Here is a 226,421-nt window from a genome sequence, read left to right on the forward strand (position 1 = left end):
GTGCAGGAGGAAGAGCCCGGCGGCGGAGAGTTCGTCGAAGTCGACGCGCTGGGTGGCCGCGAAGGGGCCGAAGGCGGTGAGTTCGAGGCGGTGCAGTCGCATCAGGCGCGTTCCGTCCGTACGGTGTCCGCCCGTACCGCGTCGAAGGCCGCGCTCAGCGTGGCGCTCTCGTGCGCGGCGGGCGCGGAGCCGCGGACGTGGGCGACGAAGTCCTCGGCGATCTGCTGGTCGCTGCGCCCGCGCAGCCGCCTGGCGTACGAGGCGAGCGGGTCGTCGTCACCGGTCTCGGGCTCGAAGGCGAGGCTGAGGACGTGCGGGAAGCGTTTCGCGAGCGCGGCCATCGGCTCGTGCGGGCGGAAGGGGTCGGTGAGGGTGGCCTCCACCCAGGCGTCCTCGTGCCGGTCGAGCGCCGGGTCGGCGATCAGGTCGTCGAGACGTCCGCGGATCCGGGCGAGCGCGCGCGGCACGGGCGTGTCGACCCGTTCGGCGTCGATGGCGCCTTCGGGGCCGAGGCCGACCAGCCACATGCTCTTGCGGTGGTGCTCCTCGGAGAAGGAGTACGCGAGCGGCGAGCCGGAGTAGCGGATCCTCCCCTGGCCTTCGGCCAGGGGCTCGCCCGTCGCGTCGCGCTCGGTGAGGGTCTGGCAGCCGTGCAGGTGGCCGAGTGCCACGTAGTCGACGCCGTCGAAGACCTCGGCGGGTACGGCCTCGACGCCGCCCGCGGTGATGTCGCGCTCGCTGGCGCAGGGCGCGGCGCCGGTGACGAAGGCGTGCGCGAGCACGACGCTGCGCGTGCCCGCGGGGCGCTCGGCGAGGTCGGCGCGGATCCGGTCCATCGCGGCGCCGAGCACCGCCGTGTGGTCGGCCCGGTCGGCGGCGAACTCCTCGCGGGCCAGGGCCGGTTCGAGGTACGGCAGCCCGTAGACGGCGACGTCGCCGTGTTCGTCGGTGAGCACGACGGGCCGGTGGCAGCTCGCCGGGTCGGTGCGCAGGTGGATGCCGGAGCGGCCCATGACGCGGGCGCCGACGCCGAGCCGCCGGGCCGAGTCGTGGTTGCCGGAGATCATGACGGTGGGCACGTCCAGGTCGGCGAGCCGGTGCAGTACGTCGTCGAAGAGTTCGACGGCGGACAGCGGCGGGACCGCGCGGTCGTAGACGTCCCCGGCGACGAGGACGGCGTCCACGCGTTCGGCGCGGACGGTGTCCACGAGGTGGTCGAGGAAGGCGCGCTGGGCGTCGAGCAGGCTGACGCGGTGGAAGGAGCGTCCCAGGTGCCAGTCCGAGGTGTGCAGAAATCTCACGCGACCGCTCCGACCCGCACGCTCACCCTCGCCGTTCCTCGACTCCCGCGGGCGTCAGACGACTTCGACTGGCTTCCGCGGGCACCTGTGCCGCGCCGCTTCCGGCGCCCGATCCGTACCGCTGCGATCTTCTCATCCGGGCTCGCGGCCCGTGCGCCGTGGCTCACCGGCGGTGGTCATGGAGTGAGAAGGTCGCCGCCCGGCAGGCGGTGGAGATCGCTGATCAGGTCACCGGAAAGCCAGGAAACTGGCGTAAGACCCTGTAATTCGCCAGTAACTTCCCTAAAAGGGCACACCGCTTGACCCTGACGCGCGGGTCAGGGATTAGCGTCACCGCGCCCCGGCCGACGGCACCGCACCACGCCGCCGCACCGAATCCGCGCGTCCTCAGGAGACCCGTCCATGTCCGCAACGCCACCGGTAACCCCTCAGGCAAGCCCCTCTGTCCTGCCCCGCACCAGCCGCGAAGTGCGGATCGTCGCCGTCCCCCGAGGACTGCCCTCGCCCGGGGATTTCGCCGTCGTGCAGACGCCGCTCCCGGAGCCGGGGCCCGGCCAAGTCCTCGTCCGCAACCGGCACTTCCTCGTCTTCCCCGGCCTGCGCACCCTGCTCGGCGGTGAGAGCGACGGCGTCCCGCTGCCGCCGCTGCGCCACGGCGACACGCTCTTCGGGCCCGCCGTCGGCGAGGTGGTCGCCGCGCCCGACGGCGACGGGCCGCGTCCCGGTGACACGGTGCTGCACCTGCTCGGCTGGCGCGAGTACGCGCTGGTGCCCGCCGCCCAGTGCGCCGTGCTGGACGACACGCTGCCCGACCCGGTGGCGTATCTCGCCCAGGGTTCCTCCGCGTACGGCGCGCTCACCCGGCTGGCCCAGGTGCGGGCGGGCGACACCGTCTTCGTCACGGGCGCGGCGGGGGCGGTCGGCACACTGGCCGGGCAGGTCGCCAGGCTGCTGGGCGCGGCCCGGGTGATCGGCAGTACGGGCTCGCCGTGGAAGGCCGACCGGCTGCGCTCCGAACTCGGCTACGACGCGGTCGTGTTGCGCGGCTCCGGGCCGTTCGCGCGTCAGCTCGCCGAGGCTGCGCCCGGCGGTGTGGACGTGGTGCTGGACACCGTCGGCGGCGAGCAGTTGGCCGCGGCTCTCGGCGCGGCCAACCAGGGCGCGCGCTTCGCGCTGATCGGCGCGCTGTCCGGGCAGCTCTCCGCGGACCGGGCGGGCGGCAGCGCTCCCGTCGAGATCGACTCGTACCGGCTCGTCGTCAAGGGCCTGTCCCTGCGCGGCTACAGCGGTACCGACCACCCGGAGGTCGAGGCGGAGTGGACCGCGCGCTTCGGCGGCTGGCTGCGCTCGAACGAGATCCGCTTCCCTTACACGACGGTCACCGGCATCGAGCGCGCGCCCGAGGCGCTGCCGGATCTGATCGGCGGGCGGCACTTCGGGGCTGCGATAGTGGAGCTGGAGTAGGGATGGGCTAGCGGTACGAGGACCGCCAGGGGGACGGATGCGGATCGGCGAAGCGGCGGCAGCCGCCGGAACCACCCCGCGCGCACTGCGCTTCTACGAGCAGCGCGGCCTGCTGCCGCCACCGGCCCGCACCGGCTCCGGCCAGCGCGACTACGGTCCCGCCGAGGTCGCCCGGCTGCGCGTGATCCGTGAGCTGCTCGCCCTCGGCCTGACCGTCGAGGATCTGCGCAGCCGCGCCCACCGCCTCCACCTCCTGGCGGCCGACCCGCCCGCCCCCTGCGACGGTTCCGCCGACCGGCCCGGCTCCTTCGCCGACGTCGTCGACCGCCGGCTCGCCCTCCTGGACGCCGAGATCGACCGCCTCACCCGCCTGCGCACCGACCTCGCGGAGCGCGCCCGAGGACGCTAGGGCGTGTCCGTAAAGTCGGATATGCCCTAGGGCGTCACGGTCACATACGCGCTTCCGCCCACCGTCACCTCGGCGGCGCCCGATGTGGCGTCCGCCAGCCAGGAACGGAAGCCGGGGAGATCCGCCTGCGGTACGCCCAGGTCGATGGTCACGGCGGCGGCGTACGCGACACCGCGGATGGCGTGTCCGGCGGCGCGCAGCTCGTTCTCCAGCCGCCCGGCCCGCTGGTGGTCCACGGTGACCGTGACCAGGACGAGCCGCCGCCGCTCGACCGTGCCGATCTCGTCCAGCGCGGCGGTGACGGCGCCCCCGTACGCGCGGGCCAGTCCGCCCGCCCCGAGCTGGACACCGCCGTAGTACCGCGTCACGACGGCCGCCGTGTCCCGGACCTCGCGGCCCAGCAGCGCCTGGAGCATCGGTGTGCCCGCCGTCCCGCCCGGCTCCCCGTCGTCACTGGCCCGGTGCAGCCGCCCCTCGGGGCCGATGACGTACGCGAAGCAGTTGTGGCTGGCCCCGGCGTGCTCCTTGCGGACGCGGCCGATGAAGTCCTGCGCCGCCTCCTCGCTCGCCACGGGCGCGAGCGCGCACAGGAACCGCGAGCGCTTGATCTCGCTCTCGCAGACCCCCGCCCGCGCCACCGTCAGATACCGGTCCACCATCCGGTCAGCCTACGGGCCGCGACCGGGAATGGCGGGCGCGGGAGGCGTGTTTGACCAGGCACGACGGCAGTACGTGGACGATGTGACGGCGAGCGGCTGGAGGACGGCGTGTACGGCGACGCGGAGACGGTGCGGAAGATCCTGACCGGTACCGGGGACACCTGGGCGGTGGTGGGGCTGTCGAACAACACCTCACGGGCCGCCTACGGAGTCGCGGGCGTGCTCCAGCGGTTCGGCAAGCGGGTCGTGCCGGTGCACCCAAAGGCCGAGACCGTGCACGGCGAGCAGGGGTACGCCTCGCTGGCCGACATCCCGTTCCCGGTCGACGTGGTCGACGTGTTCGTGAACTCCTCGCTCGCGGGTGGGGTCGCGGACGACGCGGTGGCCGTGGGCGCGAAGGCGGTGTGGTTCCAGCTCGACGTGATCGACGAGGCGGCGTACGAGCGCACCCGGGCGGCCGGCCTGGAGATGGTGATGGACCGCTGCCCGGCGATCGAGATCCCGCGCCTCCCCTGACCTGTGAGTTTACGGTGGGGGTATGGGACGCAAAGCTCCGCCGCCGCCGTTCGGACTCGACGAGCGGACGTATGCGCAGCTCTGGTACTACGCGCTGCCGGTGCTGGCTTTCGTCCTCGGTCTGGTCGTGCTCGTGGCGCTGATGGGTGTGCTGTCCGGGGCGTGGAAGATCTTCGCCGTGCTGGCCGGTGTGGCGGTCGGTACGGCCGTGGTGACGGGCGGCAGGGCCCTGCACCGCAGGCTGGAGGACCGCTCGTGACCTGCGGCTCCGCAGCCCGGTAGCCGCGCGTCGTCAGATGCCGAGTCCTTCGAGGACGACCGCTCCGGGCAGCGCGGCCAGCGCCTTGCCCGACACGATGAGCTTGCCGCGGCGCGCGCCGCTGCCGATGACCAGGTGCGGCGCCTCCACGACGGCCGCGTCGACGAGCAGCGGCCAGTCGGCGGGCAGACCGACGGGGGTGATGCCGCCGTACTCCATGCCCGTCTCGCCCACGGCGGTGTCCATCGGCGCGAACGACGCCTTGCGCGAGCCCAGGTGGCGGCGGACCGCGCCGTTGACGTCGACGCGGGTGGTGGAGAGCACCAGGCACGCGGCGAGCGTGACGTCCTGGCCGCGCTTGCCCGCGACGACCACGCAGTTCGCCGAGGCGGTCAGCAGGTCGTCGCCGTAGGTCTCGACGAAGACGGCGGTGTCGGCCTTCTCCGGGTCCGTGTCGACGTAGAGCATGTCGGGTGTCACGGCGGCGGCGACCGGCGGCGGGAGCAGGTCGCGGCGCTCGGTGGCGGGGTGGGCTTCGTCGAAGTTGCCGATCGGTGCGCGCATACGGGCAACGTAACAAACGCCCGCACGGCGGCGGAGATTCAGGGCGAGCGCCGGGGCCGGGCGCTCACGGCCGGTCCTCCAGATCGGCCAGCGCCAGCAGTTGCTCGGGGGTGACGCCCTCGGGGACCGGCAGCGGCGGCGGGGTGCGCAGGGGCGGCTGCCAGCCGGTGTCCGGGTCCCAGCGCCGTACGATCCGGGCCGGCGCTCCGGCGACCACCGCGAAGTCGGGCACCTCGCCGCGGACCACGGCGCCCGCCGCCACGACCACATTGCGGCCGAGCCGCGCGCCGGGCAGGATCACGCACCCCGAGCCGAGCCAGCTCCCGCTGCCGATCTCGACCGGCGCGGTGCGCGGCCACTGCTTGCCGACGGGCTGGGTCGTGTCGTCGTACGAGTGGTTGTCGCTGGTGACGTAGACGTACGGGCCGCAGTAGACGTCGTTGCCGAAAACCACCGGTACGGACGCGACGACGTGGCTGCCGCGGCCGAGGACGACGCCGTTGCCGAGGCGCAGGACGGGGTCGGGCCCGAGGTCGAGGCCCGGCATCATCCCGGCGGTGAGGGTGACCTGCTCGCCGATGACGCAGTGGTCGCCGAGGTGGATCCACGGTTCACCGAAGACGGTGCCCTGCGGGAAGGCGAGCCGGGTGCCCTCGCCGATCCGGCCGAAGCGCAGCGGTCCCGGGCGCGCGGCGGTGACCGCGCCCGCGTTCTGCACCCAGCGCCAGCCGCGGTGCACCATCCGCGATCCGACGCGGCGACGCCAGGCCGTGGCGGCGGCGGTCGCGGAGGAGAACACGTTCTCGTTCTTCGGCACGGGCCCACCGTATACGGTGCCGGGTGGAGACCACAGGACGGACGACGAGGGCGGTGGGCATGACGGACCCGGCGGTTACGCGGAGCGCGGGCGCGGCAGGCGCGGAGGGCGGGAGCACGGCGGGCGGCGGCGTCCCCGTACCGCTGATCGCGGACATTCTGGGCCGCGCACCGGAGATCGACCCGACCGCGTTCACCGCTCCCGGCTCGGTGGTCCTCGGGGATGTCACGCTGGGCGCGGGCGCGAGCGTCTGGTACCACGCGGTGCTGCGCGGCGACTGCGAGTCGATCACGGTCGGCGCGGGCTCCAACATCCAGGACAACTGCACGGTGCACGCCGACCCCGGCTTCCCCGCCGTCATCGGCGAGGGCGTCACGGTCGGGCACAACGCCGTCCTGCACGGCTGTGTGATCGAGGACGACGTCCTGGTCGGGATGGGCGCCACGGTGCTCAACGGCGCGCACATCGGCACCGGTTCGCTGATCGCGGCGGCGGCGCTGGTCCCGCAGGGGATGCGGGTGCCGCCGGGATCACTGGTGGCGGGCGTGCCCGCGAAGGTGCGCAGGGAGCTGACCGAGGAGGAGAAGGCGACGGTACGGCTGAACGCCGAGCATTACGTGGCGCTGGCGGACGCGCACCGGGAGTCGCTGGGCTGACGGCGGACGCGCACTGCGAGTGGCGGGGCTGACGGCCGATGCGCGCACCGCGAGTCCCTGACCGACGGCCGACACGCGGACGGCGGGCCCGGAGATCCGGGGCCCGCCGTCCGCGCAGTGTCGTATGGCCTACTCGCCCTGCGCCACCGCGACACCGGGCGCCGCCGGTGCCTCCTGCTGCTCGAACTCCGCCTGCGCCTTGGCGGCGCGCCGCCTCACGAAGAGGAACGAGGCGATGCCGAAGAGCACGGCCGCGGCGAGTCCGAAGTAGCCGAACCTCTTCAGCCAGGGTTCGGCGACCACACCCACGTAATAGATGACCGCGGTGGTGCCGCCCGCCCAGACGATGCCGCCGAGCAGGTTCGCGATCAGGAACTTCCAGTACGGCATCTTGAGCACACCGGCCAGCGGCCCGGCGAAGATCCGCAGCAGGGCCACGAAGCGGCCGAAGAAGACCGCCCACATGCCCCAGCGCTGGAACGAGCGCTCCGCGGTGGCCACATGGCCGGGTGAGAAGTGTTTGGGGAATCTGCGGCCGAGCCGGTCGAGCAGCGGTTGGCCGCCGCGGTGCCCGATCGAGTAGCCGATGGAGTCGCCGCCGACCGCGCCGATGATGGCGGCGGTGCCGACCAGCCAGGGGTTGACGTGCCCTTGCGAGGACAGCAGCGCGGCACTCATCAGGACGATCTCGCCGGGCAGCGGAATGCCCAGGCTCTCGACGCCGACGACCAGACCGACCATCAGATAGACGAGGATCGGCGGGATGCCGTCGAGCCACTCCTGGACGTGCACAGCGGGGTTCCTCCCCTGGACAACGGTGGGTTGCGCGCACGCGGCGCACACCGCCGAAGCCTAACGGACCGATCGCCGCGAAAGTCCGGTCAAGAGCGAGTCAAACAAGCCGATCGGCGGGCCGTCCGGGGCGGCGCTCCGCGACCGGCGTGAAGTGCCCGGTTCACCGGTTCGGCCGGAGCGTCCACACCACCGTCATGTGCGCGGTCTCGGCGCCGTCCTCCCTGCTGATGGAGATCTCGACGGGGAACTCGGGGCGCTCCCCCGCGTCCAGTTCGGCGACCACGTCGGCGGCGGGCCGCCCCAGTTCGGCGGTGGCCGTCACCGGGCCCATCGCCAGCTTGCTGTAGGCGATCTCGGCGCGGACGGCGAGCGGCACGGCCCGGCCGAGCTGGTCGCCGAAGGCGGCGAGCACGATCGCGCCGCTCGCGGACTCGGCGAGGGTGAACATCGCGCCCGCGTGCGGACCGCCGACGTGGTTGTGGAAGTCGGGCTGGTCGGGCAGCAGCACGACGGCGCGCTCCGCCGTGGTCTCGATGTACTCGAGGTTGAGGGTGCGGGCCATCGGCACAGTGGCCGCCATCATGTCGCCAATGGAAGGCAAGGTCTCGGACATGGCGCGATGTTACCAGTCAGTAGCGGTATCCGGCGTGGAACCGTCGGGCCCACTCCCCTAGTGTTTCCAGCCATGTGGCCAGGAGAACAGCACAACGGGGGAGAGCAGAACCCGCAGGGCGCCCCCCCGCCGAATCCGCCGGGGCCGTACGGCCGGCCGACGCCTTACGACACGCCCTCGCCGTACGCTCAGCCGGGCTACCAGCAGCAACCGAACCAGCCCGCCCAGTCCGGTCCGCCGAACTTCCAGAAGCCGCCGGAGCATCCGTCGGCCCCGCCCTACGGCCAGCCGCCCTCGGGACCTGGCCAGGCCGCGCCGCCGAACCAGTCCGCGGCGCCCACCCAGCCGTACGGGCAGCCCGGTTACGGCACCCCGTCCCCGTACAGCCAGCCCGGCTACGGACAGCAGCCGCCCGGCGGCTACCCGACTCCGCAGAACTGGGGGCCGCCCGTGCCCGGCGGTCCCGGCGGTCCCGGCGGCCCTGGTGGCCAGCCGCCGCAGCGCGACCGCAAGGGGCTGACGGTCGGCATCGCGATCACCGCCGCTGTCGCGGTGATCGCCGCGGTCGTCGTCGGCGCGGTCTACCTCACCGGTGACGACAAGAAGAAGACGGACGCGAAGGACGGGAGTCCGACCGCGTCGGCGCCGCAGTCGCCCACGGGCACGCCGTCCACCACCGCGCCCACCTCCACCGCCACGGGCGGCAACGCCGACACGGGCGACTCGCCGCGCGGCGACCCGGCGGCGCTCGACGTCAAGCCGGTCATTCCGGGCTGGAAGGTCGTCATCCGCAGCGAGCGCAATGTCGCCTTCGACGTACCGCCGGACTGGTCGGTCGACAGCGAGGGCATGACGATCGGCTTCGAGGACAAGAACGGCGACCCGGCCGTCGCGATGAGCGCGCCCGCGTACTACAAGAAGGACTGGTGCAAGAACGGCAACAGCAGCGCCGACCGCGCCGCCGTGGGCACCAAGGGCGCCAACGGGGCGAAGAGCGTGCGCAACGCCGCCGAGGTGCAGGCCGTGTCGTGGGCGTACTGGGCCTACCAGGACAACGGCAAGGGCACCTTCTCCAAGGTGCAGAACAGCAAGGCGTTCCACAACGCGCACGGCATCTCGGGCTGGCAGGCGTCGGCCACCGCCGCCAACATCCCGAAGAGCAGCAAGTGCTCGGCGGACGGCGCCGCGTACACCGTCGCTTGGAGCGACCCGACGCAGACGGACGCCGCCAAGAAGCTCGTGGTGTGGGTGCTCTACGCCGACCGCGGGGTGCCCGACCAGCTCTCGGATTCGGTGATCGACAAGATCAAGAGCACGATCCGGCCGCTGAAGAAGTAGCAAGGAGCGGCGGGGAGCGAGCGAGCGGGGAGCGGCGGGTGGCCGCCGCTCCCGGACCGGCCGGAATCCGTTTGCGAGAGGAAACGGACTGCGGGCATAGTCCCCCGGGTGACCTCGAACGACACGGCCCGCAGCGGCGGCCCCTCCGACGCCCGCCCGCCCGGTCCGCGTTCTCGGGATCCCAGGAGCCGCCTCCCGTCCTGGGCCGGGCGCAATTTCCAACTGCTGGTCACCGCCTCGTTCATCACCAACCTCGGCAACTCCGGCGCGCTCATCGCCGCCGCCTACGCCGTCATCGAGTCCGGCGGCAGCGCCACCGGCGTCGGTCTGGTGGCCGCCGCCAGGACCCTGGCCATGGTGGTCTTCCTGCTGATCGGCGGCGCGGTCGCGGACCGTATCCCGCGTCAGCGGGTGATGGTGACGGCCAACCTCGTCAACGCGCTCTCGCAGGCCGCCTTCGCGGTGCTCGTCCTGGCCGGGCACGCCGCGCTGTGGCAGATGGCGCTGCTGACCGCGGTCGGCGGCGGCGCGCACGCCTTCTTCTCCCCCGCCTCCGAGGGCATGGTGCTCTCCACGGTCGAGTCCGCGCACGCGGGCAAGGCCTTCGCCGTCTTCCGGATGTCGATGAACGGCGCGACCATCGGCGGCGCGGCCGTCGGCGGCGCGCTCGTCGCCGCGTTCGGGCCCGGCTGGGTGCTGGCGATCGACGCGCTGGGCTTCGCCACCGCTGCCGCCATGCGCTCCCGGCTGCACGTCGCCGCGGGCGACCGCCCGGCGCGGGCGTCCGGCATCGTCAGCGATCTGCGCGAGGGCTGGCGGGAGTTCGTCTCCCGCTCCTGGCTGTGGGGCATCGTCGTGCAGTTCGCCGTGGTCAACGCGGTGGTGGGCGCGGCCGAGGCGGTGTACGGGCCGCTGGTCGCCCGCGACCATCTCGGCGGCGCGGGACCGTGGGGCCTGGCCATGGCCGCCTTCGGTGTCGGCACGGTCGGCGGCGGCCTGCTGATGATGCGCTGGAAACCGCGCCGCATGCTGCTCGCGGGCACCCTCGGCGTCTTCCCCCTGGCCCTGCCGAGCGCCACGCTCGCCCTCGCCTCCCCGCTGTGGATCCTGGCGCTCGCCATGTTCATCACGGGCGTGGCCATCGAGGTCTTCGCGGTCGGCTGGATGCTCGCGCTGCACCAGGAGATCGCCGAGGACAAGATGTCACGCGTGTCGGCGTACGACTGGTTCGGCTCCGTGGCCGTGACACCGATCGCCCTGGCCCTCGCCGGCCCCGCCGCCAGCCTCTTCGGCCGTACGCAGGCGCTGTGGGGCTGCTCCGCGGTGGTCGTGCTGCTGACGGGCGCCGTGCTGACGCTGCCGGACGTACGACGGCTGGAACGGCGTACGGGCGGCGGGCACGGGGTGGTGGCGGGCAGCACCGTGGCGCACGCGGACGCCGCTCCCGCTCAGCCGACGGTGAAGGCGCCGTCCGGCGGGGTCGGCGAGGGCGCGGCCGACGTGTCGTAGACCGGGCGGGCGCGGCCGATGAAACGGTCGAGCGCGGCGCCGTGCACCACGCGGGCGGGGAAGGCGTCGGCGGCGCACAGCCGGGCGAGCGCGTCCACCGGGAGCGGCGCGGCGCTGGCCACGAGCACCGCGTTGCCGAAGCGACGGCCGCGCAGCACGCCCGGCTCGGCGAGCAGGCAGATCTCGGCAGGGGCGGGGAACACGGCGCGGACCGTGGCCAGTTGGGACCGCAGGAAGGCGAAGGGGGCCGCGTCGGCGACGTTCGCGACGTAGACGCCGCCGGGGCGCAGGACGCGGCGCGCGGCGCGTACGAACTCCACTGACGTCAGGTGCGCGGGCACGCGCGCGCCGCCGAAGACGTCCGCCACGACCGCGTCCGCGCTCGCCTCGGCCGCCGTGGCCAGCCACGCGCGCGCGTCCGCCGTGTGCACCGTCACCGACGCGGGGTCGGCCAGCGGCAGATGCTCGGCGACCAGCGCGGCCAGCCGCCGGTCGGCCTCGACGACGTCCTGCCGCGACCCCGGCCGCGCCCACGCCAGCCACCGCGGCACCGTCATCCCGCCGCCCCCGAGATGCACGGCCGCCACCGGCTCCCCCGGCGCGCTCCCGGCCTCCAGCGCGTACGCGATCCGCCGCACGTACTCGAACTCCAGGCACTCCGGATCGTCCAGGTCCACATACGACTGCGGTGCCCCGTCCACCGTCAACAGCCAGCCCCGTGGCCGGTCCACGTCCGGCATCAGCCGGGCTTCCCCGAAGTCCACGGGGCGGATCACGGGGACCGCTTCGGGGGCGGGGGCCTCGTCCGGGGCGGGGGCCTCGTCGGGGGCGGGGGCCTCGTCTGGGGCGGGGGCCTCGTCTGGGGCGGTTGGCGGGTCCTCCGGGGTGTGGCTCACGGGGTCATTGTCCCAGGCGGGCGGTTTCCGTATGGGGGGTGCGGGTGTCCGTGCGGGCCGATGGCCGCCGTCGTGGGATCGGGGCTGAGCGGGCGGGGGGCGGGCGTGATCCGTACCGGCGCGGGGGGGGGGGCCCCCCCCCCCCCCCCCCCCCCCCCCCCCCCCGGGGGGGGGGGGGGGCGGGGGCGGGGGGGGGGGGGGGCGGGGCGCGCTGGGGCGCGCCCCCCTGCGGCGGGCGGCCGGGGGGGGGCGGGGGCCCGCGCGGCCCGCGCCCCCCCGCCCGGCGCCCGGGGCGCCGCGGCCGGGGGGCGGGCGCCCCCCGCCCCGGCGCGGGCGCGCCCCCCCCCCCACGGCCCGGCCCCGCCGTCCCCCGGTTGTTCGGGGGTCGACGGGGCCGGGTTCTGTCGCGGCCGGGCCGCGATGGGCCGAGCCCTCTTGTGGCCGGGCCCTGTTGGGCGGGGTCGCCGGGTGGGCGGCTCAGCCCACGGCGGTGACCGTGCCCGCGCCGACCGTGCGCCCGCCCTCGCGGATCGCGAAGCCGAGACCCGGCTCCAGCGGGAGCGGACGGCCCAGCTCGACGCTGATGTCGGCGGTGTCGCCGGGCAGCGCCATGCCGCCCGGCCCGCCGAAGTCGACGTCGCCGACCACGTCCGCGGTGCGGATGTAGAACTGCGGCCGGTAGCCGGTGGAGACCGGCGTGTGCCGGCCGCCCTCGGCCGCGGGCACCATGAAGACCGTCGCCGTGAACCGCGTGTGGGTGGCCACGCTGTCCGGCGCCGCGACGATGTCGCCGCGCCGCACCTGGGCGCGCTGCACACCGCGCAGCAGCAGCGCCACGTTGTCACCCGCCTGCGCGGACTCCATCGGCTTGCCGAAGGTCTCCAGACCGGTCACCACACTCACCAGCGGCCCGTCGCCGTGCCCCTCGCCGTACACCTCGACGCGGTCGCCCGGCCGTACGGTCCCTCGCTCGACCGCGCCCGTCACGACGGTGCCGCGCCCGGTGATGGTGAGCACGTTCTCCACCGACAGCAGGAACGGCGCCTCGGTGTAGCGCACCGGGACCGGCACGTGCGTGTCGACCGCGTCGAGCAGCGCCTCGATCGCGGCGGTCCACCGCGGGTCGCCGTCGAGCGCGCGCAGCCCGGAGACGCGCACGACGGGCAGCGTGTCGCCCGGGTACCCGTGGGCGGTGAGCAGTTCGCGCACCTCCAGTTCGACCAGGTCGGCCAGCTCCGGGTCCCCCGCGTCCGCCTTGTTCAGCGCGACGACGATGTGCCGGACACCGACCTGCTTGGCGAGCAGGACGTGTTCCGCGGTCTGCGGCATCACGCCGTCGAGCGCGGAGACGACCAGGATCGCGCCGTCGAGCTGCGCGGCGCCGGTGATCATGTTCTTCACGTAGTCGGCGTGCCCCGGCATGTCCACGTGCGCGTAGTGCCGGGTGTCGGTCTCGTACTCGACGTGCGCGATGGTGATGGTGATCCCGCGGGCCGCCTCCTCCGGGGCCCGGTCGATCCGGTCGAACGGCACGAAGGTGCCGGTCCCGCGGTCGGCCAGGACCTTGGTGATGGCGGCGGTGAGGGTGGTCTTGCCGTGGTCGACGTGACCCATGGTGCCGATGTTGAGGTGGGGCTTGGTGCGCACGTAGTTCTGCTTGGACATGACGGACGTCGTCTCTTCTCTTCCTCTGACGGAGTTGTCTGACGCGGCCGGACCCCATGAGCCGGACCGACCCTCCCCCTGCGGGGTCCGCCGGATGACTGTCCGGGGAGGGTCAGCGTCGTGCGCCGTCGAAGAAGGTGTCCCGTGCGCTCCGGGCAGCCTTCGTCGGCGCGACCGCTGCTGCGGTGGCGTCTGCGAGGAAGGTGAGCCGGAACATGCGGTGATCATCCCTGCCGGGTCGGTGGTACGTCCAAAGGTTTTCCGTCGCCTTCCGGGGAGGCGTGGCGTGCTGGTCGACACGACTTCACCCGGTGGTGACGTATGCGAAGCAACCGCGTGCGAGAATTTGTTCCGCGAAGGAACTTAGAAGGTGCCGGGCACCGCCGCGAGCCCGAGCGCGGCACTCATGATGTCCGCCCGCACGAACCCGGCGTGCACGAACCCGGCTTGCACGAACCCTCCCCGTACGAACCCGGCGCCCACGGGCCCCGAACCCCGAACCCCGACCACTTCAGAAGGATGCTGCTCCATGCCCCTGGCCATACTCGCTCTGGCGGTGAGCGCCTTCGGCATCGGCACGACCGAATTCGTGATGATGGGCCTGCTGCCCAACGTCGCTGACGACCTGGGCACATCGGTGCCCACCGCGGGCTATCTCGTCTCCGCCTACGCCCTCGGCGTCGTGCTCGGCGCGCCCCTGCTCACCGCGCTCGGCTCCCGCGTCCCGCGCAAGCGGATGCTCCTGCTGCTGATGGCGCTCTTCACGCTCGGCAACGCGGCCTCCGCCGTGGCCCCCGGCTACAGCACCCTGCTCGTGGGCCGCTTCCTGGCGGGCCTGCCGCACGGTGCCTTCTTCGGTGTCGGCGCCGTCGTCGCGGCCCGGATGGTGAGCGAGGACCGCAGGGCGCGGGCGGTGGCCGCGATGTTCCTCGGCCTGACGATCGCCAACATCGTCGGCGTGCCGGCCGCGACCGCGCTCGGCCAGAGTCTCGGCTGGCGCGCGACCTTCCTCGTGGTGTCCGTGATCGGCCTGATCGCGCTGGGCTCGCTCGCGCTGCTGATCCCGCGTCTGCCCACCGACGAACACGTGGGAGTGGCCCAGGAGTTCCGCGCCCTGCGCGAGCCGCAGGTGCTGCTCGGCCTGCTCACCGCCGTGTTCGGCTTCGCCGGGATCTTCGCCGTCTACAGCTATCTCGCGTCGATGATGACCGAGGTCACCGGCTACGCCGACTCCTCCGTCACGTGGCTGCTCGCCCTCTTCGGCGTCGGCATGACGCTGGGCACGCTCGCCGCGGGCCCCCTCACCGACCGGGCCCTGCGGCCGACGCTGTACTTCTCGCTCGGCGCCCTGGCCGTCGTCCTCTTCGGCTTCCACTACGCGGCCGAGTCCAAGGTCGCCGCCCCGATCGGGGTGGTCGTGCTCGGCGCCGTCGGCTTCCTCACCACCACGCCGATCCAGATGCTGGTCATGAACAAGGCCCGCCAGGCCCCGACCCTGGCCTCCGCCTCCAACCACTCCGCGTTCAACCTCGCCAACGCCGGCGGCGCCTGGCTCGGCGGCGTCGCCATCTCGGTCGGCTGGGGCTGGACCTCCCCCGCCCTGGTCGGCGCGGTCCTCGCCGCCGCCGGACTCGGCATCGCCGTGACCGCCGGCGTCCTCGACCGCCGCACGCCCCACGCCGTCTCCCCTGTCGTCACCGGCAGCGGCCCGCAGCTCCAGAAGGCGGAGGGCGACGGGGAGTTGACGGTGGCGGACACGGTGTGACGCGGGGGCCGCGCGGAGTTCGACGGTCTTCCGCCGGACTCCGCCCTCGGCCCGTACGGCGTGCGCCACGCACCCGTCCCCGGCCGTAGACGTGTCGCGGCGCCCCGCCCCCGCCGTGGGGCACATCGACAGGCGCCATCTGCCGCCCGTCTCGATTACGCTGCCTGAATGCTCGACCGCTTCCCGCGAGTCCCGGTCTCCGCTCCGTACGGGGCGGCCGTCCGTCTTTCGCGCGTGCTGCTCTCCCCGTGGGCGCGGTTCGCGCTGCTGATCCTGCTGTTGGCGGGCGCGGGCGCCGCCGTACTGGCGTGGCAGCCGCAGCATCTGCTGACGCACGGCCTGCCGCGTACGTCGGGCACGATGGCGGTCGTCCTCTTCGCGCTCGCGTACGGCGTGTGCACCGTCGCGTTCGTCCCGCGACCGCTGCTCAACGCCGCCGCCGGGGCCCTGTACGGCATCCACGCCGGGCTGCCCGCCGCCATAGCAGGGACCGTGCTGGGCGCGGGTCTCGCGTTTCTGCTCGGGCGGCTGCTCGGCCGTGACGCCGTACGGCCCTTCCTGCGCGGGCGGATCGCGCTCTCGCTCGACCGGCAGCTCAGCAGGCACGGCTTCCGCAGCACACTCGCGCTGCGGCTCTTCCCCGGTGTGCCCTTCGCCGCCGCCAACTACGCGGCGGCCGTCTCCCGTATCCGGCTGCTGCCCTTCCTCACCGCCACGGCGGCGGGCAGCGCGGCGAACACCGCCGCCTACGTGGTCGCGGGCAGCCGCGCCGCCTCACCGACCTCGCCGGTCTTCCTGCTGGCCCTCGGTTTCCTGGGCGTCACGGGTGTGGCGGCGGCCATGGTGGCCCGCCGCACCCGCTCGGCGCGCGCGGCCGACCCGGATTCCGCCGAGCCCTCGGGCTCCTCCGAGACGGTCGCCGGAGCGGTCACATCCCCGGACCGGACCAGTCCGCCAGCGGAATCCGCTTGATCTCCAGGATCTCGCCGAGCGTCCCCCACTCGTCCTTGCCCAGCCGTGACAGCGGGCGCAGTTTCCGTACGTCCGGGTGCCCGTCGTCCATCACCGCCTCCGAGACGGCCGCGTGCACGACGCGCCCGAACACCACCGTCGAGTCCCCCAACCGGACCGTGCTGTGCAGCTCGCACTCCAGCGCCACCGGCGAGGCCGCCACCCGCGGCGGCTTCACCCTCAGGCTCGGCTCCCGCGCGATCCCCACCGCGTCGAACTCACTCGTCCCGCGCGGGAAGTCCGTCGCCGTCGCGTTGATCTGCTCGAACAGATGCTCCGGCGCCAGGCTCACCACGAACTGCCCGGTCTCCTCGATGTTCCGCACCGAGTCCTTCCGCCCCACCGACGTGAACTGCACCACCGGCGGACTCACACACGCCACCGTGAAGAAGCTGTGCGGGGCCAGATTGTCCGTGCCCGCCGCCGACGTCGTCGACACCCAGGCGATCGGCCGGGGTACAACGACCGAGGTCAGAAGCTTGTAGAAGACGTTCCGTTCAACCTGGCCGGGATCAATGTCGATGCGCATGGTCCTCAGTATCCATGCGCCCCCCACCGATCCCCACGCCGGATCGCGGCTTCTTCTCAGATGGGAGATGCAAGCCAGCATTCCAGTAGCCCGGCCCTGAGCGTCAAGGCCCGGCCTGATGGTGCCCTCTACCGAACAGATCGCCGACCCCGATCACCCGAATCTGCGACCGGTCTCCGACCGCAACGGTTTTCGCGCCGTTGCGCGCGACCTCGGCCAGGGGCTCACCATCGCGACCTGTCCACGACGAAGAGGGCCAACACCGGCCAGAATTGCGCCGGGTGCCTGCAACGCCTTGCCGACGTTGCAGACTTCCCGGCCGGGAGGCGAGCAGTCGCTCAACTGTCTCCCATCGCCGGAATCGAGTGACGTCCCCGTTGCACTCCTGCGCGAACCCTGTTGTTCCAGCCAGCCCGGGGAAGGGTCCCGACGTCAGAATGTTCATAATAAAATAGGTTCACTGAGGTGCGCTCGGTATCGATCCCAGACGGTGCCGAGGAAAATCGTGGCGATGACACTGGTCGATCATCTGGGAGGCGGGTTGACCTTTACTGGTTGCTTTCGCCGCCGCCTAAGCGGCTTTCAACACGCGACCAACTTTCAACAGGCGGGTCACAAAAAAAGCTGGTCGATTTCCTCGGTCCAGTGCCACCATCATCGTGTAAGGCTTCCCGGTGGACCGGCCGCCACTACTGAGAACAGAGCAGGCCGCAGGCTCGTGGCCGTGGGGTACCGGACGATTGCGAAAGGTCGTCTGTCGGCGTTCTCGGTTGCGCTGATCCGGGATTACCTCGCTGCCCGACAGCACGTCCGGTACTGCCACCCCGAGGGAGACACAGCATGTCCCGCTCCGCCGTGACTTCTCAATGTTCTCGTATCGAGCCTGCCGTCCTGTTCCGCTACCGTCAGGTCTGCGTCGCGCACCTGCAAACGTGGCGGCTCTACACCATCTGGTATCCCGGACTGGTCGGGCTGTCCGGAGCCTGGTTAACCGGAGATGCCGCTCCTGCCCGCCTGGTGTGTGCCTGGCTGGGACCGACCGCCGCCTGGATCGCCGCTCACTACCTAGGCGATTTCCTCGACCGTGAACTGGACGCCCACGCCAAGCCAGGCCGCCCCATCCCATCCGGGCGCATCGCTGAGCAGGCCGCGCTCGCCAGCGCAGGACTGGGGCTATTGGCCTTCAGCGGCACCGCTGTGGTGCTGGGCGCGCGCGAACTCCTGCCCGCTGGTGCGATCGGTGCGGGGATTTTTCTGTACAGCGGCGCGTTGAAAGCGCGAGGGCTGGCCGGAAACCTGGTCCGCGGCTGCCTGACTGCGGCGGCATTCGTCTTTGGAGCGCTCGCCCCGCCAGGCCACCCGGACTGGCGGCTCGTCATCCCACTCGCCCTCGCATTCCTGTCTCATGACACCGCCTCGAACCTGGTTGGCACTCTGCGCGACATTGACGGCGATCGGTCCGGCGGCTATCGCACCTTTCCCGTGCGCTATGGCGCTGGGCCCGCTCTCACTGTGGCCGCAGCCAGCTACTCGGTGGCGCTCTCCATCGGGTGGGCAGTGGAACTTCTTGCCAGACCCAGGCACCACCTGCTGTTCGGCAGTCTCGTAGCTGCCGCGACCGTCATGGGCGCGGTCGGATTTTGGCGCTTGTACCGCCGCCGCGGAGCTCTGGACCAGGCGACTGCTCTGCGTGGCCATGAGGTGCTGGTACTGGAACGCCTGGTGCTCACTAGCGCCGTACTCGCCATCGGCATCGGCTGGTGGTGCCTGCCAGCGCTCGCGCTGCTGCTGACTCTGAGCGGGCTCACCCAGCAACGCATGCGCGCGGCCTACGAACAAACCCGGTCGGCTCGTCCGACGCAGGGACAGCACACCAGCCCGTAGGAGTGAACCGTGTTCGCAATCCTGGTCGTCGCCGCCGGAATCGGCTGGACCGCGACCTACGTCCAGATCATCCAGCACGGCGTCCGCGACCGCGTCTACGGCATGCCACTGGCAGCGCTGTGCGCGAACATCTCCTGGGAGTTCATCTTCGCGTTCGTCCACCCCTACCCGCACCTACTGCGCCCCGTCACCGTCGTCTGGTTCTGCGTCGACCTGATTCTGGTGTACCAGGCCCTCAAGTTCGGGCCTGCGCAGTTCCCCTCCCTGAAACGCGGAATCTTCTACGCGATGTTCGCCCTGACCATGGCGTCCACCTATCTGAGTGTTCTGCTGCTGAGCAGCGAACTCGGCGACCGTTGGGGGGCCTACGCCGCCTTCGGTCAGAACCTGGCCATGTCCGTACTGTTCCTGACCATGCTCCACCACCGCGGCACCCTGGCCGGCCAGTCCCTGGGAATCGCGGTCACCAAACTGCTCGGTACGGTCCCCGCCTCGCTGGCGTTCTCCCTCTACCGGCGCCCCTACAGCGACTCCTCGCTGATCCACTTCCTGTGTGCCGCGATCTTCGTGTTCGACCTGCTCTACGTTCTCGCCGTGCGCGATGCCGTCCACTCCCGCAGGGCAGCGGGCGCCGGCGTACCAACGGCCCGTGCCGGTGCCGAGGCGCTGCCCGGTCAGGAGGCCACCAGGTGGCTGTGATCCGCGACATCGTCCACCACATGCTCAGGGAATGGGGGATGACGACCATCTTCGGCAACCCCGGCTCCACCGAACTCGGATTCCTGCAGGACTTCCCCAGCGACCTCAACTACGTCCTGACCCTGCACGAAGCCGTCGCCGTCCATGCCGCCCACGGCCATGCCCTGGCCACAGGTCGGCCGGCACTGGTGAATCTCCACAGCGGCCCTGGCCTCGGCAACGCGATGGGTGCCATCCTCGCAGCCAAGGCTGGCCGAGCGCCCCTGGTCATCACCGCCGGCCAGCAGAGCCGACGCCTCGTCACCATGGAAGCGCTGCTCACCAACGCCGATGCCACCACGCTGCCCCGGCCGGCGGTCAAGTGGGCCTTCGAACCGCCTCGCCCGCAGGACGTCCCGGCCGCCCTGGCCCGCGCCCGGCACCTGGCGATGCAGCCTCCCCAAGGGCCGGTGTTCTTGTCCCTGCCCGCGGACGACTGGGATGTCGAGGGCGAAGACCCGGCCCCGCTCACCGGCCGCCGTATCAGTGCCCGGTCCGTTCCCGCCCCTGGCACCCTTGCCGCCCTGGCCGACCGCCTCGACCGGGCCAGACGACCCGTGCTCGTTCTGGGCTCCGGCCTGGACTCCGAGGCGGGGCGCGCCAGCGCCGTCCATCTTGCCGAACGCACCCGAACACCGGTGTGGACTGCGCCTTCCCAAGGGCGCAGTCCGTTCCCCGAAGACCACCCCCACTATCAGGGCGTCCTCCGCCCCGCCGCGCCGCTCCTGTGCCAGGCACTCGCCGAACACGACCTGATCCTGGTCGTCGGAGCCCCGGTTTTCCGCCATTACTTGGACCTGCCCGGCCCCCTCATCCCCCCGGGCAGTGAACTGGTCCTGCTCACCGACGATCCAGACGAGGCCGCCCGCGCCCCGGTAGGTGACGCCGTACTGGCCGATCCGGCCCTCGCCCTCGCCGCCCTGGCCGATCTGGCCGCCCCGGGCGGCCACCGGCCCCTGGTCCCGAGACGCCCCGCCGCAGCTCCACCCACCGACCGGGCCGACCAGATCCTTGACTGCCTGGCCCACCTGTCCCCCGACACCGTCATCGTCAACGAGTCCCCCTCCACCCTGGACACCTTCTGGAACCGTGTCACCATCCGCCGCGCTGGCGGCTACTACACCAGCCCCGACGGCGGCCTCGGCTTCGGCCTCGCCGCAGCTGTCGGCATCCAACTCGCCGACCCCACCCGCCCGGTGGTCGCCGTGATCGGCGACGGATCGGCCCAGTACTCCATCACCGCCCTATGGACCGCCGCCGCTCTTCGGCTCCCGCTGACCGTCCTTGTCCTGCGCAACGATCGCTACGCCGTCCTGGACTGGTACGCCCAGCTCACCGGCCGAAAAATGGTCCCTGGGCTGACCATCCCGGGCCTGGACCACCTGTCCTTGGCCCGTGGCTACGGAGCCACCGCGCATCAGGTCGTCGACCTCGCGGCCCTGCCCGCCCTACTGCACCATCCAGTGTCCGAAAAGCGTCCGAAGGTTCTCGTCGCCGATCTGTGACGACCCGGTCCTCCTCCAGCCGAGCGACCCCACCCCGCTAACGGCGGTGGGGAGGAGAGCCGTGGACGTTCAACGCCGCGGAACATTCAACGCCTCCGGTTCGGGCGACGCATGGCGCTCCCGTCCGAGGCTGTGCATTGATGGTCTTGTGAATCCTGGCTCCGGACACCGCCGCGGCAGAAATAGAGCGCCGGGAGGGAGCTTCACGCGATACGACCGGCATCCCGAACTCCTTGGAGAGAGGATGGTTGAGCTGTGTTGTCGGACTCACCAGGGACAACGTCAGCAGAAGGCAGCACGACCGACAGCCCGGACGGACGTACCTACACGGAGGCCGGGCCTCTCGAACGCATCTCCTGGGATTCTCGGCTGACCTGCAATGTCGTCGATCCCTCCGTGCCGCTGCGGATGCACGGCTACGGCGTCTTCGGCGACCTCGCGCGGCACTATCGCTTCTCCGAACTGGCATTCCTCGCCTGGCGCGGAGAACTGCCTGCCGAGTCGGAGGCCGTCGCGATGGAGACCGCGTGGACGTTGCTGATGCCCGTCCCGCTGACCGACGCGGGCGCGCATGCGGCACTGCTGGCGCGCATTACGACGTGCCCACCGGCTCAGGTGCTGTCGGTCGCGGCGATCACGCTAGCCGAATCGGCCCAAGGGGTGCTCGACGAGCACACGGCGTGGCTGGAGTGGCTGAGGGGTCCCGAGGACACGCCGCCCGCGGCCTACGCCGCCAGCACACCGGACGACCAAGCCGCTTGGGAGGCCGTGCCCGCCGACGCGAAGACCCTCCTTCCCGGCCCGAGATCCTTCGTTCCGACCGTCACGGCGGGCGCGCTGGCCCTGCTGTTCTGCTGCGGACTGCGGGATCCGCAGGAATTGATCACCTCGATCGTCATGGCTCAACTGCCCGCGGTCACCGCTGAGGTACTACGCCACTCGGCGACCGAAATGCTGCGCTACCCCATCAACCTGCCACCCTTCCGCTATGTCCCGGAGTCCAAAGGCAATGGCTGAGACCTTTGATGAAGCCAGGAACGTTGATGAGATCAGAACAGCGATCGGGAGGTTCGGCTGGGGTGACAACCACTTGGCCGGTTACGCGGTCGCCGGTGACCTCGCCGGTTCCACGTCCGTCTGGAGTCTGATGTCGCTGGTGTTCGGGCACCGCAAGCTGACGGACGCGGAGAGCTCGATGCTCGACGACCTCGCCGCGTCGTCCGCTCTCGCGGATCCGCGGATCTGGCCGCTCAAGGCGGGCCGCATCGCGGCGTCCTGGGGCAATCCGACGGCAGGGTTCGCCGCGTCCGTCCTTGCCGCCACAGGTGTGGCCGGCCCGGGCACCTCCCGGCTCTGCGCACAGATGCTGCTCGATCTGCGCAGCCGGCTGAGTGGCGCGGAGGGAGTGAGCCTGCCCACCGCAGTGGGTGAACTGCTGGAGCGCAACCCCCGGCTGCCGGGTTTCGGAGTGCCGCTGCGACCCGCGGACGAACGTGTGCTGGCATTCCAGCAGTGCGTCCGAGTCCGCCAATGGCCGGTCGGCACCTACCAGTTGCTGGTCTACGACGTCGAGGCCGAGCTGTCCCGGAGGAGGAAGACGGCAGTGAACATCGGCGGCCTCGGCATCGCTGTCCTGCTCGACCTCGGCTTCGCGGCCGACACCGCTGCCGTGATGATGATGCTGATCATTCAGCCGTCCTTCATCGGCAACGCCGTCGAGGGCGCCGCACAGCAGGCCCCTGTCCTGCGTTCTCTGCCGCACTCCGCCCTGCGCTACCGGGGAGTCGCCCCCCGGACGAGTCCACGCCACCGCGACGCCGAACGCGACGATAGGACCTTCCGTGGCTGACGTGTCCGACCAGGCAGAAGCCTCCGCCCCCGCACGGCCGGCCGACCTTCGCCCAGCCTCCCCGGACGGCACCGCCTCCACACTCGCGCAGGGCGTGGTGATGATGCTCCGGGCACTGGGTGTCAAAGAGACGTTCGGTGTCTCCGGAGGAGGCATCGTCTACATGTGGGATGCCCTCTCCGCCTCCGGCGTCCCCACCTATCACTGCCGACACGAGACAGGCGCCCTCTTCGCGGCATGTGAGGCGAGCATCGCCGCCGACCGTCCGGTCGCTGTGTTCGTCACCACGGGACCAGGTCTGACCAACAGTCTCACCGGCTTGATGGCGGCGCGTTACGAGGGCGCGAAGGTGCTGCTGATCAGCGGCTACACCGATCCTGCCTATGTCGGCCGATTCCCCATCCAGGAAACGAGCCCTCTGTCCCTGCCACCGCAGACGCTGCACACGCCCAACCAGACGGTCCAGGGAGTCACCATCCTCGACAGCCCGCAATCTCTGGCCGGCGTATGGGAGGCGTGCGCGGCAGGCTTCGCCCGGTCCACCGGCTATGTGCACCATCTCGCCCTGACCGTTCCGGCCCAGCGCGGTCACCTTCCCGTGCCGCTGTCCGCTCCTCCGCGTGCCACCGCGGCGGACACACCGGCTCTTGACCAGGCGCTCCTCTCCCGGCTGGCCGCCGGTCGGTGCGCGCTGTGGGTCGGCTGGGGCGCGCGCCGGGCAGCAGCGGCCGTCGCCGAACTCTCCGAACGTCTCGACGCGCCGGTGATGTCCACTCCCCGCGGCAAGGGCATCTTCCCCGAGGCAGGTCCCCGATACCTGGGCGTGACCGGACTGGGGGGCGATCCCGAGGTCGCCGACGCACTGCGGCGCCACGACCCGGATTTCGTGATCGCGCTGGGCAGCAGGCTTGGTGACGGGGCCTCCTGCTACGACGAGGCGTATCTCGCCCGAGCCCAGCTCATCCAGGTCGACCTCGCTCCCGACGACCTGCCTCACGTCTACCCTGCCGACCGGCTCATCCGTGTAGAGGCTGACGTCGCCGCCTTCGCGTACGCGCTCGTGGAAGCGGCGCCCGCCATGTGCGCGCCGCCCACCAATACGCATCACACCGGCGGCCCCGCACCGGGGCACACTCCCTCAGCCCCACCGCCGCGAACAGAGCGCCTCGTGCACCCACGCCGGCTCCTGCACGAGATCCAGAGCCGGTTCGTCGACCGGGGCGACCTCGTGATGGGGGACAACGGCAACGCGTTCGCCTGGGGGAACCGCTACCTGCGCTTCTCCCGCCCGGGGCAGTGGCGTGTGAGCAACCTCTACCTGGGCTCCATGGGGCACTTCGCCTGCGGAGCGGTCGGCGCGGCCCTTGCCACCGGCAGACGCGCCGTCGCCCTGGTGGGAGACGGGGCCATGCTGATGCAGAACGAGGTCAGCACCGCGGTCCAGTACAACGCGTCCGTCGTGTGGATCGTCCTCAACGACGCGAGTTACGGTATGTGCAGACAGGGAACGAGAGCTCTCGGCCTGCCTTACGCCGACTCCTCGCTCCCCATGACCGACTTCGCCCAGTACGCCGAAGCCCTCGGCGCCCGCGGCCTCCGCGTCACCGCCCCGGAGGCTCTGCACGACGCCCTGCGGGAAGCCGCAACGGTCCAGGGCCCGTGTGTTGTCGACGTATTGATCGACCCCGAAGCACTCGCTCCCACTCAGCGACGCTTCGCCGGGCTCAAACACGTCCCCTCCGCCAGCGTTCGTCACTGACTCTAGCGGCGCGCCCTCCGGGGCCCCTGGATCCGTTCGCCCGCCCCTTCCTGCCCTGCCGGCGTTCTCGGCCGGTGGGTCGGCGAGAACGGCCCGCCCGTATCGGCCGCACTGCCGGTGTGCGGATCCGACCCGCGTTTCCGGGAACCGGGCAGTGGCCGCAGGGCCGTTCCGGCGAGCCGCCGACCGCGAAGTAGACCTGGGAGCGCCAGCTCCACATCGGACCCGTCCTCGCCGGATCCGACGACGATCTCCTCGCCGCCCTCAGCGCATTCGCGCTCCCGCTGGACGTGGCCTTCCCGTTCCGGACGACCTGCTCGGCATTACGGTGAATCGGCCGGCGGGGCGCCGCTGGCGAACGCCTATGAGTGGCTCCGGTTGAGGACTTCTCGCGCTACTGGTTGCTGCCTGAAGGGCCGCAGTCGTGACCGCATCTCAGCCAGCGCGGAGGCGATCCGACCTGACCGCAAGTGGGCCTGGTCATCAAGGAAGAGGTGCCAGGCCGCGCATGCCTGTTCGAGGTGCCCTTGGTCGAGTTGCAGCCCGCCGAGCCGCGCATTGATCAGGGCACGTGCTCGGCGTTCGTCCGCAGGCCGTTGCCTCAGCGAGGAGGTAAGTTCCCGGATGGCCCGGGCGGGCTCGCCCGCGTAGGCGAATGTCTCCGCGCTCTGGTGTGCGAAGGCGGCGGCGTGGAAGTCATCGATCGTTCCCGTGCTCAATGGGCCTCGGGCAAAGGTCTGTTCAGCCCGGCGCAGTTCCGCGAAGGCCTTGCGGCGCTGACCGTTCGCCGCCAGGGTGAGTGCCCACTGGGAAGTAAGCAGTACGGCTTGCCCCGGCGGGAGGTCTGTGTTGTGCCGAGCTGCGGCCTCAGCGATGTCCAGGGCCAGAGACCGATGGCCCAAATGCAGAGCCTGGATGCTCATCGCCCGCAGGACGGTCGTATAAGTGCGCAGGTCCGCTGACGCGGCCGCCATGCGAACGGCAGTCTGGTAATACGACTGCCCTATTCCGTTCATGTTGTCGTCGAAGTGCATGTACCCGGCGAGATAGGTGAGTCGCGAGGCAGTGCGCAGAAAACGGTCGCGGCGTCCCGGAGGCATCCTCAGGACTAACCGCGGCGTGATGTCGACGGCCAAGTAGGAGGATAGGGCTTGGCGGGCCGCTCCACCGCCGAAAGCCATGTCGATCCGGGCGAAGACGGGAAGCATCAACTCCGTGGCTGGCACCGAGGTGGGCTCGGCCTCCCGGGCGTGCGGTACCGATGGCGCCAGTGGTACAGCGAAGTTTCCCTCGGCCGCGTCCAGTTCAAGGAGGGTCGTGTAGACGCTGGAATCCGCGAGTTCTTTCGTGGGCGGGCGAGCCAGCCGCACCAAGGACAGGCCGAGGTCGTCCGACTGGCGGGTGGCGACCGGAGCGTTGCCGTTCAGAAGGCCGGTGTCCGCAGCAGTGACCTGCCGTCCCAGCGCGCGAGAGAGGACCTCGGCCACCAGGGAAGGCACCGGTTCCGGAGGACGAGTTCCGGAAAGCCAGTGCGAGACGGACGTACGGTCGTAATGCAGGGCCAAGTCGACTTCACCGCCTGCCTGGTTGACGGCCCTGGACAAATGTCCGGCTGTCATGTTCGCCTCGCGTAAGAGAGCTCGCAGCCGCATGTTGGGCAATCGACCCACAGAGATGCATCCCCTCTCTTTTCCGACTTTAGGGGGAACAGAACACATACCCGCCAGAACCTCCGTCAGCACCTCGGGATGTCCCGGTCCGCCCCGGCTACACCACGTGATGAACACATTGCGCGGGCAGCCGCACGCCCCACCCATGCGGTACACACCGGCACGCCGGGGCCCAGAGGGCCAGCTGACGGTCAGCCGCTCTCCGTGTCGCCCCGGTCCACGAGGGTGGTCGTAACCTGTCGGGTCACGGCCGACGGCCCCAGACCCGTCAATGCCCGCAACGTGTCGGCCATGAGAGCGGGGCTGGCTCCAGGGGCCGCGACGATGCCGACCGCGGCGGCTCCCGCCAGCCACGCGGGCCTCACCTCTGCACTGCGAGCTGCCCCGTACGCCCGCACACCGGAATTCCTCAGGCTGGCCAGAGTGGGGGAGTTTTGGCGTCCCAGGACCAGGACGGCATCGCTGGATGCGGCCAGTCTGAGCAGGGCGTGCTCCCGATCGCTGGCGGCGTGGCAGTACGTGGTCGGGTCCTGGGGCAGCACATGACCCAGTGCGCCCCGCACCGCCTCGGCGACCATCCGGTTCCGCTCGCCTGGGGTCCCCGGCGCGGTCACCACCGCCACACGGCCGGGGGCCTCCACCCGGATGTCTCCTGCTTCGGCGACATCGTGCACCGTCCGGACCGCGTCGGGAGCCTGCCCGACCATGCCGGGCAGCACGGCACTGTCCCGAGGTCCGATGAGAAGGACGCTTTCGCCGTGCGCGGCGAATCTGCGGACCTCGGCCTGGGCGGCCGTCACCAGCGGACAGGTCGCATCAATAACACGCAGCCCCTGGCGGACCAGGGAGGCTCGCACAGTTGGGGCCACGCCAGCCGGCCCGATCACTACACGGGTGCCCGCCGCCACTCGGTCGAGTTCGTCCGTCGACAACGCGGAGTGGCCTTCATCACCGGCACCGGCTGAATAGTGCGGCATCGTGCCGGCCAGAATTCGCACCTGGCCGCCACCGGCCGACAAGGCCCCGTCCAGCAGAGCCTGGGCGCGCACGGCACCCCAGCACAAAGGATCACCTTCCGCGACCACGAACTGGCGAGTCCGCATCACAGCCCGCCAGGAAGCCAGCGCCCTCTGCAACGCGATCGAGGCCCCACCAGAAGGAGCCGCCCCTGCCAACCCTGCCGCCTGCCGGTCACGTTGCAAGTAGGACAGCACCTGGACTCCTGCCGCAGCATGGCCGGCCCCGTCCGGGAAGCTCGACAGAAGCGGAGGGGATTCGTCCTCATAACGCACAGACCAGCCTTCCCGCTGGAGAGCCCCTCCCAGGAACTCCGCCGCCCGGCAATGGACGAGCCCCCGGACGGGGTGACGGACCGTCGCGAAGACGGTGATCTCCTCCCGGCTTTCCAGGCCAGCCGCTACCTGCCAGTGCTCCGTCCTGCACGACCTCTGCATGTCTCGGCAGCCCTTTCCATCGGCACACTCCCGTCGCACCGGACCACGCCTCCGCCGAACCACACAACGGCGACAAACATAACGAACGGCGCGTTTCCTACTGCGTACTCGTGCCCTGCCCAAGGCACAAATATTGCCCGCCTCCGCATATGCCAATTGGATTCACCCATTCGTGTCACGCCCGACCCGCCGCCTCCGCAGCTGCGATCTCTGAGCCCGCCCCGGACAGCAGCGACGCCCAGCCGGGGAACGGCTCCAGCGGCTCCAACGCTACGAAGAAGGTCACCGCCGCAAGCGGCACTTCATGGTGGACACGCTCAGGGTGCTGTTGAACGTGATGGTCACGGCAGCAACGGTCACCGACCGCGAGGCCGGGCGCGCAGGCTGCTGGAGCGGACGTTCGCGGGCCTGATGCGCTCGCGCTGCCTGGCCCGAGACTACGAACGGCGCACCGACAGCGCCCAGGCGATGACCACGGTCATGCCGCCGCCTCGGGCTGGCAGGGACGCTGAACGTCTCCGGCCTGTCCTCGGCCAGCCAACCAAATGCGGCCAGACGCACGGCGTTCGAACGCAAGCCCTCGACCTTCACCGGAACCGGTTCAAGCCTGCGGCGGGACTGCGCCCCAACCTACGACCACGACATCTACAGCGACCAGGTCAGCGCACGTGGCATCGTGCCCGCGATCGCCCGCCACGGCACCCTGCACGGCACCGGACTGGGCACCTACCGCTGGGTGGGCGAGCGGCGTTTTGCGTGGCTGCACGGCTTCCGACGTCTGCGCATCCGAGGGGAGCGGCGAGCCGACATCCACGAAGCGTTCCTCAAACTCGCCTGCTGCCTCATCACCCACCGCCAACTCGGCTCGTTGTGTCAGCCGTTGTTAGCCGATGTAAGTGACGCCCCATACAGGACGTCGCCCGTCTCGCCGATAGATGTGCGCCATACTCGACCTGCAGAGCCGCGAAGAGGTCATCACGCAAGTGCATTCCGGATGCATCTTGATCCATTGGTGCAGCCAGCCCGACAACCTATGATCATTGAGTTCCGTTCACATGCAGCACACCCAGAGGAGGGACGTCCGAAACCGAACCACAGGTCGGAAACGTTGAATCACCCACACCGTTAATGAATTGACTCGACCTCGACTGCCTTCATAGATTTCTCACAACAATGACAAAGAGAAATCACGGAGGCCCCATGAAGCCGACCATGCGCACAACGACAAAAATCGCCGCCGCATTGGGCGCACTTATCATTTCCGGAGGTGTATCCACCGCCGCGCAAGCGGCGCCGGTCCAGCCAGCAGCGCTCAGCCCGACCGCGTGCAACGGCCAGACAGCGGGGCACATTGTTAAGTGGTACGCGCCTCACGTGCCGTACGCACTTGTACCGCTTCGGTGTGGAAGTAGCACCTGGGGTTTCAACCACATTCATTCCAAGCACTGGTCCGCCCACGTCGACGAAGATATTGCCAACACGTTGGCATACTTCACCTCTACTGTCCCGCAAGGGGGAAATTCCATAGCGTTCATCCTCCGTGACCTGGCCCCCTGCGAAGGTCAGTTCCGGGTTGTGGTCCAGTTCAACAGCTACGGGTCCACCGGCATCAAGGGGATCATCACCGCCTACCACGAGAACTCGATAACGCTCCATCGCGGTGAAGTCCAGCCGGCGTGCTGACAACTCGGCATCTGCGGAAAACTGCCGGACCGCAGTTCGAAGAAGGTACAGTGGCGGCATGGTAGGCGAAGAATTCCCACCCGCCGAGACAACGCGGCTCGTCGCGGAGAAGATGAAAGGTCTAACCGGCCATTCCCCACAGGCAGGCGCCCTTCGCATCGTCGACGCGCAGGGCACGGGCACGGGGACGGGGTGGCCGATCCGCGTCCGGGGGACGGTGGAATCAGATCAATGGCAGTCAGCCCGGACCTGGGAGACGGAGTTCGTCCCGGAGGACACGCTCGCCGGGGAGTCCGCGGAGGGGAACGCCTCCGCCCTCGCGGACTGTTTCCTCATCCTCGTCATCGAAGACCTGGCAGTGGGACCTGTTCCCGGCATCCAGGAGATCCTTCAGCCCTGATCCGCAACCCTCCGCCACAGGCGCGTGGAGGGGACGGCCCACGCGCCAAGTCCGCGGCTGCGAGTTCCTGCTCCCCCGATTCGTTCGGTGTGGACGACCTGGGTGACCGCCTGCACCGTGCATGGCCCGATTTCAGGCAGTGATGTTGCGGTCGGAGACGATGCCTGCGATGGCTCGGTAGGTGTCGGGGAGGCGGTCACGACGATGGGTCCAGCGCTGGAGCTGCTTCCAGCGTTTGTGATCGGCGAGGGCGCGTCCGACGGTGATTCGGTCGGACGAGTGGCCGTGGCGGTCTCGTTCCCGCTGTTCCGCTCTGCCGGGTAGTGCCCACGGGCAGGGTTTTCTCGGAGGGGTGATCGCTTGCCCACGGTGGTCGCGGCTCAGGCCCAGGCAAACTGCTTCTTCTTTCCCGAGACGAACGCGCGCCGTCCGCCGCGGCCGACCGGTGGCCGGCGGACCTGAACCTCGGTGGCGTCCAAACGCAACTCGACGCCCTCGGCCCGGGCGTAGGCAAACACATCCGTCAGCGTCCGAAGCCGCAGGCCGGGGCGGTCGGGAACTGCGCACCCCCGCTCCGCCAGGAGCGTGCGCATCTCTCCGATCGCCCGGGTAACGGTGGACCGGTCGACGCCGAACAGCAGCCCCAGCGCCGAGTGCGGCAGGTCGTGCCGCGGATGGATCAGCGTCGCCACCAGCCGGCCGTGTTCATGTCCGAGGAATCCCCGTACGAGTAATCACGTTCGGAGCGTCGTCCGGCGTCGGTAAGAGGAGTGACCACCCGGCCGGTCAGGAGAAGGAAGGCCAACGGATGTCAGGCGGCGCCGTTCCAAAGCCTGCCGCTCAGCCGAGCTGGTAGTCGAACCAGATACGGTGCGTGCCGTCAGCCTCCACAGCCATCCCGCCAGCGCCAACGATCCCCGCCAACTCGCCGGTGCCGCTTGAGGGCACGATGGTGAAGAACTCCGCAGTGCGGTCGTTGCCAGACGTTGTCGCCGAGTGCGCGAAGTTGAAGGAACCCTGCCGACCGTGCAGCGATCCGTCGAACGACTCCATGGCAATGTATGTGCCCACGCCGGTCGTCTGGTCGAACGCGGAAGTGAACAAGGTCGCCGAGCGGCCGGTTGCCTCCCCCTCGTAGTGCTTCTCCATGGTCGCGACACCGACCGGCAGCGCCGTGGATACGGCTGGCCCGGGCTTCAGCTCGGTAGGGACGAACGCTTTGACGGTGAAGGTTGCCGTTGCCGTAGCTCTCATGCGTCGACCGTACCGAGGGGGTCTGACAATCAAGCAGCACCTGAGGCAACCCCAGCCCCCAAGGAGACTTTAAGAACAAGCTAAATGCCTGTTTCGGAACCTCAATCATCAAGGGGAGGCCATGGCAGTTCATCGGCTACCGATACTCGAAGGTGGCTTGACCCTGTCGGTTACTGGCCCGGGTGGCTGTCGCATGCCTGCCTGTCCCTTTACTGTGTCCGTGCCGTAAGTCCCCGTGACAAGGAGACAACCCCATGGTCGCGTCAGCGTTACGTCAGCAGTTCGAACCGACCCTGCGCACGGACCGTCGTCCCCGGCGGTTGGCGCGGCGTGCCATCCTCGGAAGCTCTCTCACCGCCATATTCACGGCGGTAATGCTCACCGTCACCCAGTCCGCTGCCTATGCCGGCGGCCCCTACCTCTGGGCGAACGACGGCAACATAGGTCAGCGCATGACCGTGTGCGCTCAGACCCTCGATGTCCGTAGCTCCTACGGTGGCACGCCGTTCAACCATCTCACTTACGGACAAACGTTCACCGTGCACCAGAACTATGCGGAGTTCGGCAGCGAGTACGTGCGGGGCTTCGCCTGGGGCAACGTGAACGCGGAGGGTTTCGTGCAGAACGGCTGGTTCTGCTTTTAGACGTGAGCCCTCGGTTCCTCCGAATCAGGCAAGACCCTGGGCCAAGGTGCCCCTGGAGAACATGAGGACGATCAAGGTCCCGAGCGTTTTCGGCGGGTCCGGGGCGGAGACGCTGATCAGCGTCGCGGCTCCGCTCCCTCCCATCACACCAGCCTCAGAGGTTCCGTTCGGGGAACGGCCGCCGTGACCGTTCCCCGCGGGGGCCCGCACCCAGGTGGCATGTCGACCAACCTGTGGGTGCGGGCCCGTATCAGTTCAAGACGTTGGCGGCCATCGGGCGTGTCCGTCAGTGCCAGGCTGAGCATTTCTGACCGGATGCGGGACCATTCTCCGTGCATGCCCTGATCCACACGGGATGGCTGTAGTGGAATTCGCCGGTGACGAAGTGCACCGATGTCCCCGCACCCTTGCGAGCACAGTAGTTGTAGGCCGAGTTGGAGGCCTTGATGATCTCTCCGCAGCCGCTGTGCCTGTCGGCCTTGGTGTCGTAGACCTGGCCAGCCACCTTGGCCGTACTCCCGCTCCAGCAGATGGATGCAGCGATCTTCGCCCCGGTGGTCGAGGCGGTGGCGTCACGACACTTCCAGGACTGCGGGGCCGACTGCGCTGGCGCCGCCAGACCTAAGCCGACCAACCCCGCAAGCGCGACGGTGGCCGTGATCGTGGTGATGTGCCTGCGTACCTTCACGTAACCCGTTCCTCTCAAAACGTGGGGCTCAACGTCCGCCCGTAGCCCCTTCAAACACCGTTGCCCAATCCGAAGAGGAGGAGCGAGAAGAATCCCGGCCAACCTGGGTGCAATGGGATGTGGGATGTTCACGGCGCGAGGGAGGGGCGGTCATGCAGTAACGCAGTTGGCCTGAGACATAGCACTGTCAAGATCACATCGGCGGTGTGGCTGGCCCACGCCTGCCATGCCCATGGGCTCGGTGTCTGCCTCGCCGATGTCCGCCCGGGCGGCGCGGTTCCCCGCTCTGGCTTGGTCATCGTGAAAGGGATGAGACCACAGCCCCCATGTGGTCATGTGCGTTGTCGAGACGCTGTTGATCATGCAAGGCCGCGGGGGTGAGTCTGCTGAACGGTGCTGTCCGCGTCGAGTCCCTGACCGTGTTGTCGCGGTTCCGGACCGACTTCTACGATCGCCTGACCGCCCGTGCGGACGCGCTGTTCGAGCTGGCCGACGCCGTGCTCTGCACGGACGGACCGGTGTGATCGCTGGTCGACCTGGCGCTGGCGCCCGAGCATCGCCGTGGGCACGGTTCCCTGTACGCCGGCCTGAACCGCAGCGGGGTGAACAAGCCGGTCTGGCTGTGGTGGTCACGCACCGGCGCCACCGACGCCGACGTCGCACGCCCGCCCGGGTCCCGCGCGGGTTCCGGCACCTCCGCACGACGACTGGTCCTCCAGCCGGTGTACCGAAACCCACCACACCCGGCCCCGGCCGCCCACCCGGCTCAAAGAACCGCCTCGGCGTTCTCGTCCGGGCCACCGCTGCCGCCCGCGCATGGTCGGTCTGTTGTTGACAGCGCCGACTTTTTAACAGTCCCGATCTGGCAGACCCCGTATTCGGCAAGGTCGCCGCACCAAGCTGGGAGGAGTCCGCAGCACGTACCGGCCCGGACGCGCCGGTACGGTCCGAGCCGGCATCGTCACTTTCCTTGACGGGCCCGCGGAGCTGCCGAGCCTGCGGATTCCGTCCCTGGCAGCCGTCATCGGATCAGAACGGATCCCAGCCAGGAGACCGCAGCCATCTGTCAGGACACAACGCCAAGGACGTGAGTGTGACGAGTGCGCAGATACCGGCCGATGCCACCATGGCAGCTGAACCGGCCCTCACCGTACCGACGGCTTTCGAGCGGCAGGCGCGGGTGGCGCCGGACGCTGTCGCGGTGGCCGGGGACGACGGCGAGCTAACCTACGCACAACTGGACGCGCGCGCCGACCGCCTCGCCGCGCACGGCGTCCGGGCCGGCGACATCGTCGCCTTCGCCCTCCCACGCTCGGCCGACTACGCCGTCACAGTGCTGGCGATCCTCAAGGCCGGAGCGGCGTACCTCCCGCTCGACGCAGCCTATCCGGAGGACCGGATCGCCCTGATGCTCAACGACGCGAAACCCGCCGCGCTGGTCACCCGACGGGGGATCGCCGCTCGCCTCGGTACCGACACGACGGCCGGCCGGGCCGCATGGATCGTCCTGGACGACCCGGCGTTCCTGTGCTCCCTCACCGGGACGCGCCGGGGCCGTACGGAGGATGGGCGCGGGCCTATGAGCGGCAGCGGTGACGACTCGGCATATGTGATGTACACCTCCGGCTCCACCGGGCGCCCCAAGGGGGTGATCACCACACACGCCAACATCCTCGCGCTCGCCTCCGACCGCCTTTTCAGCACTCCCGCGCACCGCGCGGTGCTCGTGCACTCCCCGCAAACCTTCGACGCCGCGACTTACGAACTGTGGGTGCCGCTGCTGAACGGCGGCCGGGCCATAATGATGGCGGACGCCCTCGACTCCGACCGGCTGGGCGCCGTCGTCACCGCGAGCGGCGCTTCGGCCGTCTTCCTCACCACGGCGCTGTTCAACGTCATCACCGGCTTCGCCCCGGCGGCCCTCGCAGGTCTGGACGAGGTACTGACGGGCGGCGAGACCTGTTCACCGCAGGCCATGCGGGCTTTCCTTCGCGCCGCTCCGCACACCGTGCTGCGTCATGTGTACGGCCCGACCGAGACCACCACCTTCGCCACCCAGCAGCGAGTTACCACAGCGGACGCGGCCGGTCCGTCCATCCCGATCGGCGGCCCGCTCGACACGGAGCGGCTCTTCGTGCTTGACACCCGGTTACGGCCGGTGGCGGCCGGAGAGGTCGGCGAGCTCTTCATCGCCGGGGCGGGAGTCGCCCGCGGGTACCTGCGCCGACCGGAGACCACGGCCGAGCGCTTCGTGGCCTGTCCCTTCGGCGCGCCGGGCGAGCGGATGTACCGCACCGGCGACCTCGTACGCTCGCTGCCGGAGAGCGTCGTGGACTTCATAGGCCGCGCCGACGCCCAAGTCAAAGTGCGCGGGCACCGCATCGAGCCCGGCGAGGTCGAGGCCGCCCTGCTGGGCAGGCCGGAGGTGGCGCAGGCGGCCGTGGTCGTCCATCAGACAGGCCCCGACGACAAACGGCTGGTGGCGTACGTACGTCCGCGCGGCGCCCTGGAGAGCGCCGGGATCCGGGCCTCCCTGCGCCGTACGCTGCCGCCCCACCTGGTGCCGGACGCCGTCATCCCGTTGGACGCGCTGCCCCCTCAACGCCCATGGCAAGGTGGACCGCGCCCTCCTCGCGGACCGCCCGCTGCCGGACGGGCCGACGAACGCCGCAGCCGGGGACGACGAGCCACGGAACCGGGTCGCCGCGTTGTGGAGCGCGCTGGGGCTGCCCCCGGTGGAGCAGGGCGCCGCCTTCCTCGACGCGGGCGCCAACTCTCTCCAGATCACCCGGTTCACCTACTTGCTGCGCCGCGAGTTCGGCGTCGGCCTCCCGATCCGCACCGTCTTTGATGCCGGCTCGCTCGGCGCGGTCGCCGACCTGGTCAGCGCGGCCCGCCGCGGGGATCCCGGAAGCGGACCGAGGCCGCCGGAAGCGGGCCCGCGCCGCACGGAGCGGCGCCCTGACCCGCTTCCGCTGTCCCCCGGCCAGGCCCGGCTCTGGCACCTCAACCAGCTCGACCCCGGCCCCGCCTACCACGTGCCGCTGCTCATTCCGGTGGACGGCCCGGTGGACCCGGACGGCCTGCGGGCGGCGCTGAGCGCCTTGGTCGAGCGACATGAGAGCCTGCGCACTATCTTCCCGGTGCTGAACGGGGAGCCCGTCCAGCACGTCCTGGCGCCCGGCGACTGCCCGTTGGCGCTACGGACGCAGCGCGTCGAGCCGGACGGGATCGACGTCGCGGTGCGGGAGGCAGTGGCCGAGCCGTTCGACCTCACCCGTCAAGCGCCTCTACGGGCATGGCTGTTGCGCGGCCGGTCCGACCTCGCCGGGTCGGTCCTGGTGCTGGTCGTGCATCACATCGCGTGCGACGGCTGGTCCGTGGGGCCGCTGGCCAGGGATCTGGCGGCCGCCTACCGGGCCGTTCTTGCCGGGCGGGCCGAGGCACCGCGCGAAGCACCCGCGCAGTACGCCGACTTCACCGTCTGGCAGGATCGGGCCTTCGGGGCCGGCGCCGACTCCGCCGGGCCCGCCGCCGACCAGCTCGCCTTCTGGGAGAAGACGCTGGCGGATCTGCCCGCCGAACTCCCGGGGCTGTACGACCGCCCCAGGACGCCGGGCGCGCGAATGGGCGGCGGCAGCGGCTCAGTAGGCGCCTTCTGGCCCGCCGCCCTGCACCGAGAGCTGGTCGCGCTGGCACGCGGCAACGGGGCGACGCTGTTCATGGTGCTCCAGGCCGGGGTGGCCGCAGTGCTGGCCGAGTCGGCCGCAGCCACAGACCTCCCGCTGGGCACGGTGACGGCCGGCCGGAGCGACCCTCGGTGGGAGGAGGCGATCGGCTTCTTCGTCAACTCCCTCACATTACGCACCGACACATCAGGCGACCCCTCCTTCGCCGGACTCCTGGACCGCGTCCGGAGCACGGTGCTGGCTGCGTTCGAGCACCAGGACGTCCCCTTTGAACGGGTCGTGGAACGGCTCAACCCGCCGCGGAGTCTCGGCCGCAACCCGTTGTTCCAGACAGTCGTCGTGCTCCAGAACATCCCCTGGCCGACCGTCGATCTGGGCGTCCGTCCGGCCCACGTCATTGTGCCCCACAACGGCGCCGTGAAGTTCGACCTGCTGCTGGAGTTCTGGGAGCGGCGCGACCCCGCCGGCGAACTGTTCGGCCTCACCTGCGACGCCGAGTACGACCCGAGGCTGTACGACAGGGGCACGGTCGTCGGGGTCCTCGGCCGGCTCAGGCGCTTCCTCACCGCCGCCGCGGGTGACCCGGGACTATCGCTCAGCCGGCTCCTGGCCGCGTCCTTCGCGACGCCCACCGCCCACCCGGCCCGAACGGAAAGGAACCCCGCTCCATGACCACCACCCCGCCGTTGTCACACCTCTTCGAACGCCAGGCCGCCGCGCACAACATTGAGGCCGCGATCGGCGGCGCCCACGGCGCGCTGACGTACGGGCAGTTGAACGCCCGCGCAAACCGACTGGCCCGCCTTCTGGTGGACCGGCACGTCCGCCCCGGTACGACCGCCGCCCTGCTGCTGCCGCGCTCGACGGACCAGATCGTCGCCGTCCTGGCAGTGGTGAAGGCCGGCGGGGCCTATCTGCCGCTCGATCCGGGCCATCCGCCAGCGCGACTGGCGCAGATGGCGGCGGACACGGCCCCGGCACTCACCCTCACCGAGAGCCGCCTGCTCGACCGGCTGCCTGACGGCCTCGCCGCAAACGTGCTGCTCTTGGACGCCCCGCAGACGGCGAGGGAACTGGCTGTGGCCGCCCCCGACGACCTGGGCGACGCCGAGCGCACCCGCCCGCCGGCCGCGAGTGACCTGGCATATGTGATGTTCACCTCGGGTTCCAGCGGCGCCCCCAAGGGCGTGATGGTCACCCAGGCCAACGTCGCTGCGCTGGTCCTGGACCCCCGCTTGCGCAGTGCCGCGCACAGCCGGGTGCTGGTCCACTCATCGTACGGGTTCGACGCCTCGACGTACGAGCTGTGGGCGCCGCTGCTCAGCGGCCACCAGGCGGTGCTGGCACCGGACGGACCACTCGACATCGCCGGGCTGGCCCACTGCATCGCGAAGTACCGCATCACCTCGCTGCTGCTCACCGCAAGCCTGCTGCAACTGGTTGCCCAAGAGGATCCGGGCTGCCTGGCAGGCGTCCGGGAGCTGTGGACCGGCGGGGAGGCGGTACCGGCCGCCGCGGTGCGCGAGGTGCTGGCGCACTGCCCCGATCTCACCGTCGTGGACGCCTATGGCCCCACCGAGACCACCGTAGCGGCCACCAGCCACCGGCTCCGGCTCCAGGGCGATGTGCGGGACCCGGTGCCGATCGGCCGCCCGCTCGGAGGCAGCCGGGTGTCCGTGCTCGACGCGCGTCTGCGCGAAGTGCCGGACGAAACCGTCGGCGAGCTGTACATCTCAGGGGAGGGCGTCGGGGACGGATACGTCGCCAGGCCGGTGCTGACGGCCGCCCGCTTCGTCGCCTGCCCATTCGGGCTCCCCGGCGAGCGGATGTACCGCACCGGCGACCTCGGCTTCCGGTCGGCGAACGGCAACCTGGTCTTCGCCGGGCGCAACGACGATCAGGTGAAAGTTCGCGGGCGCCGCATCGAACCGGGCGAGGTGGAGGCCGCGCTGACCCGCCATCCCCAGGTGGGCCGGACCGCCGTCGTCGTCCACGGGGACTCACCCGCCGACAAGCGCCTCGTCGGCTACTTCACCGTCGACGGCACTGGCCCCTCCGCCGAGTCTGTCCGCGGATACCTGGCCGCCGAGCTGCCCCCGCACCTCGTGCCCGACGTACTGGTCCGGCTGGACCGGCTCCCGCTCACCACCAGCGGGAAGACCGACCGGGCCGCTCTCGCCGCCAGGCCCCTCACTCCTGCCGCGGCCTCGCCCGCTGCGGCGCCGCAGGACGACACCGGCGAACAGGTGCTCGCTCTGTGGGCGCGATCCTTGGGCGGCCGCCGAGCCGGACCGCGTGACGACTTCTTCGCGCACGGCGGCACTTCGCTCCAGGCCACCCGGCTGGTCGCCCGCACGGTCAAGGCGTTCGGACTGCGCCCCGAGGACAGCCGCGCCGTACTCCAGGCGCTGCTGGCCAACCCGACCCCTGACGCACTGACCGCGGCCGTGCGCACCGCCCGCGCCGCGCCCTCCGTACCGGCCCGGCGGCGCATCCTCCCCGACTTCGCCGCCGAGTCGGACCCGGGCACCGCTCTCGACTTCGCCGCGACGCTGGCGTCCCGCGCGAGCGGCCCCCGCCAGGCACTGCTGACCGGGGCGACCGGCTTCCTCGGCGCCCACCTGATCGCCGCCCTCCTGGCGGACACGGATCTGACGGTGCACTGCCTGGTGCGGGCCGCGGACGACGCACAGGCACTGCTGCGGGTCAGGTCGGCCCTGCGGGGCAACGGCCTGGAAGTCGCGGACCGGGACGCCTCGCGGATCGTCGCCGTCGCCGGGGATCTGGCCGCCGACCGCCTGGGTCTCACCCCGGAGCGCTACCGGTGGCTCGCCGAGGAGACGGACCTCGTCTACCACAACGGCGCACAAGTGAACTTCCTCTACCCTTACTCCGCCCTCTCCCCGGTGAACGTCGGCGGCACGAGGGAGGTCGTCCGGTTCGCCGCCGTCGGCCGGACGAAGTCCGTCCACTACGTCTCCACCCAGGCGGTCTTCTCGGCCGCCGGCCTGTCCGGTGTCCGGGGCGTCCACGAGGGCAGCATCCCTGTCCACCCCGAGCACCTCTTCATGGGGTACCCCGAGACCAAGTGGGTGGCCGAGGAGCTGATCCGAAAGGCCGGAGCCCTCGGGTTGCCCTTCGCCATCTACCGGCCGCACGACGTCACCGGCCACTCCCGAACGGGGGCGTGGAAGACCGACGGCTTCCTGTGCAGCCTCATTAAGTCTTTCACCGATGTCGGAGCCGCCCCCGACATCCGGCTGCCGATGGACTTCACCCCGGTGGACACTGTTGCCCGCGCCATCGTCCGGCTCTCGCTGGACCGTCCGGCCAACGGCTCTGCGTACCACCTCAACAGCCCGCGCTACGCCCTGCTGGAAGACCTCGTCGAGCACCTCAACCAAGCCGGCCACACCGTCGACACCGTCCCGTGGAAGATATGGGTGGACCGTCTGGCCGCGCACGCCGCGCGGGACGCCGAGTCCCAGATAGCGCCGTTCCTGCCGCTGTTCACCGAACGCCTGGAGCAGTCCGGCACCAGCGTCCTCGAACTCTACCTTGAGGACCGGATGCCAGCGCTGTCCTGCACGCGGACCTGGGACACCGTCAGGGCGCTGACCGGCCAGGCGTGCCCCACCACCGACCAACTGCTCCCGAAATACGTCCGGGAGCTCACCCGCAGCGGATTCCTCGCCCCCGTCGCACCTAAGGACGACTGATCAGGAGACAGTGATGACCGACAGCCCCTTTGACGACCAGGACGGCACATTCCACGTGCTGCTCAACGAACAGGGCCGGTACTCCCTGTGGCCGGCCTTCGCCGAGATCCCGGACGGCTGGTCCGCGGTGGTCCGCTCCGCGCGCCGCCAGGAGTGCACGGCCTACATTGCCGCGCACTGGACCGACATGGGCCACCTCCCGGCCGGCTGACCCCGGCGCGCAGGGCCGGGTCAGCCGCGGGCCGCCCTCCCCGGTGGCTCCGCGCTGCGGCACGGAACCCCGGCCACCTCCTCCGTCCTCCAGCAAGGAAAAGACGTGACGACATGATGTCAAGTCAGTTCGATGCCCTGGCCCAGCTCTACGAGGACTTCTCGGCCCTACCCTTCCGCCAGCACCTGGAGTTCCCCACAGTCCTGGGGGCAGTCGGCACGGTGAACGCCGAGCGGAAGGTCCTGGACCTCGGCTGCGGCAGCGGGGTGTACAGCCGCATGCTGGCCGGACGCGGCGCGTTCGCGGTGACCGGGCTGGACGAGTCGGCAGGGATGATCGGCTACGCCCGGCGCCGCGAGGAGGCCGAGCGGCTCGGTATCCGCTACGTCGCCGGTCCGCTGCCCGCCGAACTGCACGGCACGTTCGACCTGGTGCTGGCCGTCTACGTGCTGCCGTACGCGAGCAGTTATCCGGAACTGGTGGACCTGTTCCGGACCGCGGCCGGAGCGCTGCGCACGGGAGGGGAGTTAGTGACGCTCCCGATCCATCCAGACCTTCCCGCCGACCCCGACTACTACTCCCGCTACGGCTTCCGGCTGAACCCCCTCCACGGGCGCGAGGACGGCGGCGAGGTCGACCTGCACATCCTCTTCGGCTCCTACGACACCCATGTCACCGCGCACTACTGGAGCGCACCAACCCTGGAAAAGGCTCTCGCCGAGACCGGATTCGGTCCCTCCCAGTGGCACAGGCACCGGCTGTCGGACGCGGCCGCGGCTGGCCCCGACACGTTCTGGCGCCCCTATCTGGACGCCCCGCACGCGGGGCTGCTCACCGCCAAGCAGCTGACGGGGAGGAGTTGACGACCGGCGAGGCCAGCCGGGAACGCTGCTGATCTCCTCGGCCGACAACGACGCCAGGAGTTTGACAGCCTGCTTCGGGCGAGAGCACGCTCCCAGAGCGAGCGCCATAGCGACGGGTTCCCTCCACCCGCGGTCGCAGGGCGTTCCCGCCGTTCGCCGAGGAGCCGTCATGGCAAAACTGAACGTGCCGAATTCGCAGTTACGGGCGCTGCTGGCCGAGGCCGGGTGGACGGGTGAGCAACTCGCCCAAGCCGTCAACCGGGCCGGCCGATCATCCGGGCTGGCGCTGTCTTACCAGCGGGCGTCGGTATCCCAGTGGTTGGCGGGCACCACGCCCCGTCCGCCCGTCTCCGACCTGGTCGCGGAGGTTCTGACGCTCCGCCTGGGCCGCAGGGTTACGCCGCTCGACGCAGGATTTGCGAAGAAACAGGCCCCGGCGTCGACCGCTGAGCAGGAGAACAGCGTCCACTGGAGGAGTGTCCTGCTGACGAGTCTCGACAAGCCGTCCACCGCGGCCGGGGCCACGCGCATTTATCGGGCAGCGAGCCTGCCCGGCACCGAGGAGATCCCGATGGCCTGGCCGGACGGTGCGGCTGTTGAGGGTTTGGCCCCGTCCGCCGCCGAGCTGCGCTGGGCCGGCTCGATGGTCACTTTGTTCTCTGTTGCGGACCGCACCTTCGGGGGCGGACACGCCAGGCCCGCGCTCCAGGGGTTCCTGGCCCACACCGTCGCGCCCTGGCTGTCGGCCCCGGCCTCGCCCGGTGTCCGCCGTGAACTGCTCACGACCGCTGCCCGGTTGACCTACCTGTGCGGTTTCATGAACTTCGACGACGAGCGCCAGGGCACCGCTCAGTCCCTCTACCGGCTGAGCCTCAGCCTGTGCGAGGGCGCCGACGACCAAACAGGCGCAGCGCTGGCCCTGCGTGCGCTGAGCGTCCAGTCCCGCGCCCTCGGATACTTCGCCAACGCTCGCGTCTTGGCCGAGGCGGCAGTAGCGCGAGGCGCCCGGCAGGCCCCGCGCCACGTCCGGGCCAGCCTCATCGGACAGCTGGGCGTGGCCGAGGCGGCGTCCGGCAACAAGAAGGAGGCATTGCGCCTGCTGGGCCGGGCCGAAAGCAACCTCGGCCGGACATCGGACGCGCCCCACGACGTCGGAGCGTTCGACACCGCCGCCTTCGCCCATCAGGAAGCTGTGGTGATGCATTACCTGGGGCAGAAGAAGGACGCGCTCCTCGCGCTGGAACGGTCCGTACGCCTACGCCGACCTGGCGAGGCCCGCTCGCAGGCCATCCTGCTCGCGCGCCTGGCCGAGCGCCAACTCGCCCAGGGCCACGTGGAAGCGGCATGCCAGACCTGGCACGGCTTCCTGGATATCATCCCCGGCCTCACCTCCCGGCGCATAGACCGGGCCCGCAACGAGTTGGCCGCACGCTTGCGCCCCTACCGTACGCTTCCGGCAGTCGCGGCCCTACTGCGCCGGAACAGCGCGCTGATCCCGGACCGGGACGGCGCGACGTCCGGCATGCGCTGAGGAAGGCACCGGTCGAGAACGGCTCGACAAGGGTCGGGTCGGTGAACTATCAGTGCGGCACTGGGCTGCGCCGGCTCTCAAGCCGCGCATGCCGGGCCCGCCGCCCGGCCAGCCCTCTGCCGACCCGGCCGCAGGACAGCGCCGGAGGCAGAAATCGGTCGAATTGCCCGCGTCAGCGCCCGCGCCGCCGGGCTACGCGGGCGCCCGGCGTCCACCACGGCCGTTCTGACCGCCGCCCGCGCAAGCCAGGGCAAACGTCCCCCTCCGAACCAGCCCAGGTCACGGCGGAGTACGGCCCCGTGCGCTGCTGACCGCAGCCCGTCAAAGGTGGCTGGGAATCTCCGGAAAGATATTCGAAAGCGGGCCTTTTCCTTTATGCGCAGACCTGTCTGTGCTCTGCTGATTTGAGCCAGTCCTATGACTCGGACATAGGACAGATCGTGTAAGGCAGGGCTGGGCATGAACAGGACACGTAAGACCGAGCGCTTCAATGTCACAGCAGACCGCTCCACTGCGGACTTCCGTATCGCCACGACTTTCCTCCATCCCACCAGGGGCGAGGTGCGGTGTCCGGCGTCCGGCGTGGTGACGGAGTGGCTTGGACGCGCGGGAGCCGAGGTGCGGGAAGAGCCGTTCGGAGCCCTCGACGCTCACGGTCCGACGCGGCGGAACACGGAAGCCGTCTTCGGGACTACGTACCTCGAACCCGACGGTACGGCAGTGGGCATCGCCGTCGCGTCTGCCGGGCACTGGCAGGAGGCCGAGGACGCGGTGCACCAGTGGACGCAGGCGATGAGGACCCGGCGCGTGCTTCTGGTTTCCGCCGACGAGCGGTGCGCCGGGCTGTTCCGCGGGCCGGCCGCTTCTGCCGGATCCGCTCAGGACGCCCGCCCGCTCCGCAGCCTGCCGAGCGGGCGGGCGTCCCGGCAATGCCCGCACCGCCTCGCAAGCCAGATGCTGACGGCCGACTTCCTCGCCCGGGGCGAGACGGTGGTGGTGCTCGGGCGGTCCGGAGTGCCCCAGGTGCCCGGTGCCGCAGGGGAAAGTGGGACCGCCGTCACCGTCATCGCCACCGTGGAGCACGCCCGTCACTTCCAGCCGGCGGACCCCGACCGGCTGTCGTTCGTCCTCTCTCCGTGCACCCCGGTCGAGCCGGCCGCAGAGATCCTCGGCGTCTTGCGGACCCGCTTCCCCAGGCTGCGCGGGCAGCATCCCGACCAGTGGTGCTACGCGGAATCGGACTTCCGTGCCGCGTCCGCCTCGGTCACGGACGCGAGCGACCTGCTCATCACCGTCGGGCACGGCCCCTTCCCCGCTGCCGGGGCCATCGTGCCTCCCAAGCGGTACCGGCACATCGACGGACTCGGCGACCTGCACCCCGACGATCTGGCGCGGGCACCGACCCTGGGGCTCGTCGAACGTGGCCCCGACTCCGCCCACCTCACCCGGCAGATCCTCACCGCCCTTTCCGGGCTGGGTCCGCTCAGCGTCGTCCAACGGCAGTACCGGACACAGAAGTACGACATCCAGCACGTCCTCCGGTCGGCCAGGACCTCCCCGACTGAAACTACCGGCCTCCGGCCGGCAGACGGACGCATGGACGAGATCGCAGCGCACCTGTAGTACCGCGCCGTATGCGGAAACTGAGCACCTGGACGGGAGGGGCCTTGCGGAAGTTGACATATAGGCAAATCGCCCGTGACTGGCCACGGCATATGCTGGAGGCACAGAAGGCGGAGCCCCTCCATCCAGACCTCCCCCGGCCTTCGCAGTGGGCGCGCCGGCCCAGGCCCGGCGTCGTTCCGCGGAGGGATTGGACAGGCCGCCCCTCCCGACGGGGGCGCTACCGGCAGATACCGACGCCCGATGCCAGGGCGGCGCGGTGGTACCGAGCCGAGAGACGGGCCGACCGAATGGATACCGCCTCGCGGTGTGCCCCCCTGGGGGTACAGGTGGGCATCGTCCTTACCCGCCGGGTTCAGGCGCGGATTTCGTAGACGGCACTGCGCGGTGTTTCGGCGGCACGGCGCCAGTGGGCGAAGCCGGCTTCTCGGGCCAGCGAACGCAGCGCGTGTTCGCCCGCGTGGTTGCCCAGGGCCTGGGGTCCGTGCTGGGCGACCGCTGCGGGCAAGCACAACCCTACGGACAGCGCCATGAAGAGTTTGCTGACGGGGTGCGTGTTCATCGTCGGATCCGCCTCTCCGTTGGGCTCGACGAGCATGACCGTGCCTGCCGGCTTGAGGATGCGGCGTGCACCTTTCAGGGCCGCGAGAGGGTCACCCATATCGTGGAGGCAGTTGAAGAAGGTCACCAGGTCGTAAGCCGGGCGGTCGGCGTCAAGGTCGGCGGCGGCGACGGTGTGGAAGTGAACGCGGTCGTCGAGGTCGCGCTCTTCGGCGATGATCGCAGCCCGGTCGATGGACTCGGCGTGGTAGTCGTATCCGTCGAACGCAGATCGAGGGAAGGCCGCTGCCATCAGCATGGTGGAGTAGCCGACCCCGCAGCCGATGTCGGCGACCTGGGCGCCGCTGTCGAGGCGCTCGCGCACTCCCTGGAGGGCGGGCAGCCACCGAGTGACGATGTTCGCGTTGTAGGCCGGCCGGAAGAACCGCGCCACGGCTCGGAACATCTGTGGCGGGTACTCACTCCAGTCCACGCCCTCGCCGGTGCGGAAGCACTGGGCGAGCCGGTCTTCGACCCGGTAGAGGGTTTGCAGTGCGGTGAAGATGCCGACGCCGGCTGTTGGGGCGTCGGGGTGGGCGAGGACCTGGGCATGGGCGTCGGGGAGCTCGTAGTTGCGCTGACCGTCCGCTTCGGTGCCGGGTGATACCACGTATCCGGCGCCGTACTGGGTGTGCAGCCACTCGCGTACGTAGATCTCCTGAGTACCGGTCCGTTCGGCGAGTTGGGCCGGTGTCAGCGGTCCCGCGCCGGCCATCGCCCGGTACAGACCCAGGCGGTCGCCGAGTGAGACAGCCAGTCCTCCCACCGCGGTCGCCGCGTCGGTGAACACCCGGTCGGAAAAGGCCGTCACCAGCTCAGACGGGGCCGAAGCCGCCGCGGGCTCGGGAGAGGCGACCGCACGCGCCTCCGCCTTCTCCCGCGTGGGTGGACCGCCCGCCTGATGCCCGGTGTGTTCGGCGAGTTCGGCGACCGCCTCGAGGAACACGTCGATCTCGTCCTCGGTGTTGTAGGCGTAGAAGGAAGCGCGAGTGGTGGCGGGCAGTCCGAAGCGCACACACGCCGGACGGGCACACAGGTGACCGACGCGGATGGCGATCCCGCGCTCGTCCAGGTGTTCTCCGATCTCGTCGGGAAAGCGTCCCTTGACCGCAAAAGAGATCGCTGGCCCGCGATCACGGCTGTCAGCGGGGCCGACGATCCGGGCGCCCGGGATGTTCGCCAGCCCTTCGAGCGCGCGGGCGGTCAGTCGGGCGCAGTGCTCGGCGATCCGGTCGCGGCCCAGCGTGTCGAGGTAGGCGCAGGCGGCGGCGAGTCCGATGGCTTGGGCGATCATGGGAGTGCCGGCCTCGAATCGCTGCGGCGGGTCGGCGTAGGTGGAGTGCCCCATGGCGACGGTGTCATTCATCTCCCCGCCCGTCAGGAACGGTGGAAGCGCCCGCAGGAGCTCCCCTCTCCCCCACAACACCCCGGTCCCGGTGGGGCCGCACATCTTGTGCCCGGAGAACGCCAGGAAGTCCACCCCGAGTTCGGTGACGTCGACGGGGAAGTGCGGCACCGACTGACACGCGTCCAGGACCGTCAGCGCCCCCACCTCCTTGGCGCGTTTCACCAGCACCGACAAGGGGTTCACCGTGCCGTACACGTTCGACTGGTGAGTGAAGGCCACAACCTTGGTGCGCTCGTTGACCACCTCGTCGAGGTTGTCCAGATCCAGTCGTCCTTCTTGAGTGATCGTCAGCCACGCCAGCTCCGCACCGGTCTGGCGGCACAACTGCTGCCAGGGCATCAGGTTCGAGTGGTGTTCCATCTCGGTGATGACCACGCGGTCCCCCGGCCCCAGCGCCAAGGACCGCAACTCACGCTCCGCACGGGAGGCGTTCGCCAACGCGTATGCGACGAGATTGAGCCCCTCGGAGGCATTCTTCACCAAGACCATGTCCTGCGGCCGGGCGCCGATGAAGCCGGCGATCCTGGCCCGCCCCCGCTCCAGCAGATCCGTCGCCTCACGCGCCACCTGGTGGGAACTTCGGTGCACATTGGCGTTGTGAAGACGGTAGAAGTCGGCCTCGGCCGCCAGGACCATCTCCGGCTTCTGTGCGGTGGCCGCGCTGTCCAGATACACCAGCGGAACACCGCCTCCGACCCGGCGCGAAAGGATGGGAAAGTCCGCCCGGATCTCGTCAAGGTCAAACACCCGCTGGCTCGCGCCCGGCACAGAGTCCCGCAGGGCCGAGTGCGCACCGCACGGACAGTCAGAATCAGCATTCATATGCACCCTCCAGTTCATTCGATGAGTTCGAGGACGGCCGCAACACGCCCATTAACCAACTCTCCGCAGGGGACGTGTAGAGAAGCCGGTGACGGAGGTGTTAAATGCGCCGGGACGTTTACAATTGCTGACGCCACGCGGGACGGGCCTGGTGCGGCGGCGGAGAACTTCAGTTGCCGCGACGGGCTGCTACGGCATCGCGGTGATCCCCATCAACCCGCTGCGGGTCGAGGGCGATCTCGTCAATCTCGCTGACATCGCCGACGCACTGGCAGTGGCGCTTGGGCGCTACGGCGTCGGCCGAGCACGGCGCTCGGCTCGACCGTCTGTCGACCAGGACGGTCCGGCACCGGTGTTTTCAAGTCCCCGACGCCCGTTCTGGCGCAGCCAGCATCTTCACGGGTTCCCGTCGAAGCCCCTGGTGCGGGTGAGGCCGTACAACCTGCACACTCCGAGCGCTCAAGCTTCGGTCTCCGATTCGCGGCCGAGCGGCGTCCGGCCGCACCACCATCATCGGGTCCCAAGGTCAATCGGGCGGTACTGACGCACCGGCTGTTCACGGGGATCTCCCGGCGTCATCTCGCTTGCCTGATCGAGGAGTTGGCGGCGCCATGGCAGGCCGCCGTCATGCTGTGCGGGGCGGAATCCGCGAGCGGGCCGAGGGTGCCGGAGTTCGCCACTAGCTGATGCTCGTCGATCGACTGGTGGCCACGCTGATCCATCTGCGCCAGGCAGTTGAGCTTAGGGCTGTCCTCGGGCGGTGCCGTGCTGGTGCTCGGGCAGTTCATGCCAGAAGGTCACCGGTCGGCCAGCGGCAACGAGGGGCTGCTCGATGGACAGGGGCACGACCGCGCGGACGTCGTGGCCGGCAAGCCAACTTGCCACGGCGACTTCACGCGCTGCTGCCGCGTCCTGCCCCGGCCGGGCGATGCGCACGACGATGCCACCAGGGATCCGCCAGAGATCGTTTTCGGCGAACCGGATCGGCTCGGCGTCGTCAGCTGCCAAGTGGGCGGTACTGGCTACTTCCTGAAGGATGTGCCGTGATGCTTCGACTCGCGCCGGGCCATAGCGCGACGACATCGGCGATTCTCCGCCTCAGCTCGGCCACCTCTGGCCTGCGCCCGAAGGGGCGGGCAGCATCGGACAGCGCCGCCACGTCAGTCAGAGCGCGTTGGGACCTCAACCCGCTGACTTCGCTGAGCGCTTTCTGGGCCGTGGCTACAACTTCGCTGGGGTCACCAATACCCATGGTCAAGGTCGCGAGCTTAGTACGCGATAGAGCCCGGGATCGGAGGTAACCGTCACCGTGGCCGCTCGTCGCCCTCGTAAGGCGCTCGGCTGCGACGCGCCCACGCCGAGGACGCCTGCTTCGTCCCCACCGACGAGCCCGGTTGGTGCAGGCTCATTCCCCGAGGCGCTGTGCTGGCTCGGACCGGCGTGAGCAGCGCACGCACCGGCAGCACTGGCCGATGTCTTCGGGCCCGAAGCCGAGCGCGGCTATGCCTCCTTTGTCCCGACAGCTGACGGCGGGCACGTGCTCAAACGCAAGTGGTTCGCCCAGGACGCGCTTGCGCGGCGCGAGCAACTCCACCCGGGTATAACGGTTCGACCCGACGGCTTGGCGGAGTATCTGCGCTCCCGTGGGGCCCCAGGTCAGGGCGACGCCTCCCTTCCGCAGGGTCCGCCACGACGTCCACCGCGCGAATCCACGTCCACTGGCCGCGTCTACAGCCCCCGTTCCGGCGGTGGCTGTAGCTCAGGAGGCGGGTCGCAGAGCCGATCGCGTGATCGTTTTCCGGCTGCGGCACGGATGGGTTTGAGATTGTACTGATTTTCATATTTTCATGACGACATGCACCGTATATGAACATGTGTTTGGAAAGGTCGTGCCCAGAACATGACGCGTATCCCTGTCTCCCGCGGCATCGCCGCACTCGCGGTGGCCATCACCGCTGCCGCCCTCCCCGCCTCCCGGGCAGTTCTGCATGACGCTCCCACCGTCGCTGTCGTCCGCGCGGCCGACGATCCGACGCCTTCCCCCACCGACTCGACCTGCCCGGACGGCGCGGAGAAGCCCTGCCCCGCGTCCACGAAGGACCGTGAGGAAGTGGACGGGCAGCGCGACAAGGTGGAGAAGGACGAGGCGCAGGCCAAGGAGGACATCGCCGCCGCCAAGGGCGAGGCCACCAAGTGCCCGCCCACCTCGAAGGACTGCATGACCAACCTCGCCGGGGACGGCCACGAGCAGAAGGAGGGCATGGCCAAGACCCAGCAGGAACTGGAAGGCGTCCACCCCGCTCCTTCAAACAACGCACAGACCGCGGTCAGCGGCGAGTGCTCCGCGTTCGGAGCCGATCTGCCCCCCGCGCTGTCGTCCTCCGGTGACCCCGCCGACCTCACCCGCGTCTGCGAGTTGATGAACCCATGACCGCCGCGACGAACCGCCGAGTCCTTGCCGCCGCCGCAGCCCTGGCGATCGCGCTGTCCGCCCCGGCCGCCGCAGCGGCCGACGGCCCCGACCCCGCCGTCCCCGTCGCGCAGGCCTTCGACGGCGACAAGCCGCTGGACTCCCCGCAGAAGATCAGCGACTACTGTGCCGCACACGCCGGTGCCTGCCGCTTCGAGATCAACCGCGACGCCTCCAGGGAGTACGTCACCGCTGTCAGATCGCTGGGCAATGCGGTCCTCAACTGCACCAAGGAGCCGATCAAGGTCAGCCGTCAGGTCTCCCTCCAGGTCTCCAGCTCCGACAACCTCGGCGGCGAGATCACCGGGCAGATCACCATCGAGGGAAGCCTGAACGCCTCCGGCTCGGTGACCGCCGGCGTCGGCGGCGAGGCCGGCGGGACCTTCAAAACCCCGGACCAGTCCAAGGGGCCCAGCGCCGAGGCCACCGCGAAGGGAACCGCCAACGGCAGCGGCACCCTGACCGGCACGGCGGGCCTGCGGGCCGCCTTCGAGGGCGCCTTCAAGCTGTCGTACTCCAAGAACTGGAGCACCCAGCAGACGGAGTCCACCACATACGAGGTCACCGTCGCCCCGGGCGACGCGCTCATGTTCGGCGCGAGCGCTGCGATGCAGCGCGTGGCCGGCAGCATCCTCACCGGAAGCGGTCTCGGGGCGCACAACGTCTTCGTGGACGGTCCTTCCACCGTCAACCGCAGCACCTTCGTCGCGGACACCTACACCGTGCCCGGCAACACCTGCCAGCGGCTGCGGCCCGGCGGCAGGGACGCCATCGACGAGACCACCACGCCCCCGCCCACCCGTAGCGTTCCGGCCCGCCGTGCCGGCGCGCGCGCCGGGTCCGACGCCGGCCTGACCGTCGAAAGGCTGCCCGCGGGCGCCTGGCTCAAGCACCGCGTTCACCTTGCGGGCGTCGCCTCGTGAGCGCCCGCACGAAGCCGCCGCACGGTCCGGCCCCGGAGAGGACCCTCGTGACCACAGCCCGCCCCGTGCTTCGCCGTGCCGCTGTCGGGGCCATGTGTCTCGGCCTGGTGGCCGTCGCCTTTCCTGAGGCGTCCTCGGCGGACACGCCCGAGCCGGTCGCCGTGATCAACGGCGACCTGGCGCTTCCGGCGATCACCGGAAACGGCAACACCCTCACGCCCACGGGATGGTCGGTGGGTTCGACGTCCGCGAACAACGGTGCCGGAACCGCCAGCGGAGTGTTTCGCTACGCGGGCACCGTCACGGGCCACCCCGGGGGGAAGGCCGCGGCGATGCTGCCCCAGAACGGCTCGTCCTACGAGTTCAAGCAGCGTCTGCGCGGTGTGCGGCCGGGCGCACGGGTCACGGTCACCTTCGACGACAGCCCCGGCATCGCGATGCAATGTGCCCCCCGCACGGTGGAACAGGGGCAGACCTACACCGTCCAAGGTGAGGGCGGCGCCGTTCAGGACGAGCTGACCGAGCCCGACCCGGACAAGGAATGGAATGTCTTCGGCGCAGGTGGATGGCGCACCGGGCGCACTTACACCTTCACCGCCAACGCCTACGAGCCGCTGCTCACCTTCGCCTCCACGGTCCCGGTCAAACCCAACGGCGGCGCGGCCGGCACCGGCACCAACGGCGGACAGTGCGGACCGATGATCACCAACATCACGGCGGTCCAGGTTCCGCCCCCACTGGACAAGACCATCCGCAACAACGAACTGCCGCCCTCGCTGGCGTTCAGGGGCAACGACAAGCGGAACGTCACCGAGGCCGTCACCGAGTGCAACACCGCCGCCAGCCGCTGCACGTTCACGGCCGAGTCCGACTACTCCTTCGCGTACTACGAGCCCGCCAGGCAGGCCGAGGAGGGATACATCAACTGCACCCGCGCGACCATCACCCGAGAACGGCCGCTGCGGATCTCCTCACGCACCATCAGCGACCTGCCCGCCGCCGCCGGACTGCCCCCGGCCCCCGGGTCGGCTGCACGCTCGAACATGAACGGCCAGTTCACCACCGGCACCGGCACCACCCCCGCATGGGCCCCGGCGGCCGACCGGACGGTCCGTGAGGTCATCAGCCCCGGCGAGGTCTCCTGGATCGAAACCCAGAGCGGACGCCAGCGCACCGAAGGCTGGTACACCTCCAATCCCACACCCGCCGACCCGAACCTCGACTGGCGCCTCTACACGGTCGTCGACCACCCTTCCACCCAGCTCGCCGACCGCGTCTACCAGCGCACCGGTCCCCTCACCTCCGGTGAGCAGGCACGCTGCCGCTCCAACCGTCCCTCTGCCGAAACCCCCGTCGACGCGGGCGCGCCGGCAGCCGGAGCCGACCGTGGCTGACGTGACCACCACCTCCCCGAGTTCCCAGGGAAAGGGAAACCGCCCCATGCCGACCCGCCGTGAAGCAGGCCGACGCCGCTGGAGACCCGCGGCCGTACTGATCGCCCTGGCCGCCGTCAGCCCCCTGCCGGCCCTCACCCAGCCAGCCTCCGCCACCCCGGGGACCGCCCCCGCCGTCGTGACGCCGGCTCCCGCCCAGCGCGCCGCAACCGACTGGGCGACACTCGCCTGGGGCGACAACACCTACGGCCAGACCGCCATCCCCGGCGCCGCGCTGCGGGGGGCGAGCGCCATCGCCGCCGGCGCCTTCCACTCGCTGGCCGTCAAGGACGGCGCCGTCACCGCCTGGGGCAGCAACCTCTACCACCAGACAGACGTCCCGGCCGCGCTCCACTCCGACGTCACCGCCGTCTCCGGCGGCTATCTCCATTCCCTCGCCGTCAAAAACGGCCAGGTCATCGCCTGGGGCAGCGACCGCTACGGCTCCACAGCCGTCCCCGCCGCCGCGCAGACCGGCGTCGACGCCGTCGCGGCAGGCCAGTTCTTCTCGCTCGCCCTGAAGCACGGCCAAGTCCTGGCCTGGGGCGACAACCGCTACGGCCAGACCCAGACCCCCGAGGGAACCCACACCGGAATCACCGCGATCGCCGCCGGCGCCTACCACGCCCTCGCCCTCACCGACGACGGCAAAGTCATCGCGTGGGGCGACAACCGCAAGAAGCAGACGGACGTCGTCACCCCGGTCAAGAACGGCACGGCCACGGCCATCGCCGCCGGCAAGGACTTCTCCGTCGCAGTCGTAGGCGGTCGCGTCTACGCCTGGGGCACCGCGATGACCAACCAGTGGGTGCCGACTACCGCCCAGACCCGGGTCGTCGCGGTGGCAGCCGGATACGACCGCATCGTCGCCCTGCGCGACAACGGCCAGGCCATTGAATGGAAAGCCAACACCACGGCCCTCACCGCACTCCCCACCGACGCCGCCACCAAAGTGCAGGCCATCGCAGCGGGCGGCTACCACTCCCTCGCCCTGCGCGGCGACCCGCCCTCCCAGCCATGACCACCTGAAACGCCGATCGCGCAACAGGCTCCCGACGTAGACCGGCTGCCGCTCGCCAAAGGCCACGCGGCAGCCGGTTCACATGCCTCACTCCGCCACGCAACCCCGCTCAGGATCTCCCCAACTACCGCTACCGGGCTGGGCAGAACACCGCGCGGCTCGAATCATCAAGCACGCCGCGTCCACCGGCCAGTACCCGGTCGCGGTTCTGTCCGGCTGCGTCGTCTACGCCGCCGACGGCCCCTCACCGCTGGACGTCCTGGCCTGCAAGGACGGCAAGCCGTCGCCCGGCGGCTTCTAGCTCGGCGTCCACCCCGGCTTGGTCAAGCAAGAAGGCACCCAGCCCACCTGCGTGGTGGCGTTGGCGTAGATGTATTCCAGTACGCGGCAGCCCTTGGTCGCGGACGTGGTGGAGCAGGTGGCCTGCGTGACGGCGGACGTGGGTGCGATGGCGTACTTGGGGCGGGCCAGGAACGTATTGCCGACCGGGATCTTCTCCGAGACGACCTGGGTGGTGGAGTTGGTGGTCGGCAGGAACATCGAGGTGACCCGCCACGTCGTAGCCGAGGGGTCGACCTTCGCGAACGTGCTGGTCATGCCTTCGCCGCCTTCAAGGTGAAGGTGCCGGTGAGCGGGGAGCCGGTCAGCGTCAGGTCCTCCGCGCCCCGTTCGGGCTTCCACCCGCCGCCGGAGGCCGCGGTGAACCCGGTCGGATCACCGTCCGCATCCGGACGTGGCCTGGCCCATAAGGCGTACTCCTCCCGCGCGATCCGCGAGCACCTGCGCGAGCGTGGCATGCGGGCGGTTATCCCCCGTTCCGGCCGATCAACGAGACCACCACCTGCGACGCGGAAGGCCACCAGCCCTTGACCGCGAGGCATACAAACAGCGCGACACCGTTGAAGGCTGCATCAACCGCTTGAAGCAGTGACGGGGCATGGCCGCCCGTGACGACAGGACAGGGACCATCTACCTGGCTGGACTGCACATCGCGGGATCTTCCTCTGGCCTGCCAGCCGATCCAAACGAAACGACCTAGCGGTAAAGCTAGCCGGGCTGCCGAAAAGAACCCGGCTCTACCGCCTGAAGCACTTCTCCACCACATGGCTCCTTGACTCTGGCCTGAACCCCAAGGCCGTGCAGGCGCTCTCCCGGCACAGGGAGTTCAACGAGACGATGCATACCTACGTGCACCCGCCGGTTGCGGAGCCGGGCCTCACTGTGCGGACGTGCGGTCACCTGGTCGCTGTGGTCGGCAGGACGAAGACCGAGTCACCGGCTGAAGCAGATTTCGGGTCCTCAGCATCCATGCGCCCCCCACCGATCCCCACGCCGGATCGCGACACCACCCGGCCCCAACTCCTCCGCCGACCGCCTCGGCGACGTCGGGATCGCGTTGGCGGGCGGGGACGCTGCCGCACGGTCAGGCGAGGGTGATCCGGATGCCGACGGTGCCGTCCAGGCCGCGGCGCAGGCGGCTGCCCAGGAGGGTGAGTCTTCCGGTCAACCCGTACTTGCGGGCCAGGAGACGGCGGTAGTGCTGGGTCTGCTCGCCGGTGAGGATCTCCGCCCGTCCTGGGACGGGCTCGCCCGAGGGGTTGCCGCGAATGTCGCAGGCGGACACCAGGACGTCGGCGCGGTTGCGGATCCTCTTGACCTTGCCGGAGTCGGCGACCGTCCAGATACCGAGGGCATCACCGTCCTGGATCACCCACACCGGGGTCGGAACCTCTGTGCCGTCCCGACGGAAGGTAGTGACCCGGACGTACTTGCCCGATGTCAGCCGCTCAAGGTCCGTTTGACCATCTGTCATGGCGGAAGGGTACGTCACGGCTTGGTGGAGCCTCCCTCTGCGTGCCCGGCATGCGCTTGACCAGAAGACCAGGTCGTGGGTGCGAGACCGGAGTGGGGCGATCGTCGGCCGTGCGGTGGTGACGTGCTGCCTCCGTCCAACGCCGGACGGATCTGTCGGTGTCTTCGTAGCGAATCCGAGCTGCGGTGATGCCCTGCAAACCGGAGCCGCCGGAGCCGGTGGCGATCTACCGGCCTGGTACGCGGCCCGGAAGGGCGGTTGCCGGCCGGATCACTCCGTTACGGGCAGGCACTCGGTGAGCAGGTCGATGACGTCGCGCCAGGCGCGTTGTGCGTGCTGTGGGTGGTGGCCGACGCCGGGGACCATGGGGTGGTCGACCGGCGGGTGGTGGAAGGCGTGGAGGGCGCCGCCGTAGACCACGAGGCGCCAGTCGACGCCGGCGGCCTGCATCTCGGCGGTGAACGCGTTGCGTTGCGCGGGGGGCATGATCGGGTCTTCCGACCCGACTCCGGCCCACACCGGGCAGCGGATGCGCGCTGCCTCGCCCGGCCGGCCGGTGGTCGTCGCGTTGACGGTGCCGATCGCGCGCAGGTGGGCGCCGTCGCGCCCCAGTTCCAGCCCGATGGCGCCGCCGGTGCCGTAACCGATGGCGGCGATCCGGTCGGGGTCGGTGCGCGGTTCGGCGCGCAGCACGTCCAGCGCCGCGTGGCCGATCCCCCGCATCCGGTCCGGGTCGGCGAGCAGCGGCAGGCAACGGGCCAGCATCTCCTCGGGGTCCCCCAGATAGCGCCCGCCGTGCAGGTCGAAGGCCAGCGCTACGTATCCCAGCTCGGCGAGAGCATCCGCCCGACGGCGCTCGACGTCACTGAGCCCCATACCCTCAGGCCCGAGCAGCACCGCTGGCCGCCGGTCGGTACCGGCCGGAAGCGCGAGGTGCCCGACCATCGTCAAACCGTCAGCCGGGTACTCGACCGTACGCGTGGTAACCGTCGTCATACGACTGGACCGTAATGGCCGTCGAGCCCGGTCGGGCCGCTGTTCTCCGCCGGCGGAACAGAAACATCCGCGCACACCTCGCGCCCGCCCGGCCCGAGTGCCCAAGTCATCGGCCGACCTGGCAGGTCCTGGTAGATGACGGACAAGCCGAACGGGTCGTTTGGCGTCGCCCGGTGAGGGTGCGGCGAGGCGGACGATGGCGGGGCTGCCGCAGCCGTGGAGGGGCGCCGGGCGCCGGTGGCGGATGCCGCCCGTCCACCGCCCGTCGCATCCCGGTCGGCCACCACATGGGCGGGGGCACGGTTGACGGCCGGGTGGCGCGATCCGCCTGTCGCGATGCCGACGGCTGGTCCGGGACTAGAGTCCGTCGGTGAACAGAAGTGCGTTGGGGGACGTCGGGTTGAGCTTGGTCAGGACGTTCCGGGTGGCCGTGGTCTCCAGGAATTCGGCGGTCTCGGCGGGGTCGGCCGCGGGGTGTTCCTGCTTGTAGAGGACGGCGACTCCGGTGGCGTGCGGTGCGGCCATCGAGGTGCCGTTCCGGGAGGCGGAGCCGCCGCCGAGCTTGGCTGAGAGGATGCCTTCTCCGGGGGCGTAGAGGTTGACGCATGGGCCCCAGTTGGAGAACGTGCTCTGTTCGTCGGACCTGTTGCTCGCCGCGACCGTGACCACCCGCTGCGCGGAGGCCGGGGATTGCTCGCAGGCGTCCTTCGCGTCGTTGCCCGCCGCGAGGACCGGCAGGACGCCCGCGTCGGAGAGGGCGGTTGTGGCGGTGTTGAGCGCCGGGGACTTCTCGCCGCCGATGGAGGCGTTGAGGACGGCGGGCTGTACGGCGTGCTTGGCGACCCAGTCCAGGCCCGCGATCACCGCGGAGTCGTCGCCGTTGCCCCGGCAGTCCAGGACTCGGACACTGACCAGGCTCGCCTTGGTGGCGACGCCGTAGGTCTTGCCGCCGACCGTTCCCGCGACATGCGTGCCGTGGCCGTTGCAGTCGGCTCCGTCCCTGCCGTCTGCGACCGCGTCGAAGCCGAACGTGGCGCGCCCGCCGAACTCGGAGTGGCCGTAGTCGATGCCGGTGTCGAGGATGTAGGCGGTCACTCCGGCACCGTTGCCGGTGGTGATGAACTCCCCGTCGAGCGGCAGATCGCGCTGGTCGATCCGGTCCAGGCCCCAGGACGAGGCCGCCGGACCCTGGCGTACCGCCGGGGCGGACGCGGTCGCCGGGTCGGGAACAGCGACCTTCCCGTCCTCCTCCACCGCCTCCACTCCGAGGCTGCCGCGGACGAGCGTCAGCTGCTGGGGAGTGAGGCGGACAGCGAAGCCGTTGAGGACCGTGTTGTAGAAGAAGGCCGGCTTCAGACCCAGCTTCGCCGCCGTTCCGGCGGGGTCGATTCTCTTGTCGAGGGTGACGATGTACTCGCCCGGCACCCGGTCCGCCGCGCGTACCAGCGGTGCGGGCCCCGAGGCCGAAGCGGAGGCGGAAGCAGAGGGCGTACCGGCGACGAGAGGCCCGGTAAGGGCGAGCACGACGGCACCGGCGAGAGCGATGTTGCTACGAGTGTTCACTCGGCTCAGGTGATCACGCGGAAACGATCCCTCCCAAGGACACCTCCCGGCGATTCGCGCGACTTGCTCCTGCGACTTCTGACCCGATACCTCGGGGTCAGCGCGCAGACGCTCGCTCCGCAGCCGGACCGCCCGGCGGGCTACCTTCAATTGCCGGAACAGCTCCGAGCGGACGTCTTGGCGAGGTTCAAACCCTCGGCCGGGCCCGTCGGCGAGGTTCACGCCGCCGTCGGGTCCGTGATCACTGCCTGGTCATCGACGGTTCCGCCGTGTGTCTCGGCTTGATAGGCAAGTGGGGGCTTGCCTATCATGGGGGCGTGGCCGATGACCTGTTCAAAGCCTTGGCCGACCCCACCCGCCGGACGATCCTCGACGAGCTCGCGGAGAAGTCAGAACAGACACTGTTCGAGATCTGCTCGCGGCTGGCGATGAAGCATCGGCTCGGGCTCTCGCGTCAGGGGGTCTCGCAGCACCTCGCCGTGCTGGAGGCGGCCGGGCTCGTCGAGACCCGGCGGGAGGGGCGCTACAAGTTCCACGACCTGAACACCGACCCGCTGCGGCAGATCACCGAGCGCTGGCCTGTCCGCGGCACGTCCGAACCAAGGGAGAGCACCCCATGAGGATCCATCTGACCAGTGTGTTCGTCGACGACCAGGCCAAGGCCCTGGCCTTCTACACGGACGTCCTCGGCTTCGTGAAGAAGTACGACGTGCCGGTGGGCGAGAAGGACCGGTGGCTGACCGTCGTCTCACCCGACGAGCCCGGCGGGGCCGAGCTCCTCCTGGAGCCCGCCGGCCACCCGGCCGTCACGCCCTACCGCGACGCGCTCTTCGAGGACGGCATCCCGCTCGCCCAGTTCGCCGTCAGCGACGTGAAGGCGGAGTACGAGCGCCTGTCCGGCCTCGGCGTCCGTTTCACTCAGGAGCCCCTGGAAATGGGCCCCGTGACCACCGCCGTCTTCGACGACACCTGCGGCAACCTCATCCAGATCGCGACCCAGCCCCAGTAGCCGTCCGCCCCGCGCACCCGCCTGCGTCGCGTATCCGGCGTCGTCGGGGTAGTTCATGGACAGGCAGAGCAGTACGTCGAGTCCTGAGTCGCCCGCGACGCCGAAGCGTTTCCATTCGTTGTAGTGCGGCCAGGAGCGGGACAGATCAGTGGAGCCGTCGTAGACGCTCACGACCTTGAACGTCCCGGTCGCCACCTGGCCTGCTACTCATCCGATCAGCCGAAGGTGCATCCGGCGGACCGTCATGACGTATCCACGCTGGGCGACGCCTACTCGGGGCTTCCGCCCATGGCCAGAGTGCGCTTGATACCACGCCGCACGAAGGCGCGGGCCCGCATCGCTCGGCGGATTCGCCGCAAAGGGCTGATCGGCTTGGGATCTGCGTACCGGCGCTCATGGATGTCTCGAACCACATCTGCCGGCGCACCCAGTTCCAGCAGTTCCGCGAGGGACTCACCCTTCGTGATCAGCCGTCCGTCGCGTAGCGTGACGGTGGCTCGGGCCAGGACCAGCAGGCCCAGATCCACCCAGATGTCCCGGAGCCAAAGTAGGGGCTTGCCTGTGGCCGGAAGCCAGAACTGTTCCAGGTCGCGCCGGATGAAGTCCTCCAACTGCCCGCACGTGAGCGGCGGGAGCAGTTCCGTCGGTGACGGACCATGGAGGGTGAGCCCGCCGTCGAGCAGTTCTCGGCGGGTGACCGGTGTCACTGGGCGTTCCAGGATCATGCTGTGTGCCCAGGTGACATGGTGCGTCTCGACCTCGGAGAGCGATGTTGTGACCATGTATGAGCAGTGCAACTTGGCCGCGGCTGGCTCTTCGTCCAGCAGGCGCTGGTGAATGCTCGCCAGCCGGTCCCTGTGCTCGCCGTCCAGAGGGCGTTCGACGATCGCGATGAGATCAAGATCGCTGCGTCCCGGCTGGAAGTCGCCAAGCGCGAGTGAACCGTGTGCCCAGACGGCCACCATCGGCACCGCCAACTGTATCTCGGAGACGAACCGGTTGAGAACGAGATCCGTTTCAGTCGCCGCCATAGCCGAGATCCTCGCACACGGGCACGCACTGCGCCGCAGGTCCGGCATGCTCACGATCTACCGGGCTGGAGTAGTAGTGGTCAGACGGGATCGGTGAACGAGATCGGTTTGCCGGTGGCTTGGGCGTAGGCGATCTCCCGGGTCGTGGACTCGCCGACGTAGCCGCCGGGGTTGACGATCAGAACGCGGTCGGCCAGGTCGATCTTGCGCAGGTGGAGGGCGTCCAGTGCGGTCTTCTGCTCGGTGGTGATCGGCGCGTCCGCCTCGCCCGGCGCGACGACGATGGCGCCGGCGAAGGTCAGGTCACGGTTCGCCGCGCGCATCTCGGCCACGAACCGGGTGGAGCCGCAGATGCAGACAATCTCGGGCCGGTCGGCCACGGCTGAGTCCTTCGGGTCGAACGGGAAACCGTCGGAGTCGACAGTTTACGCGGCGAGACGGACACCACGCGGTCGGCGGGAGGCGGCGTGCTCGACGTCGTGAGGTCCGGGGGCGCCCGGCTCACCGGCTTCCGCTGGCGACACAGCCTAGAGCGCGGGTTGGGCGGGGATGGGGGGCGCGTCGGTGGGGTCCGGTGGCGCGGGGGTGGGGCGGCGGAATCGGCGGAGGTGGGCGGAGAGGGAGAGGTAGAGGCGGTCGGGGAGGAAGGCGGTATCGGCGATGATCATCGCCGCGGAGAAGAGCGGCAGACCGAGGAAGAGGGCGATGCCGGTGTGCATGCCGATCAGGACGACGAGGACGGGGTATTTGAGGCGGCCGAACAGGACGAAGGGGAAGGCGACTTGGACGAGGACGGTCACGTAACCGGCGATGACGAGCACCGTCGGAAAGCTGTCGGCGAGATGGGACAGCGCGGGCCAGGGCTGGAAGAGGGGGAGATTGAGTACGTCGTGCAGGGCGGTGCCGTTGCCCCAGGAGGCGCCCTGGACCTTGTAGAGGCCGGCGGATCCGTAGAGGAAGCAGACCTGGGCCGCGATGACGAACATGCCGCAGTTGTGCAGCACCGTGGTCAACGTGCTGCGGACGTAACGGAGTTGCGCGAAAGCGTGCGCGTCCGGGCGGGCGGGGCGAAGCCGAGTGCGGCGTGCGTCCAGGGACCAGCGGCGTCCGCAGGCGGTGAACATCAGGTAGACGGACATCAGCAGGGTGAGGTTGTCGCCGCCGTCCGTCATGAAGAGCGCCCTGGCGTGGAATGAGGCGACGACGACGGCGAAGAGCACGGAGACCGCCCGCGTCCGCCAACCCAGCGCGAAGAGCGCGCAGATGATCACGGCAAAGGCGTAACAGACCTCGAAGTAGACCTTGTTGTCGGACAGCGTGAGGACGCTGGCCCAGCCGCTCTGGGCGAAGAGCTGCCGGGCGAAGTCGGGAGTCCACGGCGAGCCGGGTCCCCAGATCTCGTCGCGATGCGAGAACTCCCGCAGCAGGAAGACGAGGTAGAGCAGTCCGTATCCGATCCGCAGCACGGCCGCCGCGTACAGCGACACCGGTCGCTCCGTGAGCAGGGCGTACGCCCTGCCGGTCCCATTCGGGGTGGGCCGCGGCACGTCGGGCGCCGGCCGCACCGCGTCCTCGGTGGACGTCACCTGGTCAGTGGTCATTCGAGGGCACCTTCCACCAGGGCAGCAAACGGGTGTCGGCGGCCGTGGCCGCGGTGGCGACCGGGCGCGCGTGCTGGACGGCGACGGGCACGGTGACCACTCGGAGTTGGACGGACTGGACGGGACCGTCGCCGACGGGTCGGCGGCCCCCCACGCGCTGCACCGCGATGTTGCGCAGGTACCGCTGGGTCATGACCGCGCGGTCCGAGTGGGGCTCGTCGTCGCTCCCGTGCGTGTCGACGTAGGAGGACCAGGCCCGGCGCAACATGTTCTGGTGGGTGTGGCTGGGGAACGGGTCGTGCTCGACCGCCGCCGTGTCGGCTGCGGTCAGGTCGACCCACGCGGTGACGTGCATGGTCCCGTCGGGGCCGGTGCTCGCGACACGGGCGTAGACCGTCCGGTCCACCGACTCGGGATCCGGCGCGAACAACTGCCAATTCTGCTCGAAGACCGGGTAGATCCAGGCGTTGATCTGGCGGCCGAACCGCTGCGAGATCGGATTGGCCGGTGCCACGTGCAGGAACACCATGGCCACATGGGTCAACGCCGTGGCCACGATCAGCGCGATTGCGATCCCCATGCCCGCTCTCAGCGGGACGGGCAGTCGGTGTTGTCCGGAGAACTCCGGTGATTCGTCCGGCAATTCCCGTACGTACGTGTCGGAATCGACCCGCACCGCTGTCCCTGCTGCCCGCATCTGCGCCTGCCCTCTACTTTCCGCTGCTGCCTTTTGTGCGGCCCGGTGCCGCGGCGCGCGGCGGGTTCGGTGTCGATTCCGCCGCGCACCGCTTGGTCGCTCACCGAGCGGGGTCGTGCTCCGGGCGCGTCAGCGCTGGTGACCCGCCTGGGAAGCGGGTTGTGCGCCGTAGCCCTGGTTGTCGGACCAACCGCCGGGCTTGCCCGGCTTCTTCTTCGGCGGGCAGTGCTTCACGGGCTTCTTGGGCGGGCAGTGCTTCACCGGCTTCTTCGGCTTGCAGTGCTTGCCCGGGTAGTGACCCGTGCCGCCGGTCGAACCGCCGGTGGTGGCCCCGCCGGTCGTCGTACCACCCGTCGTGGTGCCGCCGGTCGTGGTGCCGCCCGTGGTCCCGCCAGTGGTCGTGCCACCAGTCGTCGTACCACCCGTGGTCGTCCCACCGGTCGTGGTGCCACCGGTCGTCGTCCCACCCGTGGTCGTCCCGGCCGTCGTCCCACCCGTGGTCGTCCCGCCCGTGGTGGTTCCCGCCGTCGTACCGCCCGTGGTCGTGCCGCCGGTGGTCGTGCCACCCGTCGTCGTGCCACCGGTCGTGGTCCCGCCGGTGGTCGTGCCACCGGTCGTCGTACCGCCCGTGGTGGTGCCACCGGTCGTCGTGCCCGTGCCGCACGCCGGCCGCGTGATGCGGTTGGTGTCCAGCGTCACCGAGCCGTTACGGGCCAGGGCGCGGCCGTCGATGCTCGCGCCCGTGGTCACGTTGATCGAGGTCAGGGCGAGGATGTTGCCCACGAAGGTGGAGTTGGTGCCGATCGTGGCCGAACTGCCGATCTCCCAGAAGACGTTGCACGGCGAGGCGCCGTTGACCAGGAGAACGCGGCTCGCGGACGCGGTGGTCAGGCCGGAGCCCACCTGGAACACCCACACGGCGTTGGGATCGCCCTGGGCGTCGAGGGTCAGCGTCCCGGTGAGACCGAGCGTGGACGAGGAGGTGTAGACGCCGGGGACCAGGGACAAACCCCCGGCGTCCGGGGGCAGCGTCGAGTCCGTGGCCTGTCCTGCGGCGTCGTTGAACGCTGTGACCAGGTCGGACTTCGCCTGGAGGGCGACCGCGTCCGCCGAGTGCTGGGCCCCGTTGACCAGGCCGGGCGGGAACCCGGTGATGGCGGTGCCGGGGCTCACCCCGAGGTCTCCGGTGATCACCGAAGGACCCGTGTTGGTGACCGTCTGACCGGCCAGTACGGCGAAACTGTCCGCCGTTCCCAGCGGGACGGCCGTGGCGGTGGCATCCGCCTGGGTCGACACCGCGGCGACGAGAGACGCGGCGATCAGCGGCGCGACCACCGCCGCGACCCACGTGGGAATGGTGCGACCTTTCGGCGCGGGCAGGATCTGTGACGTCATAGAGGCGTGACTCCTGACAGGAACGGCAGCGAAGCCCGAAAGGCGGGTTCTGAGGACGGCCGACTCCGTGCCAGGCACACTAAAGAAAGAGATGCGGAAGCGATGCACGCATACGAGTGAAGGATTGATTTATCAACCGGCATGGTCGAATATCGCAGAATCGCGAGGCCGGAAAAACGTTCCCGCTATTGCACGTCACGCCGGAATGCGCCGCGAGGAAATCATCGCCATGAGCGGCCGATGATGAGCGCGGGTGTCCGCCACTCGCGCCCAGGCGGACTGATCCGGCCCCATCTGCGGTCGCCCGAAACGGAGTTCGGCCCCGCGCGGACGCGCTCCGGGGTTCAGTCCTGGAGCGCGGACGGCAAGGACGCCGCCAACTCGTCCAGCCTCCGCGCGGAGCGCGCCAGGATCGCGTACCGCCAACTCACGCCGTCCGCAGGGGCGTCGGCGTAGAGGACGACCCCGTCGCCGCGCTCGGGGTCGTAGTCCAGCGCGCGGTCACGGAGGCGGTCGAGTGCGGCGGAGAAGGAGTACGGACCGGACGCGCGGACCGTGCCCGTCGTCCAGGTGACGGGGGTGCCGCGGGCGAGGCGGACGACCAGGTCGTACGGGGTGGTCGTCGCGGTGCGGCGGACGTTGGACTCGGTGGCGTACAGGGTGCCGTCGGTGGCCACGAGGGCGTCGATGTCGTAGGGGCCGCGGTAGCCGTGCGCGATCAGGTGGCGGCCGAGGGCCATGCCCCAGTCGCGCAGTTCGTCGCACACCGTCGGGTGCACGATGCCGCGCAGCGGAGCCCGGTAGCCGGTGAAGGAGCCGTCCTCGGTGCGCATGACACCGTCGAAGAGCGGTCGCGGTCCCCCCGCCGCGGCCACGAACTGGGCGCTGATCGAGACGGTGTGGGGGACGTACTCCTCCACGGTCCAGCGGCTGTCCGACCCGAATCCTTCTGACGCGAAAGCGTCCGGCCCGAAACCGTCCGGCCCGAAACCGTCGACACCACGTCCGTCCACGCCCAAGCCGTCCGAGCCCAGACCGTCCGGCCCGACGACACCACGTCCGTCCACACCCAAGCCGTCCGCCGCGACCAGCGGATCCTCGGCGCCGACGAACCGCAGCCCGTGCCCGCCCGCCGACCGGTCGGGTTTCACGACACCGCGCCCGGAAACGGCCGCGCGGAGCACCGCGCGTACGGTCTCGCGCAGGTCGGGGCCCGAGCAGGTGCGTCCGTACGGCACGCGCATCCCGGTCCGCTCGGCCACGGCGCGGAAACCGGCCTTGGTGTTGCACAGCTCCGTGACCGCCAGCGCTTCGGCGCCGACCGCCGGCCCGCCGCGACCGCAGGGGGACACCGGCACTCCCAGCGCGGCGGCGAGCGCGAACGTCGAGGCGTCCAGGGCGATGGGCAGCAGCCGGGTGCCGGGGCGGGCCGCCGCGAGCGCGCGCAGCTCGTCGGTCAGGCCGGGCGTGTCGGCCACGGATTCGGCCATCGCGACACCGGGTCGGTCACGGACGGTGACGATCCGTACAGAGTCCCTCGGGACGCCGGTCAGGGCGCACGCGTACCGCGCGAACGGCTCGGACAGCGGGACCGGGGTCAGCAGTACGTCACCGGGCCGGGTCAGCCAGATCTTCCGCGGGGCCTGCTCGGCCCACCGGGCGACCACGGCGTGTTCCCGCAGGTCGACAGCGAGTGCGGAGGCGAAGTTGGCAAGAACGATCAATGATGGAGTGCCACTGTCCTTCGGCGCCATAGAGGGTGTGTGCCCGCGATCGCGGCGGGAAACCCGGTTCCGGAATTTCCGGAACCGTCCGAATCCCTATCGGGTCGCCGTCCGTCGATTGGTACCCCGCATCCGGGGCAGTCGGCCCTGGACCACACAAATAGGTGACTCAAAGTCATCGCATCATGCGTCGGAGGTGGACCGTGCTGTGTATGCCAGGTGTCTATCAACCCCAGCAGGACACCCACCTCCTGATGCGGGCCATGTGCCGCGAGGCCGTGGCGCCCGGGATGCACGTACTGGATCTGTGCACCGGCAGCGGCGCGCTGGCCATCTGCGCCGCGCGGCTGGGCGCCCGGGTGACCGCCGTGGACATCGCGTGGCAGGCCGTGCTCTCGGCCCGCGCGAACGCCCTGAGGGCCGGGCGGCGGGTACGGGTGCTGCACGGCGACCTCGCGGGGCAGCGGGGACGGCACGACCGCCCGTACGACCTGGTGGTCAGCAATCCGCCCTACGTCCCCTCCCCCGCGGCCGAGCCGCCGGTACGGGGCGCGGCCCGCTCCTGGGACGCGGGGCACGACGGGCGGGCGGTCGTGGACCGGATCTGCGCGACCGCGCCGCGCGTCCTGGCGCCGCACGGCGTCCTGCTGATGGTGCACTCGGCACTGTGCGGGGTCGAGGCGACGCTGGCCTCCCTGGCGGAGGCCGGGCTGCGCGCGGCGGTGACCGACCGGGAGCTGATCCCCTTCGGGCCCGTACTGCGCGGACGAACGGCGTGGCTGCGGCAGGCGGGACTGATCGACGGGGAGCAGGACAAGGAGGAGCTGGTGGTGATCCGTGCCGAACACGCCTGAGCGCCCGCGCCGCGTCCTGGTCGAACGGGACGGGCCCGTCCTGGTCGAGGGGCCGGTGACCGTCGTCGGCGACGACGGTGTCGCCGTGACCTCGCACCGCTTCATGGTCGCGGTGTGCACCTGCCGCCGCAGCCGGACGCACCCGTGGTGCGACACCAGCCACCGCCGCCGGTCCAAGGGCGGCGGGGACGGAGAGCCGCCGGCGTGCGGCGCGCAGCGGACGGCTCCGGCCGGGCCGGAGGGAGAGTCCTGATGACGACCGCGTACCCGACCGCGAACCCGACCGCGAACCCGCCGACCGCGAACCCGACCTCCTACCGCGAGTCGCGTGCCACCACTCCCCCGCTTCCGACGCCCCGCGGGCCGCTGTCGGCCGCCGTGGTGGCGTCGCTGCGCGACGGCGCGGGAGAGCTGCCCGGCGCCGGTGCCGTGGCCGCCGCCGATCCGTACGGCGACGACCTGCAACTCGCCCTGTATTCGCTGTACGAATTGCACTACCAGGGCTTCGCGGGTGTGGCCGACGACCGTGAGTGGGACGTGGAGCTGCTGCGGACGCGCGGCTTCCTGGAGGACCGTTTCCTGCGCCAGGTGCGCGCGGACGCGCCGACCCGCCCGCACGCGGCGGACTCCGTCGCCGCCCTGCTGGTCGAACCGGTGGGAGACGACGGCACCGGTGTCAGTCATTACCTCCAGCCCGAGGGCCATCTCGAGCACTTGCGGGAGTACGCGGCCCTGCGGTCCCTGTACCACCTCAAGGAGGCCGATCCCCACGCCTGGGTGATCCCGCGCCTCCACGGCCGGGCGAAGGCGGCGATGGTCGCCGTCGAATTCGACGAGTTCGGCGGCGGGCACGCGGAGGACATCCACGCGCGGCTCTTCGCCGACCTGATGGCGGACCTCGGCCTGGACACCGCGTACGGCCGCTATCTGGACGCGGCGCCCGCCGAGGCGCTGGCGGTGGTCAACCTGATGTCGCTCTTCGGCCTGCACCGCGCGCTCCGCGGCGCGCTCGTCGGGCACTTCGCCGCCGTCGAGATCACCTCGTCGCCGGGTTCCCGGCGGCTGGCGCGGGCGATGCGCGCCAACCGCGCGGGCCCTGCCGCGGAGCGCTTCTACGACGAGCACGTCGAAGCGGACGCCGTCCACGAACAGGTCGTACGCCACGAGGTGATCGCTCCTCTGCTGGCCGCGGAGCCGCAGTTGGACGCCGACGTGGTCCTCGGCATCGAGGCGACCGGGCTGCTGGAGGACCGTCTCGGCGCGGCGCTGCTCGACGCCTGGCGGAACGGACGCAGCGCGCTGCGCACGCCGTTGGAGCCGCTACGGGACCGGCCGTCGCCGCGCACCGGAGGCTGACGGTTCCCCTGCCCGACGCGGGTCCGAGGAATTGACCCACCGGCCCGGTCCGGTGGCGGCGCCATGGGCGTGGAGCGCGCCGCCGGGCCGGTGGCCTCTTCCGGGCGGGCGGGATACGGGTCAGGCCGGACGCGGGGGCCGGGCCGTGTGGTCGGGGTGGCCGTGCGTGCGGCGCGCCTCCTTCATCTCGGCCTCGTGGATGTGGCGCGCGCCGCCCGCCAGGTCGGTGCGGATCTGCTCCTCCATGCGCCGGAAGGGTTCGACGTACGTGTCGTCGTACGCCTCGACCATCTGGAAGGTCCAGTAGCCCGGCAGGACGTTGCGGCCGACGATCTCGCGTTCGAGCCGTTCCGCGTGTTCCGCGTGGCCCGCGGCCTTGAGGTGCTCGACCGCCTCGCCGAGTCGCAGGTCGGCTCCCCCGGTGAGCTGGTGGAAGTCGTACAGCCGCCCGCGCGCCCGCTCCACCGTCTCGAGGGCTTCGGAGAGGATGCCGAGCGCCTCCACCGAGGCGTCGCTCAGCCCTGCGGGACGTCGGGCCGGTGCCGCGGGGCCGCGCTCTTGTTCATGGTTGGTCATGTGCAAGACCTTCCCCGGCCGGCCGTGTCCATCACGGCGATCGGAGCGCCCGGCGCGACCGGCCCGCGGCGGGAGGCCGGGGGCGGGCGCACCGGGGACGGCCGGCGGCCACGGCGTCGCGGGGAAACCCGTTGGCGAAGCGTGCCCGGCCCTTGCTACCCTCCCCGAGGCCGTGCGAGAGAACGAGGAGGTGGTACCCGTGAACGCAGTATCGACATGGGTGCTCCCCTCTGGGGCCACGGTCGGGCGATAGGTCGTCCGGGAGCGCCGTCAACGAGCACTCCCGAAAGGCACGACCATGCGATTCACTTCTGAGCAGCGCCTCGACGAAGGCGTCCTCGAACGCGAATTCACCCTCGGCGAGATCCCCGGCATTTTGTGGACGCCCGATGCGGCGTCCGCGGCGGCACCGGCGCCGCTGATTCTGCTCGGCCACCCTCCCCTCGGGCTGCGCAAGATGTACCCCCGGCTGCTGGGCCGGGCCCTGGGCTGCGCGGCGGAGGGTTTCGCCACGGCCACCATCGAGCTTCCCGGAAGCGGCGACCGGCCTCGCCTGCCCGCCCTCGACGAGGCCCGCGCCGACCTGCGCCGGGCGATGGAGACCGGCGAGCCGGTCGGCGACGAGATCGTCCACGCCCTGGTCCTCCCTCTGGTGGAGGCGGCCGTCCCGGAATGGCGGGCCGCCCTGGACGCCCTTCTCGCACTGCCCGAGGTCGACGGCCCGGTCGGGTACTCGGGAGGGGTGATCTCCGTCGGCGTCCGGCTGGCGGTGGTCGAGCCTCGCGTCTCGGCCGCCGTTCTGTTCGCCGGGAGCCTCGTGCCCCGCGCCATCTTCGAGGAGGCCAGGCAGGTCACCATTCCCCTGCACGTGCTCCTTCAGTGGGACGACGAAGGCAACGACCGGCAGGCGTCCCTGGATCTCTTCGACACCTTCGGCTCCAAGGAGAAGTCCCTCCACGCCCACCTCGGCGGACACGCCGGAGTCCCGGAGTCCGCGGGTGCCGCCGCGGCCCAGTTCTTCACCCGCCACCTGAAGTAGCGGCGCGCCGTCAGACCGGTCCCGGACGGTAGCCCGCTCCGACCGGGACGGCCCCGCAGGAGCGCCGCCGCCGGCTCGGCGGCGCTCCTCCACACACAGCCCTACGACCGGAGGCACCGGGGAGCGACGCGGGTCGGTCACCTCTGGTCCGACGGGACTTCTCTGACTAGAGTCAGAGAATGGACGCACGAGAGATCGCCCAGGTGCGGCGGTTCAACCGCACTGTCACCGAGCGCGTGGGCGTGCTCCACGACCGTTATCTGGGCCGGGACCGGCCGATCGGTGAGGCACGGCTCCTGTGGGAGATCGACGAACGGGGCCAGGACGTACGCCGGTTGCGCGAACGGCTCGGCCTCGACTCGGGATACGTCAGCCGTCTGCTGCGCTCCCTGGAGACGGACGGGCTGGTGACGGTGGAGCCGCTGCCCCGCGACAGACGGGTGCGCACCGTCCGGCTCACCGACGCCGGTCGCGTCGAGCGCGCCGTGCTCGACGGTCGCAGCGACGACCTGGCGGGTTCCCTTCTGGAGCCGCTCAACGCCGTCCAGCGCTCCCGGCTGGTCGCCGCCATGGCCGAGGTCGACCGGCTGCTGACCGCCGCGACGGTCGCACTGGACGTCGTCGACCCGGACCACCCCGACGCCGAGCACTGCATGCGCTCCTACTTCGCCGAGTTGCGCGAACGCTTCGACGCCGGTTTCGATCCCGCGCGCAGTCTCCTGCCCGACGCCGGTGAACTCCGGTCGCCGCACGGCCTCTTCCTGGTCGCCCGGCTGCACGGTGAGCCGGTCGGCTGCGCCGGTCTGAAGCTGCCGCCGGGGGCCCCGGCCGAGATCAAGCGCATGTGGGTCGCGCCGCGGGCCCGCAGACTCGGCCTCGGCCGCCGCTTCCTGGCCGAACTGGAACTGCGGGCCGCCCGCAACGGCCGGGACCTGCTGCGCCTTGACACCAACAAGGCGCTGAACGCCGCGATCAGCCTGTACCACTCCTGCGGTTTCGAGGAGGTCGCGGCCTTCAACGACGAGCCGTACGCCCACCACTGGTTCGAGAAGCGGATCACCACACCGCCGTCGGGGTGAATCCCCACCGCCACGATGGCCGCGGCCACTGCGGCATCACCCGGTGAAGGGGTGGGGGCCGAGGCGGCCCCAGGTGATGAACAGGGCCAGGCAGAGATAGAAGAGGTTGAGGAGGACGAAGGGGGCTTCGGCCGGGCGACGGGCGTGGGTGGTCATCGCGCCGACCATCAGGAGGCACCAGCAGATCGCGGTGACGGGGACGAAGAAGGGGGCGACGTCGAGAACGGCGGGAAGGATGAGGCCGAAAGCGGCGAGGAGTTCGAGGACGCCGAGGGATTTGACGAAGGTGACACTGGCGTCACCGGTCCAGCCACCGCCGTGAGTGGCGGTCAGTTTGTCCTTGGGAATGAAGGCTTTGGAAACACCGCCGGTCAGTGCCACCGCGGCCAGCAGCCCGGTGACGATCCACAGCGCGAGGTTCATCGTCCGCTCCTTGATCGGGAATTGCCTGTGTCCCGTAGGACGAGACAGCCGCCGCGCCCTGTGACACGCCAGCGGAAACGGCGCGGGACGAAGGCGGGAACGGGCGCGGAGCGAAGGCGGGAACGGGCACGGGACGAAGGCAGGAACAGGCGTGGGGCGAGGGCAGGACCGGGGGCGGCGCGATGGCAGGACGGGCACGGGACCGGGCGCGGCCAAATACGCCGAATTTGCGCATGCTTGAACCTCGCGCGGGCCGCTTTCACCCCTTTTACCCTCCCCACAGAACCCGTGGGACCGAGAAGTCAACTCCCGCCACTGGCGTCCCCACACGTAACAAAGCGACCAATTGAACCCATGTGATGCAGGTCGGTCCAACCTGCTTACGGGGTGGGGCGACGTACCGCTATTCTCAGCCCCCGAGTGTTCGTAGAACGACGTCAGCAGGGAGACAAGTCACCATGTCGCACGATGTACCGCCGCCGGGCCCACCGACTCAGCCGCCGAGCGCGAGCGGCCCGTCCGGGGGTTCTTTCGACCCGGCTTCGGTCAACCGACTCGACTGGGCAATTCTCGGTATCGGGTTCATTGTGTTGATCTTCTCGTTCTTCGACTACTACTCCTGGGATTTCGGGAGCGGTTACGGCATCAACCTCGGCAGCGTGAGTTGGAGTGCCTGGCACTTCAGCCACGGGCTGTTCATAGCCTGGTTCGCGATGGTCATCACGGTGCTCAGCGCCGCGGTGCTCGCGGTCAGCCTCTTCGTGCCCACCGTCACGCTGCCCGCGCCCGACCGCATGCTGACCTTCGTCGGCTTCGCGGTGGGCTTCGTCCTGTACCTGATCGCGATCTTCGCGCACTCCGACTTCGGCCCGGCCGGTGGCCACGGCTTCAGCTTCTGGGTGAGCCTGATCCTCGCCGGTGTCGGCGCGGTCCTCGCTCTCATGCGGGCCCAGCAGACGAACACCGCACTGCCCGGCAAGCTCAACAGCCTCCCGCGCGTCGGCCGGTAGTCAGGCAGTCCGCAGCACCACTCGCACCACACGCGGCACCGGCCGGACCGCCGCCCCACCCTCAGTACGGTGGAGGCGGCGGTCGGGCTCGCGGCTCTCGCGCACCGACGCGTGCGCGCCGCGCACCACACGCGCTACGCCTACGCCCTGCCCGCCGCTGCCACCGCCGCCCGTACGAACGAGGCGACAAGCGCCCGGTCGTCGCTCCGCGACCACGCCACGACCAGTCGGCTCGTGGGCGCGTCGGTCACCGGCACGCACACCAGACCCGGATGCGCCGGCTCGGCGAGCGACCGCGGCAGCACCGCGATCATCCGCCCCAGCACGATCATCTGGACCATCTGCGGCACGTCCGCGACCTCCGGCCCGCTCCCGTCGTCGGGCACACCCGCCCAGCCCACGCCCTGCCAGCGCGGCAGCGTCTCGCCGTCCAGATCCGCGAGCCGCAGCTGCGCACGCCCGGCCAGCCGGTGGTCACGCGGCAGGATCGCCACCCGCCCCTCCACGAACAGCGTCTGGGACGCGAGCCCGGTCAGGTCGTCGAACGGCGCGTACAGCAGCGCCACATCGGCCCTGCCGTCCCGCAGGTGGTCGGCCCGGTCGGTGGCGCCGCCGAACAGCACGTCCACCCGGCGCGCGTCCGGCCGTTCCGCGTACGCGGCGAGGATTCCGGACAGTAGATTGGCGTCCCCGCCCGGCTTGATCACCAGCCGCAGCTGGGCCCGCGCGTCACCGGCCCGGCGCGCGCTCTCGGCCGCCGCGCCGACCGCGTTGAGCGCGTGGCGGCCGTGGTGCAGCAGCGCCTCCCCCGCCGGGGTGAGCGCCACATGGCGGCTCGTACGGGTCAGGAGCAGGACACCGAGGCGCGACTCGACCCGCCGGATCGCCTTCGACAGCGCGGGCTGCGCGATGGACAGGCGCTCGGCGGCGCGGCCGAAGTGCAGTTCCTCGGCGACCGCGACGAAGTACTCCAGCTCGCGCGTCTCCAGGTCACTCATGCCCTCAGGTTATCGCCGATGATCCAGAAGGTCTTGGACGTGGCGGCCGGGCGGCGGTTCCATGGACCCATGATCAGCCACACGATGATTGTCTCGTTCGAACCGTCGATCCCGGACGCGGACCTGGATCAATACCTCAAGGACATCGAAAGCCTGATGGTGGGCTCCGGGCACGTGCGTACCTTCTCCGCCCGGCGCCACATCCGTGTTCCCGCGGACGACCACAGCCCGGTGTTCACCGCCACCGCGATCGTCCACATCGGCGTCGCCGACCTCGACGCGCTCAACGCGGCCTTCGCCATTCCCGGCACCGAGGAACTCATCAGCCGCTGGCAGGCCCGCTACCCGTACCAGGTCGTCTGGGCCAACCACGAGCCGCTGGCCTGACCGACCCACCGGGCGGGCGCGTGTTCAGTGCGCGCGCTTCCGCCGCACCCACGCCACGACGAAGCCGACGGCGGGCAGGGGCAGGGCCAGGACCGCGAAGAGCGCGGCCAGCACGAGGACGATCGCCGCCTTGCCCGCCGGGCTCTCGTCACTGGCGCCGACGATCCGGACCGCGCAGGAGGCCGCCGCTCCGGCCACCGCGAGCGCGGCCACGGCGACGGCCTCCCGCCGGACGCCCAGGCGTCCGAGCAGGACGCCCAGCGGGATGCCCAGGACGCCGACGGCGACGAAGGCGGCCAGCAGGGTGACCACCGTGGGGTCGACGGGCGAGGCCGCCCTCGACGCCCATGGAGTCGCCACCGCGGCGGCGATCCATGGGGCCGAGGACAGCCAGGCCCTACGCGTCGTGCGTGTCATCCGTTATTTGTTCTCCATGGCGTTCCGCAGATTGCGGGCCTGCTGCTGCCACTGCTGCTTGGCGGCGCCCATCTTCACCCCGGCCCACGCGAACCAGTTCGACCCCGTCGTGTATGCCTTCTGCGTCAGGTACACGCCGTCCTTCCGGGACGAGATCGAGAACTTGATCTGCGAACCGGCGTCGTCGAAGTATCCCTTGTTGGTCACCGTGAAGGTGAAGGAGGTCTTGTCCTTGAAGGACACCTTCACCTTGCCGGGTCCGCCCGCGATCCGGCCGAGGCCGTGCGCGATCGAGTCACCCGGGTGCAGCGTGCACATCGCGCCCTGGGTGAAGGCGTCGCAGCCGGTCACCTTGAACGGGAACATCTCCTTCGGGTGCGCCTTGAAGTAGGCCATGATCTCCTCGGGTGTGCCGAGGCTGTTGGGCCCGATCAGCTCCGACATCGTGTATTTGTAGCTCGGGTGCGGCGAGAAGGCGACGGACTTCTCCTGCGCGTGCGCGGCCGCGTACGTGTCTCGCTCGGGCTCCGGCGCGTTGCCGCCGTACAGGTCCTTGATCAGGTCCTGCCACCGGTGCTCCCTCGGCGAGGAGATGCCGAGGGTGCCGCACAGGTCGTCGCAGTGGCGTCGCGCGTAGGAGACCTTGCGCTGCGTCTTGAGGCTGACGTACGGGTTCTGGTTGACCTTGCTGCTGCTGCACTCGGTGTGCACGCAGTCACCGGTCTGGGTCGCCCACGCGCTGCAGTCCTTGCCGCAGGCGTTGCCGTGCTCGTCACAGCCCTCGTGACCGTTGCGGCAGGTGTACAGGCCCGTCGGGTCGCTCTGGGAGACGGGGTCGTTGCCCGCGTACGCGTAGCCGTTGAGCGACTGCGGGTCGCTGGTGTCGAGGTCGGCGTCGACCGAGGTGAAGCGGCCGGTCGACGGGTCGTAGTCGCGGGCGCCGAGGTGGGTCAGGCCGGTGCCCGGGTCGTTGACGCCGCCGACGAAGCCCTTGTCCCCCGACCAGGCGGTCGGCGCCGTGCCGCGCGGTTCCCCGAAGGGGGTGGTACGGCGCTGCTGCATGGTCAGGTCGGCGCCGTTGACCTGGAGTTGGCTGGTGCCCTGGCTGTCGGCGATCAGGAACGACACCTTGTTGTCGTCGGTGCGCATCGCCTGGTTGCCGTCGCCGAGGTCGTAGTAGCGGGTGGCGCGCGGTGTGGTCGACCCCTTGGCGAGGGCGACCTCGGTGCCGCCGAGGTAGAGCGTGCTGCCGCTGTCGGTACGGACCACCAGCCGGTTGCCGTCGGCGTCGTAGACGTACGAGGTGGTCTTCGTACCGCCGTTGCCGTCGACCGCGGTCACCTGGGTCAGGTGGCCCTCGGTGTCCCACACCTGGGTCTGCTTGGCGGCGCCGACCGTGCTGGTCTGGGTGCCGCCGATCGCGTCGTACGTGTAGGACTTCAGCGTGCTGCCGCCGGGGCCCGTGGTCCGCATCTGGCTGAGCGTGTGCGGCTGGGGGCTGGTCGGGGCTGGGTAGGAGTAGTCGCGGACGGTGTCCTGTGCGGTGGCGCCGGTGGCGGAGTGGTCCGTCTCCTTGGTGCGGTCGCCCGCCTTGTCGTAGCCGAAGGACTGCCAGTACGCGGCCGGGCCGCCGAGTGCCGCGGCGCTCGGGGTGGCCGCGCAGCCCGCCGAGCCCTGCGCCCACGCCTCGGTCAGCCGGCCCAGGTAGTCGTACTGGAAGCACTGGGCGTCGGTGCCGTCGCGGGAGACGTCGGTGAGCGAGGTGATGTCACCGGCCGGGTCGTAGCCGTACGTGGCGGACTTGTCGGTGCCCGGCACGTCCTGCCGGTCGACGCGGGAGTTGGACAGCCGCTGGGTGCCCCACTGGTAGGTGTTGGTGACCTGGGTCATCTTCTGCCCGGCCGCCTGGAAGGTGTACTGGAGCGCCTGGCCGGTGTAGCTGTACGTGGTGTTGGTCGTGTACGTGGCGCCGCCGGAGCCGGACACCGTGCTGGGCCGCAGCACCTCGTCGTAGGTCGGGGTGACCGCTTCCGCGGGCAGGCTGCCCGCCGCGGGGTAGCCGACGGACTGCGTGGTGCCGTCCGCGTTGTACTGCACGTTGCCCTGGTAGGAACCGGCGAGCGCGCCTTCGGCCGCCGGGATCGTGGTCGTCGTGCGGTGGGCGCGGTACAGGTTGTCGTACAGCGAGTAGGCCACGGTGTACGCGGAGCCCGTGGCGCCGCCGACGTAGCGGGCGGCCGAGGCGATCTGGCCCTTGAAACCGGCCGGGTCCCACACGTGCTTGGTCAGCAGCGGGCCGGTCGCGTCGCCGTCGTGGGTCTCGGTCTCCCGGCCGAGACCGTCGTAGAGGTGGGTGACGCTCTTGCCGCGCTGGTCGGTGCTGGAGACCAGTTGGCCCCGGTCGTCGTAGCCGGAGTCGGTCGTGCCCTTGTCGGGGTCGATCGCCTTGGTCTGGTTGCCGCGCTGGTCGTAGCGGTACTCCCAGACGGTGCCCGACGCGTCGGTGACCTTGGAGAGCTTGCCCGCCGGGGTGTAGTCGTAGAGCGTCTTGTCGTACGGGCCCGTGGGTGTCGCGGCCTGGTACTGGTCCAGCTCACGGACGTTGCCGCCCGCGTCCACGACCGTGGTGGTCGGTGTGCCGCCCTTCGGCGGGGTGACCGTGGTGCGGTCGCCGCCGTAGGCCGTGGTGGTGGTCGCGAGGACCTGGCCGCCGTCGCCGTTGCCCGCGACCTGCTGGCTGCGGACGACCCGGCCGAGACCGTCGTAGGTGTTCCACGTCTGCGTCTCGACCGACAGCGCGTCGTCCACCTTGTACAGCACGGTGGAGGGCGCCTTCGCCGCGTAGTACGAGGCGAAGGTCTTCGCGGGCAGGCCGCGTTCGTCGTAGAAGGTGTCGGAGACCAGCATGCCGCCCTTGGGCCCTGGCGTCTGGGCCTGACGGACCCTCAGGAAGCCGTCGTACAGCGCGTACGCGGTCTGCGTGCCGGTGCCCGCGAGGCTCGTGGTGGCCACCACCGGGGGCTTGCCGTCGGCCAGTGTGTACGTGAAGGCGGAGTTGGGCGTCTGGTTGTTGGCCTTGGAGCGGTCGGGCAGCCAGATCCTCAGCTTGCGGCCCAGCGCGTCGTATGTGGTGTCGGTGCGCTTGCCGTTGGTGTCGACGGCCGTGACGGGCAGCCCGCGTACGGGGTCCAGGGTCGTGGTGGTGGTCTGCGCGGTGCTCGCGTCTACCGCGGTGGCCGGCGGTGTGGTGACCGTCGTCGTGGTCGGGAAGCCGGTCGCCGGGGCGTAGACCGTGGTAGTGACGCGGCCGTCGGTGCGGTCGGTGCGCTGGGGCGCGCCGGTCACGGTCGCGGTGACGTTGCCGCTCAGATCGGTGGCCGAGACGGCGCGGCCGTAGGAGTCGTAGGCCGCGGCGGACTCCAGGTAGGTGGCGGTGGTGCCGTTGTGGGACTTCAGGCTCGCCACGTGCGTGGCGTCACCCGCGGTCGGCGCGGCTCCGTAGGCGTGGCCGTCGTAGGCGGTGCGGATGTCCGACAGGACGTCCTTGGTGTAATCGGGGGTCGCCGAGCAGGGCACCGCGACCGTGAGAATCCGCGAGGGGTTGTCCAGGATCCAGTCGGTGCCGTTGTCGACGTAGGTGGTGGTGGCGCACCGGTCGTCGGCGGCGGTGGAGATGTCGCCGTGGTCGTCGGTGGTCAGGACGCGGCCCGCGGTGTTGTCGAAGGTGCGGGTGACGTCGGTGATCCGCCACGACGAACCGGCGCCGTTGTCCAGGGAGGTCCAGGCGCGGGTCTCCGCGGTGCCGGTCAGATTCGCGGCGATGGTGCCCCAACTGCGGGTGACCGAGGCCGTTTCGTGGTGCCAGGGGGTGCTGACGGACTTGTCCAGCACCTTGCCGTCGGGCCCGGAGTAGTGCTCGGTCTTGTACTCGACGCCCGCCAGCGAGTCGTGGTCGGTGATGGTGCCGCCGTTGTCGTCGGAGACGGTCACGGTGCGCTTGCCGCCGGTCGTCTTGTCGGCGTCCATGCCGCGGAGGTAGTAGTGGTCGGTCCGCGAGCTCATGCCGACCGGGTCCTGGCCGCCGGTCTCGACCTGGACGTGGGCGTAACCGCGCCAGGTGGACCAGGACTTGTACTTCTCCTTGGTGATGCCGTCGTCGGAGTCGTAGTGCCAGGCGGCCCCGCCGAGGTAGTCGTACCTGGTGACCTCGTCGGGCGAGGAGGCGGTGCGGTCGGACTGGATGACCTGCTTCACCACGTACTTGTTGAACCACTGGCGCGACGGGTCCTCGTCGCCCTCCTTGGTGAAGGACTGCGGGAAGCAGAGCGTGGTGTTGGTGTCGGGGGTGGGCAGGTGCGCGGCGTCGCAGGCCGCGGTGGAGTAGGTGATGTCGGTCTGTCCGCCGGTCTCGTCGTCGATGGTCGAGACGCGTTCCTTGATGAACGGCGAGGTGTTGTCACCGGGGATGTCCAGCCGGTTGGTGCGCTGGTCGTACCCGAAGGTGATCTTCGGCATGGTCAGGTCGGGCGCGCCCTCGGGGGTGTCGGCGTTGCCCGTGTGCTCGATCGACGCCAGCTCCAACTGGTAGTCGATGTCGGCCATGCCCCACTGGTGGCCCAGCTTCCACGTGTCGACCGGGGTGTACTTCCCGGCCGAGGTGAGCACCTGCGAGGTGACCGCGGTCAGGCGCTCGCGGGTCCAGAAGGACGGGCCGAAGGAGTGGCAGTCGCCGGTCGACTTGCAGTTGAGGTCCCACGGCGTGTCGTACCAGGGGGAGGCGGCGTTGTCGATCTTCGAGGCGTCGCAGGCGCCCGCCGTGGCGGACAGGCACCTCTCCCCGCTGGTGAAGGCGACCTGCGCGAGGGCCTTGGCCGAGTACATCGCGGTGGACTTCAGGCCGTAGTCGATGTGGTCCAGGTAGCCGCCGCGGACGTAGGTCGTGGGGCTGGCGGCGGTCCTGGCGCGGCCGTAGTAGTTGGTCTCCTTGGTGTAGTAGTACGCGATGGCGTTGCCGTGCGGGTCGACGGAGTAGTCGAGATTCCACCGCCAGCCCTGCTGGCACCAGGAGTTGGCGAAGGTGGAGGCGTGGCACGGCTCGTCGGCGTTGTTGCCGAAGACCGGCACGGTCCACGTGGAGTCGGTGGTCGCCTTGCCGCTCGCCCAGCCGGGCAGCCGGTTGTAGCCGAAGTAGTACTGGCTGCCGTCGGTGAGCGTCAGCCGCCAGTACTCGTCGTTGCGCGCGCCGTTGGAGCGCACGTCGGTGGAGGTGCCGTAGACCCGGTCGACCTTCGTGCCGTCGTCGCCCTTGATCCGGAAGGAGTTGGTGCCGGTGGCGACCAACTGGCCGGAGTGGCCGTCGAAGGAGATCGACGCGTTGTCGTACGCCCAGCACAGGTCCTCGTACTTCTTGCCCGAGGAGTCCTTGGCGCCTTCGTCGCCGCAGGACTTGTAGCTGCGCTCGATGTAGCCGGGCGACAGGTCGAAGCCGTCACCGGCCCAGGACGCCTGGTTGTTGGTGCTGCTGGTGCGGCCGTCGACGCTGCCGGAGTCGTAGGACAGGCCGACCTTCGGGGTGAAGCTGCCCGGCACGTCGGGGGCGGGCATGTCGTAGGACCAGGTGAAGGAGCCGGTGTTGGGCCCGACGTTCCAGTTCGAGGACGGGGACAGCGAGGTGGCGGTGTAGTCGCCGTGGTCGCTCGACGTGCCCGCGGTGGCCGCGAGGACCGTCGCGGTGCCGGGCACGCCCGAGGACGCCAGGGGCAGCGCGTCGGCGGTCAGCGTGTGCGCTGCCGCGTCGTTCGTGGCGCGGACCGGGGTCCGCGTGGTGCAGGCGGGCTTGTCGGGGGTGGTCAGCGCGCACGCGGGCAGTGTGACCAGGCGCAGCCGGGCCGCGTAGGCACCGCCGTACGCCTGGGCGTACGCGCTGTCGTCCACGCGGACGCCGACCGTTCCGCCCGCGGCGTCCGCCCGCGGTGCGACGGTGAACAGGAGGCCGTCCACGCCCGCGGCCCGCGTGGTCTTCCGGTCCAGGACGCGTACGGTCGCGGCGCCGGTCAACGGCGGGGCCGTCGCCTTGGCCGCGCCGTTGACCGTGGCGGATGTCGCCGCCGCCGGCACGGTGAGGGTCACCGGGAGCTTTCCGGCGCGCACCGCCGTGGGCTCGGCGTGCGCGGCGGGCAGCGTCACCGTGGCGGTTCCGGGCGCGGCCCAGGACTTCTCCGCGGCCCGGTCGTCGGCCCGGTGCGGCAGGCCGTCCTCGGCGCGGGGCGCCGTCGTGGTGCTGGAGTGTCCGGCCACGGGCACGCCCGGGGACGGTGTTCTCGGCATGTCGTCGGCCTGGGCCGCCGGTAGCGCGGCCACTTGCAGCAGGCCCGCCACCAGTGCTCCGCAGGCGAGCAGCGCGGCCTTGCCGCGCGCGCCGCCCGTTGATGTCCGTCTGTCGCTCACGCTTGTCCCGTCCCCATCCCTCACCGTGTGCGCCCCCGTCTTCCGACGTCGGCAGCACGAACCGCCGCCGGGCTCCGCCCGTGCGCACGTGTCTGATCTGTCACTTCGTCGAATGCCACGCGTCCGGGGCGGCGCGCGATGACCCGCGCGCCGCCCCGGTGGTGCTACCGGGTCAGGGCCCGGCGGTGGTGTCGAGATCCACTCCGCTGGCGAGCGCCGCGATCTGGGTGTCGGTCGCGACTCCGCCGAAGACCCACACGTCGTCGATCACACCGGGCCAGTACTCGCCCCAGGTGGACGTGCCGGTCTTGAGGCGGCCCAGTTGCAGGCCCTTGGTCGCGTCGAACGGCAGCACCGAGGAGTTCCACGACACCGACTCCTTGCACGCCGGGTCGTCGGGGTTGCCGTCGTCGTCACCGTCGGAGCAGAGCGACTGCTGCATCTGGCCGTTGATGTACAACCGCATCTGACCGGCCATCAGGTCGTAGACCACGGCGATGTGATCCCACGCGCCGTTGTCCTGGAAGCTGGTGTCGGAGGCGGTCGAGACGACGGCGCCGGTGCCGTCCGCGTTGGACGTCTGCAACTGCCAGGCGCCCGCGTGGGCCGGGTCGGCGGAGTCGGGTACGTAACGCACCGCGAAACCACTGGTGTTCGTACCGGCCATGCTCAGCACCGTCACCGGTTTCGTCGGCCGCGCCGCGGTGGAGACCCACGCGCCCACCGTGAAGCTGCTGTTGGTGTGGATCGGTGACGTGGTGGTCGACGCGTAGCCGGTTGCCGTGCCGTTGAGCACCAACGACCCGGTGCCGACCATGCTGTTGGCGCCCGTGGCGTCGATCTGCGCGCCGCCGCCGAGGGTCAGCGGGTGCTGGTCGGCCGCGGTGGTCAGCGAGTCGGGCGAGACCTGGGGAGTGCCGGACGCGCTGTCCAGCTTCCAACGCCCCTCGACCACGAGCTGGTTGTGGTACATCGACTCGGCTTCCGGCGCCGACAGGGCCCGGTCGTAGAACCGCACGTCGTCGATCTGACCGGGGAAGAAGCTGCTCGGTGCGCCGTCGTACGACCCGGCGCCGATCTGGACGGGTCCCTTGCCGTAGAAGGGCGCGGCGAATTTCGTCGTGGCCACCCAGAGACCGTTGACGTACAGCCGCATGTCGTCGGTGTTCGCGTCGTACGAGCCGAGGAGGTGGGTCCAGACACCGGCCGGTGAATGGGTGGTGTCGCCCTGGGAGGCCCGCACGATCGTGGCGCTGTCGGAGTCGGCGGTGTAGGCGTCGAAGGACCACCCGTAGGTCGCGGAGTAGTACAGCTCGAAGCCCGGCCGGTAGGTACTGGTCTGGGTGGCGATGATCGCCGCGTGGTCGGGTTTGGCGGACAGTTTCGCCCAGCCGACCACGGAGAAGCTGCGCTGGTTGTTGACCTGCGGGGAGCGGGTGGACGCGTAGCCGCTGGTGCCGTCGAGGGTCAGCGACTTGTCCTGCGCGCCCGCGCTTCCCGCGGTGACCCCGCCGTGCAGGACCGCGGGGTCCACGTCGGCCTGGCCGTGCACCACCGTGGTGGGGTTGCCGTCGTCCTGCGCGGCCGGTTCGTCCAGCGGGAAGACCGCGCTGGCCGGGCGGCCGGCCCCGAGCTGCTCCCCCTTGTACAGGTGCGCCACGTCGGCGGCCACCAGGGGCTTGTCGTAGATCCGGACGTCGTCGACCGTGCCGGGGAAGAAGCTCCCCGGGGAGCCGGAGTAGCTCCCCGCGCCGATCTGGAGACCGCGCCGCGCGTCCCACGCGGTGGTGTAGCTCGTGGTCCCCATCAGGGCCCCGTTGACGTACAGCGACAGGGTGTGGGCCGTCCCGTCGTACGTGCCGAGCAGGTGGTACCACTGTCCGGCCGTGACGCCGCCCGCCGTGGCGGACATCGCGCGGACCGGGGTGGCGGTGGCCGAGTCGGAGCTGTACTGGTTGAACACCCACCGGTCGTAGCCCTGTGAGTAGTACAGCTCGAAGCCCGGCGCGTTGTTGCCCGGCTGTGCGGCGACGACCGCCGCGGCGGTCGGCATCCGGTCGAGCTTCACCCAGGCGGCGACCGTCATGCCCTGGTCGGTGTGGACGGCCGGGATGTCGGACTGGAGGTAGGAGTCGGTGCCGTTGAAGTCGACGGCGGTGCCGGACTTGCCGGGCGCGCCGAGGGTCGGCGAGCCGACCACGTTCAGGGTGCGGTCACCGGCGGAACCGGCCGCCTGCGCGGCGCCCGCGTCGTCGTCGAGTTGCCACTGGGCGCGGGCGGGCTGGCCCTCCTTGACCCGGAACTCGTACACCTCCGGCTCACTGCCGTTGCCCGCGCTGTCGAATGCCTGCACGTTCAGGAAGTTGGTGCCCGCGCGGGTCGGCCGGAAGGTCACCGACTTCGCCGCGCCGCCCGAGGTGGCCACGGTGTGGGCCGTGTCGCACACCGCGTCGGCGTTGACGCCGTAGCAGTACTTCACGACGTCGGTGGAGGCCGAGCGGAAGGTGAAGTCGCCGTCCCGGCCGACACCGTCGTACGTCGGGTCGTTGGGGTTGTTGTCGTCGACGGCCGGGTAGTCGCCCGAGGTGATCACGGGGCCCGCCGGCACGGTGGTGTCGTACACCCAGTAGCAGTTGGTCGCGGAACCCGCGGACGACCACGGGGAGTAGCTGTAGTACTTGCCCTGGTCGTAGTCGACCGCGCGGGCCTGCCAGGCGATCGTCTTGTTCTTCGGGACGGTCTTGCCGCCGAGCGTCGCGGTGAGCTTCGTGGAGAAGGTCGAGCCGGACTTCTTCGGGCCGATCTTCGCCGAAGTCCACTGCGTGACCAGGCCCTTGCCGTCACCGGCGTCCCACGCGACGGAGAACTGCACGCTCACCTGGTCGCCGTCGGGGTCGGTGACATCGCTCGCGCTGATCGTCGGCAGGGTGCGGATCCGCACCGACGTGGACGGGCTGTGGCAGGAGGCGCCGGGGCTCATCGACAGGTGGGACATGGGGATCTGCTTGGGCGGCTGGTTGTAGTGGACCCGCAGATACGCCTTGTTGGTGAAGCGCTTCCAGCCGTACGGGTCGGACTCGTTGGCCTTCAGACCGAAGGTGGTGGTCCCGGAGTTGTGGGCCGCCGCGTACTTCACGCCGGTGGTGGCGTTGAACTCGACGTCGGAGGCCGCGCAGCCGGAGCTGCCGTGCGCCTCGGTCTGGGTGTCGATGTGGTCGAGCCAGTGGTCGGCGGAGGAGTTCCAAGTCGTGCCCTTGGTGAAGCCGCTGGTGCGCCACAGCTCGATCGGCTTGGCGGTGCACGACGCCGACCACGTCTCGTGCGCGATGAAGGTGGCGTCCAGGATCGTCTTGCCCGCGAACTTCGACGTCGGGAAGGAGTAGAAGAGCCGCTTGACGTCCCTGGGCGCGCAGTAGGTCCAGTCGCAGTCGCCCACACCCGCGTCGTCGTCGCCGTTGAAGCGGTACTGCGGGCTGGAGGCCCAGTAGCGCGAGACCATCGTCCAGTCCCCCGCCCTGGGGGTGTATGTCTGCGGGTCGATGTACAGCGGGAACGAGGTGTCCGCGCCGGTCAGCAGCGCGTGGTCGGGCGTCAGCGTCAGCGAGCCGGACGCGTCGGAGGTGTCGACGGCGACGGCGATCGGCGCCATCTGGGAGGTATCGGTCGGGCCCTGCGCCGGGTCCTCCGGGCTGCCGTCCTCGGCGGTCGCGGCCTTGGCGGCGCTGGTGGTCCTGGCGCTCTTGGTTCCGGCCGCCGGGGTGTTCGTCCCCTGCGTGCCGGAGTCCCACATGATCGGCTGCGGCGCCGCGAAGACCTCGCCGCCGGTCGTGGTGTCGGTGGCGGTCAGACCGCCGTCGGCGGTGCGCGCCACGTCGAGGCCGTCGGTCACCACCCCGAAGGTGAGCTGCGTGAGCGCCGGATTCCGCGCCGCCGCGGCGGTGTTGACCACCAGCAGCTCGTGGAAACCGTCGGTGTCCGCGCGCACCCGGAGGTCGACGTCCGGCAGGACGTTCTTGTACGTGGCGGTGTCGCCGTCGAGCGTCGGCGCGGGCAGCGCCGACGGCCAGGTGTACGACAGTTTCCGCCCGGCCCTGTCCAGGGTCACCAGCGGTGCGGAGCCGCCGCCCGACAGCTCCATGCCGACCGACGCGACCGCGGGTGCGACGCCGCCGTCGGGCCGCCGCACCAGAGTGTTGTCGATCGTCTTCCACTCGCCGCCGACGCGGGCCCGGACCGGACGCAGGTGCTGGTCCGTCTCCAGGCTGCCGTCCGGCAGCGCGTACGTCTCGTTGGACTCCGTCCGCAGCGACGTGATCTCCACGCTCTGCCCGGCCTCGGCCGCCTCGGCGACCGCCGCGTCCTGCGTGAGCGCCGTGCGGTGCGACGCACCGGTGTCGGCCTTCACCGGCTTCGAGGACTGTGCCGCCTTCGAGGACAGTGCCGGCTTCGAGGACTGTGCCGCCTTCGACATCGATGTCGATGTCGGCTCCGCGCCCGGAGTCGGTGCCGCGGCGACCGCAATCGCCGCCGCGGGACCCACCGCGACGACCAGAGCGGACGCGAGCGTCACTATCAGCCCACGAGACGCACGCACACGTCTGACCCCACCCAAATCCATAATCCCCCCATGAGACGCGCCGCCTTGTAGGCGTCTGTTAACAGTGCGCGAACAATCGAGAACCGTAGATCAACGCCTTCACGACAGCAACACACTTCTCTCGAATATTCGCCCGCCCCCAGCGTTTCGTGACGTTCCGTCAATGTCCGTCGAATATTTCGCGTAGGCGCAGGTAGCGGACGGATGCCCGCGTCTGTGTGAATTCCGCTTAGCCGCTGGTGAGAGCCGCTGCCCGGCTTTGTCCTGCCGTGCTCGCACAACGGCCCTATGCGCCGTCTCGGCGTTATCGGCACCGTCGGTGAGCGCCGCGACGCGGCCCGGACAGACGGCGGGCGGCGGACGTGCGGACGGTCGGACGGTCCGACAGGCGGGTGTTCGGACGGGCGGTCGGTGACGGTCAGTGACGGGGAGGAGCGAGGGTGGTGCCGGCGGCGATCGAGCAGGGGACGAGGAGGCTGTCGGCGCGGCGGCCGGGGTCGTCGAGCATCGCGATGAGCTGGTCCACGGCGGTCCGGCCGATCTCGACGCGCGGGATCTCCAGCGACACCCACCGGCCTTCCGGCTGCTCGGGCGCGCCTTCGAGCACGGCGACGGACAGGTCGTCCGGCACCCGCAGGCCGCGCTCGGCCAGCTTCGTCCGCAGCGTCTCGGCGAGCCGTACGCTCTCGGCGACGACGGCCGTCTCGGGTCCCGTGACCAGGTGGTCGAGCCACGCGTCGGACAGGCCGGTCTCGCCGCGGAAGCCGGGTGACCCGTCGGTGAGGCCGAGTTCGCGGACGGCCCGCGCGTAGCCCTCCCGGCGGTCGGTGTACGGCTCCATCTCCAGGGGCTCGCGCAGATAGCCGATGCTGCGGTGCCCGAGCGCGGCGAGCTTCTCCACGATGCCCGCCGCCGCGGTCTCGTAGTCGGGGATGACGCACGGGATCCCGGCGCCGGGCACCTCGCGGCGGCCGATGTGGATGAACGGGTAGCCCTCGTACCAGAGCCTGGCCAGTTCGCCGCGGTCGGTGGACACGCCGAGGAGCACGCTGCCGTCGGCCAGGCCCAGCCGGTTGGTGCCGTCCCGGTAGATGTTGCGGCGGCCTCCGTCGCCGCTGCCGGTCGAGGTGAACAGCACCAGGTCGTAGCCGGTCTCCTCCGCCCGCTCCTCGATGCCCTGGAGGAATTCGAAGTAGAAGTCCTCGCGGGCGTGCGGGAAGACGGCCTCGAAGGTGTGCACCCCGAGGAGGTTGGTGCGCTTGTTGCGCATCGCGCGGGCGGCCGGGTTGGCGACGTACCCGAGTTCCCTGACCGCGTCGAAGACCCGCTTGCGGGTCTCCTCGGGGATCCGGGCGCGGACGGCGTCGCCGCTGATCACTCGGGAGACCGCCGACTGGGAGACCCCGGCGAGACGGGCCACGTCGGCCTGGTTGGGGGCGCGGTCGCGGCGGCGGGCGGTCACGGTGTGCTCTCCTGTCGCAGGGGGCTGTCCTTGTGCGTCACCGGCTCGCGCCGGGCCGGGCCGGTCTCCTGGCGGCGGTGCTCGGTTGCCGCGTGCGCTGTCCCGGCGGGTCCGCCCGCCCGGCCCGGTCCGGAGCCGGTTCGCGCGGGCGCGGCATGGCGTTCCAGGGGGCGACGGGGGCGACGGGGGCGGAAGGCGCGGCGGGCACGACGGGGGCGGCAGGCGCGGCAGGCGCGACGGGCGCGGCGGGCGCGGCACAGCGGCCTCAGCGAGCCGAGCGGGTCCGGGAAGATGAGCTGCACGTCAGCATGGTAGGCGCGGGCCGCCCGTCCGGTGCCGCGCATCGGCGGGATCCCGCCGCGGGCGGTCCGCCGGAAGCAGGCTCGACACGTCGGCCTCGCTGCTCGGCTGTCCGTCGAGCGTCACGGCCCGGCGGCCATCCGGTGTCCCGGCCGGTCTTGGTACGGAGAGCGCGTCAGCGCCGCGTGCGGGACGTTTCCGCGAGCACATGGTCCGTGGCCGTCCCGGCGACCGCCGGCCGTTATCGCGGGTCGGCCTCCGCCAGGAACTCCCGCTGTGCCGCCCGCAGTCGGGCGTCCTCCTCGGCGGCGGCCGGGTACTCGACATGGCCCGCCGTCAGGACGAACAGCTCCTTCGGGCCGCCCAGGGCGTTGTGCACGGCGAATTGTCCGGGCGGCGGCACCGCGGGGTCGAACAGGGCCGCGCCGACGTGGACGGGGACGCGGACGCGGGTGGCGGCGACGGCCGCGTCGAAGTAGCCGAGCACTTCGGTGACTTCGGGGTGCCGGGCGTAGTGGGCGCGGACCGCCTCGCCGCTGCCCGTGCAGGGCAGGGTCAGCCGCAGCGGATGGTTGCCGAAGCTGGGCACGGTCAGCAGCCCGTGGTGGAAACGGTCGTCCCAGGGCAGCGCCAGGGCGCCGATCCCGCCGCCGAAGCTGCCTCCCACCAGGGCGAGTTGGCGCGCCGCTCCCGGTACCAGGGCGAGCAGCGCGGAGGCGGCACACCAGGTGTCGGCGACGCATCCGCCGTGCACGTAGGTCTCGCGCGAGGCGATGCCGTGCACGACGTGTTCGGCCGCGGTCGCCGGAATCTCCGGGTCGAGGCTGCGCGTGGCCATTCCGCGGGCGCACGGCCAGATCGCGGCGGTGCCGGGCGGGGGCAGCGTCACATCGACGGCGTCCCTGCCGCCGTAGCCGTGCAGGACGACCATGCCGTGCGTGACGTGTCCGTCGGCGGGCAGCGTCAGCCAGCCGCCCACGCGGAAACCCCCGACCGAGGTGTACGACACCGCGTGGACGCGTACGCCGTCCCGCTCCTCCTCCAGCGCTCCCACCCGCGGCGCGGTGTCGACCGCCAGCGCCTTGGCGTACGCGCCCTGCCAGAAGTCGCCGAAGTCGGCGGGCGCCTCCGGGGTGCCGACCTGGAGCAGCCGGTCCAGGTCGTATCCGTACGTCGGGTCGAACGGGAAGTCGTGGGTCTCGATGGCCTCGGCCGTCACGGGTGCGGATTCCTCTCGTCGGTCGTTCCGCCCGGCGCCGGAAGGCCCGGCGGGGGCGGCGAATGCGCTGTCGGCGGCTGGACAAGCCGTGGCCGCTTCTCGATCCTCTCGATCGCGCCGCGTCCGGGTCGAATCCGGCGGCGGCCGCCGTTCCCCGTCCCGGCCCGCCGGTGAGGCCCGGTACGGTTGCCGACGGCCATGCTAGCGAGTGGCGTTCTCGCAGGTCACGGCCGGGGCCTGCGTTCCGGTGCGCGCGTGCCGCGCCCACTGCGCCGCCGGTCCCGGCAGGCGGGCTCGCCACGCCCGTGGCATCACGTGATCCGGATCCGGCCACTCCCGAAACCTACCCTCGGAGGCATGCTGACTGTCGAACTCGCCTTCACCGCCACCTCCGAACGCCTCGCGGCCCGCCCCGCGCACCGCGCGATCCTCCAGCGCCTCCATGACGAGGGCCGCCTCGTCGCCGCGGGACCCTGGGCGGACGACACGGGCGCGCTTCTCGTCTTCTCCGCCGACCGCGACGAACTGGACCGGATCATGGCCGCGGACGCGTACTACCGGACGCCCGGAGTCACCGTGACCGCCGTCCACGAGTGGGCTCCGGTGGTCGGGCGGGGCCGTCTGACCGACGGCTGATCCGGTGCCTCGGAGGTGGACCATGACCGTCTTGGTCTCGGTGCAGGCGTCGCGAACACTCCCCCGTGGAGAACGAGTCGGCCCACGGCCGGTTCGTCGGCCGTGGGCCTCGATCGCCTCGGCGACCTGAAGCAGGATCGCGCCGCGTGGCCACCGCGAGGACTGACGATCAGTCAACTCACCGATGCCGTGAGCGACTTACACCGAGCGGCGGCGGCCTGCGGCTGGGTGTCGGTCAGGAGCGGGCGAGGAGTTCGAGGGTGTCGATGACGCGGTTGGAGAAGCCCCATTCGTTGTCGTACCAGGCGACGACCTTGACGTGCTTGCCGTCGACGCGGGTGAGGGCGGAGTCGAAGATCGACGAGGCGGGGCGGCCGGTGATGTCGCTGGAGACCAGGGGCTTGTCGGTGTATTCGAGGACGCCCTTGAGGGGGCCGTCGGCGGCGGCGCGGTAGGCGGCGAGCACTTCGTCGCGGGTGACCTCGCGCGCGACGGTGGTGTTCAGCTCCACGATCGAGCCGACCGGGACCGGGACACGGATGGAGTCGCCGGACAGCTTCCCGTCGAGGTTGGGCAGTACGCGGCCGATGGCCTTGGCGGCGCCGGTCGTGGTGGGGACGATGTTGACCCCGGCGGCGCGGGCGCGGCGCAGGTCGCGGTGCGGGCCGTCCTGGAGGTTCTGCTCCTGGGTGTAGGCGTGCACGGTGGTCATGAAGCCGTGCTCGATACCGGCCAGGTCGTCCAGGACGGCGGCGAGCGGGGCCAGCGCGTTGGTGGTGCACGAGGCGTTCGAGACGATCACGTGCGCGGCGGGGTCGTAGTCGTCGGTGTTGACGCCGTACGCGAGCGTCACGTCGGCGCCGTCCGAGGGGGCGCTGACCAGGACGCGCTTGGCACCGGCGCGGATGTGGGCGCGGGCGGCGTCCGCCGAGGTGAAGCGGCCGGTGGACTCCAGCACGATCTCGACGCCCAGCTCGGCCCACGGCAGCTTCTCGGGCTCGCGCTCGGCGAGCACCTTGATGCGGCGGCCGTCGACCACCAGGTCGGTCCCGTCGACCTCAACGGAGGCGTCGAGGCGGCCGAGCGTGCTGTCGAACTCGAGCAGGTGGGCCAGCGCCTCGGGCGCGGTCAGGTCGTTGACGGCGACCACTTCGAGGTCGGTGTCGCGGGCGATCAGGGCGCGGAGGGTGTTGCGACCGATACGGCCGAATCCGTTGACGGCGATGCGGGTCATGAGAAGGGCTCCTTTCGTTACGTCTTCCATGGTCGGCAACCGCGCGCCGAGCCGACAGTGGCCCGAATGACAGCGCCCGCAAGGATCTCGCCAGCCCGGTCGTGACGCCGCGAGCGGTCCACCATCGGCCCGCCATCGACTCGCCTCAGGTCCAGCGGCTCCGTACCGCTTCAGCCCTCACGGCTCCGGCCCGGGAAGACTCAGCCCGGAAAGCTCCCATCCGGAAAAGCTCGGACCGAGACCCCTCAGGCCGAGAACGTGTGCCGGTACTCCGTCGGCGACGTGCCGAGAATCCGCTGGAAGTGCAGGCGCAGATTGGCGCCCGTGCCGAGCCCGACCCGGTCGGCGATCTGCTCCACGCCCAGGTCGGTGCGTTCCAGCAGCTCACGGGCCAGGTCCACGCGCGCCCGCAGCACCCACTGCATCGGCGTGTACCCGGTGTCCTGCACGAACCGCCGCGAGAAGGTCCGCGCCGAGACCCGCGCGTGGCGGGCCAGCTCCTCCAGCGTCAGCGGCTCCGCGAGGTGCGCCAGCACCCACTCCCGCGTGCTCGCGAAGACGTCGCCGAGCGGTTCCGGCACGCTCCGGGGCACGTACTGCGCCTGTCCCCCGCTGCGGTACGGCGCCGCGACCAGCCGTCTCGCCACGTGGTTGGAGAGTCCCACTCCGTGGTCACGCCGCACCAGGTGCAGGCACATGTCGATACCGGAGGCCGCGCCCGCCGAGGTGAGCACGTCGCCCTCGTCCACGAACAGCACGTTCTCGTCCACCCGCACCAGCGGATGCCGGGTGGCCAGTGCCTTCGTGTAGTGCCAGTGCGTCGTCGCCCGCTTCCCGTCGAGCAGGCCGGTCGCCGCCAGCGCGAAGGCCCCCGTCGAGATCGCGGCGAGGCGCGTACCCCGCTTGTGGGCCGCCGTGAGCGCGCTGACGACCGCCGCCGGAGGCTCCGTGGTCGCGGGCTCGCGGTAGCCGGGGATGAAGATGGTGTCGGCGTGCTCGACCGCGTCGAGCCCCTCGGCCACGTGGTACGAGAGGCCGTCACCGCCGGTCACAAGTCCTGGCGCGGCCCCGCACACCCGCACCTCGTACGGCATGCTCGGCCGGTTCGAGAACACCTGCGCGGGGATGCCGACATCGAGCGGCTTCGCACCTTCCAATACGAGCACGGCGACGCGGTGCCGCTTCCGGCTCATCAGCTCTCCTCCGGTCGCTCCGGTGACTGCGGTGACTGCGGTGACTGCGGTGACTTCACGTGCCTCGCGGCCGGACACGGGTACCCGCCGGGGCATCGGTGGCCGCGATGGCACCTACCGCAAGCATCCTGCCATCCGGCGGCGTACGCCTGTCCGCGACCGCTCCCGTACGGGCGGACGTCGGCCCGCGTGACGGCGAGGTCAGCGCCGTACGGCCCGCGCCAGCGCCTCCTCCGCCTGAACGGCCATTACGGCGACCAGGTCGGCTGCCTGCGGGACGTTGTGGACGAGGTCGACGGCCTCCCCCGCCCACACCGGGAGCGAGGGCACCGCGCCGCGCGCCACATCGGCCTGGTACTCCTGCCGCGCCTGCGGGTCGGCGGCCAGCTCCGCCTCCCGGCCGCGCCAGCGGTCCAGGTAGGGGTGGCCGAGCGTACGAGCGGTGTACGCCGTCGGCCACCGGGAGCCGCGGGCGATGTCCAGGACGCTGTTGCGCTCGGTGTCGTCCCCGCTCCCGCCGACGATCGCCTCGACGGCCGAGGGCTCGGCCCCGGCCTCGGCCGTCGCCTGGAAGCGGGTGCCGATGAGCGCACCGGCCGCGCCCAGTGCCAGCGCGGCGGCCACACCGCGGCCGTCGCCGATCCCACCGGCCGCGAGCACCGGCACCGGAGCCGCGAGGTCGACCACGACCGGCACGAAGGGCAGCGTGGACCTGCCGTGGCGCGCGCCGTGTCCGCCGCTCTCGGTGCCCTGCGCCACGATGACGTCGGCCCCGACGTCCAGCGCCCGCCGGGCCTCCTCCAGGTCGGTGACCTGCACGATCAGCGGCACGCCCGCCGCACGGACGCGTGCCGCCAAGGGCGCCGGGTCCCCGAAGGACAGCATCACCGCGGCGGGACCGTACTCCAGTGCCTGCTCGACGGCGCCGGCCTCGGCCGCCCAGCTCAGGAACCCGACTCCCCACGGCCTGCCGCACTCGGCCGCCACCGGCAGCTCGCGGGCCAGCCACTCCCGGTCGCCGCTGCCGCCGCCGAGCAGTCCGAGGCCGCCGCCGCGCGACACGGCCGCCGCCAGCGCGCCACCGGCGGAACCGCCCATCGGTGCCAGCGCGATCGGGTGCCGCACACCGAACATCTCCGTGAACGCCGTCGCCAAAGTCATGCGCTCCATCATGGCCCCGGCCGGGTCCGGGACGCGTGATCCCCCTCAGCGCGGCGGGAGTTGATCGTAGGTCCTGAACGTGTAGTACGCGCTCAGCCGCATCGCGTTGCCGGTGGCGGCGGGAAGTCCGAGGCGGTTGTCGACGAGGCGGTCGAGGGGGCCGCAGCCGGTGGCGCCGGGGACCGTGAAGGCGGTGTCGTAGGCGTCGAACGCGATGACCGGCGGGTCCTGCGAGACGACGCGGGAGCCGCCCGAGCGCACCAGCCGCAGCTCGACCGGGGTGTCGCCGCCGCCGATGACGCAGCCGTGCGGCAGCAGGGGGCTGAGGGCGCGGAAACGCAGGGTGAACAGGCCCAGACGGTCGCCGACGGAGAAGAAGTCGGACCGGCCGCCGTACTCCGGTCGCAGGGACAGCCGGAGCAGCGGGTCACGGTCGGCGCCGGGGATGCCGGTGAGGCCGCCGGGGACGCGGTCGGGGGCGCTGCGCAGGGCGCCCCAGACCTGGCCGTCGGCGCCGTCGGGCAGCGGGCCCTCGGCGTGGGTGAGGGTCATCGGCGCCAGCTCGGGGATCGTCCGGCTGCCGAGCGTCAACGACCCGGTGGCGGTGAGGACTTCGCACTTCCAGAGCGTGGCGTCGACCCCGGCGGGGAGGGCCGGGCAGTCGCTGAAGTCGGACGAGTACGGGGGCGGGGCGGGCGCGTCGGTGGCCGCGGACGAGGCTGCGGACAGGGTTGCGGGGTCGGCTGCGGGGTCGGCGCTCGCGGTGCCTGTGACCGTGGCGGCCAGGGCGGCGGCGAGGGCCAGGCCCGCGGCTCCGCGGCGGACGGTCGAGCGGCGCGTGTCGGTGGTGGATCGCATGGCTGTCAGCCTGCCGTCGCGCACGGCGGCGCGGCCTTGGGGATGCCCCTTGCCGTACCCCGAAAGGCCCCTGACGTGGCGTCAGGGACGTGACCCTCAGGTGCGCCCCCGAGAGCGGGAGGCACCGACGCGAGCCGCCCCCGGAACCGTCGCCGACCATCTTTCGATAAAATTGCCGCTCCGGCAATCTTGCCATCACGGCAATATTTATCTACCGTCGTAGCCATGACACAGGACGAAGACGCCGCCCGCCTCGGCCTGCGGGAGCGCAAGAAGCGGGAGACGCGTGTCGCGCTGAGCCAGGCCACGATCCGGCTGTGCGTCCAGCGCGGCTGGGACGACGTCACCGTGGAGGACATCGCCGCCGCGGCGAACGTGTCCGTGCGCACCTTCCGCAACTACTTCTCCGGCAAGGCCGAGGCCATCGCCGCCAGCCACCTGGAGCGGATGCGACGCGTCGCCGACGAACTGCGCGCGCGACCGGCCGACGAGCCGCTGTGGGAGTCGGTGGCACATGCCGTGGAGGGCCAGTTCGCGCCGAAGGGCGGTCCTGAGCAGGGCTCGTCCGAGGACCGGCGGCGCTGGACGGACGGCGTGCGGCTGATGCTCGCGGAACCGGCCCTGCACGGCGAGATCGTCAAGGCGAACGCCGCCGCGCAGGAGGAGCTGGCCAGGGCCGTCGCCGAGCGCACCGGCACCGACGTCGCCCGCGATGCGTATCCCAAGCTGGTCGCCGCGGTGGTCGGCGCGGGCAGCGCCGTGGCCGTCGAGCACTCCCTGACCGCGGATCCGCCCGTGTCGCTCGCCGCGGTCCTGCGCGAGACGTTCGACGGGATCGTCGCGGGCCTGCCCGCTCCCTGATCCGCCCGCGCCGTACGTGAGTTGACCCGGTCGGCCGCCGGGTCGCTCCGGCCTGCCCTCATACGGCGCTCCCCCTTTCCCTTCTTCCGTTCACGCAACGAGTCACTGAGGAGGACCAGTTGGTCACCACGGATGTCGTCATCGTCGGAGGCGGCCCGAACGGGCTGATGCTGGCATGCGAGTTGGCCCTGGCCGGGGTACGGCCGACCGTGCTGGAGAGCCTGTCGGCGCCGAGCGAGGAGCCCAAGGCGAACGGACTGGTCGGCCAGGTCGTACGGCTGGTCGACCGGCGGGGGCTGTACGAGGACCTGAGCGGGACGCCGGGGCCGCCGCGCCCGAACTCCGCCTCCTTCATGTTCGCCGCCCTGCCGCTGGACCTGAGCCTGCTCCCGGACAGCCCGGTGTACGGCATCGCGGCGCCGCAGCGGCACATCGTCGAGGTCCTGGAGAAGCGGGCCGGTGAACTCGGCGCGGAGATCCGGCGCGGCCACCGGGTGACCGCCCTGGCGCAGGAATCACAGGACCCGCACGACCCGCACGACCCGCACGAGGCGTCGGACCCTGACGCGGGCGCACCGGGCGACGCCGTCACCGTGGACGTCACGGGACCGGACGGCGCGTACCGGCTGCACGCCCGTTACGCCGTCGGCGCGGACGGCGCGCACAGCGTCACCCGCAAGCTGTCGGGCATCGGCTTCCCCGGCGTGAGTGACGACCGCAGGACCAACCGGACGGCGCACGCGACCGTCCCCGCGCATTGGGTCGACCCCGCGACCGGCGCCCTGAATGTGCCCGGTTACGGCACCGTCCGGCCGTTCCTGCCGCTCCGTACCGAGCACGGCGGATTCTCGTACGCGCCCTTCCCCGGCCGCCCGGCGCTGATCAGCACCACGGAGTGGGCCCAGCCGGAGACCGGGACGCCGATGAGCCTCGAAGAACTGGGCGCGAGCGTCCGGCGTGTACTGGGCGCCGATCTGCCGCTGAGCCCGCCGACCGGCGAAGGGCCGTACGTCCTGCGGCGGTTGACCGGCGGCAACACGCGGGTGGCCGAGCGCTTCCGGGACCGGCGGGTGTTCCTCGTCGGCGACGCCGCCCACATCTACACGGCGGGCGGCGGCCCCGGCCTGAACCTCGGCCTCCAGGACGCGGTCAACCTCGGCTGGAAACTGGCCGCCGCGATCCACGGCACCGCACCGGCCCACCTCCTCGACAGTTACGACGCCGAGCGGCGCGGGGCCGCCGACCGTATGGTCGTCTACGCCCAGGCGCAGGCCGCGTTGACCGCTCCCGGCGACGACGTCACGGCGCTGCGTCAGCTCTTCACCGAACTGCTCGCGCAGCCCGCGACCGTCCAGCACCTCGCCGACCTCACGGCGGGCACCGATGTCCGCTACGACATGGGCGGTCCCGAACCGCACGCGCTGGTGGGGCGGTTCGCGCCCGACCTGGACCTCGCCGCCCCGGACGGCACGGTCTCGGTGGCCGAACTGGCCAGATCGGCGCGGCCGTTGCTGCTCGACCTGACCGACGACGCGTCGGCCGCGGCGGCGCTCGGCCCGTGGAGCGACCGCGTCAGCGTCGTCACGGCGCACGCGCCGTCCCGGTCACAGCAGCCGCCGTCGCGGCCGGACGACGCTGACGCCCCGACCGCCCTGCTGATCCGTCCCGACTCCTACGTGGCCTGGGCGTCGTCCGACCCGCGTCCCGGCGCGGCGGCCCTGGACGCGCTCCGGTCGGCCGCGCGGCACTGGTTCGGCGCCGGGGACGCGGCCGGGGATCATACCCGGGGCCGGGCCGGGCGTCCGGCCTGGGATCAGGCCGGGAATCGGACCGGGGGCGCCGTCTAGCAGGCCAGCATCTTCTGGATGGCCTGGCGGCTCACGCCCAGCTCGCGGGCGATGTCGGACTGCGAAACGCCCTGTCCGATGAGCTCCTGCATCAGGTCGCGCCGCTCGACGGCGAACTGTCGGGCCAGGCGGGTGTGGTGGATGGCCTGGGCGCGCACTTCCTTGATGCGGGCGAAGGTCGGCTCGTGCATCGAGAGGTCTTTCCTGTCTGCCATGCCCTCCAGAGTGACAACAAGGGGTTGTCATGTCAACCCCTCGTTGTCAAAGGCGGCCCTCACTCGTTCGGGGGACGCTCGGCGTAGCCTGAAGTGGTGCCGTGTCGAGCCGAGCCGAGAAGGAGCCGCGATGTTCAACTTCATGGATGAGCTCTTCGCGCCCGGCCGCAAGCACACCGAGGACGAGCGCAACCGCTTGGAGCTGTCCCGCGACGACGAGGGCAGCAGCGATCCGGCGCGCGGGGCGATAGACCTCGATTCCGGCTCGGTGGTCATCCGTCCGGCCCACGCCGATGCCCACGTCACCGAGGCGGCCCCGTCGGAGCCCGCCCCCGCCGGGGAACCGGCCGTGGACGCGGACGAGGAGTGAGGCGCGGGCACGCCTCATCCGCAGGTCCCGAGCGATCCGCGCGCCACGGCGGGTCTACGGGTGGTCGGCGCAGCAGGGAGTCGGGTTCGGCACCTCGAAGGGGGCCAGCGTGCCACCGGGCGCGGGGGTCAGGTCCAGCACGAGCCGTCCGTCGCGCCACCGCGGGCGTACGTGGTCGCGGGTCCGCACGGGGATGTGCGGATCGGGCCCGTCGCCGTCCGTCGCGGGCGGCGCGCCGACCAGGACGACCTGGTCGATCGCGGTACGTGCGAGCAGGTCCGCGAGCGTGACGGTGCCGGTCAGGGCGTCGGCGCCCGGATAGAGCACCGCCCGGCCGCCGCTCCCGCGGGCGTGTTCCGCCGCCGCCGCGGTCGCGGAGCGCGCCTCCTCGGCCGGGCCGTGCGTAGCAGGGCCGAGTGCGGCGCCCGCACCGTCGAGTCCAGCGCTGGCGAGTCCCGCACCGTCGAGCCCCGCCCCGCCCGGTCCCGCCGTGTCCTCGGGCGAGAGCCGGGCCAGCAGCCGGTCCCATGCCTCCGTCGCGGCCTCGGCGTCGGGCAGCGCGAAGGAGACGGCCGTACGCGGGCGGGCGGTGGCGCGTACGAGGTGGGTGCAGGCGACGGTGGCGGCCGGGAGGTCGAGCACGTCGGCGAGGTGCCGGATGAGGTGGTCGGCCTCGCGCAGATTCACCGACCCGGCGGCCACACCGATGACGGTGTGGCCGCCGGGTCCTTCGTGCGGGGTCGTCATGCGGGCAGGACCCACATCGGGTTGGAGTAGAACCACAGGTCCTTCCAGGGGTCGGCGTCGCCGATCACGTCCATGGCGGGGCCGACCGGGTCGACGGATGCGCCGTTGACGCCGACGGCGGTGCGGTTGCCGTCGGTGCCGCGCAGGCGGACGTACACCGGCTTGTCGACCCGGCCCAGGGAGTAGGTCAGCCGGACCGTGCCGGTCGACTTGTCGACGTCGAAGGACTTCACGACCTTGGTGTTCGGCGCGGCGAGGGTGTCCTTGTCCCGCGCGGTGCCGGTCACCTGGCCCTGGATGACGTCGACGCGGGCGAGCTTGGGGACGAACTGGGACCAGTTCGGGCCGCCCGCCAGGGCGACGGTGACGACCAGGTCGACCTTGCTGCCGCGGCGCACGTGCAGGACGCCGCCGAGGGTGACCGACCGGCTGCCGTCGCCGAGCCGCGCGTCGAGGCCGCTGATCAGGCCGCCGTGGTCGACCCAGACGCGTCCGGCGCGGATGCCGTCCATGACGGCCGCGTAGGAGAAGCCGGCGGAGCCGACGTGGGTGCGGCTGTACTGGCCGGGCCAGAAGTCGGTGTCGGTGAGGTTGAGCGCGCCGCCGTAGACCGGATCGGCGTACTTGCCGTTGGCGTTGAAGTCGCCGTTCGGCCCGCGCACCGAATTGTCGGCGTAGACGTTGTGCGAGTCGGAGTTGGCGGTGATCCACCAGGGCTTGCCCTCGGCGAGGAGGCTGTCCCACAGGCCGCCGACGGTGGAGGTCATCCAGTCGAAGCCGCCCCAGGTGCGGTAGCTCTCCAGCGGGTAGCCCGGGAAGGAGTCGGCGCTGGGGCTGTTGTCGTAGATGCCGCGCCCGGACCCCGCGCCCTGTGGGGCGGGCAGGCCGCCCGCCTGGTGGCCGGGGGCGCCCTCCATGCCGACGGCGATCCCCGGCTGGGCGTCGCGCCAGGCGCGGATCTCGTGCGGGGAGTCGATGCCCTTGCGCGCCGGGTGGTTGGCCAGGAACAGCACGTCCTGGACCTTGCGCCGCCTGACCTGGTCGGCGAGGAAGTTCAGGCCGGAGATGGCCAGCGCCTCGTTGGCGGGCGTGCTGGCGCTCGCGCCCTTCACCGAACCGTCGAAGGAGTTCTCGAACTCCTTGAGGACCGCGACCTCGTTGCGGCCGGGGTGGACGAAGACGGTGCCGTGCTCGGCGGCCGGGATGTTCCACTCAAGGCCCTGGAAGACCAGGGTGTCGGAGACCTTCGCGCGGGCCGCGACGATGTCCGGATTGACCTTCTCCACGCCGATCTTGGCGTGCTGCTCGCTGCCGTGGTCGGTGATGACCATCCAGTCGAGGCCGTGCGCGTTGGCCTGCCGCACGTGGTCGATCACGCGGTACTTGGCGTCGCTGCTGTACTGGGTGTGGATGTGGTGGTCACCCGCCAGCCACAGCAGGCCGCCGGGGTGCGAACCGCCGTGGCCCGCATGACCGCCGGAGGAGTGCGCCGCCGCCTGGCCCGCTCCGGCCAGGACGCTCCCGGCCGCGAGTCCCGCGCCCAGCAGGCCCGTTCGGCGCAGCATGGAGCGCCGTGAGAGCTGACTGGGCGTCAACTCCTCGTCCGGTACCGAGGTGTCGAGGGCGGGAGGCAGCGAACCGCCGTCGGTGTGACCGCCGTGCGCGTGATCGTGGGGCCCGTGCTGGTGACCGTGGCTGTGGCCGTGGCTCATATTCAGCTCCCGCTGACGACAGGATGTACGCGTAGGACGCGGCGAGTCTGGGCAGCGCGGGTGAACGGCGGGAGGCACCGTGGGGTGGCAAAGGCGAAGTAAAGCGTAAGCAAAGGCCCACGGCGTGCGCGTCGCGTCGCGAGGACCCCTCGCATGCGGGCGTCGTCGGCGGTACGGGCGAGGACGCGTCCGGCCCCGGACAGGACCGCGCGGCGGCCCGTCGTCCACGGGCTCGGGACCGGTCCCGAGGCAGCGCCCGTAATCTCCGCGGACGATGGACGAACCGAGGAGTATCCGCGTGACCGCTCGGCAGCACTGGTCCCTGCCCACGTCGGTGAACTGCGTCCTGGCGCGCCGCGACCCCGCCGGACTCGCGGTGGAACTGGCGGCGGCCCGCCGGGACATGACCGAGTTCACCCTCGCGCTGGACGACAGCCGCACCTACCTCTACCCCAAGCGCGCCACCGTCGTCCGCCACCAGGGCAAGGCGCTCGCCCGCAGCCTCCGCCGGATCAGCGCCCGCCTCCGCCGGGGCGGCTGCGCGCGCCTGCGGGCGCACCCCCGGCTGGGGCGGTACGTCAGCGTCCACGAACGCGACGTGCTCGACGACGGCGGCGTCCTCGCCGTCCGCCGGGGCGTCCTCGAACTGACCCGCGCCCTGGCGACGTTGCGCAGCCGCGAGCCGTTCTACGTCCGCGTCCGGGACCGCGAGATGTCGAGCACCAGGTCCCGGATGAGCGCGTACGGCGCTTCGCTCGGCACCCTGCTCGACACGGTGGTCCTCGACCTCACCGCCGCGGACCTGTCCGGCCTGAACGCGCACGCCGTCTCCGGGCTGCGCGCCCTCTGGTCCCCGAGTACGGTCTGGTCCCCTGCCGCCGCCAAGAAGGCGCGCGCGGCCTCCCGCGAGATCGGCCCCGGCGTCTTCCTGCTCTGACACGGGCCCGTCGTCGCTCCGGAGCGGTGGGCGCGGCGCCTTCCGGGCGCGGTGTTCACCAGCCCGTCGCGGCGGCCACCTCGCGGGCGATGTCCACGACGCTCCTGCCGTCCGTGGCGATCCGTACCGTGTCCTGAGGCGCGTGTTCTGCCAGGTGCCGCGCCATGACGTCGCTCCGGCTGATGTGCGGGGCGAGTTGGGAGCCGGTCTCGCGCCGGGCGAGCCGGGTGCGGGCCGTCGCGTCGTCGGCGGTGAGCAGCACCCGGACGACGCGCGGCGGCCCGCCGCCCAGGGCCCGGACGAACATGTCGTGCTCCAGCACGCTCACCGTGTTGGTGTAGATCAGCCTGCGGTGCCCCAGCGCCGCGAAATTCGCCCACACCGCGGCCAGATTCCGCTCGGTGATCGCGGAGCGGCGCGGGTCGTCCGGCGGCGCCGGGTGCACCTGCCCCATGAGGTCGCCCTCGATCACGCAGTGCGCGACCTCCGCCTCCCGCAGCAGCTCCGAAACCTCCCAGGCCACCGTGGACTTGCCCACGCCCGAACGCCCCCCGATGAGCAGCACCTCATACGTCGTCACGCCGGGAGCCTCCCAGAGGCCGACCCCGTCGGGCCACGCGTTTTCCCCGGCCAGGGGGCGTACGGGCTTACGCGCGAGCCGACCGGCCGCGTTCTGACCGGCGCGGCACCGGGAGCCGCCGGGACCCGGAAGGGCGACGTCCGCGCCGCGCGCCGCCCTGTCCTACGTCAGGAGCGCGGCGCCGCGCCCCGCTTCCAGCGGTGCCCCGTGGGGGCGGTCTGCGCCTATCCAGGGAGCGACTAACCGCCCCTGACGGGGCATCACCCGCACCGCCCTGAGGATGCCCGGCGGTCGGGAACGGCGCGCCACCGCCGGTCTCGGCGCCGCGCGGGCGACCCCTCTTTTTCCAACGTTGACCGCCGCCCGTATGGACACCCGCCAGGCACTGTGCTGTCATGCCACCGACATCGTTTGCAACGATGGAAGAAGTGCGGGGAGGTGCCCGTGGGACGCGGGTGCCGCCTTTGTCCAGCATTCCGCCAGGTCGGACCTCAGGAGCCCACGCCGTACGGGGAGGCGGGCTCCGACAACGCTGTCAGCGGCCGACGGAGCCTCACGACGGGTCGACAAGGGGCCCGCTTCAGGACGGAGTTGTGCGTGAGAAGAAGACGAGCGTGGCGCACGATGCGGTACATGCGGCGGCGGGCAGCGGTGGTCGCCGTGACCGCCTGCGTGGCGGGGATGACGGTGGCCGGGGCGGGCCAGGCGTCCGCGGGACCGGGACACGGGGCGGGCCACCACGCCGTCCCCTCGGTGACCTCGGGCGGCGCCCGCTTCCAGGTGCTGTCGCCGACGTTGATCCGTACCGAGTACGCGCAGGACGGGAAGTTCACCGACACCGCGACGTACAACGCGATCGGCCGCGGCGACTTCGCGCCTGCCGCGTACACGACGAGCACGTCCAACGGCTGGCTGACGGTCGCGACGAGTGCGATGACGCTGCGGTACCAGGTGGGCTCCGGGCCCTTCAGCGCGCGGAATCTGTCGGTGAGACTGACAGCCGGACCCTCGGCGGTCACCGCGGCGCCGTGGCAGCAGATGACGTGCGCGGTCGGCGCGCTGTGCGAGGCGGAGAGCCTGCCGTACAGCGGGGTCGGCGTCGCCACGGACCACACCGGGTACACCGGCTCCGGCTTCCTGGCCGGCTTCCAGGGGACGGGCAGTTCGCTGTCGGCCGACGTCGAGGTCGCGACGGCGGGCACGTACCAATTCGACGCGCGGTACGCCAACTCCGCGGCGGGCGACGGCCAGAACACCACACGCACGCTCACCTTGACGGTCGACGGCGGCGCGGCGCGGACCCTGAGCCTTCCGGTGACCGGCAGTTGGGACACCTGGAGTCTGGCGACCGCCGCGGTGCAGCTCGGCGCGGGCCGTCACACCGTCACGCTGTCCAGGGCCGCCGGGAACTCCGGCAATGTGAACATCGACAGCGTCGCGCTGGTGAACTCGGGGAGCGCGTTCCCCCCGGCCTCGGCGACGGCGATCGCGGACTGTGCCTTCGGCGCGAGTTGCGAGGCCGAGGCGGACCGGATCGCGGGTTCCGCGAAGGTGGCCACCGACCACGGCGGGTACTCGGGCAGCGGCTTCCTCGGGGAGCTGAACCAGGGGTCGAGCGTGACGACCCATGTCGTCGGGGTGCCGTCGGACGGGACGTACGCGGTCCAGGTGCGCTATGCCAACTCCACGGGCGGCGACGGCCTGAACCAGACCCGTACGGCCACGGTGTCGTCCGGCGGTACGAGTCAGACGCTCTCGCTGCCGGTGACCGGCAACTGGGACACCTGGCAGACCGCCTCGGTGCCCGTGGCGCTCAAGGCGGGCGCCGACGACATCACCGTCGGCTGCCCGAACGCGGCGAGTTGCCACATCAACCTCGACACGCTGTCGGTGACCGCGTCCGGCGCGGCGGCCCCGCAGCCGCACCTCGCGCTCGGCGGATACCGGCGCAGCCTCGACGGGCTCAACGGCGACAACGGCAATCCGACGACCACGCCCGGCTTGATGTACAAGGACGGCTGGTACCTGCTGGACGACACGACGTCCGCGCTGTACGACACCGCCGCCAAGAAGGTCACGCAGCGCCCCTCGCACAACGGGACGCCGTACCAGGACGGTTATCTCTTCGGATACGGCCACGCCTACAAGCAGGCGCTGTCGGATCTGGCGACGCTGACCGGCCCGGCGCAACTGCTGCCGCAGTGGGCGTACGGCGTCTGGTACTCGGAGTACATCGACAGGACCGCCGCCGACTACGAGAACACGATCCTGCCCGCCTTCCGGTCCGAAGGCGTCCCGCTGGACGTCCTGGTGACCGACACGGACTTCAAGTCGCCCAACGCCTGGAGCGGTTGGGAGATGAACACCGCCAAATTCCCCGACCCGAAGGGCTTCTTCGACTGGTCGGCGGCGCAGGGGCTGCACAACACGCTCAACACCCACCCGAGCATCCTGGCCTCGGACCCGCAGTTCGCACAGGCCCAGGCGACCGCCAAGGGCAAGCTGGTCAAGGGCGGTTGCGCGGCGGGGGCGAGCGCGGGAGGCGACTGCTACGTCTTCGACTTCGGCGACCCCGACCAGCTCAAGGCGTACATGGACCTGCACAAGACGATGGACCAGCAGGGCAACGACTTCTGGTGGTTCGACTGGTGCTGCGACAACTCCCAGTCCTCGCTCGCCGGAGTGACGCCCGACGCGTGGATCAACCAGGCGTACGCGGCGGAGTCCGCTCCGGCGATCGGCCGCGGCTTCGTCATCTCCCGTGCCTACGGCTCGCTCCAGGCCGGCGGGTACAGCGGCCAGCAGGGGCTGCCCACCGGACCGTGGGCCGACAAGCGCACCACCGTGCACTTCACCGGTGACACGTCCTCGACCTGGGGAACGCTGCGGTCCGAAGTCGGTTACACACCGGGCGAGTCGGTCGCGACCGGCATGTCCGCGGTCAGCCACGACATCGGCGGTCACAACGACACGACCGGACTGACCGGCTCGGAGACGTACACCGACGGCGGCGGCACCCACACCACGCACAAGCTGCCGGACGACCTGTACGCCCGGTGGGTGCAGCTCGGCACCTTCCAGCCCGTCGACCGGCTGCACAGCAACCACAGCGACCGGCTGCCGTGGCAGTACGGCACCGCGGCCCGGCAGTCGGCGGACACATTCCTCAACCTCCGCGAGAACCTGGTGCCTTACACGTACAGCCTCGCGCAGCAGGCGGCCACCACGGGCGTCCCCGTGGTCCGCGCCACATACCTCGAATACCCGGACGAGCCGCAGGCGTACGCCACCGCGGGCAGTGAGTACTTCTACGGCTCCGACATGCTGGTCGCTCCCGTCACCACCCCGGGGACGACGGCCACGACGTCGGTGTGGTTCCCGCCCGGCCAGTGGACGGACTACTTCACCGGGCAGACCTACACCGGCGGCACCACGCGGACCATCACCACGGGGCTCGACCGGATGCCGGTGTTCGTGAAGGCGGGCGCCGTCATCCCGACCCGTACGGACGATGTCACCGCCAACGACAAGGCGCCGCTGACCAAGGTCACGCTGACCGTGGCCGCGGGCGCCTCCGGCTCGACCTCGCTCTACGAGGACAACGGCACCACCGGGGGTCCCGGTCGCAGCGCCACCACGACGGTCCGGTACCGCGAGAGCGGCGGTCGGCACACCGTCACCGTCAGCCCGGCCGCCGGGTCCTTCCCCGGCCAGGTCAGGACCCGGCAGTGGACGGTGACGCTGCTCGGCGTCGCCGCGCCGAGCCACGTCACGGCGGCCGGCAAGGGATTGTCGCCGGACGCGTACCACTACGACAGCGCGACCCGCTCCCTCACCGTCACGCTGCCCGCGCGCAGCGTGCACGCACCGGTCACCCTCAGCTACCGCTGACCGACCGGCCCCGTACGGGCCCGCGCGTACCCCCGCGCGGGCCCGTACCCATGACGCGGCTAGGGCGCGCCACCGCACAGCTCCGCGAAGCGCGCGGTGTCGATGTTGCCGCCGGACAGGATCAGGCCGACGCGGGGCGGTAGGGGGGTGACGCGGGCGGAGAGCAGGGCGGCCAGGGGCGTGGCGCCGCTGGGTTCGAGGACGATCTTCAGGCGTTCGAAGGCGAAGCGCATCGCCTCGCGGATCGCGTCCTCGGTGACCAGGACGATGTCGTCCACCAGCCGCCGGTTGATGGAGAAGGTCAACTCGCCGGGGACGGAGGCCGCTTGTCCGTCGGCGATCGTGCGCGGGACGGGGATGGCGACACGCTCGCCCGCCTCCAGCGAGCGCTTGGTGTCGTCGCCCGCCGCCGGTTCGACGCCGATCATCCGGATGGCGCTGTCCAGCCCCTTGACGGCGGTCACGCTTCCCGCGAGGAGTCCCCCGCCGCCGACCGGCACCACGAGGGCGTCCAACGGCCCTGCCTCGTCGAGGAGTTCCAGGGCGGCGGTGCCCTGTCCCGCGATGACGTGCGGGTGGTCGTACGGCGGGATCAGGGTGAGGCCGCGGTCGGCGGCCAGCGCCTCGCCGATGGCGACCCGGTCGCCCGTATACCGGTCGTAGGTGACGACCTCCGCGCCGTAGCCCTCGGTGGCCTCCCGCTTGGAGCGCGGGGTGTCCTCCGGCATCACGATCACCGCGGTGCTGCCCAGCTCCCGCGCGGAGAGCGCGACGGCCTGCGCGTGGTTGCCGGAGGAGTACGCGGCGATGCCCTTGGCCAACTGCTCGGGCGTGAGCCGGGACGCGGCGTTGTACGCGCCGCGGAATTTGAACGCGCCGACGCGCTGGAAGTTCTCGCACTTGAGATGGACCTCGGCGCCGACGAGGTCGTCCAGGGTGCGCGAGCGCAGGACGGGCGTACGGTGCGCGACGCCGTCGATGCGGGCGGCGGCGTCGCGGACGTCGGCCAGCGTGACCGGCGCGGCGGCGGTCGGGGGGCGGTGGGTTGAGGTCACCACCGCACCCTACGCCGTGCTCCTCGGGCGCCTCGCGGGTGGCCGGACCTCGGACGTTACGGTCCCGCGGCCTGCGCGGCGGCGGTGCACGGGCCGGGGGCGCGCCCGGAGTGGGTGATTCCGGCAAGGCGTTCATGTGCGCTTCGTCGCGCGTTGGCTGGGGCTGTCATCTCGGTCCGTAGCGTCGGCTTCTGCCGGCCGGACCTGCCCCGTCGACCTCTCGGGGACCCCTCACAGGTTCCGTGCTGCCCCACGGCGACGACCGATGAACCGAACAACAGCGCAGACGAATGAGAGACGCCCATGTGCAGTCCGCAGCACCAGCCCGAGGGACCCCTGCCCGGCGCGAGCCGCCGATCGTTGCTCGTCGGAGCCGGACTCGCCGGAGCCGCGGTGGCCGGTCTGTCGGCCGCGGGACCCGCGTCGGCCAGTACGCCGGGGACGGCCGGAACCGCCGGGCTACCGGGGTTCGGCGGGCCGTGGCGGCCCGACACCGACGACCAGCGCTTCACCGTCGTGGTGATGCCGGACACGCAGTACATGTTCGACGGTGACGCCCTGTACCCGGCGCCGGTCGAGGCGGCCTTCCGCTATCTGCTGGCGAACGGCAAGGACGAGAACATCGTCTTCATGGCCCACCTGGGCGACCTCACCCAGAACGGCAAGGCGGGCGAATTCGCCTCCATCAGCAAGGCGTTCAAGATCCTGGACGACCACCAGGTGCCGTACAGCGTGCTGGCGGGCAACCACGACATCCCCGGCAAGGACGACCAACGCGGGAACACGCCGTACCTCGACCACTTCGGACCGCGGCGGTTCCGCAAGGCGCGCTCCTTCGGCGGCGCGAGCCCCGACGGCTACAACACCTTCCACACCTTCCGGGCCGCGGGCCGGGAGTGGCTGGTGCTGGCCCTCGACTGGCGGCCGTCGGCCGCGGGCGTCGCGTGGGCGAAGAAGGTCATCGCCGCACACCCGAAGTCCCCGGTCATCCTCACCACGCACGAGATCGTCGGCGCCGACACGTACGGCGACGAGGCCGAACTGTCCGACTTCGGGCAGCAGTTGTGGGCCGACCTGATCGACGGCAACGACCAGATCTTCCTCACGCTCAACGGCCACTTCTGGCCGCCCGCCCGCACGGTGAAGAAGAATGCCGCCGGACACGACACGCACCTGCACATCACCAACTACCAGGACCGGTACTACGGCGGCGCCGCGATGATCCGGCTCTACCGCTTCGACCTGGCGCGCGACACCATCGACGTCGAGACGATCTCCCCGTGGATCCTCGGCAAGGCCGCCGACAGCCTCAACGAACTGGAGCGGCAGGAGATCGAACTGACGGGACCGCAGGACCGGTTCTCGCTCGACATCGACTTCGAGCAGCGCTTCTCGGGCTTCGCCCCGGCCACCCCGCGGCCCGCACGGCCCGTCAACCGGATGCTCGTCCCCGGCACCCTGGCGTACTGGCGGTTCGACGGCTCGCACGGCACCGACCGGATCGTCGACCTGTCGGGGCGCGGCAACGACCTCACCAAGGTCGCGCTGCCCGGCGCCCCGGACGCGGCGCTGACCTGGTCGGCCGACCACCACCCGGACCAGCCCGGCCACGCCAGCCTCTACTTCGGCGGGGACAGGGACAGCGGCGGCCCGCACGGCGCCTACCTCCAGACCGTGGACAGGGCGCCGCTGAACGCGGCCACCTTCCGCTCGGCGTACACCTTCGAGGCGTTCTTCAAGCTGCCCGCCGACTGGGACGGCAACCGCAACGGCTGGTCGGCGCTGCTGAGCCGCTGGGGCACCAGCGGCCAGGCGGGCAAGACGGGTTACTCCGAGACCGAGCCGATCGTCACCCTCAGCCTGTCCGGCGGCGCCGAACTCCAGTGGAACGTCTACCCGTTGAACCTCACGACGTCGACCACCAACTGGGGCCACTACCTGCCGATCAACGTCTGGTGGCACGTCGCCGTCGTCAACAACGGGCGGCAGACCACGATGTACGTCGACGGCTGTCCGGTCGTCCGCAATCCGTCCACCCGCAACAACGGCCTGACCTCGCTCAATCTGCCGTGGATGATCGGCGGTCACGCGGACGGCGGCAAGCCGGACCAGGTCATGCGCGGCTGGATCGGTGACGTCCGGATCGCCGAACGGGCGCTGGCCCCGCGCGAGTTCATGAACGCCTGACGGACACAGCCGCCGGGGGGCGGGTCCCGACCCGACCGCACCCGTCCCCCGGCCCCGTCCCCCGGCCCGGACCTCACTCTCGATCGGACCCGGACCGGGACCCCACCGCCCGAGCAGCGGTTAGCCTCGGGCGGTGAAACGCATCCTCGTCGCAGGCATCACCGGAGCGGGCAAGACCACCATGGCGCGGGCCCTCGCCGAGCGGCTCCGCCTGCCCTTCCACGAGATGGACGCCCTGCGGTTCTCGGGCCCCGGCTGGGCCACCGACCCGGAGTTCGAGCGGAAGGTCGCCGACCTCGCGGCCGGCCCCGAGTGGATCGTCGACTCCTTCGGCTACCCGGAGGTACGGGACCTGCTGTGGACACGCGCGGACACCGTGGTCTGGCTCGACTACCCGCGAGCGGTGATCATGCCGCGCGTCCTGCGCCGGTCGCTGAGCAGGACGCTGCGCCGGGAGCGGGTCTTCGGCGGCAATGTGGAGACCGTGTCGGGCTGGATCAGCGGCGAACACCCGGCGTGGTGGGCCTGGTCCCAGCACGCCGCCCGGCGCGCGGACATCGGCGGGCGCGGCCAGGACCCCCGCTTCGCGCACCTCCAGGTGTTCCGTTTCCCCTCGCCGCGTCGGGCCGAGGCGTGGCTGCGCACCGTGCGCCCGTGACGCGGTGACCTGGCGGGCTCGTCGGCCCGATGGCCGCGTGCCGAACCCCGGTACCCCCGCGACCGACGGCTGGGCCGGGTTCCGGACGTGCCCCGCGCCTCCCCCGGCCGCCCGTCCCTCGCATCCCGCAGCCCGCGCACCGCGCCTCCCACCGGCCACAGTCCGCCCGGTCACCGGCCGCGGTCCGTCCGCTTTGCCGTCTCCCCAGACCTTGACGGCCGCGTCCACGACCGCAAAGAATGGCCCGGCAGCCTATGACAACGTTGTCTAAACGCAAGAGGAGATCTGCCGTGACCCACGACCCCGCCGGACTGGGCAGACGGCGCTTCGCCCAGCTCGCCGCGCTCACCTCCCTGGCCGTCGCCACGCCGCTGTCGATCGGCGCCGCCTCCGCGGACGCCGCGCCCGCGGGCCGGCCCGGCGGCGCAGGGCACGGTCCTGGCCACGCTCCCGACGACGATGTCGCCGCCGCCTACTACCAGGCGCTGCTGACCCACACCCGCTGGGCCGAGACCCAGTGGGACGCTTCGAAGGGCTACTACACGGGGACCGACTACAACTTCGTGGTCGTCCTCGGCAACGCGGTGCTGCTGACCCGCGGTACGTACGACGCCACGAGCGCGGGCATCGACAAGGAGACGCTGCGGGCGCACACACTGGCCACCGTCAAGCACTTCGCCGCGTCCAACCGCCTGACGGGCGGCACCGAGTGGGGCCGCACCCTCTTCTTCGACACGACCTTCCAGCTCTACTTCGTGCTCGCGGCGCACCTGCTCTGGGACCAGTTGGACGCGGTGACGCGAGGTCACGTCGATACGATCGTGCGCGAACAGGCCGCGTACACCACGGCGTTGGGCACCGCCAACGACCCAGCGTCCGGCAGTTGGACGCCGAACGGGCTCAAGGGCGGCTTCGTCGGGGACACCAAGCTGGAGGAGATGGGCGTCTACGCCCAGTCCCTGGCGCCGGGTCTGGCCTGGGCCAGCGACGATCCGAGGTATGCCGACTGGAGCGCCGCGTACGGCCGTTGGAGCCGGAACGAGACGGGGCTCCCGGCCGCCGACCTGGCCAACCCGACCGTGGTGGACGGCGTCGCGGTCAGCGCGAACACCGCGACGAATCTGTACGACTCCTTCATCGTGGAGAACCACGGCTCCTTCGGACCGCACTACCAGCAGGAGTTGTGGCGCACCTCGGGCCGTAACGCCGTGCACTTCATCACCGCGGGCCGTCCGCTGCCGCAGGTGCTCACCGAGCAGCCGAACGCCAAGCAGTTGTGGCGCACGCTGCTGATGGTGATGAGCGACGCGGGCGAGCCGCTGATGCCGATGGTCGCCGACCGCGAGCACCTCTACGGCCGTGACGTGATCCCGCTGGCGTTCCTCGCGCAGGTCGCCGGGGACCGTACGGCGGCGTGGGGCGAGGCCGCGATGGCGGCGCGGCTGGCGCCGTACCAGGCGTACGCGCCGCTGTACCGGCTGGCGAAGTTCTCCGGTGAGCCGAAGTACGAGCCCGAGGCGCGCGCCGAGGTGGCGATCAGCTATCTGCTGCACGAGTGGCGGGCGGCGCACGGCGGGATCGTCAAGCCGCTGTCGGACGCGGAGATGTTCGCGCGGGCCTCCGGCGTCAAGGACTTCGGCACCGGCCCCGGCCTGGTCGCGCAGCAGACCCCGGCGGCCTGGGCGGCGGCGGTCAGCAAGCCGGGCTTTGTGAAGTTCGGCTGGCAACCCGCCCACGACGACTGGCTGTTCGCGCTCAGCGGCACGACGCCGATGTTCCTGCCCGCGACGGCGGCGAAGGTGCTCAAGCGGTCGGTGACGACGTACCGGGAGGTGCGCGACGGCTTCGACGCGACCGCGACCGTGCTGACCCTGGACTCGGGCACCGCGGGCTTCACCACTCTGCCGTCCGGCGCGGTGGTCTACGCGACCAGCGGTACGGCGTCGGGCGAGGGCTCGCTGCGGGTGCAGAATCTGACGATGCCCGGTGTCGCGGGGCTCGTCGGCAGCCGTACGTACACCGCGGCCGAGGGCAGCGCGAAGGTCGCCTCGCAGGACAGCGGCAACGCCGGTGTCGGTCCCGGGCCGCGGGTGGACGAGCTGACCGTGCCCAGCGGTTCGTGGCGGTACGTGCGCATGCAGGGCGTCGCGGGCCACACCACGTACGGCTACTCGCTGTACGCCTTCGAGGTCCGTGACGGCGCGAGCGGTCCGGATCTGGCCCAGGGCAGGACGGCCACCGCGTCGTCCGCCGACTCCGGCAAGGGCGCAGCGCTGGCCGTGGACGGCAATGCGACGACCCGGTGGGCGGTCGCGGTCTCGGACCGCGGGCGCGCGGACAGTTGGCTGACCGTGGACCTCGGCGCCGCCAGTGCCTTCGACCGTGTGACGCTGCGCTGGGAGACGGCGGCGGCCCGCGCGTACCGCGTGCAGGGCTCGGCGGACGGGAAGACCTGGACCGATCTGATCCGCTTCCCGAGCGCGGACCTGTCCAGCCGCGGCGGCTGGCTGTCGGTGGACGGCCGGGCGGGGCTGGTGGTGCGCGGCGCCGCCAACCCGCTGTCGGTGTACGGCGATCTGGTGGTGCTCTCCGACGGTCCCGCCGAGCCGTTGCTGGTGGAGGGGCTGCCGTCGGGCGACCCGCGCGCGGTGAAGGCCGCCGCCGCGCGGCCCGCGCCCCGGGCGCGCGACGCGGCGGTCAAGGCCAGTACGGCGGGCGGGCACTTGAGCCTGTTCAACCTCTCCGCCGGCTCCGTCGCCACCACGGTGTCGGTGCCGCAGAGCCGGTCCCGTCTCACGCTCTACGCGGGAACGCAGCAGGTCACCGCGGACGGCACCGATGTCGCCGCCGAGTTGACGGCCGCGAGCGCGGCGGTCGTCCCGGCCCGCTTCACCCTGACGTCGCGTGCGGGCGGTTCGGTGCCCACCGGTCTGCGGGTGGAGGTCGTGGACGCCGCGACCGTACGGGTGAGCGGTCCGCGCGCCCGTCTGCTGGTCACGGCGCCGTCGGGCGCCCGCGCCCAGGTCGATGTCCAGCCGGGCAGGACCGCGCAGGTCACCGTGCGCGGCGCGAAGCCGTACCCCCTGGAGGACGTGGCGGTCGGCTGCGACACCTTCCCGACCGGTCCGCTGCCCGCGGGCATGTCGGATCCGGCCGCGGCCGTGGACGGCGACCCGGCGACGTCCTGGCGGCCCGGCTCCGCGCGCGGCCGCATGGTGGTCGATCTCGGCGCGGCGGTCGATGTGCGGGAGATCCGTACCGCCTGGACCGGCGGCCATGTGCCGTCCGCCGCCATCGAGTTCAGCGCGGACGGGCTGACGTACACCTCGGCGGGCGAGCTGCGGCGGCGCGGCCGTGCGGCGACGCTCGCGGCGCGTACGACGGCACGCTATGTGGCGCTCGCCGTGTCCGGCGGTCGCGACACGGACGCGCGGCTGGTGAGCCTGGAGGTCGTCCCGGCCTGACCACGGCCGGACAAGAGCCCCGGTTCGGGGCGGCAGACCGGGTCAGGCCGGTCTGCCGCCCCGAACCGTCAGTGCCGCGGCGGGCACTGACGTCGCATCAGGTCAGGCTCAGCGCACGACGACGCGCAGCAGGCGGAAGCCGTGGTCGTCGGCGCCCTCACCCCGGGCACGTCGTGCACCGTGAGCGTCGCGGCCGTCACCGGGACCGGTGTCGGCCCCGCGGCGGCGGCCACCGGCAGGACGCCGTCGGCGTCGGGCCGATGAGGAGGCCCGCTCCCGCCGAGGGTGGGGGCGGGCCTTCAGGCCACGTCGGCCGCGAGGCGGCTGAGCAGGAAACCGGCCATGCCGCGGACGCCGAACCCCAGCGCCCGCTCGTCGGCCGCGAAGTCCGGTGCGTGCGGGGCGCCGTTCATCCCGGCCTCCGGATTGGCGACGCCGAGGTAGAACATCGCGCCCGGCACACCGTTCAGGAAGAGCGCGAAGTCCTCGCCGTTGAAGGGGAAGGAGGCGTGCAGCACCTCCACCGCGTCCGGACCGAGCGCGCCGCGCAAATACCGCGCCGCGGCCTCGCTCAGTTCCGGCGAGCAGACCATCGCGGGGAACGGCTCGTCCGCGAAGACGGCCGTGGCGCCCGGCAGCGGTTCCACCGCGGCGCGTACGGTGTCGCGGATCTCGGCGTAGCGGCTGTCGGGCCAGGCGCGCAGCGAGACGCGGACGAGCGGGCTGCCGTCGTCGAGCGCGGTCAACTCGGGCCAGGTGACGACGAATCGCGCCAGCGGCCCGTCGGGGTCGCGGAGGTCGGCCAGCAGGCGGTCGTACTCCTCGGGGTTGCGCGGGAGGCGGACGGTGGACAGGCCGTCCACCAGGTCGAGAATCCGGCGCGCGTCGGACGCGGCGTCCGGGCCGGTCAACTCGACCTGGAAATGGTCCTGTCCCGGCAGTCCGTGACCGGGCATGACCGCGAAGGTGCCGACCGGGAACGGCCCGCAGTGCAGCGCGTAGACCTCGCGCGGGGGTGTGTGTTCCAGGGCGCCGTCCTCGATCATGGCCCGCGCTCCGGCCAGCGTCTCCTCGGCAGGCTGGAAGAGGAAGACGATCCGGCCGTGCCAGCGCTCGCGCAGCCGGGCGAGTACCTGGGCGACGCCGACCCCGACGGCCGTGTGCAGATCGTGGCCGCACAGGTGCGCGGTGCCGGGGACGAGGGAGGCGAAGTCGCTCTCGAACAGCTCGTCCAGCTCGTCGTCGTCCACCGCGTCCATGTCGGCGCGGTAGGCGAGGGTGGGTCCCGGTCCCGCGCCGTCGAGCACCGCGACCACGCCGTGGCCGCCGACGCCGGTGGTCACCGTGAGGCCCGCGGCCCGCAGCCGTTCGGCGACCAGCGCCGCCGTACGTTCCTCGGCGCCCGCGGGCTCGGGGTGGCGGTGGATGTCGCGGCGCAGCAGCACCAGGTCGTTGTCGAACTCTTGCGCGATATTGCCGATCTCCTGGCTGTCCAGTGCTGATGGCATGCGTGGGAGGGTACCGGACGGCGGCGCGGGGTTCGTCGCGCCCGACAGCCTTGACCGGTCGAATGGTTGACCCGCGCGTGCGGCGTGAGTAACTTACCGACGCCAGCTGCCATGCGGTAGGAATCCTTCCACTCCCCCGGCGTCCCTTCCCTGCCGCTCCCGACCACTGCTCCCGATCCAGCCGGCCTCTACAGACGAGGTTTCCATGCGGACCCCTGCACTGACGGCAGCCGCGGCGCTGCTCGCCTCCCTCTCCCTCGTACTCGCCGGGAGCGCCGACGCGACCCCGGCCCCGCAGCACGGCGGGAGCGGCCAATTCGACCGGCCGTACTCCGGATTCGCCCCGGCGGACACCGTCCTGCACCGGGGCACCCCCCGGTCGGCCGGGCTGGACGCGGCGCCGATCGACGCCTTCCAGCGGCAGATGGCGGGCTGGGAGGACCCCGCCTCGGGTGCGAATCACCTCTTCCCCGGCGCGACCACACTGATGGCCCACGACGGCGTGGTGGTGGAGCGTGACGCGGGCGGTTACGCGGTCGAATACGCCGACGCCACCCACGAGTTGCCGGCCGACCAGCGGGTCCCGGCGCGTACCGACACCATCTACGACCTGGCCTCGCTGTCGAAGCTGTTCACCTCGATCGTGGCCATGCAGCAGCTCGAAGCGGGCCGGATCGACCTCGACACACCGGTGGCGCACTACCTGCCGGAGTTCGCCACCAACGGCAAGGGCGCCGTCACCGTCGAGCAACTGCTCACCCACACCTCGGGGTTCGACGCCGATCCGGTCCCCTCCCTGTGGCAGGGCTACCCGGATCTGCCGTCCCGCGAGAAGGCGATTCTCGACGCGAAGCCGATCAACGCGCCGGGGACGACGTATCTGTACTCGGATCTGAACATGCTGAGCCTGCAACTGGTGTTGCAGAAGGTGACGGGCAAGCCGCTCGACACGCTGGTGCGCGACGGCATCACGGGACCGCTGCGGCTGACCGACACCGGCTACAACCCGTCGGCCGCGAAGCTGCCGAGGATCGCGGCGACCGAGTACGAGACCAGCCCGGCGCGCGGCATGGTGCGCGGCCAGGTGCACGACGAGAACGCGTGGGCCATGGGCGGCGTCGCGGGCCACGCGGGCGTCTTCTCCACCGTGGACGATCTGGCCGTCCTGGCGCAGACGATCCTCAACGGCGGTACGTACAAGGGCCGTCGGATCCTCAGCCGGAACAGCGTCACGCTGATGGAGCAGAACTTCAACCAGGCGTTCCCCGGTGACTCGCACGGCCTGGGCTTCGAGCTGGACCAGATCTGGTACATGGGCGGCCTGTCGGGTCCGCGCACCCTCGGGCACACCGGTTTCACCGGCACCTCGCTGGTGATCGACCCGCAGTCGCGTTCGTTCGCCGTCCTGCTCAGCAACCGGGTGCACCCGACGCGGAACACGCCCTCGACCAATCCGCCGCGCCGGGCCATCGCCACCGCGCTCGCGCAGGCGATCGCGGTCCGGGCCCCCGGCGGCGGCCCGCTGTGGTACTCGGGGCAGGGCGGCGGCACCACCAGCACCCTCACCACGGGACCGATCACCGCGAAGGCACCGGTCGACATCGACTTCTCGGCGTTCGTCAACACCGAGTCCACCGACCTGCTCACCGTCGAGTCCTCCACGGACGGCGGCACGACCTGGCAGCCGCTACCGCTGCGGGTGACCGGCAAGGGCGCGCCGTCCGGCGCCCCGACCTCGCTGTCGGGGCAGGACGTCCGCGCCTGGTGGCGGGTGCGCGCCGAGCTTCCGCGGGGCGCGGCCGGTGCGCTGATCCGCTGGACGTACGCCACCGACCCGGTCTACGAGGGCCGCGGCGTCGACCTCGCGGGGCTGTCGGTCACCTCGGGCCACCACGACCTGCTGCGGGCCACGGGACTGACCCCGGCCGGCGCCTGGCGGACCGTGCACTGATCCGTCCGTCTGCCGCGGAGCGCTCACCCGCGCCGGGGCTCGCCCGAGGCCACGTTGACCCCGACGATCACGGTGGATACGTTTCCCCCGTGTCAGCCGGTTCCGACAACGAATCCCCCGAGGCGAGTCCCTTGGCGCGCGTCCGGTCGCTGCTGCCGGACCTCGCTCCGGCCGAGCGGCGCGTGGCGGCGGCCGTGCTGGCCAATCCGGCGCTCGCCGCGCGCAGCAGCATCACCGAACTGGCCGAGGCGGCGACGACGAGCGAGACCACGGTCATCCGCTTCTGCCGTTCCGTGGGCCTGCGCGGCTACCCGGAGTTGCGGATCGCGCTGGCCGCGGACGCCGCGCGCGCCGAGACCCGCGACGACCGGCACCTCGGCAGCGACATCACGCCGACCGACGACCTGTCGGAAGTCGTCGGCAAGGTCGCCTTCGCCGACGCGCGCGCCGTCGAGGAGACCGCGCGGCAGCTCGACGTCGACACGCTGCGCCGCGTCGTGGCGGCGGTCGCGGCGGCGGGCCGCGTCGACATCTACGGCGTCGGCGCCAACGCCCTGGTCGCCGCCGACCTCCAGCAGAAGCTGCACCGGATCGGGCGGGTGAGCTTCGCGTGGAGCGACACCCACATCATGCTCACCTCGGCGGCGGTGCTCAGCCCCGGTGACGTGGCCATCGGCCTCTCCCACACCGGGGCGACCGCCGACACCGTCGAGGCGCTGCGGGTGGCGCGCGAGCACGGCGCGACGACCGTCGCCCTGACCAGCTTCCCGCGCTCGCCGATCCACGCGGTCAGTGATCACCTCCTGACGACCGTGGCCCCCGAGACCACCTTCCGCTCGGGCGCGACCGCCAGCCGTATCGCCCAGCTCACCGTGATCGACTGCCTGTTCATCGGCGTCGCCCAGCACCATCTGGACAGCGCACGCAAGGCGCTCAAGGAGACGTACGACGCGGTCGGCGACCACCGGTTGCCGGAGCCGTGACCGGGCGGGTGAGGCCGCCTGCTACGCCGACGGCCGGGGCGTGTGGATGATGCCGTTGAGCAGGACGTCGAATCCCCAGCTCAGACGGCCGGTGCCGGTGCCGCTCAGCAGGTCCATGCCGAGGGCGGCGATATGGGGGTAGGTGTCGGGCGTGGCGGAGAGGATCGCGTTCGCGGCGTCGCTCTCCTCCTGCTCCGCGCCGTCGGCCACGCTGCGGGTGCCCTGTTCGGTGGCGGTGGAGGTCGCGAAGTGCAGCAGCAGGTCCACCGCCCACGCGGTCCGCTCCGCGGGGACGCCTTCGGCCAGCAGCGCGAGCAGGCCGTCGACCAGCCGTAGGTAACCGGGGCCCGCGGGCCTGGTCACCAGCGCGGACTGGGCGAGCCCCGGGTACTCCATCAGGGCCCTGCCGTACGACCACAGGAGCGTGAACAGCCGCTCGCGCCAGTCCCCTGGCGCGGCCACCGGGCCGAGGTCGAGTCCGGCGAGCAGGTCGTCGAGCATGTACGCGCGCAGCTCGGCGGTGTTGCTCACGTAGACGTAGAGCGAGGCCGGGCCGGTGTCCAGCTCCTGGGCGAGGCGGCGCATCGTGACGCGGTCGAGCCCTTCGGCGCGCATGATCTCCAGCGCCGTGCCGACGATCCCCTCGCGGGAGAGCGCGGGTTTGGCGGGCCGGTCGCGGCGGCTGATGGGGGCGGCTTTCCCAGGCGTCATCGCCTCAGCATAACGAACACGTTCGCCCGGCCATGGCGTGATCACGCCCCCTGGAACGAACATGTTCGCTCTGAACGCGTTCGCGACGAACATGTTCGTGTACGGTGGCGGATGTGGTCGGACAGACCGGTCCGATCACGCAATGTCACAGCGGACGTCACCCGACGTCACCCCGGAAGGAGGTCCCGCCATGACCACCGCGACCACGACTTCGACCGCGCCCCGTCCCGCGGGCACCAGCACATCGGCCCGGCTGATGTGGGCGATCCTGGGGCTGGTGCTGCTCGCCGACGCCCTGGACATGATCGACTCGACCGTCACCAACATCGCCGCGCCCACCATCAGCGCCGAGCTGCACGGCGGCCAGGGCCTGATCAAGTGGCTGGGCTCCTCCTACATGCTGGCCATGGGCGTCCTGCTCGTCATCGGCGGGCGGCTCGGCGACAAATTCGGCCAGCGCCGGATGTTCCTGATCGGCATGGGCGGCTTCACCGTCGCCTCCGCCGTGGCCGGGCTCTCCCCCGATCCCGGACTGCTGATCGCCGCCCGTGTGGTGCAGGGGGCCTTCGGCGCCCTGATGATCCCGCAGGGCATGGCGATCATGACCAAGACCTTCTCGCGCGACATGCTCGGCAAGGCGTTCGCGTTCTTCGGGCCGCTGCTCGGCCTGGCCTCGGTCGGCGGTCCGATCCTGGCCGGATTCATCATCGACGCCGACCTCTTCGGCCTGTCCTGGCGGCCGATCTTCCTGATCAACCTCGTCCTCGGCGCGGTCGGCCTGGTCCTGGCGGTCCGGCTGCTCCCGCACGACGACGGGGACCGTACGGTCGTCGTGGACGGGATCGGCTCGGGTCTGCTCGCCGTCACCATGTTCGGCCTGCTCTTCGGCCTGGTCGAGGGCTCGACCAACGGCTGGACGGCCACTCCCGTCCTCTCCCTCGTCGTGGGTGCGGCGGCCTTCGCGGCATTCGCCCGCCGCCAGAGCACGGCGGCCGACCCGCTGCTGAAGGCGTCGTTGCTGCGCAACCGCGGCTTCAGCTCGGGACTGGTCGTCGGGCTCGTGGTCTTCGCGACCACCAGCGGGCTGATCTACGTACTGTCCCTGTTCATCCAGGAGGGCCTGCACGCCTCGCCGCGCACCGCTTCACTCGCGTTGCTGCCGATGACGCTCGGCATCATCGTGGCCGCGGGCGCGTGCATGGCGCTGATCAAGAAGCTCGGCCGCACGCTGATCTTCGTCGGCATCGCGATCCTGCTGGCGGGCGGCGGCTGGCTGCTCGCGCTGGTCGCCCACTCGGGCACCGGCGTGGGCCTGTGGACGCTGGCCGCGCCGATCTTCGTCACCGGGCTCGGCATGGGCGCCTGCTACGGCACGATCTTCGACATCGCGCTCGGCGACATCAGCCCCGACGAGGCGGGCAGCGCCAGCGGCTCGCTCTCGGCGATCCAGCAGCTCGCCGCCGGTATCGGTTCGGCCGCGGTGACCTCGGTCTTCTTCCAGACCGCGGGCGGTGGCCTCGGCCACGCCATGAAGATCAGCCTCGCCGTCGTCCTGGGGCTCAGCCTGCTGTGCCTGCCCGCGGTCGCGCTGATGCCCAAGCGCGCCCCCGAGGAGACCGGCCACTAGCGGGTCAGGCCGCCGCGAGGACCCCGCTCCCTTGGGGGGGGCGGGGTCCCGGCGTGCGTGCCGCGTACCGAGTCGCGCCGGGCGAATCCCGTACGACGAGGTGAACCGCTACCAGGTGAACGCGGTGGACTGGGCGCTGGTGGCGATGCAGTAGACGGTGGTCACCGAGGGCGACGTGGTGACGATCTTGACCGACCAGTTGGTGGCGCTCGGCGTGCCGGACAGCACCCAGGAGTCGGTCTTGTCACCGGCGGCGAGCGTGCCGGTGGACTGCGGGAGCGGGCCGAGGGTGACGGCGCCGGTCATCGCGGGGTTCACGGTGCCGGAGAAGTCGACCTCGGTCGAGCCGTTCTTCTTGACCTTGATGGTCGTGGTGATGCTGTTCGGCGGCACCGTGGTGCCGGCCGGGACCGTGATCGTGGAGGAGCTCAGTTTCAGTTTCTTGACGCCGCCGGAGTCGGTGGCGGTCAGCGTGGCCGTCCCGCTGCCCCAGGTGCCGCAGTTGTAGCTGGCGGTGGCGGTGGCCGGGGTGACGGCGACCGCGTGCGGGGCGAGGGTCAGACCGGCGAACAGTGCGCCGCCGCTGAGGACGGCGATCGTCCCCATACGCTTGGATCTGGACATGGCAAAGCACTCCAATCAAGCAGGGTGAGGGTGCGCCGGGGGACGACCTCGCACAGGCACCCTTGACATCCCGTTGTCGAGTGACTACCCGCTGTCCGGCCCGGCGCGCTGGTCGGGAGTGAAGCCCCATGACCTTGAAGAGTCAAGCGCCACGGGACGACGTGACCCGCGGCTTGACCCGCGGCCGGCGTCGCCCGGTGCGAACGGCGGCCCAACACCGCGAGGTTACCGGCGGGTTCGCATTGACTTCTGCGTCCCGCGCTGTCGCAATGCCCTGGAACCAGCACCTGACGCACCGTCATATACACGTATGCGTCCCGGAGTCAGGAGGCACGCGTTGCATCATGCAGGGCAGATCTCTCTACGGCGCCTCGCGCGGGCGGCGGTGCCGGCTCTGGCCCTGGCCGCGGCCTGCACGCTGGCCGCCCCCGCGGCGCACGCGGACACGGTCACCCCGACCGTGCACTGCGTGCTGCCCGCCGGACAGGGTGAGAACACCGGGCCGCAGTCCGTCTCGGTGACCCTCACCCCGGCCACGGTCGCGCCGGGCGGCAAGGTGCACGCCGAGGTCACCCTCGGACCCTCGCCCGCGACCAGCCCGCTCGCACTGTCCGCCGTACCGACCACGCCGAGCATCTACTTCACCATGTCGGGCGGGGCGACCGGGACGGTCTCGGTGACCGGCCCGACCGTTCCCGTGGACATCCCGGCGGCGCCCGCGCCGATCGTCATCCCGCCCTACGGAGGGGACTTCTTCGTCCCCTCGGACGCGTCGGGACCGGTGACGTTCACGCCGTTGAAGATGAACACGCAGACGGTGGTGCTCGGCAGCACCTTCCAGACGCCCTGTGACATCGTCTCGGGCAGCGGCGGCATCGGCACGGTCACCGTGCAGGGCGGCGGCGGTGGGGCCACCACGCTCACCGCGCCGGCCTCGGCCGTACGTCCCAGCACCTCGGTCGCGCTGAGCGGCAGCGGATTCACCGCGGGGGGCACCCCCGTGGTCTCGCTGTGCGACGCGCAGGGACTGGGCTGCGACCCGTCCCGCTTCACCTCCGATACCCTCGCGATCGACTCGTCCGGCGCCCTCTCGGGGAGCGCGACGCTGGCCGCGTCGTCCGTGATCGCCGACGGCACCTACCAGGTCCAGGTCAGCGACGGCGCCAAGCACGCCACCGCCGACCTCACCGTCAAGGCGTTCGTGCCCACGGGCGCCCGCAGCGTCACGCTCTCGCCCGACCACGGCCCGCTCGGCACCGTGGTGACCGTCAGCGGCCGCAACTTCCACCAGGACCAGTACATCAACGTCTGGGGGGTGGACGCCGACGGCAACCAGACCGCCGACGACGCCGTGTACCCGGTCAGCACACCCGACGGCACCTTCACCGCCGAGTTCACCGTCAACGACCCCGCCACCACCGCGATCCACACCGACGAGAGCGGTGCGGACGGCTCCGACGTGAACGCGAAGTTCACCGTGGGCGACAGCGGTGGCGCGACGGCCACCCAGAAGATCAGCGCCACCGTCACTGCGGGCAATCTCCAGATGACCCAGTCCGGGGACACCATCGACTTCGGCACCATCCCCCTGACCGGACGGTCCCAGACCGCCACCAGCGCGCTCAACACCGTCACCGTCGTGGACTCCCGCGGCGTCGACCTCGGCTGGTCCCTGACCGGCACGCTCACCGACCTGACCTCGGGTCAGAACACCATCCCCGCCTCGGCCGTCCGTTGGACACCCGACTGCGTCCGAAGCTCGCAGAGCGTCGGCACGCCCGCACCGGGCACGCCGGGCCCGCTGGGCAGCACCGCGGCGACACTGTGCCAACTCACCGCGGCCGGCGGCGAGAAGGTCGTCGGCGGCACCGTGAAGGTCAACGCCGACATGGACCTGCGGCTCCCCGCGGTGACGGCGCCCGGCGACTACAGCGCGATCCTCACACTCACCCTCACCTGAGCGCCACGTCCCCGTTCCGCACCAACCGACTCCGACGTCCCTCCTCCTGATCCGTTCCTCCCCCGGGCCCATCTCCCGGGGGAGGAACGGCCCGGACCCGACCCCCGCTCCTTCTCCCCCGGGGCTCATCCCCCGCGGACTCATTCCCCGGGACCCCACCCCGCGGACCTTCTCCCTCTTCCCGGACCCCTCCCGTGCCCAGGCTCAGGGAGGGGTCTGCCATGCCCGAAAGGCGGCGCAGCAGATGTTCCCACCCTTCCACCGCAGGCCCGGACGGGGCTGGCGGGCAAGAATCGCCACGGGCGCCGTCGCGGTGCTCGCCCTCGTCGGCGCGGGTCTGACCTCCGCGACGACGGCCCGGGCCGCGACCATCAACCCGACCGTGCACTGCACGCTCCCGGCGGGTCAGGGCGACGCCACCGGGCCGCAGTCGATGACGGTGACCCTGACCCCGGCCGTCGTCACCCCCGGCGGCAAGGTGCACGTCACCGTCACCCTCGGCGCCAGCCCGGCCATCCCCGGCACCTCGCTGTCCAATGTGCCCACCACGCCCTCCATGGACCTGGCGATGTCCGGCGGCGCCACCGGTACCGTGACGGTCACCGGCCCCACGGTGAACATGAACTACCCCTCGGGGCAGCCCGTCGTCGTTCCCCCGTACGAGGGTGACATCTACCTGCCCGCCAACGCCTCGGGGGCCATCAGCTTCACGCCGACCCGTACCCTCACCAGCACCGTGGTCCTCGGGGGTACGTACCAGACGCCCTGCGTGATCACCGCGGGCGGCGGACCGGTCGGCACGGTCACCGCGCAGGGAGCGGGCAGCGGCGCCTCGCTGTCCGGGCCCACCGGGACGGTCCGGCCGCACACCGCGATCGACCTCGCGGGCGGCGGCTGGACGGCCGGCGGCACTCCGACGGTGTCGCTGTGCGACGCCAACGGCGCGGGCTGCAACCCGGCCGACTTCACGTCCAACACCCTCGCCATCGACAGTTCGGGCATCCTCACCGGCACCGCGACGCTCGCCGACGCCAACACCGTGGCCGACGGCTCGTATCAGATCCAGGTCAACGACGGCACGACCCACGCGAACGCGCCACTGACGGTCAAGGCGTTCGCGCCCACCGGTCCGAGAACGATGACGCTGTCCCAGAACAACGGCGTGGTCGGCACGGTGATCACCGTCGTGGGTCACAACTTCCGCCAGGACCAGTGGATCAACATCTGGGGACTCGACGCCGCCGGGAACGCCCTCGACGACGCGGTCTACGTACAGAGCCTGCCCGACGGCACGTTCAGCACCGACTTCACCATCGACAGCGCCGACCTGGTGGCCGTCTACGCCGACGAGAGCGGCACGGCCGGGACCAGCGTCACCGTACCGTTCACCGTCACCACCACCGCCGTGACGCTCAGCGCCACCACCCCGACCGTCCTTCCCGGCCACGCGGCGACGCTCACCGGATCGGGCTGGCCCGCGGGCACCACCCCGACCGCCGCGCTCTGCGCCGCGGACGGCACCGCGTGCTCGGCCGCGTCCGTCTCGTCGAGCAGCCTGAGCATCGCCTCCGACGGGAAGCTCTCCGGCTCGGTCACCGTGGCGAAATCCGTCGCCAAGGGCTCCTACCAGGTGCAGGTCACCGCGGGCTCGATCCACGTCCTCGCGCCGCTGTCCGTCGCCACGACGTTCATCACGCTCAGCCCCGCCTCCGGTCCCGCGCACACCAAGGTCACGGTCGTCGGCCAGGGCTGGGCGCCGGTCGCCACGGTGGAGATCGACGGGCTCAAGGCGGACGGCTCCCGCACCTCCGACAGCTACGCCACCAAGATCATCGGCCTGGACGGCACCTGGTCGCAGACCTTCACGGTCAACGACCCGGCCACGGTGGCGCTCTACGCGCACGAGTGGCTGATCAACGGGCACACCGCGACCGCCGCCTTCGCCGTCAACGGCAGCACGGCCCCGCCCGCTCCCGCCTACTCGCTCAGTCCGGCCGCGGGACCGGTCGGCACCTCCGTACTGGTCAGCGGGCGGAACTTCGCCCCCGTCGCCACGGTCGTCGTGTCCGGGCGCCGCGCCAACGGCGCCCAGAGCTCCGACTCCTCGGTGCTGCGCGTCATCGGCCTCGACGGTACCTTCGCGCTCGACTTCACCGTGCGCGACCCGGAGACCGTCGGCATCATGGCCGCCGAAGTGCTGGTGAACGGCAAGACCGTCCAACTCCCCTTCACGGTCCGCTGAGTTGTCACCCACGGCCTGCCCGGACCGCCCGCGCGGCGGCTCCGGGCAGGCCCCGTGCCGTTCCGGGCCGCCAGTCGGGGCCGCTACTCGACGGTCATGGCGGGCTGCACCCCGGCGATGCAGCAGGCCGCGAAGTACAGCAGGATCGGGTGCGTGTACGGCACGGCCTGGTCCGGCGGGTGGATGACGTCGTGGCCGCCGGACACGTCGGGCAGCGTCTCGTACGCGGGCACCAGCACGGCCGCGTCGACCAGGTAGCGGGTGGAGGACGGCCACTCCACGTCGATGTCGGAGCCGGTCGGCACGATCCACGACCACTGCCGTCCGTTGGTGAGGACGCAGCCGGAGCTGGGCAGGCAGCCGAGGATCCGCATGCCGTGCTCCGCGGACGTCTCGACCACGTCGCAGGCCAGTCCCGGCGGGAAGTCTGCGGTGGTCGGGACATGGATCCGTTCCCTGGCGGCCGGAGGCCCGTCCACGCGGGGGGCGAGCCAGTCGAGGCGGGTGCCCCGGGGCGGCAGGGCGGAGCGACGGCCGGCCGGGGGGACACGCTTCATCGGGGGTCCTCCGAGTACGTGGCCGACGCGTCGTCGGCCGGGGCGGCGGGCACGGTGAAGGTGGCCCAGGCCGTCCAACCGGCTCCGGGCGAGGGGACGTTGATCCCCCAGGTCGTACTCAGGGCCTCCACGACGACCAGCCCGCGGCCCCCCTCGTCCGGCGGCCGGGCGTCGTGCCGCGACGCGCTGCGCCCCTCGGAGCCGACCTCGACGTAGACCTCGGGACCGCCGCCGCGCAGATGGCAGGTCACGCTGTCGCTGAGGCTGTGCACGATCGCGTTGGTGACCAGCTCGGAGACGACCAGCACGATGTCGTCGCGGACGCCCTCGGGCAGGCCCCAGCGGTCGAGTTCCGCGCGGGCCTCGTGGCGGGCGGCGCTCACGGAGGTCCGGTGGGCGGCGAGACGGAAGACGGCGTACACATCGCCGCTCGGGCGCGATGACGTGATCGGTGGGGTTCGGAGACCCGTTAATGCTGCCATGGCCGTCACCTCTCGTGGGGGCCGCGTATGTGGGGTCGCGGTTGCGCGCTCGGCGGCATCACTGCCGGGCTCGACCATCGGCGTCACTGCCTGTGTCGGTGCTTCCGCGATGACGACGGCTGAGGACGACCGGGCGCGTGGCGGTTCCTGACAACGTAGTCATCATGGTGATCGGCTACGCCGTCGACTCCAACTATGGTGCTGCTACCCTCAACTCGCAAGCCACAAAGTGCAATTCGCAGAATGAGCCAGGGCGGCGGGAGACTGCGGGGCAACATGGCACACTGCGGCGAGCACTGAACATTCGCACGGGGAGGTAGCAATGGCGGCCACCGACAATGGGTGGGGCGGCGGCCCTCCTACGGTGCTGCGGATGATACTGGGACGCCAGTTGGAGGAGCTCAGATCCCGCGCCGGCGTCTCATTCGAGCAGGCCGGCGAGGTCATCGGGGTGAGCCATTCGACGATCCGCCGGATGGAACAGGCCAAGGTGGCACGGCTGCGGCTGTCCGACGTCGAGAAGCTGCTGCGCACCTACGGCATCACGGAAACGGCCGAAATCGAGACCTTCCTCGAACTCGCCCGCGAGGCCAACAAGCACGGCTGGTGGCACACCTACCGCGACGTGATGCCCGACTGGTTCGGCGCCTATCTCAGCCTGGAGCAGGCGGCGGTCCACATCCGCGCGTACGAGGCGCAGTTCATCCCCGGCCTGCTCCAGACCGAGGAGTACGCGCACGCGCTGCTCACCGCGGGCGACCCGCAGGCGTCGGCCGAGGACATCGACCGCAGGGTCGCCCTGCGGCTGGCCCGGCAACAGATCCTGACCCGTGCCCAACCCCCGCTGCTCTGGGCGGTGATGGACGAGACGGTGCTGCACTGGCCGGTCGGCGGACCGAAGGTGATGCGCGCTCAGATCGACCATCTGCTGGAGATCGGCGAACTGCCGAACGTACGCCTTCAGATGATGCCCTTCACCAACGGGCCGCACCCGGCGACCCGCGCGGGGGCCTTCCAGCTCTTCCGGTTCGAGGCCGCGGAACTGCCCGATGTCGTCTATCTCGGCGGCCTGATCGGGTCGACCTACCTCGACAAGCAGGACGAGGTCGCCGCGTACCGCGAGGCCATGGACCGGCTCGCCGCCCAGGCGCCGCAGGAGAAGAAGACCAAGGCACTGCTGGGTGCCCTACGCAAGGAGCTCTGACGTGGATCACATTCGCAACGGCATGAGTGCCGCCGACCTCGGGCCCCACGGCTGGCACAAGCCGTGGAGCGACGATGCCGGCGGAGCGTGCGTCGAGGCGATGAAGCTGCCCGACGGCCGGGTGGCGCTGCGCCAGTCCACCGATCCGGGCGGCCCCGCGCTGATCTACAACCGCCGGGAGATCGAGAGTTTCATCCGGGGCACCAAGGCGGGCGACGCCGACTTCCTGCTCCAGCAGTGACGCCAGGCCGCGCGAGCGGCACCACCGCACATCGACAAGGAAATCCGGAGGACCGCGTGCCCGAGAACGGCTGGCCGGCCGACCGTATCGACACCAAGAACCCGCACCCGGCACGGGTGTACGACTACATCCTCGGCGGCAAGGACTACTACCCTCCCGACCGCGAGGCGGGCGACGCCATGGTGGAGGTGTGGCCGTCGATCGTGCCGCATATGCTGGAGAACCGGAAGTTCATGCACCGCGCCACGCGCTACCTGGCGCAGGAGGCGGGCATCCGGCAGTTCGTCGACATCGGCACCGGCATACCGACCCGGCCGAACGTGCACGAGGTCGCGCAGTCCATCGCCCCCGAGTCGCGGGTGGTGTACGTGGACAACGACCCGATCGTGCTCACGCTCTCGGCGGGCCTGTCCTCCAGCACCCCCGAGGGGCGGACCGAGTACATCGAGGCGGACATGCGGGACCCCGCCGCGATCCTCGGCTCGCCGCAGTTCCGCGAGACCATCGACCTCGGCAAGCCGGTGGGCCTGACGTTCATCGCGATCGTCCACCTGATCATGGACGAGGACGACCCGCTCGGCATCGTCCACCGCCTGCTGGACCCGCTGCCGTCCGGCAGCTACCTCGCGATGTCGATCGGCACGGACGACTTCGCGCCGGAGGAGGTCGGGCGCGTGAACGCCGAGTACACCGCGCGCGGCATGCCGATGCGGCTGCGGAATCTCAGCGAGGCGCAGGCGTACTTCGAGGGCCTGGAGCTGGTGGAGCCGGGCATCACGCAGGTGCACCGCTGGCGGCCGGACGACTCCGTCGACCCCGCGGTGCGGGACGAGCAGATCGCGATGTACGGAGCGGTCGCCCGTAAGCCCTGATCGCCTCCCGTTCCCCTGTGGCCTGGTCTCCGGTGACGCCGGAGGCCGGGCCGTGACGCGTTTCAGGGGGGCGCTGCCGCGTCCCGGACAGGGGGTAGTGCGGCAGTGCGGCAGTCCGGGAGGGCGGCAGTCCGGGAGCCGGTAGCCCGGCGTAATGACATTCGTTTCCATTAAGGTACGGTGGGGCCGGTCGCCGGGCATCGGCGGCGGTCGTCCGGGCCGTCGCGGGCCCTCGCGAGTCCGCAACCGCCCTGGAGGCACCATGTCCGCCCACTGCCAGCTCACCGGGCGCAAGCCCGGCTTCGGCAACGCCATCTCCCACTCCCATCGGCGCACACCGCGCCGCTTCGACCCCAATATCCAGCGCAAGCGCTACTGGCTGGCCTCCGAGGGCCGCTTCGTCCGGCTGACGCTCAGCGCGAAGGGCATCAAGACCGTCGACCGGATCGGCGTCGAGGCGGCCGTCGCCCGGCTGCGCGCCCGCGGGGAGAAGGTCTGATGGCCAAGAAGAGCAAGATCGCGAAGAACGAGCAGCGTCAGGCGGTGGTCGCCCGATACGCGGCACGCCGGGCCGAGTTGAAGCGGATCATCGCCTCCCCCGCCACCACGCCCGGCGAACGGGCCTCCGCGCAGGCCGAGTTGGGCCGACAGCCGCGCGACGCGAGCGCCACCCGGGTCCGCAACCGGGACGCGGTGGACGGCCGCCCGCGCGGCTACTTCCGCACCTTCGGCATCTCACGGGTCCGGCTGCGCGAGCAGGCGCACGCGGGGTTCCTGCCGGGCGTGCGCAAATCGAGCTGGTAGCTGTCCCTCCCTCGCGCCTCAGCTCAACTTCGTTGTGTCCAGGCGTAGATGGCGCGCTTGTAGGAGCTGGGCATGTTCAGCTCGGGGATGCTGTCGAGCGGGAAGAGCGCGGATTCCTTGTGCTCCTCTGCCGTCGGCGGCGGCGGCTGGTCGGGCGGCAGCAGCGAGCAGCCGTACGTGACGACCAGGACGCGACGGCCGGGCGCGGTCTCGTGGATCCACACCCCGTCGTCGATGAGGCCGTCGGCCTCGACCAGCCAGCCGGTCCTCTCCAGCACCTGGCGTTCGACGGCGGATTCGGGGCTGTCGTCGGCCCGTCGTCCGGTCTGCTCGGCGCCCGACTCCAGGTGCCCGCCGGGGAGTTCCCACTCCTCGCGGTCGTTCCTCGACAGCAGGACACGGCCACGCGCGTCGAGCACCACGGCCTTGACGGACACCGGCCACACAGGCGGCTGATACGGCATGGAAATCCTCATGGGGCGAAGGGACTTCGCGGGACCGTAGCACGCGGAGGTCGGCCGGTGTGATCGTCGTGCGGGGCCGCGCGGCCCGGACCCCGTGCCGCTCGGGCACGGGGTCCGGGCGCCGCCGGAGGCGGGCGCGGTCGAGGGCGGCGGGTCTCAGAAAGTGGCTGCCGGGTTGACCTCGGACTTGGTGATGCCCGTGCCGGGCACGTCCCACTTCGCGAAGATCTTCGCGTAGGTGCCGTCGGCGATCAGCTTGTTCACGGCGTCGCTGAGCGCCTTGCCGATCGGTGAGCCCTTCGCCGTCACGAATCCGACCGGCGTGGTGCTGATCTGGCCGAGGTACTTCGTGTGGGGCACATGCGTGGCGTCGTACTTCAGCGCCAGCGTCGGGCCGAAATAGATGTCCACCTTGCCGTTCGCCAGCCCCAGGAAGATGGGGGCGGAGTCGGTGAAGTACTGCACCTTGTACGGCTTCTTCCCGGCGCCCGAGCACTTCGAGGCGCCGTCGGTGAGGATCTGCTGGAAGGTGGAGCCGGGGCTGGTCGCCACCGTCAGCCCGCAGAGGTCGGTGAGCTGGGTGACCGAGTCGACGGGCACGTCCTCGGCGCCGAGGAAGGACTGGCCGTCGTTGAGGTAGGTCGCGAAGTCCACGACCTCCACGCGGGCCTTGGTGACACCGAAGTTGTCCTGGCCGACGTCGTACCGGCCGTTCTGCACACCGGGGATGACGGTCGGGAAGGTGCCGTACTGCACCTTCCACGTGATGCCGAGGACCTTGCCGACGGCGTTGCGCAGGTCGACGTCGAGGCCGATGGGCGTGCCGTCCTCGCTCTCGCCGCCGTGCGGGAGGCCGGTGACGCCCGGCGCGCGGGTGGTGCCCAGGGTGAGCGTGCCGCTGCTCTTCGCCGCGGCGGGCAGCTCCGCCGTCAGCGCGGGGTCGGCCGCGATGCCCGAGACGACGTCCTCGGTCGGGATGGCGGTCGATCCGGCCGACGCGGACGACGACGAGGTGGCGCCGGCTGCCCGGGACTTCGGCGTGCCCGAGTCGTCGGACGAGTCACCGCAGGCGGTCAGCAGGGCGAGGCCGATGACGGCGGTGAGCGTGGCGGCGGCCGGCCGCGGGAGACGGCGGGCGGGGCGTCTTTCGGTGGTCACGGGGGTGCCTTTCGCAGCGGGGTCGAGACGAGTGCGGGCAGGTGTGTGCGCGGCCTGGCGTGAACCGCGCGACGGCGAGCGTCAATGGGAGGAGTGCGGGGGCGATGCGGGACCGGCGCTACAGGACGGCCGCGAGGAAGGACCGCGCCCTGGGGTGGCGGGGGTCGGCGAGGACGTCGGCGGGCGGCCCCGACTCGATGATCCGGCCGCCGTCGAGGAAGGCGACGGTGTCGGCGACCTCGCGGGCGAAGCCGATCTCGTGGGTGACGACGATCATCGTCATCCCGCTCCCCGCGAGGTCCTTCATCACGGCGAGGACGTCGCCGACGAGTTCGGGGTCGAGGGCGCTCGTGGGCTCGTCGAAGAGCAGCAGCCTCGGCTCCATCGCGAGCGCGCGGGCGATGGCGACGCGTTGCTGCTGGCCGCCGGACATCTGCCGGGGGTAGGAGTCCTCGCGTCCGCCGAGCCCGACCTGTTCCAGCAGGGCGCGCGCCCGGACCGCCGCCTGTTTGCGCGGCACGCCGCGCACCGCGACCGGCGCTTCCGTGATGTTCTCCAGCACCGTCATGTGCGGAAAGAGGTTGAACTGCTGGAAGACCATGCCGACATGGGCGCGCTGCCGGGTGATCGAGCGGGCGCGCAGTTCGTGCAGTCGGCCGCGGCCCGGCCGGTAGCCGACGATGTCGCCGCCGACCTCGACGAAGCCCGCGTCGGGCCGCTCCAGGTGGTTGACGCAGCGCAGCAGCGTGGATTTCCCGGAGCCGGAGGGGCCGAGCAGGACGGTCACCTCGCCCTCGTGGACATCCATGTCGACGCTGTCGAGGACGAGTTGCGTGCCGAAGCTCTTGCGCAGGCCGCGGATCCTGACCAGCGGGCGTCCGTCGTCGGTCATGACAGACCCGCCAGGTCGGTCCTGGTCCGGCCGAACACCGGGATGTTGGCGCGGGTGACCTCCCAGAAGCCGCGCTTGGGACCACCGCCGCCACCGCGACCGCTGCCGCGCGCGTAGTACCGCTCGACGTAGAACTGGCCGATCGACAGCAGCGTGGTGAGGATGACGTACCAGACGGTGGCCACCAGCAGCAGCGGCATGATGAGGAAGTTCTGGTTGTAGATCAACTGGGCCGAATACAGCAGGTCCTGGACGGCGATGACGCTCACGATGGAGGTCGCCTTCAGCATGCCGATCAGCAGGTTGCCGGAGGCGGGGATGATCGCGGGCATGGCCTGCGGGAGCACGATCTTGCGGAAGATCCGGCCGTTGCCGAGGCCGAGCGCCTGCGCGGCCTCGCTCTGTCCCGGGTCGACGGACAGGATGCCGCCCCTGACGATCTCGGAGGAGAAGGCGGCCACGTCGAGGGTGAGGCCGACGTAGGCGGCGAGGATGCCGCTGAACAGGTGGGCGGTCTTGACGGTGACGAATTCGTGGCCGAAGGGGATGCCGAGCGATATCCGCGGGTACAGCGAGGCGAGTTCGTACCAGAAGAGGAGTTGTACCAGCGGCGGCACGGAGCGCAGCAGCCAGACATAGCCGAAGCTCAGGGCGCGCAGGACGGGGTTGCGGGACAGGCGCATCGCGGCGATGCCGATGCCGAGGAGGTAGCCGCTGGCCATGACGGCGCCCGTCAGCCACAGCGTGAGTTCCAGGCCGTGCAGGATCGATCCGCGCAGGAAGTAGTCGCCGACGGTGCCCCATTGGAACCGCTTGTTGGTCAGCAGGGTGTGCACCAGCATGGCGAACAGCACCAACAGGACCAGCGCGGAGACCCATTGGCCCGGCCTGCGCAGTGGTACGAGCCTGGCGGCGAGCAGTTCGTCGTCCGTGGGGCGGCGGTCGAGGGCGCGCGGCGCGCGGGTCTTCCCCGATTCGGCCGGTGGTGGGGGGTCTTCGGGCACAGCGCGTAGGCGCTGGAAGGTGTCCTGGTGCTCCATGATCGGTGCTTCCCGTCTGGATGTGCGGTCGCGGCAGCGCGCGTACGGCGTCAACGGCCTCGTGCGGCGGGCGGGTTGACGTCGGGAAACGGCGGCGGGGAGGGCGAGCGCGCGGGGGTGTGCGGGCGCGCGTCGGCGAACGGCTACGCGCCGCCGTGCGGGAAGCGGGGTCGACGTCCCGACGGGACGTGCGGACCTGCGGGCTCCTGGACGGTCAGCGGGCCGGGAGGGTTTCCGGACACAGGGCGCTGCTCACGCGCAGCAGGTCGACGTGGCGCCTGGCGACGTGGAGCTGGAAGGACCCGCCGGGGCGGGGTGTGCCGCCGCTGTCGTGTGCGCCGCGCATGCCCGTCCCCTCTCTCGCGTCGGTCCTGCCGGAAAACAGCAATCACGGTAACCGGCCCGTGCCGTGGGGACAATGCCCGCGCGAGTGACGGAGATCGCACGCGGGACACGCATGAAGCGCCGTCCCGTACGGCCGACCCGGCGTTATCCGGCGTCCGGCGCCCCGAACGTCCGCAGTCCGGCGTCGATGAGGTTCGCGGCACGGTGCACGTCGACGGTGACCGCGTCCCGCACCTGGCCGGGCGTGCGGGTCCCGTCGAGGTGGCGGCCGAGGCTGCGGAACTGCACCGGCCACAGCCCGAGCAGTGCGGTGGCCGTGATCTGCGGCTCCGGGTCGCCGGGCTCCGCGCCGGTCCTGCGGGCGAGCAGTCCTGCGGTGACGGCGACGAGTTCGTCGCGGATCTCCCGTTGCTGGGCGCGCAGCGAGGGGGTCGAGTGGATGAGCGCGCCGAAGCGACGGAAGTCCGCGGCGGCGCCGGCCCGGTCGTCCTGGGCGGCGAGCCAGGAGGTGACGCTCGCCAGCTCGTCGGCCAGGACCCGCAGCGCCGCCGCGACCGGTGAGAAGCCGGGCGCGGGGTCGGAGAGCGCCACTTCCAGGGAGGCCGCGGTCGCCTGCGGCAGGTCCAGGATCAGCGATTCCTTGGTCGGGAAGTAGTTGAAGACCGTCTTCTCCGACACCCCGCACGCCTGGGCGATCTCGGCGACCCGTACGGCGTCGAAGCCGCGCTCCACGAACATCCGCGTCGCCGCGTCGGAGAGCTGCTGCCGCATCAGGCGCTTCTTGCGCTCGCGCAGCCCCTCGCCCTCGGGCTCCCCCGCGGCGGGCGCGCGCAGCACCGTCCAGTTCACCGTGCCCCTGCTCATGCGCACAGCATAGTGCGGGAGCATAATTTATTCTGCTACTGTAAATTTACAGTGACAGTAACCACGGGGAGGCGCATCACCATGAAGACCTGGCAGCTGGTCAACATCCTTCTGTCGGCCGCGGTCTCGGGGATGTTCTGGGGTCCCTGGCTCGCCCTCACCCGGTCCATGCCGCGCTTCGAGCCGGACTTCATGCTTCCGCTCGTGCGGAGGCTGAGCCGGAACATGGCCCAGGTGATGACCGTGCTCATGCCCGCGGCGCTGCTGTCCGCGGTTCCCGTCCTGGTGCTGTCCTACGACGGGCACCGCCGCACGTTCTTCCTCACATTGGCGGCACTCGCGCTGTTCGTCGTCGCCCTGGTGGTGACGGCAGCCGTCGAGGTCCCGATCGTCACGCGCATCGGGACCTGGACGGTCGACACCCTTCCCGACGACTGGCAGGGGCTCCGGGACCGCTGGGGCCGCTTCCACCTCGTACGCATAGGCGCGTCGGTGACCGGGGTCGTTCTCCTACTGGTCGCCGCGGTCTACTGAGCGCTCGTTCTCGGTACGGCGCGCCGGTTCTGGCCGAGCGCCGCCGGTCGAGTGTCGAGGTCTTCGCCCGGCTCATCGACCGGCTGCCCCCCGACGAGGCGGCGGCGCTGGCCGCCGCCGTCCCCGCGCTCGAACACCTCCGCGCCCTGGACGACGCGCAGCGCGAGCCCGGCCCCGCCTAACCGGCGTCAGCGGCGGTGGAGCGTCTGCACCGCCTCGATCAGCACCTTCGGGTCGTGGCCGCCCTTGTGGACCGGCGGGGGCTGCCGCTCGAGACCGAGCAGTCCCGCCACGGCGGTCCACGCGGTGCGCACCGAGTACTCCACGGTGAAGACGACGTCGTCGGGCACTTCCGCGTACTGCCCGATGAAGGCCAGGTTGGTGGAGCCCTCGGGGACGACCTGGGGGCGGTCGCCCGCGGAGCGGACCAGGAACTGGCTGGTGATGTACGGCATCATCGCCGGGATCACGATCGAGTCGTCCAGGATGCGCGGGCGCTCGGCGAACCGCAGGTGCTGAAGGACCTCGTCCAGGATCTCGCGGCCGGTGCACCGCGCCATCGGCTTGCCGACGAAGTCGCCCTCCCGGTCGGGGAAGAGCGCGTAACCCCACCAGACGTACGTGTCCTCGGGCTGCTCACGGAAGTGCGGCTGGTGGTTGAGGACGATGGTCAGCAGCCACTTGGAGTCCTTGAACGTGATCAGGCCACCCTTGCCCGCCTCGCTGCCGCTGAACTCCTCCATCAGCTTGAAGAAGAGTGGGTCCTTGGTCGTGACCGTGAACGACTCCCAGGTGGAGTCCTTGACGGAGGAGTCGAACACCTTCGGGTCGCCGAGCCCGCGGCGCTTGGCGGCCAGCGTCTCCCACAGCGCCCAGGACCCGGCGGTGCTCGTGGTGTCCAGGACGGGCACGGTGTCGGTGTCGCCGAGGGTGGAGTTCGCGGTCATCGAACCGTTGGTGACCATCACCAGGTCGTCGGGGCCGACCGCCGTCTCCTCGGTCGCGCCGCCGCGCACCCAGGTGATGGCCTCCACGGTGAGCTCGTCGCCCGGCGCGAGCCGCAGATCGGTGACGCGGGTGCCCAACTGCACGACGACGCCCTGGTCGGCGAGCCACTTCATCAGCGGGCGCACGATCGAGTCGAACTGGTTGAACCGCGTGCGGTAGATCCCCGACATGCTGTCGAAGGTCTTGAACAGGTGCACGAAGCGGTTCAGATAGCGGCGGAACTCGATCGCGCTGTGCCAGGGCTCGAAGGCGAAGGTGGTGCACCACATCGCCCAGAAGTTGGTGTGGAAGAACTCCTCGTGGAAACAGTCCGCGATGCGCTTGCCGTCCAGCAGCTTCTCCGGGGTCGCCACGCACGCCACCAACTCCAGCCGGTCGCGCTCGGAGAAGGTCATCGAGTGCGCGTCGATCACCTTCCCTTCCGCGTCCACCAGCCGGGCGTGGTCGTTCCAGGCGAAGTCCTCGTGGAAGGCGAAGGTGTCCTCGGTGACGGACTTGGTGGGGTCGTCGAGGGAGGGGACGGAGGACAGCAGGTCGTAGGTGCAGTCGAAGTGCACCTCGAACATCCGGCCGCCGCGCATGGTGTAGCCGCTCTCGGGCGTGCCCGCCGCGTCCAGGCTGCCGCCCTCGCGGTCCTGCTCCTCCAGGATCACGATGTCGGAGCCCGTGAATCCGCCCTCGCGGATCAGGAACGCCGCCGCCGAGAGCGACGCGATTCCGCTTCCCACCAGATATGCCTTGGCCACAGCCACTCCTCGATCGGTGTCGTTCGGTACGTCGGAACGTTCGGTGCGTCGGTGTCGGTCGGTGCGTCGCGCAGGTACGTCGGAGCAGGTACGCCGGTGTCGGCCGGTACGTCGGAGCAGGTACGCCGGGCACGTCACGGCCTCAGAGGCGGGCCCCGGTCAGGTGGGCGTAGACGACGACATTGCCCAGGTACTGCTGCCGCTTCTTGTCGAATCCGCCGCCGCAGGTGATCAGGCGCAGCTCCGGCCGGGAGGCGGGACCGTAGACCTTGTTGTTCGGGAAGTCCTTGGCCGCGTACACCTCGATGGCGTCGATCGTGAACAGGGCGGTACGGCCGTCCTGGCGGTCCACCTCGACGGCGGCGCCCTTCTTGAGCGCGCCGAGGTTGTAGAAGACGGCGGAGCCCTGCCGGGTGTCAACGTGACCGGCGAGGATCGCGGTGCCGACGGCTCCGGGCGCCGTACCGCCCCGGTACCAGCCCGCCAGATTCCGGTTGTCGTCCGGCGGCGCGTCGAGGTGGCCGTCCTGTCGCAGGTCGAGGCCGGTCACCGGGGCGTCGAGGCGGATGGAGGGAATCCGGACCTCGGTCGGCACCGAGGGCGGCAGCACCGTGATCGCAGGGACGCCGGGCCGCGTCGGCGCGGGGCTCGGCGTGTCGTCCTGCGCCGCGAACGCCTGGGCGGCGCCCGGCTGCGGCGGGGGCGTCTGCGACTGGGCGCCGTTGCTGATCAGGGTGATCCCGACGGACACCGCGACCGTCGTCAGCACGGTCAGCGCGATACGGCGGAGCAGGCCGCTGCCTGCGGGGGCGTTGTGGTCCACGGGGTCTGCCTGTCTGACGTCACGTAGGGGGGAGGCGGCTCGGGCTGCCGAAAGACGCGGCCTGCCGGGGGACGCGGCCAATCGGATGACGCGGCGAGAAGGCGCCGGGGCGCGGCCCCGCACCGCGCGGTACGACCACGGGGTACGGGGCACGGGTGCGACCGCGGCGGGCCGGTGAGGCCGTGACGGCCGGTGACCAGGACCGCGTCAGGGCTGCGTCAGGGCTGCGCGCCCCGCGTCGGCGACCTCGCGTCGGACCTTCGTCAGACCTGGCCACCGGCGCGGCGGCGGCGCAGTACGAGGGTGCCCGCGCCGACGACACCGAGCAGACCGGCGCCGAGCGCGATCTCGGTGGTGTTGCCGCCCTCGCTCGTGCTGCCGATGCCGGTGTGCACGGTGCCGGACGGGACCTTGGCGTCCGGGCAGACGCGCGAGGCGTCGGAGGCCGTGACGTTGACCTGGTTCTCCAGCGCGGAGAGGTTGTCCTGCTCGGCGGTGCCGGGGTGGCCGCCCGCCGCGACCTGCTTCTTGTAGTCCGCCAGCGCGGCGTCGTAGTCGGCCTGCGCCTTGTCGGCGGCGGCCACCGCCTTGGTGCACTCGGCCGTGGTCTGCGGCAGCGCGGCGGCGGCGTGAGCGGCCGGAGCGGCCAGCGCGATGCTCGCACCGAGAACGGCGGTGCCCAGAAGCGTGTTGATCGAACGCATGAGTGATCCTCCAGCGAGTCCGGACGCGGATGCCGGTGCACCGCAACGGGGGAAATCCGTGCTCGCGCTTCCGAGGCAACCCGGCGGCCGGGCACCGCGCCTGCTGACAACCCGTCACTTCTGGCGGCATCCGGCAGCGTGTCGCGCTCGACATGCGGCAATTCCACAGGTCAGCGTGGTATCCCGGCTCCGCCCGACGCTCCGTCACTCGGATCGCCGAATGGGTGAGTCCGCGCGGGCACGCGTCCGGCCTCGTATCCAGGCGGCATCCGACCCCGTACCCGACCCCGCACCCGGCCGTGAGCCCGGCCTCCGCTCCCGGCGCATGCGACCGCCGGTCAGATCCAGCCGCGCCGGGTCGCGACCACCCCGGCCTGGAAGCGGTTGGTGACCCCGAGACGTTCGTCCAGGCCGCTCATCCGGCGGCGCATCGTACGGATGGACCAGCCGAGCTGACGGGCGATGGCCTCGTCCTTCAGGCCGCCGACCAGCAGCGACAGCATCAGCCGGTCCTCCCTGACCGGCGGGTCCTCGGCCGGGGCGTTCAGCGGGGCGGCCTGCTGCCAGCACAGCTGCCAGTAGTCGGCTGCCAGCGGCTGGACTCCGTCGGCGGCTGGACCACCGCCGACGGCGGCGGGCACTGGAAGGGGCTGCGCAAGGACGACGTCTACCGCGCCGTCGTGGCCGATCCGAACCGGCGCGGCCGGATCTGGCGCGGCGGCTACGGCGGCGTCTTCTCCTCCGACGACTTCGGCGTCACGCTCACCAAGGCCGCGGGCAGCGAGGCGCGGAAGGCGTCGCGCAGGGCCGCGAGGCGGTCCCGCGGCAGCCCGGCGGAGGCGAAGAAGGCGTGGCCAAGGTCCATCACGTCGCCCAGCGCGTGCAGGGGGTCCAGCCGCCGGTCGGGGAGCGGGGTTCAACGCGTCGGCGATGTGGCGGCATCTGGAGGCGCGGGCGCTACGGGAGGGACCCGCCGCTCCCCCGTCGGCGCCGGTTCCGTAACGCCGACAGCCGCGCCTCCGCGCAGGGCGGGACACGGCTGTCGGTCCGTCAGGTCACCGCTACAGAAGTGGCGTTCAGGATGTTCAGGACACGGAGTCCCGTTCGCGATCCGTCGTGAAGTCGGCGTGCAGCCTGCGGGTGTGGTCCACCGTGCGGGCCGGGCCGGTCAGGGCGCAGACGACGGTGAGCCGCAGATCGGTGGAGGAGGCGCCGAGCCGCAGCTCCAACTCCCCCGGTTCCACGACGCGTCGGCCGTCACGGCCGGTGAACGCGGCCAGGTCGGCGGGCACGGTGACCTCGACGCGGGCGGACTCGCCGGGCGCGAGGGCGACCCGGTGGTAGCCGACCAGCCGCTGCACGGGCTGCACGACCGAGGCGACCGGGTCGTGGAGGTAGAGCTGGACGACCTCGGTGCCGTCCCGGCGACCGGTGTTGCGCACGGTGAAGGCGAGCGCGATCTCCCCGTCCGTCCCGGTGTGCAGGCGCGGCACGTCCAGGTCCGTCCACTGGAATCGGGTGTACGTCAGCCCGTGGCCGAAGGCGAAGGCCGCGGTGGGGTCGATGCTGGAGACCTCGCTGGCCTTGCCGAGGCGCGCCGCCAGATACGTGGACGGCTGGCCGCCGGGGCGGCGCGGGACGCTGACGGGCAGTCGGCCGGAGGGCTCGACCCGGCCGCTGAGGATTCCGGCGACGGCGGCGGTGCCCTCCTCGCCGGGGAAGAAGGACTGCACGACGGCGGCGGCCTCGGTGGCGGCGCGGCCGAGCGCGTAGGGCCGCCCGGCCAGCAGGGTGACGATCAGCGGGGTACCGGTGCCCGCGAGCGTGTCCAGCAGGGTGTCGAGGAGCTGCTGCTGCACGCCGGGCAGCGTCAGCGACTCCGCGTCGCAGCCCTCCCCGCTGGTGCCGCGTCCGAACAGGCCCGCCCGGTCGCCGAGGGCGAGGACGACGGCGTCCGCGCCACGTGCCACCCGTACCGCCTCGGCGAAGCCGTCGGTGTCGGCGCCGTCGATGCTCGCGCCGAGCGCCGAGACGATCCGCGCGCCGGGGAATTCGGCGACCAACGCCTCGCGCAGGGTGGGCAGTTCGATGCCGAGCGGGGTGTCGGGGTGCTGTCCGCCGACGTGTACGGGGAAGGCGTAGCAGCCCAGCACGGCGGTGGGGGTGTGGGCGTTGGGGCCGATGACGGCGATGGTCGCGGGGCGGTCCAGCGGCAGGGTGTCGCCGTCGTTGCGCAGCAGGACGACGCTCTGCTCGGCGACCTGCCGGGCGATGGCGCGGTTGGCCGGCGGGTCGAGGTCGACCCGGCCGCGCAGCGCCTCGGTGTCGATCCCGGCGTCGGTGAGGTCGGCCGTACCGTCGACGGAGGCTGTGCCGTCGGCGGAGGCCGTGTCGTCGACGGAGGCCGTACCGTCGGCGGAGGCCGCGCCAAGGCCCTTGAGGGCGGCGGGAGTCGGGTCCCAGTCGGCGTCGAGGAGTCCGAGCTGTGCCTTCTGGATCAGCACCCGGCGTACCGCGCGGTCGACGAGGGCTTCGGGCACCTTCCCGTCGGCGACGGCCTTGAGCAGGGGTTCGCCGTACGCCTTCACGGTGGGCAGTTCGACGTCCACGCCGGCCGCGAGGGCGGCGCCCGCCGCTTCGCCGAGGGTGCCCGCCACGCCGTGCAGGGTCTGGAGGAAGGCGATGCCGAAGTAGTCGGCGACCACGGTGCCGGTGAACCCCCAGGTGTCCCGCAGGAGTCCGGTCAGCAGAAGTTCGTCGGCGGCGGAGGGAACGCCGTCGGTGTCGGTGTAGGCGTGCATGACCGAGCGCACCCCGCTCTCCCGGATCGCCATCTCGAACGGCGGCAGGATCACGTCGGCGCGCTCTCGTACGCCCATGCCGACCGGGGCGAGATTGCGGCCCGCGGTGGAGGCGGAGTAGCCCGCGAAGTGCTTGAGGGTGGCGACGACTCCGGCGGACTCCAGGCCCTGGACGTAGGCGGTGCCGAGGGTCCCGACGAGGTACGGGTCCTCTCCGATCGTCTCCTCGACGCGGCCCCAGCGGGCGTCGCGCACCACGTCGAGGACCGGGGCCAGGCCCTGGTGCACGCCGACCGAGCGCATGTCGTCGCCGATGGCGCGGGCCATGCGGCGGATCAGCGCGCGGTCGAAGGTGGCGCCCCAGGCCAGCGGTACGGGGTAGGCGGTGGCGCCCCAGGCGGCGAAACCGGCCAGGCACTCCTCGTGGGCGAGCGCGGGGATGCCGAAGCGGTTGGCCCCGGCGATGGCGCGCTGGGTGCGCAGCAGCGACAGCGCGCCGAGCGCGGGGTCGACCGGCGCGGTCCCGAACGACCGGGTGAGCTGCCCGAGTCCTTGCGGCAACAGCGCCTCCAGGTCGACCGGCGCTTCCATCTCGTGCTGGAACGGGGCGACTTCGCCGCCGTCGTCGGACGCTCCGACCCAGACGCCGACGAGTTGCGCGGCCTTCTCCCGCAAGGTCATCGCGGAGATCAGCGCGTCGGCCCGCAGTTCGGGGGCCAGGTCGGGGTCGCGCCAGGGTTCGGTGACGGGTTCTGTCTCTTCGACCACGGTGTCGGTCACTTTCCTCCGACGCCCATGAGGCCCTGGACCAGGGCGCGCCGGGCGAACAGGTAGACGATGAAGATGGGCAGCATCGACAGCACCACCGCGGCCAGCAGGCCGGGGACGTCGATGCCGTGCTCTGTCTGGAAGTTGTAGAGGCCGAGGGTGATGACCTTGGACGAGTCGGACTGCGTCAGGACCAGCGGGAACAGGAAGCCGTTCCAGGACTGGAGCGCGGAGAAGACCACGATGGTGGACAGGCCGCCCTTGGACAGCGGCAGCACGAGCTGGAAGAAGACCCGCCAGGGCGCGGCGCCGTCCATCGCCATGGCCTCGTAGAGGTCGGGGGTGATGTCGCGCATGACGCCGGACAGGATCAGCGCGCACACCGGCATGGAGAACGCGGCGGTCGGCAGGATGACGCCGATGAGGTTGTCGTAGAGACCGGCCTTGGTGATGACGTAGAACATCGGCACGATCACGGCCTGCGCGGGGATGGCCAGGCCCAGCAGGAAGACCCGGAAGACGCCGGTGGTGAGGCGCCCTCGGCCGCGGACGATCGCGTACGCCAGCGGCGGCACGAGCAGCAGCACGATGGCGACGACGGCGAGGGTGACCAGCAGGGTGTTGAGGAAGTACTGGCCGAAGCCGTTGTGGAAGTCCTGCGTGTAGTTCTTCAGCGTGAAGTGCCGGGGGAAGCCCAGCGGGCCGCTCTTGAAATAGTCGCTGCGGCTCTGGAGGGTCGCGGCGAGCATCACGTACAGCGGCAGGCCCACGAGGAAGAGCCAGACCAGGGAGCCGAGCCCGGCCAGGTAGTTGGGGCGGTGGCGGTTGGTTCGGCGTGTCATCACAGGCCCTCCGCCGAGCTGCGCATCTTGTCGTATCCGGAGACCTTGACGACGATCAGCGAGACGATCGTGGCGATCACGACGAGGACCAGGGCGATGGCGGAACCACCGCCGAAGTCGAAGCTCTTGAACGCCTTTTGGTACATGTAGTAGGCGCTGATGGTGGTGTCGGTGCCGGGGCCGCCCTGGGTGAGGATCAGCACGGTGTCGAAGGTGGTGAGGCCGCCGACGACCATCAGGATCATCGAGGTGATCATGGTGTTGCGCAGTTGCGGCAGGGTGATGTGCCAGAACTGCCGGATGGTTCCCGCGCCGTCGATGGCCGCCGCCTGGTAGAGCACGGGCGGGACGGCGCGCGCGGCACCCTGGTAGATCAGGGTGTGGAACGGGGTGTACTGCCACGCGCCGACGAAGACGAGCACGCCGATGGCGCCGGACCGCATGCCGAGCAGATTTCCGTCCCCGAAGAGCCATCTGGCCTGTGCGGGCACACCGAAGTTGGGGTCGAGCATCGCCCGCCACAGGACCGAGATCGCGGTGGCCGACAGCAGCAGCGGGATGAAGTAGACCGCCGAGAGGATCGCGCGGTTGCGCTGGTGGCCCGCGGCCCAGACGCCGAGCAGCAGGCTCAACGGTGTCTGGATCACGACGCCGAGCACCGTGATCAGCGCGCTGAGCCACAGGCTCTGGATCATGGTGTGGTCGTGGATCAGCGCCTTCCAGTTGGCCACGCCCGCCCACTGGGGTGAGCCGAGGCCGTCCCAGCTCGTGAAGGACAGCACGGCGACCAGCAGCAGCGGAACGACGGCGAAGCAGACGAAGAACAAGGTGGCGGGAACCGCCCAGGCCAGACCTGGGCGGGTCACCGCGGAGCCGGAGCGGCGGCCCATCCCGGCCCGGTGGGCCGTGCCGCTCCGTGCCGCAGGGGGCGATGTGGTGATCATGTGGAGGGTTCCCTGGTCAGGACGACGGCAGGGCCTGCATGGCCTTGATGAACCCGTCGGCGTCGAGCTTGCCGTCGAAGAACTGCTGGACCGCCGTGTGCATCGCGGTGCTCGCCGACTGCGGGTACGCCTGGTCCCAGGAGAGCTGGAAGGACTTCGCGTCCTTGACCAGGTTGTACTGGTACTTGGAGTAGGCGGGATCGGCCGAGGTGTCGAGGAACTTCTCGGTGTTCCTCGTCGTCGGCAGATTGCCGATGCCGAGCTGTGCCTGCACGAATTCGTCGCTGTACTGGAGCTTGAGGAATTCGGCTATCGCATCCGGGTACTTGGTCTTCTTCAGCACCGAGTAGAAGTTGTTGGTGTTGCCCACCACGTCGGTCGGGTCGCCGACGCCGCCGGTCACGGTCGGGAAGGTGCTGAAGCCGAGGTCGTTCTTGGCGAAGTCGGCGTTGGCGTCCTGCTGGGTGGAGTAGTACCAGGAGCCCATCAGCTCGAACCCGGCCTTGCCGGTGGCGACCAGGGCCGCGGAGCCGTTGTCGGTGAACTTCACCGAGTCGTAGTTGGTGCCGAAGGCACCGGCGTCGACCAGCTCCTTGAGCATCGACAGCGCCTTCTTGCTGTCGGCGCTGGCCCAGGCGCTCTTGTCGCCCGCGAGCGCCTTCTCGAACAGGCCGGGGCCCGCGACGCGGTCGTAGACGTACTCGTACCACATCAGGGTCGGCCACTGGTCGCCGCCGCCGAGCGCGATCGGGGTGATGTGCTTGGACTTCAGGACCTTGACCGCGTTGAGCAGGTCGTCCCACGTCTTGGGCTCGGTCAGGCCCGCGTCGGCCAGCACCTTCTTGTTGTTGAAGAGCAGGACGGGCTGGGTGCCGCGCATCGGGATGCCGTAGGGCTTGCCGTCCACCTTGGCGCTGTCGAACACCGACGTCAGGAAGTTGTTCTTGAGCCCCGGGTCCTTGGCGATCATCTCGTCCAACGGCAGCAGAAGCCCCTTCTTGACGAAGGGGGCGATGCTGCCGCCACCCCAGTTGAAGAAGACGTCGGGCGCCTGCTTGGTGCTGATGAGCGTCTGCAGCTTCTGCTGGTAGTCCGCGCCGGGGATGGTGTCGAGGACCGCCTTGACCTTGGACGTCTTGTTGAACGTCGCGACGATCTGCTTCTCGACCTTGTTGGTCGCGTCCCCGTAGACCAGCACGTGGAACGAGCCGGCGCCGCCCGAGTCGCCGCCGCTGCTGCCGCCACAGGCGGCCAGGGACATTCCGAGCACGAGCGCCACGCCGCCGGCCAGGGCTCTGGCGGTCGCGGCGCGGGAGAGCAATGCGCGCTTCTTCATCGGTCCAGCCTTTCGAAAGATTCGGCATCATCGCCGAAATTTGCTGCGCGCTGTGACGGTAAAGTGCGCCCGGAGAAGGGGTCAAGGCTCGCGTCACGGGTTACCAAAGCGTGACCCAACACCCGATCGGACCACCGAACTGACGCGGTGTCGGCTTCGACAGTTTCGAGAAAGATGTCGGAACACGGGACGAGACCGGCGAGCAGGGCCGACGGCGGGCCGGACGCGGGGGCGGCTCTGCCGCACCGTTTCAATGACGTTTCAATTCCGCGTCGCGACAATGCGAAGCCTTGGCCGAAGGATGTATTGACCCCCAGCTCAATCGCGCCATAGGTTCAGCGGCGCCGAATTGAATCGTTCTTAGTGGTGCGGGCTGCGGGACGCGGCTCGTGGAACACCTGGAGCCCTCTTGTCCTCTGCGCATCCCCTCCGTGGCACGCTCTCCCGACGGTCGGTCCGCATCGCGCAGGCCGTCGCCGTCGTCGGCGCGCTCACCGCGACCATGGCCCTGTCGGGGCCGGCCTCCGCCAACTCCCCCCACTCCGCCTCCTGGCGGAAGTACGTACGGGCACCGTCGAGCCGCGAGGTGCGGCCGGTCGCCGTGACGGCCACCACCGGCGACGTCGCCCACCCTCAGGGCGTCCTCGGCAAGGGCACCGCCACCCTCAACAGGCCCGCCCCCAAGCCCAAGCCGACGTGGCCGGCCGACACCACGGCCACCGCCTCCTCGTACCACGACGGCAACAACGGCAACGACGGCAAGCCCCGTACCTACGTGCCGGGCAACGCGGTCGACGGCGACACCGACACGTTCTGGAACGACGCGAACGCGGCCACGTATCCCGCCTGGCTGGAGATCACCAGCCCGACCCCGGTCACGCTCCCCGGCATCACGGTGCTGTCCAACAGCGACGGCGTCCCGCAGGACTTCACCGTCGAGACCTGGGACGGCTCGGCCTGGACCACCCGCGCCACCGTCACCGGCAACTCCGACGTGCGGCGCGCGGTCGCCTTCTCCTCGTCCGTGACCACCGCGCGGGTGCGGATCACCGTGACCAAGGACCAGTCCTCGGGCAAGGGCGAGTACACCAGGATCAACGAGGTGTGGCCGGGACTGGTCGCCGCCGAGCCGGTGCCCAGCGTCACGCTCGACTTCGGCAAGGTCGTCTCCGGCTACCCCCGGATCAGCTTCGCGGGCGCCTCGGACAACAGCCCCGGCGTGCGGGTGGCCTTCTCCGAGACGCTCGACTACCTCACCGACCGCTCCGACTACACGCGCTCCGACGTCTCCGGCGGCCCCGGCACCGATCAGTACGCGGTCCCCCGGCAGGGCGGCATCTGGACCGACCACAAGAGCTGCCTGAGCGGTACGAAGGTCTGCGCCGACGGCCTGCACGGCTTCCGCTACATGAGGATCAGCCTGGACGCGCTCCCCTCCGACGCGCCGCTCGCGCAGCCGTCGGGCACCGTGCGGATCGACGGTGTCTCGCTCGACTTCACCCCGTTCCTCGGCACCCCGGACTCCTACACCGGCTGGTTCGAGTCCTCGGACGCCGAGCTGAACCAGTACTGGTACGACGCCTCGTACACCAACGAACTGGTCACCGACACCTTCCGGTCGGACGACGTCGACCCGCGCAACGCCGACAGCCCGACGCTGGACGGCAAGCTCGTGCTGCACGACGGCGCCAAGCGCGACCGCGACCCGTACGTGGGCGATGTCGCGGTCTCCGGCCGCACCACGTATCTGACCCATGACGCGGCGGTCGCCGCCAAGAACGTGCTGGCCGACCTCGCCGACCACCAGCGCGGCGACGGCTGGATACCGCCCGCCTCGATCAACACCTACACGCTCCCGCTCTTCGACTACCCGCTGTGGTGGGTGACCAGTAGCTGGGACTACGTGCTGTACACCGGCGACACGGCCTACGCCCGCGACTACTACGCCAACCTGGTCAAGACGCTGGACAGTTGGTACCCGAGCGTCACCGACGCCAACGGCCTGCTGGCCAAGGGCCTGAACGGCACCGGCGGTTACGGCGACTACGCCTTCCTGCCCCGCAGCGGCGAGGTCACCTACTACAACACCCTCTACGTCCAGGCGCTCAAGGACGCGGCGGCGCTGGCGACGTCACTGGGCCACGGCGCGGACGCCGACCGCTGGCAGAAGCGCGCCGCCACCGTGAGCACGGCGATCAACGCCCGTCTGTGGGACAGCGCGGCGGGCGCCTACCTCGACTCGGCGACCGGCGCGGTACGGCACGGGCAGGACGGCAACGGCCTGGCCGTGGTCGCCGGGGTCGCCGACCCGACGCGCGCCGCCTCGGCGCTCGACCACCTGTCCCGGACCACCGCCCAGCCGTACGGCAACGCCTTCATGGACAACAACACCCTGGTCCCGGACGGCTCCCAGCGGGTCTACGCCTTCACCTCGTACCCCGAGATCCAGGCCCGCTTCCTGGCGGGCAAGGCCGACTCCGCCATCGACGAGATCAAGCGGCTGTACGGCTGGATGGCCGGGCACGGGCCCCGCATCACCGACTGGGAGGGCATCGGCCCGGGCGGTTCGATGTACGAGGGCGGCTTCACCTCGGCCGCGCACGGCTGGTCGACCGGGGTGGTCCCGGCACTGACCAACGACCTGCTCGGCGCGACGCCCGTCACTCCCGGCTTCGCCACTTGGAGCGTCGCACCGCATCCGGGCTCCGTCACCTGGGCGCGCGGTCAACTTCCCACGCCGCACGGTCCGTTGACCGTCGACTGGAAGCGCGGCGGCGGTGACCGGCAGTTCACGCTCGACCTGACGGCGCCCAAGGGGACGTCCGGTGTCGCCGACCTGCCCGCGACGGGCACGCGCGTCACCGTCAAGTTCGACGGCCGGGTCGCCTGGGACGGCTCGGGGGCGCACGCCTTCCAGGCCACGCTCAAGGACGGCCGGGTGACGCTGCGCGGCATCCCGGCGGGCAGCCACACGATCACGGTGACCGGCAAGGCGTCCTGAACCGTCCGCCGCCCACGCCCGCTCCCGGACCGGCGCCTCGGCCGGTCCGGGAGCGGCCGGTCTCAGGAACGGGCCGGGAGCGGCCGGTCTCAGGAGCGGTCCGTGGATTCCGGGAGAGCCGTGGAATCCGGGACATCCGTGGAATCGACGTAGTGGACGGTCGGCCGGGGGTGCATCAGGAAGTCGTGGTGCGAGATGTTCCAGGCGTACGCCCCGGCGAGCGCGAACAGCACCCGGTCGCCCGCGCGGAGTCCCGCCGCCGGGACCCGCCGGGCGAGCACGTCCTTGGGTGTGCACAACTGGCCTGCCAGCGTGACCAGTTCGCCGTCGGCCGCCGAGCGCGGCCACGGGTGCGGCCAGTCGTCGACCGGCAGCAGCGCGCAGGGCTGGTCGTGGCCCTTGGCAGCCGGGGTCCGCAGATGGTGGGTGCCGCCGCGCAGCACCGCGAACTCCTCGCCGTGGCTGGGCTTCACGTCCAGCACGTCGGTGGCGTACCAGCCGCAGTACGCGGTCAGGGCGCGGCCCGGTTCGATGCGCAGCAGCGGTCCGGGGTGGGCGTCGAGCAGCCGGGCGAGCCCCTCGCCGTACGCGGCCCAGTCGAAGCGCTCCGCCGGGCGGGTGTAGTCGACGGCCATGCCGCCGCCGACGTTGACCTCCCGGAGCGGGACGCCGTGCCGCGCCGTGAGGTCCGTCGCCCAGGCGACCACGGCTTCGGCGACGGCAAGCAATCGCGGCGCCGGGAGGCCGCTGGCCAAATGGGCGTGCACACCGCACAGTTCGAGGTGCGGATGGCTGCCGTCGATGAGCGCGCGGACGGCCGCGTCGGCCTGCGCCGGATCGAGGCCGAAGGGCGAGGGTCCGCCGCCCATGGCCAGCACTCCCGTCGCCAACTCCCCCGGTGCGACAGCGAGGTTGAAGCGCAGCAGCACGCCGACGCGGGTCCCGCGCGCGGCCACGAGATGCGCGAGCACGCGCAGTTCGTACGCGCTCTCCACGTGGAAGCGGTCCACGCCGAGGTCGAGCGCGGCCGTGATCTCGGCGGGGGTCTTCCCCGGTCCGCCGAAGGCCAGCGGGCGGCCCGGCACCGCCGCCGCCACATGGGCGGCCTCGCCGCCGGACGAGACCTCGTAGCCGGTCACGTACGGGCCGAGCGCCGCCAGGATCTCCGGCTCCGGGTTGGCCTTCGCCGCGTAGTACAGCTCCGCCCGCTCGGGCAGCGCCGCCCGCACGGCCGCCGCGTGCGCGCGCAGCGCCGCCAGGTCGTAGAGGTAGGCGGGCAGTTGGGAGGTCGGAACGGCGAGAGCCGTGGTCCGTACCGAGTCGGGGACGGCGACAGGTGCGGGTGCGGGTGCGGTCATGACTGCGTCCTCGCGTCGTCGGGATCGCGGTCGGCGCCGCGCACGGGGTGTCCGGGTCCGCCGTCCGGTGCCGGAAGGGCGTGCCCGGCGAGCGGTGCCGGCAGGACGTCCTCGGCGAGCGGCGACGGCAGGCGTACGTATCCCGCGAACCGGTCGGCCGCGCGTTCCCAGCGGGTGAGGAGATTGGCCTTGGCGGGCAGCGGCGCTCCGGCGAGCAGGGCGTCGAGCCGGGGGTGATGGCCGTGCTCGTCCGCGTGGTCGCGGATGGCGCGGCGGACCTCGGCCCACAGGGCGGGTTCGGTGTCCGGGTGGAGGTCGGCGAGGGCGGCCAGCATCTCGGCGACGTGGTTGACCAGCAGGCAGTAGACCACCCGGTCCCAGCCCCGGTCGGCGTCGTAGCGCAGGGGCTCCGCGACCTCGGGCGGCAGCGCGGCGAGGGCGTCGGCGCAGGGGCCCGAGAGCAGTTCGGGGACCAGTTTGGTGCCCTCCAGGTCGCGGAAGAGCACCTGGACGGGGTCGCCGTCGGTGTCGACGCAGACCAGCACGTTCTGGAGGTGGGGTTCGAGCACCACGCCGTGGTCGAAGTAGGCGGCAAGCACCGGGGGTACGAGCAGCCGCAGGTAGGCGCGCCACCAGCGCAGGGCCGCCGCCGGGCCGCCGTCCGCGACCAGCCGGGAGATGTGCCCCGGTCCTGTCGGGTACTCGTCGGCGACGGCGGCGGCCAGCAGCGCGGTGCCGCCGGGCCCGAGCCGCCGGTCGAGCCCTTCCCTGACGATCACGCCGAAGCCTTCGAGCAGCGACTGGTCGGGGCGGCCGTCGCGGCCGGGCAGGGCCAGGCTGCGGTAGGCGGGCTCGCGCAGGACGTCGGCGCCGGGGAAGCGGGCGGCGAGGTCGGCGAAGGCGGGCCGCAGCATCCGGGTCAGGGCGACGGCCCCGGCCAGCTCGTAACTGGCGTTCTTGCGCAGGCAGTTGGTGATCCGCACATTGAGGCTGAATTTGAGGAAGGTGTCGCCGTCGTAGAGGGTGCGGACGGAGGCGGTGGCGGCGAAACGGGTCCTGCCGGGGCCCAGGTCCAGCACGTCGCGGCGGTCCAGGGCGGCGCGCAGCGCGGGGTGGCGGCGCAGCAGGTCGTACTGCCAGGGGTGGGCGGGCAGCAGCCGGTAGCCCGTGGGCACGGCCGCGAGCCGGTCCAGCGGGTCGGCGGCGCCGGGCTCGGCGCACTCCTGAACGGTCAGATCCTCGCGCACGGCGAGCAGCCGCAGCGGGAAGGACGCCGAGGTCTCCGGTGCGTAGGCGGCCCATGAACCGGGGTCGCCGCCACGGGACTTGGGGGCCGGGTGGAAGCGGTGGCCGTAGACGAGCGACTGTTCCGAGGCGAGGTATCCGGCGAGCGGGAGCCCGGCCGCGACAGGGCGCGGGGCGCGCAGCGCGGTGGCGACTCCGTGGTGGCTGGACTCCACCTGATCGAGGAATTCGTCGTTGGGCACGCCGGTGAGCGAGGTCAGCTCGGCGTGGGTGTGTTCGGCCAGCCGTCGCCAGTCGATCTCGGTCCAGTCGTCGTGGCCGGTCTGTTCCGTGACCGGTCCCGCGAAGCGGTGCGCGCCGAGCAGTGAGGTGCGGCGCAGCGCGACCCGCAGCCGTACTCCGGTGCGGGGCAGCCGTACCAGCAGGCGGCCGTCGATGACGGCGGTCTGGTGCTCGGGCCCCGACACCTCGCGGAGCAGGCAGTTCAGCAGGGTGTGGGCCACGGCCCGGTCCGCGTCGGGCAGTCCCGCGTGCCGGGCGCAGTCGGCGGGTCCGGTGATGGTGGGCAGCGTCATCAACGGCTCCGCAGAAGGTAGTTGGGTCCGGTGGTGTAGTGCTTGTTGATGTCGGTGGCTCCTGAGCGGTCCTTGGTGAGCAGCGTGCCCGCGCTCACCATCGCTTTGACGGGCAGGCGCGGTGCGTCGAGCACACGTGCGCGCAGGGTCTCGCCCGCTTCGCCCGGCCCGGTGCCGAGCCGCCGCGCGGCCCGGTCGAGCAGGTCGCGTACGCGGTCGAGCAGGTCTTCCAGCGGGGCGCGGCCGAGCCGCGCGAGGGCGAACGCGTAGGCGCCCGCGCACAGATGGACGGTGATCGTGGTGAACAGGTCGGCCACCGGGCCGTCGTCGTCCACCAGGATGCGAGGGTCGTCGAAGGCGGCGCGCTCCGGCGCGTCGGGGCCGAGGGCCGCGCGCAGCCGCACGCGGTTGACGCGCAGGCCGTCGTCGTCCTTGAGGAGCAGGCGCAGCCGGGTGCGGCCTTCGGGGTCGTCCAGCAGCAGCGAGATGTTCTGCTGGTGGGACTCCAGGGCGATGCCGTATCCGAAGAGCGTGGTCTGCCAGTCGAGGAGCAGGGTGAGGACCGCGTCGAGCAGGGCGAGCGGGTCACCGCCGTAGTAGCGGTCGGCGAGGTGGTCGATGACCGGCCGGCCGTCGGGGGCCTCGGCGAGCAGCGCGGCCATGGGCAGGACGGCGCAGCCGTCGAGGCCGGGCGGGTGGCGGCGGACGAGCACGGCGAGGAGTTCGTGGCCCGCGTGCGCGAACCGGGTCTCGTCGGCGTGCAGCACGCTGTCGCGGAAGCGCGGTTCGCGCGCGGTCACCGCCTCCAGCAGCCGCTGCCCGGCCGCGCCGTCGATCAGGCTGCCCGGTTTGATCGTGCGCCGGTTGAGCAGCCCCAACGTCGAGGTGGCCAGGGGCAGTTTGAGGTGGGTGCCGGGGTCGGCGAGGACCGCGACGGTGCGGGTCGACAGTGTGGGCGCCACGTCCAGGTAGGTGCGGTCGGCCAGTACGGACCTGCCGTCGAGGCCGGTGGCGCGCAGCGCGTCCCGCAGCGGGCCGTCCGCCGTGAGGGGGTGGACGGGGACGGCGACATGGGTGCCGTCCAGCTCCTGCGGCAGGCCGAGGGTGAGGGCGGACGGCCGCAGATCGCCGAGGCCGAGGCCGTCGGGTGCCCGATCGCCGTCCGCGCCCTGCACGGTGACGGCCTCCCTGGGCAGGGCGAGCCAGCGCAGGGCGAAGCGTGGCGCGAATTCGGGCGCGTGGGCGATGAGTTGATGTTCCGTCAGTCCGCTGCGGGCGGCGGAGGTCGGGTGCACCGGGTGGCCGTACCGGGCGGCCAGGGTGTCGTACGCGAGGGCGCCGGTGAGTCCGGTCCACCCGGCGGGGTCACCGCCGTGGCGTGCGGTGAGCCGGGCCACGGTGTCGGCGCGGGTCGCGGTCCGCAGCCGCAGGGCGGTCAGCGCGTCCCGGTACTCGGTCGCGAAGGCGGTGAAGCCCGCGCGGTCCTCGGGCGCCGCGAGAGCGCGCAGCGCCGCCAGGGCGTCCTCGCCGGTCGTCAACTCCCGCCCGCCGGGCTCCTGGAGCAGCAGCGGGAGCCGGGCGGCGTACTCGCTCTGGAAGCCGTCCGCCGTGACCGGCACCAGGAGCGCCGACTCCTCCCCTGCCGGGTCGGTCACGGGCGGCGGCAGCGGCAGCGCGTCCGCATCGGCCTCGGGCACCGGCAGTCGCAGCCAGTCGCCGTCGGGGCGGCGTACGAGGGCGCTGCCGGTGCGCAGGCGCACGACGTCCTCGCGCAGCAGCGTGCTCAACACGTCGAGCAGCAGGGCGCGTTCTTCGTCTCCGGCGGCCCGGCCGGTCACCGTCACAGCGTGATCTCCCAGCGGTGCTCGGCGAGGAAGCCGGTGACGGCCCGCTCCACGGCGTCCTCGTCGGGTCCGATGGCCCGGACGACGCCCAGCAGGTCGCGGTTGGTGCGGTGCAGCGGATGCCGTTCGCCGACCGCCCGCAACGGCCGGTAGGTCAGGCGCACGCCGTCGGCCGTCAGGTCGGCCGGGCCGGGGGCGGCGGTGAGGGTGCCCGCCTGCCGCGCGTAGGGGTAGTCGAGCCGGGCGGCGCGGCCGGTCGCGGTACGCAGGTCGGCCGGGAGGGGTTCGCCCAGATGGGTGCGGAGGATGTGTTCGAAGAGCGGCAGGTCGAGCAGTTCGGCCAGCAGCAGGTCGCACTGGTCGCCGATGGCGCGGTAATTGACCTCGATCAGGCGCGCGCGCCCTTCGTGCAGCACGAATTCGGTGTGGCAGGCGCCGAATCCGACGCCGAGGGCGTCGAGTTGGGCGAGGACCTGGTCGACGACGGGCGCGGGGTGCGCGGGGACGAAGGTCAGCCGCTCCTCGATGAAGTACGGCGGCGGGGACAGCGTGGTGCGGAAGCCGCCCAGCACATGGCGGGTCGTACCGTCGCCGAGGGTTTCCAGGGTGAGCAGTTCGCCGGGCAGGAACTCCTCCACGACCAGTGCGGCGCCCGGCCGGTCGGCCTGGATCCGCCGGACGCGGCGCTCCAGGTCCGCCGGGTCCTCGGCGCGTACGACGTCCTCGCTCGCCACGCCCTCGCGCGGTTTGACGACGCAGGGGTACGGCACGTCGAGTCCGGCGAGGCAGGCCGCCGGGTCCTGGCCCGCGGGCAACTGCGCCGACCACACCGTGTCGACGCCCGAGGCGGCCAGGACCCGGCGCGTCTCGGCCTTGTCCTTGGTGCGCAGCGCGGCCTGCCAGCTCTTGGCGGGCAGGCCGAAGTAGTCGGCGGCCAGGGCGGCTTGGACCTGGAGGTGGTCGCTGTTGGTGAAGACGGCGTCCGGCGGCCGATAGGTGGAGACGCGGGTGATGACGGCGCGGAAGTCGCGTACGTCGCACTCCAGGACGTCGACCGCCGGATCGTCGCCGTACGCGGCCCGGTGCGCGGCGGGCTGGTCGGTGAGGACCGTGACGTCCAGGCCGAGGCGGCGGGCGGCCGGGAGGAATCCCTCGGTGACCGAGTCGGTCGGGTTCAGAGCCAGCACATAGAGCCGCATGGGGGTCCACTTCCGGGCGCGCAGTCGTTCGGGCCGACGGTCGTGGGACGACCGGTGACCAGGGGCGCGACGAGCCTAGGTTAGGCATGCCTAACTCTGTCAATTCGCCCCGGCGCGGCGCCGGTTGACGGCCGTGGGCACCGGCGCGTCGGTGCGATTCTCATGCTGTCCGCTGATCCGATCATGTCCATCGACCGGCGCGCGCGACACCGATTTCCGCCGTGCCCGGAGGTCCGCCGCCGCCCCGGTTCGCACGCCGTCCGTCCACCGTCCGACCTGAGCGCGGACGGGCGGTGGACGGACCTTGGACAGCAGGTGAAGCGGGCCGAACCGCCCTACGCCATACGGGGGTTCGGGTGGCGCCGGGCCGCGGCGGCGTCGTTAGCATGTCCGGAGATCCGCGATCTCCCCTGGCTCTCCGTCCGATCGGGGCCAGGGCGGAGGGCGGCCGATGACGTCGGATGGAGGTCCGGGTGGACGGTTTCGCCGAGGCGATGCTGGAGCGGGTGCGCGTGGCTCGGGAGGCGGTGGCCGCCGCGGGGCGGGCGGGGGACGCGTACGCGTTGGCCGTGGCCTGCGACGAGTTGGACGACGCGCTCCGGATCGCCCGCGCGAACGGGGTCGAGGCGGACCTCCCGGAGGACGGGGACAGCGGCGGCGCGGAGACCGGCGGCTGACCGCGGCCCGACGCCCGGCCCGCACTCCCCCGGCACCGCACCCGTCCGGCCCCGATCCCCCCTGGCGCGAACCCGCCTGTTACCCGCCGCCGCCCATGGGCAGCCTGGGAGCAGGGGTCCCGATGCGGCGTCCGCCCCGCCGTACAGTGTCCGGCACACCGCGACGAGGGGATTCGGCATGATCACCGAGCCGGAGATGGTCGAGGAGCCGGAGCCCGACCGCCCCGCCCCCGACATCCTGAGCGGCGCGGGCCACGCGCCGCCGTCGCTGCGCTCCGCGCTCTCCCGGCTGCGCACCCGCCTCCCGCCGCCGCGCTCCCCCGCGGACCCGTACCGCGTCCGCGACACGGGCGGCGGTCACGGCGGCGAGGACAGGGGGCCGACCCTCAAGCCCTGGCGGCCACGGCCCGAGGGACGCCGGGGCCGCGTGCTGTGGGCGCTCGGCGGCGTCGTCACGGCGTCGGCGGTCTGGCTCGCGGTCCTCCAGTTCACCGGGTACGGCGGTCCGCGGCCGGACCTGCACGGCTATCACCTCGCGGACAACCCGTGTACCAGCGACAATCTCCAGCCGCTGTCCGACGCCTTCGGCACCGAATTCCTCCAGGGCATCCCCGTGATCACCAAGGGTCCCGCCCTCGACCACGCCGCCTGCACCCTGACCACGTCGGTGACCGGGAGCGGCGACTGGGAGACGACGTACACGGTCACCGTCACCGTCGACCTGCACAAGAAGTCCGACGTCCACGCCGAATTCGCGGACCTCTCGCATGTGATCGTCCCCGACCCCACGACCGCGGGTTCCGGCGACTTCCTGTTCATGACCGACTCGCCCGAGGTCACCAAGGCGCTGCGCGGCCTCGGCGACCAGGCGTTCACGATCTACGGCACCGCGCGGCAGGCCGTCACCGTCCGGCACGGCGGCGCCGTCTTCTCGCTCAGCGTGGACGGCATCCAGCAGTGGAACGGCGTGGCCGCCCGCCCGCTGAACGCCGACGGCTCCCCCATCGAGGCGACGCCCGCCGACACCATCGCGCTGCGCCCGGCGCTCATCCGGGCCATGCGCCACCTGATGAGCGCCCTCACGCACTGAGCCGAGCCCCGTCGAACCGAACCGAGTGCCGAGCCGGGCCGAGCCGGGCCGAGTGGAGCCGGGCCGCGTCGGGCCGACTCAGCCCACCGGCCCGGCGCGCGGCCCGCCGCCTCACGTGCCCAGGACGGCTCGCAACTCCGGCTGGAGCGCGTCACCGTGGGCGCGCACCATGTCGTCGCACAGCTCCCAGATCCGTTCGACGGGGAGCGAGGCGGCCGTCGCCGGGTCGGTCATGGCGGCGTGCCGGATGTGGCGGGGGTCGCCCTCGATCGCGGCGCGGACGACGAGGTCGGTGGTGCTGAGGTAGGTGCGGTTCAGCGCGGCGCACTGCGGCGGCAGCGCGCCGATCCGGGTGGGCTGGACGCCCAACGCGTCGACCAGGCACGGCACTTCGACCGTACCGGCGGCCGGGAGGTCGTCGATGAGGCCGTGGTTGGGCACATTGCCGTAGATGGTGCGCGGGGTGCCGGTGGTGATGCTGTGGATCACCTGCGGCGCGTACTCCATCGTGCCCTCGACCGGCAGCGGGAGTCCGGCGGCGAGCGCGGCGCGGGTCTTCTCGTACGCGGCCACGTTCTCGTCCACGATGCCGAGGTACGCGCCGACGGGCAGCCGCAGCCGCTCGATCTCGCTGTCGTGGTGCAGGTACCAGGGCACGTACTCGGAGGAGTGCTCGCTGGTCTCGGTCGGGTAGTAGCCGAGCCGCCGGTACATGTCGACGCGGACCCTGCGGCGCAGTTGCGGGTCCTGCGCGATGAGCGCGTCGAGCCGCGGGTAGACGTCCTCGCCCTGGTACTCGAAGCGCAGCACCCACGCCTGGTGGTTGACGCCCGCCGCGTGGTAGGTGACCTCTTCCAGCGGGATGCGCAGCAGTTCCGCGAGGTCGTGCATCGTCCAGTACACCGAGTGGCACAGGCCGACCACCCGGGTCAGTCCGGTGGCCTCGGCGAGGTACTGCACGTTCATCGCCATCGGGTTGGTGTAGTTGAGCAGCCAGGCGTCGGGGCAGACCTCCGCGATGTCCCGGCCGAGTTCCCGCAGGACGGGGAAGGTGCGCAGCGCGCGGAAGATGCCGCCGACACCGAGGGTGTCGCCGATGGTCTGGCGCAGGCCGTGGCGGGCGGGGACGTCGAAGTCGGTACGGGTCGCCTCGCCCATGCCGACCTGGATGATGTTGATGACGAAGTCGGCGCCTTCCAGGGCCGCGCGGCGCTCGGCGTGCGCGGTGATCAGCGGCGCCGCGCCGCGCTCGGCCGCGATGTGCCGTGCGGCCCCGTCGGCGGTGGCCAGCCGCTCGGCGTCGATGTCGTGCAGCGCGATGTGCACGTCCTTGAGCTCGGGGAAGGCGAAGAGGTCGGCGAGCAGGCCCTGGGTGAAGACGACGCTTCCGGCACCGATGAAGGCGATCTTGGTCGTACGGGTGGCGCCGCTGGTCGTCGTGCGGGGTGTGGTGCTGGCTGTGCTCATGACGGGTTCTTTCCGTTGCGGGTGGTGGCGGCGCGGGAGGCGCCGAGCGCCTCGTCCCAGGTGGGTTGGGCGGTGGTGCCGCCGTGCGCTCGGGTGGACAGGGCGCCGCAGGCGGCGGCCAGGGCGAGGGCGGCTGCCAGGGGCAGGCCCGCCAGGGTGGCGGCGACGAAGCCGGCGTCGAAGCTGTCGCCCGCGCCGACGGTGTCGAGCGGCCGTACGGGGACGGCGGGGGCGCGCAGCGGGGCGCGGCCGTCGTGGGCCAGGGCGCCGTCCGCGCCGTTCTTCACCACCACCAGCGGACCGCGCGCGGCGAGCAGGGCCGCGGCCCGCTCGACGTCGGCGGGCTCGGGGTCCCCCGACGGGATCTTCCCGTGCGCCTCGGGGTCACCGGACGCGGTCTCCCCGCCGGCCGCCAGGGCGCACGCCTCCCTGGCGTTCGGCAGCAGGATGTCGGTGACGGGGAGCAGCGCGGCGATTCCGGCCGGGTCCCAGTCGCCCGCCGGGTCGTCGTTGGTGTCGAGCGAGGTGGTGGCGCCGTGCGCGCGGGCGGTGCGGAAGAGGTCGGGCAGCGCGGTCGCGAGTCCCGGCAGCAGGAAGTACGAGGCGGCGTGCACATGGCGGCTGTGCGCGAGCAGCGCCTGGGGCACGTCGGCGCCGACGGTGGCCGTGAGGGTGCCGGGCGCGGTGAGGATGGCGCGGTCGTCGCCGCGGGTGAGCACGGTGGTCAGCGGCGTCGGCAGGTCCGGGTCCACCCGCAGCGCCGCGGTGTCGACGCCGCGCTCGGCCAGGGCGGTACGGACGTACCGGCCGGTGTCGTCGTCGCCGATCCGGCCGGCGATGGCGACCTTCAGGCCGAGCCGGGCGGCGCCGCACGCCATGATCGCGGCGGAGCCGCCGAGGGTCAGCAGGCCGGTGGGGACGAGCTGTTCGCGCTGGCCGAAGGCGAGCGGGGCGTCCAGCGGCCCCAGGACGATGTCGGGATTGGCGTCCCCGATGACGAGCAGGTCGAACGTGTCCGGCATGAGCTGGCTTTCTGTGGTGGTGGGGCGGAAGTCCGGCGGCGGGAGTCCGGGCGGTGTCCCGTCGTCCCTTCGGGCGACGGAGCGGGTCCGTCCGTCCTCGGGCGACGAGGCGGTGTCCCGTCAGCCCTTCAGGCCGCTGGAGGTGATCGACTGGATGAACTGCTTCTGCGCCGCGAGGAAGGCGAGCAGCACCGGCAGGACGGTCAGGACGTTGCCCGCCATCACCGCGGACCAGCGGGTGTGGTGCAGGCCCTGGAAGGTGGTCAGGCCGAGTTGCAGCGTGTACTGCGTGTCGTGGTTGATGGCGATCAGCGGCCAGGTCAGGTCGTTCCAGGTGCTGAGGAAGGTCAGCACCGCGACCGTGCTCAGCGCGGGCCGCGACAGCGGCAGCACGATGAGCAGCAGCACGCGCAGCCGTGAGCAGCCGTCGATCCACGCGGCCTCCTCCAGCTCCCTGGGCAGCGAGAGGAAGAACTGCCGCAGCAGGAAGACCGCGAAGGGCGTGACCAGCGACGGCACGATGAGCGCGCCGAGGGTGTCGATCAGGCCGAGCCGCTTCATCACCAGGAAGGTCGGGATCATGGTGAGCTGGAACGGGATCGCCATGGTGGCCAGCATCAGCACCAGCAGGGTGCGCGAGCCGGCGAACCGCATCCGGGCGAAGGCGTATCCGCCGAGCGCGCCGAAGACGAGGTTGGAGACGACCGCGACGACGGAGACGATCAGCGAGTTGGCGAACCAGCGCGGGAACAGCGCGTTGCCGAGCACGTAGCGGTAGCCGCCGAGGTCGATGTGGGAGGGCCACAGCGCGGGCGGGAAGCGGTTGATCTCGGCGTTGCTCATCACCGAGCTGACCAGCAGCCAGATCAGCGGGACCGCGAAGAGCAGGGCGAGCGGGGCGAGCAGCAGGTGCCAGCCGCTGAAGGGCAGCCGCGACCGCCGGGGGCGGGGCGCGCTCGGCCGCGGGGCGTCGGCGTTCCCGGCGCCGGGCGGCGCCGCGTCGGGCAGGGCTGAGGTGACGGTCATCGCGGGGCTCCTTCGAGGCGTACGGGCTCGCGGCGGCGCAGGGCCCGCGTGCCGACGGCGATCACCAGCAGGGCGAGCGCGAGCACGTAGGCGGCGGCTGCCCCGTAACCGGCGGTGAAGTTCTTGAACGCCTGCTCCCAGATGAAGTAGACGATCACGGTGGTGGAGCCGAGCGGTCCGCCCTTGGTGGTGACGTAGACGAGGTCGAAGACCTGGAGGGAGTTGATGGTCTGCCACAGCAGCAGGAAGACGTTGACCGGGGTGAGCGTCGGCAGCACGACGTGGCGCAGCAGTTGGCGGCGTCCCGCCCCGTCGAGTCTGGCGGCCTCGATGAGGGACTGCGGCACGTCCTGGAGCGCGGCGAGGTAGACCACGACGCAGAAGCCGGTGCCGCTCCACAGGGAGATCGCGACGAGGACGAGGAGGGCCTGCGACGGATCGGTGAGGAACCCCTGCGGGGAGACGCCGATGGAGTGCAGTACGGAGTTGGCGGCGCCGAACTGCGGGTCGAGGATGAAGGAGAACAGCACGCCCTGCGCGGTGGCCGAGATGACGAACGGTACGAAGATCAGGGTGCGGTAGACGCCGACGAGCCGGATGCGCCGGTTGAGCGCGAGGGCGAGCGCCAGGCCCAGCAGCATGCTCAGCGGGACGTACAGCGCGGTGTACTCCAGGGTGTTGCGCACCGCCTGGCTGAAGTGCGGGTCCTTGGACAGGGCCCGGTAGTTGGCCAGGCCCACCCAGCGGCTGGGGGTGACCAGGTCGTCCGCGCGGAAGGACAGCAGCAGCGACCAGACCACGGGGACGACGCTGAGGCCGAGGATGACCACGATCGAGGGCGCGATGAAGGTCCACGCGGTCGCGGACTCGCCGCGCAGCCTGCGGCGGCGGGCGCGCAGTTGCTGTGCGTGCTCGCGGTCGCGGTCCTGGTCGGACAGGGTGAGCGGGGCGGGGCGGCGCTGCGCGGGGCCCGGCCTGTGCCGGGGCAGCAGCCGCGGCGTGGTTCTCGACATGGGTCTCCTCAACGCGGGATGAGCAGTGCGGCGTTGGCTTCGTGCGCACAGTCGCGCAGTGCCTTGGCGGGGGTGCTGCGGCCGAGCAGCACCGCGGTGATCGCCTGGCCGAGCGCCTCGGAGATCTGCGGGTAGGCGGGGTGGGCGGGGCGTACCCGGGCGGTCTCCAGGGCCTTGGTGAAGACCGACAGACCCTCCGTGCGGGAGCTGCGGTCCTGCCACGCGGGCAGCGCCTGGGTGCTGCGGCTGAGCGGGAGGCTGCCGGCCTGGATGTCCCACCGCACGTCCTGCGGCGGCTGGATCAGCCACTCGACGAAGGTGCGGGCGGCGGCGACGCGCGCCGAGCCGTTGTCGAAGACCGTCCAGGTGTCGGGCCCGGAGATGGTGACCTCTTTCCCGCTGTAGCTGGGCAGCGGGACGACGTGGTAGTCGATCTTGGCCTGGATGACGTCGGGCAGTTGCCAGGGGCCGGTGGGGACCATGCCCATCCGGCCGGAGAGGAAGACCTGGTACATCTGCTCGCTGCCGGGCTTGGGGTCGATGTAGACGCTCTTGTCGGAGGCGAGGGTGGCGATGGTCTCCAGGGCGCGGACGCCGGTGTCCTCGAAGCCGATGCCGTGGCCGTCGGCGGAGATGACCTCGCCGCCGAGGTCCCAGATCATCGGCCAGATCCGCCAGACGGTGTCCTCGTCGCCGACGCCCGGCCAGCCGGTGCCGAAGGTGCCGTCGGCGTGGCTGGTGAGCTTCTTCGCGGTGGCCGTGAACTCGTCCCAGGTCCAGCCGGGCTCGGGCAGCGGCACTCCGGCGCGGGCGAAGAGCTTCTTGTTGCAGACGACGGCGAGCGAGTCGATGAGCGCGGGCGCGGCGCGTACCCGCTTGTTGACGGTGACGGCCTCGCGGGCCGGGGTCCAGAAGTCGTTCCAGGGGGTGGGGCCGTGGGCCATCGTCGCCGTGAGGTCCACGACCTTGGGGCTGCGGGCGATGCTGGCCAGGTCCGAGCCGAAGATGTAGGCGATGTCGGGGTACGAGCCGGAGGCGAGCGCGGCGGTGACCTTCTGGAGCATGGCGTCGGACAGGACGCCGCCGCCGGGGTCGACCCTGATCTTCGGGTGGGTGCGGTTGAACTCGGCCACCAGTTGCTGGATCGCGGCGCGGCCGGTGTCGGTCTGGCCGTGCCACAGCTCGACGGTGACCCGGCCGTCCGCGCCCACCCCGTCGCTCTCGCCGCTGCCGCAGCCCGCGAGCAGCGCGCCCGCGGCGGCGCCGGAGAGCAGTCCTGTGCCGCGGCGCAGGACGTCACGGCGGGAGAGTCCGGTGTCCCGGCGCGGGTGCCCGGCGGGCGGCGGGTCGCCGGGGAGCGGGCTGCGGGGCAGGACGGGGCCTGCGGTCATCGGTGCCTCCAGAAGGCGGAAGTGCGAGTGCGGGTGCCGGGCGGCGGCTGGGGGGCGGGGCCGTTGCCCGTGCCGGGCGGCGGGGGCCCGGTGCGCCGACGGGGGCGGCGCACCGGGCCGGCCGCGGCCGGCCGGCGGTCCCGACGGCCGGCGTGGTCGGCCGGGCGGGCGGAACAGCCGGTCGGCGGGTTCAGCGGGTCAGCAGGTCTGGCGGACGTATCCGCTGGTTCCCAGCGGTACGACGTCCACATCGCGGCGGACGACGCTGAGCTTCGTGCCGTAACCCGAGCACGCCTTCTGGAGGCCCTTGGCGGTGTACTCGATGACGATCACGTTGTTGCCGAAGCCGGAGGTGTAGTCGCCGCACTCGTTGTACGTGGCGCATTCCTCGGCGACGGCGAAGTCCAGGCCGTTGGCGACCCGGTCGCCGGACAGTTGCGGGGTGTTCTTCTGCGCGATCGCCATGTTCTTGGAGTGCGCGTGGGCGGAGAGGAGCTTGATGTACGACTCGGCCTCGGCCTTGGTCAGGTAGCCGGAGAAGCGGTCGTAGGTGTCGAAGTTGTCGGGTTCGACGCCCTGGAAGCCCTTGGCCGCGCACTGGTCGACCCAGCCGTTGACCTTGGCGGCGATCCGCTGCCGCTTGTCGGCGGTGCGGATGTCGAGGATCGCCTCGTTCCAGTCCTTGTCCTTGACGACGGCGCCCTTGGAGTCCCGCAGCAGCAGGTCGGCGTCCCACTGGCCCTCGGCGCCCTCCTGGGCCTGGAAGGCGTTGACGTAACAGATGTTGTAGACCCCGGCGGCGGCCGGAGCGGTGTAGTCGCGGCTGACCACGGAGACACCGGCGGGCGGGGTGTAGGGGCCCCCGATCTGGTAGTCGAATCCGGCGTGCGCCGGAGGCGGGGAGACGGACTGGGGCGCGGCCCCTGCGGAATCGGGAGCGAGTGAGGGGACAGCCACGACTGCGGCGACGGCCGCGAGGGCGGCCAGACTCCGACGGGACCGGACACGATTCATGCGCATCATCGAGCTCCTGATGATGGGGGGTACGTCCCCGCCTCGGACGCTGACAGCGATCCTGGCGACTTTGTCCGGGCTTGCGGCGCACGGCCGCCCACCGGCTAGGCGTACCTCTGACGTCGGTGCTCAACTCCGACGTTCGCCAGGAGTTAACCGCGCAGAATTCGTCATGTCAACCGCCCTCTTCTGCGCAAATCATGCTCACTTACGCATCGGAGTGCGCATTATGCTGCACGCATGCTGAGAACTGAGCGTCATGCGCGCATACTTGAGCATGTCTCCGCCAGGGGCGGCATCGACGTCCACGAGCTGTCCCGGCTGCTCGGCGTCTCCACGGCCACCGTCCGCCGCGACCTCCAGCACCTGAGCGAACTCCACCTGCTGCGCCGCACCCACGGCGGGGCGGCGGTCGGCCCGGTCGACCTGGAGGTCCCGCTCCAGCACCGCGCGGGCCGCAGCCGACCGGAGAAGCAGGCCATCGCGAGGGCGGCGGCGGCCCTGGTGCCGGACGGCGCGGTGGTCGGCATGAACGGCGGCAGTACGGTGACGGAGGTGGCCCGGCTGCTGGCCGCCCGAGGACCGCTCACCGTCGTCACCAACGCCGTGAACATCGCGGCCGAGTTGGTTCTGCACAAGCACGTGACGCTCGTCGTGATCGGCGGCAACGCCAGGAACGCCAGCTATGAGCTGGTGGGCCCGATCGCCGAGAAGACCCTGGCCAGCTACCACACCGACATCGCCTTCCTCGGCGTCGACGGCATCAGCGCGGCCCACGGCTGCACCACGCACGACCAGTTGGAGGGCGGCACCGACCGCGCCTTCGCCGACAACAGCGACCGTACGGTCGTGGTCGCCGACCACACGAAGATCGGCCGGGCCACGCTCGCCAAGATCTGCCCGCTCGCCGAGATCCACGACCTGGTGACCGACGGCGCGGCGCCGGACGCCGAGCTGGCCCGTATCGCGGGCGCGGGCGTACGGGTGACGGTCGGCTGAGCGCTTCTCCCGCCACGGTCGGCCGCGTGCTGTGCGGGGGCGCGCCGACCGCTGTTCAGCGGTACCGGGAAGCGCCGACCGTCGTTCACGGCGCCGGGGCGCGCCTGACGCGCAGGGTCAGCACCTCCGACTCCTCACGCCAGTAGGCGATGTTGTGCCGGGTGATGACCGTGTCGCCGTGCTCGGGACCGAGCACCCGCTCCATGTCGACCAGCAGCTCCTCGAAGGCGCGCGCCGCGCCTGCCGCGTCCCCCGCCCGCCCCCGCAGCCGCGCGACATTGTGCCGGGTGGTGAGCGTGTGCGGATGGTCCGGGCCGAGCACGCGGAGCCGGTCCGCCAGCAGCTCCTCGAAGGCGCGCGCCGCGCCGCTGACGTCCCCGGCCCGCCCGCGCAGCCGCGCGATGTTGTGCCGCGTGGTGAGCGTGTCCGGATGGTCCGGGCCCAGCACCCGCGCCGCGTCGGCCAGCAGCTCCTCGAAGGCGCGCGCCGCGCCCTCGGCGTCCCCCGCGCGCCCCTGCCAGTAGGCCAGGTCGTGCCGGGTGGTCAGGGTGTCGGGGTGGTCCTGGCCCAGCACCCGCACCATGTCGACCAGCAACTCCCGTAGCCCCTCGGCCGCTTCGGCCGTCTCCCCCGCGCGACCGCGCAGCCGGGCCATGTTGTGCCGCGTGCTGAGCGTGTCCGGATGGTCGGGGCCCAGCACCCGCAGCCGGTCCGCCAGCAGCTCCTCCAGCGCGGTGGCGGCGTCCTCCGCGTCCTGCGCGTACTCCGCCTCGCCGCTCCAGTAGGCGATGTTGCCGCGGGTGGTGAGCGTGTGCGGGTGGTCTGGGCCGAGCACCCGCAGCCGGTCCGCGAACAGTTCGCGGAAGGCGCTGATCGCGCCCTGCGCGTCGCCCGCCGCGCCCCGCCAGTACGCCAGGTCGTGCCGGGCTGCGAGGGTGTCGGGGTGGTCGGGGCCCAGGTGCTGGTGGGTGGTCCTGGCCAGCAGCCTGAAGTGCCCGGCCGCGGCGGCCACCTGGCCCGCGACGCCCAGGCTCTCGCCGACCCGGTAGAGCAGGGCGTGCGCGTGCGGGCGGTGCAGGGCGCTCTCCGCCTTGCCGGTCAGCGCCGTGGTGTTGGCGCGCAGCGCCTGCGCGAGGTCGGTGTCGCGCTCGACCTCGGGCCAGACCGCGGTCAGTGCGTCGGCCGCGGTACGGGCCAGCGCGTCGTGGTCCGCCTCGCCGAGCGTGTCCCGGACGGCCCGCTGGATGAGCTGGTGGACACGGACCGCCCGGTGCCCGGTCTTCGGGGTGTGGTCGATCAGATTGAGCCCGTGCAGATCGCGCAGGGCCCGTACGGTCTGCTGCTCGGTGATCCCGCGCGCCGGGCACTGCTCGGGGGCGGCCCGGCGCACGACGCGGGTGAGGTGGTCGCGGACCGGCCCGCTGGTGAGCACCGGCTGCGGGATGCCGTTCGGGTCGAGCAGCGCGGCCAGCTCCAGCAGGGACCTGGCCAGACCCCGGGGACCGCGGGCGTCGGCGCGGTCCACCGACAGCGACCAGACGGCGGCCACGCCCGCGGTCTGGTCGTCGGGCAGGGTCGGCGGCCTGAGGTCGGCCAGCCGGGCCCGGTTCGCCAGCAGCGCGCGGTAGTCGTGGCAGCCGATGTCGGCGTCGATGAGATACGCGGCGGCCTGGGACAGGGCCAGCGGCAGTCTGCCCAGGTCCTCGGCGAGCAGCGCGACCTCCTCGGGCGCCTCCACCCGGCCGCGCGCGGCGAGCGCCTCCGTCAGATAGCCGGTCGCCTCCCGCGGGGTGAACAGGCCGACGGTCACCATGCGGCGGCCCGCGCCGGTCAGGGCGGCGTCCCGGCTGCGGGTGGTGACGACCGTACGGCCGAGGGGGTGGTCCGGCGGCCACAGGCCGGTGAGGTCGGCGGGGTCCGTCACATTGTCGAGGACCAGCAGCCAGCGGCAGTGTCCGGCCGCCGCGCCGGGGCCGGGCTCCAGCCAGGCCAGGAACTCCTGCGCGGCGCGCGCCGGTTCGTCCCGCTCGATGTGCAGCACCCGCGCGGCGGCGTCGGCGTACGCGTCGATGACGGCCTGCCGGGTCGAGGCCGTGACCCACATCAGCAGGTCGACCTCGCCCGCCCGCCAGGCGTGGTGGGCGCGCCGGGCGGCGAGCTGCGTCTTGCCGACGCCGCCCATGCCGGTGAGCACCTGGCAGACCACGGCGGTGCCGGGGCCGGTCAGCGCGGTGTCCAGGGCGTGGATCACGTCCCGGTGCTGGAACCAGTCGGCCGACCGGGGCACCACGCCGACCCTGACCGGCCAGTTGACCGGCGAGCGCGGCACGACATGCCAGTGGTGGTGCTGGTGGATGTCGCCCGCGACGCCCGCCGCGACACCGCCGCCGGCCGCGGTGACAGCGGAAGGGGCCGGGGCAGGGACCGGGGCAGGGACCGGGGCCGCGTGGGACCGGGCCTCGGCGTCGGTACGGGGCCGGGCCTCGGCCTCCGTGCGGCTCCGGCCCTCGGCGGGGACCCGCGACGGGGTGGCCGCGGGCAGCATCGGCAGCGTCGGGACGGTGTCCGAAGGCTCCGGCACGCGCGGCGGCGCCACCGGCGCGGGTGCGTACGGCGGCGCGGGCGGTGCGTACGGCGGCGCGGACAAAGGGGCGGGGACGGCTCCGGGTGCGCTCAGCCCTGGGGCGGACCCGGCAGAGGAGGGTTTTCCATCCGTACGTCCCCCATCCGTACGTCCCCCATCCGTAACGACGCCGCGGACCCGTCCCGGGCTCGTACGTCGACGTCGCCGCCGACCGCGATCCCGTCACCGGTGGCCGCCGCCGTCCCGGCGGGCGGGCCGCCCGGCGGTCCGCCGCCGTAGGGACGGTCCCGCAGCCGGTCCACCGCCTGCCGCAGCGCCGTGGCCAGCGCCGCGTCCCGCTCGACGGCCTCGTCGAGCGCGTCGGTCAGGCGGCGCCTGGTCCGCTCGGTGACCGCGCCGTCAGGGGCGGCGCACTCCTCGGTGGCCAGCCGCAGCGCGGGGTCCTCGCCGAGCAGCACGCGGACCAGCGAGTACAGCCGGTCGAGTTCGCCGACCTGGACCTCGTCCAGGTCGTGCCGCCGCTGCTCGGCACCGCTCGCTCGCCACGTGAGCCACACGCAGACATGGCCGACCGCGGCCTCGACACCCGTCACCCCGTACCCCCATGCGCTCACTCGTCTCCACCGACGGTAGCCAGCCGCGCGCGGCCCGGCATCCGATCTCGGCAAGCCGTCGCGAATTGGCACCGCGGGCACACGATTCCACAGACGACCCACGGTGCACACGCGTCAACTCCGGCCCCGGCCGGGGTACCTCGGCTCCTCAGGCGCCCCCGTGGTGCAGCGCGTCCAGGGCGGCCAGTTCGTCGGCGGTGAACCGCAGCGCGCCCGCGGCCACGTTCTCCACCAGGTGGTCGGGGTTGCCGGTGCCGGGGATGGCCAGGACGTGCGGGCCGCGCTGGAGGGTCCAGGCGGTCCTGATCTGGGCGGCGGTCACACCGTGGGCGCGGGCCGCGGCCAGCACCTGCTCGCTCTCCGCGGCGCCCGCCCCCGACTCGCGGCCCGCGCCCGCGATGGCGAAGAACGGCACGAAGGCGACGCCCTGTTCACCGCACAGGTCCAGGAAGTCGTCGTCCTCGCCGGGCAGTCCGAGCGCGTACTTGTTCTGTACGCACACCACCGGCGCGATGGCGCGGGCCTCGGCGAGGTGGCGCGGCCCGACGTTGGAGATCCCGAGGTGGCGGATCAGCCCGCGCTCGCGCAGCTCGGCGAGCGCGCCGAAGTGCTCGGCGATGGAGTCCGCGCCCTGATTGCGGTAGTTGACCACGTCGAGGTGGTCCCGGCCGAGCTGCCGCAGATTCTCCTCGACCTGTCCGCGCAACTGCGCGGGCGTCGCGGCGGGCAGCCAGGCGCCCGAAGGGTCGCGCCCCGGGCCGACCTTGGTGGTGATGACGAGGTCGTCGGGGTACGGCGCCAGCGCCCGGTTGATCAGCTCGTTGGCCGAGCGCAGGGCGGAGAAGTAGAAGGCGGCGGTGTCGATGTGGTTCACACCGAGTTCGACCGCGCGCCGCAGCACGCCGATCGCGCGCTCGCGGTCGCTGGAGCCGCTGTCGGGAGCGAACGCTCTGCCGTCCTGCGGCAGCCGCATCGCCCCGAAGCCCATCCGGTTGACGGTCAGATCGCCGAGCGTCCACGTGCCCGCGGCGTCCGCGGTGATCGTCGTCTCAGAAGTCATCGGAGGATTCTCCCACGGCGGCCCACAGTCGCCCCCGAGGGACGTCGAGGTGACATTCAGGCCACATCCGGAGTCCAGCGGGAGTGTCGCGCATCACCGTCGCGACCGGGACCGCGCGGGCCGCTCGGCCTTGTGCCCGCAGGTCATGCCGGGTCATAGTCGTTCTTGGCACCGCACCGAAACATTTCGGGACCGCCCGGCGGGGACCGGATCCGGCCGAAGCGGAATCGGCGCGGCGCCGCTGCGTGCCCGCCGTGTCCCCCTCCCCGGCCGCTGGGCTACAGGAGTGCAACAGTCGTTACGGGGAGGCTGACCCCAAAGCGGACCAAACGTTAACCTTGTCGCATCTTGCGGCCGTTTGGGACCGCTGGGGGAACAGCACAGAGCTCAGGGGGGCTCATGCGAAGAGCTGGGGCAATAACCGCTGCCTTCTCACTGGCGGCGGCTTCGATGATCGGATTCACCGCCGCGCAGTCCGCGTCCGCGCTCACCGCGCCGGTCGCGATGACCGCGGACGACCTGCCGACCTGGCAGACCAACGGCGTCGTGTGGGCGCTGGCCCAGGCGCACGGTGTGGTCTTCGCGGGCGGCACCTTCTCCACCGTCCGGCCGCCGGGCGCCGCCGCGGGCACCGGCGAGCAGCAGGCGCTCAACTTCCAGGCGTTCGACGCCGCCACGGGCGCGCCGACGTCCTGCAAGCTGTCCTTCACGGTCGGCTCGGGCACGGCGACGATTCGGGCGCTGGCCGTCTCACCGGACGAGTCGACGCTGTACGCGGGGGGCACCTTCGGTTCGGTGAACGGCGTTCCGTCGAGCAGCCTGGCGGCGATCGACATCGCCACCTGCACCGTGAGAACCACGTTCAAGGTGTCGGTCTCGGCGCAGGTCCGCAGCATCGTGGCGACGAACGACACGGTGTACATCGGCGGCAATTTCCTCACCGTCGCCGGGCAGCCCCGGCAGCGCTTCGCCGCGCTGACGACCACGGGCGCGCTCAAGCCGTTCACGGCCAACGCCGACAAGGCGGGCAAGGCCATGGTGCTCAGCCCGGACGGCACCAGGCTCGTCATCGGCGGCGACTTCAACACCGTCAACGGGGTCAATTCGCACGCGCTGGCCGTGGTCAACGCCACGACCGGCGCCAATGTGAAGACCTATCCGGGCTTCATCTCGGCGACCTCCACCGTGCAGGACCTCACGAGGGACGCCACCGGCTTCTTCACCGCCAACGAGGGCACGGGCGGCGGTGTCTTCGACGGCCGCATCGCGCTCAACTTCAGCGACCTCAACCAGCGCTGGCGCGACACCTGCCTGGGCGCGACCCAGGCCGTCACCGTCTACAAGGGCGTGCTGTACAGCGGCTCGCACGCGCACGACTGCTCCAGCATGCAGCAGTTCCCGCAGCTCAACAACGACCGGCAGCACCTGCTCGCGGAGTCCGTCGACAACCCGAGGCCGCTGCTGGGCTGGTTCCCCGACACCGACGACGGCCCGGCGGGCACCGAGAAGATCGGCCCGCGCGCCCTCACCACCGCCTCCAGCGGCGGCACGGACTACCTGTGGGTGGGCGGCGAGTTCACCCGGATCGCCAGCAACGGCAACCGGCTCCAGCAGGGCCTGGTCCGCTTCCCGAGCGGCCCCGACACGCGCGCGCCGTCCGTACCGCTCCAGGTGACCGCGGCGAACGTGTCCGGCGGGGTACGGGTGAGCTGGCAGGCCAGCCTCGACCTCGACGACTCGACGCTGACGTACAGGATCTACCGCGACGGCACGCAGGTCGGCACGGTCACCGGTGACTCCAAGTTCTGGATCCGCCCGACGCTGACCTTCACCGACACCGCCGCCTCACCCGGCACCACGTACGCGTACCAGGTCACGGCGGGTGACGCGCCCGGCAACACCAGTGCCAAGTCGGCCGCGGCGGCCGTCACGACGCCGGGCGCGCCGACGTCCTCGACGGTGACGCTCAACGCGACAGCGGACAGTTACGTCAACGCGGGCGCGCCCTCGGCGAATTACGGGCCTGACCAGCAGCTCGCGGTGCGCGGCACGTCCGCGTACCACACGTACCTGCGGTTCGACCTGCCCGCCGCGCCCGGCGGCATGGTGCTCACGAGCGCGCGACTGACCCTGCGCACCAGCTCCGACGCCATCGCGAACTCGGTCGACACGCTCAATGTGCAGCATGTGACGGGGAGCTGGACGGAGACCGGGGTGACCTGGAACACCCGTCCCACGCTCGACCCGACGGTGCTCGGCACGGTGCCCGCGCCCACCGCGCTCCAGACCGACTACACCGCGACGCTCACCGCGGCGGCGCTGACGCCGGGGCTCGGCGGTCCGTACGACCTCGCGGTGACGTCCACCGGCACGGACTCGGCCTGGTTCTGGTCGAAGGACGCGCCCGGCACGTCGGGACATCCGCAGCTCGTCCTGACCTTCGCGAAGCCGTGACCGCGACCAGAGGCCGGTTCGCCGCGGCCGTCGTCATCGTGACGACGGCCGCGGCCGTCCTGGCCGGATGCGGCGGCGGCGGACACGCGGACGCGGCGCGGGACCGCGCCGCCCCCACCAGCGAGCGCCCGGCCTCCTCCGCGCCCGCCATCGGCCCCGACGGCACCGCGGAGCCGTCCGCCTCGGCCTCGACCGGTCCGGGCGGCGACGGCGGTGCGAACGGCGCCGACGCCAAGGAGTCGGCCCTGCCCGAATCCCAGCTCACCCCGGCCACCGGCACGTTCACCGACCAGCAGAAGAGCTATCTGGTCGGAAAGGTGCCCAAGGGCATGGACCCGGCCGCCGTTCTCCAGACCGGCCAGGAGTCCTGCGACCGGATCGCCAACACCGCGGACGCGAGTCCGAAGCTGGCGAAGGAGGCCATCGCGGACGGCGAGATCGCGGACGCGAAGGACGCGATCACGTATCTCTGCCCGAAGTACAAGAGCCTGCTCCGGTAGCGGATCGACCGGCCCGCCCGCGCGGCGGGCCGGTCGGCGCCGGGGACGGTCCGGGTATCGGAATTGGCGCGCGCTCCTTCGGGGCCGCGGATTACGATGCCCGAGCCGTCCCCTTCGCCGTTGTCACCTGCCACGGCGCGCGGGCGCGGTGGTCAAGCAAACGCCGAGCCTGGGAAAGCGCGGGACGTGATGGTTCGTCGAGCACACCGCCGACGGCACGCCGTATCCGTCCGGAGGTGTCGGCGCTGCGCCGGGTGACCGCGTCCGAGGCGGCCCTGGCCGCGCACCGGCAGATCAACGCCACGGCGGTCGGCTATCCGCGCGACAGCGGTGTGCCCGCGCTGTTCGAGGAGCGCGCGCGGCTGCGGCCAGAAGCGCCCGCGGTCGAACAGGGCGCGCGCACGGTCGGCTACGGGCAGCTCGACCGCCTCGCCAACGGCCTCGCCCGTGACCTGCTGGCGCGCGGACTCCCGCCGGGCGCGACCGTCGGGGTGTGCCTCGACCGCTCTCCCGAACTGGTCGTCGCACTGCTCGCCGTCCTCAAATGCGGCGGCTGCTACCTGCCGTTCGACGCGTCCTGGCCGGACGAGCGGCTGCGCGCGCTGCTGTCGGACGCCGACTGCCGGTGGGTGCTCACCGACCGGCCGGCGGAGCTGGCCGACCGGCTCGACGGCTGCCGGACCGTCCCGGTGACGCGGGGCGGTGTCGCGGAGAGCGAGCGCGGCCCGGAGGTCGAGGTCACGGGCGACGCCGTCGCGTACGTCAACTTCACCTCGGGTTCGACCGGCCGCCCCAAGGGGGTGCCGGTCCGGCACCGCGGTGTGGTCCGGCTGGTGTCCGGCGCCCGCTACGCCCGGCTCGGCGAGGGCGGCAGGCTGCTGCAACTGGCGCCGGTGACCTTCGACGCGGCGACCTTCGAGATCTGGGGCGCGCTGCTGACCGGCGGCACCTGCGTGCTCTACCCCGACGCGCGGCTGAGCCTGTCGAAGCTGGGGCGGGTGCTGCGCGAGAGCCGGGTCAATGTGCTGTTCCTGACCACGGCGCTGTTCAACTCCGTGCTGGACGAGGCGCCCGAAGCCCTCGACACGGTGGCCACCGTGCTGACCGGCGGCGAGCGCGCCTCGGTGCCGCGGCTGGCGCAGGCCGTACGCCGCTACGGCCCCGGCCGCCTGGTGCACGTCTACGGACCGACCGAGTCGACCACCTTCGCCACGTACCACCGGGTCGACGCGCTCCCCGCCGACGCGGCGGAACTGCCGATCGGCCGGCCGATCCAGAACACCCGGCTGTACGTGATCGACACGGACGGCGACGACGGCGGTGAGCTGTGCGAGCCGGGGCGGCCGGGCGAGATCTGGCTGGCGGGGGACGGTCTGTCGCCCGGATATCTGGGGATGCCGGAGCTGACCGCCCGGCTGTTCGTGGAGCGCGAGGTCGACGGCGTACGCGAACGGCTGTACCGGACGGGCGACTACGGGCATCTGCGGGCGGACGGCGCGGCGGTGTTCCACGGCCGCAGGGACGACCAGGTGAAGGTGAACGGCTACCGCATCGAACTGGGCGAGATCGCCCACCATCTGGACCGGCACCCGGCCGTCCGGCGCAGCTTCGTCACCGCGAGCGCCCGCGGCGAGAAGCCGGTGTGGGCGTTCGTCGTCACCGACGACCCGGCCTGCACCCCGCAGGCGCTCCGCGCCCATCTGCGCGCGCTGCTGCCCGGCTTCATGGTCCCGGCCCGCATCCAGCTCTGTGACACCCTGCCGTTGACCGCCAGCGGCAAGATCGACCGCACGGCCCTGCTCGCCGCCCACGCGCGCCGGCCGGCCCCGGAGGAGACCTGATGCCCGTCCGCACCACCGCCCCGGAGCCCGTCCGGGACGAGCCCGGCGGTGACTCCGCGCGCTCCGGCCTCTTCCGGGCCTCGACGGCGGGCCTGATCGCCGCCTTCGTCGGCTTCTCCAGCTCCTTCGCGGTGGTGCTCGAAGGGCTCAGCAAGGTCGGCGCGTCGCACGCCGAGGCCGCGTCGGGACTGATGGCGCTGTGCGTGGCGATGGGCCTGTGCGCGATCTACCTGAGCCTGCGCTCCCGGCTGCCGATCAGCATCGCCTGGTCGACGCCGGGCGCGGCGCTGCTGGCGGGCTCCGCGGGTACGCACGGCGGATTCGCGGCGGCCGTGGGCGCGTTCCTGCTCACGGGGGTGCTCGTCGTGATCTCCGGGCTGTGGAAGCCCCTCGGCCGGTGGGTCTCGGCGATCCCGAAGCCGCTGGCGAACGCGATGCTCGCGGGCATCCTGCTGCCGCTGTGCCTGGCTCCGGCGCACGCGGTCAAGTCCGACCCGGCGGTGGGCCTCGGTGTGATCCTCGCCTGGGCGGTCGTCGGCAGTGTCCGGAAGCTGTACGCGGTGCCCGCCGCGGTGGTCGTGGCCGTCGTCCTGATCGCCGCCACCACGCACATCGACACGGCCGCGCTCGGCCCGCTGTGGCCGCACCCGGTGCTGGTCACCCCGCACTTCACCGCCTCCGCGGTGATCGGCATCGCGCTGCCGCTGTACGTGGTGACGATGGCGTCGCAGAACATCCCCGGCATCGCGGTGCTCAATGTCAACGGCTACCACCCGGAGCCGGGGCCGCTGTTCGGCTGGACCGGCGTCTTCAGCCTGCTGTCGGCGCCCTTCGGCGGGCACGCGGTCAACCTGGCGGCGATCACCGCCGCGCTGTGCGCGGGCGAGGAGGCGGGGCCCGACCCGCGCAAGCGGTACCGGGCCGCGGTCGTCGCCGGCGGCGCGTACATCCTGCTGGGCCTGGGCGCGGCGGCGGCGGTCGCCTTCGTCAACGCCTCACCGCCCAATGTCATCGAGGCCGTCGCGGGACTCGCGCTGCTCGGCGCCCTCGGCAATTCCCTGACCGGCGCGATGGCCGACGCCGACCACCGCGAGTCGGCGGTCGTCACGCTCGTCGTCACCGTCTCGGGCGTGACCTTCTTCGGCGTCAGCGGCGCCTTCTGGGGCCTGGGCGCGGGCGGCGCGCTGTACGCGACGCGGCAGTGGCAGGCACGCCGGACGGAGCGGGCGGCAGCGGCGGACGCCGGGCCGGAAGCGGCGGCGCGTCCCGTACCGGAGACGGACGCGTGACACGCGGCGGCAGCCGCGACCTCCAGGAGGTCGCGGCTGCCCCGGGGTGACGCGTCGGGTCTGAACGCCTCGGCTCAGCGGTAGAGCCGCAGATCGGCCAGGCTCCACCAGTTGGCCGCCGTGCCCGTCGATGTGACGCGCACATAGCGTGCCGTGGTCGTACGGGGCAGGTCGGCGACGGTGAGCTGCCCGGTTCCCGTACCGGCGGCGGCCGTCCGCCAGGTGACGGCGTCGTCGCTGGTCGAGATCTGCCAGCCGCGGGCGTAGTCGCCGAGGTTGTCGCCGCTGTCGACGGCGACGCGGGAGAACGCGGTGCGCTTCTTGAGGTCGATCTGCACGTACTGACCGGGGGTCTGGGCCGCGCCGCTGGACCAGCGGGTCGAGCCGTCGGCGTCGATCGCGAGGTCGGGGGCGCCCTGCCCGGCGGGCTGGGAGGTGGCGCTCGCGCCGTTCAGCGGCACCGCGTGCGACCGGCTGGTCAGATCAGCCGACCTGGGCCACGTGAAGGTCGCCAGCGCACCGCCGGGCAGGGAGTATGCGAAGGTCCGGTCGCCGACGGCGACGGCGAAGGAGCGCGGGTCGTCGTTCTCGTTGTGCACGACGAGCGCGGTGGAGCCGTCGGGGTTGCGGAAGGCGACATCGGTGAGCTGGCCGTTCCAGCCGGTCGTGCCGTAGTTGGTGCTGCCGATCCGTACCGCGCCCGGCCGGACGAACTTCGACAGGTGGCCGATGGTGAAGAACTCGGCGCTGCGGGTGACCGTGCCGTCCGGCTGGACGGTCAGCAGGGCGGTGCAGGTGTCGCAGCCGCCGTTGTGCGGGCCGCCGTCGGCGTCCAGCGCGAGGTTCCAGTCGGCGACGGACTTCGCCCAGTTGCGCGTGGTGCCGACGGTGATCGTGCGCGCGTGCCAGGTCAGCGTGCCGCGGAAGATCTGCGCGGGCGTGTCGGTCGCGCCGTGCGAGCCGGAGCACTCCGTGAACCAGATGCCCTTGTCGGGGTGCGCGTCGTGCAGCGCGCTCTGCGCGCTGGGGTCGCCCGAGTAGCAGTGGTAGGCGGTGCCCGCGATCCACCGGGCGGCCGGGCTGTCCAGCACCTCGTACGGGTAGTCGGTCTGCGGGTCCTCGCCCATCTGCTCGGCGGTCTTGATGTCGTCGGGGTGCGTGGTCCAGTTGTGGTCGTAGGCGAGGATCTTGGTGCGCGGGCTGGCCCGGTGCAGCAGCGGTCCCAGCGCCTCGATCACCTTGACCTGCGCCTGCACGGGCAGGTCGGTGCCGGGGTACGCGGAGGGCTTACGGTTCTGCGGCTCGTTCTGCACCGTCAGGTAGTCGACGGGCACGCCCGCCGCCGCGTACGCCTGGACGAACTTCACCAGGTAGCGGGCGTAGGCGTCGTAGACCTTCGGGTCGTCCTTGAGGTGGCCGCCGACCAGCGAGTCGCCGTCCTTCATCCACGCGGGCGGGCTCCAGGGCGTGGCCATGACGGTGAGCCGGGGGTTGAGCCGCTTCGCCTGGCGCAGCAGCGGCAGGATCTGCCGCTGGTCGTGCGCGATGCTGAAGTGGCGCAGCGCGAAGTCGGTCTGCCCCGCGGGCATGTCGTCGTAGGTGTAGTGGGCGGCGGCGGCCGTGAAGTCGGAGGAGCCGATGGGCTGGCGCAGGAAGCTGACGCCGATGCCGCGGGCGGGGTCGAAGAGCTGCCGCATCGCGGAGTCCCGCGTCGTGCGCGGCAGTCGGCTCAGGACGGCGGCCGAGGAGTCGGTGAGCGCGCCGCCGAAGCCGTCCACGCTCTGGTAGCTCTGGTTCGGGTCGACGGTGATGGTGGTGAGGTCGGACGGTCCCCGGCCGAAGTCGACCGGCGCCTGCTGCCGTAGTTCCTGGGCGCCGTCGGCCGTGGTCAGCCACACCTGGGCGCGGGGTGGCGGCGCCGGGCGGGAGGGGGAGGCCGCGGTGGCGGCCGTCGGGGTGACGGCGGCCGTCTGGGCGGCCGGTACGCAGGCCAGGCAGAGTGCGGCGGCTGTGGCAGCGGCGGCACCTACGGCGCGTCTCCTCATCGTTCTCCTCGGGCAGCACTCATTCTGAAACGGAATGAAACATTTTCTGGAACCGTGGCGAAAATCAGGTAAGCGGTCGGCGGCGTGCGCTGTCAATGCCTTGTACCGATCCTGCCGTGACCCTGATGGGTCGGGGCGCTAAGCTGCGCACATGAAACGAACGGGTGTAACAGTTGGCTAGGTCACCGGGCACCCGCGTGACGGTCCGCGCCATCGCGGCGGAGGCGGGCGTCTCCATCGCCACCGTGTCGCGGGTCATGACAGGACAGGCCAACGTGGCCCCCGACACCCAGGCGCTGGTCCGCCGGGCGGTCGAACGGCTGGGGGCGCCGGCCCCCGTCCGGCGCGGCGCGGCGGACGGCGCGATCTACGTGCGCTGCCCGTATGTCCTCACCGACTACTTCGGTGTGATCGTCTCCTCGATCGCCGAGACGCTGGACCTGCACGGCAGGCGCGTGGTGCTCAGCGCGGGCGACGCGGCGCGCGAGGTCCAGGTGCTGCCGGGGCTGCCGGGCGACCCGGGCATCGCGGGCGCGATCCTCATCGTCCCGCCCGAGCCGGAAAGGGAGTTGGAGGTCCTGCGGGCCCAGGACTTCCCCTTCGTGGTCGTCGACCCGCGCACCCCGCTCCCCCGTGACATCGCCTCGGTCTCGGCCGCCAACCTCGCCGCGGCCCGCAGTGTCACCGCGCACCTGGTGGAGTTCGGCCACCGCCGGATCGGCGTCATCGGCGGACCGGGCGACTGGCTCGCCAGCAAGTCCCGTCTCGCGGGCCACACTTCGGCCCTCGCCGACGCCGGGGTGCTGCCCTCCCCCGAACTCCTGCGCAGCATCGAGCCGACCGCCGACTGGGGCTACGGGGCCGCCTGCGAACTCCTCGACCTCCCCCAACCCCCGACCGCGCTGGTCGCGTTCAACGACAAGGCCGCCGTCGGCGCGCTGCGCGCCGCCTACGAACGCGGCCTGCGCGTCCCCGAGGACCTCTCCATCACCGGCTTCGACGACATCGACCTCAGCCGCAGCACCGTGCCCCGCCTCACCACCGTCCGCCAGCCGCTCGAAGAGATGGGCCGGATGGCGGTCTCCCTGCTGATGCGGCTCCTGGACCGCCACACGGTCGACACCCTCCACGTCGAACTGGCCACCCACCTGGTGGTCCGCGGCTCGACGGGCCCGGCCCCGACGCCTCCCCGCTGACGCGGGGGGAGGACGTCCGGGGCCGGTGGGCCGCCCGGAGTCGGCGACAGGTGCGTCAGCGCTTGGGGCCGGTCGCGAAGACGCCCTCGGGGAAGGCGCCCGCGGCCAGCGCGCGCATGGTGAGGCCCTGGGCGATCTCGGTCAGACGGGCGGTGCCGGCCTCGCCGAGGTGCTCGTAGGGGGCGCGGCCGAGACGGTCGGTCTCGGACTCGATGTGGCGGCGCAGTTCGACACCCTGGTCGGTGAGCGAGCCGTCGGCGTCGAGAAGGCCGCGGTCGCGCAGCCGGGCGACGGCCGCGTCCCACTCCTGCTCGCTCCAGCCGCGGTGGGTCCTGGCGAAGCCCGGCAGGAAGCCCTTGCCGGTCGCGGTGTGGGTGACGAGGGCTTCCAGGCCGTCGAGTTCGGCGCAGAGCAGGACGGCGAGGTGTCCGTCGCCGCGGTACTCGCGCAGCAGCGTGGTGGCGTGCCAGAAGGCCAGGTGCGGCTCCTTCGGCGACGGCAGGGCCGCGTGGGCGGCGTAGAGGATACGGTCGCCGCCGGTGCACGCCTCGGCGGCCCGCTGGGCGAGTTCGGCGGCCTCGGCCATCTCCGGGGAGTCGACGGCGTCGCCGAGCAGACGGCGCTGTACGGCGTCGACCGCGCGCAGCCGCGCCGCGGTGATGTCCTCGGGGGCGGCCAGGGTCCAGGCGAGCGGGATGTGCCGGGCCACCAGGGAGGGACTGAAGTTGTAGAAGGTGCTCGTCACCACGGCGGGGCCGACCGGGCCGAGGGCGGCGGCGCGGCCCGCGAAGTAGCACATGCGGTTGTTCTCCAGCCCGGCCGCGACCAGCGCCGCCTGCGTCTCGGGCGCGAAGTACACCATCGAGTGCAGCGGTTCGAGCACCCGGAAACATTTCCTACCGGCCAGTAGCGTCATATCCGCCACTTTACTGAGATCGCCGCGCACGTCCACCCCCGGCGCACCACCTGCCGGCGCGCGGCCCCGGCGGCTCCCCGGCCCGGCGCGCGCGCGTCGTCCCCGCCCGTGGTCCGTCCCCGTCCGTCCGCTTTGGCACGGTCCCGCACCGGCCGCCGACCGGCCGACTTCAGGTTTTGACACTACCTTCACTACGATCCGGCGATGATCATAAGAAGGTTACTGACGGCCGGAGTTGGCTGCGGCCTGCTGGTCGTCCTGGCTTGCGGTCTGCTGCCCGCGAGCGCGGTCGCCGACGAACCCACGACACCGGCGACGCCGACGGCGCAAGCCGCCCCGAAGGTGGAACTGCTGCTCGATGTCAGCGGCTCCATGCGGGCGAAGGACATCGACGGGCAGTCGCGGATGGCCGCCGCGAAGCAGGCGTTCGACGACGTGCTGGACTCGGTGCCGGAGAACGTGGAGCTGGGCATCAGGACGCTCGGCGCCGACTATCCGGGCAACGACCGCAAGACCGGGTGCAAGGACACCCGGCAGCTCTACCCGGTCGGCCCGCTGAACCGCACCGAGGCCAAGGCCGCGGTGGCGACGCTGGCGCCCACCGGCTGGACGCCGATCGGCCCCGCGCTGCTCAAGGCGGCCGACGATCTCCAGGGCGGCGACGGCACCCGCCGCCTGGTGCTGATCACCGACGGCGAGGACACCTGCGCGCCGCTCAATCCGTGCGACGTCGCGCGGGACATCGCCGCCAAGGGCATCCATCTGGTCATCGACACGCTGGGCCTGATCCCGGACTCCTCGACCCGTAACCAGTTGACGTGCATCGCGGAGGCGACCGGCGGCACGTACACCGCCGTCCAGCACCGGCAGCAGCTCACCACCAAGGTGAAGCAGTTGGTGGGCCGCAGCACCGACGCCGTGGTGGCCCCGGTGGCCACCCGGGGCGCCGCGCGGTGCGCGGACGCGCCGCAGCTCAAGGCGGGGATCTACACCGACCGCGAGCTGTTCTCGGAGAACCGCTGGTACCGGGTGGACGTGCCGCCGGGGCAGGAGCTGCGCGCCTCGGTGAGCGTCTCCGCCGACCGCGCGGTGAACGCGAACTACGGCGTCCTGCTGCGTGGCGTGACCACGCACGGCCGGGAGATCGTCAGGGACGACGAGGGCGGCACCGGCCGTACCGACGTCGTGTCCGCCGGTATCCGCTACCCCAAGCCGCACGCGGACTCCGACACCCCGCCGGAGACGGTCTGCCTCCAGGTCGGCAACTCCTTCTCTGCCGCGCCGTCGGTCAAGACCACCCCCGGTCTGCCGGTGGAGCTCTCCATCGACCTGGTGGACTCCCCCGACCAGCCCTCCGACGTGGCCTTCTTCGGCCTCGGGCGCGGCTGGTGGCTGCTGGGCACGCTGGCCGTGGCCGGCGCGGTCCTCGGCCTGCTGTCGGGCTGGGTGTCCCGCTGGCGTCTGAACACGGGGAGGACCGTCTGATGCGTACGTCACCACGTAAGGCCGTACGGCTGCTGACGGTCACCGCGGCGGGGCTGCTGGCCGCCGCGGCGCTGGCCCTGAGCGCGGGCGGCGCGGTCGCCGACGACCCGTCGGCCGACCCGAGCGCGAGCACGGGTACGGCCGCTCCCGGCGACGGCGACACCGCGCCGACGGAGGCGGGGACGAGTTTCCGTACCGCCGCCGTCGTCCGGCAGGGGCAGGAGGCGACCGCGGACGCGTCGGCGGGCGACTACCTGTACTGGACGTTCCCCGCCGACAGCGGGCAGAACGTGACGGTGAAGGCCACCGTCACCTTCCCCGAGACCGCGGCCCGGCACGGCGCGTCCACCTGGCAGCTCGATGTGTACGACGGGCTGCGGCGCCGCCAGCCGTGCAGATACGGCGCGCAGAGCAGGTCCGTGGCGGCCGACGCGGGCTCGGTCGAGCTGGTCTGCCACCTGCGGGCGATCCGCTCGTGGGCCGACACCTGGTCCAACGATCCGCTGCGCGGCGGCTACTTCCTGCGGCTGACCGTGCTCGACCTGCCCGCGGCCGACCTCGGCCAGCCGGTCAAGGCGGCCGTGAAGGCCACCTCGGAGGGCACGGCGGGGCAGCAGGCGGTCGACGGCTCGGTGACGCCCGTGGTGTCGGCGTACGCGCCGCATGTGGCGCCGGGCGACGGCTGGGCGGGCACCTGGTGGTCGCCGCGCTGGCTGTGGACCGGCGGCGGCGGTCTGCTGGCCGCTCTGGCCGGTCTGGGCGCGCACCGACTCGCCCGGGGTCCGATCCGGTCTCGGCGGGACCCGCGCACCCCTGAGCGGCCCCGCGAGCCCGTGGGATACCGGGACTGAGGCAGCGGCACGCGAGGAGGGCCCGTCCGACCGGACGGGCCCTCCTTTCTCGCGTGCGACGGCTGCCACGCGGCCACTGCCACGCGAGCGCTACCGCGCGGCGACCTCGACGTGCTGCGGGTAGAAGGCGACGTGTCCGGCGATCGTGCCGACCGCGTCGTACGGCTTCTCGTACGTCCACACCGCGTCGGTGATCTCGCCGTCCGCGGTCACGAGGGAGTAGTAGGAGGCGTCGCCCTTGTAGGGGCAGTACGTCTGGGACTCGGTGGGGCGCAGGGCGTCGGCCTCGACGTCGGCGAGCGGGATGTACTGCACCGGCGGGTAGTCCGCCTCGCGCAGGGTCAGGGCGTGGGTGGTGTCGGCGATGACCTTGCCCGCGGCCCTGACCACGATGCGCTCCGGGTTCGGCTCGACCGTGATGGGGTGGTCGGGGCCGGGTGTCTTGACCGTGCGTGCCATGGGGGGCTCCGTGAGTAGAACCTGGATGGACCCGAGGTGACCTGGGGGGATCTGCCGCGGTCCGCCTGTCCTGGGCGATACCCACCGAGGGTAGACAGACAGGTCTATACGGGTCAAGGACGGCTGGCGGGTAGTCGCAGATGCGTCGTCCGACGGGACAATCGGACCGCCGACTGGCGCATACTGGTGACAATGACAAAGCCTGATGCAGCGAAGCGCTTTTTGCCCACCAGTCCCTTCAAAGCCCCGGTGGCGCCGCCACCGAAGGAGTTCGCCGTGGGCAATCGGGTCACCCACGATGTGTACGGCCTCGGCCGGGTCACCGGAGTCGAGGAAGGCGTCGCGGTGATCGTCGACTTCGGCTCGCTCCAGAAGCGCATCATGAGCCCGTACACCAAGCTCACCAACCTCTGAGGTTCCAACGGCGTGGGGACCCCGAAGGTTCCTAACGGCGTGGGACCTTGCGGGCCGCCCGCAGCCACTCCTTGTTCATCGCGGTGATCGAGGTCAGCGGGATGCCCTTGGGGCAGGCGGTGGCGCACTCCCCCGTGAGCGTGCAGCCGCCGAATCCCTCCTCGTCCATCCGCGCGACCATGTCGAGGACACGGGTCTCGCGCTCCGGCGCGCCCTGCGGCAGCACGTTGAGGTGGTTGACCTTCGCGGAGGTGAAGAGCATCGCGGAGCCGTTGGGGCAGGCGGCGACGCAGGCGCCGCAGCCGATGCACTCGGCGTGTTCGAACGCGGAGTCGGCGGCGGCCTTGGGTACGGGCGTGGCGTGTGCTTCGGGCGCCGCGCCGGTGGGCACGCTGACGTAGCCGCCGGACTGGATGATCCGGTCGAACGACGAGCGGTCCACGACCAGGTCGCGGACGACGGGGAAGGCGGCGGCCCGCCACGGCTCGACGTCGATGGTGTCGCCGTCCCGGAAGGACCGCATGTGGAGCTGGCAGCTCGTGGTGCGCTCCGGGCCGTGCGCGTCGCCGTTGATCACCAGGCTGCACGCGCCGCAGATGCCCTCACGGCAGTCGTGGTCGAAGGCGACCGGGTCCTCGCCCTCGACGGTGAGCCGTTCGTTGAGCGTGTCGAGCATTTCCAGGAACGACATGTCGGGTGAGACGTCGTCGACCTGGTAGGTGGCCATGGCGCCGGGCGCTTCGGTGTTCTTCTGGCGCCAGACGCGCAGGGTGAGCTTCATGCGTAGCTCCGCTGGGTGGGGTGGACGTAGTCGAAGACGAGGTCTTCCTTGTGCAGGACGGGCGCGCCGCCGGTCCGGGTGAACTCCCACGCGGCGGCGTAGGAGAACTCCTCGTCCCGGCGGGCGGCCTCGCCGTCCGGGGTCTGTGACTCCTCGCGGAAGTGGCCGCCGCAGGACTCGGCGCGGTGCAGCGCGTCGAGGCACATCAGCTCGGCCAGCTCCAGGTAGTCCACGACGCGGTTGGCGCGCTCCAGCGACTGGTTGAACTCCGCGCCGCTGCCCGGCACCTTGATCCGGCGCCAGAATTCGTCCCGGATCTGCGGAATCCGGTCCAGCGCCTTGCGCAGCCCCTCCTCCGTCCTGGCCATCCCGCAGAACTCCCACATCAGCTCGCCGATCTCGCGGTGGAAGGAGTCGGCGGTGCGGTCGCCGTCGACGGCGAGGAGCAGATTGAGCCGGTCCTCGGTCTCCGCGAGGACTTCCTGGACGACGGGGTGTTCGGCGCCGATCTCCTCGCGCCCCGGGTGGCGGGCCAGGTAGTCGTTGATGGTGGCCGGCAGCACGAAGTAGCCGTCGGCCAGGCCCTGCATCAGCGCGGAGGCGCCGAGCCGGTTGGCGCCGTGGTCGGAGAAGTTGGCCTCGCCGATCGCGAAGAGGCCGGGCACGGTGGTCTGGAGGTCGTAGTCCACCCACAGGCCGCCCATCGTGTAGTGCACGGCCGGGTAGATCCGCATCGGGACCTCGTACGGGTCCTCGGCGGTGATCCGCGCGTACATCTCGAAGAGGTTGCCGTACTTCTCCTCGACCGCCCTGCGGCCCATCCGCGCGATGGCGTCGGCGAAGTCCAGGTAGACGCCCTGGCCGCCGGGGCCGACGCCGCGGCCCTCGTCGCAGACGTTCTTCGCGGCGCGGGAGGCGATGTCGCGCGGTACGAGGTTGCCGAAGGAGGGGTAGATCCGCTCCAGGTAGTAGTCGCGCTCGTCCTCGGGGATCTCGCCGGGCGGGCGGGTGTCGCCCTTGGTGCGCGGCACCCAGATCCGGCCGTCGTTGCGCAGCGACTCGCTCATCAGCGTGAGCTTGGACTGGTGGTCGCCGGTGCGCGGGATGCAGGTGGGGTGGATCTGGGTGAAGCAGGGGTTGGCGAAGTACGCGCCGCGCCGGTGCGCCCGCCAGACGGCGGTCGCGTTGGAGTTCATGGCGTTGGTCGACAGGTAGAAGACGTTGCCGTAGCCGCCGGAGGCCAGCACCACGGCGTCCGCGAAGTGGCTGCGGATCTCGCCGGTGATCAGGTCGCGGGCGACGATGCCGCGGGCCCTGCCGTCGATGACGATCAGGTCGAGCATTTCGGTCCGCGGGTGCATCTCGACGTTGCCCGCGGCGATCTGCCGGGACAGCGCCTGGTAGGCGCCGAGCAGCAGTTGCTGGCCGGTCTGGCCGCGGGCGTAGAAGGTGCGGGAGACCTGGACGCCGCCGAAGGAGCGGGTGTCGAGCAGGCCGCCGTACTCACGGGCGAAGGGCACGCCCTGGGCGACGCACTGGTCGATGATCTCCACCGAGATCTGGGCGAGGCGGCGGACGTTGGACTCGCGGGCCCTGAAGTCGCCGCCCTTGACGGTGTCGTAGAAGAGCCGGTGGACGGAGTCGCCGTCGTTGCGGTAGTTCTTCGCGGCGTTGATGCCGCCCTGCGCGGCGATCGAGTGGGCGCGGCGCGGGGAGTCCTGGTAGCAGAACTGCACGACGTGGTAGCCCTGTTCGGCGAGCGTGGCGCCCGCGGAGCCGCCCGCGAGCCCGGTGCCGACGACGATCACGGTGTGCTTGCGGCGGTTGGCGGGGTTGACCAGCTTCGCGGTGAAGCGGCGGGTGTCCCAGCGGTCCTCGATCGGGCCTTCGGGTGCCTTGGTGTCGGCGAGGGGCTCGCCGGTCGCGTACCGCGCGTAGTCGGACGGCGCGGAGCCGGACGGCGCGGGCGCGGCGTCGGTCGCGGCGGTCGTCGCGGAAAGCTCGGGGCTGTCGGGGGTCTCGGGGGTCTCGGGCGTCTCGGGCGTCTCGGGCATGTCAGTCAGCTCACGATTCCGGTCATGACGCCGACGGGTACGGCGATGAAGCCGGCCGTCAGCACCAGTGCGAGTGCGTTCGCGGTGGCCTTGAGCACCCGGTCACGGGTGGCGCTGCCCGCGCCGAGGGTCTGGGCGGCGCTCCAGAAGCCGTGCCTGATGTGCAGGCCGAGGGCGAGCATCGCCACGATGTATATGACGTTGTTCCACCAGTCGTGGAAGGCGGCCACGACGTTCTGGTACGGGTGGCCGGGCACGAAGCCGCGCTGCACGGTGCCGGTGGTCAGGTCGAGGATGTGCCAGACGATGAACAGCAGCAGGATCACGCCGCCCCAGCGCATGGTGCGGGTGGCGTAGCTCGCGCGCGGTCGCGGATGGGCGTAGGCGACCGGCCGGGCGCGCCGGTCGAGGCGGCTGAGCTGGTACGCGCACACGCCGTGCAGCACGACGGCGGCGACCAGCACGACGCGGATGATCCACAGCGCCCACTCGTAGTGCAGGAACGGCTCTCCGATGGTGCGCAGCCAGTGCGCGTACTCGTTGAAGCTGCCGGACCCGAAGAAGATCTTGAGGTTGCCGAACATGTGGACGACCAGGTACAGCAGCATGATCAGGCCGCTCACCGCCATGATCGTCTTCTTGCCGACGGTCGAGCCCCAGACCGTGCGCGCCATCGACGGACGTCGGTCCGTCCGCGTTGCCAGTGCCATGTCCACAGACGTTACGGTCACCGGAGTCGAGTGGTCCAAGACATGATCTGGCTCGTGTCCATAGCCTGGGCCTATCGCCGGGTTATCGTGGGACCCATGCAGTTCCAGCAGCTCGCGTACTTCGTGGCCGTCGCCGACGCCCGGCACTTCACCCGCGCCGCCGAGCGGGTGCATGTCTCGCAGCCGTCGCTGTCCCAGCAGATCCGCGCGCTGGAGACAGAGCTGGGCGCGCCCCTGTTCAGCCGGGCGCGCGGCAACATCGCGCTCACCGACGCCGGGGAGGCGCTGCTGCCGCTGGCCCGGCGGATCCTCGCCGACGCCGAAACCGCCCGCCACGAGGTGCTGGAACTGGCTCAGCTGCGGCGCGGCCGGGTCCGGCTCGGCGCCACCCCGAGCCTGTGCACCGGCCTGCTCCCCGACGTGCTGCGCGTCTTCCACGACCGGCACCCCGGGGTGCGGCTGCTGATCGAGGAGAGCGGGTCGCACGATCTCGTACGGGAGCTGGCGCGCGGCGGCCTCGACCTGGCGCTGGTGGTGCTGCCGCTGCCGAACCCGTCGCCCGCCCTGACCACCGTCGAGCTCTTCCAGGAGGATCTGGTCGTCATCTCCTCGGCCGCGGCCGAGCCGCCGCGCTCACCGGTCAGGATCGCCGACCTCGAAGGCCGCCCGATGGTGATGTTCCGGCACGGCTACGACCTGCGCGACCTGACCCTCGCCGCCTGCCGCTCCGCGGGCTTCGAGCCCTACCTCACCGTCGAGGGCGGCGAGATGGACGCCGTGCTCGGCTTCGTGCGGGCCGGACTCGGTCTGGGCGTCGTCCCCAGCATGGTCGCCGCCCGCGCGGGTCACGACCTGCGGGTCACACCGCTGGCCCGGCCGGGGCTGCGCCGCACCATCGCCCTGGCCCACCGCAGTGACGTGGCTCCGCCACGGGCCGCCCGGGTCCTCCAGGAAGTCCTTCTGACCGCGGCCCACCGGGCGACCTGAAGCCGCGCGGGAGACCTCAGTCCAGCGGGACGGCCGCCAGGGTCAGCGGGCCGCCCGCGCTGCCGGTGTTGAGGGTGCCCGCGGGCTCCAGCATGCCCGCGGGCTCCAGCAGGAGGATGGCGGTCTCCTCGTCGGCGCGGGGGCAGTGCTCGACGCCCTCGGGGACGACGTACAGCTCACCGGGGCCGAGGACGACGTCGCCGTCGCGGAGCTGGATGGTGAGACGGCCGCTGACGACCAGGAACAGCTCGTCGGTGTCCTCGGGGACGGCCGTCGGAACCGCTGCCCGGGTCCGCTGCCCAGGTCGCCGTCAGTGCGTCCTGATCGCCGGGTCGCTCACGCCGGGGCGGCCCGTCTCGACGTGGCCCGCGAAGCGCCGCAGGAACGCGCCGTCGTGGTCGGCGACCACCGTGAGGTCGTACCAGCGCTTGCCCGCGCGGACGTCGACCGAGTGCGTCTCGCGGCGCCCGGCGCGGACCACGTACGTGTGGTGGCGGCCGTCGTAGGAGTTGGTGACCGTGAGCCGGACGTCGCGGCGGCCGGAGTTGCTCATGGTCAGCTCCACCCGTTCGCTCGCGGCGTCGTGACGGGCCGTCACCTCCGCGCCGGATGTGGCGACCGCGCCGCGGAAGGCGCGCAGGAAGCCGTTGGGGCCGTGCACGGTGAGGTCGTAGCCGCCGCCGGTCGCGGCCGTATCCCAGGCGCCGGAGAGCTTCTTGCCCGCCTCGGTGGTGTACGTCCACGGGCCGTCGGCGCGGTCCGCGGCGGTGACGTGGAAGCAGACGCCCGCGGCGACACCGCCGCCGAAGGTGAGGGTGACCAGGCCGGTGGACGGCGTGACGGCCGCGTCGACCAGCGGCGCGTACGGCAGCGGGCGGGTCGGCCGGGCGCCGCGCTCCTGCGTGGGCACGGCCTGGCGGGCGGGCGGCACCGGGACGTAGCTGTCGTGCCGGTCGCCGTCCGGCGGCCGGTAGCCGTCGGTGCCGGGCAGGTGCGGGGGCCGGTCCCGCGTGAGCTTGAAGTCGAAGGCGGAGGTCAGATCGCCGCAGACGGTACGCCGCCAGGGCGAGATGTTGGGCTCGTGCACGCCGAAGCGGCGCTCCATGAAGCGGATGATCGAGGTGTGGTCGAAGACCTCGGAGCAGACGTAGCCGCCGGTGCTCCAGGGCGAGACCACCAGCATCGGGACGCGCTGGCCGAGCCCGTACGCGCCGGCCGCGTAGGTGCCGTTGCCCGGGAAGATCTCACCCCGCGTGCTGACGGTGGAGGCGCCGCCGTCCGCGGTGAGCGGGGCGAAGGGCGGGACGACGTGGTCGAAGTACCCGTCGTTCTCGTCGTAGGTGATGAACAGCGCGGTCCTGCTCCACACCTCGGGGTTGGTGGTGAGCGCGTCCAGGACCTGCGAGATGTACCAGGCGCCGTAGTTCGCGGGCCAGTTGGGGTGCTCCGAGAACGCCTCGGGCGCGGCGATCCAGGAGATCTGCGGCAGCCTGCCCGCCGAGACGTCGGCCTTGAGCACGTCGAAGAAGCCGTCGCCCGCCTTGGCGTCGGTTCCGGTGCGGGCCTTCTCGTAGAGCGCGTCGCCGGGCTTGGCGTTGCGGTAATTGTCGAAGTAGAGCAGGGAGTTGTCCCCGTAGTTGCCGCGGTAGGCGTCCGGGATCCAGCCCCAGGAGTGGTCACCGTCCAGGCCGTCGCCGATGTCCTGGTAGACCTTCCAGGAGATCTTCGCCTTCTCCAGCCGCTCCGGGTACGTCGTCCAGTCGTACCCGGCCTCGGAGTTGTCGAGCACCGGGCCGTTGCCCCTGCCGTCGTTGCCCGTGTATCCCGACCACATGTAGTAGCGGTTGGGGTCGGTGCCGCCGGTGAACGAGCAGTGGTACGCGTCGCAGACGGTGAATGCGTCGGCGAGCGCGTAGTGGAACGGGATGTCGCCGCGCGTCAGGTGCGCCATCGTGCCGGTGCCCTTGGCGGGGATCCACTGGTCGTACTTACCGTCGTTGACGGCGGCGTGGCTGCCGATCCACTCGTGGTTGAGGCCCTCGATGAACTGGAGTCCGAGGTCGTCCACGTCCGGGTGGAAGGGCAGCACCTCCTTGTCGCCGTCCGGCTGGTGGAACACCGACTTGCCGTTGGGCAGGGACACCGGGCGCGGGTCGCCGAAGCCGCGGACCCCCTTCATCGCGCCGAAGTAGTGGTCGAAGGACCGGTTCTCCTGCATCAGGACGACGATGTGGTCGATGTCCTTGAGGGTGCCGGTCCTGCGGCTGGCCGGGATCGCGGCGGCGCGGGCGATGCTGCTGGACAGGGCGGTGAAGCCCGCGGTGGCACCGGCTATCTGGAGGAACCGCCGCCGGTTGAGTTCAGACATGGATCCGAGGACCTCTTCGCGGTAGGGGGATGCGCGCAGTGCAGGGTCCTCCCACAGCAGCGACCACAGGCGACCTGCCGGTGTCCGGCGCGTGACAGCGGGCGGTACGCGTCACGAACAGGCCCGGCGCACACGGCCGTTCGCCCGACGAGGGGCGGGGCCCTCGCCGCGCCCGGCGGGTCACAGGATTCCGCCGCGTGTGCGACAGGCGGCGTTCAACTGGCCGTCGCCGACGGGCGGGAGCCTTCGGAGGTTCGTGTCGCGAGACCCCGCACCGCACCAAGGAGCAACGATGGTCGCACAGATGGAGACACCGGGTCCGTCAGGAGACCGCCTCAGCCGCCGTACGGCCGTCGGCCTGCTCGGCACCGCCGGTGTCGGCGCGGTCGCGGCGCCGCTGCTGACCGCGGGCCCCGCGTCCGCCGCCGCGCCGTCCCCGTCCGGCACACCCGCGAGCGCCGCCCCCGCCTTCCACCCCACGCCCGACGCGAGCGGCGCGTCCCCGGTGCAGGGGCTGCACCTCACCTTCGGCAGGGACCCCGGCAGCCAGATGGTGGTGTCCTGGCTGACCGACGGCCCGGTCAAGCGCCCGCGGGTGCGGTACGGCACGATCAGCCACGGTCTGGGATCGGTCGCCTCGGCGCGGACCCGCTCCTACAGCGACGGCAAGTCCGGCCGGGTCGTGTACGTGCACCACGCCGCGATCGACCGGCTCTCGCCCGGCACCGAGTACCTGTACCTGGTGTCGCACGACGGCGCCGCGCCGGACAGCGGCACCTTCAGGACCGCGCCGCGCGGCCGTCAGCCGCTGACCTTCACCAGCTTCGGCGACCAGTCGGCGCCGCAGGTCACCTGGACCAGCACCGGCGCGGTGGGCCTCGACGCCAACTCCACGCCCGCCACCAAGGACATCGTCACCGGCATCGAGCAGGTCGCGCCGCTGTTCCACCTGCTCAACGGCGACCTGTGCTACGCGAATCTGGACGTCGACCGGGTCCGCACCTGGAACAACTTCTTCACCAACAACAGCCGTTCGGCGCGCTTCCGGCCGTGGATGCCCGCCGCGGGCAACCACGAGATCGAGTCCGCGAACGGCCCGCTCGGCCTCGGCGCGTACCAGACGTACTTCCAGCTCCCGTCGACCGAGAGCGACCGCGAACTGGCCAACCTCTGGTACGCGTTCACCGCCGGTTCGGTGCGGGTGATCGTGCTCCAGAACGACGACAACTGCCTCCAGGACGGCGGCGACGTCTACATCAACGGCTACTCCGGCGGCCGTCAACTCGCCTTCCTGGAGAAGGAGTTGCGGACGGCGCGGGCCGACCGCGACATCGACTGGGTGGTCGTCGCCATGCACCAGGTGATGGTCAGCTCGACGGACGCCAACGGCGCCGACCTGGGCCTGCGCGAGAAGTACGGGCCGCTGTTCGACCGCTACGGCGTCGACCTGGTGGTCTGCGGCCACGAGCACAACTACGAGCGGTCGCTGGCCGTCCGCGGTGTGGTCGGCGGCAGCGAGACGCTGACGCCGAACCCGGTGTCGCACGCCACCGACGACATCGACACCGGTCTCGGCACCGTGCACATGGTGCTCGGCGGCGGCGGGGTCTCGGGCACGACCAACCAGTCGTTCTTCAAGGACGGCACCGGCAAGGTCATCACCGCGGTCTCCTCGGCGCCCGGCTCCAACGGCAAGCGGACGGCCACGTACGTGCGGGAGCAGGCGGTCTGGGCGGGCGTGCGCGATGTCGACCACCCCTACGGCTTCGCGGCGTTCACCGTCGATCCGGGCCGTCACGCGGGCGACACCACGCGGATGCACGTCACGTACTACAACGTGAACAAGCCGAACGGCGAGCTGTCGGTCTTCGAGACGTTCACGCTGCACCGCAAGCGGTCGGACGGCGGCCGGCACTGAGGTCGCGCGCTGTTCCCGGGCGGCCGGGCGCGTGCCCGGCCGCCCCCACGATCACTGTTGACCAATAGCAGTCCACTGCATACCTTTGCGGGCACGAGAGAAGGGACGGTGCCCGCAGGTGCCCATCGAAACCGGCTTGGAGACCTCGGCGGTACGCGTAGCGCACCTCGGTTACGGACTCGGCGGCGCACCCGCGGTCGTGGCGGTCCTGCCCGACGGAAGGGCCCCGCGGCGCGTGCAGTTGCTCGGCGCCGACGGCGGCTCGCTGCACGAGCTGGAACCCGGCCCGCTGGAGTCCGTGCCCGGCTGGCACGGCGGTCCCTTCGCCCGGGTGCCGCTGCCCACCGGCCTCGCGCCCGGCCGGTATGCGGTCCGCCTGGTCGACGGCCGCGGCCGCACCTGTGTCTCGGACGACTTCGAGGTGGCCGCCGACCGGCTCCAGCGGCAGACGATGTCCGACGTGCTGGCGTACTTCAAGGCGATGCGCTCCAGCGGCGAGATCGACCGCAAGGACCGGCGCGCCGCGCTGTGGGGCGACGACAGCGGCCGGGAGGTCGACGCGCGCGGCGGCTGGCTCGACGCGAGCGGCGACACCAGCAAATTCCTCAGCCACCTCACGTACACCCGCACCATGAGTCCGCAGCAGATCCCGCTGTGCGCGTGGGCCATGATGGCCGCGCGGGACGCGGTCGCCGAGCGACACCCGCTGCTGGTCCGCTCGTTGAGCGCGCGGCTGCGCGACGAGGCGCTGTGGGGCGCCGACTTCCTGGTCCGCTTCCGCTCCCCCGAGGGTTACTTCTACACCGGAATCTTCGACGCGCTCACCAAGCGGCTCGAAGAACGCGTCGTGACGGCGCCGCTCCCGGAGTGCGTGCGCACCGACCGCTACCAGGCCGCGTACCGGCACGGCGGCGGCCTGGCCATCGCGGCCCTCGCCCGCGCCTCGACCCTGGACGACCACGGCGACTTCACCGGACCCGAGTACCTGGCGGCGGCCGTCGAGGGCTTCACGCACCTCGAGGCGCACAACACCGAATACGTCGTCGGCGGGGCCGAGACGGTCCTCGACGACTACACGGCGCTGCTGGCCGCCTGCGAGCTGGTCGCGGCGGGCGGCGGTACGGTCCCGGCCGCGGCGCGGGACGCGGCCCGGCTGCGCGTACGGTCGCTGCTGGCGCGGTACGTACGGCCCGCGCACGGCCCCGGCTGGTTCGGAGCGGACGCCGAGGGGCGGCCGTTCTTCCACGCCGCCGAGGCCGGGCTGCCCGCGCTCGCCCTCGCCCGCTTCGCCGCCGTGCTGCCGGACGCGCCCGAGGCCGGGGCCGCGAGCGCGCTCGCCCTGGAGGCCGTGCTCGACACCGTGGCCAGGACCCGTTCGGTGCCGAATCCCTTCGGCTATCCCCGACAGCGCGTGCAGCCCGCGGGGGGCACACCGCGCGACGCCTTCTTCTTCCCGCACGACAACGAGACCGGCTACTGGTGGCAGGGCGAGAACGCCACCATCGCCTCGCTGGCCGCCGCCGCGAACACCTGCGCCGACCTGCCCGGCACGGCGCAGGCCGACCGCGACCTGCTGCTCGGCTTCGCCGACGACCAGCTCGCCTGGATCACCGGCCGCAACCCCTTCGACGTCTCGATGCTGCACGGCCGCGGCCGTCACAATGTCGACTACGAGTCGGACTTCCCCAACATCCCCGGCGGCATCGTCAACGGCATCACCTCCGGCTGGACCGACGAGGACGACATCGCCTTCCTTCCCGCCGACGCCCCCGAGGCCGAGGGCTGGCGCTGGGCCGAGCAGTGGATCCCGCACACCGGCTGGTTCCTGCTGGCGGTGGCGTCGGCCCGCTGAGGAAACGGCCGGGGCGGCGGTGTCCGGACCGGTGCGGCGGCCTCGCGGGAAGCCTCGCGGAACCCCGCGTCAGACCGCCGACGCTCCCGGCCGCTCGGGCGGCGCGTCCGGGAGCGTCACCGTGAAAGAGGTGTCGCCCGGCTCGCTGGTGAGGGTGACCGTGCCGCCGTGGGCCGCGGCGACCGCCGTGACGATGGCCAGGCCCAGACCGGCGCCGTGGCCGGCGGCGGGGCCGGCGGCGGGGTCGGCGCGCCGGTCGTCGGCGCGGTGGTGGTCGGCGCGGGCGAAGCGTTCGAAGACGGTGCGCTGGATGGCGGGCGGGACACCGCCGCCGTTGTCCGCGACGGTGAGGACGGTCGCGGCGCCGTCGTGGCGCAGCCGTACCGTGACGCGGGTCCCCTCGCGGGTGTGCACACGGGCGTTGGTCAGCAGATTCCCGGTGATCTGCTGGAGCCGGGCGGCGTCGCCGGTGACGGTGACCGGTTCGGCGGGCAGGTCCAGCAGCCAGCGGTGGCCGGGGCCCGCGGCCCTGGCATCGTCGACCGCGTCGAGGACGAGGCGCGTCAGGTCGACCGGCTCACGGGCCAGCGGGCGGCCCGCGTCGAGCCGCGCGAGCAGCAGCAGGTCGTCGACCATACCGCCCATCCGCGCGGACTCCGCCGCGATCCGGTCCAGTGCCCGCGTCACACCGGGCGGTACCGGGCCGGGGTGCCGCTGCGCGAGCTCCGCGTGGCCGCGGATCGCGGCGACCGGGGTGCGCAGTTCGTGGCTGGCGTCGGCGGCGAAGCGCCGCAGCCGTTCCTCGCTGGCGTGCCGGGTGGTCAGCGCGCCCTCGACATGTCCGAGCATGCGGTTGAAGGCCGCGCCGACCTGCCCGACCTCGGTCCCGGGGTCGGTGTCGGGCACGCGGTCGGGCAGCGCCACCTCTCCGCTGTCCAGCGGCAGCGCGGTCACCGAGGCGGCGGTCGCGGCCACCCGGCGCAGCGGTCGCAGCGACCAGCGCACCCAGAAGGCGCCCGCGGCCCCCGCCACGACCAGCGCGCCGCCGAAGACGGCCGCCTCCACCGCGATCAGCCGCGTCTCGGCGTCCTCGATGCCCTGCCGGGGCAGCCCGGTGATCAGGACGTCCCCGTCGTCGCCCGCCACCGCTTTGACCTGGTAGTCGCCGAGCGAGGACAGATCGACCCGGTGGCAGTGGCCGTCGACGGGGACCGCCGCGAGGGCGGTCCGGTCGTCGGGGGTCAGCCGTACCGTGGTGTCCGTGCCCGCGCGGACCACGGCGGCGGCCGTGACCCGGCCTTTGAGCAGCCGCGCCCCGAAGGTGCCGCGCGCCTGGCGGCGGGTGTCCACATGGACGTTGTCCGCGTCCGGCTCCCCCGCGCCGTGCGCGTGTTCCAGGCTGGCGGGGAACGCGCCCCCGGCCTCCGAGAGCTGCTGGTCGAGCCGTTCGCCGAGGAAGGACCGCAGTGCGACGACCGCCGCGATGCCCACGGCGGCGCAGCTCAGCGCGAGCAGCACCACGAGGCCGCAGGTGAGCCGGGCGCGCAGCGTGCGCGGTACGAGGACCCGCGACGCGAGAGCGAGCGGCGTGGAGCGACGGCCGGTGCGCGGCGACGGCCGCCTCACCACGGCGGCGCCTTCAGCAGGTAGCCCGCGCCGCGCACCGTGTGGATCATCGGCTCGCGCCCGCTGTCGATCTTGCGGCGCAGGTAGCTGATGTACAGCTCGACCACATGCGCCTGGCCGCCGAAGTCGTACGACCACACGCGGTCGAGGATCTGCGCCTTGCTCAGTACCCGGCGCGGATTGCGCATCAGATACCGCAGCAGCTCGAACTCGGTCGGGGACAGCTCGACGACCGCCCCGCCGCGCGTCACCTCCCGCGCGTCCTCGTCCATGACGAGATCGCCGACGGTGAGGACGGCCGCGTCGCCGCGCGCCCTGGTCATGCCCGCCCGGCGCAGCAGTCCGCGCAGCCTGGCCAGCAGTTCCTCCAGGCTGAACGGCTTGGTGACGTAGTCGTCGCCGCCCGCCGTGATGCCCGCGATCCGGTCCTCGACGGAGTCGCGCGCGGTGAGGAACAGCACGCACACCTCGGGCTGGCTCGCGCGGAGCCGGCGCAGTACGGACAGGCCGTCGCCGTCGGGAAGCATCACGTCGAGCACGACCGCGTCGGGACGGAAGGCCCGCGCCTCGGCGACCGCGGAGGCGACGTCACCGGCGGTGCGCACCTGCCAGCCCTCGTAGGCGAGGACACCGGACAGCACTTCGGCGAGGTCGGGTTCGTCGTCCACGACGAGGACCCGGACCGGGGAGCCGTCCGGGTGGGCGAGGGGGTGCGGTGCCGCGCTGTCTGTGATGTCCATGGTCCTTCCAGCATCGCCCGGCGGGCGGTCGCGCGGCGAGGGCGGGCGCCTCTGCGTTCCCTGTGAGTCCTGTGGGTCGTGTGAGTCCTGTCGCCGATCGGTGAGCGAGCCGCCCGCGCGGCGCCGTCACCACGGGTCCCGCGGGCCGCCGTGAGCCTCTGGATCACCTGTGAGTCCGCGGCCGGGGCGCCGATTCAGAGCTGGCTCAGAGGTTCCGCCCGCACAGTGGCAAGCGTACGACCAGGAAGGGAACCACCGTGAGCGGCAAAACATGAGCGGCACCCACAGCCCCCGCACCACCGCGCGGCACGCGGTGACGTATCCCGGCAGGCGGTCACCGGCCGTCGTGGTGCTGGCCCTGGGCTGGGCGGGCGCGGCGGCGGTGATCGCGCTGTGGTGGCAGGACACGTCGTCGGTCGTCGGCCCCGCGGGCTGGCTGATCGGCGCGGGCCGGATCGCCGGGCTGCTGACCGGTTACTGCTGCGCGCTGCTGGTCGGCCTGATGGCCCGGATTCCCGCCCTTGAGCAGGGGGCGGGCAGCGACCGGGTGGCGCGCTGGCACGCGATGGCCGGGCGCTACACCGTCTGCCTGCTGATCGCGCACATCACGCTGATCCTGTGGGGTTACGCGGCGCAGGCGCACGCCTCGGTGCTCGGCGAGACATGGACGGTGGTGTTCACCTATCCGGACATGCTCAAGGGCACGATCGGCGGTCTGCTCCTGCTGGTCGTCGGAGCGGTGTCGGTACGCGCGGTACGCCGCAAGGTCCGCTACGAGACCTGGTACTACCTGCACCTGCTGACGTATCTGGCGATCTTCCTGGCCTTCTGGCACCAGCTCGCGCTCGGCGCGGACTTCGCGGGCGGCACGGTCGCGCGCGGGCTCTGGTACGCGCTGTACCTCGGTGTCGCGGCGGCGGCGCTCTGGTACCGGGTGCTGGTGCCGCAGCGGCTGAATCTGCGGCACCGGCTGCGGGTGGCGTCGGTGGTACGGGAGGCGCCGGGGGTGGTGTCGGTGCTCATACGCGGCCGGCGGCTGCCCGAACTGGCGGCGCGGCCGGGGCAGTTCCTGCGCTGGCGGTTCCTGACGCCCGGCCTGTGGTGGACGGCCAGCCCGTACTCGCTGTCCGCCGCGCCGCGTCCCGACCTGCTCCGGATCACCGTGAAGGCGGTGGGCGAGCACAGTACGGCGCTGGCCGGACTGCGGCCCGGCACCCGGATCTGGGCCGAGGGACCGTACGGCGCGCTGACCGCGGAGCGCAGGACCCGGCAGAAGGTGCTGCTGCTCGCGGGCGGGGTCGGGGTGACCCCGCTGCGGGCGCTGTTCGAGTCGCTGCCCGCGGGGCCCGGCGACCTGACGCTGGTCTACCGGGCGCGCACCGAGGCCGATCTGGCGCTGCGCGGCGAACTGGAGCGGATCGCCGCCGTGCGCGGCGCCCGTCTACACTTCGCGGTCAACGCGCCCGACGGCCGGCGGCCCGTCCTCAGCGCGGACACCCTGCGCGCCACGCTGCCGGACATCGCGCGGCACGACGTGTTCCTGTGCGGGCCGCCCGGAATGGCGCGGGCGTCGTTCGAGGCGCTGCGCGCGGCGGGTGTCCCGGCCCGCCACATCCATCACGAGTCCTTCGAACTGTGAGCCGTGCCGTGAACCATGCCGTGAGCCGTGCCGTGAGCCGTGCCGTGAACCATGTCGTGAGCCAGATGGTGAACCGAGGTGAGAGCCGTCCATGAGCGCCTTTCCCGCGCGCCCTTTGCGGCGCGTCCTGTTGAGCACCCTGGCCACCGTCGCCGGTGTGGTGCTGCTGCTGACCCTCAAGCCGCACACGACGGCGGGCGCGGGTGACGTGGCCGCGGGCTCCGCGGCCCCCGCACCGGCGCCGTCCGCGACGTCGGGGACGTCCGGCTCCTCCAACGGCCCGTCCAGCGGTTCCTCCAACGGCTCGTCCAGCGGTTCCTCCAACGGCCCGTCCAACGGCTCGTCCTCGAAGGGGACTTCGGGCACCAGGACGGTCGACGGCGACACCGCGCAGACCCGCTACGGTCCCGTCCAGCTCCGGCTCACCCTCACCGGCGGCAGGATCACCGCGGTGAAGGCCGTTCAGTTGCCGAACGACAATCCCAGGGACGGTGAGATCTCCGGCTTCGCGATCCCGCAGCTCACCCAGGAGACGCTGGCCGCGCAGAGCGCGAAGATCGACACCGTGTCCGGGGCGACGTACACCAGCGAGGGGTATGTGCGGTCGCTCCAGAGCGCGTTGGACAAGGCGGGGGTCTGACCGTGTCCGACACGCGGGCCCGGCCGCGCCGGGTGGAACACACGATGGGCACGGTCTTCTCCTTCGACGTGCGGGGCGGCGGCGACCGTGTGGCGGCGGCGCTGCACGCGGCGGCGGCCTGGCTGCACCATGTCGACGAGGTCTTCTCCACCTACCGCCCCGACAGCCAAATCAGCCGGCTCGCCGCCGGCACGCTCACACTGTCGGCCTGCTCCCCCGACGTGCGGGAGGTGCTGGCGCTGTGCGAGACGGCCGGACGGCTCAGTCACGGCTGGTTCAGTACCGGGTACGCGGGCGGCTTCGACCCGACCGGGCTGGTGAAGGGGTGGGCGGTGGAGCGGGCCGTCGCCATGCTGGCCTCCGCGGGCGCCGACGCGGTGTGCCTCAACGGCGGGGGCGACGTACAGGTGTACGGCGGCCCCTGGCGGATCGGTGTCGCCGACCCGCTGCGGCCGGGCGCGCTGGTCCGCGTGGTGCACACCGACGGCGAACTGGCCGTCGCCACCTCGGGTCCCGCCGAGCGCGGCTGCCACATCCTGGACCCCTTCACCCATCAGCCGCCCGCCCCCGCGCTCGCCTCCCTCACCGTGGTCTGCCGCGGCCTGACCGACGCGGACGCCCGCGCCACCGCCGGCTACGCGATGGGTCCCGCCCGCGCCCGCCGCTGGCTCGAATCCCTCCCCGACACCGAGGGCTTCGCGGTCGCGGCGGACGGCGCCACATGGCAGACCGCCGGTTACGGCGTGACCACCGCCGCCCACACACCCTGAACCCCCGCTGTGTGGGCCGCGCCCATGCCCGGCCGCCGGATCGGCCCCTATCCTGCTCGGGCCGTACGGGACGGCGCGAGCGGATCGCGGGAGCGCACATGCGGGAATTCGAGGATGTCGGCGTCGAGGTGCCGGGCGGACGGCTGGCGGTACGGCGCTGGCCGGGCCCGGCGGGCGGCCCTGTGGTGCTGGCGCTGCACGGGATCGCCAGCAACGGCCTGGCCTGGGCGCAGGTCGCCGAAGCGCTCGACGGGGTCGAGATCCTGGCGCCCGACCTGCGCGGGCGCGGGCTCAGCCGGGAGGTGGCGGGCGCCTGTTCGATGGCCCGGCACGCCGACGACATGCTCGCCGTGCTCGACCGCTTCGGCGTCGAACGGGCGGTGCTGGCCGGGCACTCCATGGGCGGCTACGCGGCGTGCGTCGCCGCGCGCCGCGATCCGGGGCGCTACTGCGAACTCGTGCTGGTCGACGGCGGCTTGGGCTTCCCCGTACCCGCGGGCGTGGACATCGACGCGGTGCTGCACGCCGTGGTCGGACCCGCGATGCGCAAGCTGGAGATGGAGTTCGCCGACCGCGCCGCTTACCACGCCTTCTGGGCGGAGCACCCGGCGTTCAGCACGCTCGGCGGGCCGCTGCTCGCCGCATATCTCGACCGCGATCTCACCGGCGAGGCACCGCACTTGAGGTCGGCGTGCCGGGCGGACGCGATCCGCGAGGACGCGGCGGACGAGCTGCGCAACCCGGACGTCTTCGCCGCGATCCACGAAATCACCGTCCCCACGCGGCTGTTGTGGGCCGAGCGGGGGCTGTCGGACGAGCCGACCGGGCTGTACGCGCCCCAGGTGATCGCGGCGAGCGGCCTGGTGGCGCAGGGGATCGCCCTGCACTTCGTGCCAGGCGTCAACCACTACTCGGTGCTGCTCGGCGAGCCCGGCGCCCGCCTGGTGGCCGGGCACCTGACGGACGCGGTACGGCGCACGGCGGCAGCGGCCCGGAGCTGATCCTCCGGGCCACGGCCCGTACGGCGCGGGGCGGTCAGCCCCGCGCCACCGCGTCCGGCACCAGCAGGTCCGCCCCGGTCGCCGCCCGTACCTCCTCCACGCCGACGCCGGGGGCCAGTTCGGCCAGCCGCAGTCCTTCGGGGGTGACGTCGAGGACCGCGAGGTCGGTGATCACGCGGTGCACGACGCGGCGGCCGGTGGCGGGCAGGGTCAGTTCCCCGACGATCTTCGGGGAGCCGTCCTTGGCGGTGTGTTCCATGACCACCACGATCCGGCGGGCGCCGTGCACGAGGTCCATGGCCCCGCCCATGCCCTTGACCATCTTGCCGGGGATCATCCAGTTCGCCAGGTCACCGCGGGCGGAGACCTGCATGGCGCCGAGCACCGACACGTCGATCCGGCCGGAGCGCACCATGCCGAAGGAGGCGGCGGAGTCGAAGTACGCGGCGCCGGGTGCCACGGTGACCGTCTCCTTGCCCGCGTTGATCAGGTCGGGGTGCTCGTCGCCGTCGTACGGGTAGGGGCCGACGCCCAGGACGCCGTTCTCCGAGTGCAGCACCACCTGGGTCCCGGCGGGCAGGTGGCCGGGGACGAGCGTGGGCAGGCCGATGCCGAGGTTCACGTACTGGCCGTCGCGCAGTTCGCGGGCGGCGCGGGCGGCGAGTTGGTCGCGGTCGAGTGGCACGGTCAGTTCTCCCGGTCGGAGGTGGCGTGGGCGGTACGGACGGTGCGTCGCTCGACGCGTTTGTCGGTCGGATCGGCGGCCACGACGCGGTCGACGTACACACCGGGCAGGTGGACGGCGTCCGGCGGCAACTCGCCCGGTTCCACGATGCGTTCGGCCTCCACCAGGGTGATCCGGCCGGCCATCGCGCACAGCGGGTTGAAGTTGCGGGCGGCGGCGTGGAAGGCGCAGTTGCCGTGCCGGTCGGCGACGGCCGCCCGGACCAGCGCGAAGTCGGCGGTGATGGCCTCCTCCAGCAGATGGCGTACGCCGCCGAAGTCCCGTACCTCCTTGGGCGGCGAGGCGACCGCGACCGTGCCGTCCGCCGCGTACCGCCAGGGCAGGCCGCCCTCCTCGACCTGGGTGCCGGCGCCCGCCGGGGTGTAGAAGGCCGGGATGCCGCAGCCGCCCGCGCGCAGCCGTTCCGCGAGGGTGCCCTGCGGGGTGAGTTCCACCTCCAGCTCGCCCGTCAGATAGCGCCGGGCGAACTCCTTGTTCTCGCCGACGTACGAGGAGGTCGCCCGCGAGATCCGGCCGAGTCCGAGCAGCAGGCCGAGTCCCCAGTCGTCCACTCCGCAGTTGTTGGAGACGACCCGCAGATCCGTCGGGCCCGCCGCGGCGAGCGCCGCGATCAGCTCCGACGGGATGCCGCACAGGCCGAATCCGCCGACGGCGAGTGTCGCGCCGTCCGGGATGTCCGCCACTACGCGGGCGGCCGAGGCCACCACCTTGTCCATGCGTCCGCCTTCCCCGCAGGGGTCATCGAGGGTGTGTCGAGCGTGAGTTGAGGGTGCGCCGGGCCGCCGTGCCGGGCGTGATCCGGCCCCTGGCGCCCGTCCTGTCACCTTTGCGACGGCGCAGCGGCGCCGCCATGGTCCCTGTCGACATGGCGCGCGGGGAAGGAGCGTGTGCCGCCCACATGTCCGGTTCGGCGGGGCGCTTCTACGGTTTGCGCAACAATCCACCTCCCCGGGAGCCGGTCGCCATGCGTCGCAGCACATCGAGCACCAACAGATCGAGCCGAGCGAGCCGTTCGAGCGAACCGGCCGCGTCCCGTCGGCCGCGCCCGACGAACGGGCCGGGCGCCTTCCGTACGCGGACCGTACCGGCGCTGGCCGTGCTGACCGCGGGTGTGCTGCTCGCCGGATGCAGCGCCGCGGGGACGGCGGGCAGCGCCAAGTCCTCCGACGGCACGAGCGACTCGGCGGTCAAGGTGGGCCTGGTCTACTCGCGCAGCGGGCCGCTGGCCGCCTACGGCAAGCAGTATCTGGACGGCTTCAACGCCGGTCTGGCGTACGCCACTCACGGCAAGGGCACGGCGGGCGGCCACCGGATCGAGGTGGTCGAGCAGGACGACGCGGGCGACCCCGCGAAGGCCGTCGCCGCGGCCAAGACCCTGATCGGCAAGGGCACGCACATCATCGCGGGCACCACCGACTCGGGCGTGGCGCTCCAACTGGCCCCGCTGGCCGCCCAGAACAAGGTGCTGTACATCGCGGGACCCGCCGCCACCGACGCGTTGACCGGCGTGAACGCGTACACCTTCCGCTCCGGCAGGCAGTCGTACCAGGACATCCTCACCGCCGGGTCGCTGCTGGGCGACTCCAAGGGCAAGAGGGTCACCGTGCTGACCCAGAACTCCGCCTTCGGGCAGGCGAATGTCACCGCCGTGAAGGAGGTGCTGGGCGGGCAGGGCGCGACCGTGGACTCGGTGCTGGCGCCGCCGAGCGCGGGCGATCTGACGCCGTTCGCGCAGCAGGTCAAGTCGAAGAAGCCGGATCTGGTCTTCGTCGCCTGGGCCGGGGCCAGCGCGCCCGCGCTGTGGACGGCGCTCGACCAGCAGGGCGTGGTGACCTCGACCAAGGTCGTGACGGGCCTGGCGGGCACCGCCTCGTACCCGCTGTTCGGCGCGGCCGGGTCCAAGATCTCCTTCCTCGCGCACTACTTCCCCGGCGCAGCGCACAACGCGGTGGAGACGGCGATGCTCGACGGCATCATTAAGGCGGGCGGCACGCCCGACCTGTTCAGCCCGGACGGCTTCACCGCCGCGCAGATGATCGTGCACGCGGTGGAGGCGGGCGGCGCGGACAGCCCGACCGCGATGGCGAAGGCGCTGGAGGGCTGGTCGTTCGAGGGCCCCAAGGGCGACGAGCAGATCAGGGCGGTGGACCACGCGCTGCTCCAGCCGATGTTCACGGCGAAGCTGAACGGCACGGGCGCCGCCGCGAAGCCGGAGCTGATCAGCAGGCTGCCCAAGGACGCGGTGAACCCGCCCTCGAAGCAGATGGCGGGCTGACCGGTGACGAGCACGGCCCCGGTACTCCGGTTGCGTGACGTGGGCTGGTCGGTCGGCGGCGCGACCATCGTGGACGAGGTGTCCTTCGAGGTGCGCGAGGGCGAGTTCCTGGCCTTCATCGGTCCCAACGGCGCGGGAAAGACGTCCCTGTTCAACCTGATCAGCGGTCTCGTACCGGCCAGTCGGGGGTCCATCGGGCTCGACGGCGCGGACATCACCGCAGAGAGCGTCCCGGCCAGGGCGCGGCGCGGGCTGGGGCGGACGTTCCAGACGTCCAGTCTGTGGCCCGGAATGACGGTCGCCGACCATGTGCGGCTGGCCGCCCAGGCGGCGGGCGGCGGCTCGTACCGGATCTGGCGGCGCGCCGCGGGATACGCGCGGCAGGTCGGGCAGGTGCTGGAGCGCACGGGGCTCGGGCACCGCGCCGAGGCGCTGTCGAGCGCGCTGTCGCACGGCGAGAAACGGAAGCTGGAGCTGGCGGTGCTGCTGGTCGGCGAGCCGCGCGTGATGCTGCTCGACGAGCCGATGGCCGGGGTCAGCGCCGAGGAGGTGCCGGCCCTGACCGCGCTGATCCGCTCGCTGCACCGCGACGAGGGCCGCACGGTCCTGATGGTCGAGCACCACATGGACGTGCTGCTCGGCCTGGCCGACCGGCTCGCGGTGATGCACCACGGCACCCTGCTCGCGCTCGACACCCCGCAGGCCGTCACGGCCGACGCCACCGTGCAGCGGGCCTATCTCGGGGAGGCGCTGTGACCGTCGAACCCCTGTTGGCCGTACGGGACTTGAAGGTCGTCATCGGCGGCCGTCACATCCTGCACGGCGTGGACCTCGACGTCGCCGCGAGCGGGGTGACCGCGCTGCTCGGCCGCAACGGCGCGGGCAAGACCACGACGGTGCGCGGCGTGCTGGGCCTGGTGCCGCGCACCGGCAGCGTGCGCTTCGCCGGTCAGGAGACGGTACGGCTCGCCACGCACGCCCTGGTGCGGCGCGGGATCGGCTACGCGCCGGAGGACCGCGGGGTCTTCGCGGCACTGACCGTCGCGGAGAATCTGCGGCTGGCCGAGCGGCGCGGCGCGGGCGAGCCCGCCTACGCGCTGGTGCACGAGCTGTTCCCCGAGCTGCGGCAGCGGGCGGCGCAGCGCGCGGGAACGCTGTCCGGCGGGCAGCAGCAGATGGTCGCGATCGGCCGCACTCTGCTCAACGGCAACCGGCTGATCATCGCCGACGAGCCCACCAAGGGCCTGGCGCCGAAGGTCGTCACCGAGGTGGCGCGGGTGCTGGAGCGGGCCGCGCAGGCGGTGCCGGTGCTGCTGGTCGAGCAGAATCTGGCGATGGTACGGCGGCTCGCCGAGCACTGCGTGGTGCTGGCGGACGGCAGGACCGCGCACCGCGGCCCCGCCGCCGACCTGCTCGCCGATCCCGAGGCGACCCGCAGGCTGCTGGGCGTCGGACGCAAGGGCGCGGACGCGCACGTGAGAGAGGCAGAGGCCGTGTCATCCGATCCCGCCAGGGAATCCGCCACCGACGCCGCCGGGACGCACGTCCAGGCCGCGGCCGGGTCGTACCCACCGCCGTCCGCGGCGCGGGAGGCGGGCGCCTGATGTCGACCGTCGTGCTGCTCTCGGCCACCGGCCTCGGCCTCGGCGCCCTGTACTTCCTGGTGGCCTCCGGCCTCTCCCTGATCTTCGGCCTGATGGACGTGCTGAACTTCGCGCACGGCGCGCTGCTGTCCATCGGCGCGTACGGCACCTGGTGGGCCGCCTCCGGGCATCTGCCGGGCGCGGGCTCCGGCGGATTCGGCTTCGTCCTCGCCGTCGCCTTCGGCACCGCTGTGGGCACCGTCGCCGCGATGGTGCTCGAACTCGCCCTGATCCGCCCGTTGTACGAACGGCCGCGCGAGCAGGTCCTCGCCACCGTCGGGGTGGGGCTCGCGGTGCCCGCGCTGCTGTCGGCGATCTGGGGCGCCGACGCGCGCACCTTCCCCGGACCCGCGGCCCTGTCCGGCACCTTCGGACTGTTCGGCGCGCGCGTCCCCGTCAACCGGCTGGTGCTGATCGGCGCCGCGGTGCTCGTCCTGCTGGCGCTGCGGCTGTTCCTCGGCCGCACCCGGCACGGCCTCGTCGTCAGGGCCGGGGTCGAGGACCGGGCGATGGTCACCGCGCTCGGCATCGACGTCCGGCGCGCCTTCACCCTGGTCTTCGCGATCGGCGGGGCCGCGGCGGCGCTCGGCGGCGCGCTGGGCGGGCTGTACTACGGCTCGGTCGACCCGGGCCAGGGCACCTCGCTGCTGATCTTCGCCTTCGTCGTGGTCGTCATGGGCGGCATGGGGTCGGTGTCGGGCGCCGCGCTCGCGGCCGTCGGCGTGGGCCTCGTCCAGCAGTTCGCCAACTACTACACCGCGTCGGGGCTCGGCGATCTCGCGGTCGTCGTCCTGCTCGCGGCGCTGCTGCTGCTCCGGCCGCACGGCGCCACCGGGAGGCTCGCATGACCACCGCCACCCCGACCCGCGAGGAGCCGCGCGTCCAGGCGGCGCCCGCGCCGGCCGGACAACTGCGCCGGGTCACCCGCTGGTGGCCCGCCGCCGCCCTGGCCGCGCTGCTCGCGGCCCCGTACAGCTCGCTGCCGCTGCCGGGCCTGCTCGACGGGCCGATCGGCAGCGCGGGCAGCCTTCAACTCCTCGCGCTGTGCCTGGTGTTCGGCGCGCTCGCGACCGGATACGACCTGCTGCTCGGCCGTACGGGCCTGCTCTCGTTCGGCCACGCGCTGTACTTCGCCGCGGGCTCGTACGCCACCGACGTCATCATGATCGAGGCCGGGCTGCCGTTCGGCGCCGCCGCCGTGCTGGGGCTGCTCTTCGGGATCGCGCTGGCCGCGCTGCTGGGCTCGGTGTCGCTGCGGGTGAGCGGGATCGCCTTCTCGATGGTCACACTCGCGTTCGCGCAGGCCGGTTCGATCCTGGTGGAGCGCGACCCGGGCGGGGTGACCGGCGGCGAGGAGGGCCGGGCGGTGCCCGCGGACAGGCTGCCCGCGTCACTCGTCGGCATCGAGCACACCGTCAATCTCTACTGGATCGCGCTCGCCTACCTCGTGGTGACCGTCGCCGTCGTGCACTGGGCGGTCCGCTCCCCCACCGGGCGGGTCTGGGAGGGCATCAAGGAGAACGAGCGCCGGGTGGAGGTGCTGGGCCTGCGGCCGTACGGCTTCAAGCTGACGGCCTTCGTGCTGGCGGGCGCGCTGGCCGCGGTCGGCGGCATCGTCCATCTGCTGCTGACCGGCGGCGCCACCCCGCAGACCACCACCTCCGACTTCACCTTGTCGCTGCTGGTGATGGTCGTCCTCGGCGGCTCCGGCTCGCGCTGGGGCCCGCTGATCGGCGGGGTCCTCTACACCTGGGCCGACCACCGGCTCGGCGACCTCGCGGGCTCCGGCTCGGTCGCCGGTCTGCCCTCGGTCCTGCGGGTCCCGCTCTCCCAGCCCCTGTTCCTGCTCGGCACGTTGTTCGTCGTGGTCGTCTACCTGCTGCCCGGCGGCGTGGCCCGCCTGCCGCAACGGCTGCGCGCGGCGGCGCGGAAGAGGAGCTGACCGGGAGGCGGTCCCGGCCGGGAGGCGGTCCCGGTCGGGCGCCGCTCCTAGCCGCGAGGTGTGGACAACAGGTGCAGACGGAGGGCGAGTTGGAGTTCCAGCGCCCGGTCGGGGGCGTTCCAGTCGGGACCGAGCAGGGCCTGGACGCGGTCGAGGCGCTGGACGACGGTGTTGACGTGCAGGTGGAGTTCGTCCTTGGTACGGGTGAGGGTGCCGCCGCAGGCGAAGTAGGCGCCGAGGGTACGGACCAGTTCCGTGCCGCGTCGCGCGTCGTAGTCGAGGAGTGGTCCCAGCGTCGCGGTGACGTAGGAGTCGACGTCCCGTTCGTTGCCCAACAGCACGCCGAGGAAGCCGAGTTCGTCGGCGCTCGCGCCGTCGCCAACGCGGCCGAGCGACTGGAGGGCGCGCAGGCAGCGCAGCGCCTCGGCGTGGGCGTCGGCCAGGGCCCGCGGTCCCGCGGCCGGTCCGCCCGCGGCGACCGTGACGGGCGCGCCCACCAGGTGGCCGAGCTGGGCGACGGCGGCCCTGGCGGCCTCGCCGGGCGGTGCGCCGTCGTACGGGAGGAGCAGGACGACGGTGCCGGACTGCTCGGCGCTGATGCCGTCGCCGCCGAAGAGGTACTGGACGGCGGCGCCCGGCAGTTTGTCGTGGCAGGCGGTGACGGTCTCGGCGACGAGCAGCAGGCACGGCCGGTCGAGGTCGACACCGAGCCTGCGACCGCGCACGACGAGACCGGCCGGGTCGCGCCCCGCCGCGGTCAGCAGGTCGGTGATCAGCTCGCCGCGCACCCGGTTCTCGGTCTCCGCGACGGAGCGGCTGAGCAGCAGCAGGAGCGCGGTGACGACCCCGGGGCGCTCGAACAGCCGCCGGTCGGAGTCGTCGAGCCGTTCGCGCCCGTACAGCACGAGGCTGCCGAGGAGTTCCTGTCCCGCGAGCACGGCGCAGGTCCAGCGGCCGTCGCGGAACACCGCGCGGGCCGCTGCGTGCGAGTCGGCGGCATGCCTGACCAGGGCCGCCGGCTGCGGGGGCAGACCGTCGAAGTCGCCGCCGCCGCGCCCGACGGCGGCCAGCCGTCGGCCCTCCGGGTCGTGGATGGTGAGGGCGCCGTCCAGCAGTCCCGCGACGGCGGCGGCCACTTCCGACAGGTCGCCGCCGCGCAGCACCAGGTCGGTGAGCCGGTCGTGCGCCTCCTCGGCGCGCTGCATCGCGGCGGCGTGCTCGCGGATCACGGCGCCCGCCTCGGCGAGGTCGGTGATGGCCTTGGCGGTGTCGATGGCGATGGCGGCGTGCGCGGCCAGTGAGCACAGCAGCGCGACCTCGTCGGGCGAGAAGGGGCGGGGGGTGCGGTCGGCGGCGAAGAGCACCCCGATCACGTCGCTGCCGACGGCGCCGCCCGCGTGACCGCCCGCGCCGCGCGACCCGAGCAGCAGCGGCACCCCCAGGATGCCGACCAGGCCCTCGTCCAGCACGCCCTCGTCGATCGAGCCGGTGTGCCGGAAGCGCTCGTCGGTGCGGTAGTCGGGGGTCGCGTACGGGCGGGCGGTCAGCGCGACCAGACCGCCGAGACCGTCGCCGTACGACAGCCGGAGGTTCTGGAAGAGCGGTGAGACCGAGCCGTCGGTGACCCGCATGTACGTGTCGCCCGCCTCCTCGTCACGCAGCGTCAGATACGCGGTGTCCGTGCCGAGCAGCATCCTGGCCCTGCGCACGATGGACTGGAGGACGGCGTCGAGGTCGCGGAGCGCGGCCAGGTCGCTCGCGGTGTCGAAGAGCGCGGCGAGTTCGGTCTCGCGGCGGCGGTGCTGCCGCAGCACCCGGCGGACCCGCAGCGCGATCCCGGTGGCCTGTTCCAGCTCCGACAGGTCGGACGCGCCCGCCCCGTTGATCCTCGCCTGCGCGGCGACCGCCCCGAAGTCCTCCGCGGGCGCGTCGGCCGCGACCATTTCGAGCAGCCGACGCATATGGCGGGCGATGGGCGCGGGCTCGGCCGCGGGCCCGAGGGCGGGTGCCGGTGCCGGTGCCGCTACGGACTCGGGCGCCGGTACGGCTGCGGGTTCTGCGGATTCTGCGGACATCAGGGGTCACCGTGCCGGAGGGACGAAGAACGGTCCGTGCGGCGCGGCGGTCGGGACCGTCGCGCCGCACGGCTGGTGCGACGGACGCGCGGTGGGGCTCGCCGCCCCGCCGGGACGGGACGACGGCCGCCGCAGACGCCGACCCTATCGACCGGCCGCAGTAAAACGCGAGGTCAGTGGCCGGATCAGTAGCCGGATCGACGGCCGGATCAGTGGGCCGCCCGGTGGCTGGCTCGTGGTCGGCCCGTGGCTGGCCCGACGGTCGGCTCGGTGCGCGCGGGTCAGTGGGCGGTCCACCCGCCGTCCAGCGGCAGCGAGGCCCCGGTGATGTAGCCGGTGTGCGGGGAGCAGAACCACAGGGCCGCCGCCGCGACCTCCACCGGCTCGATCAGCCGCTTGATCGCGGTGCGCTCCAGCATCACCCGGGTCACCACGTCCGCCTCGGGGATGCCGTGCGCGACGGCCTGGGTGGCGATCTGGTCCTCGACGAGCGGGGTGCGGACATAGCCGGGGTTGATGCAGTTGCTGGTCACGCCGTGCGGCGCGGCTTCGAGCGCGACGGTCTTGCTGAGCCCTTCGAGCGCGTGCTTGGCGACGACGTACGCGGACTTGTACGGGCTGGCGCGCAGGCCGTGCACCGACGAGATGTTGACCACCCGGCCCCAGCCGCCCGCGTACATGTGCGGCAGGGTGCGGCGCAGGATCCGGAACGGCGCCTCGACCATCACCCGCTGGATCAACGCGAAGCGCTCCGGGGGGAATTCGTGGACGGGCGCGATGTGTTGAAGGCCCGCGTTGTTGACCACGATGTCGGCGTCGTCGGGCAGCGCGTCCACGGCGGCGGGGTCGGCGAGGTCGGTGACGCAGCAGGTGCCGCCGATCTCCGCCGCCACTTCCTTGGCCGCGTCCGCCGCGATGTCCACCACGTAGACGGCGGCGCCCGCCTCGGCGAGGGCCACCGCGCAGGCCCGTCCGATACCGCTGGCGGCTCCGGTGACCAGGGCGGTCCGCCCGGCCAGGAACCGCGCGCCGGGCGGGTCGTCGGGGGTGACTGCGGCGGGCGGCGCAGCGGGCGGCCCCTCGGCGCCGGGGCTCTGAGTGCTCTCCATGGCCGCCACGCTAGAAACGATGCGGGGGCCCGCACACGTGGCCGGTGACCATACTTCCCCATCCCGAGGTGGCGTCCGCAGCCATGTCGCGCGGGCCCTCCAGGGCCCATGCCGGTACGGCCGCGCGGCGCGGGCGGCGGCCGGTCGGCCGCGCCGCCGGGCGCACCGCGGCGCGGCGGACGCAATGGCGGCGGCCCCCACTTCCGCCGCGCAGGGGTGGCGGTCCTTCACGTGTCTGGGGCCGCCGCGGCGGTTCTACCGTCCAGCCGACACGTGGTCCCCGTCACATCAGGAACGCCCCCTACCGCTGTCGTCCGACGTGCCGGTGTCCGCCGACCGTGAGCCGCCCCCCGTCCCGAGGAGTCCGCATGCCCCCCAACCCGCCGCCCGGCAGCGCCCGTTCGCCCCTCCCCCGTACCGCCCGCGCCGTGACCACCGCGCTCCTCGGTGTCCTCGCCCTGCTCACCGCCTGCCTCGGCGCGGTCGTCACCGCCGGTCCGGCCGCCGCGGCCGGTCTCACCCAGGTCTCGTCCTTCGGCTCCAACCCCGGCAATCTGGCGATGTACGAGTACGCACCCGCCGGTCTGCCCGCGAACACGCCCGTCGTGGTCGCGCTGCACGGCTGCGGGCAGAGCGCGAGCGACTACTTCGCCAACTCCGGCTGGCAGAAGTACGCCGACCTGTGGGGCTTCGCGCTCGTGCTGCCGCAGACCAGCTCGGCCAACAACTCGCTGTCCTGCTTCAGTTGGTTCGACCCCGCGAAGGACACCCGCGGCAAGGGCGAGGCGGCGTCCGTCGTGTCGATGGTCGGCCACGCCGTCACGCAGTACGGCTCGGACAGCCGTCGCGTGTACGTCACCGGCCTGTCGGCGGGCGGCGGCATGACCGCCGACCTGCTGGCGGACTACCCGGACGTCTTCGCGGGCGGCTCGGTGGACTCGGGGCTGCCCGCGCAGTGCGCCACCAGTCAGACGGCGGCCTCCGGTTGCCAGTACGGCAGCCTCAATCTCACCCCGGCGCAGTGGGGCGACAAGGTCCGCGCCTCCTACCCCGGTTACACCGGGCCGTGGCCGCGGGTGGCGATCTGGCAGGGCGCCTCCGACTACACGGTCTACCCGGTCAACGCCACCGAACTGCGCGACCAGTGGACCAATGTGTGGGGCATCGGCCAGACCCCGTCGAGCACCCAGAGCCTGCCCGGCAACACCACGCTGACCACGTACAACGACGCTTCCGGCAAGCCCGCGGTGCAGATGTACTCGATCGCCGGCATGGGGCACGGTCTGGCCGTCGACCCCGGCTCGGGCACCGAGCAGTGCGGCGCTACCGGCGCGTACTACCTCGACACGATCTGCTCCAGCTACTACACCGCCCGTTTCTGGGGCCTGGACTCCGGTTCCGGCGGCGGCACGGGCGCGCTGCCCGCGCCCACCGGGCTGAAGGTCACCGGCACCACCGACACGACGGCGAGCCTGAGTTGGGCGGCAGTGACCGGGGCCGCCTCGTACACCGTCTACCGCGCCGGGACCAAGGTCGGCACCAGCACCTCGGCCGCGTACACCGACAGCAATCTGACGGCGGGGACTTCGTACGCCTACACCGTCGCCGCGGTCGACTCGGCCGGGACGGTCGGCGCCGCGTCCGGCGCGGTCACGGCGACCACCACCGGGTCGGGCGGCGGCGGTTCCGGGCAGTGCTTCACCGCCACCAACTACGCCCAGGTGGCGGCGGGCCGCGCCCATCAGAGCGGCGGATACGCGTACGCCAACGGCTCCAACCAGAACATGGGGCTGTGGAATGTCTTCGTCACGCACACCTTGAAGGAGACAGCGGCCGGTTACTACGTGATCGCCGACAGCGGCTGCTCGGCCTGACCCCGGCCGCGCCCCGGCCCGCGGCACCGACCGGGTGCGGACCCCGTACCGGTCAGGTGCTGCGGGCTAGCACCAGCCGACAGCGCGGGCTGCCGTCCGGGCGGCGGCCGAACTCCTCAAGTGCCGTGTGGGTCACGGTGAATCCGGCCCCCGCGAGGTCGTCGAGCACCCCGCGCAGCGGGAACGTCCGGTAGTACATGACGAATTGCGGGCGCCAGACCAGATTGCGCACCCGCATCCCGGCGTCGAAGCCCCACAGTGCCCAGTACAGGGCCGAGTCGACGGGCGGCGGCGCGGTGACCGGGAAGGCGAAGAGCCCGCCGGGGCGCAGCGCGCGGCGCACCTCGGCGAACAGCCGGGGGCGTTCGGCGGGCAGGAAGTGCCCGAAGGCGCCGAAGCTGACGGCGAGGTCGAACTCCGCGTCGAAGGGCAGCGCGCGGACGTCGGCGCGGACCCACTCCGGCTCCGGTCCTTCGGCGGTGTCCCGGCCGGTGTACGCGGCGCGCGCGGCGGCCAGCATCCCCGCGCTGAAGTCCACGCCGGTGACGCGTTTCCCGCACAGCGACCGCAGCGTCCCGACGCCCGCGCCCGTACCGCAGCAGACGTCGAGTCCCGCGTCGAAGGGCCCGAGCGGCGCGAGAGCGCCCGCCACCGCGTCGAGGAAGGCATCGGGCGTGCGGAACGGTGTGTGGTCGAACTTCGGCGCGAGCAGGTCGTAGCCGCGGTCGACGGAGGAGAGCGCCTGCACCGCCAACTCGCGGAGGCTCGGCCCCTGATCGGAGAACATCCGGCCACCTTAGGCCGTGCGAAGCCGCGCGACGCCGTGTCGCGGCGAACGCCCGGCCCGCCGCCCGGGTGCATCGGGGAGGCGACGGCAGGCCGGCGCGGACGGGCCCTCGGGGCGGCGTTCCCGCCGTTTATTCCCGGCGGGGGCGAAGTGAGGTGTGCATTACACCTGACCTCCACGAAACGGAAGCGTCATTCCTGATGCGATATTCTGCTGGCTTAACGGAATGTTCGTTCCGGTTCAAGCTTGAGGAGTTCCATGGCGTCCGAGACCCGGCGACCGCACCACCAGGTCACGTTCGCGGTCCTGGCGGCGGGTGTCGCCGCCTACGCGCTGTTGCAGTCCCTGGTCACCCCCGTCCTGCCGACGATCCAGGAGAGCCTGCACACCAACCAGAACACCGTCACCTGGGTGCTGACCGCCTACCTTCTGTCGGCGTCGATATTCACCCCGATCATGGGCCGCGTCGGCGACATGATCGGCAAGGAACGCGTCTTCGTGGCGACGATGTCCGCCCTCGCGGTCGGCTCGCTGCTGGCCGCGCTCGCGTCCAACGTGCAGGTGATGATCATCGCCCGCGTGATCCAGGGCATCGGCGGCGGTGTGCTGCCGCTGGCCTTCGGCATCATCCGCGACGAGTTCCCGCGCGAGAAGCTGAACGGCGCGGTCGGCGCCATCGCCTCGCTGATCGCGGTCGGCTCCGGCCTCGGCATCGTCCTCGCGGGACCCATCGTCAGCGTGCTGGACTACCACTGGCTGTTCTGGCTGCCGATGATCATGACGATCCTCGCGGCCGTGGCCGCGCACTTCTTCGTCCCCGAGTCCCCGATCCGCACACCGGGACGCATCAGTTGGCTGCCCGCCGTGCTGCTCTCCGGCTGGCTGGTCGCCCTGCTGGTCGCGCTGAGTCAGGCGTCGGTGTGGGGCTGGGCCTCCGGCAAGGTGATCGGCCTGCTGATCGCCGCCGTCGTCCTGGCCGTCGCCTGGGTGCAGGTCGAACTGCGCTCCGCCGTACCGCTGATCGACATGAAGATGATGCGGCTGCCCGCGGTGTGGACCAACAACCTGGTCGCGCTGCTCTTCGGTGTCGGTATGTACGCGACCTTCGCCTTCCTCACCGAATTCGTGCAGACCCCGAAGTCCACCGGGTACGGCTTCGGATCGAGCATCACCGAGTCCGGCCTGATCCTGCTGCCGATGTCGGTGACCATGTTCGCCGTCGGCCTGGGCGCGAGCCGTCTCGCCCAGCGGATCGGCGGCAAGATCGTCGTCCTGCTCGGCTCGCTGATCGGCACCGTCTCGCTGGCGATGATCGCCTTCGCGCACGGCGCGACCTGGGAGCTGTACATCGCCACCGGCGTGATGGGCGTCGGCTTCGGCCTGGCCTTCTCGGCCATGTCGAGCCTGATCGTCGCCGCGGTGCCGCCGGAGCAGACCGGCGTGGCCAGCGGCATGAACGCCAACATCCGCACCATCGGCGGCTCGATCGGCGCGGCGCTGATGGCCAGCATCGTCACCTCGAACCCGGCCGCCGACGGCCTGCCGCGCGAGTCGGGGTACACCAACGGCTTCGCGATGCTCGGTGTCGCGCTGCTGATCGCGGCCTTCGCCGCGATGCTGATCCCGGTCACCCGGCAGCAGACCAGGCTGGTGGATTTCGCGGACGAGCCCGCGCATCCGGAGTTGGCGGTGGTACCCGGCGGTACGGTCGTGGGTGACAAGCCGGAGTGAGCTCCGGCGTACGAACGGCCGCACCCACCGGGAGTGACGGATGACAGCGCGCGACACGCAGGACCGGCCGATGCGGCGCGATGCCGTACGCAACCAGCAGTTGGTCATCGAGGCCGCGCGTGAGGTCGTCTCCGAATTCGGCACGGAGGCGAGCGTGGAGCTGATCGCCTCGCGCGCGGGGGTGGGCGTCGGTACGGTCTACCGGCGCTTCCCCAACAAGGAGGCGCTGGTCGAGGAGATCGTCGGGCAGATGCTCAGCGAGCTGGTCGCCGAGGCGCGCCGTGCGCTCGCGCTCGGCGACGGCACCGGGCTCGAGGTCTATCTGCGGGCCATGGGCCAGTCGCTGAGCACCCACCGGGGCTACGCGGTCAAGGCGGTCGGCCACTCCAAGGCGGCCTGCGTCGAGCAGTTGCGCGATCTGATCACCGACCTCCTGGCCCAGGCGCAGGAGTTCGGGCGGATCGGTCCCGACATCGTGCTCGGCGACATCATGGCGATCTCGTGGGCGCTGCGCGGCATCGTGGAGACCGCGGGCCCGGTCGCGCCGGAGGCGTGGCAGCGGCATCTGGACATCCACCTCGCGGGGCTGCGTGCCCACGGCACGCCCGCGATCCACGCCCCGGCCACGCGCGAGCAGTTGACGCTCATCAGCAGTGGTGCGGGGCGCGCGAGCTGCGCGCGGGACGCGTAAGCGCCCCTGGCGCGGCCCTCACCTGATGGCGCCGCTCCCCCTCACGCGTCGGCCGACGCGAGGGGGTGGCGGCGCGCGTCGTCAGCGGCGGGTGCCGCACCCCGGGCAGAAGGCGGCGCCCTCGGGGATCGGGGCGCTGCACGAGGCGCAGTTGTCGGGCTGGGCGAGCCGGTGGCCGCAGCCGGAGCAGAAGGCGGCGCCCCGCGTCTCCGTACCGCACTGCGGGCAGACGAGCTGGCGCGCGGCGGTCACGTCGAACGCCTGGCCGCTCTGCTGGCCCACGGTGTAGGCGCGCTCGGAGACCATGTCGTTGAGGCCGCGCTGCTGGGCGGCGAGGGCCTCGGCGGCGGTGTCCGGGGCGCAGGTCAGGCAGATGCCCTGAGCGGCGTTCCAGCAGCGGTTGCAGACGTAGTCGGTGCAGCGCGGGCAGCGGTTGAAGTGGCCCTCGGCGTTGGTGATCGCCCGCTGGAAGGACTTGTCGCGCGCGCTGCCGAAGCCCGCGCCCGCCAGGCCGTCGGCGGCGCTGGACATGCCGTAGCCGCCACGGCCGAGCACGCCGTAGGCCGCGCTGACGCCCTTGCCGAGCCAGCCCGCGACCCGGCCGCTGGTGTACGGCTCGAAGGCCGAGCGCCAGGTGTCCTGGCAGCGCCGGCACGAGAACTCGAACTGGAAGCCCGCTCCCGTGCCGTGCTCCTGGCACAGATCCCGGTAGTTGTTGCTGAAGTAGATCTCGGAACTCATTCCCACGCCTCCACCGCGCGCGCACCTCCGGTCGGGCCCCCTGACCCGCCGGTACCCCCACCAGCACGGACGCCCCGCACCCCACGCCGGTTTCCGAACGCGCCGTCCGGTTCTCACCGGGCCTGTTCGGCGCGCCCTGTACTGCCGCCCGATCCCGGGCAAGGGATACTGTCGCACACCCTGTTCGGTGCACGACACGCTCAACCGGCTCATGCCCGATACAGGGGAGTTGGGGCGGATCCCGGCATTCCGCCCCGGTCGCGGGGGTCAGCCCTGACGGGCCTTGAAGCGGGGGTCCTTGCGGTTGATCACATAGACCTTGCCGCGCCGGCGGACGATCTGGGCGCCCGGACGGCTCTTGAGCGAGCGCAGCGAATTACGGACCTTCATGGGACACCTTCCTGCTCGTACAGTCTCGTACTGTTCGTTGTGTGCATGGCAACGGTGATGCGGCCGGGTTCATTCCGTTCCGCGGACAGGCGGTGCGGACCGCCGTGAGGGGACCGAGATGAGCGACGAACAGCACGGCGGCGGAAGCGGCGACGCGGGCGGTAAGGACGCGGACGCGCCGGACTTCTCCAGCCCCGGTTTCTCCAGTCCGGACTTCTCCAGTCCCGACTTCACGGGCCCCGACGCGCCCGAGATCCACGACTACACCCCGCCCGACTACGTCGTCCCGCCCTTCGAGGGCCCCGACTACGAGGCCGACTCCGCCGACGACCTCGTCCCCCAGGAGGTCGGCATCTCCCCCCACGGCTTCTCCAGCCCCGACTTCTCCAGCCCCGGCTCCATGGCCGAGGACACCCCCGACACCCCACCGGCCCCCGACGAGGACCGCACCCGCTGAGGCGCGCGTCCGTCCTTGATCGGCGAGCGGTACCGGCCGGGACGGCGCACTCTGGGACAAGGGGACAGCCACCCGCGAGGTGAGTCCCATGGCCCGTGTACGACTCCTGCCCGCCACGCTGCTGGTCGCCGTCACGGCGGCCACGGCCGCGGCCTGCGGCAGCACGGACGGCAACTCGTCGGCGGGCGTCACCGTCGCTCCGAGCGCGCCCGGAGCGACGGTGACGACCACCGTGACGACGCCGAATCCGCCGCCTGCGACACCCACGCCCATCCCGACCGCTCCCACGACGACCACCACAGCGACGCCCACCGCCACCGCCACGGACCCGACGACGGTCGTCAGCGACTACTTCGCCGCGATCAACGCCCGCGACTTCGGCCGGGCGTGGGCTCTCGGCGGCAAGAACGTCAGCTCCTCCTACTCGGCCTTCGTCGACGGCTTCTCCTCCACCTCCGAAGACGTCGTGACCGTCCTCGCCAGCACTCCCAGCACTGTCACCGTCCACTTGGACGCCACCCAGACCGACGGCACCGTCAAGTCCTTCGAGGGCACGTACTCCGTCGACGGCGGGCGGATCACCGGGGCCAGTGTCCACGCGGTGCCGGGCTCGGGAGCAGAGACGACCGGTCCGCCCGCGACCACGTACAAGGACTGCACGGACGCGCACGACCACGGCGCGAGCGACATTCCGAGCGGCGATCCGCGCTATCGGCCGAAGCTCGACCGCGATCACGACGGCCTGGCCTGCGAGCCGTCCGAGGGCGCCGCTCCCTGACCTCGCCAGGCCGCCGGGCGCGCTTTCCCGCACGGCTCGTCACGCAACCCCCGCCGACGGCAGGAGAGCGCTCTCTGTCAGTCTTGACACGGGGTCTGCGGGGGACGATCGTCGCTTGCGCAGTCCGCTGTCGGCGCCCCCACGCGTCGTGCGGGCTGTGCGTTCCGTCGCTCTCCCACGCGCTGTCGAGCCGCACACAGGAGTCCCCCCATGCGTCGAACACGTCCTTGGATACGAACGGCGCTGCCCATAGCGGCAGCGCTCTTACTTGTGACCGGAGCAAGCGCTGTCTCCGCGAGCCGAAGTCCCGCGCAGGCCGCCACGCAGCCGTGGATGAACACGGCGCAGACGCCCGCGCAGCGGGCCGACGAACTGCTGGCGGCGATGACGCAGGCGGAGAAGCTGACGATGCTGCACGGCGGGGCGTCGTGCGGGTACGTCGGGTGCGTGGACGGGAACACGCGCCTGGGCATTCCGCCGCTGCACCTTCAGGACGGACCGGTCGGTGCGGGTGACGGCTTCAACGACGTGACGCAGATGGCCGCCCCGGTCGCGGGCGCGGCGAGCTGGGACCCCGCGCTGATGCAGAACTACGGCAAGGTGCTGGGTTCGGAGCAGTGGGGCAAGGGCACCAATGTGGTGCTGGCGCCGACGATCAACATCGTGCGCGACCCGCGCTGGGGCCGCGCCTTCGAGTCGATGGGCGAAGACCCGTATCTGGCGGGCCAGTTGGGCGCCGCCGACATCCAGGGCATCCAGAGCCAGGGCCCGATGGCCCAGGTCAAGCACTATGTGGTCTACAACCAGGAGACCAACCGCAACAACGCCTCGGACAACGCGATCGTCTCCGACCGCGCCATCCGCGAGATCTACACCCCGGCGTTCGAGACGTCGGTCAAGCAGGGCCAGGCCGACTCGGTGATGTGCTCCTACTCGGCGATCAACGGCCCCTTCGCCTGCGAGAACGGCCCGTTGCAGAACGGCCTGCTCAAGGGCGACCTCGGCTTCACCGGCTTCATCACCTCCGACTGGGGCGGCACCCACTCCACGGTCGCCTCGGCCAACAACGGCCTGGACATGGAGATGCCGGGCAAGGACTACTACGGCACCGCGCTGACCAACGCGGTGAACAACGGCCAGGTCTCGCAGGCCACGATCGACGACCATGTGCGCCGCATCCTGCTGTCGATGTTCCGCCAGGGCCTGTTCGACAACCCCAACAACGGCTCCACGAACGCGGTCGTGACCTCCCCCGCGCACGCGGCGATCTCGCAGCAGGTCGCCGAGGAGGGCAGCGTCCTGCTGAAGAACGGCTCCTCGGTGCTGCCGGTCGCCTCGTCGGTCAAGTCCATGGCCGTGATCGGTGACGACGCGGGCACCGGCGCGATGACGCAGGGCGGCGGCAGCGCGGGCGTGAACGCGCCGCATGTGATCACGCCGTACCAGGGCCTCAAGTCCCGTGCGGGCAGCGGCACCACGGTGGCGTACGCGCAGGGCGTCGCGTCGGCGAACGGTTCGCTGTCGCCGGTCGGCAGTACGTATCTCAAGCCGTCGCAGGGCACCGGCAGCGGCCTGTACGGCGAGTACCACAACAGCAAGGACCTGTCGGGCGCGGTGGTGGCGAGCCGGGTGGACTCGACTGTCGACAACGTGTGGGGCGGCCAGTCCCCGGCCCCCGGGGTCAACACCACCAACTGGTCGGCGAAGTGGACCGGCACGCTGACCCCGCCGACCACCGGCACGTACACCTTCTCGCTCAACAGCGACGACGGCAGCAGGCTGTTCGTCAACGGCCAGCAGATCATCAACAACTGGTTCGACCAGGGTCCGACCACCCGGACGGGCACGATCAGTCTGACGGCCAATCAGCCGGTGAGCATCGAGGTGGACTACTACCAGGCGGGCGGCGGCAGCAACGCCACGCTCGGCTGGCAGATTCCGGGCCTGTCGCTGCACGACCAGGCGGTCGCGACGGCGCGCTCCTCGGACCTCGCGGTGGTCTTCGTGAGCAACTTCGAGTCCGAGGGCGGCGACCTGTCGTCCATCGACCTGTCCTCCGCGCAGAATCAGCTCGTCACCGATGTGGCGGCGGCCAACCCCAACACGGTCGTGGTCGTCAACAGCGGTTCGGCGGTGACGATGCCGTGGGCCAACGCGGTGCGGGGCATCGTCGAGAACTGGTATCCGGGCCAGGAGGACGGCACGGCCATCGCCCGGCTGCTGTACGGCGACACGAATTTCTCCGGCAAGCTGCCGGTGACCTTCCCCGCCTCGATCGCCGACGTCCCGGCGCACACCACCGCGCAGTGGCCCGGCCAGAACAACACGGTGCAGTACAGCGAGGGCGTGAACGTCGGCTACCGCTGGTACGACTCGCAGAACAAGACCCCGGCCTACCCGTTCGGCTTCGGCCTGTCCTACACGACCTTCGGCTACTCGGGCCTGACGGTCGGCGCGCCCGACGCGAACGGCAACGTCGCGGTCGGCTTCGACGTCACCAACACCGGCACACGAGCGGGCGCCGAGGTCGCCCAGGTCTACGTCGGACAGCCCGCCACGACGGGTGAACCGCCCAAGAGTCTGCGGGGCTTCCAGCGGGTCAGCCTCAACCCCGGCCAGAGCCAGCACGTCTCGGTCACCCTGGACGCGCGCAGCTTCCAGTACTGGACGAACGCCTGGACCAACGCGGCCGGCACCAACGCCGTCTACGTCGGTTCGTCGTCCCGCGACATCCGCCTCACCGGCCAGACCACCATCCCCGCGGGCAACGGCGGCGGCGGTCACTCCCTGCTGTCGCGTACGGGGTGGACGGCGTCCGCCTCGGCGACCGGCGGCGGTGACGTGGCCGCGCGGATGCTGGACGGGGACTCGTCGACGCGCTGGAGCACCGGCACGCCGATGGTCAACGGCCAGACGGTGACCGTCGACATGGGCGCGTCGCACACCGTCGACCAGATCACGATGGACTCGGCGGGCAGCGCGAGCGACTACGCCCGCGGCTATCAGGTCGCGCTGTCGGCCAACGGCACCACCTGGAGCGCCCCGGTGGCCACCGGCACGGGTTCCGCCGCGCTGGTCACGGCGTCGTTCCCCGCGCAGGCCGCCCGCTACATCCGGGTGACCCAGACCGGCAGCGCCGCGTCCTGGTGGTCGATCGCGGAGTTCAACGCGTACGGGTAGCCGACGCGTACGAGTGACTCGCCGGTGGGCATCCGGCGGTGACCGGCCGGGGCGTGCGCACACACGCCCCGGCCGGTCCGCGTCAGCCCGCCGCCCGCGCGCCGTCGGTGTCCTTGAGCGCGACCGCCGCCGTCCGCACCACGGCCTCGGCGACGGCGGCCAGCGCCGGGGAGTCGAGCTTCCACTGCTGCCAGTAGAGGGGGACGTCGACGGGCCGTTCGAAGGCGAGGTCGACCAGCGTCCCGTCCCTGCGGTGCCCCACGGCCTGCACCTCGGGGATCATGCCCCAGCCGAGCCCCGCCGCGACGGCCGTCACGAAGGAGTCGGAGGAGGGGACGTAGTGCCGGGCGCGCCGGGTGACCTGGGTGTTCGCGGCGCGGCCCGCGACCGGGGTGTTCGCGGCGCGGGGAGGCGCGAGGGCGCGCAGGAAGCGGTCCTGGAGGTCGTCCTTGCGGTCGAAGTCCACCAGCGGCGCGTTCGGCAGCGCCTCCCGCAGCGGCGCCCCCGACAGCCACCGCGCGTGGAAGGCGGGCGCGGCCATGGCGCGGTACCGCATGCGGCCGAGCGCGCGGACCGTACAGCCCTGCACGGGCTCCGGCGAAGAGGTGACCGCCGCCATCACCAGCCCCTGCCGCAGCCACCCGGCGGTGTGGTCCTGGTCGTCGCAGCGCAGGTCGAAGCAGACCGGCAGCCCCGCCGGGACCTCGGCGAGGGCGGGCAGGAACCAGGTGGCGAGCGAGTCGGCGTTGACCGCGATCGGCAGCGCCGTCGTACCGGCGGTCTCGTCGGACAGCCCCAGTTCGGCGCTGGCGTCCCGCTCCAGCCGGGTCAGCTGGCGTGCGAAACGGACGACGATCTCGCCGGCCTCGGTCAGCCGTACCGGCTTGGTGCGCAGCAGCAGGACGCGTCCGGTGCGCTGTTCCAGCGCCTTGACGCGCTGGCTGACCGCGGACGGCGTGACGTGCAGGGTCTGCGCCGCGGCCTCGAAGGTGCCCTCGTCGACGGCGGCGAGCAGCGTGCGGACCTGGTCCAGCGGGAGATCGATCATCACGATCCCTTATGCTACCTAAGAATCATTAGCTGGATTGATGACACTGGCTCTCCTAGCCTCGTCACCATGCACGCAGCCCTTCTCGCGGCTCTGGCGGGTCTCGGTACCGGCCTGTCGCTCATCGTCGCCATCGGCGCCCAGAACGCCTTCGTCCTCCGGCAGGGCATCCGCCGGGAGCACGTCGCCGCGGTCGTCGCGATCTGCGCGCTGTCGGACGCGGCACTGATCACCCTCGGCGTGAGCGGGATCGGCGCCGTGGTGCACGCCTGGCCCTCGGCCGTCACGGTCGCGGCCTGGGTCGGCGGCGCCTTCCTGGTCGGCTACGGCGTGCTCGCCGCCCGCCGCGCGCTGCGCCCGGAACACCTCGACCCGGCGGGCGCGAGCGGCGGCACCCTGCGCGCGGCCGTCCTCACCTGCCTCGCCATGACCTGGCTCAATCCGCATGTGTACCTGGACACCGTGCTCCTGCTGGGGTCGGTGGCCAACGGGTACGGCGGTGGCCGCTGGCCGTTCGCCGTCGGCGCCGCTTCGGGCAGCGTCCTGTGGTTCGGCGCGCTCGGCTTCGGCGCCCGGCTGCTGCGGCGGCCGTTCTCCCGGCCCGGCTCCTGGCGGGTCCTCGACGGGGTCATCGCCGTCACGATGGTGACGCTGGGCGTGGTGATGGTGGTGCGGCTCTGAGGAACCGCCGGTGACCGCGGCCGATGCCCCGGCCCGTCCTCAGCCCCACATCCCCTCCCACACCCGCCCCTGCGCGGTCGGCCGGAAGCCGATCACGGCCGCGTCGTCGCGCCGCGAGTCGGCGGCGGCCAGCAGCCTGGCGCAGAGCGCGGCCAGCGGCACCCCGTCGGACTGCGCCTCCTCCGCGTGCGCGGCCAGATGCGCCATGCCCTCGGTGAGGTCGGTGCCCGGCACCTCGATCAGCCCGTCGGTGTAGAGCAACAGCGTGTCGCCCAGGCGCAGTTCGTGGTGCCAGGTGGCGCGCGGCAGCGCCGGGTCGACGCACAGCGGCAGGTCGGGCCCTTCGCCCTGGAGGAAGCGCGGCGCCCCTGAGACCGGGAGCAGCAGCGGCGGCGGGTGGCCCGCGTTGGACCAGGCCGCGTGCCAGCCGCCGCCCGGCCCCGGCGTGAGCTGTGCGTGGACGGCGGTGACCAGCGGCGCGATGCCCAGGCCGTCGGCGACGCGGTCGAGCCGGGCGAGGCTGTCGGCGGGCGTGCCGGGGTGGACCTGGTCGTAGGCGATGACGCGGAGCATGCTGCGCAGCTGGCTCATCGACGTGGCCGCCTCCAGGTCGTGGCCCGCGATGTCGCCGATGGTGAGGGCGACGGAGCCGTCGGGGAGCAGCAGCGCGTCGTACCAGTCGCCGCCGATCTCGGCGGTCTTGCTGGCGGGCTGGTAGTGCGCGGCCAGTTCGGCGCCCGGCACGCGCGGGGTGGGGGTGAGCAGGGCCCGCTGGAGGGTGAGGGCGGTGTGCCGGGTGCGCTGGAGCTCCAGCGCCTGCCGCAGCGGGTCGCGCACCTCGTGCAGGATCTCGCCGAGCAGCGCGAGGTCGGCGGGGCCCGGCGGCGGGCTGTCGGCGCAGGCCGCCGCGACGGCGAAGGCGACCACGGCCGCGTCGATGACGATCGGCACGATGGTGAGGCTGGTGGCCCTGACCTTGCGCAGCCAGGCGGTGGACGCGTCGGGGACGATGCCGGGCGGCGGTTCGCCGCTGGGGAAGGTCACCAGCCGGGGCCTGCGGCTCTCGATCACCTGCTGGACGACCGGGCCGACCTGGTACGGCTGGTCGTTCAGCGGCGGCAGGTCGGGCAGTCCCGCCCTGGCCGTCTCGGCGATCCGGGTGGCGGTGGCCGCCCCGCCGGGACCGGGAGGCAGCCCCACGGCGGGCAGCAGGAACACCACGCAGGCGTCGGTCAGCTCCGGTACGACCGCCGAGGCCGTCGCGGCGAACGCCTGGGCCACGTCCTGCGCGGCGGTGACGGTGGCGACCCGGGCCAGCAGCCGCTCGCGCAGCCGGTTGCGCCACTGGTCCTCGACGTCGGAGGTGGTGCCGATCCACTCGACGGTCTCGCCGTCGCGCACGACCGGCACCGCCCGCGACTGCACGCGCCGGTACGCGCCGGTCGCCGTACGCATCCGGAAGGTGCACACGAACATCGTGGCCGGCCCGGTCGCCGCCTCCTGGAAGGTCTGGAGGAGCCCGGCGCGGTCGTGCGGGTGCACCGACTCCAGCCACACCTCGTCGATCCTGGACCGCCACGGCAGCCCCGTGAACTCCTCGAAGCCGCCGACCAGCTCGGTGATCGCGCCGTCGGGCCGCATCAGCCAGACGATCTGCGAGACGGCCGACATCAGCGCCTCGTAGCGCTGCAACGCCTGGTGGCGCTCCTCCGACAGCTCCTCGGCCCGCTCGGCGGCCTCGATGTGCGCGGTGGTGTCGATCGCGACGGTCAGCACGCCGGGGCCGTGCCGGGACACCACGGGCGAGAGGCTGTAGACGAAATGCCGCCGCCCGGGCGCGCCGGGCGTGCTGCCCCGCGTGGTGCGCGGGGTGGTCACCTGGCGCGGCGCCTTGTCGGTGTAGACGACGTCGAGCAGGTCGAGGTACGGCGACTCGTGCGGCTCGTCGAACACCTCGCCCGCCGGGACGCCGAGCGGGCGCGGTCCGAACAGGTCGTGGAAGGCGTCGTTGTAGTACACCAGCCGGTGCTCGGGCCCCGACGTCAGGGCCACGGACACGATGGCACGGTCGAACACCTCGGGCTCCAGCTCGGGGACGCCCATCTCGCGACCGGTACGCCTCATCCCTCGATCATCGCTCGACTGACGCCGACGGGCGCGTCGGGAGCGCCGGGACGAGTACGTACCGGCGGGTACGGAACGCACGCGGCGGGTACGGGGCGCACACCGCGGCTACGGGACGCACGCGCGGACACCTACCGGCGGATACGCGGCGGCCCGTGCGTACGCGCCCGCGGCCCGTACTCGCGCTCAGCGCAGCAGCGGGAGCCTGCCGACCAGCCGGTCCACCGCGTTGCGCGGGCCCACCAGGCTGATCGCGCTGTACGCCACGTCCTCGCCCTTGGTGCCCGCGAGCTGGTCCAGATACTGGTCGTAGACCCGTGAGGTCTGGGCCGCCTCGGGCATGTCGACCACCAGGACACCGTCCTTGGCCGCCGCCTTGCCGCGCAGCTCACGCAGCGTGCCGGCGTCGGCGGCGAGGACGGAGCAGCCCGCCCAGGGCAGGCCGGGGTGCACGCCGCCCGAGGCGTCCTCGCCGCCGCGCCCCACCAGGTCGGGCAGTTCCTTGCCGACCGAGGCGGCCATGCAGGCGGCGGCGTTCACCAGCCGCCCGGCGGGCAGCTCCTCGTCCACGACGATGACCCATTTGAGTTTCGCCTGCCGGGTCGACAGGTCCGTGCGCACGTCCATGCGGCGCCCTCCATCCGATCGGGAATCCGCCGCCTAGACTAGGCACACGTGCCGCCTTCTCTTAGAGCCACCGAACTTCATCAGGCAGATAGGGACTCTCGTGGAATTTGATGCGCTGGACCAGGCTCTGCTGGGGGAATTGCAGCACGACGCACGGCAGACCAACCGCGATCTCGCCGCAAAGACCGGCGTCTCCCCCTCCACCTCGCTCGAACGCGTCAAGCAGCTGCGCGACCGCGGGGTGATCACCGGCTACCACGCGACCCTGGACCTCGAAGCGATCGGCCGCCCGGTGCAGGCGCTGATCGCGGTACGGGTCAGGCCGCCCGCCCGGCCGGTCATCGAGGGCTTCCGCGAGTGGGCCGCCACGCTGCCCGAGGTGATCGGCCTGTTCGTCACCTCGGGCCCGCACGACTTCCTGATCCACATCGCGGTCCCCGACGTGAACGGCGTCTACGCCTTCGTCATCGACCGGCTCACCGAGCGCCGCGAGATCGCCGATGTGCAGACGACGATGGCGTACGAACACGTACAGCGGCACCGCGTCGACCCGGCCGGGCCCGCCGCGCGCTGATCGGGCCCGGCGCGCACCGGCCGCCTCACACCGCGCGGACTCCGGCACGGCGGCGGTGCGGGTGGCGCGGTCCCGGCGCGCCGGGCGCGGCGCGGTTGGCCGCGATCAGGTCGGCGTACCACCGGGCGCTGTCCTTGAGGGTGCGGCGCTGGCTGGCGAAGTCGACGTGCACGATGCCGAAGCGCTTGCTGTAGCCGTAGGACCACTCGAAGTTGTCGAGCAGCGACCAGAGGAAGTAGCCGCGGACGTCCACGCCCGAGCGCACCGCCTCCAGCACGGCGGCCAGATGACCGGCCAGGTAGGCGATCCGCTCGGGGTCGTGGACGGCGCCCGACGGGTCGGCGTAGTCGTGGTAAGCGGCGCCGTTCTCGGTGATCATCAGCGGCACGCGGGGCAGTTCCCTGCCCAGGCGGCGCAGCAGTCCGGTCAGGCCCTCGGCGTCGACCGGCCAGCCCATCGCGGTGCGCGGGCCCTCCGCGGGCAGGAAGCGGACGACGCCGTCGGTGCCCGGCCACGGCGAGGGCTCCGCCGGGGAGGGGCGGCCGGGTACGGCGGAGGGCGAGGCCGCCGCGGCGGCGACCACGGTGGGGCTGTAGTAGTTGAGGCCGAGTACGTCGATCGGCCGGGAGATCTCGGCGAGGTCGCCGTCCCGTACGAACGACCAGTCGGTGAGCGCCGCCGTGTCCTCCATCAGGTCGCGCGGGTAGCGCGCGTGGAAGACCGGGTCGAGGAAGATCCGGTTGGCCAGCGCCTCGATCCTGCGCACCGCGTCCCGGTCGGCCGCGGAGTCGGAACGGCCGCGCACCGCCGCCAGGTTGAGCACCAGCGAGACCGCGGCCGTGTCGGGGAGCAGTGCGCGCAGGGCGCCGACGGCCATGCCGTGCCCGAGGTTGAGGTGGTGCGCGGCGCGCAGCGCGGCGGCCGGGTCGGTCCTGCCGGGCGCGTGCGCGCCGGAGCCGTAGCCCAGAAAGGCGCTGCACCAGGGCTCGTTGAGGGTCGTCCACAGCGGGATGCGGTCCCCCAGCGCCTCGCCGACGAGCTCCGCGTAGTCCGCGAACCGCGCCGCCGTGTCGCGCTCGGGCCAGCCGCCCGCGTCCTCCAGCTCCTGCGGCAGATCCCAGTGGTAGAGCGTGACCACCGGCCGGATTCCCGCCTCCAGCAGCCGGTCGGTGAGCTGCCGGTAGAAGTCCAGGCCGCGCTGCACCGCGGGGCCCCGGCCGGTCGGCTGGACGCGGGGCCAGGACACCGAGAACCGGTAGTCCGTGACGCCGAGTTCGCGCATCAGCTCGACGTCCTCGGGCATCCGGTGCCGGTGGTCGGCGGCGATGTCGCCGGTGTCCCCGTTGCGCACCCGCCCCGGCGTGCTGCTGAAGGTGTCCCAGATCGACGGTGTCCGCCCGTCCTCCGTCGCGCCTCCTTCGATCTGATACGCGGCCGTGGCCGTCCCCCACCGGAATCCGGCCGGGAACCGCAGCTCCTCGGCAGTGGCGTGGTCGTCGACAGCGGTCATCTGGAAGCGCTCCCATGGCGGGTGGGTCGCGGATACGCGACGGTCGGGCGGAACGGGCGGGTTCGGTGCGCCGAGAGTCGGGGGGCCGCTCCGTCTGAGAGCGCTCTCAGGCCACCAGAAGGAGCGTGCCCGCTCCGGCGACCCCTCGTCAAGAGCCGTCGCACGACGAATACGGGAGGAGTGCCGCAATTCGACCCGCGCGGTGGAGTGGTGACGGTCCGTCGGATCCGGCCCCGGCCGAGCGGGACCAGTCCGTCCGACGCGTCTGATCCGGCCGATCCGGTCCGTCGGGTCCGGCCCGGCCGAGCGGGCCCGACTGGTCCGGCCCGTCTGATCCTGTCCGGCCGATCCTGTCCCGCGGCCTCAGGCAGAGGCGCGGACGATCAGCCGGGTCGGGGTGACGATGGACGACAGCGCCGGAACGGCGTCGGCGGCCAGCGCGGGCTCCAGGGCGCGCAGGAGGAGGCGGGCCATGAGGCGGCCCATTTCCTCGATGTCCTGGCGGACGGTGGTCAGGGGCGGGTCGGTCCATTCGGCGACGGAGACCATGTCGTCGAAGCCGACGACGGCGATGTCGTCGGGGACGCGGTGTCCTGAGGTGCGCAGGACGCGCAGGGCGCCGGAGGCCATGACGTCGGAGGCGGCGAAGACGGCGTCCAGGTCGGGGCAGCGCTGGAGGAGTTCGGCCATGGCGCGGGCGCCGCCTTCCGGGGTGAAGTCGCCCTCGGCGATCATCCGGGGGTCGGTCTCCGGCAGCACGTCACGGAACCCGTCCAGCCGGTCCACCGACGCCAGTTGGTCGAGCGGTCCCGCGATGTGGGCGATCCGGCGGCGGCCGATGCCCAGCAGGTGACGGACCGCGTCCCGCGCGCCGCCCCGGTTGTCGCAGTCCACGTACAGGGCGCGGCGGCCGGACTCCTGATCGGACCAGGTGGGACGGCCGCCGATGACGATCGGCACGTCTCCCCTGCTGGAGAGCACGGGCAGCGAACCGTCGGTGTGCAGCGAGAAGATCAGCGCGCCGTCGACGTGACCGCCCGCCAGATAGCGGCCGACCCGCTCGTAATCCGCGGCCCCCTCGGTCAGCAGCAGCACCAACTGGTTGTCCCGCGCGGTGAGTTCCTTGCTGATCCCGCGCACCTGCTGCGCGAAGAACGGGTCGGTGAAGAACCGCGTCTCCGGCTCGGCCACCACCACCGCGATGGCGTCATTGCGCCGCGTCACCAACGTACGCGCCGCTTGATTCGGCACATACCCCAACTCGTCCACGGCCTTGCGGACCCGCTCCACCAGCGGTCCCCGTACTCCCGCTCCCCCGTTGACCACCCGTGAGGCGGTGGCACGCGACACCCCGGCCCGCGCGGCGACGGCCTCCAGCGTAGGACGCGGCGCGAAGCTCGGGTCGGACAAGGGACGTCTCCTTCACGCGGGGCGGCGTGGCACGGAACAGGCACAGCGTAACGGGTTACACCCCTCCCGAGAGAGCGCTCTCCGAAGCGAATTCGGCCCGCTCCCGGATTCGGGGTGTTTGGCGGTGCGGGACCCGGGCACCCGAACCTTTGAGGCACCCCCCCGCCTCACAAGCCGATACGGCCGGCGGCATCCCCCCCGTCGTCCGGTCGTATCGGCTGGGCGCCCCTCGTGACCCGCTCAGGGTCCGCGCGCCGGGGTCTGCCGTCGGCAGGCCGGATACGTCGGCAGAAGTTACGGTGGGTGAAGGCCGCCCTGTCACTCCGGGCTCGTCGCCGCAGGTCAGGCGGCTCCACCGGGAATCATCCGCCGAGACACGCAAGGAAGTCGCGCACATGTCTGCTGTGCCCGCTCTCACGCTCAACAACGGCGTCGCCATCCCCCAACTCGGCTTCGGGACGTTCCAGATCCCGCCGAAGGACACCCGGGAGGCGGTCACCATCGCCCTGGAGATCGGCTACCGCCACATCGACACCGCCGAGATGTACGGCAACGAGAAGGAAGTCGGCCAGGCCGTCGGCGCATCGGGCCTGCCGCGCGAGGAGGTCTTCGTCACCAGCAAGCTCGACAACTCCTACCACGCGTACGGCGACGCCCTCACGGCCTTCGCCCGCTCGCTCGACGACCTGGACACGCCGTATCTGGACCTCTTCCTCATCCACTGGCCGAGGCCCGCGGTGGGCGACTTCACCGAGACCTGGCGGGCGCTGGAGGAGATCTACGCCTCGGGCCGCGCCAAGGCCATCGGGGTGTCCAACTTCCAGCCGCCGCACATCAGCCGCCTGCTCCAGAAGTGCACGGTCGTCCCCGCGGTCAACCAGATCGAGGTGCACCCGTACCTGGTGCAGGACGACGTACGGGCCTTCAACGCCGAGCACGAGATCGCGACCGAGGCGTGGTCCCCGATCGCCAAGGGCAACGTGCTCAAGGACCCGGTGCTGGTGGCCGCCGCGGAACGGCTGGGCCGCACACCCGCCCAGGTCACGCTCCGCTGGCACATCCAGCGCGGCGACATCGTCTTCCCGAAGTCGGTCACCCGCGCCCGCGTCGAGGAGAACTTCCGGCTCTTCGACTTCGAGCTGCCCGAGGCCGACATGGCCGCCATCACCGCACTCGACCGCGGTGAGCGCACGGGCCCCGACCCGGACACCTTCAACTGAGCCCGAGCCCGGACCGGGACCTGGACCGGGACCTGGACCTCAACCCGAGTCGTCCGATGTCCGGCGGCCGTCAGCGGACGGGCGTCAGCGGCCGAGCGCCTTGGACAGCTCCGCCTTCGTCATCGACGAGCGGCCCTTGATGTTCCGCTGCCTGGCCTCGTTGTAGAGCTGTTCCTTCGTCGGGCCCTGCGCGCCGGAGTGCGAGCGCAGGCCGCCGCGGCGGCCCGACGACATGTCGTGGGTGGAGCTGCGGCTCGCGGTGCGCGCCTCGCCGGAGCGTGCGCGCTCCTTGTTGACGGTGCGCGCCGCGATCTCCTTCGCCCGCTTCTCGGACCCGCCGCGGTCCTCGACGCTCTCCTTGATGTGCTCGTACTGGCGCTCGCGCTTGGCACTCGATCCCCTGGGCATGGCTCGCACCTCTCGGTCGTCGTCATCGCTGCGGCGGCGCCCGCGGGTCACGCGCGGCGCCCCTGTTCCCGCGCCTGCCCGGCACGTGCGGGCCTACACGGAAGCCCCCCTTCGCGCTCCATGGTCACCGCCCGCGGGAGCGCCCGCACGGCGGTGCGGCCCGTCCGGGCGTCACCCGGCCGCCCTGCTGGACATGCGAGGGGTGCTCCGTACTGCGAGGTTCGTCCACGAGGGCGTCTTCGTGGACGCCCCGGGACGGAGCGCCGGGCATGACGCAACCGATGTGGGCGAGGCCCGAGGGGGCCGAGCCGGTGGAGTGGCTGCCGGAACTGGACATGCCGGACCCGGGCCGCCAGCGGCGGCTGACGGTGCTGCTGCGCTGGCTGCTGCTGATCCCGCAGTTCATCGTCGTGTTCGTGCTCGGCGTCGGCGCGTTCTTCACCGTCATCGTCGGCTGGTTCGCCGCGCTGTTCACCGGGCACCTGCCCGAGGGCGTGGCCCGCTACCTCGGCGCGTTCCTGGCGTACGAGACGCGTGTGCACGCCAGCGCGATGCTGCTGGTCGACCGGTATCCGCCGTTCGCGCTGCGGCCCGCCGAGCACTATCCGGTGCGGATCGAGCTGCGGCCGGGGCCGCTGAACCGGCTCGCGGTGTTCTTCCGCATCATCTTGATGATCCCGGCCGGCATCGTGCAGGGCCTGGTGACCTCCGGCTGGTACGCGCTCGCCTTCATCATCTGGCTGATCACGCTCGTGCTCGGCCGCATGCCCCGGCCGCTGTTCGAGGCGAGCGCCGCGACGCTGCGCTACAGCATGCGGTTCAGCGCCTACGTGCTCCTGCTGACCTCCGCCTACCCCAAGCGGCTCTTCGGCGACGGCGACGCGCCTGGGGCCGTACCGGGCGCGGTGCGGCCGGGCATGCCGGGCGCCGTGCCGGGCGACACCTACGGGGCGGTGCCCGGAGCCGTTCCCGGCGCCCTCGCCTCCGCCACCCGGCCGCTGCTGATGAGCACCGCGGCGAAGGTCCTCGTCGGGGTCTTCCTGGCGGTCGGTCTCGCGGGCCACATCGTCGGCGACACCGTGACCGACTGGAACGGGAACAACGACGACAACGCCGCGGCGACAGCACCCGCCGCCGCGGCCGTCGTCGTCACCCCAACGGGCCGCTGACGCGGCTCAGTCGAACGGGTCGAGCGTGATCGACGCCTCCTGCGGGTCGCCGTCGTGGACCAGCGACTCGTGGTTGCCGACGTCGTCGAAGGCGAAGGCGTACGCGCTCCCGTCGGCCATCTGCTCGTGGATCTCGCGCGCGTACTGGTTGGTGTCCGCGTCCTGGTAGAAGCCGGACGCGTCCGCGTCGGGCTGCTCGGAGTTGGTCAGCAGCGTCGTGCGGTTGTAACCGGCGCACAGCGTACGGGAGATGGGGCCGCGCACCTGGTCGTTCGG

193 protein-coding genes and 5 pseudogenes (2 of these 198 only partly in view) are annotated in these 226,421 nt (G+C 71.8%); 97 read left to right on the forward strand and 101 right to left on the reverse strand.

Annotated elements, in window-relative coordinates; genetic code table 11:
• Together ACIOC1_RS13165 and ACIOC1_RS13170 are read right to left on the reverse strand one after the other, a co-directional pair.
• Nucleotides 1-102 carry the beginning of an AAA family ATPase gene (locus ACIOC1_RS13165; protein WP_401853919.1) on the reverse strand. It extends 3,297 nt beyond the left edge of the window, so the window shows 102 of its 3,399 coding nt (coding positions 1-102); the start codon lies at nt 100-102; its stop codon lies beyond the left edge, outside the window.
• A complete protein-coding gene (locus tag ACIOC1_RS13170) occupies nt 102-1,301 on the reverse strand; it encodes an exonuclease SbcCD subunit D (RefSeq protein WP_355341280.1) in 1,200 nt (399 codons plus the stop codon). Before ACIOC1_RS13170 ends, ACIOC1_RS13165 begins: the two co-directional genes overlap by 1 nt.
• 402 nt (nt 1,302-1,703) lie before the next feature.
• On the opposite strand from ACIOC1_RS13170, the gene ACIOC1_RS13175 reads away from it, so the two are divergent.
• Both ACIOC1_RS13175 and ACIOC1_RS13180 read left to right on the forward strand, forming a co-directional pair.
• Entirely contained in the window at nt 1,704-2,765 is a 1,062-nt protein-coding gene (locus ACIOC1_RS13175; protein WP_401853921.1) for an MDR family NADP-dependent oxidoreductase, read from the forward strand.
• Nucleotides 2,766-2,802: 37 nt separating this feature from the next.
• A complete protein-coding gene (locus ACIOC1_RS13180; RefSeq protein ID WP_391117895.1) occupies nt 2,803-3,174 on the forward strand; it encodes a MerR family transcriptional regulator in 372 nt (123 codons plus the stop codon).
• Between the two features lie 26 nt (nt 3,175-3,200).
• On the opposite strand, the gene ACIOC1_RS13185 is transcribed toward ACIOC1_RS13180, so the two are convergent.
• A complete protein-coding gene (locus ACIOC1_RS13185) occupies nt 3,201-3,833 on the reverse strand; it encodes a YigZ family protein (RefSeq protein ID WP_355341289.1) in 633 nt (210 codons plus the stop codon).
• 108 nt (nt 3,834-3,941) lie between these two features.
• Here ACIOC1_RS13185 and ACIOC1_RS13190 point away from each other — a divergent pair, with 108 nt between their 5' ends.
• Nucleotides 3,942-4,349 carry a CoA-binding protein gene (locus ACIOC1_RS13190; protein ID WP_355341292.1) on the forward strand — a complete coding sequence of 136 codons (408 nt, stop codon included), beginning with the start codon at nt 3,942-3,944 and terminating at the stop codon, nt 4,347-4,349.
• Nucleotides 4,350-4,371: 22 nt separating this feature from the next.
• A complete protein-coding gene (locus tag ACIOC1_RS13195; protein ID WP_401853923.1) occupies nt 4,372-4,608 on the forward strand; it encodes a hypothetical protein in 237 nt (78 codons plus the stop codon).
• A 33-nt stretch (nt 4,609-4,641) separates the two neighbouring features.
• On the opposite strand, the gene ACIOC1_RS13200 is transcribed toward ACIOC1_RS13195, so the two are convergent.
• Entirely contained in the window at nt 4,642-5,172 is a 531-nt protein-coding gene (locus ACIOC1_RS13200) for a YbaK/EbsC family protein (RefSeq protein ID WP_355341298.1), read from the reverse strand.
• Nucleotides 5,173-5,236: 64 nt separating this feature from the next.
• The gene (locus tag ACIOC1_RS13205) at nt 5,237-5,989 is read right to left on the reverse strand and encodes an acyltransferase (RefSeq protein WP_355341301.1); all 753 of its coding nucleotides are present in this window, start codon (nt 5,987-5,989) and stop codon (nt 5,237-5,239) included.
• 143 nt (nt 5,990-6,132) lie between these two features.
• Between ACIOC1_RS13205 and ACIOC1_RS13210 the strand changes: the two genes are divergently transcribed.
• Entirely contained in the window at nt 6,133-6,645 is a 513-nt protein-coding gene (locus ACIOC1_RS13210; RefSeq protein WP_401854279.1) for a gamma carbonic anhydrase family protein, read from the forward strand.
• 129 nt (nt 6,646-6,774) lie between these two features.
• On the opposite strand, the gene ACIOC1_RS13215 is transcribed toward ACIOC1_RS13210, so the two are convergent.
• The gene (locus ACIOC1_RS13215; RefSeq protein ID WP_355341304.1) at nt 6,775-7,437 is read right to left on the reverse strand and encodes a DedA family protein; all 663 of its coding nucleotides are present in this window, start codon (nt 7,435-7,437) and stop codon (nt 6,775-6,777) included.
• Nucleotides 7,438-7,600: 163 nt separating this feature from the next.
• Nucleotides 7,601-8,053, reverse strand: a complete 453-nt coding sequence (locus ACIOC1_RS13220; protein ID WP_355341307.1) for a DUF4442 domain-containing protein — start codon at nt 8,051-8,053, stop codon at nt 7,601-7,603.
• A 72-nt stretch (nt 8,054-8,125) separates the two neighbouring features.
• On the opposite strand from ACIOC1_RS13220, the gene ACIOC1_RS13225 reads away from it, so the two are divergent.
• A complete protein-coding gene (locus ACIOC1_RS13225) occupies nt 8,126-9,391 on the forward strand; it encodes a hypothetical protein (protein ID WP_401311087.1) in 1,266 nt (421 codons plus the stop codon).
• 108 nt (nt 9,392-9,499) lie between these two features.
• A complete protein-coding gene (locus ACIOC1_RS13230) occupies nt 9,500-10,900 on the forward strand; it encodes an MFS transporter (protein ID WP_401853926.1) in 1,401 nt (466 codons plus the stop codon).
• Here ACIOC1_RS13230 and ACIOC1_RS13235 read toward each other — a convergent pair.
• Complete coding sequence (locus tag ACIOC1_RS13235; protein WP_401854281.1) at nt 10,840-11,640, reverse strand: spermidine synthase; 801 nt, start codon at nt 11,638-11,640, stop codon at nt 10,840-10,842. The genes ACIOC1_RS13230 and ACIOC1_RS13235 overlap by 61 nt on opposite strands.
• A gap of 633 nt (nt 11,641-12,273) precedes the next feature.
• Nucleotides 12,274-13,461 carry an elongation factor Tu gene (gene tuf, locus ACIOC1_RS13240; RefSeq protein ID WP_355350244.1) on the reverse strand — a complete coding sequence of 396 codons (1,188 nt, stop codon included), beginning with the start codon at nt 13,459-13,461 and terminating at the stop codon, nt 12,274-12,276.
• Nucleotides 13,462-13,990: 529 nt separating this feature from the next.
• Here tuf and ACIOC1_RS13245 point away from each other — a divergent pair.
• Nucleotides 13,991-15,226 carry an MFS transporter gene (locus tag ACIOC1_RS13245; protein WP_401853928.1) on the forward strand — a complete coding sequence of 412 codons (1,236 nt, stop codon included), beginning with the start codon at nt 13,991-13,993 and terminating at the stop codon, nt 15,224-15,226.
• A gap of 168 nt (nt 15,227-15,394) precedes the next feature.
• Nucleotides 15,395-16,198, forward strand: a complete 804-nt coding sequence (locus tag ACIOC1_RS13250) for a TVP38/TMEM64 family protein (protein WP_401853930.1) — start codon at nt 15,395-15,397, stop codon at nt 16,196-16,198.
• On the opposite strand, the gene ACIOC1_RS13255 is transcribed toward ACIOC1_RS13250, so the two are convergent.
• A complete protein-coding gene (locus ACIOC1_RS13255; protein ID WP_355350251.1) occupies nt 16,155-16,766 on the reverse strand; it encodes a flavin reductase family protein in 612 nt (203 codons plus the stop codon). The two genes, ACIOC1_RS13250 and ACIOC1_RS13255, sit on opposite strands and share 44 nt — an antisense overlap.
• A gap of 840 nt (nt 16,767-17,606) precedes the next feature.
• Here ACIOC1_RS13255 and ACIOC1_RS13260 point away from each other — a divergent pair.
• From ACIOC1_RS13260 to ACIOC1_RS13285, 6 genes are all read left to right on the forward strand, one after another.
• Nucleotides 17,607-18,650: a UbiA family prenyltransferase gene (locus ACIOC1_RS13260; RefSeq protein ID WP_401853932.1), complete on the forward strand. Its 1,044-nt coding sequence runs from the start codon at nt 17,607-17,609 to the stop codon at nt 18,648-18,650.
• A 9-nt stretch (nt 18,651-18,659) separates the two neighbouring features.
• Nucleotides 18,660-19,349, forward strand: a complete 690-nt coding sequence (locus ACIOC1_RS13265) for a hypothetical protein (protein ID WP_401853935.1) — start codon at nt 18,660-18,662, stop codon at nt 19,347-19,349.
• Nucleotides 19,340-20,893, forward strand: a complete 1,554-nt coding sequence (gene mdlC, locus ACIOC1_RS13270; RefSeq protein WP_401853937.1) for a benzoylformate decarboxylase — start codon at nt 19,340-19,342, stop codon at nt 20,891-20,893. Before ACIOC1_RS13265 ends, mdlC begins: the two co-directional genes overlap by 10 nt.
• A 255-nt stretch (nt 20,894-21,148) precedes the next feature.
• Nucleotides 21,149-21,910 (forward strand): hypothetical protein, encoded by a 762-nt coding sequence (locus ACIOC1_RS13275; protein WP_401853939.1) that lies wholly within the window; start codon nt 21,149-21,151, stop codon nt 21,908-21,910.
• Nucleotides 21,903-22,742: a hypothetical protein gene (locus tag ACIOC1_RS13280; protein ID WP_401853941.1), complete on the forward strand. Its 840-nt coding sequence runs from the start codon at nt 21,903-21,905 to the stop codon at nt 22,740-22,742. Before ACIOC1_RS13275 ends, ACIOC1_RS13280 begins: the two co-directional genes overlap by 8 nt.
• Nucleotides 22,735-24,501, forward strand: a complete 1,767-nt coding sequence (locus ACIOC1_RS13285; protein WP_401853943.1) for a thiamine pyrophosphate-binding protein — start codon at nt 22,735-22,737, stop codon at nt 24,499-24,501. The genes ACIOC1_RS13280 and ACIOC1_RS13285 overlap by 8 nt, the downstream gene beginning before the upstream one ends.
• Nucleotides 24,502-24,863: 362 nt before the next feature.
• On the opposite strand, the gene ACIOC1_RS13290 is transcribed toward ACIOC1_RS13285, so the two are convergent.
• Nucleotides 24,864-26,153, reverse strand: coding sequence for a tol-pal system YbgF family protein (locus tag ACIOC1_RS13290; protein WP_401853945.1), 1,290 nt, complete (start codon nt 26,151-26,153; stop codon nt 24,864-24,866).
• A 209-nt stretch (nt 26,154-26,362) separates the two neighbouring features.
• On the reverse strand, nt 26,363-27,385 hold the full coding sequence (locus ACIOC1_RS13295) for a hypothetical protein (protein WP_401853947.1): 1,023 nt from the start codon (nt 27,383-27,385) through the stop codon (nt 26,363-26,365).
• A 904-nt stretch (nt 27,386-28,289) separates the two neighbouring features.
• On the opposite strand from ACIOC1_RS13295, the pseudogene ACIOC1_RS13300 reads away from it, so the two are divergent.
• The 3 genes and pseudogenes from ACIOC1_RS13300 to ACIOC1_RS13310 form a co-directional block, all read left to right on the forward strand.
• Nucleotides 28,290-28,472 (forward strand): annotated as a pseudogene (locus ACIOC1_RS13300) (transposase); the annotation flags it as partial.
• A 353-nt stretch (nt 28,473-28,825) separates the two neighbouring features.
• Nucleotides 28,826-29,308 carry a hypothetical protein gene (locus tag ACIOC1_RS13305; RefSeq protein WP_401853949.1) on the forward strand — a complete coding sequence of 161 codons (483 nt, stop codon included), beginning with the start codon at nt 28,826-28,828 and terminating at the stop codon, nt 29,306-29,308.
• Nucleotides 29,309-29,366: 58 nt separating this feature from the next.
• Nucleotides 29,367-29,708 (forward strand): hypothetical protein, encoded by a 342-nt coding sequence (locus tag ACIOC1_RS13310; RefSeq protein ID WP_401853951.1) that lies wholly within the window; start codon nt 29,367-29,369, stop codon nt 29,706-29,708.
• A gap of 132 nt (nt 29,709-29,840) precedes the next feature.
• On the opposite strand, the pseudogene ACIOC1_RS13315 reads toward ACIOC1_RS13310, so the two are convergent.
• Both ACIOC1_RS13315 and ACIOC1_RS13320 read right to left on the reverse strand, forming a co-directional pair.
• Nucleotides 29,841-30,406, reverse strand: a pseudogene (locus tag ACIOC1_RS13315) (transposase family protein); the annotation flags it as partial.
• Between the two features lie 142 nt (nt 30,407-30,548).
• On the reverse strand, nt 30,549-30,962 hold the full coding sequence (locus ACIOC1_RS13320; protein WP_401853953.1) for a DUF3224 domain-containing protein: 414 nt from the start codon (nt 30,960-30,962) through the stop codon (nt 30,549-30,551).
• 254 nt (nt 30,963-31,216) lie between these two features.
• On the opposite strand from ACIOC1_RS13320, the gene ACIOC1_RS13325 reads away from it, so the two are divergent.
• Complete coding sequence (locus tag ACIOC1_RS13325; RefSeq protein WP_401853955.1) at nt 31,217-31,606, forward strand: hypothetical protein; 390 nt, start codon at nt 31,217-31,219, stop codon at nt 31,604-31,606.
• A gap of 286 nt (nt 31,607-31,892) precedes the next feature.
• Here the strand turns inward: ACIOC1_RS13325 and ACIOC1_RS13330 are convergent, their stop codons facing one another.
• Nucleotides 31,893-32,294, reverse strand: coding sequence for a hypothetical protein (locus ACIOC1_RS13330; RefSeq protein WP_355345470.1), 402 nt, complete (start codon nt 32,292-32,294; stop codon nt 31,893-31,895).
• Nucleotides 32,295-32,680: 386 nt separating this feature from the next.
• Here ACIOC1_RS13330 and ACIOC1_RS13335 point away from each other — a divergent pair.
• The 8 genes and pseudogenes from ACIOC1_RS13335 to ACIOC1_RS13370 form a co-directional block, all read left to right on the forward strand.
• Nucleotides 32,681-32,902 (forward strand): annotated as a pseudogene (locus ACIOC1_RS13335) (transposase); the annotation flags it as partial.
• Nucleotides 32,903-33,420: 518 nt separating this feature from the next.
• Complete coding sequence (locus tag ACIOC1_RS13340; protein WP_401853956.1) at nt 33,421-35,145, forward strand: amino acid adenylation domain-containing protein; 1,725 nt, start codon at nt 33,421-33,423, stop codon at nt 35,143-35,145.
• On the forward strand, nt 35,030-36,655 hold the full coding sequence (locus tag ACIOC1_RS13345; RefSeq protein ID WP_401854283.1) for a condensation domain-containing protein: 1,626 nt from the start codon (nt 35,030-35,032) through the stop codon (nt 36,653-36,655). Before ACIOC1_RS13340 ends, ACIOC1_RS13345 begins: the two co-directional genes overlap by 116 nt.
• Nucleotides 36,652-39,702: an amino acid adenylation domain-containing protein gene (locus tag ACIOC1_RS13350; protein WP_401853958.1), complete on the forward strand. Its 3,051-nt coding sequence runs from the start codon at nt 36,652-36,654 to the stop codon at nt 39,700-39,702. The genes ACIOC1_RS13345 and ACIOC1_RS13350 overlap by 4 nt, the downstream gene beginning before the upstream one ends.
• A 13-nt stretch (nt 39,703-39,715) precedes the next feature.
• The gene (locus ACIOC1_RS13355) at nt 39,716-39,913 is read left to right on the forward strand and encodes an MbtH family protein (protein WP_355345479.1); all 198 of its coding nucleotides are present in this window, start codon (nt 39,716-39,718) and stop codon (nt 39,911-39,913) included.
• Nucleotides 39,914-40,026: 113 nt separating this feature from the next.
• The gene (locus ACIOC1_RS13360; RefSeq protein WP_355345482.1) at nt 40,027-40,776 is read left to right on the forward strand and encodes a class I SAM-dependent methyltransferase; all 750 of its coding nucleotides are present in this window, start codon (nt 40,027-40,029) and stop codon (nt 40,774-40,776) included.
• A gap of 169 nt (nt 40,777-40,945) precedes the next feature.
• Nucleotides 40,946-42,307, forward strand: coding sequence for a hypothetical protein (locus ACIOC1_RS13365; RefSeq protein WP_401853960.1), 1,362 nt, complete (start codon nt 40,946-40,948; stop codon nt 42,305-42,307).
• Between the two features lie 720 nt (nt 42,308-43,027).
• Nucleotides 43,028-43,930, forward strand: coding sequence for a hypothetical protein (locus ACIOC1_RS13370; protein ID WP_401853962.1), 903 nt, complete (start codon nt 43,028-43,030; stop codon nt 43,928-43,930).
• Between the two features lie 355 nt (nt 43,931-44,285).
• Here ACIOC1_RS13370 and ACIOC1_RS13375 read toward each other — a convergent pair whose 3' ends face one another.
• Nucleotides 44,286-46,778, reverse strand: a complete 2,493-nt coding sequence (locus tag ACIOC1_RS13375; RefSeq protein ID WP_401853964.1) for a SufS family cysteine desulfurase — start codon at nt 46,776-46,778, stop codon at nt 44,286-44,288.
• A 522-nt stretch (nt 46,779-47,300) separates the two neighbouring features.
• Between ACIOC1_RS13375 and ACIOC1_RS13380 the strand changes: the two are divergent.
• A pseudogene (locus tag ACIOC1_RS13380) lies at nt 47,301-47,518 on the forward strand (IS5/IS1182 family transposase); the annotation flags it as partial.
• Here the strand turns inward: ACIOC1_RS13380 and ACIOC1_RS13385 are convergent.
• On the reverse strand, nt 47,502-47,843 hold the full coding sequence (locus ACIOC1_RS13385; RefSeq protein ID WP_401853967.1) for a phosphotransferase: 342 nt from the start codon (nt 47,841-47,843) through the stop codon (nt 47,502-47,504). The pseudogene ACIOC1_RS13380 and the gene ACIOC1_RS13385 sit on opposite strands and share 17 nt — an antisense overlap.
• Nucleotides 47,844-48,660: 817 nt before the next feature.
• On the opposite strand from ACIOC1_RS13385, the gene ACIOC1_RS13390 reads away from it, so the two are divergent.
• The 5 genes from ACIOC1_RS13390 (at nt 48,661) to ACIOC1_RS13410 (ending at nt 52,908) form a co-directional block, all read left to right on the forward strand.
• A complete protein-coding gene (locus ACIOC1_RS13390; RefSeq protein WP_401311023.1) occupies nt 48,661-49,191 on the forward strand; it encodes a hypothetical protein in 531 nt (176 codons plus the stop codon).
• Nucleotides 49,188-50,153, forward strand: coding sequence for a hypothetical protein (locus tag ACIOC1_RS13395; RefSeq protein WP_401853971.1), 966 nt, complete (start codon nt 49,188-49,190; stop codon nt 50,151-50,153). The genes ACIOC1_RS13390 and ACIOC1_RS13395 overlap by 4 nt, the downstream gene beginning before the upstream one ends.
• A gap of 47 nt (nt 50,154-50,200) precedes the next feature.
• Complete coding sequence (locus ACIOC1_RS13400) at nt 50,201-51,547, forward strand: hypothetical protein (protein WP_401853974.1); 1,347 nt, start codon at nt 50,201-50,203, stop codon at nt 51,545-51,547.
• Nucleotides 51,548-51,593: 46 nt separating this feature from the next.
• A complete protein-coding gene (locus ACIOC1_RS13405) occupies nt 51,594-52,607 on the forward strand; it encodes an RCC1 domain-containing protein (RefSeq protein WP_401853977.1) in 1,014 nt (337 codons plus the stop codon).
• An 82-nt stretch (nt 52,608-52,689) separates the two neighbouring features.
• Complete coding sequence (locus ACIOC1_RS13410; RefSeq protein WP_401854302.1) at nt 52,690-52,908, forward strand: hypothetical protein; 219 nt, start codon at nt 52,690-52,692, stop codon at nt 52,906-52,908.
• Here ACIOC1_RS13410 and ACIOC1_RS13415 read toward each other — a convergent pair.
• Nucleotides 52,905-53,204 (reverse strand): hypothetical protein, encoded by a 300-nt coding sequence (locus tag ACIOC1_RS13415; RefSeq protein WP_401853979.1) that lies wholly within the window; start codon nt 53,202-53,204, stop codon nt 52,905-52,907. The two genes, ACIOC1_RS13410 and ACIOC1_RS13415, sit on opposite strands and share 4 nt — an antisense overlap.
• A 141-nt stretch (nt 53,205-53,345) precedes the next feature.
• Between ACIOC1_RS13415 and ACIOC1_RS13420 the strand changes: the two are divergent.
• Nucleotides 53,346-53,646 (forward strand): annotated as a pseudogene (locus tag ACIOC1_RS13420) (IS5/IS1182 family transposase); the annotation flags it as partial.
• Nucleotides 53,647-54,030: 384 nt separating this feature from the next.
• Here the strand turns inward: ACIOC1_RS13420 and ACIOC1_RS13425 are convergent.
• From ACIOC1_RS13425 to ACIOC1_RS13435, 3 genes are all read right to left on the reverse strand, one after another.
• A complete protein-coding gene (locus ACIOC1_RS13425) occupies nt 54,031-54,420 on the reverse strand; it encodes a PPOX class F420-dependent oxidoreductase (RefSeq protein ID WP_391117868.1) in 390 nt (129 codons plus the stop codon).
• Nucleotides 54,421-54,690: 270 nt separating this feature from the next.
• Nucleotides 54,691-55,416 (reverse strand): dienelactone hydrolase family protein, encoded by a 726-nt coding sequence (locus tag ACIOC1_RS13430; RefSeq protein WP_401311008.1) that lies wholly within the window; start codon nt 55,414-55,416, stop codon nt 54,691-54,693.
• 357 nt (nt 55,417-55,773) lie between these two features.
• Entirely contained in the window at nt 55,774-56,979 is a 1,206-nt protein-coding gene (locus ACIOC1_RS13435; protein ID WP_401853983.1) for a S8 family peptidase, read from the reverse strand.
• 317 nt (nt 56,980-57,296) lie between these two features.
• Between ACIOC1_RS13435 and ACIOC1_RS13440 the strand changes: the two genes are divergently transcribed.
• Together ACIOC1_RS13440 and ACIOC1_RS13445 are read left to right on the forward strand one after the other, a co-directional pair.
• Nucleotides 57,297-57,599 (forward strand): ArsR/SmtB family transcription factor, encoded by a 303-nt coding sequence (locus ACIOC1_RS13440; protein WP_401853986.1) that lies wholly within the window; start codon nt 57,297-57,299, stop codon nt 57,597-57,599.
• On the forward strand, nt 57,596-57,988 hold the full coding sequence (locus ACIOC1_RS13445) for a VOC family protein (protein ID WP_401853989.1): 393 nt from the start codon (nt 57,596-57,598) through the stop codon (nt 57,986-57,988). The genes ACIOC1_RS13440 and ACIOC1_RS13445 overlap by 4 nt, the downstream gene beginning before the upstream one ends.
• Before the next feature lie 269 nt (nt 57,989-58,257).
• Here ACIOC1_RS13445 and ACIOC1_RS13450 read toward each other — a convergent pair whose 3' ends face one another.
• From ACIOC1_RS13450 to ACIOC1_RS13475, 6 genes are all read right to left on the reverse strand, one after another.
• The gene (locus ACIOC1_RS13450; protein ID WP_401853992.1) at nt 58,258-59,019 is read right to left on the reverse strand and encodes a nucleotidyltransferase domain-containing protein; all 762 of its coding nucleotides are present in this window, start codon (nt 59,017-59,019) and stop codon (nt 58,258-58,260) included.
• Between the two features lie 80 nt (nt 59,020-59,099).
• Nucleotides 59,100-59,399, reverse strand: a complete 300-nt coding sequence (locus tag ACIOC1_RS13455) for a hypothetical protein (RefSeq protein ID WP_355345544.1) — start codon at nt 59,397-59,399, stop codon at nt 59,100-59,102.
• A 147-nt stretch (nt 59,400-59,546) separates the two neighbouring features.
• On the reverse strand, nt 59,547-60,620 hold the full coding sequence (locus ACIOC1_RS13460; RefSeq protein WP_401853995.1) for an HTTM domain-containing protein: 1,074 nt from the start codon (nt 60,618-60,620) through the stop codon (nt 59,547-59,549).
• Nucleotides 60,610-61,200: a DUF5819 family protein gene (locus tag ACIOC1_RS13465; RefSeq protein WP_401310991.1), complete on the reverse strand. Its 591-nt coding sequence runs from the start codon at nt 61,198-61,200 to the stop codon at nt 60,610-60,612. Before ACIOC1_RS13465 ends, ACIOC1_RS13460 begins: the two co-directional genes overlap by 11 nt.
• A gap of 246 nt (nt 61,201-61,446) precedes the next feature.
• Nucleotides 61,447-62,712 (reverse strand): ice-binding family protein, encoded by a 1,266-nt coding sequence (locus ACIOC1_RS13470; RefSeq protein WP_401853998.1) that lies wholly within the window; start codon nt 62,710-62,712, stop codon nt 61,447-61,449.
• Nucleotides 62,713-63,056: 344 nt separating this feature from the next.
• Entirely contained in the window at nt 63,057-64,436 is a 1,380-nt protein-coding gene (locus ACIOC1_RS13475; RefSeq protein ID WP_401854001.1) for a peptide ligase PGM1-related protein, read from the reverse strand.
• A 212-nt stretch (nt 64,437-64,648) separates the two neighbouring features.
• Between ACIOC1_RS13475 and ACIOC1_RS13480 the strand changes: the two genes are divergently transcribed.
• From ACIOC1_RS13480 to ACIOC1_RS13490, 3 genes are read left to right on the forward strand one after another with little or no spacing between them, the layout of a single operon-like run.
• Nucleotides 64,649-65,290: a HemK2/MTQ2 family protein methyltransferase gene (locus ACIOC1_RS13480; RefSeq protein WP_355345559.1), complete on the forward strand. Its 642-nt coding sequence runs from the start codon at nt 64,649-64,651 to the stop codon at nt 65,288-65,290.
• Nucleotides 65,274-65,543, forward strand: coding sequence for a CDGSH iron-sulfur domain-containing protein (locus ACIOC1_RS13485; RefSeq protein WP_355345562.1), 270 nt, complete (start codon nt 65,274-65,276; stop codon nt 65,541-65,543). Before ACIOC1_RS13480 ends, ACIOC1_RS13485 begins: the two co-directional genes overlap by 17 nt.
• Nucleotides 65,543-66,646 (forward strand): iron-containing redox enzyme family protein, encoded by a 1,104-nt coding sequence (locus ACIOC1_RS13490; RefSeq protein ID WP_401854004.1) that lies wholly within the window; start codon nt 65,543-65,545, stop codon nt 66,644-66,646. Before ACIOC1_RS13485 ends, ACIOC1_RS13490 begins: the two co-directional genes overlap by 1 nt.
• A 120-nt stretch (nt 66,647-66,766) precedes the next feature.
• Here the strand turns inward: ACIOC1_RS13490 and ACIOC1_RS13495 are convergent, their stop codons facing one another.
• On the reverse strand, nt 66,767-67,222 hold the full coding sequence (locus ACIOC1_RS13495; RefSeq protein WP_391045351.1) for a hypothetical protein: 456 nt from the start codon (nt 67,220-67,222) through the stop codon (nt 66,767-66,769).
• A 298-nt stretch (nt 67,223-67,520) separates the two neighbouring features.
• On the opposite strand from ACIOC1_RS13495, the gene ACIOC1_RS13500 reads away from it, so the two are divergent.
• Together ACIOC1_RS13500 and ACIOC1_RS13505 are read left to right on the forward strand one after the other, a co-directional pair.
• The gene (locus ACIOC1_RS13500) at nt 67,521-68,261 is read left to right on the forward strand and encodes an alpha/beta hydrolase (protein ID WP_401854007.1); all 741 of its coding nucleotides are present in this window, start codon (nt 67,521-67,523) and stop codon (nt 68,259-68,261) included.
• A gap of 179 nt (nt 68,262-68,440) precedes the next feature.
• A complete protein-coding gene (locus tag ACIOC1_RS13505) occupies nt 68,441-69,340 on the forward strand; it encodes a GNAT family N-acetyltransferase (protein ID WP_401854009.1) in 900 nt (299 codons plus the stop codon).
• Nucleotides 69,341-69,376: 36 nt separating this feature from the next.
• On the opposite strand, the gene ACIOC1_RS13510 is transcribed toward ACIOC1_RS13505, so the two are convergent.
• Nucleotides 69,377-69,763, reverse strand: coding sequence for a DoxX family protein (locus ACIOC1_RS13510; protein ID WP_401854012.1), 387 nt, complete (start codon nt 69,761-69,763; stop codon nt 69,377-69,379).
• Nucleotides 69,764-70,350: 587 nt separating this feature from the next.
• Between ACIOC1_RS13510 and ACIOC1_RS13515 the strand changes: the two genes are divergently transcribed.
• Nucleotides 70,351-70,773, forward strand: a complete 423-nt coding sequence (locus ACIOC1_RS13515) for a hypothetical protein (RefSeq protein ID WP_355345580.1) — start codon at nt 70,351-70,353, stop codon at nt 70,771-70,773.
• Between the two features lie 140 nt (nt 70,774-70,913).
• Here the strand turns inward: ACIOC1_RS13515 and ACIOC1_RS13520 are convergent, their stop codons facing one another.
• Nucleotides 70,914-71,771, reverse strand: coding sequence for a LysR family transcriptional regulator (locus ACIOC1_RS13520; protein WP_401310970.1), 858 nt, complete (start codon nt 71,769-71,771; stop codon nt 70,914-70,916).
• Between the two features lie 18 nt (nt 71,772-71,789).
• On the opposite strand from ACIOC1_RS13520, the gene ACIOC1_RS13525 reads away from it, so the two are divergent.
• Nucleotides 71,790-72,158, forward strand: a complete 369-nt coding sequence (locus ACIOC1_RS13525) for a hypothetical protein (RefSeq protein WP_355345586.1) — start codon at nt 71,790-71,792, stop codon at nt 72,156-72,158.
• A 24-nt stretch (nt 72,159-72,182) separates the two neighbouring features.
• Here ACIOC1_RS13525 and ACIOC1_RS13530 read toward each other — a convergent pair whose 3' ends face one another.
• The 5 genes from ACIOC1_RS13530 to ACIOC1_RS13550 all read right to left on the reverse strand — a co-directional run bounded on the left by ACIOC1_RS13530 (nt 72,183) and on the right by ACIOC1_RS13550 (nt 86,600).
• A complete protein-coding gene (locus tag ACIOC1_RS13530; protein WP_401854016.1) occupies nt 72,183-72,575 on the reverse strand; it encodes a hypothetical protein in 393 nt (130 codons plus the stop codon).
• 3 nt (nt 72,576-72,578) lie between these two features.
• On the reverse strand, nt 72,579-79,022 hold the full coding sequence (locus tag ACIOC1_RS13535; RefSeq protein ID WP_401854019.1) for an RHS repeat-associated core domain-containing protein: 6,444 nt from the start codon (nt 79,020-79,022) through the stop codon (nt 72,579-72,581).
• Nucleotides 79,023-79,194: 172 nt separating this feature from the next.
• On the reverse strand, nt 79,195-83,616 hold the full coding sequence (locus tag ACIOC1_RS13540; RefSeq protein ID WP_401854022.1) for a LamG-like jellyroll fold domain-containing protein: 4,422 nt from the start codon (nt 83,614-83,616) through the stop codon (nt 79,195-79,197).
• A 421-nt stretch (nt 83,617-84,037) separates the two neighbouring features.
• Entirely contained in the window at nt 84,038-85,081 is a 1,044-nt protein-coding gene (locus tag ACIOC1_RS13545) for a LacI family DNA-binding transcriptional regulator (RefSeq protein WP_401854025.1), read from the reverse strand.
• Nucleotides 85,082-85,622: 541 nt separating this feature from the next.
• The gene (locus ACIOC1_RS13550) at nt 85,623-86,600 is read right to left on the reverse strand and encodes an acetylxylan esterase (protein ID WP_391045373.1); all 978 of its coding nucleotides are present in this window, start codon (nt 86,598-86,600) and stop codon (nt 85,623-85,625) included.
• Nucleotides 86,601-86,957: 357 nt separating this feature from the next.
• Between ACIOC1_RS13550 and ACIOC1_RS13555 the strand changes: the two genes are divergently transcribed.
• Entirely contained in the window at nt 86,958-87,236 is a 279-nt protein-coding gene (locus ACIOC1_RS13555; protein ID WP_355345606.1) for a YciI family protein, read from the forward strand.
• A 235-nt stretch (nt 87,237-87,471) separates the two neighbouring features.
• Here ACIOC1_RS13555 and gap read toward each other — a convergent pair whose 3' ends face one another.
• From gap to ACIOC1_RS13575, 4 genes are all read right to left on the reverse strand, one after another.
• A complete protein-coding gene (gene gap / locus ACIOC1_RS13560; RefSeq protein ID WP_401854029.1) occupies nt 87,472-88,470 on the reverse strand; it encodes a type I glyceraldehyde-3-phosphate dehydrogenase in 999 nt (332 codons plus the stop codon).
• A gap of 245 nt (nt 88,471-88,715) precedes the next feature.
• Nucleotides 88,716-89,663 carry a DJ-1/PfpI family protein gene (locus ACIOC1_RS13565; protein ID WP_355345612.1) on the reverse strand — a complete coding sequence of 316 codons (948 nt, stop codon included), beginning with the start codon at nt 89,661-89,663 and terminating at the stop codon, nt 88,716-88,718.
• 201 nt (nt 89,664-89,864) lie between these two features.
• Nucleotides 89,865-90,824 carry an NAD(P)H-dependent flavin oxidoreductase gene (locus tag ACIOC1_RS13570; RefSeq protein WP_401854032.1) on the reverse strand — a complete coding sequence of 320 codons (960 nt, stop codon included), beginning with the start codon at nt 90,822-90,824 and terminating at the stop codon, nt 89,865-89,867.
• Between the two features lie 45 nt (nt 90,825-90,869).
• Nucleotides 90,870-91,682 (reverse strand): hypothetical protein, encoded by an 813-nt coding sequence (locus ACIOC1_RS13575; RefSeq protein WP_401854034.1) that lies wholly within the window; start codon nt 91,680-91,682, stop codon nt 90,870-90,872.
• Between the two features lie 225 nt (nt 91,683-91,907).
• Here ACIOC1_RS13575 and ACIOC1_RS13580 point away from each other — a divergent pair, with 225 nt between their 5' ends.
• Both ACIOC1_RS13580 and ACIOC1_RS13585 read left to right on the forward strand, forming a co-directional pair.
• Nucleotides 91,908-92,543, forward strand: a complete 636-nt coding sequence (locus ACIOC1_RS13580) for a TetR family transcriptional regulator (RefSeq protein ID WP_401854036.1) — start codon at nt 91,908-91,910, stop codon at nt 92,541-92,543.
• Between the two features lie 119 nt (nt 92,544-92,662).
• Complete coding sequence (locus ACIOC1_RS13585; RefSeq protein ID WP_401854039.1) at nt 92,663-94,390, forward strand: FAD-dependent monooxygenase; 1,728 nt, start codon at nt 92,663-92,665, stop codon at nt 94,388-94,390.
• Here the strand turns inward: ACIOC1_RS13585 and ACIOC1_RS13590 are convergent.
• Nucleotides 94,387-94,605: an HTH domain-containing protein gene (locus tag ACIOC1_RS13590; protein WP_355345627.1), complete on the reverse strand. Its 219-nt coding sequence runs from the start codon at nt 94,603-94,605 to the stop codon at nt 94,387-94,389. The genes ACIOC1_RS13585 and ACIOC1_RS13590 overlap by 4 nt on opposite strands.
• 130 nt (nt 94,606-94,735) lie before the next feature.
• Between ACIOC1_RS13590 and ACIOC1_RS13595 the strand changes: the two genes are divergently transcribed.
• The gene (locus ACIOC1_RS13595) at nt 94,736-94,975 is read left to right on the forward strand and encodes a DUF6191 domain-containing protein (RefSeq protein ID WP_391045396.1); all 240 of its coding nucleotides are present in this window, start codon (nt 94,736-94,738) and stop codon (nt 94,973-94,975) included.
• Nucleotides 94,976-95,029: 54 nt separating this feature from the next.
• Here the strand turns inward: ACIOC1_RS13595 and ACIOC1_RS13600 are convergent, their stop codons facing one another.
• Complete coding sequence (locus tag ACIOC1_RS13600; RefSeq protein WP_391045399.1) at nt 95,030-95,722, reverse strand: hypothetical protein; 693 nt, start codon at nt 95,720-95,722, stop codon at nt 95,030-95,032.
• Entirely contained in the window at nt 95,719-97,434 is a 1,716-nt protein-coding gene (locus tag ACIOC1_RS13605; RefSeq protein WP_401854044.1) for a PHP domain-containing protein, read from the reverse strand. Before ACIOC1_RS13605 ends, ACIOC1_RS13600 begins: the two co-directional genes overlap by 4 nt.
• Nucleotides 97,435-97,732: 298 nt before the next feature.
• Here ACIOC1_RS13605 and ACIOC1_RS13610 point away from each other — a divergent pair, with 298 nt between their 5' ends.
• Nucleotides 97,733-98,371, forward strand: a complete 639-nt coding sequence (locus ACIOC1_RS13610) for a hypothetical protein (RefSeq protein WP_401854047.1) — start codon at nt 97,733-97,735, stop codon at nt 98,369-98,371.
• A gap of 55 nt (nt 98,372-98,426) precedes the next feature.
• Here ACIOC1_RS13610 and ACIOC1_RS13615 read toward each other — a convergent pair whose 3' ends face one another.
• Nucleotides 98,427-98,951 (reverse strand): hypothetical protein, encoded by a 525-nt coding sequence (locus ACIOC1_RS13615; protein WP_401854050.1) that lies wholly within the window; start codon nt 98,949-98,951, stop codon nt 98,427-98,429.
• A 633-nt stretch (nt 98,952-99,584) separates the two neighbouring features.
• On the opposite strand from ACIOC1_RS13615, the gene ACIOC1_RS13620 reads away from it, so the two are divergent.
• Nucleotides 99,585-102,842 carry a TIM-barrel domain-containing protein gene (locus ACIOC1_RS13620; protein WP_401854053.1) on the forward strand — a complete coding sequence of 1,086 codons (3,258 nt, stop codon included), beginning with the start codon at nt 99,585-99,587 and terminating at the stop codon, nt 102,840-102,842.
• A gap of 59 nt (nt 102,843-102,901) precedes the next feature.
• Here the strand turns inward: ACIOC1_RS13620 and ACIOC1_RS13625 are convergent, their stop codons facing one another.
• Nucleotides 102,902-103,897, reverse strand: a complete 996-nt coding sequence (locus ACIOC1_RS13625) for a pyridoxal-phosphate dependent enzyme (protein ID WP_401854056.1) — start codon at nt 103,895-103,897, stop codon at nt 102,902-102,904.
• 303 nt (nt 103,898-104,200) lie between these two features.
• Here ACIOC1_RS13625 and ACIOC1_RS13630 point away from each other — a divergent pair, with 303 nt between their 5' ends.
• The 3 genes from ACIOC1_RS13630 to ACIOC1_RS13640 all read left to right on the forward strand — a co-directional run bounded on the left by ACIOC1_RS13630 (nt 104,201) and on the right by ACIOC1_RS13640 (nt 110,206).
• Nucleotides 104,201-106,084 carry a LamG-like jellyroll fold domain-containing protein gene (locus ACIOC1_RS13630; RefSeq protein ID WP_401854059.1) on the forward strand — a complete coding sequence of 628 codons (1,884 nt, stop codon included), beginning with the start codon at nt 104,201-104,203 and terminating at the stop codon, nt 106,082-106,084.
• A 133-nt stretch (nt 106,085-106,217) separates the two neighbouring features.
• A complete protein-coding gene (locus ACIOC1_RS13635) occupies nt 106,218-106,742 on the forward strand; it encodes an AAA family ATPase (protein ID WP_401854062.1) in 525 nt (174 codons plus the stop codon).
• Nucleotides 106,743-106,996: 254 nt separating this feature from the next.
• Entirely contained in the window at nt 106,997-110,206 is a 3,210-nt protein-coding gene (locus ACIOC1_RS13640; protein ID WP_401854064.1) for a discoidin domain-containing protein, read from the forward strand.
• A gap of 299 nt (nt 110,207-110,505) precedes the next feature.
• On the opposite strand, the gene ACIOC1_RS13645 is transcribed toward ACIOC1_RS13640, so the two are convergent.
• Nucleotides 110,506-111,714: an amidohydrolase gene (locus tag ACIOC1_RS13645; protein WP_391162083.1), complete on the reverse strand. Its 1,209-nt coding sequence runs from the start codon at nt 111,712-111,714 to the stop codon at nt 110,506-110,508.
• A gap of 205 nt (nt 111,715-111,919) precedes the next feature.
• Between ACIOC1_RS13645 and ACIOC1_RS13650 the strand changes: the two genes are divergently transcribed.
• Entirely contained in the window at nt 111,920-113,665 is a 1,746-nt protein-coding gene (locus ACIOC1_RS13650; RefSeq protein WP_401854067.1) for a serine hydrolase, read from the forward strand.
• 89 nt (nt 113,666-113,754) lie between these two features.
• Nucleotides 113,755-114,648 (forward strand): MurR/RpiR family transcriptional regulator, encoded by an 894-nt coding sequence (locus ACIOC1_RS13655; RefSeq protein ID WP_355345666.1) that lies wholly within the window; start codon nt 113,755-113,757, stop codon nt 114,646-114,648.
• A 21-nt stretch (nt 114,649-114,669) separates the two neighbouring features.
• Here ACIOC1_RS13655 and ACIOC1_RS13660 read toward each other — a convergent pair whose 3' ends face one another.
• Entirely contained in the window at nt 114,670-115,359 is a 690-nt protein-coding gene (locus tag ACIOC1_RS13660; RefSeq protein ID WP_401854070.1) for a TetR/AcrR family transcriptional regulator, read from the reverse strand.
• A gap of 190 nt (nt 115,360-115,549) precedes the next feature.
• Here ACIOC1_RS13660 and ACIOC1_RS13665 point away from each other — a divergent pair, with 190 nt between their 5' ends.
• Entirely contained in the window at nt 115,550-116,986 is a 1,437-nt protein-coding gene (locus tag ACIOC1_RS13665; RefSeq protein ID WP_401854073.1) for an MFS transporter, read from the forward strand.
• Between the two features lie 108 nt (nt 116,987-117,094).
• Here the strand turns inward: ACIOC1_RS13665 and ACIOC1_RS13670 are convergent, their stop codons facing one another.
• Nucleotides 117,095-117,610, reverse strand: coding sequence for a hypothetical protein (locus ACIOC1_RS13670; RefSeq protein ID WP_355345675.1), 516 nt, complete (start codon nt 117,608-117,610; stop codon nt 117,095-117,097).
• Between the two features lie 337 nt (nt 117,611-117,947).
• Here ACIOC1_RS13670 and ACIOC1_RS13675 point away from each other — a divergent pair, with 337 nt between their 5' ends.
• Together ACIOC1_RS13675 and ACIOC1_RS13680 are read left to right on the forward strand one after the other, a co-directional pair.
• Complete coding sequence (locus ACIOC1_RS13675; protein WP_401854076.1) at nt 117,948-119,570, forward strand: hypothetical protein; 1,623 nt, start codon at nt 117,948-117,950, stop codon at nt 119,568-119,570.
• 244 nt (nt 119,571-119,814) lie between these two features.
• Entirely contained in the window at nt 119,815-121,812 is a 1,998-nt protein-coding gene (locus tag ACIOC1_RS13680) for a hypothetical protein (RefSeq protein WP_401854078.1), read from the forward strand.
• Between the two features lie 83 nt (nt 121,813-121,895).
• Here ACIOC1_RS13680 and ACIOC1_RS13685 read toward each other — a convergent pair whose 3' ends face one another.
• Both ACIOC1_RS13685 and ACIOC1_RS13690 read right to left on the reverse strand, forming a co-directional pair.
• Nucleotides 121,896-122,369: a hypothetical protein gene (locus ACIOC1_RS13685; RefSeq protein WP_355345684.1), complete on the reverse strand. Its 474-nt coding sequence runs from the start codon at nt 122,367-122,369 to the stop codon at nt 121,896-121,898.
• Complete coding sequence (locus tag ACIOC1_RS13690) at nt 122,366-122,929, reverse strand: ATP-binding protein (protein ID WP_401854081.1); 564 nt, start codon at nt 122,927-122,929, stop codon at nt 122,366-122,368. Before ACIOC1_RS13690 ends, ACIOC1_RS13685 begins: the two co-directional genes overlap by 4 nt.
• A gap of 244 nt (nt 122,930-123,173) precedes the next feature.
• Between ACIOC1_RS13690 and ACIOC1_RS13695 the strand changes: the two genes are divergently transcribed.
• From ACIOC1_RS13695 to rpsN, 5 genes are all read left to right on the forward strand, one after another.
• Entirely contained in the window at nt 123,174-124,055 is an 882-nt protein-coding gene (locus ACIOC1_RS13695; protein ID WP_401854083.1) for a helix-turn-helix domain-containing protein, read from the forward strand.
• Nucleotide 124,056: 1 nt separating this feature from the next.
• Nucleotides 124,057-124,296 carry a DUF397 domain-containing protein gene (locus ACIOC1_RS13700; protein WP_317452483.1) on the forward strand — a complete coding sequence of 80 codons (240 nt, stop codon included), beginning with the start codon at nt 124,057-124,059 and terminating at the stop codon, nt 124,294-124,296.
• A 56-nt stretch (nt 124,297-124,352) separates the two neighbouring features.
• Entirely contained in the window at nt 124,353-125,168 is an 816-nt protein-coding gene (locus ACIOC1_RS13705; RefSeq protein ID WP_391045445.1) for an SAM-dependent methyltransferase, read from the forward strand.
• Between the two features lie 262 nt (nt 125,169-125,430).
• Entirely contained in the window at nt 125,431-125,667 is a 237-nt protein-coding gene (rpmB, locus tag ACIOC1_RS13710) for a 50S ribosomal protein L28 (protein ID WP_355345697.1), read from the forward strand.
• Nucleotides 125,667-125,972, forward strand: coding sequence for a 30S ribosomal protein S14 (gene rpsN, locus ACIOC1_RS13715; RefSeq protein ID WP_355345700.1), 306 nt, complete (start codon nt 125,667-125,669; stop codon nt 125,970-125,972). The genes rpmB and rpsN overlap by 1 nt, the downstream gene beginning before the upstream one ends.
• A gap of 23 nt (nt 125,973-125,995) precedes the next feature.
• Here the strand turns inward: rpsN and ACIOC1_RS13720 are convergent, their stop codons facing one another.
• The 6 genes from ACIOC1_RS13720 to ACIOC1_RS13745 all read right to left on the reverse strand — a co-directional run bounded on the left by ACIOC1_RS13720 (nt 125,996) and on the right by ACIOC1_RS13745 (nt 130,735).
• Nucleotides 125,996-126,448, reverse strand: a complete 453-nt coding sequence (locus ACIOC1_RS13720; protein WP_401854086.1) for an NUDIX domain-containing protein — start codon at nt 126,446-126,448, stop codon at nt 125,996-125,998.
• Nucleotides 126,449-126,592: 144 nt separating this feature from the next.
• Entirely contained in the window at nt 126,593-127,594 is a 1,002-nt protein-coding gene (locus ACIOC1_RS13725; protein ID WP_401310882.1) for an ABC transporter substrate-binding protein, read from the reverse strand.
• A gap of 118 nt (nt 127,595-127,712) precedes the next feature.
• A complete protein-coding gene (locus ACIOC1_RS13730) occupies nt 127,713-128,486 on the reverse strand; it encodes an amino acid ABC transporter ATP-binding protein (protein ID WP_401854088.1) in 774 nt (257 codons plus the stop codon).
• Nucleotides 128,483-129,526 carry an amino acid ABC transporter permease gene (locus tag ACIOC1_RS13735; protein ID WP_401854091.1) on the reverse strand — a complete coding sequence of 348 codons (1,044 nt, stop codon included), beginning with the start codon at nt 129,524-129,526 and terminating at the stop codon, nt 128,483-128,485. The genes ACIOC1_RS13730 and ACIOC1_RS13735 overlap by 4 nt, the downstream gene beginning before the upstream one ends.
• A 214-nt stretch (nt 129,527-129,740) precedes the next feature.
• Complete coding sequence (locus ACIOC1_RS13740) at nt 129,741-129,872, reverse strand: putative leader peptide (RefSeq protein WP_355345712.1); 132 nt, start codon at nt 129,870-129,872, stop codon at nt 129,741-129,743.
• Nucleotides 129,873-130,015: 143 nt separating this feature from the next.
• The gene (locus ACIOC1_RS13745; RefSeq protein WP_401854094.1) at nt 130,016-130,735 is read right to left on the reverse strand and encodes a TetR/AcrR family transcriptional regulator; all 720 of its coding nucleotides are present in this window, start codon (nt 130,733-130,735) and stop codon (nt 130,016-130,018) included.
• An 81-nt stretch (nt 130,736-130,816) separates the two neighbouring features.
• Here ACIOC1_RS13745 and ACIOC1_RS13750 point away from each other — a divergent pair, with 81 nt between their 5' ends.
• Complete coding sequence (locus tag ACIOC1_RS13750; protein ID WP_401854097.1) at nt 130,817-131,269, forward strand: anthrone oxygenase family protein; 453 nt, start codon at nt 130,817-130,819, stop codon at nt 131,267-131,269.
• A 188-nt stretch (nt 131,270-131,457) separates the two neighbouring features.
• On the opposite strand, the gene ACIOC1_RS13755 is transcribed toward ACIOC1_RS13750, so the two are convergent.
• The 9 genes from ACIOC1_RS13755 to ACIOC1_RS13795 all read right to left on the reverse strand — a co-directional run bounded on the left by ACIOC1_RS13755 (nt 131,458) and on the right by ACIOC1_RS13795 (nt 141,241).
• A complete protein-coding gene (locus ACIOC1_RS13755) occupies nt 131,458-133,029 on the reverse strand; it encodes an oleate hydratase (RefSeq protein WP_401854100.1) in 1,572 nt (523 codons plus the stop codon).
• A 136-nt stretch (nt 133,030-133,165) separates the two neighbouring features.
• Nucleotides 133,166-133,846, reverse strand: coding sequence for a class F sortase (locus ACIOC1_RS13760; protein WP_355345724.1), 681 nt, complete (start codon nt 133,844-133,846; stop codon nt 133,166-133,168).
• Nucleotides 133,847-134,109: 263 nt separating this feature from the next.
• Nucleotides 134,110-134,550: a hypothetical protein gene (locus ACIOC1_RS13765; RefSeq protein WP_188279498.1), complete on the reverse strand. Its 441-nt coding sequence runs from the start codon at nt 134,548-134,550 to the stop codon at nt 134,110-134,112.
• A gap of 338 nt (nt 134,551-134,888) precedes the next feature.
• Nucleotides 134,889-135,191 (reverse strand): hypothetical protein, encoded by a 303-nt coding sequence (locus ACIOC1_RS13770; protein ID WP_401854102.1) that lies wholly within the window; start codon nt 135,189-135,191, stop codon nt 134,889-134,891.
• A gap of 80 nt (nt 135,192-135,271) precedes the next feature.
• Nucleotides 135,272-135,415, reverse strand: a complete 144-nt coding sequence (locus tag ACIOC1_RS13775) for a hypothetical protein (protein WP_401854105.1) — start codon at nt 135,413-135,415, stop codon at nt 135,272-135,274.
• A gap of 220 nt (nt 135,416-135,635) precedes the next feature.
• Complete coding sequence (locus ACIOC1_RS13780) at nt 135,636-138,131, reverse strand: beta-glucosidase (RefSeq protein WP_401854107.1); 2,496 nt, start codon at nt 138,129-138,131, stop codon at nt 135,636-135,638.
• Nucleotides 138,128-138,961: a carbohydrate ABC transporter permease gene (locus ACIOC1_RS13785; RefSeq protein ID WP_188279491.1), complete on the reverse strand. Its 834-nt coding sequence runs from the start codon at nt 138,959-138,961 to the stop codon at nt 138,128-138,130. The genes ACIOC1_RS13780 and ACIOC1_RS13785 overlap by 4 nt, the downstream gene beginning before the upstream one ends.
• Complete coding sequence (locus ACIOC1_RS13790; protein ID WP_401854286.1) at nt 138,961-139,902, reverse strand: carbohydrate ABC transporter permease; 942 nt, start codon at nt 139,900-139,902, stop codon at nt 138,961-138,963. Before ACIOC1_RS13790 ends, ACIOC1_RS13785 begins: the two co-directional genes overlap by 1 nt.
• A 19-nt stretch (nt 139,903-139,921) precedes the next feature.
• On the reverse strand, nt 139,922-141,241 hold the full coding sequence (locus ACIOC1_RS13795; RefSeq protein ID WP_355345733.1) for an extracellular solute-binding protein: 1,320 nt from the start codon (nt 141,239-141,241) through the stop codon (nt 139,922-139,924).
• 409 nt (nt 141,242-141,650) lie between these two features.
• Here ACIOC1_RS13795 and ACIOC1_RS13800 point away from each other — a divergent pair, with 409 nt between their 5' ends.
• Nucleotides 141,651-144,242 carry an alpha-L-rhamnosidase C-terminal domain-containing protein gene (locus ACIOC1_RS13800; protein WP_401854110.1) on the forward strand — a complete coding sequence of 864 codons (2,592 nt, stop codon included), beginning with the start codon at nt 141,651-141,653 and terminating at the stop codon, nt 144,240-144,242.
• A gap of 89 nt (nt 144,243-144,331) precedes the next feature.
• Here ACIOC1_RS13800 and ACIOC1_RS13805 read toward each other — a convergent pair whose 3' ends face one another.
• The 4 genes from ACIOC1_RS13805 to ACIOC1_RS13820 are packed head-to-tail and all read right to left on the reverse strand — an operon-like array spanning nt 144,332 to nt 150,463.
• Nucleotides 144,332-145,600 carry a type III PLP-dependent enzyme gene (locus ACIOC1_RS13805; protein WP_401854112.1) on the reverse strand — a complete coding sequence of 423 codons (1,269 nt, stop codon included), beginning with the start codon at nt 145,598-145,600 and terminating at the stop codon, nt 144,332-144,334.
• Nucleotides 145,597-147,420, reverse strand: coding sequence for an IucA/IucC family protein (locus ACIOC1_RS13810; RefSeq protein ID WP_401854115.1), 1,824 nt, complete (start codon nt 147,418-147,420; stop codon nt 145,597-145,599). Before ACIOC1_RS13810 ends, ACIOC1_RS13805 begins: the two co-directional genes overlap by 4 nt.
• Complete coding sequence (locus tag ACIOC1_RS13815; protein ID WP_401854288.1) at nt 147,420-149,258, reverse strand: IucA/IucC family protein; 1,839 nt, start codon at nt 149,256-149,258, stop codon at nt 147,420-147,422. The genes ACIOC1_RS13810 and ACIOC1_RS13815 overlap by 1 nt, the downstream gene beginning before the upstream one ends.
• A 2-nt stretch (nt 149,259-149,260) precedes the next feature.
• Complete coding sequence (locus tag ACIOC1_RS13820) at nt 149,261-150,463, reverse strand: acetyl-CoA carboxylase biotin carboxylase subunit family protein (RefSeq protein WP_401854117.1); 1,203 nt, start codon at nt 150,461-150,463, stop codon at nt 149,261-149,263.
• A 473-nt stretch (nt 150,464-150,936) separates the two neighbouring features.
• Here ACIOC1_RS13820 and ACIOC1_RS13825 point away from each other — a divergent pair, with 473 nt between their 5' ends.
• Together ACIOC1_RS13825 and ACIOC1_RS13830 are read left to right on the forward strand one after the other, a co-directional pair.
• Nucleotides 150,937-151,140 (forward strand): hypothetical protein, encoded by a 204-nt coding sequence (locus tag ACIOC1_RS13825; protein ID WP_401854120.1) that lies wholly within the window; start codon nt 150,937-150,939, stop codon nt 151,138-151,140.
• Between the two features lie 178 nt (nt 151,141-151,318).
• On the forward strand, nt 151,319-152,230 hold the full coding sequence (locus tag ACIOC1_RS13830; RefSeq protein ID WP_401854123.1) for a hypothetical protein: 912 nt from the start codon (nt 151,319-151,321) through the stop codon (nt 152,228-152,230).
• Between the two features lie 111 nt (nt 152,231-152,341).
• Here ACIOC1_RS13830 and ACIOC1_RS13835 read toward each other — a convergent pair whose 3' ends face one another.
• The 6 genes from ACIOC1_RS13835 to ACIOC1_RS13860 all read right to left on the reverse strand — a co-directional run bounded on the left by ACIOC1_RS13835 (nt 152,342) and on the right by ACIOC1_RS13860 (nt 159,169).
• Nucleotides 152,342-153,697, reverse strand: coding sequence for an alpha-glucosidase/alpha-galactosidase (locus ACIOC1_RS13835; RefSeq protein ID WP_355345756.1), 1,356 nt, complete (start codon nt 153,695-153,697; stop codon nt 152,342-152,344).
• Entirely contained in the window at nt 153,694-154,719 is a 1,026-nt protein-coding gene (locus ACIOC1_RS13840) for a carbohydrate kinase family protein (protein WP_401854126.1), read from the reverse strand. Before ACIOC1_RS13840 ends, ACIOC1_RS13835 begins: the two co-directional genes overlap by 4 nt.
• Nucleotides 154,720-154,839: 120 nt before the next feature.
• The gene (locus ACIOC1_RS13845; RefSeq protein ID WP_355345762.1) at nt 154,840-155,745 is read right to left on the reverse strand and encodes a carbohydrate ABC transporter permease; all 906 of its coding nucleotides are present in this window, start codon (nt 155,743-155,745) and stop codon (nt 154,840-154,842) included.
• Nucleotides 155,742-156,758, reverse strand: a complete 1,017-nt coding sequence (locus ACIOC1_RS13850) for a sugar ABC transporter permease (protein WP_355345765.1) — start codon at nt 156,756-156,758, stop codon at nt 155,742-155,744. The genes ACIOC1_RS13845 and ACIOC1_RS13850 overlap by 4 nt, the downstream gene beginning before the upstream one ends.
• Before the next feature lie 8 nt (nt 156,759-156,766).
• Nucleotides 156,767-158,149 (reverse strand): ABC transporter substrate-binding protein, encoded by a 1,383-nt coding sequence (locus ACIOC1_RS13855; RefSeq protein WP_401854129.1) that lies wholly within the window; start codon nt 158,147-158,149, stop codon nt 156,767-156,769.
• A gap of 198 nt (nt 158,150-158,347) precedes the next feature.
• A complete protein-coding gene (locus ACIOC1_RS13860; protein WP_355346065.1) occupies nt 158,348-159,169 on the reverse strand; it encodes an endo alpha-1,4 polygalactosaminidase in 822 nt (273 codons plus the stop codon).
• Nucleotides 159,170-159,403: 234 nt separating this feature from the next.
• On the opposite strand from ACIOC1_RS13860, the gene ACIOC1_RS13865 reads away from it, so the two are divergent.
• Entirely contained in the window at nt 159,404-160,162 is a 759-nt protein-coding gene (locus ACIOC1_RS13865; protein WP_355346062.1) for a DeoR/GlpR family DNA-binding transcription regulator, read from the forward strand.
• Between the two features lie 85 nt (nt 160,163-160,247).
• On the opposite strand, the gene ACIOC1_RS13870 is transcribed toward ACIOC1_RS13865, so the two are convergent.
• The 3 genes from ACIOC1_RS13870 to ACIOC1_RS13880 form a co-directional block, all read right to left on the reverse strand.
• On the reverse strand, nt 160,248-162,743 hold the full coding sequence (locus ACIOC1_RS13870; RefSeq protein ID WP_401854132.1) for a tetratricopeptide repeat protein: 2,496 nt from the start codon (nt 162,741-162,743) through the stop codon (nt 160,248-160,250).
• A gap of 92 nt (nt 162,744-162,835) precedes the next feature.
• Nucleotides 162,836-163,360 (reverse strand): hypothetical protein, encoded by a 525-nt coding sequence (locus ACIOC1_RS13875; RefSeq protein WP_401722483.1) that lies wholly within the window; start codon nt 163,358-163,360, stop codon nt 162,836-162,838.
• Between the two features lie 148 nt (nt 163,361-163,508).
• Nucleotides 163,509-164,420 (reverse strand): oxidoreductase, encoded by a 912-nt coding sequence (locus tag ACIOC1_RS13880; protein WP_355346053.1) that lies wholly within the window; start codon nt 164,418-164,420, stop codon nt 163,509-163,511.
• Nucleotides 164,421-164,870: 450 nt separating this feature from the next.
• Here ACIOC1_RS13880 and ACIOC1_RS13885 point away from each other — a divergent pair, with 450 nt between their 5' ends.
• The 4 genes from ACIOC1_RS13885 (at nt 164,871) to ACIOC1_RS13900 (ending at nt 170,504) form a co-directional block, all read left to right on the forward strand.
• A complete protein-coding gene (locus ACIOC1_RS13885; protein ID WP_401854135.1) occupies nt 164,871-166,874 on the forward strand; it encodes a DNRLRE domain-containing protein in 2,004 nt (667 codons plus the stop codon).
• Complete coding sequence (locus tag ACIOC1_RS13890) at nt 166,871-167,374, forward strand: hypothetical protein (protein ID WP_401854138.1); 504 nt, start codon at nt 166,871-166,873, stop codon at nt 167,372-167,374. The genes ACIOC1_RS13885 and ACIOC1_RS13890 overlap by 4 nt, the downstream gene beginning before the upstream one ends.
• Nucleotides 167,375-167,610: 236 nt before the next feature.
• Entirely contained in the window at nt 167,611-169,215 is a 1,605-nt protein-coding gene (locus ACIOC1_RS13895; protein WP_401854140.1) for an amino acid adenylation domain-containing protein, read from the forward strand.
• On the forward strand, nt 169,215-170,504 hold the full coding sequence (locus ACIOC1_RS13900; protein ID WP_401854143.1) for a benzoate/H(+) symporter BenE family transporter: 1,290 nt from the start codon (nt 169,215-169,217) through the stop codon (nt 170,502-170,504). The genes ACIOC1_RS13895 and ACIOC1_RS13900 overlap by 1 nt, the downstream gene beginning before the upstream one ends.
• A 74-nt stretch (nt 170,505-170,578) precedes the next feature.
• On the opposite strand, the gene ACIOC1_RS13905 is transcribed toward ACIOC1_RS13900, so the two are convergent.
• A complete protein-coding gene (locus ACIOC1_RS13905) occupies nt 170,579-172,549 on the reverse strand; it encodes a discoidin domain-containing protein (protein WP_401722500.1) in 1,971 nt (656 codons plus the stop codon).
• 173 nt (nt 172,550-172,722) lie between these two features.
• Here ACIOC1_RS13905 and ACIOC1_RS13910 point away from each other — a divergent pair, with 173 nt between their 5' ends.
• Complete coding sequence (locus tag ACIOC1_RS13910) at nt 172,723-173,745, forward strand: LacI family DNA-binding transcriptional regulator (protein ID WP_355346035.1); 1,023 nt, start codon at nt 172,723-172,725, stop codon at nt 173,743-173,745.
• A gap of 55 nt (nt 173,746-173,800) precedes the next feature.
• On the opposite strand, the gene ACIOC1_RS13915 is transcribed toward ACIOC1_RS13910, so the two are convergent.
• The gene (locus ACIOC1_RS13915) at nt 173,801-174,661 is read right to left on the reverse strand and encodes an SCO6745 family protein (protein ID WP_391045532.1); all 861 of its coding nucleotides are present in this window, start codon (nt 174,659-174,661) and stop codon (nt 173,801-173,803) included.
• A 204-nt stretch (nt 174,662-174,865) separates the two neighbouring features.
• Between ACIOC1_RS13915 and ACIOC1_RS13920 the strand changes: the two genes are divergently transcribed.
• Nucleotides 174,866-176,146, forward strand: coding sequence for a VWA domain-containing protein (locus ACIOC1_RS13920; protein ID WP_401854146.1), 1,281 nt, complete (start codon nt 174,866-174,868; stop codon nt 176,144-176,146).
• Nucleotides 176,146-176,997: a hypothetical protein gene (locus ACIOC1_RS13925; RefSeq protein WP_355346026.1), complete on the forward strand. Its 852-nt coding sequence runs from the start codon at nt 176,146-176,148 to the stop codon at nt 176,995-176,997. The genes ACIOC1_RS13920 and ACIOC1_RS13925 overlap by 1 nt, the downstream gene beginning before the upstream one ends.
• A gap of 90 nt (nt 176,998-177,087) precedes the next feature.
• On the opposite strand, the gene ACIOC1_RS13930 is transcribed toward ACIOC1_RS13925, so the two are convergent.
• Entirely contained in the window at nt 177,088-177,456 is a 369-nt protein-coding gene (locus ACIOC1_RS13930) for a DUF427 domain-containing protein (RefSeq protein ID WP_355346023.1), read from the reverse strand.
• Nucleotides 177,457-177,648: 192 nt separating this feature from the next.
• On the opposite strand from ACIOC1_RS13930, the gene ACIOC1_RS13935 reads away from it, so the two are divergent.
• Nucleotides 177,649-177,870, forward strand: a complete 222-nt coding sequence (locus ACIOC1_RS13935; protein ID WP_188282053.1) for a hypothetical protein — start codon at nt 177,649-177,651, stop codon at nt 177,868-177,870.
• A 31-nt stretch (nt 177,871-177,901) separates the two neighbouring features.
• Here ACIOC1_RS13935 and ACIOC1_RS13940 read toward each other — a convergent pair whose 3' ends face one another.
• Genes ACIOC1_RS13940 through ACIOC1_RS13950 form a run of 3 tightly spaced genes read right to left on the reverse strand, consistent with a single transcriptional unit; the run spans nt 177,902 to nt 181,415 of the window.
• Nucleotides 177,902-178,651, reverse strand: a complete 750-nt coding sequence (locus ACIOC1_RS13940; RefSeq protein WP_355346019.1) for a succinate dehydrogenase/fumarate reductase iron-sulfur subunit — start codon at nt 178,649-178,651, stop codon at nt 177,902-177,904.
• Nucleotides 178,648-180,705, reverse strand: a complete 2,058-nt coding sequence (locus ACIOC1_RS13945; RefSeq protein ID WP_401854151.1) for a fumarate reductase/succinate dehydrogenase flavoprotein subunit — start codon at nt 180,703-180,705, stop codon at nt 178,648-178,650. The genes ACIOC1_RS13940 and ACIOC1_RS13945 overlap by 4 nt, the downstream gene beginning before the upstream one ends.
• 5 nt (nt 180,706-180,710) lie before the next feature.
• Complete coding sequence (locus tag ACIOC1_RS13950) at nt 180,711-181,415, reverse strand: succinate dehydrogenase cytochrome b subunit (RefSeq protein WP_355346013.1); 705 nt, start codon at nt 181,413-181,415, stop codon at nt 180,711-180,713.
• 96 nt (nt 181,416-181,511) lie between these two features.
• On the opposite strand from ACIOC1_RS13950, the gene ACIOC1_RS13955 reads away from it, so the two are divergent.
• Complete coding sequence (locus tag ACIOC1_RS13955; protein WP_401854155.1) at nt 181,512-182,402, forward strand: LysR family transcriptional regulator; 891 nt, start codon at nt 181,512-181,514, stop codon at nt 182,400-182,402.
• A gap of 16 nt (nt 182,403-182,418) precedes the next feature.
• On the opposite strand, the gene ACIOC1_RS13960 is transcribed toward ACIOC1_RS13955, so the two are convergent.
• Together ACIOC1_RS13960 and ACIOC1_RS13965 are read right to left on the reverse strand one after the other, a co-directional pair.
• Nucleotides 182,419-182,649 (reverse strand): cupin domain-containing protein, encoded by a 231-nt coding sequence (locus ACIOC1_RS13960; RefSeq protein ID WP_401854290.1) that lies wholly within the window; start codon nt 182,647-182,649, stop codon nt 182,419-182,421.
• Nucleotides 182,650-182,712: 63 nt separating this feature from the next.
• Nucleotides 182,713-184,770, reverse strand: a complete 2,058-nt coding sequence (locus ACIOC1_RS13965) for a phosphocholine-specific phospholipase C (protein ID WP_401854157.1) — start codon at nt 184,768-184,770, stop codon at nt 182,713-182,715.
• 292 nt (nt 184,771-185,062) lie between these two features.
• Here ACIOC1_RS13965 and ACIOC1_RS13970 point away from each other — a divergent pair, with 292 nt between their 5' ends.
• Both ACIOC1_RS13970 and ACIOC1_RS13975 read left to right on the forward strand, forming a co-directional pair.
• The gene (locus ACIOC1_RS13970; RefSeq protein ID WP_401854160.1) at nt 185,063-186,688 is read left to right on the forward strand and encodes a purple acid phosphatase family protein; all 1,626 of its coding nucleotides are present in this window, start codon (nt 185,063-185,065) and stop codon (nt 186,686-186,688) included.
• Between the two features lie 118 nt (nt 186,689-186,806).
• Entirely contained in the window at nt 186,807-188,540 is a 1,734-nt protein-coding gene (locus ACIOC1_RS13975) for a glycoside hydrolase family 9 protein (protein WP_401854162.1), read from the forward strand.
• A 69-nt stretch (nt 188,541-188,609) separates the two neighbouring features.
• Here the strand turns inward: ACIOC1_RS13975 and ACIOC1_RS13980 are convergent, their stop codons facing one another.
• Together ACIOC1_RS13980 and ACIOC1_RS13985 are read right to left on the reverse strand one after the other, a co-directional pair.
• The gene (locus ACIOC1_RS13980) at nt 188,610-190,088 is read right to left on the reverse strand and encodes a sensor histidine kinase (protein WP_401854293.1); all 1,479 of its coding nucleotides are present in this window, start codon (nt 190,086-190,088) and stop codon (nt 188,610-188,612) included.
• Between the two features lie 74 nt (nt 190,089-190,162).
• Nucleotides 190,163-190,906 (reverse strand): response regulator transcription factor, encoded by a 744-nt coding sequence (locus ACIOC1_RS13985; protein WP_355345998.1) that lies wholly within the window; start codon nt 190,904-190,906, stop codon nt 190,163-190,165.
• Nucleotides 190,907-191,177: 271 nt separating this feature from the next.
• On the opposite strand from ACIOC1_RS13985, the gene ACIOC1_RS13990 reads away from it, so the two are divergent.
• The 4 genes from ACIOC1_RS13990 (at nt 191,178) to ACIOC1_RS14005 (ending at nt 194,956) form a co-directional block, all read left to right on the forward strand.
• The gene (locus ACIOC1_RS13990) at nt 191,178-192,545 is read left to right on the forward strand and encodes a ferric reductase-like transmembrane domain-containing protein (RefSeq protein ID WP_401854164.1); all 1,368 of its coding nucleotides are present in this window, start codon (nt 191,178-191,180) and stop codon (nt 192,543-192,545) included.
• Nucleotides 192,546-192,636: 91 nt separating this feature from the next.
• Entirely contained in the window at nt 192,637-193,185 is a 549-nt protein-coding gene (locus ACIOC1_RS13995; protein ID WP_401854166.1) for an FMN-binding protein, read from the forward strand.
• Between the two features lie 44 nt (nt 193,186-193,229).
• The gene (locus ACIOC1_RS14000; RefSeq protein WP_391045656.1) at nt 193,230-193,955 is read left to right on the forward strand and encodes an FAD:protein FMN transferase; all 726 of its coding nucleotides are present in this window, start codon (nt 193,230-193,232) and stop codon (nt 193,953-193,955) included.
• 98 nt (nt 193,956-194,053) lie between these two features.
• Nucleotides 194,054-194,956, forward strand: coding sequence for an alpha/beta fold hydrolase (locus ACIOC1_RS14005; protein WP_401854169.1), 903 nt, complete (start codon nt 194,054-194,056; stop codon nt 194,954-194,956).
• Nucleotides 194,957-194,990: 34 nt separating this feature from the next.
• On the opposite strand, the gene ACIOC1_RS14010 is transcribed toward ACIOC1_RS14005, so the two are convergent.
• Both ACIOC1_RS14010 and ACIOC1_RS14015 read right to left on the reverse strand, forming a co-directional pair.
• Nucleotides 194,991-195,641, reverse strand: coding sequence for a CoA transferase subunit B (locus tag ACIOC1_RS14010; RefSeq protein WP_401854171.1), 651 nt, complete (start codon nt 195,639-195,641; stop codon nt 194,991-194,993).
• Nucleotides 195,642-195,643: 2 nt separating this feature from the next.
• The gene (locus ACIOC1_RS14015) at nt 195,644-196,417 is read right to left on the reverse strand and encodes a CoA transferase subunit A (RefSeq protein WP_401854172.1); all 774 of its coding nucleotides are present in this window, start codon (nt 196,415-196,417) and stop codon (nt 195,644-195,646) included.
• 248 nt (nt 196,418-196,665) lie between these two features.
• Between ACIOC1_RS14015 and ACIOC1_RS14020 the strand changes: the two genes are divergently transcribed.
• From ACIOC1_RS14020 to ACIOC1_RS14040, 5 genes are read left to right on the forward strand one after another with little or no spacing between them, the layout of a single operon-like run.
• Nucleotides 196,666-197,976, forward strand: a complete 1,311-nt coding sequence (locus tag ACIOC1_RS14020) for a substrate-binding domain-containing protein (protein ID WP_401854174.1) — start codon at nt 196,666-196,668, stop codon at nt 197,974-197,976.
• Nucleotides 197,977-197,979: 3 nt separating this feature from the next.
• Complete coding sequence (locus tag ACIOC1_RS14025; protein ID WP_391162146.1) at nt 197,980-198,732, forward strand: ATP-binding cassette domain-containing protein; 753 nt, start codon at nt 197,980-197,982, stop codon at nt 198,730-198,732.
• Nucleotides 198,729-199,580, forward strand: coding sequence for an ABC transporter ATP-binding protein (locus tag ACIOC1_RS14030; protein WP_401854177.1), 852 nt, complete (start codon nt 198,729-198,731; stop codon nt 199,578-199,580). Before ACIOC1_RS14025 ends, ACIOC1_RS14030 begins: the two co-directional genes overlap by 4 nt.
• Entirely contained in the window at nt 199,580-200,467 is an 888-nt protein-coding gene (locus tag ACIOC1_RS14035; protein ID WP_401854179.1) for a branched-chain amino acid ABC transporter permease, read from the forward strand. Before ACIOC1_RS14030 ends, ACIOC1_RS14035 begins: the two co-directional genes overlap by 1 nt.
• Nucleotides 200,464-201,561, forward strand: coding sequence for a branched-chain amino acid ABC transporter permease (locus tag ACIOC1_RS14040; protein ID WP_401854181.1), 1,098 nt, complete (start codon nt 200,464-200,466; stop codon nt 201,559-201,561). The genes ACIOC1_RS14035 and ACIOC1_RS14040 overlap by 4 nt, the downstream gene beginning before the upstream one ends.
• Before the next feature lie 47 nt (nt 201,562-201,608).
• Here the strand turns inward: ACIOC1_RS14040 and ACIOC1_RS14045 are convergent, their stop codons facing one another.
• Together ACIOC1_RS14045 and ACIOC1_RS14050 are read right to left on the reverse strand one after the other, a co-directional pair.
• Nucleotides 201,609-203,522: a helix-turn-helix domain-containing protein gene (locus tag ACIOC1_RS14045; RefSeq protein ID WP_401854295.1), complete on the reverse strand. Its 1,914-nt coding sequence runs from the start codon at nt 203,520-203,522 to the stop codon at nt 201,609-201,611.
• Nucleotides 203,523-203,917: 395 nt separating this feature from the next.
• Nucleotides 203,918-204,745, reverse strand: coding sequence for a 3-hydroxybutyrate dehydrogenase (locus tag ACIOC1_RS14050; RefSeq protein ID WP_401854184.1), 828 nt, complete (start codon nt 204,743-204,745; stop codon nt 203,918-203,920).
• Between the two features lie 368 nt (nt 204,746-205,113).
• On the opposite strand from ACIOC1_RS14050, the gene ACIOC1_RS14055 reads away from it, so the two are divergent.
• Entirely contained in the window at nt 205,114-206,619 is a 1,506-nt protein-coding gene (locus ACIOC1_RS14055; RefSeq protein WP_401854187.1) for a PHB depolymerase family esterase, read from the forward strand.
• A gap of 52 nt (nt 206,620-206,671) precedes the next feature.
• Here the strand turns inward: ACIOC1_RS14055 and ACIOC1_RS14060 are convergent, their stop codons facing one another.
• The gene (locus ACIOC1_RS14060; RefSeq protein WP_401854189.1) at nt 206,672-207,406 is read right to left on the reverse strand and encodes a class I SAM-dependent methyltransferase; all 735 of its coding nucleotides are present in this window, start codon (nt 207,404-207,406) and stop codon (nt 206,672-206,674) included.
• A gap of 258 nt (nt 207,407-207,664) precedes the next feature.
• Here ACIOC1_RS14060 and ACIOC1_RS14065 point away from each other — a divergent pair, with 258 nt between their 5' ends.
• Nucleotides 207,665-209,137, forward strand: coding sequence for an MFS transporter (locus ACIOC1_RS14065; RefSeq protein ID WP_391045579.1), 1,473 nt, complete (start codon nt 207,665-207,667; stop codon nt 209,135-209,137).
• A gap of 40 nt (nt 209,138-209,177) precedes the next feature.
• Nucleotides 209,178-209,828 carry a TetR/AcrR family transcriptional regulator gene (locus ACIOC1_RS14070; protein ID WP_401854191.1) on the forward strand — a complete coding sequence of 217 codons (651 nt, stop codon included), beginning with the start codon at nt 209,178-209,180 and terminating at the stop codon, nt 209,826-209,828.
• An 81-nt stretch (nt 209,829-209,909) separates the two neighbouring features.
• Here ACIOC1_RS14070 and ACIOC1_RS14075 read toward each other — a convergent pair whose 3' ends face one another.
• Nucleotides 209,910-210,569 (reverse strand): zinc ribbon domain-containing protein, encoded by a 660-nt coding sequence (locus tag ACIOC1_RS14075; protein ID WP_355345949.1) that lies wholly within the window; start codon nt 210,567-210,569, stop codon nt 209,910-209,912.
• Between the two features lie 267 nt (nt 210,570-210,836).
• Nucleotides 210,837-210,959 carry a type B 50S ribosomal protein L36 gene (gene ykgO, locus ACIOC1_RS14080; protein ID WP_188285404.1) on the reverse strand — a complete coding sequence of 41 codons (123 nt, stop codon included), beginning with the start codon at nt 210,957-210,959 and terminating at the stop codon, nt 210,837-210,839.
• Between the two features lie 118 nt (nt 210,960-211,077).
• Between ykgO and ACIOC1_RS14085 the strand changes: the two genes are divergently transcribed.
• The 3 genes from ACIOC1_RS14085 to ACIOC1_RS14095 all read left to right on the forward strand — a co-directional run bounded on the left by ACIOC1_RS14085 (nt 211,078) and on the right by ACIOC1_RS14095 (nt 215,374).
• On the forward strand, nt 211,078-211,416 hold the full coding sequence (locus tag ACIOC1_RS14085; RefSeq protein WP_401722540.1) for a hypothetical protein: 339 nt from the start codon (nt 211,078-211,080) through the stop codon (nt 211,414-211,416).
• Nucleotides 211,417-211,504: 88 nt separating this feature from the next.
• On the forward strand, nt 211,505-212,194 hold the full coding sequence (locus tag ACIOC1_RS14090) for an excalibur calcium-binding domain-containing protein (RefSeq protein ID WP_401854194.1): 690 nt from the start codon (nt 211,505-211,507) through the stop codon (nt 212,192-212,194).
• Nucleotides 212,195-212,527: 333 nt separating this feature from the next.
• Entirely contained in the window at nt 212,528-215,374 is a 2,847-nt protein-coding gene (locus tag ACIOC1_RS14095) for a glycoside hydrolase family 3 C-terminal domain-containing protein (RefSeq protein ID WP_401854195.1), read from the forward strand.
• A gap of 82 nt (nt 215,375-215,456) precedes the next feature.
• Here the strand turns inward: ACIOC1_RS14095 and ACIOC1_RS14100 are convergent, their stop codons facing one another.
• A complete protein-coding gene (locus ACIOC1_RS14100; RefSeq protein WP_401854298.1) occupies nt 215,457-216,422 on the reverse strand; it encodes a LysR family transcriptional regulator ArgP in 966 nt (321 codons plus the stop codon).
• Nucleotides 216,423-216,491: 69 nt separating this feature from the next.
• Between ACIOC1_RS14100 and ACIOC1_RS14105 the strand changes: the two genes are divergently transcribed.
• Complete coding sequence (locus tag ACIOC1_RS14105) at nt 216,492-217,103, forward strand: LysE family transporter (protein WP_391045594.1); 612 nt, start codon at nt 216,492-216,494, stop codon at nt 217,101-217,103.
• 39 nt (nt 217,104-217,142) lie between these two features.
• Here ACIOC1_RS14105 and ACIOC1_RS14110 read toward each other — a convergent pair whose 3' ends face one another.
• On the reverse strand, nt 217,143-219,227 hold the full coding sequence (locus ACIOC1_RS14110; RefSeq protein ID WP_355345930.1) for a SpoIIE family protein phosphatase: 2,085 nt from the start codon (nt 219,225-219,227) through the stop codon (nt 217,143-217,145).
• A 186-nt stretch (nt 219,228-219,413) separates the two neighbouring features.
• Entirely contained in the window at nt 219,414-219,854 is a 441-nt protein-coding gene (locus tag ACIOC1_RS14115) for a DUF2000 family protein (RefSeq protein WP_391045598.1), read from the reverse strand.
• A gap of 100 nt (nt 219,855-219,954) precedes the next feature.
• On the opposite strand from ACIOC1_RS14115, the gene ACIOC1_RS14120 reads away from it, so the two are divergent.
• Nucleotides 219,955-220,428, forward strand: coding sequence for an Lrp/AsnC family transcriptional regulator (locus ACIOC1_RS14120; RefSeq protein WP_355345924.1), 474 nt, complete (start codon nt 219,955-219,957; stop codon nt 220,426-220,428).
• Nucleotides 220,429-220,453: 25 nt separating this feature from the next.
• On the opposite strand, the gene ACIOC1_RS14125 is transcribed toward ACIOC1_RS14120, so the two are convergent.
• Nucleotides 220,454-221,938: a GH1 family beta-glucosidase gene (locus ACIOC1_RS14125; RefSeq protein WP_355345921.1), complete on the reverse strand. Its 1,485-nt coding sequence runs from the start codon at nt 221,936-221,938 to the stop codon at nt 220,454-220,456.
• 363 nt (nt 221,939-222,301) lie between these two features.
• Nucleotides 222,302-223,348 carry a LacI family DNA-binding transcriptional regulator gene (locus ACIOC1_RS14130; RefSeq protein WP_401854199.1) on the reverse strand — a complete coding sequence of 349 codons (1,047 nt, stop codon included), beginning with the start codon at nt 223,346-223,348 and terminating at the stop codon, nt 222,302-222,304.
• Between the two features lie 395 nt (nt 223,349-223,743).
• On the opposite strand from ACIOC1_RS14130, the gene ACIOC1_RS14135 reads away from it, so the two are divergent.
• Entirely contained in the window at nt 223,744-224,568 is an 825-nt protein-coding gene (locus ACIOC1_RS14135; protein ID WP_401854201.1) for an aldo/keto reductase, read from the forward strand.
• Nucleotides 224,569-224,652: 84 nt separating this feature from the next.
• Here the strand turns inward: ACIOC1_RS14135 and ACIOC1_RS14140 are convergent, their stop codons facing one another.
• Complete coding sequence (locus tag ACIOC1_RS14140) at nt 224,653-224,976, reverse strand: plasmid stabilization protein (RefSeq protein ID WP_355345913.1); 324 nt, start codon at nt 224,974-224,976, stop codon at nt 224,653-224,655.
• Between the two features lie 269 nt (nt 224,977-225,245).
• Between ACIOC1_RS14140 and ACIOC1_RS14145 the strand changes: the two genes are divergently transcribed.
• Entirely contained in the window at nt 225,246-226,145 is a 900-nt protein-coding gene (locus tag ACIOC1_RS14145) for a DUF4389 domain-containing protein (protein WP_401854204.1), read from the forward strand.
• Nucleotides 226,146-226,151: 6 nt separating this feature from the next.
• On the opposite strand, the gene ACIOC1_RS14150 is transcribed toward ACIOC1_RS14145, so the two are convergent.
• On the reverse strand, nt 226,152-226,421 hold the final stretch of the coding sequence (locus ACIOC1_RS14150; protein ID WP_391162165.1) for a beta-1,3-glucanase family protein. Its footprint extends 930 nt past the window's final position; only the last 270 of its 1,200 coding nucleotides appear in the window; the start codon falls outside the window, past its right edge — the gene reads right to left on this strand; the stop codon is at nt 226,152-226,154.

Source organism: Streptomyces sp. NPDC088197 (assembly GCF_044741185.1).
GTDB lineage: Bacteria > Actinomycetota > Actinomycetes > Streptomycetales > Streptomycetaceae > Actinacidiphila.

Excerpts from the sequence above, each read along its gene's own strand:
- ACIOC1_RS13175 (WP_401853921.1), top strand. The coding sequence starts at position 1,704 with ATGTCCGCAACGCCACCGGTAACCCCTCAGGCAAGCCCCTCTGTCCTG.
- ACIOC1_RS13180 (WP_391117895.1), top strand. The coding sequence starts at position 2,803 with ATGCGGATCGGCGAAGCGGCGGCAGCCGCCGGAACCACCCCGCGCGCA.
- ACIOC1_RS13185 (WP_355341289.1), bottom strand. The coding sequence starts at position 3,833 with ATGGTGGACCGGTATCTGACGGTGGCGCGGGCGGGGGTCTGCGAGAGC.
- ACIOC1_RS13195 (WP_401853923.1), top strand. The coding sequence starts at position 4,372 with ATGGGACGCAAAGCTCCGCCGCCGCCGTTCGGACTCGACGAGCGGACG.
- ACIOC1_RS13200 (WP_355341298.1), bottom strand. The coding sequence starts at position 5,172 with ATGCGCGCACCGATCGGCAACTTCGACGAAGCCCACCCCGCCACCGAG.
- ACIOC1_RS13220 (WP_355341307.1), bottom strand. The coding sequence starts at position 8,053 with ATGTCCGAGACCTTGCCTTCCATTGGCGACATGATGGCGGCCACTGTG.
- ACIOC1_RS13225 (WP_401311087.1), top strand. The coding sequence starts at position 8,126 with ATGTGGCCAGGAGAACAGCACAACGGGGGAGAGCAGAACCCGCAGGGC.
- ACIOC1_RS13235 (WP_401854281.1), bottom strand. The coding sequence starts at position 11,640 with ATGCCGGACGTGGACCGGCCACGGGGCTGGCTGTTGACGGTGGACGGG.
- tuf (WP_355350244.1), bottom strand. The coding sequence starts at position 13,461 with ATGTCCAAGCAGAACTACGTGCGCACCAAGCCCCACCTCAACATCGGC.
- ACIOC1_RS13245 (WP_401853928.1), top strand. The coding sequence starts at position 13,991 with ATGCCCCTGGCCATACTCGCTCTGGCGGTGAGCGCCTTCGGCATCGGC.
- ACIOC1_RS13250 (WP_401853930.1), top strand. The coding sequence starts at position 15,395 with ATGCTCGACCGCTTCCCGCGAGTCCCGGTCTCCGCTCCGTACGGGGCG.
- ACIOC1_RS13255 (WP_355350251.1), bottom strand. The coding sequence starts at position 16,766 with ATGCGCATCGACATTGATCCCGGCCAGGTTGAACGGAACGTCTTCTAC.
- ACIOC1_RS13260 (WP_401853932.1), top strand. The coding sequence starts at position 17,607 with ATGTCCCGCTCCGCCGTGACTTCTCAATGTTCTCGTATCGAGCCTGCC.
- ACIOC1_RS13280 (WP_401853941.1), top strand. The coding sequence starts at position 21,903 with ATGGCTGAGACCTTTGATGAAGCCAGGAACGTTGATGAGATCAGAACA.
- ACIOC1_RS13290 (WP_401853945.1), bottom strand. The coding sequence starts at position 26,153 with ATGCGGCTGCGAGCTCTCTTACGCGAGGCGAACATGACAGCCGGACAT.
- ACIOC1_RS13305 (WP_401853949.1), top strand. The coding sequence starts at position 28,826 with ATGAAGCCGACCATGCGCACAACGACAAAAATCGCCGCCGCATTGGGC.
- ACIOC1_RS13310 (WP_401853951.1), top strand. The coding sequence starts at position 29,367 with ATGGTAGGCGAAGAATTCCCACCCGCCGAGACAACGCGGCTCGTCGCG.
- ACIOC1_RS13320 (WP_401853953.1), bottom strand. The coding sequence starts at position 30,962 with ATGAGAGCTACGGCAACGGCAACCTTCACCGTCAAAGCGTTCGTCCCT.
- ACIOC1_RS13325 (WP_401853955.1), top strand. The coding sequence starts at position 31,217 with ATGGTCGCGTCAGCGTTACGTCAGCAGTTCGAACCGACCCTGCGCACG.
- ACIOC1_RS13340 (WP_401853956.1), top strand. The coding sequence starts at position 33,421 with ATGGCAGCTGAACCGGCCCTCACCGTACCGACGGCTTTCGAGCGGCAG.
- ACIOC1_RS13350 (WP_401853958.1), top strand. The coding sequence starts at position 36,652 with ATGACCACCACCCCGCCGTTGTCACACCTCTTCGAACGCCAGGCCGCC.
- ACIOC1_RS13355 (WP_355345479.1), top strand. The coding sequence starts at position 39,716 with ATGACCGACAGCCCCTTTGACGACCAGGACGGCACATTCCACGTGCTG.
- ACIOC1_RS13360 (WP_355345482.1), top strand. The coding sequence starts at position 40,027 with ATGATGTCAAGTCAGTTCGATGCCCTGGCCCAGCTCTACGAGGACTTC.
- ACIOC1_RS13365 (WP_401853960.1), top strand. The coding sequence starts at position 40,946 with ATGGCAAAACTGAACGTGCCGAATTCGCAGTTACGGGCGCTGCTGGCC.
- ACIOC1_RS13375 (WP_401853964.1), bottom strand. The coding sequence starts at position 46,778 with ATGAACTGGAGGGTGCATATGAATGCTGATTCTGACTGTCCGTGCGGT.
- ACIOC1_RS13385 (WP_401853967.1), bottom strand. The coding sequence starts at position 47,843 with ATGTCGTCGCGCTATGGCCCGGCGCGAGTCGAAGCATCACGGCACATC.
- ACIOC1_RS13390 (WP_401311023.1), top strand. The coding sequence starts at position 48,661 with ATGACGCGTATCCCTGTCTCCCGCGGCATCGCCGCACTCGCGGTGGCC.
- ACIOC1_RS13395 (WP_401853971.1), top strand. The coding sequence starts at position 49,188 with ATGACCGCCGCGACGAACCGCCGAGTCCTTGCCGCCGCCGCAGCCCTG.
- ACIOC1_RS13405 (WP_401853977.1), top strand. The coding sequence starts at position 51,594 with ATGCCGACCCGCCGTGAAGCAGGCCGACGCCGCTGGAGACCCGCGGCC.
- ACIOC1_RS13410 (WP_401854302.1), top strand. The coding sequence starts at position 52,690 with ATGCCTCACTCCGCCACGCAACCCCGCTCAGGATCTCCCCAACTACCG.
- ACIOC1_RS13415 (WP_401853979.1), bottom strand. The coding sequence starts at position 53,204 with ATGACCAGCACGTTCGCGAAGGTCGACCCCTCGGCTACGACGTGGCGG.
- ACIOC1_RS13425 (WP_391117868.1), bottom strand. The coding sequence starts at position 54,420 with ATGACAGATGGTCAAACGGACCTTGAGCGGCTGACATCGGGCAAGTAC.
- ACIOC1_RS13430 (WP_401311008.1), bottom strand. The coding sequence starts at position 55,416 with ATGACGACGGTTACCACGCGTACGGTCGAGTACCCGGCTGACGGTTTG.
- ACIOC1_RS13445 (WP_401853989.1), top strand. The coding sequence starts at position 57,596 with ATGAGGATCCATCTGACCAGTGTGTTCGTCGACGACCAGGCCAAGGCC.
- ACIOC1_RS13450 (WP_401853992.1), bottom strand. The coding sequence starts at position 59,019 with ATGGCGGCGACTGAAACGGATCTCGTTCTCAACCGGTTCGTCTCCGAG.
- ACIOC1_RS13460 (WP_401853995.1), bottom strand. The coding sequence starts at position 60,620 with ATGACCACTGACCAGGTGACGTCCACCGAGGACGCGGTGCGGCCGGCG.
- ACIOC1_RS13465 (WP_401310991.1), bottom strand. The coding sequence starts at position 61,200 with ATGGGGATCGCAATCGCGCTGATCGTGGCCACGGCGTTGACCCATGTG.
- ACIOC1_RS13470 (WP_401853998.1), bottom strand. The coding sequence starts at position 62,712 with ATGACGTCACAGATCCTGCCCGCGCCGAAAGGTCGCACCATTCCCACG.
- ACIOC1_RS13480 (WP_355345559.1), top strand. The coding sequence starts at position 64,649 with ATGCCAGGTGTCTATCAACCCCAGCAGGACACCCACCTCCTGATGCGG.
- ACIOC1_RS13490 (WP_401854004.1), top strand. The coding sequence starts at position 65,543 with ATGACGACCGCGTACCCGACCGCGAACCCGACCGCGAACCCGCCGACC.
- ACIOC1_RS13495 (WP_391045351.1), bottom strand. The coding sequence starts at position 67,222 with ATGACCAACCATGAACAAGAGCGCGGCCCCGCGGCACCGGCCCGACGT.
- ACIOC1_RS13500 (WP_401854007.1), top strand. The coding sequence starts at position 67,521 with ATGCGATTCACTTCTGAGCAGCGCCTCGACGAAGGCGTCCTCGAACGC.
- ACIOC1_RS13505 (WP_401854009.1), top strand. The coding sequence starts at position 68,441 with ATGGACGCACGAGAGATCGCCCAGGTGCGGCGGTTCAACCGCACTGTC.
- ACIOC1_RS13510 (WP_401854012.1), bottom strand. The coding sequence starts at position 69,763 with ATGAACCTCGCGCTGTGGATCGTCACCGGGCTGCTGGCCGCGGTGGCA.
- ACIOC1_RS13520 (WP_401310970.1), bottom strand. The coding sequence starts at position 71,771 with ATGAGTGACCTGGAGACGCGCGAGCTGGAGTACTTCGTCGCGGTCGCC.
- ACIOC1_RS13525 (WP_355345586.1), top strand. The coding sequence starts at position 71,790 with ATGATCCAGAAGGTCTTGGACGTGGCGGCCGGGCGGCGGTTCCATGGA.
- ACIOC1_RS13530 (WP_401854016.1), bottom strand. The coding sequence starts at position 72,575 with ATGACACGCACGACGCGTAGGGCCTGGCTGTCCTCGGCCCCATGGATC.
- ACIOC1_RS13555 (WP_355345606.1), top strand. The coding sequence starts at position 86,958 with ATGCTGACTGTCGAACTCGCCTTCACCGCCACCTCCGAACGCCTCGCG.
- gap (WP_401854029.1), bottom strand. The coding sequence starts at position 88,470 with ATGACCCGCATCGCCGTCAACGGATTCGGCCGTATCGGTCGCAACACC.
- ACIOC1_RS13565 (WP_355345612.1), bottom strand. The coding sequence starts at position 89,663 with ATGAGCCGGAAGCGGCACCGCGTCGCCGTGCTCGTATTGGAAGGTGCG.
- ACIOC1_RS13570 (WP_401854032.1), bottom strand. The coding sequence starts at position 90,824 with ATGACTTTGGCGACGGCGTTCACGGAGATGTTCGGTGTGCGGCACCCG.
- ACIOC1_RS13575 (WP_401854034.1), bottom strand. The coding sequence starts at position 91,682 with ATGCGATCCACCACCGACACGCGCCGCTCGACCGTCCGCCGCGGAGCC.
- ACIOC1_RS13580 (WP_401854036.1), top strand. The coding sequence starts at position 91,908 with ATGACACAGGACGAAGACGCCGCCCGCCTCGGCCTGCGGGAGCGCAAG.
- ACIOC1_RS13590 (WP_355345627.1), bottom strand. The coding sequence starts at position 94,605 with ATGGCAGACAGGAAAGACCTCTCGATGCACGAGCCGACCTTCGCCCGC.
- ACIOC1_RS13595 (WP_391045396.1), top strand. The coding sequence starts at position 94,736 with ATGTTCAACTTCATGGATGAGCTCTTCGCGCCCGGCCGCAAGCACACC.
- ACIOC1_RS13600 (WP_391045399.1), bottom strand. The coding sequence starts at position 95,722 with ATGACGACCCCGCACGAAGGACCCGGCGGCCACACCGTCATCGGTGTG.
- ACIOC1_RS13605 (WP_401854044.1), bottom strand. The coding sequence starts at position 97,434 with ATGAGCCACGGCCACAGCCACGGTCACCAGCACGGGCCCCACGATCAC.
- ACIOC1_RS13620 (WP_401854053.1), top strand. The coding sequence starts at position 99,585 with ATGCGGCGGCGGGCAGCGGTGGTCGCCGTGACCGCCTGCGTGGCGGGG.
- ACIOC1_RS13630 (WP_401854059.1), top strand. The coding sequence starts at position 104,201 with ATGTGCAGTCCGCAGCACCAGCCCGAGGGACCCCTGCCCGGCGCGAGC.
- ACIOC1_RS13640 (WP_401854064.1), top strand. The coding sequence starts at position 106,997 with ATGACAACGTTGTCTAAACGCAAGAGGAGATCTGCCGTGACCCACGAC.
- ACIOC1_RS13645 (WP_391162083.1), bottom strand. The coding sequence starts at position 111,714 with ATGCCATCAGCACTGGACAGCCAGGAGATCGGCAATATCGCGCAAGAG.
- ACIOC1_RS13650 (WP_401854067.1), top strand. The coding sequence starts at position 111,920 with ATGCGGACCCCTGCACTGACGGCAGCCGCGGCGCTGCTCGCCTCCCTC.
- ACIOC1_RS13660 (WP_401854070.1), bottom strand. The coding sequence starts at position 115,359 with ATGACGCCTGGGAAAGCCGCCCCCATCAGCCGCCGCGACCGGCCCGCC.
- ACIOC1_RS13665 (WP_401854073.1), top strand. The coding sequence starts at position 115,550 with ATGACCACCGCGACCACGACTTCGACCGCGCCCCGTCCCGCGGGCACC.
- ACIOC1_RS13670 (WP_355345675.1), bottom strand. The coding sequence starts at position 117,610 with ATGTCCAGATCCAAGCGTATGGGGACGATCGCCGTCCTCAGCGGCGGC.
- ACIOC1_RS13680 (WP_401854078.1), top strand. The coding sequence starts at position 119,815 with ATGTTCCCACCCTTCCACCGCAGGCCCGGACGGGGCTGGCGGGCAAGA.
- ACIOC1_RS13685 (WP_355345684.1), bottom strand. The coding sequence starts at position 122,369 with ATGAAGCGTGTCCCCCCGGCCGGCCGTCGCTCCGCCCTGCCGCCCCGG.
- ACIOC1_RS13690 (WP_401854081.1), bottom strand. The coding sequence starts at position 122,929 with ATGGTCGAGCCCGGCAGTGATGCCGCCGAGCGCGCAACCGCGACCCCA.
- ACIOC1_RS13695 (WP_401854083.1), top strand. The coding sequence starts at position 123,174 with ATGGCGGCCACCGACAATGGGTGGGGCGGCGGCCCTCCTACGGTGCTG.
- rpmB (WP_355345697.1), top strand. The coding sequence starts at position 125,431 with ATGTCCGCCCACTGCCAGCTCACCGGGCGCAAGCCCGGCTTCGGCAAC.
- rpsN (WP_355345700.1), top strand. The coding sequence starts at position 125,667 with ATGGCCAAGAAGAGCAAGATCGCGAAGAACGAGCAGCGTCAGGCGGTG.
- ACIOC1_RS13720 (WP_401854086.1), bottom strand. The coding sequence starts at position 126,448 with ATGAGGATTTCCATGCCGTATCAGCCGCCTGTGTGGCCGGTGTCCGTC.
- ACIOC1_RS13730 (WP_401854088.1), bottom strand. The coding sequence starts at position 128,486 with ATGACCGACGACGGACGCCCGCTGGTCAGGATCCGCGGCCTGCGCAAG.
- ACIOC1_RS13735 (WP_401854091.1), bottom strand. The coding sequence starts at position 129,526 with ATGGAGCACCAGGACACCTTCCAGCGCCTACGCGCTGTGCCCGAAGAC.
- ACIOC1_RS13740 (WP_355345712.1), bottom strand. The coding sequence starts at position 129,872 with ATGCGCGGCGCACACGACAGCGGCGGCACACCCCGCCCCGGCGGGTCC.
- ACIOC1_RS13745 (WP_401854094.1), bottom strand. The coding sequence starts at position 130,735 with ATGAGCAGGGGCACGGTGAACTGGACGGTGCTGCGCGCGCCCGCCGCG.
- ACIOC1_RS13750 (WP_401854097.1), top strand. The coding sequence starts at position 130,817 with ATGAAGACCTGGCAGCTGGTCAACATCCTTCTGTCGGCCGCGGTCTCG.
- ACIOC1_RS13765 (WP_188279498.1), bottom strand. The coding sequence starts at position 134,550 with ATGCGTTCGATCAACACGCTTCTGGGCACCGCCGTTCTCGGTGCGAGC.
- ACIOC1_RS13775 (WP_401854105.1), bottom strand. The coding sequence starts at position 135,415 with ATGGACCTTGGCCACGCCTTCTTCGCCTCCGCCGGGCTGCCGCGGGAC.
- ACIOC1_RS13785 (WP_188279491.1), bottom strand. The coding sequence starts at position 138,961 with ATGACACGCCGAACCAACCGCCACCGCCCCAACTACCTGGCCGGGCTC.
- ACIOC1_RS13795 (WP_355345733.1), bottom strand. The coding sequence starts at position 141,241 with ATGAAGAAGCGCGCATTGCTCTCCCGCGCCGCGACCGCCAGAGCCCTG.
- ACIOC1_RS13805 (WP_401854112.1), bottom strand. The coding sequence starts at position 145,600 with ATGACCGCACCCGCACCCGCACCTGTCGCCGTCCCCGACTCGGTACGG.
- ACIOC1_RS13810 (WP_401854115.1), bottom strand. The coding sequence starts at position 147,420 with ATGACGCTGCCCACCATCACCGGACCCGCCGACTGCGCCCGGCACGCG.
- ACIOC1_RS13820 (WP_401854117.1), bottom strand. The coding sequence starts at position 150,463 with ATGCGGCTCTATGTGCTGGCTCTGAACCCGACCGACTCGGTCACCGAG.
- ACIOC1_RS13830 (WP_401854123.1), top strand. The coding sequence starts at position 151,319 with ATGATCACCGAGCCGGAGATGGTCGAGGAGCCGGAGCCCGACCGCCCC.
- ACIOC1_RS13835 (WP_355345756.1), bottom strand. The coding sequence starts at position 153,697 with ATGAGCACAGCCAGCACCACACCCCGCACGACGACCAGCGGCGCCACC.
- ACIOC1_RS13840 (WP_401854126.1), bottom strand. The coding sequence starts at position 154,719 with ATGCCGGACACGTTCGACCTGCTCGTCATCGGGGACGCCAATCCCGAC.
- ACIOC1_RS13845 (WP_355345762.1), bottom strand. The coding sequence starts at position 155,745 with ATGACCGTCACCTCAGCCCTGCCCGACGCGGCGCCGCCCGGCGCCGGG.
- ACIOC1_RS13850 (WP_355345765.1), bottom strand. The coding sequence starts at position 156,758 with ATGTCGAGAACCACGCCGCGGCTGCTGCCCCGGCACAGGCCGGGCCCC.
- ACIOC1_RS13855 (WP_401854129.1), bottom strand. The coding sequence starts at position 158,149 with ATGACCGCAGGCCCCGTCCTGCCCCGCAGCCCGCTCCCCGGCGACCCG.
- ACIOC1_RS13860 (WP_355346065.1), bottom strand. The coding sequence starts at position 159,169 with ATGCGCATGAATCGTGTCCGGTCCCGTCGGAGTCTGGCCGCCCTCGCG.
- ACIOC1_RS13865 (WP_355346062.1), top strand. The coding sequence starts at position 159,404 with ATGCTGAGAACTGAGCGTCATGCGCGCATACTTGAGCATGTCTCCGCC.
- ACIOC1_RS13880 (WP_355346053.1), bottom strand. The coding sequence starts at position 164,420 with ATGACTTCTGAGACGACGATCACCGCGGACGCCGCGGGCACGTGGACG.
- ACIOC1_RS13885 (WP_401854135.1), top strand. The coding sequence starts at position 164,871 with ATGATCGGATTCACCGCCGCGCAGTCCGCGTCCGCGCTCACCGCGCCG.
- ACIOC1_RS13900 (WP_401854143.1), top strand. The coding sequence starts at position 169,215 with ATGCCCGTCCGCACCACCGCCCCGGAGCCCGTCCGGGACGAGCCCGGC.
- ACIOC1_RS13905 (WP_401722500.1), bottom strand. The coding sequence starts at position 172,549 with ATGAGGAGACGCGCCGTAGGTGCCGCCGCTGCCACAGCCGCCGCACTC.
- ACIOC1_RS13915 (WP_391045532.1), bottom strand. The coding sequence starts at position 174,661 with ATGACGCTACTGGCCGGTAGGAAATGTTTCCGGGTGCTCGAACCGCTG.
- ACIOC1_RS13920 (WP_401854146.1), top strand. The coding sequence starts at position 174,866 with ATGATCATAAGAAGGTTACTGACGGCCGGAGTTGGCTGCGGCCTGCTG.
- ACIOC1_RS13925 (WP_355346026.1), top strand. The coding sequence starts at position 176,146 with ATGCGTACGTCACCACGTAAGGCCGTACGGCTGCTGACGGTCACCGCG.
- ACIOC1_RS13930 (WP_355346023.1), bottom strand. The coding sequence starts at position 177,456 with ATGGCACGCACGGTCAAGACACCCGGCCCCGACCACCCCATCACGGTC.
- ACIOC1_RS13935 (WP_188282053.1), top strand. The coding sequence starts at position 177,649 with ATGACAAAGCCTGATGCAGCGAAGCGCTTTTTGCCCACCAGTCCCTTC.
- ACIOC1_RS13940 (WP_355346019.1), bottom strand. The coding sequence starts at position 178,651 with ATGAAGCTCACCCTGCGCGTCTGGCGCCAGAAGAACACCGAAGCGCCC.
- ACIOC1_RS13945 (WP_401854151.1), bottom strand. The coding sequence starts at position 180,705 with ATGCCCGAGACGCCCGAGACGCCCGAGACCCCCGAGACCCCCGACAGC.
- ACIOC1_RS13950 (WP_355346013.1), bottom strand. The coding sequence starts at position 181,415 with ATGGCACTGGCAACGCGGACGGACCGACGTCCGTCGATGGCGCGCACG.
- ACIOC1_RS13955 (WP_401854155.1), top strand. The coding sequence starts at position 181,512 with ATGCAGTTCCAGCAGCTCGCGTACTTCGTGGCCGTCGCCGACGCCCGG.
- ACIOC1_RS13965 (WP_401854157.1), bottom strand. The coding sequence starts at position 184,770 with ATGTCTGAACTCAACCGGCGGCGGTTCCTCCAGATAGCCGGTGCCACC.
- ACIOC1_RS13970 (WP_401854160.1), top strand. The coding sequence starts at position 185,063 with ATGGTCGCACAGATGGAGACACCGGGTCCGTCAGGAGACCGCCTCAGC.
- ACIOC1_RS13985 (WP_355345998.1), bottom strand. The coding sequence starts at position 190,906 with ATGGACATCACAGACAGCGCGGCACCGCACCCCCTCGCCCACCCGGAC.
- ACIOC1_RS13990 (WP_401854164.1), top strand. The coding sequence starts at position 191,178 with ATGAGCGGCACCCACAGCCCCCGCACCACCGCGCGGCACGCGGTGACG.
- ACIOC1_RS13995 (WP_401854166.1), top strand. The coding sequence starts at position 192,637 with ATGAGCGCCTTTCCCGCGCGCCCTTTGCGGCGCGTCCTGTTGAGCACC.
- ACIOC1_RS14000 (WP_391045656.1), top strand. The coding sequence starts at position 193,230 with ATGGGCACGGTCTTCTCCTTCGACGTGCGGGGCGGCGGCGACCGTGTG.
- ACIOC1_RS14005 (WP_401854169.1), top strand. The coding sequence starts at position 194,054 with ATGCGGGAATTCGAGGATGTCGGCGTCGAGGTGCCGGGCGGACGGCTG.
- ACIOC1_RS14015 (WP_401854172.1), bottom strand. The coding sequence starts at position 196,417 with ATGGACAAGGTGGTGGCCTCGGCCGCCCGCGTAGTGGCGGACATCCCG.
- ACIOC1_RS14020 (WP_401854174.1), top strand. The coding sequence starts at position 196,666 with ATGCGTCGCAGCACATCGAGCACCAACAGATCGAGCCGAGCGAGCCGT.
- ACIOC1_RS14035 (WP_401854179.1), top strand. The coding sequence starts at position 199,580 with ATGTCGACCGTCGTGCTGCTCTCGGCCACCGGCCTCGGCCTCGGCGCC.
- ACIOC1_RS14040 (WP_401854181.1), top strand. The coding sequence starts at position 200,464 with ATGACCACCGCCACCCCGACCCGCGAGGAGCCGCGCGTCCAGGCGGCG.
- ACIOC1_RS14045 (WP_401854295.1), bottom strand. The coding sequence starts at position 203,522 with ATGCGTCGGCTGCTCGAAATGGTCGCGGCCGACGCGCCCGCGGAGGAC.
- ACIOC1_RS14050 (WP_401854184.1), bottom strand. The coding sequence starts at position 204,745 with ATGGAGAGCACTCAGAGCCCCGGCGCCGAGGGGCCGCCCGCTGCGCCG.
- ACIOC1_RS14055 (WP_401854187.1), top strand. The coding sequence starts at position 205,114 with ATGCCCCCCAACCCGCCGCCCGGCAGCGCCCGTTCGCCCCTCCCCCGT.
- ACIOC1_RS14060 (WP_401854189.1), bottom strand. The coding sequence starts at position 207,406 with ATGTTCTCCGATCAGGGGCCGAGCCTCCGCGAGTTGGCGGTGCAGGCG.
- ACIOC1_RS14065 (WP_391045579.1), top strand. The coding sequence starts at position 207,665 with ATGGCGTCCGAGACCCGGCGACCGCACCACCAGGTCACGTTCGCGGTC.
- ACIOC1_RS14070 (WP_401854191.1), top strand. The coding sequence starts at position 209,178 with ATGACAGCGCGCGACACGCAGGACCGGCCGATGCGGCGCGATGCCGTA.
- ACIOC1_RS14075 (WP_355345949.1), bottom strand. The coding sequence starts at position 210,569 with ATGAGTTCCGAGATCTACTTCAGCAACAACTACCGGGATCTGTGCCAG.
- ykgO (WP_188285404.1), bottom strand. The coding sequence starts at position 210,959 with ATGAAGGTCCGTAATTCGCTGCGCTCGCTCAAGAGCCGTCCGGGCGCC.
- ACIOC1_RS14085 (WP_401722540.1), top strand. The coding sequence starts at position 211,078 with ATGAGCGACGAACAGCACGGCGGCGGAAGCGGCGACGCGGGCGGTAAG.
- ACIOC1_RS14090 (WP_401854194.1), top strand. The coding sequence starts at position 211,505 with ATGGCCCGTGTACGACTCCTGCCCGCCACGCTGCTGGTCGCCGTCACG.
- ACIOC1_RS14095 (WP_401854195.1), top strand. The coding sequence starts at position 212,528 with ATGAACACGGCGCAGACGCCCGCGCAGCGGGCCGACGAACTGCTGGCG.
- ACIOC1_RS14100 (WP_401854298.1), bottom strand. The coding sequence starts at position 216,422 with ATGATCGATCTCCCGCTGGACCAGGTCCGCACGCTGCTCGCCGCCGTC.
- ACIOC1_RS14105 (WP_391045594.1), top strand. The coding sequence starts at position 216,492 with ATGCACGCAGCCCTTCTCGCGGCTCTGGCGGGTCTCGGTACCGGCCTG.
- ACIOC1_RS14110 (WP_355345930.1), bottom strand. The coding sequence starts at position 219,227 with ATGAGGCGTACCGGTCGCGAGATGGGCGTCCCCGAGCTGGAGCCCGAG.
- ACIOC1_RS14115 (WP_391045598.1), bottom strand. The coding sequence starts at position 219,854 with ATGGACGTGCGCACGGACCTGTCGACCCGGCAGGCGAAACTCAAATGG.
- ACIOC1_RS14125 (WP_355345921.1), bottom strand. The coding sequence starts at position 221,938 with ATGACCGCTGTCGACGACCACGCCACTGCCGAGGAGCTGCGGTTCCCG.
- ACIOC1_RS14135 (WP_401854201.1), top strand. The coding sequence starts at position 223,744 with ATGTCTGCTGTGCCCGCTCTCACGCTCAACAACGGCGTCGCCATCCCC.
- ACIOC1_RS14140 (WP_355345913.1), bottom strand. The coding sequence starts at position 224,976 with ATGCCCAGGGGATCGAGTGCCAAGCGCGAGCGCCAGTACGAGCACATC.
- ACIOC1_RS14145 (WP_401854204.1), top strand. The coding sequence starts at position 225,246 with ATGACGCAACCGATGTGGGCGAGGCCCGAGGGGGCCGAGCCGGTGGAG.